The sequence below is a fragment of the Georhizobium profundi genome (assembly GCF_003952725.1).
GTDB classification, from domain to species: domain Bacteria; phylum Pseudomonadota; class Alphaproteobacteria; order Rhizobiales; family Rhizobiaceae; genus Georhizobium; species Georhizobium profundi.
In genome coordinates, this window is sequence record NZ_CP032509.1 from 2,416,287 (window position 1) to 2,640,609 (window position 224,323).

General features: G+C 62.3%; 244 protein-coding genes, 7 tRNA genes and 1 pseudogene (2 of these 252 only partly in view). 187 read left to right on the forward strand and 65 right to left on the reverse strand.

All coding sequences use genetic code 11. From position 1 onward, the window contains the following. The 3 genes from D5400_RS11425 to folE all read right to left on the reverse strand — a co-directional run. Positions 1-560, reverse strand: the 5' portion of a protein-coding gene (locus tag D5400_RS11425) for a patatin-like phospholipase family protein (RefSeq protein ID WP_126010135.1). Its footprint begins 460 nt before the window's first position; only the first 560 of its 1,020 coding nucleotides appear in the window; its start codon is at positions 558-560; the stop codon falls past the left edge of the window. 85 nt (positions 561-645) lie between these two features. Continuing rightward, positions 646-1,095, reverse strand: a complete 450-nt coding sequence (gene hisI / locus D5400_RS11430; protein WP_126010136.1) for a phosphoribosyl-AMP cyclohydrolase — start codon at positions 1,093-1,095, stop codon at positions 646-648. Between the two features lie 33 nt (positions 1,096-1,128). Beyond that, a complete protein-coding gene (gene folE / locus D5400_RS11435) occupies positions 1,129-1,758 on the reverse strand; it encodes a GTP cyclohydrolase I FolE (RefSeq protein ID WP_126010137.1) in 630 nt (209 codons plus the stop codon). A gap of 280 nt (positions 1,759-2,038) precedes the next feature. Here folE and D5400_RS11440 point away from each other — a divergent pair, with 280 nt between their 5' ends. From D5400_RS11440 to thrS, 3 genes are all read left to right on the forward strand, one after another. Then, the gene (locus tag D5400_RS11440; RefSeq protein ID WP_126010138.1) at positions 2,039-2,488 is read left to right on the forward strand and encodes an iron-sulfur cluster assembly scaffold protein; all 450 of its coding nucleotides are present in this window, start codon (positions 2,039-2,041) and stop codon (positions 2,486-2,488) included. Positions 2,489-2,520: 32 nt separating this feature from the next. After that, the gene (yidD, locus tag D5400_RS11445; RefSeq protein ID WP_425364877.1) at positions 2,521-2,790 is read left to right on the forward strand and encodes a membrane protein insertion efficiency factor YidD; all 270 of its coding nucleotides are present in this window, start codon (positions 2,521-2,523) and stop codon (positions 2,788-2,790) included. 185 nt (positions 2,791-2,975) lie between these two features. Next, positions 2,976-4,964: a threonine--tRNA ligase gene (gene thrS, locus D5400_RS11450; protein ID WP_126010140.1), complete on the forward strand. Its 1,989-nt coding sequence runs from the start codon at positions 2,976-2,978 to the stop codon at positions 4,962-4,964. Between the two features lie 49 nt (positions 4,965-5,013). On the opposite strand, the gene D5400_RS11455 is transcribed toward thrS, so the two are convergent. Continuing rightward, entirely contained in the window at positions 5,014-5,961 is a 948-nt protein-coding gene (locus tag D5400_RS11455) for a hypothetical protein (protein WP_126010141.1), read from the reverse strand. Between the two features lie 113 nt (positions 5,962-6,074). Between D5400_RS11455 and D5400_RS11460 the strand changes: the two genes are divergently transcribed. Together D5400_RS11460 and D5400_RS11465 are read left to right on the forward strand one after the other, a co-directional pair. Continuing rightward, entirely contained in the window at positions 6,075-6,665 is a 591-nt protein-coding gene (locus D5400_RS11460) for a nitroreductase family protein (protein ID WP_126010142.1), read from the forward strand. A 3-nt stretch (positions 6,666-6,668) separates the two neighbouring features. After that, a complete protein-coding gene (locus tag D5400_RS11465; protein WP_126010143.1) occupies positions 6,669-7,289 on the forward strand; it encodes a flavin reductase family protein in 621 nt (206 codons plus the stop codon). Between the two features lie 13 nt (positions 7,290-7,302). Here the strand turns inward: D5400_RS11465 and D5400_RS11470 are convergent, their stop codons facing one another. Beyond that, positions 7,303-8,190, reverse strand: coding sequence for an HpcH/HpaI aldolase/citrate lyase family protein (locus D5400_RS11470; protein WP_126010144.1), 888 nt, complete (start codon positions 8,188-8,190; stop codon positions 7,303-7,305). A gap of 190 nt (positions 8,191-8,380) precedes the next feature. Here D5400_RS11470 and D5400_RS11475 point away from each other — a divergent pair, with 190 nt between their 5' ends. Beyond that, entirely contained in the window at positions 8,381-9,523 is a 1,143-nt protein-coding gene (locus D5400_RS11475; protein WP_126010145.1) for a DUF2336 domain-containing protein, read from the forward strand. Here the strand turns inward: D5400_RS11475 and parE are convergent, their stop codons facing one another. After that, on the reverse strand, positions 9,524-11,581 hold the full coding sequence (parE, locus tag D5400_RS11480) for a DNA topoisomerase IV subunit B (protein WP_126010146.1): 2,058 nt from the start codon (positions 11,579-11,581) through the stop codon (positions 9,524-9,526). It abuts the gene before it with no gap. Between the two features lie 166 nt (positions 11,582-11,747). Here parE and D5400_RS11485 point away from each other — a divergent pair, with 166 nt between their 5' ends. The 3 genes from D5400_RS11485 to D5400_RS11495 all read left to right on the forward strand — a co-directional run bounded on the left by D5400_RS11485 (position 11,748) and on the right by D5400_RS11495 (position 13,174). Beyond that, positions 11,748-12,665, forward strand: a complete 918-nt coding sequence (locus D5400_RS11485; protein WP_245451273.1) for a lysophospholipase — start codon at positions 11,748-11,750, stop codon at positions 12,663-12,665. An 80-nt stretch (positions 12,666-12,745) separates the two neighbouring features. Continuing rightward, positions 12,746-12,955: a hypothetical protein gene (locus D5400_RS21150; protein WP_164527741.1), complete on the forward strand. Its 210-nt coding sequence runs from the start codon at positions 12,746-12,748 to the stop codon at positions 12,953-12,955. 143 nt (positions 12,956-13,098) lie between these two features. Continuing rightward, positions 13,099-13,174, forward strand: a tRNA-Lys gene (locus D5400_RS11495). Positions 13,175-13,402: 228 nt separating this feature from the next. Here D5400_RS11495 and D5400_RS11500 read toward each other — a convergent pair. The 8 genes from D5400_RS11500 to D5400_RS11535 form a co-directional block, all read right to left on the reverse strand. Then, a complete protein-coding gene (locus D5400_RS11500; protein ID WP_126010148.1) occupies positions 13,403-13,966 on the reverse strand; it encodes a hypothetical protein in 564 nt (187 codons plus the stop codon). A 56-nt stretch (positions 13,967-14,022) separates the two neighbouring features. Beyond that, positions 14,023-15,321 carry a site-specific integrase gene (locus tag D5400_RS11505; protein WP_126010149.1) on the reverse strand — a complete coding sequence of 433 codons (1,299 nt, stop codon included), beginning with the start codon at positions 15,319-15,321 and terminating at the stop codon, positions 14,023-14,025. A gap of 155 nt (positions 15,322-15,476) precedes the next feature. Then, positions 15,477-15,806 (reverse strand): Lar family restriction alleviation protein, encoded by a 330-nt coding sequence (locus tag D5400_RS11510; protein ID WP_126010150.1) that lies wholly within the window; start codon positions 15,804-15,806, stop codon positions 15,477-15,479. Further along, the gene (locus D5400_RS11515; RefSeq protein WP_126010151.1) at positions 15,803-16,150 is read right to left on the reverse strand and encodes a hypothetical protein; all 348 of its coding nucleotides are present in this window, start codon (positions 16,148-16,150) and stop codon (positions 15,803-15,805) included. Before D5400_RS11515 ends, D5400_RS11510 begins: the two co-directional genes overlap by 4 nt. Next, positions 16,147-16,431: a hypothetical protein gene (locus tag D5400_RS11520; protein ID WP_126010152.1), complete on the reverse strand. Its 285-nt coding sequence runs from the start codon at positions 16,429-16,431 to the stop codon at positions 16,147-16,149. Before D5400_RS11520 ends, D5400_RS11515 begins: the two co-directional genes overlap by 4 nt. Then, entirely contained in the window at positions 16,428-16,817 is a 390-nt protein-coding gene (locus tag D5400_RS11525; RefSeq protein ID WP_126010153.1) for a hypothetical protein, read from the reverse strand. The genes D5400_RS11520 and D5400_RS11525 overlap by 4 nt, the downstream gene beginning before the upstream one ends. Beyond that, entirely contained in the window at positions 16,814-17,098 is a 285-nt protein-coding gene (locus D5400_RS11530; protein WP_126010154.1) for a helix-turn-helix transcriptional regulator, read from the reverse strand. Before D5400_RS11530 ends, D5400_RS11525 begins: the two co-directional genes overlap by 4 nt. Positions 17,099-17,485: 387 nt before the next feature. Beyond that, positions 17,486-18,259: a LexA family protein gene (locus D5400_RS11535; protein WP_126010155.1), complete on the reverse strand. Its 774-nt coding sequence runs from the start codon at positions 18,257-18,259 to the stop codon at positions 17,486-17,488. On the opposite strand from D5400_RS11535, the gene D5400_RS11540 reads away from it, so the two are divergent. The 37 genes from D5400_RS11540 to sugE all read left to right on the forward strand — a co-directional run bounded on the left by D5400_RS11540 (position 18,237) and on the right by sugE (position 52,731). Further along, entirely contained in the window at positions 18,237-18,461 is a 225-nt protein-coding gene (locus tag D5400_RS11540) for a hypothetical protein (RefSeq protein WP_126010156.1), read from the forward strand. The genes D5400_RS11535 and D5400_RS11540 overlap by 23 nt on opposite strands. Next, the gene (locus tag D5400_RS11545; RefSeq protein WP_126010157.1) at positions 18,458-18,703 is read left to right on the forward strand and encodes a hypothetical protein; all 246 of its coding nucleotides are present in this window, start codon (positions 18,458-18,460) and stop codon (positions 18,701-18,703) included. Before D5400_RS11540 ends, D5400_RS11545 begins: the two co-directional genes overlap by 4 nt. After that, positions 18,700-18,873 carry a hypothetical protein gene (locus D5400_RS21155; protein ID WP_164527865.1) on the forward strand — a complete coding sequence of 58 codons (174 nt, stop codon included), beginning with the start codon at positions 18,700-18,702 and terminating at the stop codon, positions 18,871-18,873. Before D5400_RS11545 ends, D5400_RS21155 begins: the two co-directional genes overlap by 4 nt. 5 nt (positions 18,874-18,878) lie before the next feature. After that, positions 18,879-19,205 (forward strand): hypothetical protein, encoded by a 327-nt coding sequence (locus tag D5400_RS11550; protein WP_126010158.1) that lies wholly within the window; start codon positions 18,879-18,881, stop codon positions 19,203-19,205. Then, a complete protein-coding gene (locus D5400_RS11555; RefSeq protein WP_126010159.1) occupies positions 19,202-19,714 on the forward strand; it encodes a hypothetical protein in 513 nt (170 codons plus the stop codon). Before D5400_RS11550 ends, D5400_RS11555 begins: the two co-directional genes overlap by 4 nt. After that, positions 19,711-19,962 carry a hypothetical protein gene (locus D5400_RS11560; RefSeq protein ID WP_126010160.1) on the forward strand — a complete coding sequence of 84 codons (252 nt, stop codon included), beginning with the start codon at positions 19,711-19,713 and terminating at the stop codon, positions 19,960-19,962. The genes D5400_RS11555 and D5400_RS11560 overlap by 4 nt, the downstream gene beginning before the upstream one ends. Then, positions 19,959-20,636: a hypothetical protein gene (locus D5400_RS11565; RefSeq protein WP_126010161.1), complete on the forward strand. Its 678-nt coding sequence runs from the start codon at positions 19,959-19,961 to the stop codon at positions 20,634-20,636. Before D5400_RS11560 ends, D5400_RS11565 begins: the two co-directional genes overlap by 4 nt. Then, entirely contained in the window at positions 20,633-21,733 is a 1,101-nt protein-coding gene (locus D5400_RS11570; RefSeq protein WP_164527866.1) for a toprim domain-containing protein, read from the forward strand. The genes D5400_RS11565 and D5400_RS11570 overlap by 4 nt, the downstream gene beginning before the upstream one ends. Positions 21,734-21,750: 17 nt before the next feature. After that, positions 21,751-21,999: an Acb2/Tad1 domain-containing protein gene (locus D5400_RS11575; RefSeq protein ID WP_126010163.1), complete on the forward strand. Its 249-nt coding sequence runs from the start codon at positions 21,751-21,753 to the stop codon at positions 21,997-21,999. A gap of 23 nt (positions 22,000-22,022) precedes the next feature. Beyond that, complete coding sequence (locus D5400_RS11580) at positions 22,023-22,283, forward strand: hypothetical protein (RefSeq protein ID WP_205665603.1); 261 nt, start codon at positions 22,023-22,025, stop codon at positions 22,281-22,283. Further along, the gene (locus D5400_RS11585; RefSeq protein ID WP_126010165.1) at positions 22,276-22,536 is read left to right on the forward strand and encodes a DUF2312 domain-containing protein; all 261 of its coding nucleotides are present in this window, start codon (positions 22,276-22,278) and stop codon (positions 22,534-22,536) included. Before D5400_RS11580 ends, D5400_RS11585 begins: the two co-directional genes overlap by 8 nt. Before the next feature lie 131 nt (positions 22,537-22,667). Further along, positions 22,668-23,588 carry an ICP22 family protein gene (locus tag D5400_RS11590; RefSeq protein WP_126010166.1) on the forward strand — a complete coding sequence of 307 codons (921 nt, stop codon included), beginning with the start codon at positions 22,668-22,670 and terminating at the stop codon, positions 23,586-23,588. 139 nt (positions 23,589-23,727) lie between these two features. Continuing rightward, positions 23,728-25,581, forward strand: coding sequence for a hypothetical protein (locus tag D5400_RS11595; protein WP_126010167.1), 1,854 nt, complete (start codon positions 23,728-23,730; stop codon positions 25,579-25,581). 64 nt (positions 25,582-25,645) lie between these two features. After that, entirely contained in the window at positions 25,646-25,954 is a 309-nt protein-coding gene (locus D5400_RS11600; RefSeq protein WP_126010168.1) for a hypothetical protein, read from the forward strand. Positions 25,955-26,449: 495 nt separating this feature from the next. Then, positions 26,450-27,133, forward strand: coding sequence for a hypothetical protein (locus D5400_RS11605; RefSeq protein WP_126010169.1), 684 nt, complete (start codon positions 26,450-26,452; stop codon positions 27,131-27,133). 366 nt (positions 27,134-27,499) lie between these two features. Beyond that, positions 27,500-29,089 carry a hypothetical protein gene (locus D5400_RS11610; RefSeq protein ID WP_126010170.1) on the forward strand — a complete coding sequence of 530 codons (1,590 nt, stop codon included), beginning with the start codon at positions 27,500-27,502 and terminating at the stop codon, positions 29,087-29,089. Further along, positions 29,077-29,571, forward strand: a complete 495-nt coding sequence (locus D5400_RS11615) for a hypothetical protein (protein WP_126010171.1) — start codon at positions 29,077-29,079, stop codon at positions 29,569-29,571. The genes D5400_RS11610 and D5400_RS11615 overlap by 13 nt, the downstream gene beginning before the upstream one ends. Before the next feature lie 126 nt (positions 29,572-29,697). Next, entirely contained in the window at positions 29,698-31,293 is a 1,596-nt protein-coding gene (locus D5400_RS11620) for a portal protein (RefSeq protein ID WP_126010172.1), read from the forward strand. Next, the gene (locus tag D5400_RS11625) at positions 31,290-31,667 is read left to right on the forward strand and encodes a hypothetical protein (protein ID WP_126010173.1); all 378 of its coding nucleotides are present in this window, start codon (positions 31,290-31,292) and stop codon (positions 31,665-31,667) included. The genes D5400_RS11620 and D5400_RS11625 overlap by 4 nt, the downstream gene beginning before the upstream one ends. Next, positions 31,664-32,617 (forward strand): hypothetical protein, encoded by a 954-nt coding sequence (locus tag D5400_RS11635; protein WP_164527867.1) that lies wholly within the window; start codon positions 31,664-31,666, stop codon positions 32,615-32,617. Before D5400_RS11625 ends, D5400_RS11635 begins: the two co-directional genes overlap by 4 nt. Positions 32,618-32,795: 178 nt before the next feature. Further along, positions 32,796-33,758, forward strand: a complete 963-nt coding sequence (locus tag D5400_RS11640) for a phage capsid protein (RefSeq protein WP_126010176.1) — start codon at positions 32,796-32,798, stop codon at positions 33,756-33,758. A 60-nt stretch (positions 33,759-33,818) separates the two neighbouring features. Beyond that, positions 33,819-34,121, forward strand: coding sequence for a hypothetical protein (locus tag D5400_RS11645; protein WP_126010177.1), 303 nt, complete (start codon positions 33,819-33,821; stop codon positions 34,119-34,121). Between the two features lie 62 nt (positions 34,122-34,183). After that, positions 34,184-34,840, forward strand: coding sequence for a phage connector family protein (locus D5400_RS11650; protein ID WP_126010178.1), 657 nt, complete (start codon positions 34,184-34,186; stop codon positions 34,838-34,840). Then, entirely contained in the window at positions 34,840-36,957 is a 2,118-nt protein-coding gene (locus D5400_RS11655) for a hypothetical protein (RefSeq protein ID WP_126010179.1), read from the forward strand. Before D5400_RS11650 ends, D5400_RS11655 begins: the two co-directional genes overlap by 1 nt. Next, positions 36,957-37,538, forward strand: a complete 582-nt coding sequence (locus D5400_RS11660; protein WP_126010180.1) for a hypothetical protein — start codon at positions 36,957-36,959, stop codon at positions 37,536-37,538. Before D5400_RS11655 ends, D5400_RS11660 begins: the two co-directional genes overlap by 1 nt. Before the next feature lie 4 nt (positions 37,539-37,542). Continuing rightward, a complete protein-coding gene (locus tag D5400_RS11665; protein ID WP_126010181.1) occupies positions 37,543-40,368 on the forward strand; it encodes a phage tail tip lysozyme in 2,826 nt (941 codons plus the stop codon). Further along, entirely contained in the window at positions 40,365-42,260 is a 1,896-nt protein-coding gene (locus D5400_RS11670) for a hypothetical protein (RefSeq protein WP_126010182.1), read from the forward strand. Before D5400_RS11665 ends, D5400_RS11670 begins: the two co-directional genes overlap by 4 nt. After that, on the forward strand, positions 42,257-44,785 hold the full coding sequence (locus D5400_RS11675; RefSeq protein ID WP_126010183.1) for a hypothetical protein: 2,529 nt from the start codon (positions 42,257-42,259) through the stop codon (positions 44,783-44,785). The genes D5400_RS11670 and D5400_RS11675 overlap by 4 nt, the downstream gene beginning before the upstream one ends. A 69-nt stretch (positions 44,786-44,854) precedes the next feature. Continuing rightward, positions 44,855-47,569, forward strand: coding sequence for a pectate lyase family protein (locus D5400_RS11680; RefSeq protein ID WP_126010184.1), 2,715 nt, complete (start codon positions 44,855-44,857; stop codon positions 47,567-47,569). Position 47,570: 1 nt separating this feature from the next. Further along, complete coding sequence (locus D5400_RS11685; RefSeq protein ID WP_126010185.1) at positions 47,571-49,007, forward strand: hypothetical protein; 1,437 nt, start codon at positions 47,571-47,573, stop codon at positions 49,005-49,007. A gap of 65 nt (positions 49,008-49,072) precedes the next feature. Further along, the gene (locus D5400_RS11690) at positions 49,073-49,876 is read left to right on the forward strand and encodes a glycoside hydrolase family 108 protein (RefSeq protein ID WP_126010186.1); all 804 of its coding nucleotides are present in this window, start codon (positions 49,073-49,075) and stop codon (positions 49,874-49,876) included. After that, a complete protein-coding gene (locus tag D5400_RS11695; RefSeq protein WP_126010187.1) occupies positions 49,873-50,403 on the forward strand; it encodes a hypothetical protein in 531 nt (176 codons plus the stop codon). The genes D5400_RS11690 and D5400_RS11695 overlap by 4 nt, the downstream gene beginning before the upstream one ends. After that, the gene (locus tag D5400_RS11700; protein WP_126010188.1) at positions 50,400-50,741 is read left to right on the forward strand and encodes a hypothetical protein; all 342 of its coding nucleotides are present in this window, start codon (positions 50,400-50,402) and stop codon (positions 50,739-50,741) included. Before D5400_RS11695 ends, D5400_RS11700 begins: the two co-directional genes overlap by 4 nt. A 73-nt stretch (positions 50,742-50,814) precedes the next feature. After that, a complete protein-coding gene (locus tag D5400_RS11705; RefSeq protein WP_126010189.1) occupies positions 50,815-51,471 on the forward strand; it encodes a hypothetical protein in 657 nt (218 codons plus the stop codon). 3 nt (positions 51,472-51,474) lie between these two features. Continuing rightward, entirely contained in the window at positions 51,475-51,804 is a 330-nt protein-coding gene (locus D5400_RS11710; RefSeq protein ID WP_245451274.1) for a hypothetical protein, read from the forward strand. A 228-nt stretch (positions 51,805-52,032) separates the two neighbouring features. Further along, entirely contained in the window at positions 52,033-52,170 is a 138-nt protein-coding gene (locus tag D5400_RS21160) for a hypothetical protein (protein WP_164527868.1), read from the forward strand. Between the two features lie 243 nt (positions 52,171-52,413). Continuing rightward, positions 52,414-52,731: a quaternary ammonium compound efflux SMR transporter SugE gene (gene sugE, locus D5400_RS11715; RefSeq protein ID WP_126010190.1), complete on the forward strand. Its 318-nt coding sequence runs from the start codon at positions 52,414-52,416 to the stop codon at positions 52,729-52,731. Positions 52,732-52,845: 114 nt separating this feature from the next. Here sugE and tyrS read toward each other — a convergent pair whose 3' ends face one another. Then, positions 52,846-54,099, reverse strand: a complete 1,254-nt coding sequence (gene tyrS, locus D5400_RS11720; RefSeq protein ID WP_126010191.1) for a tyrosine--tRNA ligase — start codon at positions 54,097-54,099, stop codon at positions 52,846-52,848. Between the two features lie 117 nt (positions 54,100-54,216). Here tyrS and D5400_RS11725 point away from each other — a divergent pair, with 117 nt between their 5' ends. Further along, the gene (locus D5400_RS11725) at positions 54,217-55,362 is read left to right on the forward strand and encodes an anhydro-N-acetylmuramic acid kinase (protein ID WP_126013152.1); all 1,146 of its coding nucleotides are present in this window, start codon (positions 54,217-54,219) and stop codon (positions 55,360-55,362) included. Here D5400_RS11725 and D5400_RS11730 read toward each other — a convergent pair. Continuing rightward, positions 55,328-55,786: a GNAT family N-acetyltransferase gene (locus D5400_RS11730; RefSeq protein ID WP_164527869.1), complete on the reverse strand. Its 459-nt coding sequence runs from the start codon at positions 55,784-55,786 to the stop codon at positions 55,328-55,330. The two genes, D5400_RS11725 and D5400_RS11730, sit on opposite strands and share 35 nt — an antisense overlap. Positions 55,787-55,806: 20 nt before the next feature. Next, positions 55,807-56,484 (reverse strand): alpha/beta hydrolase, encoded by a 678-nt coding sequence (locus D5400_RS11735; RefSeq protein ID WP_126010193.1) that lies wholly within the window; start codon positions 56,482-56,484, stop codon positions 55,807-55,809. A 419-nt stretch (positions 56,485-56,903) separates the two neighbouring features. Between D5400_RS11735 and D5400_RS11740 the strand changes: the two genes are divergently transcribed. The 9 genes from D5400_RS11740 to D5400_RS11780 all read left to right on the forward strand — a co-directional run bounded on the left by D5400_RS11740 (position 56,904) and on the right by D5400_RS11780 (position 65,598). Continuing rightward, complete coding sequence (locus tag D5400_RS11740) at positions 56,904-58,064, forward strand: cysteine desulfurase family protein (RefSeq protein WP_126013155.1); 1,161 nt, start codon at positions 56,904-56,906, stop codon at positions 58,062-58,064. A 122-nt stretch (positions 58,065-58,186) separates the two neighbouring features. Continuing rightward, positions 58,187-59,656, forward strand: coding sequence for a Fe-S cluster assembly protein SufB (sufB, locus tag D5400_RS11745; protein ID WP_126010194.1), 1,470 nt, complete (start codon positions 58,187-58,189; stop codon positions 59,654-59,656). Positions 59,657-59,707: 51 nt separating this feature from the next. Next, positions 59,708-60,463 carry a Fe-S cluster assembly ATPase SufC gene (gene sufC / locus D5400_RS11750; RefSeq protein WP_126010195.1) on the forward strand — a complete coding sequence of 252 codons (756 nt, stop codon included), beginning with the start codon at positions 59,708-59,710 and terminating at the stop codon, positions 60,461-60,463. A gap of 28 nt (positions 60,464-60,491) precedes the next feature. Next, on the forward strand, positions 60,492-61,748 hold the full coding sequence (gene sufD / locus D5400_RS11755) for a Fe-S cluster assembly protein SufD (RefSeq protein WP_126010196.1): 1,257 nt from the start codon (positions 60,492-60,494) through the stop codon (positions 61,746-61,748). Continuing rightward, entirely contained in the window at positions 61,748-62,989 is a 1,242-nt protein-coding gene (locus D5400_RS11760) for a cysteine desulfurase (protein ID WP_126010197.1), read from the forward strand. Before sufD ends, D5400_RS11760 begins: the two co-directional genes overlap by 1 nt. A 30-nt stretch (positions 62,990-63,019) precedes the next feature. Then, positions 63,020-63,436 carry an SUF system Fe-S cluster assembly protein gene (locus D5400_RS11765; RefSeq protein ID WP_164527870.1) on the forward strand — a complete coding sequence of 139 codons (417 nt, stop codon included), beginning with the start codon at positions 63,020-63,022 and terminating at the stop codon, positions 63,434-63,436. Positions 63,437-63,538: 102 nt separating this feature from the next. After that, positions 63,539-63,937 carry a Fe-S cluster assembly scaffold SufA gene (sufA, locus tag D5400_RS11770; protein ID WP_126010198.1) on the forward strand — a complete coding sequence of 133 codons (399 nt, stop codon included), beginning with the start codon at positions 63,539-63,541 and terminating at the stop codon, positions 63,935-63,937. Between the two features lie 242 nt (positions 63,938-64,179). Next, on the forward strand, positions 64,180-64,326 hold the full coding sequence (locus D5400_RS11775) for a DUF3309 family protein (protein WP_404861743.1): 147 nt from the start codon (positions 64,180-64,182) through the stop codon (positions 64,324-64,326). Between the two features lie 174 nt (positions 64,327-64,500). After that, positions 64,501-65,598 carry a TRAP transporter substrate-binding protein gene (locus D5400_RS11780; protein WP_126010200.1) on the forward strand — a complete coding sequence of 366 codons (1,098 nt, stop codon included), beginning with the start codon at positions 64,501-64,503 and terminating at the stop codon, positions 65,596-65,598. 90 nt (positions 65,599-65,688) lie between these two features. On the opposite strand, the gene D5400_RS11785 is transcribed toward D5400_RS11780, so the two are convergent. The 7 genes from D5400_RS11785 to D5400_RS11815 all read right to left on the reverse strand — a co-directional run bounded on the left by D5400_RS11785 (position 65,689) and on the right by D5400_RS11815 (position 72,726). Beyond that, entirely contained in the window at positions 65,689-67,080 is a 1,392-nt protein-coding gene (locus tag D5400_RS11785; RefSeq protein ID WP_126010201.1) for a TRAP transporter large permease, read from the reverse strand. A 6-nt stretch (positions 67,081-67,086) separates the two neighbouring features. After that, positions 67,087-67,644, reverse strand: coding sequence for a TRAP transporter small permease subunit (locus D5400_RS11790; protein ID WP_126010202.1), 558 nt, complete (start codon positions 67,642-67,644; stop codon positions 67,087-67,089). A gap of 198 nt (positions 67,645-67,842) precedes the next feature. Next, entirely contained in the window at positions 67,843-68,205 is a 363-nt protein-coding gene (locus tag D5400_RS11795; RefSeq protein ID WP_126010203.1) for a DUF423 domain-containing protein, read from the reverse strand. Between the two features lie 14 nt (positions 68,206-68,219). Then, on the reverse strand, positions 68,220-69,782 hold the full coding sequence (locus D5400_RS11800; RefSeq protein WP_126010204.1) for a DEAD/DEAH box helicase: 1,563 nt from the start codon (positions 69,780-69,782) through the stop codon (positions 68,220-68,222). Between the two features lie 213 nt (positions 69,783-69,995). Further along, a complete protein-coding gene (locus D5400_RS11805; protein ID WP_245451275.1) occupies positions 69,996-71,291 on the reverse strand; it encodes a M23 family metallopeptidase in 1,296 nt (431 codons plus the stop codon). 96 nt (positions 71,292-71,387) lie between these two features. Continuing rightward, the gene (locus D5400_RS11810) at positions 71,388-72,242 is read right to left on the reverse strand and encodes a ferritin-like domain-containing protein (protein ID WP_126013164.1); all 855 of its coding nucleotides are present in this window, start codon (positions 72,240-72,242) and stop codon (positions 71,388-71,390) included. Between the two features lie 16 nt (positions 72,243-72,258). After that, complete coding sequence (locus tag D5400_RS11815; RefSeq protein ID WP_126010205.1) at positions 72,259-72,726, reverse strand: peroxiredoxin; 468 nt, start codon at positions 72,724-72,726, stop codon at positions 72,259-72,261. A gap of 218 nt (positions 72,727-72,944) precedes the next feature. Between D5400_RS11815 and D5400_RS11820 the strand changes: the two genes are divergently transcribed. Then, positions 72,945-76,352, forward strand: coding sequence for a YhdP family protein (locus tag D5400_RS11820; protein ID WP_205665461.1), 3,408 nt, complete (start codon positions 72,945-72,947; stop codon positions 76,350-76,352). A gap of 57 nt (positions 76,353-76,409) precedes the next feature. On the opposite strand, the gene rlmB is transcribed toward D5400_RS11820, so the two are convergent. Further along, positions 76,410-77,312 carry a 23S rRNA (guanosine(2251)-2'-O)-methyltransferase RlmB gene (gene rlmB / locus D5400_RS11825; protein ID WP_126010207.1) on the reverse strand — a complete coding sequence of 301 codons (903 nt, stop codon included), beginning with the start codon at positions 77,310-77,312 and terminating at the stop codon, positions 76,410-76,412. Positions 77,313-77,521: 209 nt separating this feature from the next. Here rlmB and D5400_RS11830 point away from each other — a divergent pair. From D5400_RS11830 to D5400_RS11870, 10 genes and pseudogenes are all read left to right on the forward strand, one after another. Then, positions 77,522-77,606, forward strand: a tRNA-Tyr gene (locus D5400_RS11830). Positions 77,607-77,625: 19 nt separating this feature from the next. After that, positions 77,626-77,699: transfer RNA gene (locus D5400_RS11835), tRNA-Gly, on the forward strand. Between the two features lie 108 nt (positions 77,700-77,807). Continuing rightward, positions 77,808-78,122, forward strand: a complete 315-nt coding sequence (locus D5400_RS21790) for a DUF6538 domain-containing protein (protein ID WP_342635441.1) — start codon at positions 77,808-77,810, stop codon at positions 78,120-78,122. After that, positions 78,020-78,321: pseudogene (locus D5400_RS21855) on the forward strand (magnesium-translocating P-type ATPase); the annotation flags it as partial. The gene D5400_RS21790 and the pseudogene D5400_RS21855, both read left to right, overlap by 103 nt. Before the next feature lie 984 nt (positions 78,322-79,305). After that, positions 79,306-79,518, forward strand: a complete 213-nt coding sequence (locus D5400_RS11850; protein WP_245451276.1) for a hypothetical protein — start codon at positions 79,306-79,308, stop codon at positions 79,516-79,518. Between the two features lie 89 nt (positions 79,519-79,607). Beyond that, positions 79,608-80,315, forward strand: coding sequence for an ABC transporter ATP-binding protein (locus D5400_RS11855; RefSeq protein ID WP_245451277.1), 708 nt, complete (start codon positions 79,608-79,610; stop codon positions 80,313-80,315). Then, the gene (locus D5400_RS21555) at positions 80,316-81,164 is read left to right on the forward strand and encodes an ABC transporter permease family protein (RefSeq protein ID WP_245451278.1); all 849 of its coding nucleotides are present in this window, start codon (positions 80,316-80,318) and stop codon (positions 81,162-81,164) included. Further along, on the forward strand, positions 81,107-82,669 hold the full coding sequence (locus D5400_RS11860) for an ABC transporter permease (protein ID WP_245451279.1): 1,563 nt from the start codon (positions 81,107-81,109) through the stop codon (positions 82,667-82,669). Before D5400_RS21555 ends, D5400_RS11860 begins: the two co-directional genes overlap by 58 nt. A 3-nt stretch (positions 82,670-82,672) precedes the next feature. Further along, entirely contained in the window at positions 82,673-83,866 is a 1,194-nt protein-coding gene (locus D5400_RS11865; RefSeq protein WP_126010209.1) for an efflux RND transporter periplasmic adaptor subunit, read from the forward strand. An 83-nt stretch (positions 83,867-83,949) separates the two neighbouring features. Then, positions 83,950-84,543: an NAD(P)H-dependent oxidoreductase gene (locus D5400_RS11870; protein ID WP_126010210.1), complete on the forward strand. Its 594-nt coding sequence runs from the start codon at positions 83,950-83,952 to the stop codon at positions 84,541-84,543. 418 nt (positions 84,544-84,961) lie between these two features. On the opposite strand, the gene D5400_RS11875 is transcribed toward D5400_RS11870, so the two are convergent. Beyond that, a complete protein-coding gene (locus D5400_RS11875) occupies positions 84,962-85,237 on the reverse strand; it encodes a BON domain-containing protein (protein ID WP_126010211.1) in 276 nt (91 codons plus the stop codon). A gap of 244 nt (positions 85,238-85,481) precedes the next feature. On the opposite strand from D5400_RS11875, the gene D5400_RS11880 reads away from it, so the two are divergent. Next, entirely contained in the window at positions 85,482-86,543 is a 1,062-nt protein-coding gene (locus tag D5400_RS11880; protein ID WP_126010212.1) for a DUF8173 domain-containing protein, read from the forward strand. Between the two features lie 146 nt (positions 86,544-86,689). Beyond that, positions 86,690-87,223 carry an Hsp20/alpha crystallin family protein gene (locus tag D5400_RS11885; RefSeq protein ID WP_126010213.1) on the forward strand — a complete coding sequence of 178 codons (534 nt, stop codon included), beginning with the start codon at positions 86,690-86,692 and terminating at the stop codon, positions 87,221-87,223. A gap of 57 nt (positions 87,224-87,280) precedes the next feature. Here D5400_RS11885 and D5400_RS21860 read toward each other — a convergent pair whose 3' ends face one another. Together D5400_RS21860 and D5400_RS21560 are read right to left on the reverse strand one after the other, a co-directional pair. Beyond that, positions 87,281-87,667: a lysylphosphatidylglycerol synthase domain-containing protein gene (locus D5400_RS21860; RefSeq protein ID WP_425364925.1), complete on the reverse strand. Its 387-nt coding sequence runs from the start codon at positions 87,665-87,667 to the stop codon at positions 87,281-87,283. Further along, complete coding sequence (locus D5400_RS21560; RefSeq protein WP_245451280.1) at positions 87,565-88,599, reverse strand: hypothetical protein; 1,035 nt, start codon at positions 88,597-88,599, stop codon at positions 87,565-87,567. Before D5400_RS21560 ends, D5400_RS21860 begins: the two co-directional genes overlap by 103 nt. 309 nt (positions 88,600-88,908) lie before the next feature. Between D5400_RS21560 and D5400_RS11900 the strand changes: the two genes are divergently transcribed. From D5400_RS11900 to D5400_RS11925, 6 genes are all read left to right on the forward strand, one after another. Continuing rightward, positions 88,909-89,610, forward strand: coding sequence for a VIT1/CCC1 transporter family protein (locus D5400_RS11900; protein WP_126010216.1), 702 nt, complete (start codon positions 88,909-88,911; stop codon positions 89,608-89,610). A gap of 279 nt (positions 89,611-89,889) precedes the next feature. Further along, entirely contained in the window at positions 89,890-90,123 is a 234-nt protein-coding gene (locus D5400_RS11905; RefSeq protein WP_126010217.1) for a DUF378 domain-containing protein, read from the forward strand. Positions 90,124-90,717: 594 nt separating this feature from the next. Further along, complete coding sequence (locus D5400_RS11910; protein WP_245451281.1) at positions 90,718-91,116, forward strand: phasin family protein; 399 nt, start codon at positions 90,718-90,720, stop codon at positions 91,114-91,116. A 239-nt stretch (positions 91,117-91,355) separates the two neighbouring features. Then, complete coding sequence (locus D5400_RS11915) at positions 91,356-91,964, forward strand: PDZ domain-containing protein (protein WP_164527873.1); 609 nt, start codon at positions 91,356-91,358, stop codon at positions 91,962-91,964. A 53-nt stretch (positions 91,965-92,017) separates the two neighbouring features. After that, positions 92,018-92,440, forward strand: a complete 423-nt coding sequence (locus D5400_RS11920) for a CBS domain-containing protein (RefSeq protein WP_126010219.1) — start codon at positions 92,018-92,020, stop codon at positions 92,438-92,440. 85 nt (positions 92,441-92,525) lie between these two features. Further along, complete coding sequence (locus D5400_RS11925) at positions 92,526-93,395, forward strand: Crp/Fnr family transcriptional regulator (protein WP_126010220.1); 870 nt, start codon at positions 92,526-92,528, stop codon at positions 93,393-93,395. Between the two features lie 872 nt (positions 93,396-94,267). On the opposite strand, the gene D5400_RS11930 is transcribed toward D5400_RS11925, so the two are convergent. Next, on the reverse strand, positions 94,268-94,855 hold the full coding sequence (locus tag D5400_RS11930; protein ID WP_126010221.1) for a tautomerase family protein: 588 nt from the start codon (positions 94,853-94,855) through the stop codon (positions 94,268-94,270). Between the two features lie 89 nt (positions 94,856-94,944). Between D5400_RS11930 and D5400_RS11935 the strand changes: the two genes are divergently transcribed. The 13 genes from D5400_RS11935 (at position 94,945) to D5400_RS11995 (ending at position 108,973) form a co-directional block, all read left to right on the forward strand. Beyond that, positions 94,945-95,826, forward strand: coding sequence for a GntR family transcriptional regulator (locus tag D5400_RS11935; RefSeq protein ID WP_164527874.1), 882 nt, complete (start codon positions 94,945-94,947; stop codon positions 95,824-95,826). 33 nt (positions 95,827-95,859) lie between these two features. Next, positions 95,860-97,101, forward strand: coding sequence for an ABC transporter substrate-binding protein (locus D5400_RS11940; protein WP_126010223.1), 1,242 nt, complete (start codon positions 95,860-95,862; stop codon positions 97,099-97,101). Between the two features lie 82 nt (positions 97,102-97,183). After that, on the forward strand, positions 97,184-98,056 hold the full coding sequence (locus D5400_RS11945; RefSeq protein WP_126010224.1) for a branched-chain amino acid ABC transporter permease: 873 nt from the start codon (positions 97,184-97,186) through the stop codon (positions 98,054-98,056). 6 nt (positions 98,057-98,062) lie between these two features. Then, positions 98,063-99,040 carry a branched-chain amino acid ABC transporter permease gene (locus tag D5400_RS11950; RefSeq protein ID WP_126010225.1) on the forward strand — a complete coding sequence of 326 codons (978 nt, stop codon included), beginning with the start codon at positions 98,063-98,065 and terminating at the stop codon, positions 99,038-99,040. Continuing rightward, a complete protein-coding gene (locus tag D5400_RS11955; RefSeq protein ID WP_126010226.1) occupies positions 99,033-99,788 on the forward strand; it encodes an ABC transporter ATP-binding protein in 756 nt (251 codons plus the stop codon). Before D5400_RS11950 ends, D5400_RS11955 begins: the two co-directional genes overlap by 8 nt. Beyond that, positions 99,781-100,536, forward strand: a complete 756-nt coding sequence (locus D5400_RS11960) for an ABC transporter ATP-binding protein (RefSeq protein WP_126010227.1) — start codon at positions 99,781-99,783, stop codon at positions 100,534-100,536. The genes D5400_RS11955 and D5400_RS11960 overlap by 8 nt, the downstream gene beginning before the upstream one ends. Positions 100,537-100,539: 3 nt before the next feature. After that, positions 100,540-101,805 (forward strand): 3-isopropylmalate dehydratase large subunit, encoded by a 1,266-nt coding sequence (locus tag D5400_RS11965; RefSeq protein ID WP_126010228.1) that lies wholly within the window; start codon positions 100,540-100,542, stop codon positions 101,803-101,805. Then, positions 101,802-102,323, forward strand: coding sequence for a LeuD/DmdB family oxidoreductase small subunit (locus D5400_RS11970; protein WP_205665462.1), 522 nt, complete (start codon positions 101,802-101,804; stop codon positions 102,321-102,323). The genes D5400_RS11965 and D5400_RS11970 overlap by 4 nt, the downstream gene beginning before the upstream one ends. Then, on the forward strand, positions 102,320-103,195 hold the full coding sequence (locus D5400_RS11975; protein WP_126010229.1) for an isocitrate lyase/PEP mutase family protein: 876 nt from the start codon (positions 102,320-102,322) through the stop codon (positions 103,193-103,195). Before D5400_RS11970 ends, D5400_RS11975 begins: the two co-directional genes overlap by 4 nt. Further along, positions 103,192-104,883 (forward strand): hydantoinase B/oxoprolinase family protein, encoded by a 1,692-nt coding sequence (locus D5400_RS11980; RefSeq protein ID WP_126010230.1) that lies wholly within the window; start codon positions 103,192-103,194, stop codon positions 104,881-104,883. Before D5400_RS11975 ends, D5400_RS11980 begins: the two co-directional genes overlap by 4 nt. 8 nt (positions 104,884-104,891) lie before the next feature. Then, positions 104,892-106,946: a hydantoinase/oxoprolinase family protein gene (locus D5400_RS11985; protein WP_126013179.1), complete on the forward strand. Its 2,055-nt coding sequence runs from the start codon at positions 104,892-104,894 to the stop codon at positions 106,944-106,946. A 3-nt stretch (positions 106,947-106,949) separates the two neighbouring features. Continuing rightward, positions 106,950-107,564, forward strand: a complete 615-nt coding sequence (locus tag D5400_RS11990; RefSeq protein ID WP_126010231.1) for a cysteine hydrolase family protein — start codon at positions 106,950-106,952, stop codon at positions 107,562-107,564. After that, positions 107,561-108,973 (forward strand): FAD-dependent oxidoreductase, encoded by a 1,413-nt coding sequence (locus tag D5400_RS11995; RefSeq protein WP_126010232.1) that lies wholly within the window; start codon positions 107,561-107,563, stop codon positions 108,971-108,973. The genes D5400_RS11990 and D5400_RS11995 overlap by 4 nt, the downstream gene beginning before the upstream one ends. Before the next feature lie 438 nt (positions 108,974-109,411). Here the strand turns inward: D5400_RS11995 and D5400_RS12000 are convergent, their stop codons facing one another. Beyond that, positions 109,412-109,993 carry a metallophosphoesterase family protein gene (locus tag D5400_RS12000; RefSeq protein ID WP_126010233.1) on the reverse strand — a complete coding sequence of 194 codons (582 nt, stop codon included), beginning with the start codon at positions 109,991-109,993 and terminating at the stop codon, positions 109,412-109,414. A gap of 636 nt (positions 109,994-110,629) precedes the next feature. On the opposite strand from D5400_RS12000, the gene tuf (D5400_RS12005) reads away from it, so the two are divergent. From tuf (D5400_RS12005) to rpoC, 10 genes are all read left to right on the forward strand, one after another. Beyond that, entirely contained in the window at positions 110,630-111,805 is a 1,176-nt protein-coding gene (gene tuf, locus D5400_RS12005) for an elongation factor Tu (RefSeq protein WP_126010234.1), read from the forward strand. A 226-nt stretch (positions 111,806-112,031) separates the two neighbouring features. Further along, positions 112,032-112,107 (forward strand) — tRNA-Trp (locus tag D5400_RS12010). 170 nt (positions 112,108-112,277) lie between these two features. Beyond that, a complete protein-coding gene (secE, locus tag D5400_RS12015) occupies positions 112,278-112,478 on the forward strand; it encodes a preprotein translocase subunit SecE (RefSeq protein ID WP_126010235.1) in 201 nt (66 codons plus the stop codon). Positions 112,479-112,504: 26 nt separating this feature from the next. Further along, the gene (gene nusG / locus D5400_RS12020; RefSeq protein ID WP_126010236.1) at positions 112,505-113,035 is read left to right on the forward strand and encodes a transcription termination/antitermination protein NusG; all 531 of its coding nucleotides are present in this window, start codon (positions 112,505-112,507) and stop codon (positions 113,033-113,035) included. 154 nt (positions 113,036-113,189) lie between these two features. Then, positions 113,190-113,618: a 50S ribosomal protein L11 gene (rplK, locus tag D5400_RS12025; RefSeq protein ID WP_126010237.1), complete on the forward strand. Its 429-nt coding sequence runs from the start codon at positions 113,190-113,192 to the stop codon at positions 113,616-113,618. Positions 113,619-113,622: 4 nt separating this feature from the next. Beyond that, entirely contained in the window at positions 113,623-114,321 is a 699-nt protein-coding gene (gene rplA, locus D5400_RS12030) for a 50S ribosomal protein L1 (RefSeq protein ID WP_126010238.1), read from the forward strand. A gap of 317 nt (positions 114,322-114,638) precedes the next feature. Then, positions 114,639-115,199 (forward strand): 50S ribosomal protein L10, encoded by a 561-nt coding sequence (gene rplJ, locus D5400_RS12035; protein ID WP_404861778.1) that lies wholly within the window; start codon positions 114,639-114,641, stop codon positions 115,197-115,199. A gap of 56 nt (positions 115,200-115,255) precedes the next feature. Beyond that, on the forward strand, positions 115,256-115,630 hold the full coding sequence (gene rplL, locus D5400_RS12040; protein ID WP_126010240.1) for a 50S ribosomal protein L7/L12: 375 nt from the start codon (positions 115,256-115,258) through the stop codon (positions 115,628-115,630). A gap of 209 nt (positions 115,631-115,839) precedes the next feature. Further along, the gene (rpoB, locus tag D5400_RS12045; RefSeq protein WP_126010241.1) at positions 115,840-119,982 is read left to right on the forward strand and encodes a DNA-directed RNA polymerase subunit beta; all 4,143 of its coding nucleotides are present in this window, start codon (positions 115,840-115,842) and stop codon (positions 119,980-119,982) included. Between the two features lie 208 nt (positions 119,983-120,190). Next, the gene (gene rpoC, locus D5400_RS12050; RefSeq protein ID WP_126010242.1) at positions 120,191-124,411 is read left to right on the forward strand and encodes a DNA-directed RNA polymerase subunit beta'; all 4,221 of its coding nucleotides are present in this window, start codon (positions 120,191-120,193) and stop codon (positions 124,409-124,411) included. 100 nt (positions 124,412-124,511) lie between these two features. Here rpoC and D5400_RS12055 read toward each other — a convergent pair whose 3' ends face one another. Beyond that, complete coding sequence (locus tag D5400_RS12055; protein ID WP_126010243.1) at positions 124,512-124,805, reverse strand: transcriptional regulator; 294 nt, start codon at positions 124,803-124,805, stop codon at positions 124,512-124,514. Between the two features lie 515 nt (positions 124,806-125,320). Between D5400_RS12055 and rpsL the strand changes: the two genes are divergently transcribed. The 31 genes from rpsL to rplQ all read left to right on the forward strand — a co-directional run bounded on the left by rpsL (position 125,321) and on the right by rplQ (position 144,296). Next, a complete protein-coding gene (gene rpsL / locus D5400_RS12060) occupies positions 125,321-125,692 on the forward strand; it encodes a 30S ribosomal protein S12 (protein ID WP_047030256.1) in 372 nt (123 codons plus the stop codon). A gap of 68 nt (positions 125,693-125,760) precedes the next feature. Further along, positions 125,761-126,231, forward strand: a complete 471-nt coding sequence (rpsG, locus tag D5400_RS12065; RefSeq protein WP_126010244.1) for a 30S ribosomal protein S7 — start codon at positions 125,761-125,763, stop codon at positions 126,229-126,231. A 56-nt stretch (positions 126,232-126,287) separates the two neighbouring features. Continuing rightward, complete coding sequence (gene fusA / locus D5400_RS12070; RefSeq protein WP_126010245.1) at positions 126,288-128,378, forward strand: elongation factor G; 2,091 nt, start codon at positions 126,288-126,290, stop codon at positions 128,376-128,378. A gap of 63 nt (positions 128,379-128,441) precedes the next feature. After that, positions 128,442-129,617, forward strand: coding sequence for an elongation factor Tu (gene tuf, locus D5400_RS12075; protein ID WP_126010234.1), 1,176 nt, complete (start codon positions 128,442-128,444; stop codon positions 129,615-129,617). Positions 129,618-129,688: 71 nt separating this feature from the next. Next, a complete protein-coding gene (gene rpsJ, locus D5400_RS12080; RefSeq protein ID WP_099868158.1) occupies positions 129,689-129,997 on the forward strand; it encodes a 30S ribosomal protein S10 in 309 nt (102 codons plus the stop codon). Between the two features lie 73 nt (positions 129,998-130,070). Continuing rightward, entirely contained in the window at positions 130,071-130,790 is a 720-nt protein-coding gene (gene rplC, locus D5400_RS12085) for a 50S ribosomal protein L3 (protein ID WP_126010246.1), read from the forward strand. Next, positions 130,790-131,410 carry a 50S ribosomal protein L4 gene (gene rplD, locus D5400_RS12090; RefSeq protein ID WP_126010247.1) on the forward strand — a complete coding sequence of 207 codons (621 nt, stop codon included), beginning with the start codon at positions 130,790-130,792 and terminating at the stop codon, positions 131,408-131,410. Before rplC ends, rplD begins: the two co-directional genes overlap by 1 nt. Next, positions 131,407-131,700, forward strand: a complete 294-nt coding sequence (locus D5400_RS12095) for a 50S ribosomal protein L23 (RefSeq protein ID WP_126010248.1) — start codon at positions 131,407-131,409, stop codon at positions 131,698-131,700. The genes rplD and D5400_RS12095 overlap by 4 nt, the downstream gene beginning before the upstream one ends. Before the next feature lie 39 nt (positions 131,701-131,739). Continuing rightward, positions 131,740-132,576, forward strand: a complete 837-nt coding sequence (gene rplB, locus D5400_RS12100) for a 50S ribosomal protein L2 (RefSeq protein ID WP_126010249.1) — start codon at positions 131,740-131,742, stop codon at positions 132,574-132,576. 15 nt (positions 132,577-132,591) lie between these two features. Next, entirely contained in the window at positions 132,592-132,870 is a 279-nt protein-coding gene (gene rpsS / locus D5400_RS12105; RefSeq protein WP_126010250.1) for a 30S ribosomal protein S19, read from the forward strand. A gap of 2 nt (positions 132,871-132,872) precedes the next feature. Beyond that, positions 132,873-133,262 (forward strand): 50S ribosomal protein L22, encoded by a 390-nt coding sequence (gene rplV / locus D5400_RS12110; RefSeq protein ID WP_126010251.1) that lies wholly within the window; start codon positions 132,873-132,875, stop codon positions 133,260-133,262. A 2-nt stretch (positions 133,263-133,264) separates the two neighbouring features. Next, entirely contained in the window at positions 133,265-133,969 is a 705-nt protein-coding gene (gene rpsC, locus D5400_RS12115) for a 30S ribosomal protein S3 (RefSeq protein WP_126010252.1), read from the forward strand. 36 nt (positions 133,970-134,005) lie between these two features. Then, positions 134,006-134,419 (forward strand): 50S ribosomal protein L16, encoded by a 414-nt coding sequence (gene rplP, locus D5400_RS12120; protein WP_126010253.1) that lies wholly within the window; start codon positions 134,006-134,008, stop codon positions 134,417-134,419. Between the two features lie 11 nt (positions 134,420-134,430). Continuing rightward, entirely contained in the window at positions 134,431-134,634 is a 204-nt protein-coding gene (gene rpmC, locus D5400_RS12125) for a 50S ribosomal protein L29 (protein WP_126010254.1), read from the forward strand. Between the two features lie 13 nt (positions 134,635-134,647). Next, entirely contained in the window at positions 134,648-134,887 is a 240-nt protein-coding gene (gene rpsQ, locus D5400_RS12130; RefSeq protein WP_126010255.1) for a 30S ribosomal protein S17, read from the forward strand. 118 nt (positions 134,888-135,005) lie between these two features. After that, complete coding sequence (gene rplN, locus D5400_RS12135; RefSeq protein WP_126010256.1) at positions 135,006-135,374, forward strand: 50S ribosomal protein L14; 369 nt, start codon at positions 135,006-135,008, stop codon at positions 135,372-135,374. Positions 135,375-135,386: 12 nt separating this feature from the next. Further along, complete coding sequence (rplX, locus tag D5400_RS12140; RefSeq protein ID WP_126010257.1) at positions 135,387-135,698, forward strand: 50S ribosomal protein L24; 312 nt, start codon at positions 135,387-135,389, stop codon at positions 135,696-135,698. Continuing rightward, positions 135,691-136,248: a 50S ribosomal protein L5 gene (gene rplE, locus D5400_RS12145; RefSeq protein ID WP_126010258.1), complete on the forward strand. Its 558-nt coding sequence runs from the start codon at positions 135,691-135,693 to the stop codon at positions 136,246-136,248. Before rplX ends, rplE begins: the two co-directional genes overlap by 8 nt. A 34-nt stretch (positions 136,249-136,282) precedes the next feature. After that, positions 136,283-136,588 (forward strand): 30S ribosomal protein S14, encoded by a 306-nt coding sequence (gene rpsN, locus D5400_RS12150; RefSeq protein WP_126010259.1) that lies wholly within the window; start codon positions 136,283-136,285, stop codon positions 136,586-136,588. Between the two features lie 12 nt (positions 136,589-136,600). Beyond that, positions 136,601-136,999 (forward strand): 30S ribosomal protein S8, encoded by a 399-nt coding sequence (gene rpsH, locus D5400_RS12155; protein ID WP_126010260.1) that lies wholly within the window; start codon positions 136,601-136,603, stop codon positions 136,997-136,999. A gap of 41 nt (positions 137,000-137,040) precedes the next feature. After that, positions 137,041-137,574, forward strand: coding sequence for a 50S ribosomal protein L6 (gene rplF, locus D5400_RS12160; RefSeq protein ID WP_126010261.1), 534 nt, complete (start codon positions 137,041-137,043; stop codon positions 137,572-137,574). 12 nt (positions 137,575-137,586) lie between these two features. Beyond that, on the forward strand, positions 137,587-137,949 hold the full coding sequence (rplR, locus tag D5400_RS12165) for a 50S ribosomal protein L18 (protein ID WP_126010262.1): 363 nt from the start codon (positions 137,587-137,589) through the stop codon (positions 137,947-137,949). A 50-nt stretch (positions 137,950-137,999) separates the two neighbouring features. Continuing rightward, positions 138,000-138,572, forward strand: coding sequence for a 30S ribosomal protein S5 (rpsE, locus tag D5400_RS12170; RefSeq protein ID WP_126010263.1), 573 nt, complete (start codon positions 138,000-138,002; stop codon positions 138,570-138,572). 61 nt (positions 138,573-138,633) lie between these two features. Further along, entirely contained in the window at positions 138,634-138,834 is a 201-nt protein-coding gene (gene rpmD, locus D5400_RS12175; protein ID WP_126010264.1) for a 50S ribosomal protein L30, read from the forward strand. A 19-nt stretch (positions 138,835-138,853) separates the two neighbouring features. Then, positions 138,854-139,342 (forward strand): 50S ribosomal protein L15, encoded by a 489-nt coding sequence (rplO, locus tag D5400_RS12180; protein WP_126010265.1) that lies wholly within the window; start codon positions 138,854-138,856, stop codon positions 139,340-139,342. A 240-nt stretch (positions 139,343-139,582) separates the two neighbouring features. Then, positions 139,583-140,923, forward strand: a complete 1,341-nt coding sequence (gene secY / locus D5400_RS12185) for a preprotein translocase subunit SecY (protein ID WP_126010266.1) — start codon at positions 139,583-139,585, stop codon at positions 140,921-140,923. After that, a complete protein-coding gene (locus D5400_RS12190; protein WP_126010267.1) occupies positions 140,920-141,570 on the forward strand; it encodes an adenylate kinase in 651 nt (216 codons plus the stop codon). The genes secY and D5400_RS12190 overlap by 4 nt, the downstream gene beginning before the upstream one ends. Positions 141,571-141,818: 248 nt before the next feature. Continuing rightward, positions 141,819-142,187: a 30S ribosomal protein S13 gene (gene rpsM / locus D5400_RS12195; protein ID WP_126010268.1), complete on the forward strand. Its 369-nt coding sequence runs from the start codon at positions 141,819-141,821 to the stop codon at positions 142,185-142,187. 124 nt (positions 142,188-142,311) lie between these two features. Further along, positions 142,312-142,701, forward strand: coding sequence for a 30S ribosomal protein S11 (gene rpsK, locus D5400_RS12200; protein ID WP_126010269.1), 390 nt, complete (start codon positions 142,312-142,314; stop codon positions 142,699-142,701). A gap of 105 nt (positions 142,702-142,806) precedes the next feature. Next, complete coding sequence (locus D5400_RS12205) at positions 142,807-143,817, forward strand: DNA-directed RNA polymerase subunit alpha (RefSeq protein ID WP_126010270.1); 1,011 nt, start codon at positions 142,807-142,809, stop codon at positions 143,815-143,817. Positions 143,818-143,870: 53 nt separating this feature from the next. After that, positions 143,871-144,296 carry a 50S ribosomal protein L17 gene (gene rplQ, locus D5400_RS12210; protein WP_126010271.1) on the forward strand — a complete coding sequence of 142 codons (426 nt, stop codon included), beginning with the start codon at positions 143,871-143,873 and terminating at the stop codon, positions 144,294-144,296. A 103-nt stretch (positions 144,297-144,399) separates the two neighbouring features. Here rplQ and D5400_RS21865 read toward each other — a convergent pair whose 3' ends face one another. After that, a complete protein-coding gene (locus tag D5400_RS21865; RefSeq protein ID WP_425364878.1) occupies positions 144,400-145,062 on the reverse strand; it encodes a thermonuclease family protein in 663 nt (220 codons plus the stop codon). 260 nt (positions 145,063-145,322) lie between these two features. Between D5400_RS21865 and D5400_RS12220 the strand changes: the two genes are divergently transcribed. Next, positions 145,323-146,495, forward strand: a complete 1,173-nt coding sequence (locus tag D5400_RS12220; protein ID WP_126010272.1) for a zinc-dependent alcohol dehydrogenase — start codon at positions 145,323-145,325, stop codon at positions 146,493-146,495. 88 nt (positions 146,496-146,583) lie between these two features. Here the strand turns inward: D5400_RS12220 and D5400_RS12225 are convergent, their stop codons facing one another. Together D5400_RS12225 and D5400_RS12230 are read right to left on the reverse strand one after the other, a co-directional pair. Next, entirely contained in the window at positions 146,584-147,495 is a 912-nt protein-coding gene (locus D5400_RS12225) for an NAD-dependent epimerase/dehydratase family protein (protein ID WP_126010273.1), read from the reverse strand. Positions 147,496-147,689: 194 nt separating this feature from the next. Then, positions 147,690-151,523, reverse strand: a complete 3,834-nt coding sequence (locus tag D5400_RS12230) for a vitamin B12-dependent ribonucleotide reductase (protein ID WP_126010274.1) — start codon at positions 151,521-151,523, stop codon at positions 147,690-147,692. A 581-nt stretch (positions 151,524-152,104) separates the two neighbouring features. On the opposite strand from D5400_RS12230, the gene D5400_RS12235 reads away from it, so the two are divergent. Then, entirely contained in the window at positions 152,105-152,566 is a 462-nt protein-coding gene (locus tag D5400_RS12235) for an NUDIX hydrolase (protein WP_126010275.1), read from the forward strand. Positions 152,567-152,582: 16 nt separating this feature from the next. Here the strand turns inward: D5400_RS12235 and D5400_RS12240 are convergent, their stop codons facing one another. Beyond that, positions 152,583-154,088: an inorganic phosphate transporter gene (locus tag D5400_RS12240; protein WP_126010276.1), complete on the reverse strand. Its 1,506-nt coding sequence runs from the start codon at positions 154,086-154,088 to the stop codon at positions 152,583-152,585. A 221-nt stretch (positions 154,089-154,309) separates the two neighbouring features. Between D5400_RS12240 and D5400_RS12245 the strand changes: the two genes are divergently transcribed. Continuing rightward, the gene (locus tag D5400_RS12245) at positions 154,310-156,511 is read left to right on the forward strand and encodes an esterase-like activity of phytase family protein (RefSeq protein ID WP_425364879.1); all 2,202 of its coding nucleotides are present in this window, start codon (positions 154,310-154,312) and stop codon (positions 156,509-156,511) included. Positions 156,512-156,584: 73 nt separating this feature from the next. On the opposite strand, the gene D5400_RS12250 is transcribed toward D5400_RS12245, so the two are convergent. Further along, positions 156,585-157,349 carry an SDR family NAD(P)-dependent oxidoreductase gene (locus D5400_RS12250; RefSeq protein WP_126010277.1) on the reverse strand — a complete coding sequence of 255 codons (765 nt, stop codon included), beginning with the start codon at positions 157,347-157,349 and terminating at the stop codon, positions 156,585-156,587. A 101-nt stretch (positions 157,350-157,450) separates the two neighbouring features. Between D5400_RS12250 and D5400_RS12255 the strand changes: the two genes are divergently transcribed. Next, positions 157,451-158,395, forward strand: coding sequence for an AraC family transcriptional regulator (locus D5400_RS12255; RefSeq protein ID WP_126010278.1), 945 nt, complete (start codon positions 157,451-157,453; stop codon positions 158,393-158,395). A gap of 30 nt (positions 158,396-158,425) precedes the next feature. On the opposite strand, the gene gpt is transcribed toward D5400_RS12255, so the two are convergent. Together gpt and D5400_RS12265 are read right to left on the reverse strand one after the other, a co-directional pair. Further along, on the reverse strand, positions 158,426-158,923 hold the full coding sequence (gpt, locus tag D5400_RS12260) for a xanthine phosphoribosyltransferase (protein ID WP_126010279.1): 498 nt from the start codon (positions 158,921-158,923) through the stop codon (positions 158,426-158,428). Positions 158,924-158,996: 73 nt separating this feature from the next. Beyond that, positions 158,997-159,764: a competence/damage-inducible protein A gene (locus tag D5400_RS12265; RefSeq protein ID WP_126010280.1), complete on the reverse strand. Its 768-nt coding sequence runs from the start codon at positions 159,762-159,764 to the stop codon at positions 158,997-158,999. 198 nt (positions 159,765-159,962) lie between these two features. Here D5400_RS12265 and wrbA point away from each other — a divergent pair, with 198 nt between their 5' ends. Beyond that, entirely contained in the window at positions 159,963-160,559 is a 597-nt protein-coding gene (gene wrbA / locus D5400_RS12270) for an NAD(P)H:quinone oxidoreductase (RefSeq protein ID WP_126010281.1), read from the forward strand. 67 nt (positions 160,560-160,626) lie between these two features. On the opposite strand, the gene D5400_RS12275 is transcribed toward wrbA, so the two are convergent. Then, positions 160,627-161,646: a vWA domain-containing protein gene (locus tag D5400_RS12275; protein WP_245451282.1), complete on the reverse strand. Its 1,020-nt coding sequence runs from the start codon at positions 161,644-161,646 to the stop codon at positions 160,627-160,629. A 260-nt stretch (positions 161,647-161,906) separates the two neighbouring features. Here D5400_RS12275 and D5400_RS12280 point away from each other — a divergent pair. Together D5400_RS12280 and D5400_RS12285 are read left to right on the forward strand one after the other, a co-directional pair. Further along, a tRNA-Leu gene (locus tag D5400_RS12280) sits at positions 161,907-161,991 on the forward strand. 148 nt (positions 161,992-162,139) lie between these two features. Then, a complete protein-coding gene (locus tag D5400_RS12285; protein WP_126010283.1) occupies positions 162,140-163,354 on the forward strand; it encodes an MFS transporter in 1,215 nt (404 codons plus the stop codon). Here D5400_RS12285 and D5400_RS12290 read toward each other — a convergent pair. Next, on the reverse strand, positions 163,294-164,301 hold the full coding sequence (locus D5400_RS12290) for an alpha/beta hydrolase (RefSeq protein ID WP_126010284.1): 1,008 nt from the start codon (positions 164,299-164,301) through the stop codon (positions 163,294-163,296). The two genes, D5400_RS12285 and D5400_RS12290, sit on opposite strands and share 61 nt — an antisense overlap. Before the next feature lie 47 nt (positions 164,302-164,348). Continuing rightward, positions 164,349-165,338: a GTP 3',8-cyclase MoaA gene (moaA, locus tag D5400_RS12295; RefSeq protein WP_126013187.1), complete on the reverse strand. Its 990-nt coding sequence runs from the start codon at positions 165,336-165,338 to the stop codon at positions 164,349-164,351. Positions 165,339-165,543: 205 nt separating this feature from the next. Here moaA and D5400_RS12300 point away from each other — a divergent pair, with 205 nt between their 5' ends. Next, positions 165,544-165,939, forward strand: coding sequence for a gamma-butyrobetaine hydroxylase family protein (locus D5400_RS12300; protein WP_126010285.1), 396 nt, complete (start codon positions 165,544-165,546; stop codon positions 165,937-165,939). A gap of 25 nt (positions 165,940-165,964) precedes the next feature. On the opposite strand, the gene D5400_RS12305 is transcribed toward D5400_RS12300, so the two are convergent. Both D5400_RS12305 and D5400_RS12310 read right to left on the reverse strand, forming a co-directional pair. Continuing rightward, a complete protein-coding gene (locus tag D5400_RS12305; protein WP_126010286.1) occupies positions 165,965-167,041 on the reverse strand; it encodes a GGDEF domain-containing protein in 1,077 nt (358 codons plus the stop codon). Positions 167,042-167,176: 135 nt separating this feature from the next. Further along, entirely contained in the window at positions 167,177-168,784 is a 1,608-nt protein-coding gene (locus D5400_RS12310; RefSeq protein ID WP_126010287.1) for a fumarate hydratase, read from the reverse strand. 295 nt (positions 168,785-169,079) lie between these two features. Here D5400_RS12310 and D5400_RS12315 point away from each other — a divergent pair, with 295 nt between their 5' ends. Beyond that, positions 169,080-171,089 (forward strand): L,D-transpeptidase family protein, encoded by a 2,010-nt coding sequence (locus D5400_RS12315; RefSeq protein WP_245451283.1) that lies wholly within the window; start codon positions 169,080-169,082, stop codon positions 171,087-171,089. 72 nt (positions 171,090-171,161) lie between these two features. Here the strand turns inward: D5400_RS12315 and gph are convergent, their stop codons facing one another. From gph to D5400_RS12330, 3 genes are all read right to left on the reverse strand, one after another. After that, a complete protein-coding gene (gene gph, locus D5400_RS12320) occupies positions 171,162-171,851 on the reverse strand; it encodes a phosphoglycolate phosphatase (RefSeq protein WP_126010289.1) in 690 nt (229 codons plus the stop codon). Positions 171,852-171,856: 5 nt separating this feature from the next. Further along, positions 171,857-172,984 carry an S-(hydroxymethyl)glutathione dehydrogenase/class III alcohol dehydrogenase gene (locus D5400_RS12325; RefSeq protein WP_126010290.1) on the reverse strand — a complete coding sequence of 376 codons (1,128 nt, stop codon included), beginning with the start codon at positions 172,982-172,984 and terminating at the stop codon, positions 171,857-171,859. A gap of 105 nt (positions 172,985-173,089) precedes the next feature. Continuing rightward, on the reverse strand, positions 173,090-173,485 hold the full coding sequence (locus tag D5400_RS12330) for a helix-turn-helix domain-containing protein (protein ID WP_126010291.1): 396 nt from the start codon (positions 173,483-173,485) through the stop codon (positions 173,090-173,092). A gap of 71 nt (positions 173,486-173,556) precedes the next feature. Here D5400_RS12330 and D5400_RS12335 point away from each other — a divergent pair, with 71 nt between their 5' ends. Both D5400_RS12335 and D5400_RS12340 read left to right on the forward strand, forming a co-directional pair. Beyond that, positions 173,557-174,495, forward strand: coding sequence for a DMT family transporter (locus tag D5400_RS12335; RefSeq protein ID WP_164527876.1), 939 nt, complete (start codon positions 173,557-173,559; stop codon positions 174,493-174,495). A gap of 76 nt (positions 174,496-174,571) precedes the next feature. Further along, positions 174,572-176,584 (forward strand): acetyl-CoA carboxylase biotin carboxylase subunit, encoded by a 2,013-nt coding sequence (locus tag D5400_RS12340; protein WP_126010292.1) that lies wholly within the window; start codon positions 174,572-174,574, stop codon positions 176,582-176,584. A 4-nt stretch (positions 176,585-176,588) separates the two neighbouring features. On the opposite strand, the gene lipB is transcribed toward D5400_RS12340, so the two are convergent. Continuing rightward, a complete protein-coding gene (gene lipB / locus D5400_RS12345; protein ID WP_205665463.1) occupies positions 176,589-177,338 on the reverse strand; it encodes a lipoyl(octanoyl) transferase LipB in 750 nt (249 codons plus the stop codon). 146 nt (positions 177,339-177,484) lie between these two features. Between lipB and D5400_RS12350 the strand changes: the two genes are divergently transcribed. The 4 genes from D5400_RS12350 (at position 177,485) to D5400_RS12365 (ending at position 180,623) form a co-directional block, all read left to right on the forward strand. Further along, positions 177,485-177,569: transfer RNA gene (locus D5400_RS12350), tRNA-Leu, on the forward strand. A gap of 143 nt (positions 177,570-177,712) precedes the next feature. Then, positions 177,713-179,074: a DUF6538 domain-containing protein gene (locus D5400_RS12355; protein ID WP_126013195.1), complete on the forward strand. Its 1,362-nt coding sequence runs from the start codon at positions 177,713-177,715 to the stop codon at positions 179,072-179,074. 63 nt (positions 179,075-179,137) lie between these two features. Next, positions 179,138-180,436, forward strand: coding sequence for a hypothetical protein (locus D5400_RS12360; protein WP_126010293.1), 1,299 nt, complete (start codon positions 179,138-179,140; stop codon positions 180,434-180,436). Beyond that, a complete protein-coding gene (locus tag D5400_RS12365) occupies positions 180,423-180,623 on the forward strand; it encodes a hypothetical protein (protein WP_126010294.1) in 201 nt (66 codons plus the stop codon). The genes D5400_RS12360 and D5400_RS12365 overlap by 14 nt, the downstream gene beginning before the upstream one ends. A gap of 92 nt (positions 180,624-180,715) precedes the next feature. Here D5400_RS12365 and D5400_RS12370 read toward each other — a convergent pair whose 3' ends face one another. The 10 genes from D5400_RS12370 to D5400_RS12415 all read right to left on the reverse strand — a co-directional run bounded on the left by D5400_RS12370 (position 180,716) and on the right by D5400_RS12415 (position 185,840). Then, a complete protein-coding gene (locus tag D5400_RS12370; protein WP_245451284.1) occupies positions 180,716-181,510 on the reverse strand; it encodes a hypothetical protein in 795 nt (264 codons plus the stop codon). An 84-nt stretch (positions 181,511-181,594) separates the two neighbouring features. Further along, positions 181,595-181,840 carry a hypothetical protein gene (locus D5400_RS12375; protein WP_126010295.1) on the reverse strand — a complete coding sequence of 82 codons (246 nt, stop codon included), beginning with the start codon at positions 181,838-181,840 and terminating at the stop codon, positions 181,595-181,597. 12 nt (positions 181,841-181,852) lie between these two features. Further along, positions 181,853-182,140 carry a hypothetical protein gene (locus D5400_RS12380; protein ID WP_126010296.1) on the reverse strand — a complete coding sequence of 96 codons (288 nt, stop codon included), beginning with the start codon at positions 182,138-182,140 and terminating at the stop codon, positions 181,853-181,855. Beyond that, a complete protein-coding gene (locus D5400_RS12385) occupies positions 182,137-182,496 on the reverse strand; it encodes a DUF4326 domain-containing protein (protein WP_126010297.1) in 360 nt (119 codons plus the stop codon). Before D5400_RS12385 ends, D5400_RS12380 begins: the two co-directional genes overlap by 4 nt. Continuing rightward, a complete protein-coding gene (locus D5400_RS12390) occupies positions 182,493-183,650 on the reverse strand; it encodes a DUF5131 family protein (protein ID WP_126010298.1) in 1,158 nt (385 codons plus the stop codon). Before D5400_RS12390 ends, D5400_RS12385 begins: the two co-directional genes overlap by 4 nt. Then, a complete protein-coding gene (locus D5400_RS12395) occupies positions 183,643-183,852 on the reverse strand; it encodes a hypothetical protein (protein ID WP_126010299.1) in 210 nt (69 codons plus the stop codon). Before D5400_RS12395 ends, D5400_RS12390 begins: the two co-directional genes overlap by 8 nt. Next, entirely contained in the window at positions 183,849-184,472 is a 624-nt protein-coding gene (locus D5400_RS12400; RefSeq protein WP_126010300.1) for a hypothetical protein, read from the reverse strand. The genes D5400_RS12395 and D5400_RS12400 overlap by 4 nt, the downstream gene beginning before the upstream one ends. Continuing rightward, entirely contained in the window at positions 184,472-184,756 is a 285-nt protein-coding gene (locus D5400_RS12405; protein ID WP_126010301.1) for a hypothetical protein, read from the reverse strand. The genes D5400_RS12400 and D5400_RS12405 overlap by 1 nt, the downstream gene beginning before the upstream one ends. Next, a complete protein-coding gene (locus D5400_RS12410; protein ID WP_126010302.1) occupies positions 184,753-185,019 on the reverse strand; it encodes a hypothetical protein in 267 nt (88 codons plus the stop codon). Before D5400_RS12410 ends, D5400_RS12405 begins: the two co-directional genes overlap by 4 nt. A gap of 146 nt (positions 185,020-185,165) precedes the next feature. After that, a complete protein-coding gene (locus D5400_RS12415; RefSeq protein WP_126010303.1) occupies positions 185,166-185,840 on the reverse strand; it encodes a S24 family peptidase in 675 nt (224 codons plus the stop codon). A 93-nt stretch (positions 185,841-185,933) separates the two neighbouring features. Here D5400_RS12415 and D5400_RS12420 point away from each other — a divergent pair, with 93 nt between their 5' ends. The 29 genes from D5400_RS12420 to D5400_RS21715 all read left to right on the forward strand — a co-directional run bounded on the left by D5400_RS12420 (position 185,934) and on the right by D5400_RS21715 (position 204,537). Continuing rightward, the gene (locus tag D5400_RS12420; RefSeq protein ID WP_126010304.1) at positions 185,934-186,158 is read left to right on the forward strand and encodes a helix-turn-helix domain-containing protein; all 225 of its coding nucleotides are present in this window, start codon (positions 185,934-185,936) and stop codon (positions 186,156-186,158) included. 14 nt (positions 186,159-186,172) lie between these two features. Beyond that, a tRNA-Met gene (locus D5400_RS12425) sits at positions 186,173-186,248 on the forward strand. Positions 186,249-186,399: 151 nt separating this feature from the next. Further along, positions 186,400-186,903, forward strand: coding sequence for a hypothetical protein (locus D5400_RS12430; RefSeq protein ID WP_126010305.1), 504 nt, complete (start codon positions 186,400-186,402; stop codon positions 186,901-186,903). Then, a complete protein-coding gene (locus tag D5400_RS21165; protein ID WP_164527877.1) occupies positions 186,900-187,136 on the forward strand; it encodes a hypothetical protein in 237 nt (78 codons plus the stop codon). The genes D5400_RS12430 and D5400_RS21165 overlap by 4 nt, the downstream gene beginning before the upstream one ends. Then, entirely contained in the window at positions 187,129-187,629 is a 501-nt protein-coding gene (locus tag D5400_RS12435; protein WP_164527878.1) for a GcrA family cell cycle regulator, read from the forward strand. Before D5400_RS21165 ends, D5400_RS12435 begins: the two co-directional genes overlap by 8 nt. A gap of 2 nt (positions 187,630-187,631) precedes the next feature. Further along, positions 187,632-187,964, forward strand: coding sequence for a helix-turn-helix domain-containing protein (locus D5400_RS12440; protein ID WP_126010307.1), 333 nt, complete (start codon positions 187,632-187,634; stop codon positions 187,962-187,964). Positions 187,965-188,146: 182 nt separating this feature from the next. Continuing rightward, a complete protein-coding gene (locus D5400_RS12445; RefSeq protein ID WP_245451551.1) occupies positions 188,147-188,431 on the forward strand; it encodes a DUF2312 domain-containing protein in 285 nt (94 codons plus the stop codon). Continuing rightward, positions 188,431-189,597 (forward strand): MT-A70 family methyltransferase, encoded by a 1,167-nt coding sequence (locus D5400_RS12450; RefSeq protein ID WP_126010308.1) that lies wholly within the window; start codon positions 188,431-188,433, stop codon positions 189,595-189,597. Before D5400_RS12445 ends, D5400_RS12450 begins: the two co-directional genes overlap by 1 nt. Then, on the forward strand, positions 189,590-189,916 hold the full coding sequence (locus tag D5400_RS12455; RefSeq protein ID WP_126010309.1) for a hypothetical protein: 327 nt from the start codon (positions 189,590-189,592) through the stop codon (positions 189,914-189,916). The genes D5400_RS12450 and D5400_RS12455 overlap by 8 nt, the downstream gene beginning before the upstream one ends. Further along, positions 189,904-191,829 (forward strand): DNA cytosine methyltransferase, encoded by a 1,926-nt coding sequence (locus tag D5400_RS12460; protein WP_126010310.1) that lies wholly within the window; start codon positions 189,904-189,906, stop codon positions 191,827-191,829. The genes D5400_RS12455 and D5400_RS12460 overlap by 13 nt, the downstream gene beginning before the upstream one ends. Beyond that, positions 191,826-193,166, forward strand: a complete 1,341-nt coding sequence (locus tag D5400_RS12465; protein ID WP_126010311.1) for a helix-turn-helix domain-containing protein — start codon at positions 191,826-191,828, stop codon at positions 193,164-193,166. The genes D5400_RS12460 and D5400_RS12465 overlap by 4 nt, the downstream gene beginning before the upstream one ends. Further along, entirely contained in the window at positions 193,147-193,800 is a 654-nt protein-coding gene (gene nusG, locus D5400_RS12470) for a transcription termination/antitermination protein NusG (RefSeq protein ID WP_164527879.1), read from the forward strand. The genes D5400_RS12465 and nusG (D5400_RS12470) overlap by 20 nt, the downstream gene beginning before the upstream one ends. A 223-nt stretch (positions 193,801-194,023) precedes the next feature. Continuing rightward, positions 194,024-194,482, forward strand: coding sequence for an HNH endonuclease (locus D5400_RS12475; RefSeq protein WP_245451285.1), 459 nt, complete (start codon positions 194,024-194,026; stop codon positions 194,480-194,482). A gap of 120 nt (positions 194,483-194,602) precedes the next feature. Beyond that, entirely contained in the window at positions 194,603-194,734 is a 132-nt protein-coding gene (locus D5400_RS21710; protein ID WP_280987445.1) for a hypothetical protein, read from the forward strand. Between the two features lie 78 nt (positions 194,735-194,812). Beyond that, entirely contained in the window at positions 194,813-195,304 is a 492-nt protein-coding gene (locus D5400_RS12485) for a hypothetical protein (RefSeq protein ID WP_126010313.1), read from the forward strand. Continuing rightward, positions 195,291-197,006, forward strand: coding sequence for a terminase TerL endonuclease subunit (locus D5400_RS12490; RefSeq protein ID WP_126010314.1), 1,716 nt, complete (start codon positions 195,291-195,293; stop codon positions 197,004-197,006). The genes D5400_RS12485 and D5400_RS12490 overlap by 14 nt, the downstream gene beginning before the upstream one ends. A gap of 107 nt (positions 197,007-197,113) precedes the next feature. Then, on the forward strand, positions 197,114-198,400 hold the full coding sequence (locus D5400_RS12495; RefSeq protein ID WP_245451552.1) for a phage portal protein: 1,287 nt from the start codon (positions 197,114-197,116) through the stop codon (positions 198,398-198,400). Then, a complete protein-coding gene (locus tag D5400_RS12500) occupies positions 198,397-199,302 on the forward strand; it encodes a S49 family peptidase (RefSeq protein WP_126010315.1) in 906 nt (301 codons plus the stop codon). The genes D5400_RS12495 and D5400_RS12500 overlap by 4 nt, the downstream gene beginning before the upstream one ends. 97 nt (positions 199,303-199,399) lie before the next feature. Further along, complete coding sequence (locus D5400_RS12505) at positions 199,400-200,692, forward strand: phage major capsid protein (protein ID WP_126010316.1); 1,293 nt, start codon at positions 199,400-199,402, stop codon at positions 200,690-200,692. Positions 200,693-200,767: 75 nt separating this feature from the next. Then, positions 200,768-201,181: a hypothetical protein gene (locus D5400_RS12510; protein ID WP_126010317.1), complete on the forward strand. Its 414-nt coding sequence runs from the start codon at positions 200,768-200,770 to the stop codon at positions 201,179-201,181. Positions 201,182-201,235: 54 nt separating this feature from the next. After that, positions 201,236-201,574, forward strand: a complete 339-nt coding sequence (locus D5400_RS12515; RefSeq protein WP_126010318.1) for a hypothetical protein — start codon at positions 201,236-201,238, stop codon at positions 201,572-201,574. Between the two features lie 3 nt (positions 201,575-201,577). After that, a complete protein-coding gene (locus D5400_RS12520) occupies positions 201,578-202,138 on the forward strand; it encodes a head-tail connector protein (protein WP_126010319.1) in 561 nt (186 codons plus the stop codon). A 9-nt stretch (positions 202,139-202,147) separates the two neighbouring features. Further along, positions 202,148-202,336 (forward strand): hypothetical protein, encoded by a 189-nt coding sequence (locus D5400_RS12525; RefSeq protein ID WP_126010320.1) that lies wholly within the window; start codon positions 202,148-202,150, stop codon positions 202,334-202,336. Further along, positions 202,323-202,673, forward strand: a complete 351-nt coding sequence (locus D5400_RS12530; RefSeq protein ID WP_164527880.1) for a head-tail adaptor protein — start codon at positions 202,323-202,325, stop codon at positions 202,671-202,673. Before D5400_RS12525 ends, D5400_RS12530 begins: the two co-directional genes overlap by 14 nt. Further along, positions 202,634-203,098: an HK97-gp10 family putative phage morphogenesis protein gene (locus D5400_RS12535; RefSeq protein ID WP_245451286.1), complete on the forward strand. Its 465-nt coding sequence runs from the start codon at positions 202,634-202,636 to the stop codon at positions 203,096-203,098. Before D5400_RS12530 ends, D5400_RS12535 begins: the two co-directional genes overlap by 40 nt. Further along, positions 203,095-203,499 carry a DUF3168 domain-containing protein gene (locus D5400_RS12540; protein WP_126010322.1) on the forward strand — a complete coding sequence of 135 codons (405 nt, stop codon included), beginning with the start codon at positions 203,095-203,097 and terminating at the stop codon, positions 203,497-203,499. Before D5400_RS12535 ends, D5400_RS12540 begins: the two co-directional genes overlap by 4 nt. 20 nt (positions 203,500-203,519) lie before the next feature. Continuing rightward, a complete protein-coding gene (locus tag D5400_RS12545; protein ID WP_126010323.1) occupies positions 203,520-203,972 on the forward strand; it encodes a phage tail tube protein in 453 nt (150 codons plus the stop codon). Beyond that, positions 203,969-204,352: a gene transfer agent family protein gene (locus tag D5400_RS12550; RefSeq protein ID WP_126010324.1), complete on the forward strand. Its 384-nt coding sequence runs from the start codon at positions 203,969-203,971 to the stop codon at positions 204,350-204,352. Before D5400_RS12545 ends, D5400_RS12550 begins: the two co-directional genes overlap by 4 nt. Before the next feature lie 62 nt (positions 204,353-204,414). After that, entirely contained in the window at positions 204,415-204,537 is a 123-nt protein-coding gene (locus D5400_RS21715; RefSeq protein ID WP_280987446.1) for a hypothetical protein, read from the forward strand. Here the strand turns inward: D5400_RS21715 and D5400_RS12555 are convergent. Beyond that, entirely contained in the window at positions 204,534-205,049 is a 516-nt protein-coding gene (locus D5400_RS12555) for a hypothetical protein (protein WP_126010325.1), read from the reverse strand. The two genes, D5400_RS21715 and D5400_RS12555, sit on opposite strands and share 4 nt — an antisense overlap. A gap of 47 nt (positions 205,050-205,096) precedes the next feature. On the opposite strand from D5400_RS12555, the gene D5400_RS12560 reads away from it, so the two are divergent. Then, entirely contained in the window at positions 205,097-207,511 is a 2,415-nt protein-coding gene (locus D5400_RS12560) for a tape measure protein (RefSeq protein WP_126010326.1), read from the forward strand. Continuing rightward, positions 207,511-208,161, forward strand: a complete 651-nt coding sequence (locus D5400_RS12565; RefSeq protein WP_126010327.1) for a hypothetical protein — start codon at positions 207,511-207,513, stop codon at positions 208,159-208,161. Before D5400_RS12560 ends, D5400_RS12565 begins: the two co-directional genes overlap by 1 nt. Positions 208,162-208,168: 7 nt before the next feature. Here D5400_RS12565 and D5400_RS21170 read toward each other — a convergent pair whose 3' ends face one another. Then, positions 208,169-208,345, reverse strand: coding sequence for a hypothetical protein (locus tag D5400_RS21170; protein ID WP_164527881.1), 177 nt, complete (start codon positions 208,343-208,345; stop codon positions 208,169-208,171). A 51-nt stretch (positions 208,346-208,396) separates the two neighbouring features. Here D5400_RS21170 and D5400_RS12570 point away from each other — a divergent pair, with 51 nt between their 5' ends. Genes D5400_RS12570 through D5400_RS12595 form a run of 6 tightly spaced genes read left to right on the forward strand, consistent with a single transcriptional unit; the run spans position 208,397 to position 215,238 of the window. Next, positions 208,397-208,654 (forward strand): hypothetical protein, encoded by a 258-nt coding sequence (locus D5400_RS12570; protein WP_126010328.1) that lies wholly within the window; start codon positions 208,397-208,399, stop codon positions 208,652-208,654. Beyond that, positions 208,651-209,241, forward strand: coding sequence for a DUF2163 domain-containing protein (locus tag D5400_RS12575; RefSeq protein ID WP_126010329.1), 591 nt, complete (start codon positions 208,651-208,653; stop codon positions 209,239-209,241). The genes D5400_RS12570 and D5400_RS12575 overlap by 4 nt, the downstream gene beginning before the upstream one ends. Further along, positions 209,234-209,632, forward strand: coding sequence for a DUF6950 family protein (locus tag D5400_RS12580; protein WP_245451287.1), 399 nt, complete (start codon positions 209,234-209,236; stop codon positions 209,630-209,632). The genes D5400_RS12575 and D5400_RS12580 overlap by 8 nt, the downstream gene beginning before the upstream one ends. Before the next feature lie 17 nt (positions 209,633-209,649). Then, complete coding sequence (locus D5400_RS12585; RefSeq protein WP_126010331.1) at positions 209,650-214,671, forward strand: hypothetical protein; 5,022 nt, start codon at positions 209,650-209,652, stop codon at positions 214,669-214,671. 48 nt (positions 214,672-214,719) lie between these two features. Continuing rightward, entirely contained in the window at positions 214,720-214,962 is a 243-nt protein-coding gene (locus D5400_RS12590) for a hypothetical protein (protein WP_126010332.1), read from the forward strand. A gap of 30 nt (positions 214,963-214,992) precedes the next feature. Then, positions 214,993-215,238 (forward strand): hypothetical protein, encoded by a 246-nt coding sequence (locus D5400_RS12595; protein WP_126010333.1) that lies wholly within the window; start codon positions 214,993-214,995, stop codon positions 215,236-215,238. Between the two features lie 337 nt (positions 215,239-215,575). Here the strand turns inward: D5400_RS12595 and D5400_RS12600 are convergent, their stop codons facing one another. Next, on the reverse strand, positions 215,576-215,791 hold the full coding sequence (locus D5400_RS12600; RefSeq protein ID WP_126010334.1) for a hypothetical protein: 216 nt from the start codon (positions 215,789-215,791) through the stop codon (positions 215,576-215,578). 143 nt (positions 215,792-215,934) lie between these two features. Here D5400_RS12600 and D5400_RS12605 point away from each other — a divergent pair, with 143 nt between their 5' ends. From D5400_RS12605 to D5400_RS12615, 3 genes are read left to right on the forward strand one after another with little or no spacing between them, the layout of a single operon-like run. Further along, a complete protein-coding gene (locus D5400_RS12605) occupies positions 215,935-217,098 on the forward strand; it encodes an N-acetylmuramidase domain-containing protein (RefSeq protein ID WP_126010335.1) in 1,164 nt (387 codons plus the stop codon). Next, positions 217,098-217,568 (forward strand): hypothetical protein, encoded by a 471-nt coding sequence (locus D5400_RS12610; RefSeq protein WP_126010336.1) that lies wholly within the window; start codon positions 217,098-217,100, stop codon positions 217,566-217,568. Before D5400_RS12605 ends, D5400_RS12610 begins: the two co-directional genes overlap by 1 nt. Beyond that, the gene (locus D5400_RS12615) at positions 217,553-217,858 is read left to right on the forward strand and encodes a hypothetical protein (protein ID WP_126010337.1); all 306 of its coding nucleotides are present in this window, start codon (positions 217,553-217,555) and stop codon (positions 217,856-217,858) included. The genes D5400_RS12610 and D5400_RS12615 overlap by 16 nt, the downstream gene beginning before the upstream one ends. A 294-nt stretch (positions 217,859-218,152) precedes the next feature. On the opposite strand, the gene D5400_RS12620 is transcribed toward D5400_RS12615, so the two are convergent. From D5400_RS12620 to D5400_RS12635, 4 genes are all read right to left on the reverse strand, one after another. Beyond that, positions 218,153-218,398 (reverse strand): hypothetical protein, encoded by a 246-nt coding sequence (locus D5400_RS12620; RefSeq protein WP_126010338.1) that lies wholly within the window; start codon positions 218,396-218,398, stop codon positions 218,153-218,155. An 86-nt stretch (positions 218,399-218,484) separates the two neighbouring features. Next, the gene (locus D5400_RS12625) at positions 218,485-219,246 is read right to left on the reverse strand and encodes a Crp/Fnr family transcriptional regulator (RefSeq protein ID WP_126010339.1); all 762 of its coding nucleotides are present in this window, start codon (positions 219,244-219,246) and stop codon (positions 218,485-218,487) included. 61 nt (positions 219,247-219,307) lie between these two features. Then, positions 219,308-219,559 carry a DUF6894 family protein gene (locus D5400_RS12630; protein ID WP_126010340.1) on the reverse strand — a complete coding sequence of 84 codons (252 nt, stop codon included), beginning with the start codon at positions 219,557-219,559 and terminating at the stop codon, positions 219,308-219,310. Between the two features lie 467 nt (positions 219,560-220,026). Next, entirely contained in the window at positions 220,027-220,473 is a 447-nt protein-coding gene (locus D5400_RS12635) for a hypothetical protein (protein WP_126010341.1), read from the reverse strand. 235 nt (positions 220,474-220,708) lie between these two features. Here D5400_RS12635 and D5400_RS12640 point away from each other — a divergent pair, with 235 nt between their 5' ends. The 3 genes from D5400_RS12640 to D5400_RS12650 all read left to right on the forward strand — a co-directional run bounded on the left by D5400_RS12640 (position 220,709) and on the right by D5400_RS12650 (position 223,569). Then, a complete protein-coding gene (locus tag D5400_RS12640; RefSeq protein ID WP_126010342.1) occupies positions 220,709-221,506 on the forward strand; it encodes a DUF1003 domain-containing protein in 798 nt (265 codons plus the stop codon). 183 nt (positions 221,507-221,689) lie between these two features. Further along, entirely contained in the window at positions 221,690-223,117 is a 1,428-nt protein-coding gene (mgtE, locus tag D5400_RS12645) for a magnesium transporter (protein ID WP_126010343.1), read from the forward strand. Positions 223,118-223,182: 65 nt separating this feature from the next. Continuing rightward, complete coding sequence (locus tag D5400_RS12650) at positions 223,183-223,569, forward strand: MerR family transcriptional regulator (RefSeq protein WP_126010344.1); 387 nt, start codon at positions 223,183-223,185, stop codon at positions 223,567-223,569. A 16-nt stretch (positions 223,570-223,585) separates the two neighbouring features. Here D5400_RS12650 and D5400_RS12655 read toward each other — a convergent pair whose 3' ends face one another. After that, positions 223,586-224,323 carry the 3' portion of an acetyltransferase domain-containing protein gene (locus D5400_RS12655; RefSeq protein WP_126010345.1) on the reverse strand. 246 nt of this gene lie beyond the right edge of the window, so 738 of the gene's 984 nt are visible here — the last part of the coding sequence; its start codon lies beyond the right edge, outside the window — the gene reads right to left on this strand; it ends in the stop codon at positions 223,586-223,588.

Here is a 224,323-nt window from a genome sequence, read left to right on the forward strand (position 1 = left end):
GGCTCGAAGATCCCCGGCAGCGCGTAGGAGGCGCGGATGGCAGTCACGAGCGAACCGCGCGTGATCCAGACTTCATGGCCTGTCGTCACCTCGGTGGCAATCGCGACGAAGGGGCGGTCGAGATCCTGGATGTCGATGCCTTCCAGGTGCTCGTTCATGCGGTTGTTAAGCCGCATGCCGCCGAAGAGGCCGCCGCCTCGGATCGTGAAATCGAGCAGCCCCGCGATGCGCCGCATGGTGAGGCTGCGGGCGAAGGCCTCCAGTTCATCGAGCTTGCCGGCGAGATAGCAGCCACCGACCAGCGCGCCGATCGAGGTGCCGGCGATCATGCCGATCTGGATGCCGGCTTCGTCCAGCGCCCGCAGCACGCCGATATGAGCCCAGCCGCGCGCTGCACCTCCGCCCAGCGCAAGAGCGATCGGCGCGCGTTTCTGATCGGGTTCGGGCGAATGGGGTGGCATCAAGGGAGGAGGTGTCGTCAATTGCGGATCGGAGAAATCCCGGTCGGGCGCCTCATGGACGATTTCGCCACCACTTCGTCTGCCAGACCAGTTCATCATGCGTCTCACTCCCCGACACGCTCCGTCCCGGTTTCATCATCTGGCGAACATGGTTTCGGTTTGGTGAAAATAACGCGGATGCCGTCTATTTCTGATAGACCATCGTCGGATCAAAAAGTGGCGCCTCGGTGTCGGTGATCAGGCGGTGAGCGCCAGCTTCGTCGGACTCGACCTTGCGATAGAAGCAGGACCGGCGCCCGGTGTGGCAGGTCGCGCCGTGGCCATCGACATCCACCTTGAGCCAGATCGCGTCCTGATCGCAATCGACGCGGATCTCGGTCACACGTTGCAGATTGCCGGAGCTTTCGCCCTTCTTCCAGATCGCCTGGCGGGAGCGGCTGTAATAGTGGGCGATGCCCGTGTCGAGCGTCAGCGCCAAAGTCTCGGCGTTCATGTGCGCGACCATCAGCAAAACGCCGTCGCGACTGTCGGTCACGACGGCGGTCACAAGTCCATCCGCTGAGAAGCGGGGTGTCAAAGCCGAACCTTCTTCAAGCTCGGCCTTGCCGGCAGGTTCTTCAAAGGCAGTCGTCATGGGGAAGCTCCCGGAGGAGGGAGCCTTCCAAGATCAATGACCGTTGTGGCTCCGCAGCATTGTCATGAACCGGGCCTGCTGATGCGGGTCGGTCTTGAACTGACCGGTAAAGGTGGTCGTCAGCGTTGTCGAGCCCTGCTTGCGGATGCCGCGCATGGCCATGCACATATGCTCTGCCTCGATCATGACGGCGACACCCAAAGGACGCAGCGTTTCATCGATTGCCTTCGACACCTGGGCGGTCATGGATTCCTGGGTCTGCAGGCGACGCGCATAGATGTCGATCACGCGAGCGATCTTCGACAGGCCAAGCACCTTGCCATCGGGCAGATAGGCCACATGCGCCTTGCCGATGATCGGCACCATGTGGTGCTCGCAATGGGAAAAGAACGGGATATCACGGACAAGGACCATATCGTCATAGCCTGCGACCTCCTCGAAAGTACGGCCGAGAACATCTTCAGGGTCTTCGTCATAGCCGCCGAACAAATCCTTATAGGCCTTGGCAACACGCTTCGGCGTATCGACAAGTCCTTCCCGGTCCGGATCGTCACCGACCCAGAGGAGCAAAGTACGGACAGCCGCCTCGACTTCCGACTGAGAGGGACGGGCGTCTTTTTCGTCCTGATCTTTTCCGGGGAAGGATTTTACAATTGCGTCCATTTTGAACTCCCGCTTTTTCACCTTCTACGGTGCCTTTTTATTATCGGACCAACGCCGCCGGCCGAAATGTCCGAGAACCGAACACGGGGTCTTGCAGGCAGGTTCCGAGGCTCTCGGAATGGTCCTCAAGCACGGTTTCCCTAATTGTGCCGTCCCTTGCCGTTGAAAGCCGTCAAAAGCGCCACAAAATACGATATAGGTTCCAACCCGGTGAGAGAAAGTGGCGAGGCCCCGAAATGTGGGATTTGCCGTCCGCCGGGCACACGCAATAGGTAGAGCGATGATCGACGACGTCTATAACAGCAAGATCCTGGAACTTGCTGGGAACATACCCCGGCTCGGTCGGCTCGATGACGCGGATGCCACTGCAATGGCGCATTCCAAGCTTTGTGGCTCCAAGGTCACCGTTTGGCTGAAAACGGATGACGGAATCGTGACCGATTTTGCCCATGACGTGAAGGCATGCGCGCTCGGGCAGGCGTCGTCATCGGTGATGGCACGCAATGTGATCGGCGCCACTGCCGACGAGGTGCGGAAAGGCCAGGCCGAACTGCGCGCCATGCTGAAAGACAACGGGCCTGCGCCTTCCGGGCGTTTCGCCGATCTCAAATATCTGGAGCCCGTGCGCGACTACAAGGCACGCCACGCATCCACGCTTCTAACTTTCGACGCGGTGGTCGATGCGCTTGACCAGATCGCGGCGAAGCGGGCGAATGAAGCTGCAGCCTGATGTGTCAGGACGAGGAGCATAAGCCGGTCCCGATGGGGCGCACGCGGAATTACGAAGGCCCATGGCCCCGCACGCCGGCACGCGTTTTCGGCACCAGCCTGATCCGGCTTTATCAACTGACCCTTTCCGGCTTCGTCGGCAATTCGTGCCGTCATCTGCCGACCTGCTCCGAATATGCCTACGAAGCCGTGGCCCGCCACGGCCTGTTCAAAGGCAGCTGGCTTGCGCTGAAGCGCGTGGCAAGCTGCGGACCCTTCGGAAGCCGGGGCTTTGATCCGGTTCCGCCGCCAAAGGCCGATTGATCCAGTCTGGTCACCTGCCGCCTTTACGTCCCTGATGCCAGTCGTTAAAGAGGCCGCGCGCCGCTCGAAGAGTTTGGCGTTTCCGAACGGTGAACTGGTATCCACTTCACCTCGAAACGCTGATGCGGCGCTTTACAGGCAACCACCCGCGACCGTTGGCGGGACTGGATGAAGAGGATGACGACATGGCCGAAGCCATTGCACTGACCTTCCCCGACAATTCGATCCGCAATTTCGATGCCGGCACCACGGGCCGGGAGGTGGCGGAGTCCATCTCCAAGTCGCTGGCCAAGAAGGCAGTGGCGATCACCATCGACGGCGATCTGCGTGATCTTTCCGATCCGGTCGAACCCGGCGCCATCGAGATCGTGACGCGCGAGCATCCGCGCGCGCTGGAACTCATTCGCCATGACGCGGCCCATGTGATGGCCGAGGCCGTGCAGGAGCTCTGGCCCGGCACGCAGGTGACGATCGGCCCGGTCATCGAGAACGGCTTCTATTACGACTTTGCGCGCTCCGAGCCGTTCACGCCGGACGATCTGCCCGTCATCGAAAAGAAGATGCGCGAGATCATCGGGCGCAACAACGCGTTCACCAAGGAGATCTGGTCGCGCGAGAAGGCCAAGCAGGTCTTCAGCGAAAAGGGCGAGGCTTACAAGGTCGAGCTGGTCGACGCGATCCCCGAGGGTCAGGATCTCAAGATCTATGCCCAGGGCGAGTGGTTCGATCTCTGCCGCGGCCCGCATATGGCCTCGACCGGCCAGATCGGCGGGGCCTTCAAGCTGATGAAGGTGGCCGGTGCCTATTGGCGCGGCGACAGCAACAACCCGATGCTGACGCGCATCTACGGCACCGCCTGGGCGGAGCAGAAGGATCTCGACGCCTATCTGCACATGCTGGCCGAGGCGGAGAAGCGCGATCACCGCCGGCTTGGTCGTGAGATGGATCTCTTCCATTTCCAGGAAGAGGGGCCGGGCGTCGTGTTCTGGCACGCGAAGGGCTGGCGGATGTTCCAGTCGCTCGTCTCCTACATGCGCCGCCGCCTCGACCTCGAAGGGTACGAAGAGGTCAACGCGCCGCAGGTGCTCGACAAATCGCTCTGGGAAACCTCCGGCCATTGGGGCTGGTATCGCGACAATATGTTCAAGGTAACGGTCGCCGGCGACGAGACCGAGGACGAGCGTGTATTCGCCCTGAAGCCGATGAACTGCCCCGGCCACGTGCAGATTTTCAAGCACGGCCTGAAGTCCTACCGCGAGCTGCCCGTGAAGCTCGCCGAATTCGGCAATGTGCATCGCTACGAGCCATCCGGTTCGCTGCACGGCCTGATGCGCGTGCGCGGGTTCACGCAGGACGACGCGCACGTGTTCTGCACCGACGAGCAACTGGCATCGGAATGCCTGCGCATCAACGCGCTCATCCTCTCGACCTATGCCGATTTCGGTTTCGACGAGATCACGGTGAAGCTGTCCACCCGTCCGGAAAAGCGCGTAGGCGACGATGCGCTTTGGGACCGTGCCGAAAGCGTGATGGCCGAGGTGCTGAAGACCATCGAGGCGCAGTCTGGCGGCCGCATCAAGACGGACATCCTGCCGGGCGAGGGTGCGTTCTACGGACCGAAGTTCGAGTACACGCTGAAAGACGCGATCGGCCGTGAATGGCAGTGCGGCACGACGCAGGTCGACTTCAACCTGCCGGAGCGGTTCGGCGCCTTCTACATCGATCGCGACAGCGAGAAGCGCCAGCCTGTCATGATCCACCGAGCGATCTGCGGCTCGATGGAGCGGTTCCTCGGCATTCTCATCGAGAACTTTGCCGGGCACATGCCGCTCTGGATCGCGCCGCTGCAGGTGGTGGTGGCAAGCATCACCTCGGATGCGAACGATTATGCTGAAGAGGTTGCCCGCGAGTTGAAGGCGGCCGGTCTCGTCGTGAAGACCGATACGCGCAACGAGAAGATCAACTACAAGGTCCGCGAGCATTCCGTCACCAAGGTGCCGGTGATCGTCGTGTGCGGCAATCGCGAGGCGGAAGAGCGGTCGGTCAACATTCGCCGCCTCGGCAGCCGGGATCAGACGGCGATGTCGCTTGCCGATGCCATTGCCGTGCTGAAGGACGAGGCAACGCCACCGGACCTCAAGCGCCGTGCGGAGCGCCAGCAGTCGGCCAGTTAAGTCGATCGAGGATAGATGCGGAAACGATAGAGGGGCCTTCGCGGCCCCTTTATTCTGCCATCAACACTTCGACGTCGGTGTTGCGGCCGGCCTCGACCTTGAAGTCGCGCTGGAACACGCGCTCCTTGTTGCGGGCTATGGCGGTGTAATCACCTTCAGCGAGAATGATCGTGGAGAACGCGCCGACGCTCTCGCCGATCGGGTCGCCCGACGCGGTGAGGATCGACCAGGCCGTGTCGGCAATCGCCTCGCCGCCGGGCTCGGAGACGAGCTTCAGCGTCAACTCGGCAGCACGGTGCTCGATGGTGGCTTCCGTGAGCTTGCCGGCTTCGATGTGGATGTCGGAGCGGATGCTGGCGTTGTGCGCACCGTAGTCGGAGACAACGTGGTAGGTGCCCGCATTCAGCCGGATTACCGTATCGGGCCGTACATCGGCGACGATCAGCCCGCGCTCGCCTTCGAGATCGGGCGTTGCGGTGTAGATGGAGAAGGTCAGGTCTTCTGGCGGAATGCGCATGTCTTCGCCGGACAGCGCGTTGAGCACGAGGCCGCCGGCGTTGAGCGTCAGCGACTGTGGCGGCACCGGGCCGCTCGCCGGCACCGTGAGACGCTTGGAAACCGCTGCACGGCCGAAGGCCACATGCAGGAAATAATCACCGGGCGGGAACGCGAATTCAGCATTGCCGCCTTCGGAGCTGGCGATCAACGGCAGCTTGCCGTCGCGGCCGGGCACCGAATCGAAGACACGCCAGACGAGGCCATCGCTGATCGTCTCACCGCCTTCGACCAGCCGCGCGTCGAGCGACACCGACCGGAAATCGGTCGCCATCGCGCCATCGGGCACTGTCGGGGCGTATTGATTGAGCCCGGGAAGCTCGATTGCCGGCATCTCCGGATCGATCTCGCCAAAGGCGCTTTGCGCGGATGCGGAGGAGGTCATGGCGAAAGCGGCGCACGCCAGAATGACGGCCCGGCGGTTGCATGCGTGATAGGGCATCAATGGCATCGTCACTGTTGACAAGCTTCTAGACAGGCGCCACTTGAACCGAAAAGCTTAGGCAATTTCAAGGCCTGCTCATATTTCCCCCAATTTGCGAGAGGTTTCACGCAATGCAGGAGCATGCACTCAACGCGCGCCCGGATCTGAAATCCTATCTCAATACAAGGCGTTCGGTGCCTGCACTGCAGATGAGTGAGCCCGGCCCCGACAGGTCGCAGATCAACGAAATGCTGAGGCTGGCGACACGGGTGCCCGACCATGGGAAGCTCGCGCCTTGGCGCTTCGTCGTAATTGCAGGCGAATCGCGCACGCGAATCGGGGTCGAACTCGCGCGGATCGCGACCGAGCGACGGGGCGATCTTTCGGAAAAGGAAGTGGAGATCGAGCGCGAACGGCTGGCGCGCGCGCCGGTCGTCATCGCCGTCATCAGCACGGCGGGCGAGCACCCGAAGATCCCGCTTTGGGAGCAGCAGCTTTCCGCCGGTGCGGTCTGCCTCAACCTGTTCATGGCGGCCAACGCCCTCGGCTTTGCCGCGAACTGGCTGACCGAATGGTATGCCTATGATGCGGCGACCCGGCCGCTTTTCGGCCTCAAGGATGGCGAGCAGATCGCCGGCTTTCTCCATATCGGCAGCAGCGAAATGACGCCGCCCGACCGTCCGCGTCCCGACGTGGATGCGCTGACCACATTCCTGGATTGATCGATGTTCTATACGACCGACACCAATCGGCATGGGCTTGCCCATGATCCGTACAAAGCCATCATTTCGCCCCGGCCGATCGGCTGGATCGGGACGAAGTCGAAGGATGGCGCGCTCAACCTTGCGCCTTACTCCTTCTTCAATGCGGTCTCGGATCGTCCGAAGCTCCTGATGTTTTCGTCTGCCGGCTACAAGCACAGCGCGCGCAACGCGGAAGAGACCGGTGTGTTCACCACCAATCTGGTTGGTCGGGCGCTGACCGAGCAGATGAACATGAGTTCGGTGGATGCGCCGGATGGCGTCGACGAATTCGAGCTGTCGGGGCTGACGGCGAAGGCCGGCGAGCTGGTCGACGCGCCTTATGTGGATGAGGCCTATGCGGTTCTCGAATGCCGCACCACCGATGTCTTCCGCCCGAAGGGCCTCGACGGGCAGCCGTCGGAAAACTGGATGGTGCTGGGGCAGGTCGTCGGGATCCGCATCCGCGACGAGGCGATCCGCAACGGACGGCTCGACATGGCGCTCGTCGCGCCGCTCGCGCGGCTCGGCTACATGGACTATTGCGATGGCGGCGACACGTTCGAGCTGTTCCGCCCGGAATGGGAAGCCGTCAAGCGCGCCTGAACGTGCGGAAGCGTCAAGCGTTCAAGCCGGCGGCCGCAGCCCGCTTCAGGATGCGTTCGGCCTGCCGCAGATGCGGCCGGTCGATCATCTGTCCTTCGAGGCTCATGACGCCCGCATCCTCACCGGCGCCCTCGAAGAGTTCCACGATGCGCCGCGCGCGGTGAACCGCCTCAGAGCTTGGCGTGAAGACGCGGTTGATCACCTCGACCTGTGCGGGATGGATGGCGAGCTTGCCTGAAAAACCATCGCGCTCGGCGGCGAGGCATTCGCGTTCGAGTCCCTCCATGTCGCGAAAATCGGTGAAGACCGTGTCGATCGCCATGATCTGCGCAGCCGCGGCTGCAAGCAATGTCATGGAGCGCGCGAGACGGAAAACGTCGGTATAGTGGCCATCATCGCCGCGGTTGCGTGCGGCACCGAGATCGGCCGCCAGATCCTCGCCGCCCCAGGACAGTGCCTCGAGCCGCGCAGATGCGCTGCGGTAGCCATTCAAATTGAGCACGCCGGCGGCTGTTTCGGCTGCCAGCGCGTGGATGCGCAGCTGGCCTTCCGGAATGTCGTTTTCGGCTTCCCGAACGGCGATGAGTGCCGAGAGGTGCTGGATGGCCGCAGGGCCTTCGGCCTTGGGCAGGAGAATGCCGTCGGGCTTCGCGCCGACGACGGCATCGAGATCTGCCTCGGCGTGGCCGCTATCGAGCGCGTTGATGCGCACGATGAGCTTTGGCTGGCCTTCGCCGCGCTCGGCACCGGCGAGAAACGCGGCAGCCATTGCGCGGGCCTCGATCTTGCGGCGCGGCGATACGCTGTCCTCCAGGTCGATCAGGAGGCAATCCGCGCCGGAGGAGGGCGCCTTTTCCAGCTTTCGATCGGAATCACCCGGCACGAACAGATAGGACCGCATCTTCTATTTCCTCCCAGTATCGATCGAGGTGCTGCTCTTACGCACCGCGCTCGTCCTAACTGCTTTGTCCGCCTGGGAAAAGCGTAGGTCACCCGGCTGTTCGACGAAAACATGGTGAACCAAACGTAAACCTTTGGCGCCTAGCCTTGTCTCCACTGGGAATCGCATCGTCTTTGGGTTGGGGCCATCCATGATCATCGCCGCATTTCTCCGCTGGACCGAAACGGCGCCGGCTGCCGATCGGGCGAAGGCGGCGGGTTCGCTGGCGCGGGCTTTCGTCGAGCGCACACTTGCCGCCGACGACCGTCAGGCGGCCGAGGTGGCGCTGACCTATCTGCTGGACGATCCGTCTCCCAAGGTGCGGCTCGCGATTGCTGATGTCATGGCGCAATCGACCGAAGCGCCGCGGGCGATCGTCCACGCATTGTCGCGCGACCAGATCGAGGTGGCGGGCCGAATCGTGGCGTTCTCGCCGCTGCTCAGCGATGCCGATCTCGTCGACCTCGTCGGCGAGGATGTGGAGGATCTGCAGCGCCTCGTCGCCTTGCGGACGGGTCTCTCCCGTTCCGTAGCTGCTGCAATCGCCGAGGTCGCCGGTGCGGAGCCGATCTGTGATCTCCTTCAGAATCGTTCGGCCGCCATCGCGCCGTTTTCGCTTCGCCGCATTGCCGAGCGGTTTTCAGCCGATACCGCCGTACGGGCTTTGCTCGTGGAACGGGACGATCTTCCGGCCGATGTTCGCCATCGGTTGATGGGCGCTGTCGCAACCGCGCTCTCGCAGTTCGATCTCGTGCGCAACGTGATTGGCGAGCGGCGGGCCGAGCGCGTGGTGACGGAGACGCAGATGCAGGCGACGCTGACGCTTGCTGGCGACGGCAACACCGCTGCCTTGCCCGGTCTGGCCGAGCATCTGCGCGCTGAGGGGCGCCTTACGCCCGCATTGCTGATGCATGCACTGGCCAGCGGCAAGCTCGATTTCTTCGTGGCCGCCGTGGTTGCGATTTCCGGACAACCCGAAGCCCGGGTGCGCGCCATCGTCGTCGATGGGCGCGTGCCGGCCATCCGCGCGCTCTATGGTGCAATCGGCCTGCCGGGGCGCCTGTTGACGGTCTTTATCTCTGCAACGCTCGTCTGGCGCGACGCCTCGAGCAGAGGCAGGATCGCGACGCCATCGCATCTCGCCCGCACATTGATCGAGTTGCATCAGCGCGACGCGGCCGAGCATCCGGAAGTGGCGGAGCTTCTGACGCTCGTCGAGAAGCTCAATCTCGCCCATCGCCGCCAATGTGCGCGCGCGGACGCGCTTGCGCTCGCAAGCGTTCGCGCGGCCTGATCAGATATCCAGATTCTCGGCGAAGGCCGCGCGTTCCTGGATAAAGCGGAAGCGTGCCTCCGGCTTGGTGCCCATCAGGTCGTCGATCGCGATCGCGGTACCTTCCAGATCCTCGGCATCGATGGAGACGCGCAGCAGCGTCCGCTTCGCGGGATCCATGGTGGTTTCCTTCAACTGCGCCGGCAGCATTTCGCCGAGGCCCTTGAAGCGGCCGATCTCGACCTTGCCGCGGCCCTTGAACTCTGTTTCGAGCAGTTCAACCCGATGCGCGTCGTCGCGGGCATAGAGCGTGCGCGATCCCTGCGTCATGCGATAGAGCGGCGGGATGGCCAGATAGAGGTGACCGTTGTCCACCAGGCCGCGCATCTCCTGATAAAAGAATGTGATGAGCAGCGACGCGATGTGCGCGCCGTCGACATCGGCGTCGGTCATGATGATCACGCGGTCGTAGCGCAGATCGTCGTCACGATACTTGGCTCGCGTGCCGCAGCCGAGCGCCTGGATGAGATCGCCGATCTGCTGGTTTGCCGTGAGCTTGTCGCGGCCGGCGCTGGCTACGTTCAAGATCTTGCCGCGGAGTGGCAGGATCGCCTGCGTCTGCCGGTTGCGCGCCTGCTTGGCAGAACCGCCGGCCGAGTCGCCCTCGACGATGAAGAGTTCAGCGCCTTGCGCCGCCGTTTGCGTGCAATCGGCGAGCTTGCCGGGCAGGCGCAGCTTCTTCACCGCACTCTTGCGGTTGATTTCCTTTTCCTTGCGCCGGCGCACGCGTTCATCGGCGCGGTCGAGCACCCAGTCGAGCAGCTTCGCCGCTTCGGCCGGCTGGTCGGCGAGGTAGTGATCGAAGGGATCGCGCAGCGCGTTTTCGACGAGGCGCTGCGCCTCGACTGTGGCGAGCTTGTCCTTCGTCTGGCCGACGAATTCCGGTTCGCGCACGAAGACCGACAGCATCGCCGCGCCCGAGATCATCACGTCTTCCGTCGAGATGATGGAGGCGCGCTTGTTGCCGGTGAGCTCCGCATAGGCCTTGAGGCCGCGCGTCAGCGCGATACGCAGGCCGGCCTCATGGGTGCCGCCCTCGGGCGTCGGGATGGTGTTGCAGTAGGACTGGACGAAGGGATCGCCGCCGAACCAGGTGACGGCCCATTCCACGGTGCCATGGCCGCCGGTCTTGGTCGTCTTGCCGGCAAAGATTTCGTTGGTGACGGTGAAATCCTGGCCGAGCGAGGCTTGCAGATAATCTTTCAGACCGCCGGGGAAATGGAAGACGGCCTTTTCCGGAACGTCGGGCTTTTCGGCCACCAGTTCGGGCGCGCAGGACCAGCGGATTTCGACGCCGCCGAAGAGATACGCCTTGGAGCGCGCCATGCGCATGAGCCGGGCCGGATCGAACCGCGCGTTCTGGCCGAAGATCTGATGGTCGGGCTTGAAGGAGACGCGCGTGCCGCGACGATTCTGGACTTCGCCCACCTCTTCCAACGGCCCGAGCGTGACGCCGCGCGAGAAGCGCTGGCGGTAGAGCTTGCGGTTGCGCGCAACTTCGACCGTCAGTTCTTCAGAAAGCGCGTTGACGACGGAGATGCCGACGCCGTGCAGGCCGCCCGACGTCTCGTAGACCTTGCTGTCGAACTTGCCGCCCGCATGCAGCGTGGTCATGATCACTTCGAGCGCGGAGCGGTCCTTGAACTTCGGATGGGGGTCGACGGGGATGCCGCGTCCGTTGTCGGTGACGGACAACACGCCATCGGCCGACAATTCGACATCGATGAAATTGGCGTGGCCAGCCACGGCCTCGTCCATGGAGTTGTCGATGACTTCGGCGAAGAGATGGTGGAGCGCCTTTTCGTCGGTGCCGCCGATATACATGCCCGGCCGGCGACGCACCGGCTCCAGGCCTTCCAGCACTTCGATGTCCGCAGCCGAATAATCGCCTTCACTATCCCGCGGCTTTTGCGCCTTCGGCGCCTGGCGCTGAGGCTCGGCAACAGCTGGCCGCTTTGCCGGAGCGGCGCCGAGGCCGGCGCTAGGGATTGTTGCGAAAAGATCGTTGCTGTCGTCCATGGCTATGCTTCAGTCCCAAGGCGTGAATTGTGGCCGAATCACCTGCGCAGTGTGACAGATGGCGTTCTGGCAAGCGAGTCGTGTTCCCTTTGTGTTCACGGTCCTGCGCACGGTTGCCCACATGAAAGGATGGCCAGTGGCGGCACGAATAGGGGATATCGAGCCAATGAGGAAGGGGCGACGCCGGGTCGTGACAATCACGTGGTGGACGATCATGGGACGGGCGGTGCTGATATGCCTGATGGCGATGGCTGCGGCGGCTCCCGCCGCGGCGACGGACATAGCGCCGTTCAAGGACGACCTGTTCGCCCATCCTGCGGTGATCGAGGAGAGTGCGGATGGCGCTTTCCGGCGCTATGACTACCGGGAGATGCGCGACATCAATGGCCGGGACGAGATTCCGGAACGTCGCGCCAAACGCGCCTATGTCGATCTTTCGGTCCATCGCGCGGCGCGCGAACGCGTCATCGCAAACGGGGCGGGTCAGGTCACCGTCAACGAGTTCGGCGTGGAAGCCGGCGCACGCTTCGTCGTCATCTTCGTGCACGGCCGCGACGGCGACCGCAGGCTAGGTTCCGACGACTGGCGCTTCGGTGGCAATTTCAACCGGCTGAAGAACCTCGCGACCCGCAATGGCGGCACCTATTACGTGCCGAGCCTTCCAGATTTCGAGGCCGGTGGGCAGGGGGTGATCCGAGCGTTGTTTGCCCATTCGAGGCAGGTCTCGCCGCAAGCGCCGATCGTGCTGGCTTGTGGCTCGATGGGGAGCGCGCTGTGTCTCGCAGCTGCGCGCGATGGAGCGCTGGCCTCCGAGCTCGGCGGGCTGGTTCTGCTCGGCGGCGTGCCGGATGGCTCTTTAGCTGATAGCGCGGCAGCGCGTGCCCGGCTGCCGATCGTCTTCGGGCATGGCGAGAACGACCGTGTCTATGACTGGCGCAATCAACGCGCCGTCTTTGACCGACTTCGTTCAAGTGGCGGCTATCCAGCGCGGTTTCATCTTTTTGCCACCGGCAGCCACGGCACTCCCATCCGCATGATCGACTGGCGCGACACGCTGAATTTCGTGCTGGCGAATGGTCGCTGATGCAACCGTCATCAGAAGTTTGGGAACCCTAAGCGACGACGCGGGTTACGTTAACGATCGCTTTAATAGGAGAATTTCCCATGATGAAGAAAATTGCCACGCTTTCGGTTGTCGCTGTCGCCACGCTCGGCGCAGCCGGTTGCACGACCGGCCAGAAGACCGTAGGCGGCGCCGTTGTGGGCGGTGCTGGCGGAGCCGTGGTCGGTAACGCGATTGCCGGTACGGGCGGCGCCATTGTCGGCGGTGTCGGCGGTGCGGTCGCAGGCGGCGCAGTCGGTCGCAACCTCTAAGATCGACACCAATTTCTGCCGCGTCCCGAGCGAGACGAAAAGTCCTCGTTCCGGACGCGGCAAACTGCATTTTTGCGGTTGACCCCCGGCAGGCGCCTGCCTATGTTCCGCGCCAATTCCACGGGGCATCACCGCCCCGGCGGGAGCCTGTAGCTCAGCTGGTAGAGCAACTGACTTTTAATCAGTAGGTCCAGGGTTCGACCCCCTGCGGGCTCACCAATCGAACCAATGACTTAGTCATTACGATCGGTGAACGGAAGCGGAACGTGGGGCATTTGTGGGGTTTTCTCCTATTGACCCACAGCCCCATGGGTTCCCTGGTCGTTCCTGTCAGATCCGGCCCGGCTGCGGCAGACACGCAAGCACTGATCCTTCCATCGCAAGAAACCGTTCGAAAATAGGCTAAGGCGCGCAGGGCAGCTTTGAAGGAAAGACAGCCATTTTTGCTTAAGCGCGGGGAAGCGTAACGTCTGCTGCTATCGTTAGCGTTTTGCCGTCATAGGTCAGTGGATGAGACGGCATTGGCGTCAAATGCTGCACGCTATCTTCATCAACCTGATATCCGTGTTTCGTGAGGAACTCCACAATTTGTCGGCCGGTCTTCCAAGCCCTGGCTGAAGGCCCCACAATCAGGACAGCTAAAGGTTTGTCCTTCGGTACTTTAACAAGGAGGTCCTGGCCGAGCGCTTCATTGAACTCGAGTCTTCGATCCCCATAATTATTCACCGGGCCGATATGTCCGTAATTGCTTCCGAAGTTATTGTAGTTGTCGCCCGTCATCTGCGGCTCTCGTTTTCTTGGTGCTGTCAAATTCCATGCCCAGAACCATAATGCAGCGGTCAGGACAGACAACATCGAGGCGGGAAGGGAATTGCTGATGACCCAATTCCAAATTGGGTCTATCGCAGCTCGAGCCTCAGGCCAAATAGCAGCTGCGCCGAGGGCGGTAGCAACGACAAATGCGATGACCGCCGGTATCCACTGAAGGAGCTGATGCAGGCTCGAAACCATGCAGCACACATATCACCGCATCCATTGATTCGTAATGGTGGGTGAGCATCCGCCGTTTAGAGACCCGTCTCCGTTTCGCCACCGTCGTCGTACCACGACATCATCTTGCCGATCGCGTTGTCGGCCATCTCCGGATGGCGCGCGAGGTAGTGCTTGAGCACCTGCGTAGCGCTGGCAAGTGAGTGGCCGGTGACCGATGTGATTTCAGGGATGGTCGCGCCGGCGAGCGCCATCCAGACCACGGCCGTATCGCGGAAGTCCATTTCCCAGAAGCCCTCGAGCGTCGGGCAGGGCGCGATGATCTGGCGGCCGTTCTCGTCGACGACGCCCTTGACTGCCTGCTCCTGGACGATCCGGAACATGCGGCGATAGGGCCAGGCGCCAAAGGGCTGCCAGGTCTGCTCGTTGAGGATGACGTGGGGTGAGACGATGCCGGCGGCCTGGCGGCGCTCCTGTGCTGCCTTGAGCCTGCGGGCGAGCTCCGGCGGTTCCTTAATGGCGACGACGGCGCCCGTCTTCGCCTGGCGGAAGACGCGCCGGCCGTTGACGAGGCCGCGATCGACGAGCTCCAGGCGATCAGCCTGGCGCTGCCCCGTCCAGACGGCGAGGGTGAACATGTCGCCGAGCTCCGGCCGGCCCATGTGATCGGCGACCGCGACGAGCGTCTCGAGCTCGGCACGCGAGGCGAAGCGCACGCGCGGCTCCGGTGTCGCCATGCCCAGGCCAAGCGCCGGGTTCGTCTTCAGTCGCTTGAACTTGCCCCGGTTGAGGCCCCAGCTGATCGCGGCCGAGAGCGTGGCCATGGCGCCGCGCGCCGTCGCCAGGCCGCGCGTCTGCCAGAGATCCTCATAAAGCCCATAGCAGATGACGCGATCGAGCGCGTCGACTTCCGACGCCCAGAGATCCGGATCGTGGCTCTCGATCACGCGCGCCTTCTGCTTGAAATCGCGGATCGTGTTGGCCGTGTAGATCTTGCCGCCGATGGGTTTCCTTGCCCCGCCCTTAAGCTTCTCGCCTTCGGCTGCGGCGCTGGCGGGGGCCCCGATACCGCCGAACTTCGGCGATCGATACCAGTCTTCGAACAGGCGGCCGAGCGGATAGGTGGGGGCGATCTTCTTCGGTGCCGTGCGCGCGGCCACCGCGCTGCGCTTCGCGTTGTGCCGATCGGCGGCGAGCTTGCGGCAGAAATCCACCGACCAGTCCACGGCCTCGCCGCGGCTGAACCATCGGCCGTCGGCGTGCTTGAGATCTTGGGCGACATAGCCGAGCGCGCGCAGCGTCTTCGCCGGCGAGAAGCGCGGCCGGCCGTCTCGCCAGTCGACGTGTGGATGGGGGTTCTTGCGTTTCGTCGGCATGATCGCGGCTCCATTCGTGATCATCGGGCAGCATGAGATCGCCCGGGCAGGAAGTCAAAGAAATGCAGGCGGCTACTCGAACACAGGCCGCCTGCCAGGTGGGTCCGCCTCGTTATGCTTGGGAGGAAACGGCAGACCGGGGGAGATGGTGCGCGTCAGACGCGATGGTGAGCAGGTGGCTTGCGAAGCTGCCACAGCTCGCGGTCAACCAGCTCGACATCGCCATTGGCATCTATGCGCATGAAGGCGCTGCCGTGCGTGTTGGCTTCGACGATGACCCGTTCGAGCAGATACTCGAAGTCGCCGCCGAAACGCCTGTTCCAAGCGGCACGCGCCTGGCCTTCGTTCGCCCGGCTGTCCGTCTCGGCACCGCAGTCGTTGCAGCTGATCCACGAAGCCGTGGTCCGGTTCACGCGCATGTCGCGGCCGCCGCAGAATGGGCACGGCTTTAGCTCATCGGCCTCGTTCGTCATCTCGTGCTTCACGCGCCCATCTCCTTGCCAGCCAGCCCATGGGCCACACGCCACGGACAATCGCGCGCGACCTCGCCATGGGGGCAGGTGCAGGCAATGCGGAGGGCACAGTGGCAGCGCGTTTCAAATTTCGGATCGTTCTCCACAGCCACCACCAGCGGCACCACGTTGCCAGCGAAGGTGCGATGCGCTCCATCATCGGCTCTTGCCCGGCCGAGGCGCTCGGCGTCGGCTTCTTCCATATCCCGGCGGAGCATGGCTAGCTCAACGACGTGGCTGGCAAGCCGGTCCCTGATCCGGTCGAACTCCTGGAAGGTTTCGTCCATGGCATCGACGATGCGCTTGAGCTCGCTCATTGCGACTTCTCCTTCCGGGTGCGTTCCAGCTGCATGAGGGCGAGCTGGCCGGCTTCGGTGAGGCGCAGCCTCTTGGCGAAGCCGGTGTTCATTTCGCGGATCAGGCGGCGTGCTTTCACGGCCTCGACGAGCGAATAGGAGTAGCGCTGGCCGGCGAAGTCCCAGCCGTTCTTGATGCGCTTGCCTTCGAGCTTCTCGACGCTTGTGAGCAGCTGGCGCTGCCTGGCGGTGAGCACCTGGCGCGGTGCGATGACGGCGGCATTCTCGAGGATCGACGTCATGCGTTGCCTCCCGCGACCGTCGGGATCTCCGAGGCGATGCCTAGATGACCCTCGCCGTTGCGCAGCGCCCGCAGCATCAGCGTGTAGATCTTCGCGATCGTGTCACTCGGCTCCTGGCCGGCGTTGTGCTCCAGTGACATGACGAAGCTGAACAGCATGTTGGCCATGACCGCGCAGCGATGGTCGGTGCGGCTCATGTGGTTGAACTCGTCGGCCATCCATGCCTGCAACTCGATCTGCAGATCGATCGCGCGGCGCTGTACCTCCAGCAGTGCGCGATCATCCTTGCAATCTGCCTTCTCGTCGCCCTGGCGCAGCGCTTCGAGGACGTTGACCCGTGCGTGCTGGCGCAGAAGATCAACGTCGATATGTCGCGGCCGGTTCATGCCCGGCCTCCATAGCGCAGGCGCAGGGCGGCGTTTTGGGCGGCGATCGCGTCGGCCGCCGGCGGCGGATCTCGTGGGGCCTCATTGTCGTTGGCCGCAAGCGCGTTGCCTTCCAGCCAGGTTTCGATCGAGCGGCGTGGCCAGAGCCAGCCGGCGGCCGACTTGCGCGGCATGCCGAGCTTCACGTGACGCTGCAGCCAGGTGCGCTTCAGCGTGTCGGGCTTCAGGCCCAGCATCTCTGCCAGCTCCTTCAGCCCTACGAATTTTTCTGAGAGATGCATCGCGATCCCCTCGCTTCCCCCAAATCACCATGATCAGGGTCGAGCGAAGGATGTGAATGAAATCACTTTATGTCAAGAATTTTCCATGGAACGTGTTCACACCTGTAGGTGACGCGATGCGGCGTAGCCGTCTGCCTGGCATTGGTGTCCACAGATTTCGCTATTTCGCGAGCTCGCTTTATCGCGATCCTCAGCGGCCGAGGATTTTGCAACGGGTTGCACGCGATGTTTTCCGCCCGGTTTAATCAAGTGCCAGCGCGTGGCTAAACCGTGTGGTTTAGTCCAGTGCGAGTCTGGCGAAATCCGCCCGGGTTGATCTAGTGCGGAGCGCCAGAAATCCGCCCGGTTTAGTCCAGTGCCAACCGTGCGGTTTAATCAAGTGCGGGATTAGGCGGCGTTTGCGGAACGCTCGCGCATCATCGTGACGACGACGCCCTTGATCTGAACGCGCTCGTTATCGACGAGCAAAGGTCTGCGCAGCGAGTTGTCCATCGAGGCCGCGACCAGGAATGGGTGCTCGTAAACCCTGAACAGGATCTCAGCCTGGCCCATGGCGTTCATCACCTGCGCGCAGACCACGTCGCCGTTGCTCGGGGTTGCGTTCATGTCGACGACCAGGACGTCGCCCGGCAGGTAACCGGCCGTCTCTAAGCCACGAGAACGCAGGATCCAGGGATCGATGCCGTTGCGCATGCTTTTGAGCTCGACCAGCATCTTTCGCAGAGTGCCTGCACTGTCGCGGCTCTCGATGACGAGGTCGTAGTGGGTTGCCTCGTCCTCTGCCAAGCCGCGCTGCATGGCAGGTGGCTTGCGCTCGAATGGCGGGATGCCACCCACAGCGGCGATTTTCTCGATCACTTCTGTTGAGAGGGTCGCGGTCCCAGAAGTGTCGTTGACGAACTTCGTCAAAGTCGACGGGTTGATGCCCGCCTCGCGTGAGAGGCGCGCACGTTTCCAATCCTTGAAATCAAGGATTGCGTTCACCCACTCCAGGTGTTTTCGCCGGACGTTTTCCACAACGCGATACATAGCAGCGTCCGCATCACAAGCCTGACGGCCTGGAATTAACTTGACTAAGTGAAGCAAATCACTTTTTCGATGGAAAAGGCAATGGAGGCTCCGTCGAAAAATGACACAAATGCGGCGATGGTCTGAGGTCAAGCGCAAAATCCAGTCGGTGGAGTGGACGATTGCGGGTCTCGCACGCAAGGCCGGCATCTCGGAAAGCACCATCCACAAGGGCGTGAAGCACAACACGTCGCTGCGGCCATCTACGGCGAAGGTCATCGGCGACGCTTTCGCCGAGCATGCCAGGGAAGAGGCGCTTGCCGAGGCGCAGGACGCGCAAGAGCGCGCAGCATGATCATCTCCGAGATCAACATCTGCGACCGCGTGCGGCCCGGGCAGGATCCGAGCGGCGTGCATGAAAGCATGCTCGACGACATCAAGCGTGAGGCCCGCCGGGCCGCCTGGCGCGGGATCACCTTCACCCACTACGGCTTCGACAAGGCTTCCGGCCGCGTCGCCATCCAGGCGATCGCCGGCACCGGCCCGGCCACGCTCGACGCCCTCAAGCTTTTCGCAATCGAGGAGAGACGGCGATGACACCCGAATTCACCTTGCTTTGTGTTCTCTTAGGCGCCGGCGTGGCGCTGCTCTATGGTGGCGCGGCCGGGATCGTCGGCGCCGACAGCGCCCGCGAGCGGGCAGGTGGCTCGATCGTCTTCGCCGCCGGCGTCGCGGTCATCACCATTATCTGCTGGGGCACGGTATGACCCTGATGGAACCGATGATCCGCGCCATGCACGCCGCGCTGGACGACGCCGGGCGGGCCGACGTGCTTTTGCGCTGCCCGCGTGCGGTGCTGATGAAGTTTCACCACGTGTTCATGGATGCCTGCGGCAAAGCGCAATTCGAGGCCGGGATCGAATATCTGATCGTCGAGCAATCGGCGCGCCATGCCGTGCTGCAGGCCGACGGCACCTTGCCCCCGGTGATGCAGGCGGGCTGCGACATGATGCGGCTCAATCTCGTGAGGATCGTGAAGGCCGCTGCCCAGGCGCGGAAAGCCGAGGCTGCGATCGGAGAGGGGACCGATGCCCCATGACGGATGTCATTGCGATCGAGGATCGGCGGCTCGCTCTCAAGGTGTCGATCCGGAAGCTGGAACGCACAGCCGGGCTTTCGCACGGCGAGTATCGCCGGATCGTCGACAGCCAGAGCTGCCGGCCGACGACAATCGCCAAGTTGGAACAGGCCTTGGCGCGGCTTTCGCGGCGCGAGGATCCGCACGATCGCGAGCGGCTCGAGGAATGCGTGTTCCGGCTATGCGTGGCGATCGTGGCGATGGAGGCCGGCACCAATGCCGCCTTCGTCTTTTCCCACGACCCGGCCAAGCGGGCGACGGCGAACCCGGACTGGATGCGCGCGGCCGAGCTGCGCCGCAAGGCGCTTTACATGGCCAATGTCGTCGTCGGCCTGCCACAGGCCACGCTGGCGCGCGCCGCCGGCATGACGAAATCGGCCGTCTCGCTCGCCATGCAGGAGCTCGAAGCCGAGCGGCCGGACAGCGGCCCGGATTTTTTCAGCCATTTCGAGGAGGCGTTGCAGGGATGACTAGCGCGGTCGACGAGCACCAGGTCAACAAGATCTACGACACGATGTCGGAATATTGCGCTTGCCGCGATCCGCGCGAGGTGCTGGCAGCGCTCGGCGAGCTCGTGGCCGACACCTATGTCGCCTGCTCCGGCAGCCATGCCAGCGCGATCGAGGGCGCAACGGATCTCCACCGGCAAATTTTGATCCGGATCGATGCGGCCGAACAGGCCGTCGGGATCCCGTTTCGCGGGGGTGAGCGGCAATGAGCAAGTCTAACTTCGAAGGCGATCTCTCCGGCCGCGACTATTTCGTCAAGCGCGTCGGCTGGCGCTGGCAGGTGTGGTTCCGTCACGTCGACGGCACAGGCGACGACAACGGCGCGAAAGAGTGGCTGGCCTGTGCCGTGCTCTACTGGCGCCGGATCAACGCCGAGCGTGCCGCCATTGCTATGCACCAGGCGTTCAACGCCGGCGTCTGGTGCGAAAGCGGCCGGAACAATGTCGACGCGCTTCAACAGCGGGTGGCCGCCGTATCAGGAACGCTAGAGGCGGTGGAGCCGGTGGCGTGGCCCATCGAGACGGAAGATCAGGTCGAAGCGCTCGCCCGCGAGTGCGATTGGGATAACCGCAAGTACATGACGCCGCCCGATTATACGATCTGGTGTGAGCGCATGCGGAAATTCGCTCGCCTCGCCGCCGCACCCCCATCCGATCCGGTCGGACAAGCGGCAGTGACGAAATACTGCACATGCAAAAATAGCAAGACGAACCCGTGTATCGTTTGCGGGAAGAAAAAGTTCATCGACCCGAAATGGCTTCTACGGAGGCTTGAAGCGCACCCAGATGAGGGGGAAATCGGCGCTGGTAGAGAAATGTTTTCCGCATCCCCTGCACCGGAAGCGGGAAGCGCGACCCGCCGCGATCCATGGGTGAAGCCATGAACCGCGATGATCTGCCGGAGATCAAGCAGGCGCTGAAGGATCGGATCCAGGAGCTGTGCCGTGCGCTTCTGCCGGACGGCCGGCCGATCGGGCGGCTCTACATCGCGCACAATCCCGTCACCCTCGATCACGACAAGTCGCCTGAATTCAAGGTGGCGCTGAACCGTGACACCGGCGCATGGAAGGACTGGCGCACGGGCGAGAAGGGCGACGTGATCCGCCTGATCGAGTACGTCAAAGGCACCGATTTCGCCGGCGCCATGCAGTTTGCGCGCGACTTCCTCGGCATCCGCCAGATGACGGCCGAGGAGCGCCGGCGCTTCACTGAGGAGAGCCGCGCCCGCGTGGCGGCGGCGACCGTGAAGGCGGAAAAAGACCAGCGCCACAACCGCGAGAAGGGCGAAGCGCTCTTCCTGGAGGGTTTGCTCGACGGCGCGGGATCCACGGCCGAGCACTATGCCAAGCGCTATTTCGAGGGCCGTGGCTGCCCGCTCTTCCAGGTGCCGAACCGGGATATCGCGACGATGCGCTATTCCGCCGGCACGGAATACTGGAAGCTTGCGGACTGGAAGCGGCATGCCGACGGCCGCCTGGAGAAGCTGAAGGCCGGGCCGATGCTGCCGGCGATCCATTCCGCCTTTCGCACGGCCACCGGACAAGTGGTTGCCTGCCATTGCACGTTTCTCGACCCGGTGGAGCCGATCAAGGCGCGGCTTGGAGGCGATACCGCCAAGCTGATGCGCGGCGAGGTGCAGGGCGCCGTCATCCGGATCAGCCACGGGCCGGAAGGCCTGCCGCCGGAAGAGGCGCGCCGGGCGTTTCCGCTGATCATCGGCGAGGGGATCGAGAACTCGCTTTCCGTGGCGATCGCCGTGCCCGAGGCGCGCGTGTGGGCGGCCGGATCGCTCGCCAATATCGGCAACTGCCCGGTGGATCTGCCCTGCATCTCTTCCGTGATCGTGGCGATCGACAACGACTGGCAGAACGCCCAGGCGCAAAAGCAGCTCGAGAACGGGATCCGCGCGCTCGCCGCCAAGGGCAAGCCCGTCAGCATCATGGCCGCCCATGCGGGCAGCGACTTCAACGACATGTTTTGAAACGAGAGGACGGAACGATGAGTGACGAAAGAATGATCGACAGCGCCAGCGATGAACGCACGGCCAATAATGCCGTGCGCCACCAATATCGCTCGCTGAGTGACAGCGAGAAGGCCGACATGGTGGCGCTGAAGGATCACGGCGCGGCCTTCCTGCAGGCGATCGACGCGGTGGAGCGCCGATCGGCGCCGAGCCGTGAGCTCTCGCTTGCCCGCACGAAGGTCGAAGAGGCCGTCATGTGGGCCGTCAAGCACGTCACGCGGTGACCGGCATGGGCAGATACAGAAAATTGCCGGTCGAGATCGAAGCCGTGCAGTGGTTCAAGCCCGGCGATCATCCGAAAGTCAAAAGCGGCGCCGGGCCGGCCACCTGGCCGGATGGCAGCATCAAGGTTGCTGGAGCCGATTGCGGTTTCATAGAAACGCTGGAAGGCGGCCACATCGTCACGCCAGGCGACTGGATTATCCAGGGCGTGAACGGCGAATTCTACCCGTGCAAGCCCGACATTTTCGCGAAAACCTACGAGCCCGTGGAGCCCAGCCATGTCTGACACAGGCGGGATCGCCCGCGACCAGCTGCAGGCCTTCGTCGATCGCATCGAGCGCCTCGAGGAAGAGAAGAAGACGATCAGCGACGACATCAAGGATGTTTATGCCGAGGCCAAGGGCACCGGCTTCGACACGGCAGCGCTGCGCAGGGTCATCGCCCTGCGCAAGCTCGATAAGGACGAACGGATGGAACAGGAAGCCATCCTCGACACCTACCTCCATGCGCTCGGCATGGGGCCCGCACCCGATCTTTAACGAATACCCAGGCGGTCTGGTCCGGCTCGCGAGGCCGTCAGCACCCATCGACCCGGCCTGAAGCCGGATAGGGGACCTTAGAAGGTAGGGGCAAAGCCCGCCGCCACCCCCAACACAAGCGAGGAACGACGATGAGCAAGAGGAAGAGCAATGCGCAAGGCGGATCAGCTGCAAAGCCGGAAGCTGGCACGGGCCCGGACCAGGAAGCGCCTGAAGGTGCTGAAACCGTGGTCGCGGCCGGCGGCGAAGCATCTGGAGAGCCGGCAGACGCGGGCACTGGCGGGGATGCTGGCGCTCCAGCTGATAATGGAGCCGCGACTGTTGGGGCGGAGAGCGTGAATAATGAAGGCGCCGAAGAAAGCTCCGAGCCGGCTGCCCTCGAAATGGCTGGAGACGGCGCAAGTGGATCTGATCAGCCGACCATCGCAAGTCCGGAAGAGCAGGCCCCCGAAGGGACTGACGGAGCTGATGACAGTGCTGCGGCGCAGTCGGAGGGTTCTGCAGATCCAGAAAGCGTGGCCAGCGATGGGCCGGTAGCGCCGGACGGCAGTCCGGACACCGACGGCGTGCCTGGCAGCCCGGGCCCGGACCCGGACAGCATCGCCACAACGGCCATGCTCGCCGCCGGCGCCGCCTATTTTCGAGCAACGCGGCTCGGCGAGGAGGTTGCGGACGGGATCGATTTCGGCTGGCTGATAGACGATCGCAAGAATGAGATTGTCGATCGCCGCGCATCGGCCGAACGGGCCGTCATTGCGCTTGCCGAATTCTGCCGCAAAGTGCCCGGAGCCTCTGCCGGTACACTGGTGATGCAGCTGCAGCTTAGCCGCTATCGCGCGAGCGCCGAGACCACGCCCGAGGAACACGTTGCCTTCAACGTGTTCGCCTGGACGCTGCATCAACTCGACTGGCTGGCGAAGATCCGCGCGGCCGAGGCGCGTGAGAAGCACAAGAAAATCCCGAAGCCGGCGGCGATCGACATCGAGGAGACGACGCTTGCGCTCGTCGACGAACCGATGGCGCTGACCGAAATCGGCATGCGGAGCCGCTAAGCCGGGCCACCAAGATCCGCGGCGCGACCTCTCCGCGCGCCGCTGATGAGACCGCCGGCCTCCTCCCGCAACAGGGCCGGCGGTTTTTCTTTTCAGGCAAGAGGCGGCCGGGGCGGCCGCGACAGGGCGCAGCATTCACGTGGCAAAACGCAAGACCATCAACCATGCCGGCGTGACCGGAACCCGCGCCGTATTTCTCGATGCGATGCGCTGGATCGAAAGTCGCGCGATCGCCGAGGATCCCGATCCCAACTTTTCGCGCGACGGTATCAAGCCCGGGCAATGGCCTGGCGCACCATGGGACAATCTTCCGCCGAACTGCCCCGTCCAGGTGCTCGGCCACAATGGCGATCTGATCTATTGCCGATCGGCCACCGGCCAGCTGCACGAGGTCGAGCGCTGGGACTATCCCACGCTCGTCAAGCTTTTCGCGCCCTACATCAATTTTCTCTATTGGGCCTGGCCCGGGTTCGGATCCGGCGGCAAGGATGCCGACGGCCAGGAGCTGCCGCCGATCGTCAAGCGCGTGGAGCGCGACAAGGCCGTGACGTGCCTGATCGCAGAGGGCAAGCGGCGCGGCCTCTTCGACCCGAAGAAGCGCGTGCGCGGCCGTGGCGGCTGGATGGCGGCCAATGGCGCCTTCGTCTGGCATTCCGGCGAGCGGATCTGGACGGTCGATAGCGGTCTCAAGCTCTCATGCGCGGATCCCGGCGAGCATGACGGCGATTTCTACACCAAGCTGCCGAGCGTGATGGAGCCCTGGCAGATGCCGGTCAACATTCTCGACACGCCGGCGTCGCGGATCCTCGAGGATCTCAAGACCTGGAACTGGGAGCGGCCCTATCTCGACCCGCTGTTGCTGCTCGGCTGGATCGGCACCGCCTTCATGGGCGGGGCGCTTGCCAACCGGCCGATCGTCTTTACCACCGGCGGCGCCGGCGTCGGCAAATCGACGCTGCACCAGGTGACCGAAGCGATCCTGGACGACGCCGTGCATGCGCTCGTCGACACGACGGCCGCCGGCATCTATCAGCACGTGAAGCACGACAGCCTGCCCGTGACGGTCGACGAGCTCGAGGCGAAGAAGGGTTCGACGAAGGCGACGGCCGTCATCGAGCTCGCGCGCCTGGCCTTCTCCGGCGGCAAGATGGCACGCGGCGGCGCCAGCCACGACGGCACGACGTTCCAGGCGCGATCGTGCTTCATGTTTTCGGCCATACTGCACCCGCCGCTCGCCGTCCAGGACAAGACGCGCATGGCGATCCTGAACCTGCGAAAGCTGAACAAGGGCCACGGCCGGGAACCGGTGATCAACGACGCCGACGGCCGCATGCTGTTGCGCCAGGTGATGGACGGCTGGACGGGCTTCAACACCAAGATCCTGCCGGACTGGCGCAAGACGCTGCACATGGCCGAATTCGATGCGCGCGCCATCTCGACCTATGGCACGCTGCTGGCGGCCGCCGAGCTGCTCGTCGGACCGCTGGCCATGGAAGCCATCGGCCTGCCGGTCGGCGACCAGCATGCGCTGGCGGAGATGATCCAGGAGGCGACGTCGGTCGAGCGCGCCGAGCAGATGGAGAAGTGGCAGGAATGCCTCGAGCATTTGTTGGCGGCGCCGATCGAGGGCTACAATGGTGGGCAGCGAATGACCGTGGGCAGCGTGCTGCATGAATTCGAGAATGTCGGTCAGACCATCGAGATCACGCGCGACAAGCTGGCGCTCGCCGGCCTCGGCATTCGCCGCGCCGGCGATCCAGGGCAGGGACCGTGCCTTGCCATTCCCGCCCAGCACCCGGCGCTCGGCAAGATCTTCCAGGACACCGATTTCTACGATGGCGGATGGATCAACGCGCTGAAGCAGGGGCCGGACCAGGTGGTGCTGACCAAAGCGCCGAAGAACACCAAGGTCGTGAAGATCTCGCGCGTTGCCAAGCACTGCCTGCTCGTTGATCTCGGCAGCTATGACGCGATGATGCCGAAGGAACAATAGGGCTCCACAGCGGGCGCCCTGGCTGGCAGGATGGCCTTCCTTGAGTCTGGGGAGGCTGAGCTGCATGATCCCTTACACCCTGTCCGCGCTGATCCTCGTCTTCGGTGGCGGCTTCGCCTGGTGGTTTGCCTCGGACCGTTTCCCAGGCTGGTTTGCGCGACAGCTCTCAAATCAGGTCGATCGCAGTCCGGCTGCCCGCCGGCCGTCGGCAGATGGCATATATACCTTCACGATCGAGGAGCTGCAGGAGCACAATCGAAGCCTGATCTACTCGATCGGCCACCAGATTTCGCCGTTGATCGGCATTGCTGCAGTGCTCGTTTTCGGCGCGATCCTCTCCAATTTCACTGATTTTCCACCGCCCATGCCCTGATCAGAGGGCATTTATCCCGGCCGCACTTGACCCTCCTTACCCCTGCCCATGAGAGGAAAAACGGAGCCCGCGCGCGACCACGGAAACGCCCACGGATCAGGCGGTCGCCTCGATCCATGGACGCCACGATGGCCGGTGCGAGTAGCTGCGCGGGCACTTGATCAGGGGCAGGCCGTGACACGGTGGATGACTGCCGGCGAACGGGTGCGGGAGACGCATCCCGGTTAGCTTCGGTAAGACACGGTTAGACGGGTTCTAACCGGATTTCATCAATCAAAACAATGCGGTAAGCCATGCGGTTAGAAGTTAGCCCGGTAAGCAAGAGTTTCATACGCGCGCGCGTGCATACACGCGAGACTATCTAACCATCTAACTTCTAACCCGTGGGTATATCTTCCTGAAAAGACAGGCATTTCGCGGTTAGATTGTGGTTAGAAACCGATGCGGCGCCGCCGGTCGGTCTAACCGCCATAGACAATTCGGGATCAATTCACGATGGCCGACCAGGGCGACGACACGGCAGATCAGAGGTTTTTGACGGCTCACCGGCCGGGCGAAAATCCCGGCGCGGATCCGGAGCGGCCAGATCCGGAGCGGGCGGCGAAGGTCGGCGATCGGAAGGCGACGGCCGAGGCCGCGATCGAAGACCTGGCGCGGCAGATCGCCGGCGGCGACGAGGAGGCCGAGGCCGACCAGCTTGACCTGATGCTCGACCCTGACCTGCCCTTGTTCAAGGGGCCGGTGGCGCATGTGGCGAATACCATCGAGAGCGCTCGCGGGCGCGGGAGGCCGGTCGGCTCGAAGAACAAGGCCAACCAACTCTTCCGCGATACGCTGATGCGGATGGGCTTCCGGCATCCCGGCTTGAACCTGGCGGCGCTGGCGAACGCGGATCCGCGCGAGCTGTCCGCCGAGCTCTCGCAGCCGCGATGGGACAAGAAGACGGAGCGGTGGATCGAGGCGAGCTGTACGCCGGGCGAGGCCATGAAGCTGATCAAGGATGCGAACGCCGAGCTGCTGCCCTACTTCGAGAGCAAGCGCCCGACCGAGGTCCACGTGCAGCGCCGCGAGCTCGGCGTGTTCATCATGGGCGAGATGGCCATCGACCAGGGCGACGACGAGGGCATGATCGACGTGACCAGGGCGCAAGAGCCGAAGTCAACGAATTCAGGCACTTAGCCTTGTGGCAAATGGTGAAGATGACCCACGATCAGGCTATCGCATTGATCCTGTTGCGGAAATGGCCAGTAGCATACTGATCTAAAATCAGTAGACCAAGACCGGGTTTCGACCTGGATTGAATGACCCCTCGGCCCTCGCTGGCCTATCGGCGAACCCGGGCCCCCGGTGCCGATCGGCAGGGGCGGGTGGCCGGCGACGCGGCTTCGAAACTCGCGGACGGCCCTGGTGGGGGGCCTATTCTGCCTCACACACACCTGCCTGAACAGACCGGCGGCACTCGACCGGTGGCCGGCGGTCTTAGTCTCGACCTCAAGCGGCGGGCGCGGGCACGCGCGATCCGCACGGGTGCCGAGGGTCCAGGGTTTGGGAAATATCAATCTGCAGCGCTACAAGCCGCCCGGGCCGGTCGGCGCGGCTTTCATCCAATCGCGCGGGCCGATCGACCTGATCATGGGCCCAGCAGGCAGCGGCAAGACGGTTGCTTCGGTGGTCAAGGGTCCGTCGCTCGCCTCGAGCTACTTCCCCGTCTGCAAGGATGGGTGGGTGAGGGTGAAGATCGCCTGCATCCGCGACACCTATCGCGACTTCGCCCGCACGGCGCTCGCCTCCTGGTACGATGCGTTTCCCGTCTCGCATCCGTTCACGATCAGCCACGAAGGCGGCCAGGATCGGCCGATCAAGCACAATCTGCGCTGGCGCGCCATGCGCGGAAACCGCGAAGTCACGATCGACCTCATCATGGAAACCGGCGCGATCGGCGACCACAACGTCGAACAGTTCATCAAGGGCTATGAAGTTTCGGCCGCCTGGCTCAACGAGTGCGACATGCTCGACGAGCGCGTGCCGGGCCTCATGTTCCAGCGAACGGGCCGCTATCCGAAGGTCGAGGATATCGCACCTTCTGAGCTCGAGCGCGTGTCGCGCGACGGCCGCGAGACCTTCACCAAGATGGGGCTAACCATCGAAGAGGGCGAAACGATCCTGCCGCGCATCGTGTGGGGCGATCTCAACCCGCCGGACATCGATAACTGGGTCTATCGCTTCTGCGTCGACCAGAAGACGAAGATGCCGGGTTTCAACCTCTTTCGCCAGCCGTCCGGGCTGACCTCTAAGGCCGAGAACCGGGTCGGCAAGCCGCGCTCTTCATACGAGCTCGAGGCAGCAACGCAGCCCGAACACATCGTGCGGCGCATGGTGCATGGCGAGTTCGGCTATTCCATGGATGGGAAGCCTGTCTATCCGGAGTTTTCGCTGCACCGGCACGTCGCGGACCAACCTCTGGATCCTCTGCAGGGCGTCCCGCTCGGCATAGGCCTGGACGCCGGCGGATCGCCGGCCGCGATCATCGGGCAATTTTTGCCGAATGGCTCGCTTCGGCTGCTTTCCGAGATCTGTGCCGAGCCTGGCACCGGTCCGTCACGCTTTTCCGAGATGATCTATGAAGTTCTCTCTTCACGCTTCCCCGGGATGCCTGTGTCCGAGGCATGGGGCGATCCGTCGGCGTTTTGGGGTGCGGATCGGCAGAATGGCGAGCTTGCCTTCATGGAAACCGTGGCGCGTGCGCTGTCGATCAACATCTTGCCGGCGCCGTCGAACGAACCGGCAATTCGGCAGGAAAGCGTGCGCTGGTATCTTGCCAAGACGATCGACGCCACGACGGAAGGCATGCTGATCTGCCCGACGATGACGACGATCATTGCCGGCTTCGCCGCTCACTACAAGCTGACGAAACAGGCCTCGGCTGGTAATACTGACATCCTGGCCGTGGTGAAGAACCGGTATTCGCACCCGCATGACGGCCTGCAGTATTTGACGCTGGGCCATCGCGGACGCGCCGGCGTTATCCAGGACGGCTCCGGCCTCGGCAGGCCGAACAACGTGATCGGTCTTGGCCAGCGGCGCGGTCTTGCCCAGCCAAAGGCAAAATCGGACTTCGACGTGTGGAGCGTCTGACCGTCACGGCGCCGGCATCGTTCGACGATTGCCTCGAGGCGGCCGCGCCGTCGCGGTTCATTCGCCAGGCGCAGATCCTGATGCGGCTGAAATCCGACACGCTGGCGATCCGCGAGGGCGATGCGCTACTCGCCGTCGCCTATCTGTGGCCTCACTCCGACAGCGAGCGCGAGCTTTGCCTTGCCCTTCGACCAGCTGCCCGGCCGCACCTGGTCGCGCTTTGCCGCTTCGCTCACTTGACGCTTTCCCGCCTCGCCCATGCTGGCATCACGGTTTCGGCGCGTATCTCGCCGGGGCATCGGGCAGGCGAGCGCATGGCGCGCCTCGTCGGCATGTCCCCGGATCCTTCGTCGTCGGGCCTCTGGATGATCAAGGGGATCGTAGATGACGCAAGTGGTCGGACAGCTGTTCGGAGGCGGTCAGAACAAGGCGGCAGCGCGCGAGGCGGCCCAGAGCCGCGAATTGCAGCGCATCGCGAATGACCGCCAGCTGGCGGATGCCGGCCGGGGCGACGCCGAAAGCACGATCAGCCGGCGCCGGCCTCGCGGCCGTCGCCTCTTCGAAGACGCCGAAGCGGCGCTTCCGAGCACGTTGGGCGGCTGATCAGGATGCAGTTTTCCGCGATCAAGACCCGCAGCGACAAGATCTGGTCGAAGCGCGCACCATGGGATGCGCTTTACCGAGAGGCCTATGATTTCGCGGTGCCGATGCGCCGTCCAGGCGGCGATAGCAGCCAGGGCCTGCCACCCTCGAAGCTCTTCGACATGACCGCCCCGATGTCCGCGATGTTCTTCGCGGGCAATCTGCAACGCGATCTTTTTCCGTCGGGTCAGCCGACTTTCACGCTTGAGACCGGACCCGTCGCCGCCATGGCGATCGGTGCTGAAGGCGTCAAAGTCTATGATCGCTTTCTGCACAGCACGGCCAAGCTCATTCACCCGTTCTTCCTGGCGGGGGATTGGGATACGGCGATCCACGAAATGTGCATCGACCTGGCCGTCGGCACCGGCGCGATCATTCCGCTCAAGGGCAACCGCGACAACCCGGTTCATTTCGCCTGCATCCCTTTCGATCAGCTCGCGATCGGCGTCGATGCATGGGGCCGCGTGGTGCATGTGTCCTGGAAACAGATCTTCGAGATCGGTCAGATCGTCGAAAACTGGCCGAATGGCACCTATCCGGAAGACTTCAAGAACAAGGCCAAGTCGAGCCCGACGGATGAAATCGAGCTCCGGCAGGATTTCGTCAAGGATCCGCAGCGCGGCTGGCACTTCTTCGCCTTCATCCCGGCGCATCATCAGCACATCACGCATGAGCGCTATCGCACTCAGCCGATCGCCGTGCCGCGCTACTACCGCGTTCCAGGCGAAGCCTATGGGCGCGGCGTCATCCTGACAGCGTTGCCGTCGATCAAGACGCTGAACAAGGCGCAGGAGCTGGCGCTAAAGTCGGCAGCCATCAACATGCTCGGCATTTGGGGATATCGGGCCGGCGGTACGTTCAATCCGGACACGGTGCGCGTCGGACCTGGCGAATTCTGGCCGATGCAGTCGACCGGCGGCATTCTCGGTCCGGACGTCCAGCGCATCGATCCGGCTTCCGGCCGCATGGATATCGCCAAGCTGATCATCGGCGACATGCAGGAACAGGTGAAAAACGCCATGTTCGACACGCGGTTGCCGGACTACCAAGGCACGCCGCGTTCGGCGAGCGAGATCGCGGGACGCCTGCGGCAGAAGGCAGACGTGCATATCGGCGCTTTCGGCCGTCTGGTGCGTGAGATCATGCCGGTTGTCGTGCCGCGCGTGGCCGAAATCCTCTACGATCTCGGCTTCCTTCCACAGATGCCGTTCACGATCGACGAGCTCCTGGTGTCGATCAAGGTGCAGTCGCCCATGGCGGCGGCGCTCAATGCGGACCGGCTGGCCTCGATCGCCAACTACATCGAGTTCGTCGGTGCCGTCGCCGGGCCCGAGAGCGTCGAGCTCTACGCCAATATCGACAAGATGCTCGAACGTGTCGGTGATGGGCTGCAGATCGACAAGGAGCTGATCCCGACCGAAGGCGAGCGCGCCCAGATCGAGCAGCGTATCCAGCAGCGCAAGGCCGCCCAGATAGCCGAGATGTTCGGCGCCAAGATGGCCGAGCAGGCACCCCAGGCAATGATGCAGGCGGCCATGCAGCCGCAAAGGCAGGCAGCGTGAGCGGCGGCCCGATGTTTTCGCCGCGCGATGCGCAGCCGCTGGATCTGATGCTCAAGTCGATCGGCGGCGAGGGGTGGGACGGGATCGAAGGTCTCATCAACCCGCCCGAGATGCCGAGCGAATATCAGCCCGACGAGATGGTGGCGATGTTCCTCGCGGGCATGGCGCGCAGCCATGAAGGCCGGATGACCATCGAATGGCTGATGGACATCACGCTGCGACGCCCGCTGCGCGTCACAGGCAGGAGTTTCGAGGAAACAGCGCTTCTCTGTGCAGCCCGGCAAGGCAGCAATGGCGTTGGCGAAGCTGTCCTCAAAGCGATCGCACTTGGCGATCGTCTGATTTCGCAACGGCAACATGGAGCTCGCCGATGAAAAACCTGATCGATCGTATATTGCGCGCGCCGCCCGGCGAGGGTGACGGCGCAGCGCCAGCCGGTGGCGCGGATCCCGCCGCCAATGGCGCGCCGCCCGCGGCAGGCGCTGGTGATCCGCCGGCGCCAAACTCTACAGATCCCGCCGGGGCTCCATCCGGCGGCGAACCTCCCGCCGGCGGTGCAAAACCTGATGGTGGCGCTGGCACCCCGCCGGCGGGAGCGTTTTACAAGCCCGATGGCCTGCCTGACCATTTGCTCGGCAAGTCCGATCGCGAGACAATCGACAACATGAAAAAGGCGCTGGATGGCTATCGCCAGCGCGACAATGAGCGTGGCGCGCCGACCGACGTCGAGAGCTACGCGAAATTTGGCGACGACCTGCCGGATCTGATCAAGCCGCACGTGGCCGAGATCTCGAACGATCCCTTCTTCAACAAGATGGCGGCCAAGGCGCTCGAGCGCGGCATGCCGGTGAAGGAGTTCCAGGCGACCGTTACGGACTTCATGAATTATGCGGCCGAGGCTGGCTTCCTCGAGCCGCCCGTCGACGTCGAAGCCGAGAAGGCCGCATTGACGCCGGAGAACGCCAAGCATCTACCGGCGGCTGAGCAGAAAGTCGCGCGCGAGCAGCGCATGAACGACAATTTCGCCTGGCTCGATCAGCTCGCCGCGCGCAGTGACGGAACGGGCATTCCGTCGGATGTGGCCGACTATGCCAAGACGATGCTCGGCGACAGCGCCAAAGGCCATATGCTGATCGAATTCATGCGGGCGCAGTCTGGCGGTGGACAGGGGCCGTTGCCAGGCGACGGAGGGAAGGTGACAGGCGATGCCCGCGCCGAGCTGCAGCGCCGTTCGGCCTTGCCGGAAAACACGCCCGGCGATGCCAAGTTCGACAAGGCCTGCCATGACAAGCTGATGGCCGACTATCAGAAGCTCATCCCTTGAGCGCCGCAGCTCACACATCGCGCACTTGACGCATCTCCGCCGGTGGCAGGCTCGACCTTGCTACCGGCGGAAGCGACCCGGCCAGAGCGGCGACTATCCTTCACAGGACCCGCTGCCAGGCGCCGGCTAATCGGGCCACCCGGTGATCTCGTCAATCATCAACAGGGGTTCTCCCGAAATGACTACCCAAGCACCAAATTGGTATCGCGAAATCATCCGCGACAAAGTCCGCGCCCGCTACCAGGCAATGGGCGGCTATCTCGACGGCACGATGTCGCGCGGCGACGGCGGCGCCGGCGTGATCAAGTTCCCGGTCATCGGCCGCGTCGAGGCTTACGAGCTGTCCGGATCGATCCAGAAGGTCAAGAACACCAACCCGAACCTCGACATGATCACGGTCATGATCCGCGATTTCGAGGCGTCGGCCTGGATGCGCGTCCAGGATGCCCGTCGGCAGGGTCCGAACGAGCAGGCCGCAGTCGGCAAGCAGCTTTCGAATGCGATCCGTCGCCAGAAAGACAAGCTGAAGCTGGAAGCTTTGCGCACCTTCGCTGATGGAACCTCTGCGCTGCAGGACGCACCGCAGACGGTTCAGACCATCGGCGACGGTTCGGAAGTAATCGACGTGCTGCACGCGCTTCAGGCGGTTGACGCCATCCGTGGCACGGGTGCCGAGGACGAGGTTTTCTGGCCGATCCCGGAAAGCTGGTTCACGCAGCTCATGATGTACAAAGAATTCGCCAATGCCGATTATGTCGGCTCGGCAGATCTTCCTTTCGCCAAGGCGGCCAATGTCCGCAAGCGCACCTGGCGCAACATCCACGTGATGACGCTGCCGAACGAGTACTTCACCGACGGCACCGGCGCGAACGGCACAGGGACCAGCGGCAACGCTTTCGACCCGTCCGGCTATGTCGACACGTACATGTGGGCCATGGATGCTGTCGGCAACGAGGCGGAATGGGATCAGGAAAACATGTCCCTGACCACCCATGCCGACTATGAGGGCTCGCCGATGCTCGGCAAGGTCGGGCTCTCCGGAAACTCGGTCGGGATCCTGCCGGAAGGCGTGAAGCGTCTTCGCTTCAAGGGGATCAACAACGCCGCCCGCATCCCGGTCCTCACCGAAACCGTCGCCTAATCATCGCGATCGTCGCCGGCGGCTTGTCCGCCGGCACGTCCCCCTTCACGGAGCAAGCCAATGGCACACTCGAAAAAAGCGCTTTCGCGCTACGCGACGTCGGATCTCGGCGGCACCAACCAGACGAACTTCTACGTCTACTCCACCAACAGCACGGCAGCGGAAGTGCTGACTGCCGGCTACTTCAACGCCAGCCGGCCGACGCTGAAAAAGTCCGATGTCATCCACGCCGTCGTCGACAAGGACGGCACGCCGGACATCCTGATGCTGCTCGTCACGGCCGTGCCGGCGACCGGCAACGTCACCGTCGCCGCTCAGACCGGCGCGACGGCTGCGGTCGAAGCGACCTATCCCAACGCCTGATGCAGAACGGCGGCGCCTGACCAGGGCGCCGCCGCCTTCCTTTCTCGCGGGGCACGGCGCGGATGTCTGACACGCTTATCGACAAGCCAACGATCATCAATTGGGCGCTCTCGGATCTCGGGAGCTTTTCGACGTTCTCGACCGAAGACGACAGCGACCTTGCCGACCAGATCGAGAAGACCTGGCAGCGATGCGTCGATCATTGCTTCGGCCTGCATGATTGGACCTTCGCGCGCCGGACATTCAAGCTGAACCGACACGCTGCGCAGCCCGACAATGGCTGGCAATACGGGTTTGATCTGCCAGGCGGCATGATCGGAGATCCGCTGAAAATGCTGGAGCGCGCCGGGCAAAGCCCGCAGCCGCTCCGCCACTACGACATCGAGGGGCGTGCCGTTTACGCAAATGTGCCGCAGTGCTGGGCGCGCGTGCGCCAGCTGGTGCGGCCGGACGAATGGGATCCGGCATTCCGCGCCGCCTTCACGGTGGCCCTGGCGGGTTATCTCGCTGTGCCTGTCACCCACAACAGCGACGAACGCGACGCGCGCATGGTGCAGGCCTTCGGTACGCCCTCGAAAGAGGGAACCGGCGGCATGTTCGGCCGCTTGATAGCGCAGAACCGCGCGGCCGCGCCCGTGGGGCAGCCGCTCTTGAACGATGATCCGCTGACGGCCGCCCGTGACAGTTTTGGCGGGATGCCCTGGCATGGGCGCTACTGATGACGACGGGGCCCCTCAAATCGTCCTGCAATGGCGGCGAGTTTTCCCGCGACGTTGCCGGCCGAATCGACATCAAACAGTATTATTCCGCCGGCTTGCGCTTCAAGAATGTGGAGCCAGTGCCGCAAGGCGGCTTCCGCCTAATGCCGGGCTCGCTGATGATCGACGAGGCACGCTCGCCTCACGTGAAGCAGTGGACGTTGAACGTCTCGCCTGATCTCTCTTACACGTTCATCATCACGCCGGGCTGGGTCGATATCTACCGCAGCGATCGCATCAAGCGCGCCAGCCTGAACATCCCGGCGCTGACACTGGCACTGCTGCCGCAGCTCGGCTTCTATGGCGAGGCCAACACGTTCGGGATCTTCCACAACGATCTTCGGTCGATCCGTATCGCCCGCAACCCGGCTGACGATACGATCTGGACGGTCGACGACTGGCCTTATGCCTCGATCCCGGAAGTCGATCTTGGCGGCACCTACACGCAAGTCATTGACATCTGGGAAGTAAATATTCGAGCGCTCGCCAGCTCGGAGATCTCGCTGTCCGTCACGGTCAATGGCGAAAGCACGCCGTCGATCGAGCTGCAGGACGCTCTAGGCGATCCTGCCACTTTCGGAGATGCCAGCGCCGATTGGAATGCTTTCGCGGATCGCATCCGCGACGCGATCAACGATCTGCCGTCCATCCCTGGCGGCGTGACAATTGGACAAGGCGTTCGCGCCGGCGCCAGGATCATTTCGATTGCCTTTGATGGTGCATCGATCGGCGAAGAATACAGCCTTTCGGCGATTGTTACGAACACGTCGGACGCATCGGCGCTTGCCGTTCACACTCAGATCGGTCGCACCGACGGAGAGCCGCTGGTTTCAACGTCGAAGGGCTGGTTTTCCGGCATGGACCTCGTCCAGGATCGTGCGACGTATTTTGCGCCGAAAGCACGACGCGCTGCCCTCGCGATGTCCCGCATCGCGGAATATTTCGATTTGAACATCCGCGCCCAAGGCGACAATGCCGCGCGCCTCGAGGCACTGCGCACCCAAACGTCCGAAGCCGTGCTCGCCGTCTACGAAGGCAAGTACATGCTTGTCTTCACCGACAAGAGCGAGTGGTTCGCGACGAACCGGACGTTCTCACGCAACGAGCCGGTGAATTTCGTGCGTGCTTCGTCCAACGGGATCCGGCCTAACTGCCCGCCGGTCGAGATTGAGGGGCAGGTTTACTTCGTTTCGGGCGGCAACACGCCGGAAGGGGAAGACGAGCGACGCGGCCAGGTTCTCTATTCGGCCAGCTATGACGACGTCTCGACGAGCTACAACGCCAATCCGGAAAGCCTGCTCGCCAGTCATCTGGTCGGGACGATCGACGGATCCGCCCTGCAGCAAAAGAACCGCAATATCGATGCGCCGCGCTGGTTGATGAAGGACGAAGACGGCCGCCTGATCTCGGCGCTTGTCATCCGCAACCAGGATATCCCGCTCGCCATGTGCCAGTGGGTTGCGGCGCTGAATGGACAAGTAAAGGGTCTCTCTGTCGATGGGCAGAACCAGGTGTGGATCACTGTCCAGCGCGGATCTGTCATCACGACGGAAGTCATGGAAGACATGACCCGAAACCTCTTCCAGGGCGCCGTGCGCGGCTCAACGGATCTGGCAGGGCAGTTCGCCGGGTTGGACCGATGGAACGGCCAGCAGGTTTGGGCGCGCGCGGATGGCTTTATCCTCGGGCCGTTCACCGTCTCGGGCGGCGCCATCGATCTCGGCGATCCCTATGACGACGTCGTCGCCGGGCTTTGGCAGCCGCCTGTTTTCGAAAGCATGCCCTATGTCCGCGTGCTGCCCAATGACGAGATCCAGCGCCGGCCGGGACGGGTGCATTCGGTCAAGGCCTACGTCATCGACACGGAAAGCATCGCGATCGGCGCCAACGGGTCGCGGCCGCGCGACATTTCGCTGCTTTCGCCACAGGATCCGACCGACGCGCCGATGCCAGCGAAGAGCCGCTATGTCGAGCCGATCGGCATTCCAGGGATGGTCATGGATCCGACCGTCGTCATTTCTCAAACGCGGCCGGGCATGCTCCGGGTCCGCGACTATGTTCCGGGGGTTAAGCTCTGATGCAGGCCGTGTTTGGACTTCTCTCGTCGGGCTTCCAGGCCGTGACCGGCGCTCTTACCGGCGCTGCCGGGGCTGCCGGCGTCGGCGCCACCACAACAGCGGCCGGAGCAACGGCGGCAACGGCGGCCCAGACGCTCTCGCTCTCTCAGCTCATGCAGGGCGGCGCGACCGTGCTTTCGATGTTCTCCTCGATCCAGGCCGGCAATGCCGACGCCCAGCAAGCCAATCTGGCGGCGATCGATGCCGAGCGCGAAGTGCCGCTCGAAACCCTGCAGGGGATCAATCGGCGAGCGTCGATCAAGCGCCAGCTGATGGACAGTATCGGCACGCTTGACACGGCCTATGCAGGATCCGGCGTCGATCTCTCCTTCGGCACGCCGAGCGTCGCGCGATCGGAAGCTTTCCGCGAAGCAGATCGGGCGCTGAATTCCGACGCCATGACCGAACAGACGCGCGTCGGCCGTCTCAATGAGCGCGCCGCCAACTATCGCCGTGCAGCGGGGCGCGCGCGATCGCGCGGGTTCTTCGACGCGATCGGCACGGGCCTCAAGGGCGCCGCTTCCTTCCTGAACAGGGGCTGACACGATGGCAAACCGCCGCATGGACCCTGTCCGCTATCGCCGTTTCGAGGCGCAGCCGCTTGTGCCGGAAGGCCTGCTTGCCGTTGCCCGGGAAGGCGGTGATCTGGAGCGCCGCGTCGCCCAGGGCCTTGCTCGCACGGCCGACTATTTCGGACAGCGTGCCGATCGGGCTGCCGAGACACTTGGCACGCTCGAGGGCCAGCAAGCCGCACTCGCCGGCATGCCGCAAGCGGGCATGATCACCGGCGACCTGGCGGCGCCATCGATGTCCGACGCGGCGCCGCGCGGGATCCGCGTCGGGCCGAAAGCGTCGAACGATAGAGCCGCCTATGCGCGGGATTACTTCATGCAGCGCCACGGCCTGGCGCCGCACATGGCGGCCGCGCTTGCCGGACACGGCATGCAGGAAAGCGGGTTCAATCTCGATGCCGTCGGCGACAACGGCACTGCTATGGGCGTCTACCAGTGGCGCGGCGATCGCCTGACCAACCTGCAGCGCTTCGCAGCGCAGCGCGGCAGCAACTGGAAAGATCTCGACACTCAGCTCGACTTCACGATCCACGAGCTATCGACCAGCGAAAGCTATGCCGGCGAACAGCTGCGCAATGCCGGCAACCTGGAAGAAGCCGTCGCCGCCTTCATGCATTTCGAGCGGCCGGCCGGCTACACCCGCGCCAATCCACGCGCCGGCCATGGCTTTTCCAATCGGCTGGCCTTCGCCCAGGGCCTCGGAGGCGGTGCCGCCAGCGCAAGCGCCACGCCGGCATCCCAGGCGATCGAGCGCCAGATCGACCCGGCATCGGTCGCGCCCGTATCGGTGACGCCGGTGAGCTTCACGCCGGGCAGTGGTGGAGACTTCCGGCCGACCGGTGCCGACACCATACGCGGCCGGGCCTATGACATTGCTGGAACCCGCACCTATCTGGAGCGGCTTGACGGAGTGCTGCGCAGCGACATGCGCGCGGTGTTCGACGTGCATGGCGAGAACCCGGCGATGCTTTCCAAGGCGCTCGGCGAGCTGAAGACGGCGCATCTTGCCGAACACGTGTTTCCCGAGATCGCACCCGACTATGAAGTCGCCTTCCAGGCGCAGGCCGATCGCCTGGTGGAGGAAGCTCGAGGCCAGGCGCGCCGGCGGGCAGAAGAGCAGAACCGCGCCGACTTCCTGCAGCGGACCTACGAGCTCGAAGAAGAAAAATCGCGGCTCCTGGTCAGCACGTCGATCGATCCGGATCTTGCCATGGCGGATCTGCAGTCGGCGCAGGCCTCCGTCGACGCGCATTATGACAGCGCCGTCGCCCGTGGCGTCATGTCGCCGGTCGATGCCGAGAAGCTGAAGCGCCAGTCGCGCAGCGAAATGGTCGAAGGCTTCTATCTTCGCCAGGCGGACACGCTCGATGCCGACGGCGTCGCCACGATGCGGGAAGCCATGCAGGCCGACTATGCCGCCGGTCGGCTCGAAGGCGTCGACGCCGCCGGCTGGAACCGCATCGACACGCGATTGACGGCGCTCGCCGAGAACAAGCGCAGCCAGGACAGGCAGGCCGCGACGGCGCTCGCGAAGCGCGGAGACGACATCGCTGCACGGATCGCGGCCGGGCACCAGGTCGATGAAGCGGAGATCTCGCGCCTTCGTCTCGATGCCAGCACCAACAGCGTCGGATCCGCGATCGCCGACGAGAGCATGGCGAAGATCGATATCGCCAGCGCAATCCGCGATCTGCCACCGGCCGAGGCCGCCCGCCGGGTCGAAGCGTTCCAGAACGAGCAGCTCGCACTCGGCACGGAAGAGGGCGCCCGCGCCGCTGCCTTCGCCGGCGATGCCTTCACCCAGAAGATCCGCGCGCTCGAAGCCGATCCGATCACCTATGCCGAACGACGCGGCCTGGTCGAAAGCGATCAGGGCCTTGCCGGCGTCGAAAATCCTGCAGGTTTCGCGCAGCTGATCGCCAAGCGCGCCAATCAGGCCGACGCGGTCTCGGACCGCTACGGCACGCGGCCGCGCTTCTTCAAGGCTGGCGAAGCTGATGCGCTCGCCGAAATGCTGACAGCCGACATGGCAGAAGGCGGCGGCGCGATGACGCAAGCGCTCCTTGAGGGCGCCGGCGATCGGGCGATCGACATGCTGCCCGAGCTCGCCGCCAGCGATCCGGCGCTTGCGCATCTGATCGGCGTGACGGCGATGACGAGCGATATGGGCGTGATGCGCGAGGCGGGCAGGGCGCTCGCCGATCGACGCGCCAAGACCTCGAAAGTCACCATGCCATCGGCGGCGAAAATGGGACGCGCCGCGATCGCGGCCGCCGGTACCGCCATGGAGGCCTTGCCGGAAACCGAGCAGGCCGTGATCTCGACTGCCGGCCTCCTCTTCGAGCGCGCCGCGATCCGTGAAGGCTTCGATGTCGGCGAAATCGACACGCCGGGAACGCCGGCGGCGCTCGCCTTCGAGCATGCCATGCACCGCGCCCTTGGCGGCCGTGTGGTCAATGGCGAACGGCGGGGCGGCATCGGTCCGGTGAATGGCCGGCCGACACTGATCCCGCACGACATGAGCGCCGACGAGGTGCAGACCCGGTTGTCGCTCCTCAATGACGCCCAGCTCGAAAAGCTGCCGCCGATCCTGTCGGCAAACGGCGTGCCCGTTTCCGCCGCGCAGATCCGGGGCGCGACGCTCGTGTCGATCGGCGACGGGCAGTATCACGTGGCGACGGGTGACATGGCCACCGGCGATCCGCAATTCGTCATTGGCGAGAACGGTGCGCTGTGGACGCTGGACGTGCGTGCGCTCGAGGATGACCGCGCAGCGCTTCGCCGCTGGTGGCGTCAATGAGCGTTCTCGATCGGCGTCCGCGACTTCCGGACAATCTCACATTCGCCGGCGGCAAATCGGGCATGGCGGAGGTCTTCGGTGCAGACCTCGACTGGTTCGCGACGAGTGAAGAAAGCAATAGTGCCTATGTGGCGCTCGATCGCGCCTATGCCGACCGCATCGAGGCGGTGCGCAAGGCGACGGGTGTGCAGCTCGAGCATCCGCTTGTCGCTGCCGAAGCCGAGCGGCGCGCCATGGAGGCGACACCGGAAAGTCCGTTGCGGCCGATGGCCGATCGCCGCGATAACGGCGCGTTCCTCCGGCAGCGCGAGGCCGAGTTCGCCACACGCCTATCCGAGCTTGCCGAAACCAATCCGACCGCGCGCGATGCAATTCGTGCCGACGTCCCAGTCATCGACGATGCGCGGAGGCTGGCATTCGAGAATGAGGAGACCGCAAAGCGCGTGTTCGACGCCGGCAGCGGCATCTCACGTTGGGTAGCACGTTTTGCGGCGGCCGGCGTCTCCATGCTGCGAGACCCCATACAGGTCGGCACTCTCGTCCTCGGCGGCGGGCCTGGTGCCGGCCGTACCGTGGCCGCCCGCATCCTCAGTGTCGCCGGCCGGGAAGCGGCGATCGCCGGCGGCACCGAACTTGCCATTCAGCCCATGGTGCAGAACTGGCGTCGCGAAGCTGGCCTTGATGCAGGCTTCGACGAGGCGCTCAAAAACGTGCTTCTGGCGACGGCGCTTGGCGGCGCGTTCGGGGGTGGCCTGCAGGCAGCCGGCGAAGGCCTGTCGCGTCTTGCGGGCAGGCGGCCGGTCGACGATATGGCCGAAGCCGTGCTTGCCGACAAGGATCTCGGTCCGCGTCTTTATCCGGTGCTGGAGCCTGCCCAGCTGCCCGACCGCCTTGCACCGATCCGCCAGAGCCTGCCGGCCGATGCGCGCGGCGCGCTCGACCAGGTGCAAGCCGATCGTTTTGTCGACCAGCGCCGGCCGGCCAGCGCTTCGCCCGAACAGCATGACCGGGCCCTTGCCGCCGCGATGCGCAATGTCGACGCTTACGGCGACGCGCTGGCCATGACGCCGACCGATCCCGCCCAGGTGGCGCGCGTGGTCGATCGGCTCGTTTCCCAGGGCGCAGCGCCGGCCGAGGCGCCGCCGTCGATCGTCGACTTCCTGATCGGCGCCGGCGGGATTTCCGAGTTTCGCGGTGAGCTGGCGGCGATCGGCGCCAACCAGGTCTCGCAGCGGTTTCGTGGGCGGCTCGTGCGCGACAACGGCATGCCGCTCGATCGGGCACGCGAAGCTGCAGCGGAAGCCGGGCTTCTCGACGCGCGCTTCGGATCTTCAGAAAGGGCGCTTGAGCAATCGACCGTCGCGGATCTCCTGGACGCGATCGACGAAGATCTCCGCGTGCGTGCCAACCCGGGCGCGGCCGCCGACAGCGCGATCGACGGCGAGCGGGCAGCGGCCGAGCGCATGGTCGACGAAATCGTGCGTCTCGCGGGACCGGCGATCGACGACGAGCTGATCGAGCGTGCGGCACGGCTTGCCAATTCGGAAGGTCTTTCCGCGTTCGACGCGCTCGACCAGGTGTTGTCGCCGATCTACGAGACCACGCCGGCGCGGCCTGCAGGCGAGCGCACCGGTGATCCGCTGCCGGGCTGGTCCGACGAGGAGCTCGACGCAGCCAGCGCCGGCCGACCAATGGCGATTGAGGCCGACGGTCTGGACGATCCGCGCATGGTCGTCGACGACGATCTCCTGTCCGACGCAGATCTCATCGATTTGCCGGAAGGCTTCTTGATCGACGCCGGCGACGGCCAGCTGATCAGCGTTGCCGAATTCCAGGATGTGATGCGCCGCGCCGAACAGATGCGCATCGTGACAGAGGCTTGCCGCATATGAGTTTCCAGAGCTGTATCGACGAAGCCGTCAAGGGCGGCGAGCTGGCGGCCGCCGACGGCGAGCGCCTGAAACAGGATTTTGACCGGCTGCGCGAGCGCAAGCGTCATTCTTCGGAAGCGACGGCCGATGCTGAAGCAAAGCGCGGCCTCGCCGAGCTGCTGAAGGCGGAAAGCGATCACCAGCGCCGCAAGGCAAAACTCGGTATTCGCGCCATCCGCCGGATCGAGCAGGATCTGAAACTCCACACCAATGCCAGCGGCCAGGTGGACGTCGCAGACGCGGCGCTTTCGATGCTCGAGCATTTCGGAACGGCGCGCTTCGCCAGCGTAGAGGGCCGCCGGCGCGCGATCGTCGGCATGGCACATGCGCAGATGGAGACATTCCTGCACCATTTCCGGCGCGGCGCCGTGCTCGGCGACAAGGGCCGTTGGAACCGGGCGCAACTGGACAACGTGGTGCGCGAGCTCTTCGGCCAGTCGACCGGCGACCAGGCGGCCGCAGGCTTGGCGAAGTCCTGGACTGAGACGGCCGAGTGGCTGCGCAAGCGCTTCAACTCCGCCGGCGGCGCGATCGGCAAACTTGACGACTGGGGCCTGCCACAGGGCCATGATCCGCGCGCAGTGCGCAACAAGGGGCTCACCGCGTGGAAAGCCGACATCAAGCCCATGCTCGATCCGAGCCGCATGCGCCACCCGCTGACAGGTGCCGCGATCGACGAGCGGGAGCTCGACGGGATCCTCGACGAGATATTCGACGCAATCACGACGGATGGCTGGTCGCGCCGCGATCCTACTCGGGCGGCGGCCGGGCGCGGTGCATTGGCAAATCAGCGAGCCGAGCATCGTTTCCTCGTTTTCCGCGATGCCGACAGCTGGCTGTCCTACCAGCGCGATTACGGCAATGCGGATCCATTCGGAACGATGATGGGCCATGTCAACATGATGGCGAAGGACATCGCCGCCATGGAAGTGCTCGGCCCGAACCCGTCGGGCACAGTGGAGTTCCTCAAGCAGTTCGTCGCCAAAGAAGGGGCACTTGCCGTAAACGGCCAGTCCAAGCGTTTCGGCGGCGTGACAGGCAACAAGGCGCAGAACCGAGCGAACACGTACCAGGATCGCATCGATGCGGTATGGGGCTCGATCCGCGGCACGCTCGAGACGCCGGTCAACGGCACTTGGGCCGCAGGCTTTGCCGGCGCGCGCTCGATCATCACGGCATCGGTTCTCGGCTCGGCGGCCGTGTCATCTGTCTCGGATCTCGGCACACAGGCCATGGCGCGCCAGTTTACAGGTCTCGGCGCAACCGGCGTGCTGCCGGACATCGTGGAAGCCTTCAAGGGATCCACGCGCCAGGAGCTCGTGGCTGCCGGCCTGATCCTGGACGCGGCCGAGAACGTGCTGCACCAGCAGGCACGCTATGTCGGTACGCTGGGCGGCCCGCAATGGGCGAGCTACCTGGCAGATCGCGTGCTGACAGTTTCCGGCCTCACACCCTGGACGCAGGCCGGGCGCCACGCTTTCGGCCTCGCTTTCATGCGTACTGCAGCTGAACAGGCGAGCAAGCCGATGGGCGAGCTGCCGGAAGCGTTTTCGAAGACGCTGAAGCGCTACGGCATCACCGACCATCAATGGGATCTGATGCGCAAAGCCAAGCTGCACACCATGGGCGGGCGCGACGGCGGATCGACCCAGATCCTGCGGCCGGTCGACGTTGCCGAGCGGATCGACCCGGCGCTCGCCGAACGCTATCTCGAGATGATCCAGACCGAGACGGAATTCGCCATTCCAAACACCTCGCACCGATCCAAAACCGCGCTGATCAGCCAGAACCAGCCCGGCACATTCATCGGCGAGGTGCTCCGTTCCTTCGCGCAGTTCAAGAGCTTCGGCGCCGTCTTCATGCTGCTGCACGGCGCGCGCGTCCATCGCCAGATCGCCGGCGGCGGAGGATATGGATCCACGAAAGGACTTGTGTCCGGCGCCTCCTATGCCGGCTCCTTGCTGATCTCGACGACGCTGCTCGGCGGGCTCGCCAATCAGTTGCTCAGCATGGCCAGCGGCCGCGACCCGCAGGACATGACCACACCCGGCTTTTGGGGCGCTGCGCTTCTGCGCGGTGGAGGGCTCGGCATCTACGGCGATTTCCTCTTCGGCGACGTGAACAAGTATGGCGGCGGGTTTGCGACGACCCTTGCCGGGCCCGTGGTGCAGCGGGTCAACGACTTCTGGAACCTCACCGCCGGCAACGCGATCCAGCTCGCATCAGGCGAGAAGACCAATTTCGGTCGGGAGCTCGTGCGCTTCGCCAAAGGCAACGTGCCAGGCAGCAACATCTGGTATGCGCGGCTCGCCTTCGAGCGCACTGTTTTCGATCAGCTGCAGTACCTGGTGGATCCGGAAGCCAACAAGGCCTTCAAGCGGCAGCAGCAGACTTTCGCCCGCGAGCGCGGGCAGGAATTCTACTGGAAGCCTGGCGAAATGCTGCCGGGCAGGGCGCCGAACCTCGCCACGGCTGCCGGGCCGTGAGCGCTCGCACTTAACCCTCCAAACCGGCCCGCATGATCGGTGCATCTTAGCCGAGATGCGAGCCGGTCCATGGTCCAGCCTTATCCACTTCCCCGACAGACGCGCGAAACGACGATCCTATTGGGAGATGGCGGCCGCACGTATGGGCCTTTCGACTTCGAGATTTTCGACGAGGCCGACGTCGTCGTGCTGGTGCAGCCCCAGGGCGCCGACGGCTTCACGCGATCGCTGGACGTTTCCGTCGACAAGACGACGGACGATGCGCTTTCGCCTTTCACCATCACGTTCGACGAGGACCAGCCGGACAGCACGAAATACATCGTGCGCGCTGCCCGCGTGCATGAACGGTCGGTCGGCGTCAACAAGGGAAGTGCGCTCAGCCTGGATGCGCTCGAGCGCGAATTCTCCAAGATCGCGATCGTGCTGCAGGAGCTGCGCCGCGACAACGATCAGACGCTGCGCCTGCCGCCCGGGCTCGGTCTGCCTCTCATCGAGACGCCTCAGAACGACCGGCTGACCTACTGGGACACGCGCCTAACCGGGTTCCCGCTCCTGCGCAACGGGCCGCCCGTCAACGAGATCGGGACGGGTGCGCAACGGCCGGTGCTGATCGATGAAGATTACGAGATGACGCCTTTCGATGGCGGCGTGATCTTCAACTATTCGGCCGAGGCGCCGGCGACGGCGTTCCTTCCGCTTGGACTGCCGATCGGCACGGAACGGTCGTTCTCGAACGACAACGACACCCACGACCTTATCGTCCAGGTCGGCGACGGCACGATCGAGCCCATGGACGACACCGACGACGGGCGTGGCATCGTGCTACCGCAGACGACGGTGAAGGTGGCGAAGGTCGCCGCGAACCTCTGGCGGCAGGTTCCGCCCATGCTCGGCTACGAACCGGCGTCGCGCGTGTTCTTCGTGCCAACCTTCGCGGATCTCGCGACGGCCTATATCCCGGCCGACGTGATGCGCCTTTACGTAGACCATTACGAAGGCACGCTGGCGAACAGCGGCGGTTGGTATGCCGCCGCCGATGCCGATCCCGGGCACGATATGGCGGCCCAGAACGAGATCGATGGACGCTGGTGGGTATTCGACGAGCCGGTACTCTATCTGCGCCAGGCCGGCGCAAAGATCGACGGCGTGACAGACGACAGCGCGGCGGCCACCCGCGCCTGGATGACGGGCCTGCCGACGCGGCAAGGTCCTGGCACGCTGTTGGTCGATGGCGCGGCTTTGCAGGCAAAACATCCCTGGTCGTTCCATGGCGACGGGCCAGGCAAGTCCACGCTCAAATTCAAGAACATGGGCGGCTATGCCGGGCTGAACGGGATCGAGCTGATTGTCGATACCAGCGACCCCACATTGCTCGGCTCTCACACATCGTTCGGAAACTTCACCGTCTGGATCTCCGGACAGAACGGCAAGTCGTTCTTCAAGTCGCCGCGGGCGCAGGCTGGGGTTTGGCTTGGCGTAAAGCCTAGCTACATCGCCGACAACATCTACTGGCGGGGAGACAGCGCCGGTGACGCCGCCTATTTCGAGCTTTTCACGACGGCATGGGAATGCTGCCTCGATCTCGGCGAAGGCTGCAACCATTCCGTCACCCGCATGACGGGCGGCGGCAACTACGATTTTCGCCAGCAGCCGACGGAGGAGGCGGTCAAATGCACGTTCCTGCGCCTCGGTGGCAATGAAACCGGGCCGGGCGGTGTGCTGACATCGCACCTCTCACATTGGTGGCTGCAGCATTACGGCAAGTCGATCGATATCGGCTGGCGGGTCATTCGCGGGCAGTGGCACTGCCTGGCAGTTCATCTCGGCTGGTGGGGCGTCTTTTCGCCAAACCCGCGCACGGGTCCCAACTGGGGCCTCGACGAGCTCGAAATGTCGGCCTGCAACCTCAACGTCCAGAAGGGCGGGATCAAGTTCGTCGGAACGACCGGCGGCATGACGTTTGATCAGGTGGACGTCACGCGCGCGGCCGGCGGCTTCGATCACGGTGAAGACTGGGTCGGTGTTGATGTGAATGGCGCTGTGCGCCTGACACTCGAGGGCGGGCGTGCCTACAACGCAGCAGTGGCCGGAGAGTACAGCGGCAATCACATCGGCTATCAGCTGGCCAATGTGGAGAACCTGATGGCCGGCGGACAACTGATCCGCGCCAATGCCGCAAACCAGCTCACGACCGGCATGAAGATCATCAACCCCGGCAAGGGCGTGATCCGTGGGCTTGCCGTCGACGGAGTACTCACAGACCTGATCGAGTTTGCGGGTACGCCTCTGGGCTCCGGCGCCGCAGTCGGCTTCACGCTTATGGGCGTACCGCGCGACGCGGCGGAGATCACCGGCCAGCGCATCAAATACTCCGGATCCTGTACCCGTCAGATGGTGCGCGATCTCGATGAACCGGAGGCAGTGGACAATTCCGCCACCATGATTTCGGCCACGGGATCCGAAAACTACACCCCCGGCGTTTCTCCAAAGTGGCGCCGCATCACGCTCGCGGCCGGCACTGGCCCTTACGTGTACGACATCAACATGCTGGCGACCGGCGCCCGCGGAGGGGAGCCGGTGGAGTTCACCTTCGCGTTTCTCTCGCCGAACGGCACCGTGCGGATCCTCGACGCCAATGGCGTGGTGCAAGCGACGATCACGGATCCGGCAGGTACGAGCGTTGCGGCCAACACGCCGTTCTGGTCGGTGCGCGGCCGCTATCTCAACACGTCGCCCGCGCTCTTCCGCGTCTCTTCACGCAAAAAATTTGATGGGTCGAATTGACATGGCAACACCTTTCGCACGTGTCTCTGGTGCAAGCAGGCTGAAGGGCGCGGCCTTTCGCGAACCCAGTGATTTTGCCGACGGCCGCATTGTGCTCTCGCCGTTCCAGTTCCAAGGCAAAGGCAACGGGCTGCAGGACGACACCGGCGCCATCAACGCCATGTTCGACCGCTTTCGGGACATCGTCGGCGGCGGGGCCGAGCAGAAAGCCGCCGTCGAGATCAGCCTGTCCGGTGGCAAGTGGCGTGTCGACGAGACGATCGACGCCACTCGCATCTCGTCCTGGAACTGGAAGATGACCGGCGGCTCGATCTACGGCCACTGCGCCGGCAAGCCGATCATGGATCTCAGCGGATCGCGCGGCTACGAAATCAACGGCGTCGGCTTCATCGGCGATCGTGACAACATGCCGCGCACAGCCTGGCAGGCGGCGCGCCTCGAGGAGAGCATGTTCTGCGACAACATCATGTTCCTCGACTGCTCTTCGAACGGCTTCTTTTCCGAAGCCGCATGGGTGGCCTACGGCCAGGAGACGGCAAACCATCATCACTGCACCTGGTGGAACAATCACCACGACGCGCACATCGGCATCATCGAAGGTTTCGACGCGCATCCGTTCACGTCTGAATTCGGGACCGTGATCACCGGGCCGACTAGCAACATCAACATTTCCATGACGGGCAATTGTGATCTTCGCTATCTGCCGTTCGGCAACCAGTGGGAAGTTCAAGGCGTGACGACCGGCGCGAACGCGGTTGTGACGGCGCCAGGGCACGAATTCGCGATCGGCGACCCGGTGTGCTTCGCCTATGTTGGTGGGATGCCGGAGCTCTCGAAGTTGATCGCGACCGTGACGGCCGTGACATCCGACACCTTCACGACGAACCTGAACACGACGACGCTCGGCACCTTTACCGATGGCGGCCTTTGCATACGCCGGCAGACAAAGAGCACGCTCTACACGGCCCGCACCGAAGGCCTGTCGCTGCCGGATCTCTACATCGTCGCCTATGGCCAGCCGCAGATCCAGGTCGGTTTTCCTGACACCACGTTCCCGCTCTTCAAGCGGCTCCGCATGCCGAACGTTCTGTTCGAAGGTTCGGGGAACGAGAACAACGTCTATTTCGACAATGATCCCGTCGACGACGCCAAGCTGCTCGGCTTCGAACTTTCGACCTACAATGCGAACGCGACCGTGTCGCTGCTCGGCATCGGGCCGGACGCCCTGTCGATCTACGGTCCGACCATCGACGTCTCGAACGACCTGTGGGGGGTCGACATGGTCAACGATCCCGACCAGTGCTCCATGTACGGCGCACGAGTGGTTTATTCGACCCTCGCCAAGACCCGCCATGCCGACATGCAACGCTTCAATGGGCACATCACGTCGATCCAGAGCGGCAACACCTATCCCGTTGGATTGGAGCCGGCGATCTGAACCGCAATTGACCCCATGCGCCGGCGCATACCATCGGCCTCGTCATCAATGGCGGGGCCGTTTTCATGGGCGATCGTTTCGAAGCAGTGCATGCCGACACGGCGCGATGGGAAGGCGGCTGGTCCGATCACCCGGCCGACCCGGGCGGCAAGACGATGTATGGGATCACGCAAGCCGTCTATCACGCCTGGCTCAAAGGGCAGGGCAGGCCGATCCGGCCGGTGCGCGACATCACGCGGGGCGAGGCGCTGCAGATCTATCGCGCCCAATACTGGAACCCTACGGCTGTGCGCTACAACCTGTTTCCAGGCGTCGATCGCGCGACCTATGACGCGGCCGTCAACTCCGGCGTGAGCCGTGGGATCAATTGGCTGAAGGGCGCCGTAGGCTCGGATGATCACTCGGAAACGGCGAAGCGGATCTGCCGTGCCCGGCTCTCCTTCGTCCAGGGCCTCACCAACTGGAAGGTGTTCGGCAAAGGCTGGGGCAACCGCATCGCCGACATCGAGGCCAAATCCGTCAGAGACGCCCTCCAAGCGATGGCAAGGCCTCCGGAGACCGTGAGCGACCGGCTGGAAGCTGAACGCGCGCAGGCGGCCGCCGAGGAGCGAAAAAAGGCCAACCAGGCGAAGACGGCCGGCGGCGGGTCGGCTGCGTCCGGCGCCGGCGCGACGCAGACCGACACGGTCGTTCCCGACCAGGCCGGCGACCTGGTGCTGGGCATGGCGCCCGACCAGCTGGCGGCCGCCGTGCTGATAGGCATCATGGCAATCGCCGCGATCGCGGCCGTCGCCTCGGTGATCCGCAAGCGCCAGGCGGCCGCCCGGGAACGCGCTTATGCGGCCGAGCTGCAGGCGGTGAAGCGATGAGCGCGATCGGATCCATTCTCGCCGGCGTCGCCGTGAAGGTCGGTGCGCCGATCATCAAGGAGATCCTTGCCGACCGCTTCGGCCGAGGCGGGGACATAGCCGGCGACGTCATCGACACGATCGCCGGCAAGGTCGGCGTGCCGGTGGACGAGCTCGCGACGGTGCCGAGCTCGCAGCTCGAGGTGGCCGTTGCCCAGGCAGAAGCCGAGCACGGGCCGGAATGGCTGCAACTCTGGACGGCGGGCCTCGCCTATCAGCAGGCCGTGCTTCAGGCCGACCAGGGCGAGCCGCTGGTGGCACGCGCCTGGCGATGGGGCTGGATGTACCTGCTCGGCTTCCTGTGGACGTGGACGCTCGTGCTCGTGCCGACCGTCAACGCGATGCTTAGCGCTGACATCCAGCCGCCGGAACGATCCGATCTTCTGACGCTGACGACCTGGTTCCTCGCGCTCTACATGGGCGGCCACACGGTGAAGGATCTCGGGCACGCGGCCAAAGAGGCCTGGCAGGCGAGGAAGATACCATGACCGACTACAGGCCGACCTTCGATATGCGCATCACCTTCGGGAATATCATCACGCTGGTGGCGATGGGGGCCGGCTTCATTTGGGGCTATGCCGACTTCAAGGCGCAGTTCGGCGAGGCGCGCGGCGCTATCCAGCGGGCCGAGGCGGCGCTTGCAACCAAAGCCAACCAGGCAGACGTCGGCCGCATCGACACCCGGGTCGTCTCCCTCGAGCTCGCACGCGACGATCTGCGGGAGCGCATGATCCGGGTGGAGCTGCAGCTGCAGCACCAGAACGAATTGCTGCAGGGGATCGCCGAGGCGGTCGGGGTGCCACGACCAGGGCGGACGGCGCGGTGAGAATCTGGTGGTTAACCAACAGTTGCATTGATCTTCTTGTGACCCGTAACGCGAGTCGCGGTATCAGTGGGCTATGGAGACCTTCTTTCAGTCGCTCGAAGCTGTTTGGGAACTGGTGATGCAAGAGCCATTGGCCTTCTTCACTGTAGCCATTCTGATATTCAGCGGCGGCTGGCTGGTCGGCCGTTTTACCTTCAGCAACAGTCTGCAGATTGCTTCGCAGCGAAATGAGCAGCTGAAGGAACGTGTCGACGAGTATCGGGAAAAGCTGAGTGGAAAGTCCCCGGACGAAGCTCAAATCAGGTTTGAGCAGCTCGAAGCTCAGTTGAAGCTGTTGCAGCCCCGCCGACTAGACCCGGACCAAAAGCGCAAACTTAAGCAAGCTCTAAGCAACACATCTGGCTCAATATCTGTAGCTCATGATGGGGTAGCGGCCGACGCTAAACTTTTCGCTGATGAACTCGCGATAGTATTCGGAGAGGCCGGATGGAGAACTTCTCATGCAGTGGTGATGGGCTACAGTCCTCAGCCTAAGACAGGCGTCAGTTTTACCGTACAGGACGCGGAGCACCTTGACGCCGCCGAAATGGTGGTGCGCTCAGCTCTTATCGCGGCCGAAATCCCTTTCGACCTCAGAGTCTCTCCTCGGTCGCGAAGAACTTGGCCTGAGGGCATGCAACACTTTGAGCCGGATGTCCGCCTCGTCATCACGAACCGGATCAATGAGTAGTGCTTGACCGAAACGGGAATTTGTTCCTATTTCGTTCTGATGCAGCTCGAAACCCTCAGCGATGTCTGGACACATGGTGCGCGGATCGTGGTCCGCTGCGCGTTCGGCCGGCCGCCGACCATGAAGCGGCTGCAGCCTTGCGCCTATACCGCAACGCTCGACACCGAGACGCTCGTCTGCACGCGCGGTCGAGACTTTCCCGTCGCGCTGCTCGCCTCACGGATGCGCTGCCCTCGCTGCGGATCCAGGCGCGTCAGTGTCATCTTCGACCTGCCGCCGAATCACCAGCGCCTGGGCGCGGCTGCCATGCTGAAGCGCCAGACTGACTGGTGAAGATACGCTGATTGACAGTGCAGTGTTGCGTGTGGCATTTCTTCAGCGCTTCAAGTAATGCGCTGAATTGATTGAAATCAACAAGAACTTTTAATCAGTAGGTCCAGGGTTCGACCCCCTGCGGGCTCACCATTTTCTGATATTATAACAACTTCGAGATTTCGCTCGTCGCCGTATTCCTCCGGGTCAATCCGGCGGCGTTCTTGTCGTCGATGGCAGCGAGTTGTCATGCCGTCCATCTGCTTTGCTCTTGGCCTTGCGCATGTCGACTTCGTGTTCCGCCGCTTCGGTTGCCATGGTGCGATCGGCGGGGTCCGACTGATCGACATCTGTCGGTTGGGCCGGACCACGATCATGCTGCGCTGAATTCCCGTCCTTCGACATCGTTTTCTCCTGTATCGGCGATAGTCGTCCAACACCGCAAGGCGGATGAGGTTCCGGAGCGGTACGGACACGGGCGCAGAGCCCCGACGTAATCCTGCGTAAAAATTTGGCAAATGCACTTGATTTGAGCGTTTAGGCGTCCGATATCGGGGTTGCGAAGACGGCTTCGCCAGCTCTGACAATGTAATCGAACGGGGACGGCCCCTTCCTTTGATGGAGGCGGGCATGGCCTGGCTTATTCTTGTTGTTGCGGCACTTTTCGAAATCGGTTGGGCGGTCGGGCTGAAAAGCCTCGATGGGTTCTCGCGGCCGACCCCCGTCATCCTCACAATCGGCGCGATGGCGATCAGCATCTGGTTGCTGTCCATCGCCATGCGCGATCTGCCGCTTGGCACGGCCTATGCCGTGTGGACGGGCCTCGGTGCCGTCGGCACGGCGACGTTCGGCATTCTCTTTTTCGGGGAACTGGCATCGCCGGCCCGAATCGCCAGCATCGGCCTCATCGTTCTCGGCATCGCCGGGCTGAAGCTCGCGAGCAGCTGATCATCAGAAGCAAACGGCCATCCGCGGATCTGTCCCGGGGATGGCCGTTTCAGTGTCCATCGCAGCCCTCGGCGCGAGGCTGAGGTCTGCAACTGTCTGCATTTGCCTTAGCGCTCAGGCGGCGCGAACGAGCATGTGTTTCTTGCGGCCGAGCGAGAGCTTGATCACGCCGTCGGCGTTGAGATCTGACGCGCCGATGACATGCTTGTCATCGGCGACCGGCACGTCGTTGATCTTCACCGCGCCGCCCTGGACATGGCGGCGGGCTTCGCCGTTCGATGCGGCAAGGCCGGCGCGGACGTAGAGCGCGAGAACACCGATGCCGCTTTCGAGTTCGGGCAGAGGAATGTCGATCGACGGCAGAGTGTCTGCAAGCGCGCCTTCCTCGAAGGTCTTGCGTGCGGTTTCGGCTGCTTCCTCCGCGGCCGCGCGGCCGTGCAGCATCGCCGTCACCTCGGTTGCGAGGATCTTCTTGACCTCGTTGATCTCCGATCCGCCGAGGCTTGCGAGACGCGCGATCTCGTCCATCGGCATCGTCGTGTAGAGCTTGAGGAAGCGGGCGACGTCGGCGTCTTCCGTGTTGCGCCAGTACTGCCAGAAATCATAGGGGCTCAGCATATCGGCGTTGAGCCAGATGGCGCCACCGAGCGACTTGCCCATCTTGGCCCCGGAGGCGGTGGTGAGCAACGGCGAGGTCAGTGCGTAGAGCTGCGGCGTGCCCATGCGGTGGCCGAGATCGATGCCGTTGACGATGTTGCCCCACTGGTCGGAGCCGCCCATCTGCATCCGCACGCCGTGGCGCTTGTTGAGCTCCACGAAGTCGTAGGCCTGGAGGATCATGTAGTTGAATTCGAGGAAGGACAGGGACTGCTCGCGGTCGAGACGCAGCTTCACGCTGTCGAAGGAGAGCATGCGGTTGACCGAGAAGTGGCGGCCGACATCGCGCAGGAATTCCACATAATTGATGCCGAGCAGCCAGTCGGCGTTGTTGACCATCATCGCATCGGTCGGGCCATCGCCGAACTGCAGGTAGGGCGCGAAGGCGCGGCGGATTCCCGCGAGGTTCTCGTCGATGCCCTCGGCCGTCAGAAGCTTGCGCGCCTCGTCCTTGAAGGAGGGGTCGCCGATCATGCCGGTGCCGCCGCCCATCAGCGCGATCGGCTTGTGGCCGGTCTGCTGCATCCAGTGCAGCATCATGATCTGGATGAGCGAGCCCACATGCAGGCTGGGCGCCGTCGGGTCGAAGCCGATATAGGCAGATACCGTTTCTGTCTGGAAAAGCTTGTCGAGGCCGGTATCATCCGAGATCTGGTGAATGAAGCCGCGCTCGTCGAGCGTGCGGAGGAAATCGGATTTGAACTTCGACATGACAGGCTGTTCCACGGGACTGGGAGGGACGGCCGACTTGGCGTGTGGGCCGATGGCGCGGGCGATTAGCACGCTTTCACGTGAAGTTCACCCCTTACGGCCGGGAAATCGAGCGTGATGGGACGGGTTGAGTCAGAGAGCCGGCTGACGGCCGTCGGGCTGATGAGCGGCACGTCGCTCGATGGCATCGACATCGCGCTCGTCTCGACCGATGGCGAGGCGGTCGTGGAGCGTGGACCTGCGGCAGGCTATTCCTACGAGCCCGCGTTTCGGCGCCGCCTGGCGGATGCGCTGGAAACGGCCAAGGCCATCGTCAAGCGCGAGGATCGGCCGGACGATCTCGGTACGCTCGAGCGCGATCTGACGCTGCGCCATGCCGAGGCCGTACGCCGGTTTGTGACGGATAACGGTCTGCGGCTTTCCGATATCGACGTGATCGGGTTCCATGGGCAGACCGTGTTGCATCGGCCGGGGCAGGCGCTGACGGTGCAGCTCGGTCTCGGGCAACTGCTCGCGGACGAACTCGGTGTGCCCGTGGTCTATGACATGCGGGCCAATGACATGGCGCATGGCGGAGAGGGCGCGCCGCTGGTGCCGGTCTATCACCGTGCGCTCGCCGCCGCGCTCGAAGAGCGGCCTGTGGTTTTCGTCAATATCGGCGGCATTTCGAACGTCACCTATGTCGGCGAGAGCGGAGAACTGGTCGCCTTCGACAGCGGGCCCGGCAACACGCTGATCGATCAATGGGTGGAGCGGCATGCCGGGGTGCCGTTCGACCAGGGCGGTGCGATCGCCAGCGAGGGTGGCGTAATCTCGGCGCTTGCCGAGAGATATCTCGCTTCGGACTTTTTCACGGCAGATATTCGCCGGTCACTCGATCGCAACGATTTCCCGCCGCCGGGCGATCGCGAAGCTGAGCTCGCCGATGGTGCGCGCACGCTTGCGCATGTGAGCGCTGCCGCCATCATCAAGGCGGCCGATCACTTTCCCACACCTCCGAAGCGCTGGATCGTCTGCGGCGGTGGGCGGAAGAACCGGGTGATCGTGGAGGATCTGCGCACCATGGCGGCGGCATCCAGCGGCAAGGTCGCGGTGGCCGAGGATTTGGGTCTGGACGGAGATGGCATGGAGGCGGAGGCCTGGGCCTATCTTGCCGTTCGCGCGCTGAAGGGGCTGGCGCTCACATTTCCCGGCACCACGCGGGTCAAAGCACCGGTCACAGGTGGCGTTACGGCCTATCCACATAGAGCCGAAAGCCCATGAAGCCTTCGTCGATGATATCCGCTTCGATCGGTTCGAAACCCATGCGGCGGATGAGCGCCAGCGATGCCAAATTATCGGGTTCGACATAGCTGTCGATGTAGCGGACCTCGGGCGCCAATTCCGGGATGGTGCGCAGCAAGGCCGCGCGACCGACGCCGCGGCCGCGGCTGTCGGGTCGGACGCTGATCAGCAGCGAGACGCGGTCAAAATCCTCGAAATCATATTGCACGACGGCGATCAGATCGACGTCCTGGACCAGCGTCAGGCAATAGCAGCGATTGCCCTGATCGGTGCGCGAAACGTGCTCCAGCCAGAAGCCGTCCGGCGGATCGATGCGGCGCCGCAGTTCCTCGTCCTCGAACCAGGCGGCGTAGATGGGAAGGTCTGCTGCTTCGAAGGGGCGGGCGTTGAGAGCGATGGTCATCGTCCGTTCCCGCCCGTCGATCAGCGGATACGCTTGGCGGCGGGCTCGGGTACCAGCTCGCCACGCAGGCGAGCATCGAGATAATCGGAGCATTCGCCCATCAGGGCATCCACCTGGCCGGAGAAGAAGTGGTTGGCACCGGGCATGGTCTTTTGCGTGATGAGAATGCCCTTCTGCGTCTTGAGCTTTTCGACCAGCCCCTGAACATCCTTTTCCGGAGCGACGCGGTCGGCATCGCCATGGATGATGAGGCCGGAGGAGGGGCAGGGTGCCAGGAACGAGAAGTCGTAAGTGTTGGGCTGCGGCGCGACCGAGATGAAGCCTTCTATTTCGGGGCGGCGCATCAGGAGCTGCATGCCGATCCACGAGCCGAACGAATAGCCGGCAACCCAGCAGCTCTTGGAATCGGGATGGAGCGACTGCACCCAATCGAGCGCGCCGGCGGCGTCGGACAATTCGCCCGCGCCATGGTCGAAGGCGCCCTGGCTACGGCCGATGCCGCGGAAATTGAAGCGCAAAGTCGTGAAACCGCGCTGCTGGAACATATAGAAGAGCTGATAGACGATCTGGTTGTTCATCGTCCCGCCGAACTGCGGGTGGGGATGCAGGATGATCGCGATCGGCGCATTTTTCTGCTTGGCCGGCTGATAGCGGCCTTCGAGACGGCCGGCAGGGCCGTTGAAGATGACTTCAGGCATCGTAACTCCATCGCGATACGGCGCGTGCCCTCGACTGTCCTTGATGGATCAGCACATCCACCAGCGCCGGAAAGTTTGGCGCATCCAGATGCAGGGCAATGGTGAACGCAGACGCTCGCCTTGCGATCCGTCGTCGGACCGCGAATGATCGGTCGCCTCTCTTAAGGCAAGCGGCCTTCGCGTTTCAACAAAAATGCGCAAAGCCCTGCCGGGCGGGAAAAATGCTTGCGTCATGCTGTCCAAGCGCCACCGCCTGGCACCTCAAACCTTGACGCCCGAGGGTCTGCGGCCTACAACAGTTTAGAATGGTTCGAAACTGCGAGGCCATCCGCTTTCATGTGGTGGCGGCTCTCAAGAAGCAGTTCGAGACGCGATCAGAACCAACTGAATTTACGCAGCACACATCGATCTGGACCGATATGCCGGGCGAACGCTCATATCTCGATTACAATGCGACGGCGCCATTGCTCGATGGCGTGCGCGAGGAGATGATCGCCGCTTTCTCGGTCGTGGGCAATCCGTCTTCTGTCCATACCGAAGGGCGAAAGGCCCGGAAGCTTATCGAAGATGGGCGCTCGAAGGTCGCCACGCTTGTCGGCGCGGATCCAGCCAATGTGATCTTCACGAGTGGCGCGAGCGAAGCGGCGAGCCACGTGCTGACGCCGGATTTTCGCATGGGCCGGTCGCCGCTTTCGATCGGGCGGCTTTATGTCTGCGCGATTGAACACCCTTGCGTGCTGTCGGGCGGGCGTTTTCCCGTCGACGCAATCGAGCGCCTGCCGGTCGATCGCAACGGTGTTCTGGATCTCGGAAGGCTTGAAGCCGCTCTGGGCGCGCACGATAGCTCGCTCGGGCTTCCGATGGTGGCGGTGGCGCTCGCCAACAACGAGACGGGCATCATCCAACCTATCGCGAGAATTTCTGCCCTGACCCGCAAGGCGGGCGGCGTGCTCGTCGTGGATGCCGTGCAGGCTCCGGGGCGGCTGGCGATCGACATTGCCGCGCTCGGTGCGGATTTTCTCTTGCTGTCGGCGCACAAAATGGGTGGCCCGAAGGGTATCGGTGCGCTCGTCTCGCGCGGCCAGCAATTGATGCCTGTGCCACTCGTTGCCGGCGGCGGTCAGGAATCGGGTCATCGATCGGGCACGGAAAACCTGAGTGCTATTGTCGGTTTTGGTGTCGCAGCCCATATAGTAGGGGACGCTTTGACATCGGAAGCCGATCGGCTGCGTAGCTTGCGCGACCGGCTGGAGACGGGTCTGCTCAAGGTCGCTCCGGACGCCGAGATCGTGTCGTCGGGAGCCGAACGGTTGTGCAACACCACCTACGTGGCGCTGCCGGGCATGAAGGCCGAGACCATGCAGATTGGGTTCGATCTCGAGGGGCTTTCGGTATCCGCCGGCTCGGCCTGTTCGTCGGGCAAGGTGGGGCGAAGCCACGTGCTCGAAGCGCTCGGGCTGGACGCGGAAGCTGGAGCGGTCCGCATCAGTACCGGCTGGCAGACGGACGAAGCCGAGGTAGATCGCTGCATCGACGCGTTTTCGCGGCTTGCGGCAAGACGGCGCAGAGTTGCGGCCTAGCATGGCTGCCTTGCACTGGAACTGATTTCGCCGGCGCCGGCTTTCTGTTAGCCAGCGTCGCAAACTGACAGGGAAACCATCCGCCGCTTTCGGCGGTGGTGACAAAAAGACGGAGTATGGCGATGCCTGCAGTGCAGGAAACCATCGAACGCGTTCGAAAGATTGATGTCGATCAATATAAGTACGGTTTCGAGACGATCATCGAAAGCGACAAGGCTCCCAAGGGCCTGAGCGAAGACATCATTCGCTTCATCTCCGCTAAGAAGGAAGAGCCGGAGTGGATGCTCGAATGGCGGCTCGACGCCTACAAGCGCTGGCTGACGCTCGAAGAGCCGAACTGGGCCCGCGTCGATTATCCGAAGATCGACTTCAACGACATCTATTATTACTCGGCGCCGAAGAAAACGCCCGGTCCGAAGAGCCTGGACGACGTCGATCCGGAACTTCTGCGCACCTACGAGAAGCTCGGCATCCCGCTCGGGGAACAGGAAATTCTGGCCGGCGTCGAGAACCGCCGCGTCGCCGTCGATGCCGTCTTCGATTCGGTGTCGGTCGTCACAACCTTCAAGGAAGAGCTGAAGAAGGCCGGCGTGCTCTTCATGTCGTTCTCCGAGGCCGTCCGCGAACATCCGGAACTGGTGCGCAAATATCTCGGCACGGTCGTTCCGACGACGGACAATTATTACGCCACGCTCAACTCGGCGGTCTTCACCGACGGATCGTTCGTGTTCGTGCCCAAGGGCGTGCGCTGCCCGATGGAGCTTTCGACCTATTTCCGCATCAACGAGAAGAACACTGGCCAGTTCGAACGCACGCTGATCATCTGCGAAGAGGGCGCCTACGTTTCCTATCTTGAAGGCTGCACCGCGCCGCAGCGCGACGAAAACCAGCTCCATGCTGCCGTCGTCGAACTGGTGGCTCTCGACGATGCCGAGATCAAGTACTCGACGGTCCAGAACTGGTACCCGGGCGACAAGGAAGGCAAGGGCGGCATCTACAACTTCGTGACCAAGCGTGGCGATTGCCGCGGCAAGAACTCGAAGATCTCGTGGACGCAGGTCGAGACCGGCTCCGCGATCACCTGGAAATACCCGTCCTGCATCCTGCGCGGCGACAATTCGCGTGGCGAGTTCTACTCGATCGCCGTTTCGAACGGCTATCAGCAGGTCGATAGCGGCACCAAGATGATCCATCTCGGCAAGAACACGTCGAGCCGCATCATCTCCAAGGGTATCTCGGCCGGCAACTCGTCGAACACCTATCGCGGCCAGGTCTCGGCGCACCGCAAGGCGGCGAATGCGCGCAACTTCACACAGTGCGACTCGCTCCTGATCGGTGACCAGTGCGGCGCGCATACGGTGCCGTACATCGAGGCCAAGAACGCCACGGCGCAGTTCGAGCATGAGGCGACGACGTCGAAGATCTCCGAGGATCAGCTGTTCTACTGCATGCAGCGCGGCATTCCGGAAGAGGAAGCCGTCGCACTCATCGTCAATGGTTTCGTGCGCGAAGTCATCCAGGAACTGCCGATGGAATTCGCCGTCGAGGCCCAGAAGCTCATCAACATCTCGCTCGAGGGAAGCGTCGGCTGATTACAGCCGCCACTTCGAGCCAAAAGACAGACCAAGGGACGTCCAAAGACAATGCTTGAAATCAGGAATCTCCACGCCCGCATCGCGGATACCGAAACCGAAATCATCCGGGGGCTGAATCTGACCGTCAAGGCGGGCGAAGTGGCGGCGATCATGGGGCCGAACGGGTCGGGCAAGTCGACGCTTTCCTATATCCTCGCAGGACGCTCAGACTACGAAGTCACCGAGGGCGACATTCTCTTCAATGGCGAGAGCATTCTGGAAATGGACGTGTCGGAGCGTGCTGCTTCGGGCCTTTTCCTTGCTTTCCAGTATCCGGTCGAAATTCCGGGTGTGGCGACGATGCAGTTCCTGAAGGTGGCGCTCAACGAGCAGCGCAAGGCGCGGGGCGAAGGCGAACTGTCGACGCCGGACTTTCTGCGCCTCGTCAAGGCATCTGCCGCCGATCTCCAGATCGACATCGGCATGCTAAAGCGTCCGGTCAATGTCGGTTTTTCGGGTGGTGAGAAGAAGCGGGCCGAAATCCTGCAGATGGCGCTGCTTCAGCCAAAGCTCTGCGTTTTGGACGAGACCGATTCCGGCCTCGATATCGATGCGCTGAAGATCGTTGCCGATGGCGTCAACGCGCTGCGCTCGCCGGACCGCGCGATGGTCGTGATCACGCACTATCAGCGCCTGCTCGAGCACATCGTGCCGGACACGGTTCACGTGCTCTACAAGGGGCAGGTCGTGAAGTCGGGCGGCAAGGACATCGCGCTCGAACTCGAAGAGAACGGTTACGCGGACATCATCGGCGCGGCCGCTTGATGCACCTGGAACAAAGGAGCGCAAGCCGATGACCATTCAAACAAAGCCGCCGCTGACGGCCGGCGAACAGGCCCTGTCGACGCATTTCGATGCGGTGAAGCAATCCCTGCCGGGTGGCGACGCAGCGCTGTCGCAGCGCAGCGCGCTGTTCGGTGCGTTGCTCAGCCGTGGACTGCCGACGCGTCGGGTGGAAAGCTGGCATTATACCGATTTCCGGTCGCTGCTGCGCGACGTGCCGCAAGGTGCGGGGCTGTCGCAGCATGTTGTCGAGCCGCTGATCGCCGGCGCTACGGTTCTGGCATCAAGCGCCCAGGACGGCGTTGTGCCTGCCGGCGTAAGCGTGGTCGACTTCCAGACGCGCCTTGCCGACGGATCGCTGACGCTTGCCGCACGGGGTGACGACGATGCTGTCGGTCATCTCAATGCGGCTTTTGCGGACACTGGCTTTGCGATCACGATCGCAGATGGTTCGAAGGTCGAGGCGCCGATCGAGCTGCAGGCGGTCCATGATGGTGGCCAGGCGCATCTGCGTCACGAGGTTCACGTTGGCGCCAATGCCGGCGTGACGCTCGTCGAACGCCATCTGAATTCCGGCGATGCTCCAGCGCTCGTCTCGGCCGTGACGAACCTCAAGCTTGAGCGGGAGGCCAACGTCACCTGGGTGATCGTCCAGGGGCAGGGCCGTGCAGACAGTCATCTCGGGCAGATCAATGTGTCGCTTGGCGAGGATGCGCGGCTGACGCTGTGCATCATCAATGCCGGCGGCAAGCTCATTCGCCAGGAAGTGCATGTGGTGACGGCCGGCGAAGGCGCCGACTTCAAGCTGCGCGGCGTCAATCTGCTCGGCGGCGACAGTCATACGGACGTGACGATGACGCTCGGCCATGACGTGCCGAACACGACCTCGACGGAAATCATCCGCAATGTCGTCTTCGACCGGGCGCGTGGCGTGTTCCAGGGCCAGATCCGCGTGGCGCCGCATGCGCAGAAGACTGATGCGCGGATGGCCTCCAATACGCTGCTTCTTTCCGACGAAGGCGAGTTCTCCACCAAGCCGGAACTCGAGATCTTTGCCGACGACGTTCAGTGCGCCCACGGTGCCACGGTTGCCGACATCGATGCGGTTCATCTTTTCTATCTGAAATCGCGTGGCATTCCGGAAGCCGTTGCACGGCGCATGCTGGTGCAGGCCTTCGTCAATGAGGTCGTCGAAGAGCTCGACGACGAGCCGCTGACCGACGCGCTGCATGGCGTGATCGAAACCTGGTTGGAAAAGCACGTTTGATGGACGCCCGCACCGCACGCAATGGCTATGACGTCGAAGCGATCCGCCGCGACTTCCCGATCCTTTCCCGGGAAGTCTACGGCAAGCCGCTGGTCTATCTCGACAATGGCGCATCGGCGCAGAAGCCGCAGGCGGTGATCGATGCGATCACGCACGCTTACTCGAACGAGTATGCGAACGTGCATCGCGGGCTGCATTTCCTGTCGAATGCGGCGACCGATGCCTATGAGGCATCGCGCAGCAAGGTGAAGCGCTTCCTCAATGCTGCATCCGAAGACGAGATCGTCTTTACGAAGTCGACGACGGAGGCGATCAACACCGTCGCCTACGGTTACGGCATGCCGCATATCGGCGAGGGTGACGAGATCGTGCTGACGATCATGGAGCATCACTCCAATATCGTGCCGTGGCATTTCATCCGCGAGCGGCAGGGCGCAAAGCTCGTCTGGGTGCCGGTCGGTGACGACGGGTCCTTCGATCTCGATGCGTTTGCTGCGAGCCTCACGGAGCGCACGAAGCTGGTGGCGATCACCCACATGTCGAACGTGCTCGGCACCGTCATCCCGGTCAAGGAGGTTTGCCGCATCGCGCACGAGCGTGGCATCCCCGTGCTCGTCGATGGCAGCCAGGCGGCCGTTCACATGCCGGTGGATGTCCGCGACATCGATTGCGATTTCTACGTCTTCACGGGGCACAAGGTGTACGGTCCGTCCGGCATCGGCGTGCTCTACGGCAAGACCGAGATGCTGAAGAAGATGCGGCCCTTCCAGGGCGGCGGCGAGATGATCGTCGACGTATCGGAAGAGGGTGTGACGTACAACGAGCCGCCGCATCGCTTCGAGGCCGGGACGCCGCCGATCGTTCAGGCGATCGGGCTCGGCGCTGCGCTCGACTACATGGACAGCATCGGCCGCGAAGCGATTGCCGCCCACGAAGCGGATCTGACGGCCTATGCGCGCGAGAAGCTTCAGTCAGTCAACGCGCTGCGCGTGATCGGCGATGCGCCGGGCAAGGGCGCAATCTTCTCCTTCGAGATCGAGGGCATCCACGCCCATGACGTGTCGATGGTGATCGATCGCTCGGGCGTGGCGGTTCGAGCGGGTACCCACTGCGCGCAGCCGCTCTTGAAGCGTTTCGGCGTGACCTCCACATGCAGGGCATCCTTCGGGATGTACAACACGCGCAAGGAAGTGGATGTCCTTGTGGAAGCGCTTGAAAAAGCGCGTGCCTTCTTCGCCTGAGCGCGGAAACCACGAACAGGAACTGCCAGGATGACCGAAACTACCGCCAAGCCAGACGATGCGAGCGTTGCACCGCCAGTGGCAACTGTCGATGCCGCCGAGGCATCCTCGTCGACCGTATCGGCCATCCCGCAGGAAGAGCTTGCGCGGATGACGGACGACATCATCGCGGCGCTGAAGACCGTGTACGATCCTGAAATCCCGGCCGATATCTACGAGCTTGGACTGATCTACAAGATCGACATCGAGGATGACCGCATGGTCAAGGTCGACATGACGCTGACCGCGCCTGGATGTCCCGTCGCCGGAGAAATGCCGGGCTGGGTGGAAAACGCCGTTGGGACCGTCGAAGGCGTGTCGGGCGTCGACGTGAAGCTCACCTTCGATCCGCCGTGGACGCCTGCGCGCATGAGCGAAGAAGCTCAGGTCGCCGTCGGCTGGTATTGACGGGAGAACCCGATGTCTTGCGGCCGACCCTGGCCGTGATTAGGTTGATACCGAAGCGCAGCTGATTTGCTGCGCAAACGCCCTTCAGGGCAGGAGTTTCGAATGGGTCAGTTCGCTGTCATGACCATGACCGACGCGGCTGCGAAGCGCGTAAAGGCGATCGTCGCCAACGCCAACCAGCCCGCCGAAGGAATCCGCGTCGGCATCAAGAAGGGTGGCTGCGCCGGTATGGAATACACGGTGGAACTCGTCGATGCGCCGTCGGCGAAGGACGATCTGATCGAAGCGGACGGTGCCCGCGTCTACGTTGCACCCGAGGCCGTGCTGTTCCTGCTCGGCACTCAGATGGATTACGAGACCACCAAGCTGCGTTCGGGGTTCGTGTTCAACAATCCCAACCAGACGTCCGCCTGTGGTTGCGGCGAGTCAGTCGAGTTGAAGCCAGCAGATCTGGAAGCGCTTGCCAAGCGCGGTGATGCCGTGATTCGCGGCGACGCTTGAGAGCAGCGCAAGCGTTCACGCATTTGTGAGCAGCTCCGGAACAAAAGCGTCATGTTTCCGTTTGTTCGAGACCTGAACAGCGGAGACAGCACGCTCATGCATACCATCGTCTACATCGTCGGCCTTATCGTCGTCATAGGCTTCATCCTTTCGCTGCTCGGGCTCGTCTAGAACCCAAGATTGCGCGCTGGACGTTCGCAACAGGAACGATCCAGCCTGCGCGGTGACGGAAGGACATTGCCGTGGAACTCATCATTCTCATCTTGCTCGTGCTTCTGGTCATTGGCGCCTTGCCGCGCTGGGGCTACAGCCGAAGCTGGGGTTATGGCCCGTCCGGCGGTCTTGGCCTCGTGATCGTTGTGGTCCTGATCATTCTTCTTCTGACCTGAACGGCATAGAGCACGTTTACCTCAAGCTCTATTGCAAGCGATCTTCGAGGCCGCTCTGCTAGACTATCCCGCCCTCCTATGCGATGTGGACCGACAGCGTAGGGCGGAATCCAGAAGGTTTACTTCAACGTCGCCCGACGACCTGTTCGGGTATAGACAGTGGAGGAAAACCCAATGGATCGCCGTTCATTCATCACAAAGGCTGGATTTGCCGGTGTTGGCGTCGCTGCAAGCTCGATGCTTGCGGCGCCGGCCATCGCTCAGGAAAATCAGACCTGGCGCATGGTCACCACGTGGCCGAAGAACTTTCCTGGTCTTGGTGTCGGCGCACAGCGCCTTGCCGACCGCATCACCGCCGCTTCGGGCGGCCGTCTGACAATCCAGCTCTACTCGGCAGGCGAGCTTGTCCCGCCGCTGCAGTCGCTGGACGCTGTCATCGACGGTTCGGCTGAGATGAGCCACGGCGCTGCCTATTACTGGCAGAACAAGAGCCAGGCTTTGAACTTCTTTACCGGCGTTCCGTTCGGCATGACCTCGCGCGAGCTGACCGGTTGGGTGCGCTACCTCGGTGGCCAGGAAATCTGGGATGAGATCTACGACCAGTACGGCGTGCAGGGCTTCCTGTCCGGCGACACGGGGACGCAGGCCGGTGGCTGGTTCCGCAACGAGCTGACGGGCGTCGCAGACGTTCAGGGCCTTCGTTTCCGCACACCCGGCCTCGGCGGTCAGGTTTGGGAACGCCTCGGCGCTTCCGTTACCAACATGGCGGCGGGCGAGATCTTCCAGGCGCTGCAGTCGGGCACGCTCGACGCTGCTGAGTTCGTCGGTCCTTACAACGACCTCGCGCTCGGCTTCTATCAGATCGCCAAGAACTACTACTTCCCGAGCTTCATCGAGCCGGGCCTCGCAACCGAGCTCGTCGTCGACAAGGCCAAGTACACGGCACTGCCGGCCGACCTACAGGCGATCATCCGTGATTGCTGCCAGGCCGAGTACGATGCCGTTGCGGCCGATTTCGCCGCCAACGACCCGCGCGCGCTGCAGACGCTGGTCAACGACCACGGCGTCCAGATCCGCCAGTTCCCCGAGGAGATCATGGAAGCCGGTGCACAGGCCGCCACCGAGATCCTGACGGGTCTGCGCGATTCGGGTGATGAGCTGACAAAGAAAACCGCCGAGAGCTTCATCTCGGCGCTCAACATCGTTCGCCAGAAGACCCAGGGCACCGACTCGCTCTTCATCCAGGCACGCGAAAAGTACTTCCAGATCTGAGCGCCCACGCGCTCATCTGACCAAACAGAAAAGCCCGGAGCGTCCTGCTCCGGGCTTTTTTTGTTCGGCGGAAAGACCGCGGCTTCGGGATCAGCTGTAGATCCAGCGCGGCAGCCAGGTGGCCAGCTCCGGAAAGATGAACAGCAACGCGATCGCCACGACCTGCAGCCCGACGAACGGGATGACGCCGCGATAGATCATGCCCGTGGTGACCCGGTTGGGTGCCACGCCGCGCAGATAGAAGAGCGCAAAGCCGAAGGGCGGCGTCAGGAAGCTGGTCTGCAGGTTGACGCCGATCAAGACGCCGAGCCAGACGGGATCAACACCGAGATTGAGCAGCACCGGTGCCGTGATCGGCACGATGATGAAGATGATCTCGAATGTATCCAGGATGAAGCCGAGCACGAACATCATCAGCATGACGACGATGAGCGCGCCATAGACGCCGCCGGGCAGGGCGGTCAGGATGTCGTGGACCAGATTGTCGCCGCCCATGAGGCGGAAGACGATCGAGAACACGGATGCGCCGAGCAGGATGATGAACACCATCGAGGTGATGGTTGCGGTGGAGATCGTGACTTCGCGCAGGACCTGGAACGACAGACGCCAGCGCAGTGCTGCAAGGATCGTTGCGCCGATGGCGCCTACCGAGGCTGCCTCCGTCGGCGTTGCGATGCCGCCGAGGATCGAGCCGAGCACGGCAATGATCAGCATGAGCGGCGGCACGAGCGCGGTGATGACTTCTTTCCAGAGGTCCTTCTTCTCCTCGGCCGGCACCGGCGTTGCCGGGCAGCTTTCAGGCGCCGTGATCGCCTTGAAGACCATCCACAGCAGATAGAGACCGACGAGCATGATGCCCGGGATGATGGCGCCGGCGAAGAGGTCGCCGACCGAAACGGGGGCGGGGGCGAAGTTGCCCTTGGCCATCTGCACCTGGGCGTTGATGCCTGACAGCATGTCGCCCATGAAGATCAGCACGGTCGATGGCGGGATGATCTGGCCAAGCGTGCCCGATGCACAGATGACGCCGGATGCGAGCTTGGGGTCATAGCCAGCGCGCAGCATGGCCGGCAGCGAGATGAGGCCCATGGTGACGACGGTTGCACCGACGACGCCGGTGGATGCCGCGAGCAGCGCGCCGACGAGGATCACGGAAATGCCAAGCCCGCCGCGCAGATTTCCGAAGAGCTTGCCCATGGTCAGGAGAAGCTGTTCGGCGATGCCCGATCGTTCGAGCATCACGCCCATGAAGATGAAGAGCGGGACAGCGACGAGGACCTCGTTCGTCATGAAGCCGAGGTAGCGGCTGGCGAGCGAGCCAAAATTCGATGGATCGAACACGCCGAAGAACATGCCGACCAGGCCGAAAATGAGCGACACGCCGGCAAGCGTGAAGGCAACCGGGAAGCCCAGCATCAGCACGCCGATGATGCCGAAGAACATCGCCCCGGCGAGAATCTCGCCGATCAGTACAGGATCCATTGTCGATTACTCCCCTTCGCCCGGAAGGCGATACCGCAGATCTGCGGGCAAAAGTTCTTCCCGTCCGGACAGAACGAGGATGCTGCGCCCGGCCATGGCGAGGCCCTGGAGCGCCACGACACCGGCGAAGACGAAGATGAAGGACTTCAGAATGTAGAGGCCGGGCATGCCGCCGAAATTGGCCGATCCTTCGCCAAGGCTCCACGAGCGCATCACGTAAGTCCAGCTGTAGAGAATGACGACGTAGCAGAAGGGCAGCAGGAACACGACGACGCCGAAGAGATCGATCATCGCCTTTCTCTGGATGGTAGCCGGCCGATAGAAGATGTCGACACGGACGTGGTCGTCGCGCAGGAGCGCGAAGCCAGCGATGCCCATGAACATGGCGCCATTCAACCAGACATAGAGATCCTGCATCCAGATCAGCGATGTGGAGAAGAGATAGCGCTGGACGACGACGGTGAAGCAGACCAGCACGATGCCGAGCGAGAGCCAGGCAAGGATCTGACCGAGAAAGCCGTTGAAACGGCCGATCGCCTTAACGATCGCGGCTAGGAACGACATTAGTTCAGCCTCTGAACCAAGAAGTTGAGAGCTTGAGACCGGGTTTGACGGCAGGCATGGGTGAGCGGCAAACTGCGCAGCCGCTCCTCCTCGGCCTGCACCATCATGCCCGGTCCGGCGATCCGGGTAGCAAACGCCCGGATTGACGGCACTCGATAGACCGACACGCGCGCAGACGCAACCGCCAGAGGTGGATTGTCAGCCGCGGCGCGTCGCCATCACCAGTCCGGCGATCGCAACGACGACCCAGCCGGCGATCATCCCGAAGCCGCCGATGGGTGCCGACAACGGAAAGAGCGCGCTGCCTGCCGTGGCGCGCAGCGTGAGATCGGCTGCAAACAGCATCGTGCCGAGCGCGAGCAGAAGGCCGGCGGGCAGCAACAGGCGCGATTTTTCGGAAAGAGAAGCGAGCCCAAGAAGAGCAGGCGCGTGTGCAAGCGACAGCGCAGCGGCGCTTGCAAGAAGGCGAGGCTCACCGCCGTGCGACGCGGCGGCTGCAAGCGCGACGCCGGCCGCACCGAGCAAACCGGCGGCTATGACCAGAATCGCGGCCCTTCGCATCGAAGCGCGGCCGTTCAGGCGCGAGCGGCGATTGTCATGAAAGCGGGAATGTCGTCGCCAAAGCCGACAGGCGTGAACTCGTCGTCACGCTGCGAACGGCGGCGCTGGTTGTTGTCCCGAGCATTATCGCGGGCGTTGTCGCGACCGCGGTTGCGACGGTCGTCATTGGCGGCATCCTGGCGCTGCGGGCGTGGAGCCTCTTCGGCGACAGCTGCGCGTTCCACAGGAGCGCGTTCTGCCGGCGCCCGTTCCGCAACCGGCGCTGCCGCCTGTTCCTGGACAGCTGGCGTGCCGGCGGCTGCCAGTTCGGCGGCGGCCTCGATCAATGCTTCCTCGCGGGCAGGACGGGTGCGCGGGCCATCCGACTTGCGGCCCGAGCGTTCCTTGCGACCAGAAGACTTGGCGCGACCGCGCCGATCGTCTTCGTCCGGTGACTGCACGATGGTCGAGATGTCACCATCGAGCCACTCGATCTTCTGATCGATCAGCTTTTCGATCGCGTCCGTGTACTTCGCCTCGCGCTTGGTCACGAGCGTGAAGGCCTTCCCGGACCTGCCGGCACGACCGGTGCGGCCGATGCGGTGGACGTAGTCTTCGGCATGGATCGGCACGTCGAAATTGAAGACGTGGCTCACATCCGGAATGTCGAGCCCGCGTGCGGCGACGTCGGAGGCCACGAGAAGCTGCAGCTTTCCTTCACGGAAATTGTGCAGCATCGTCGTGCGGGACCGCTGGTCCATATCGCCGTGCAAAGCGCCTGCCGAGAATTCGTGGCGGGCGAGCGAGCGGAAGAGATCGGCCACATCGCGCTTGCGGTTGCAGAAGATGATCGCGTTCTTGAGGTCGTCCTGGGCGCGGATCAAGTCGCGCAATGCCGAACGCTTCTCGAAATCCTTGTTGCCGCAGGCAACGAGACGCTGCGTGACGGTCGTGGCCGTGGACGAGCGGGTCGAGACTTCGACGCGGACCGGGTTCTGCAGGAAATTGTCGGCGAGCTTCTGAATTTCGGGCGGCATGGTGGCCGAGAAGAACAGAGTCTGGCGGGTAAACGGAATGAGCTTCACGATGCGCTCGATATCCGGGATGAAGCCCATGTCGAGCATGCGGTCGGCTTCGTCGATCACGAGGACTTCGACGCCGCTCATCAGAAGCTTGCCGCGCTCGCAATGGTCGAGCAGGCGGCCGGGGGTGCAGATGAGAACGTCTGCGCCACGTTCCAGCTTGCGATCCTGCTCATCGAAGGAAACGCCGCCGATCAGGAGCGCAACGTTGAGCTTGTGGTTTTTGCCGTACTTCTCGAAATTCTCGGCAACCTGTGCAGCCAGTTCGCGCGTCGGCTCAAGAATGAGCGTGCGCGGCATGCGCGCCCGGGCGCGGCCCTTTTCCAGCAGCGTCAGCATCGGCAGAACGAAAGAAGCGGTCTTGCCGGTTCCCGTCTGAGCGATGCCGAGAACGTCGCGTCGTTCCAAGGCCGGTGGAATGGCCCCTTCCTGAATCGGTGTGGGTTCGCTATAGCCCGCGTCGGTGACTGCGGAGAGGACTTTCTGGCTCAGGCCAAGTTCGGAGAATTTGGTCAAGGGGAAACTTGTTTCCGTTCTGATCTCTTAGGATCGGGGCTGACATCTATGTGTGCGGACAGTGGCGCAAACACATGAAGTTCGCACCTGGCAGCGCTAAGCGCTCAAGCGGCAATGACGCCTGGATGAGCGGGCACATAGGCCCTATACGGCGGAAAGTCAAGGAAGGCAGGCATTGCAGGCACTTCGTGCGCCCCTTCGGCGCACGGATGGTTACCGTGCGGCCAGAAGCGGCTCCAGCGATGCGCCTGCCTGGAGGAAGCGCGCCGGATCGACCGGCTCGTCATGGAAGCGAACCTCATAGTGGAGATGCGGACCGGTGGAGCGGCCGGTACTACCAGCACGGCCGATCAAGTCGCCACGCGAAACGGTCTGGCCCTCCGATACGAGAATGTCGGACAAATGGGCGTAGCGGGTGACGACGCCTTCGCCATGGTCGATCTCCACCATCTTGCCGTAGCCGCCGCGCCGGCCTGCGCCGATGACCGTGCCGCTGCCGGCAGCTTCGATCGATTCACCTTTGGCGACGCGGAAATCGATGCCCGCATGGAAGGCAGCGCGCCGAAAGAACGGATCGCGCCGCGTGCCGTAACGGCTGGTGATGGGATGGCCTTCTGCCGGGTTGCCGAGCGGCATGCGCGCTGCATGGTCGCGGATCATGTCCAAACGATTCAGAGCGAGGTCGAGCTCGTCGAGCGTCGCGTCGAATGCGCCGCCGCCACGCCGGGGCAGATAGGGGCCACCCATGGCCGTTTCATCGTTCAACGGAACATCGAGGCCCGTGTTGCGCAGGATGCCGGCAATCGCTTCGGCGGTGCCCGAAGCGTTGGCCGCCAGGGCACGCACCTTCTGCATCTGTTCCGTTTCAAGATCGTCCAGGGAGGAGCGCAATTCGAGGAACAGCCGGTCGGAGCGATCCGCCTGGCTGCGCGCCGTCGGAGCATAGGCACTCACCCTGCTGCTTGGCGGAGTGGTTGCCGTGGTCGTGCTGTCGGTGATCATGGCGATCGCATCGAGCGCATCGCCCGATCCGGAAAGGGCAGCGCGGCGTGCCGGACCGTCAGGACGCGGGGTCGGCAAGGGCGCTTCGATCTCGGGCGCAACGGCATCGCCCGCGCGCTCCAGGATCGCATCGAGCCGGCCATGGCGCGAGGAAAGCGCCGCCTGGTGCGCCATCAGCTTCTCGACCTGGTCTTCCATCATGCGCTGATCCAGCATCTGGCGGCTGGTGACACGATCGACCTGGGCACGCAACGCCGCGATGCGGTCTTCATAGACGTGCTGGATGCGGGCCTGGCGCGCAACGGAGGCGCCGATCAGATCGTCGCGGAGAATGAGATAGGTGGTCGCAACGAAGTAGCCGCCAAGCAGAAGCGCGGCAGCGCAGCCAGCGAGGCCCACGACCCAGGGACGGATCGTCATGTGGCGAATGCGTTCGCCGCTTGCGAGAATGAGCGTGTGCTCCGTCTTGCGCCGACCGAACGCTGAAACTTTTTGCGATTGCGCCAAGGTGCTGCCTCTGCCGCTGCCAGACCAATGACGGCTATTAGACAATGTTAAGGTTAACACCCCCTTTCCGGCGGGGCAGTTTGGCCGGATGGTGTTTCAGGACATGCTGGTCGCGGTCAAAGCCCGATAGAACGAGGGCGAGAGCCCGGCTTCGGCTCGGGCCAGATCGTTGAATGGTGGTTTCAGCGGGCCGCGGAAATTCGCGCGCACCAATGCCTGGAAGGTCGCAGTCGGGTCACGGCCCTGGCGCTGGCAGAGGAAGCGGAACCATTTCGCGCCGACAGCCACGTGGGTCTTCTCGTCTTCATAGATGATGTCGAGGATGGCAGCGCTTTCCATGTCTCCTGACTTGCGCATCTTGGCTTGGAGAGCGGGCGTCACGTCGAGCCCGCGCGCTTCCAGGATGAGCGGCACGACGGCAAGCCTTGCAGTCAGGTCGTTGCGCGTGTCGTGCGCCGCCTGCCAAAGGCCATCATGGGCGGGCAGATCGCCATAGTCCGCACCGAGCGCGCGAAGACGATCGCGTATTAGATTGAAATGCTTGGCTTCTTCAAAGGCGACCCGCATCCAGCCGTCGAAGAAGCTCTGCGGCATGCGGGCGCCGGCGAAGCGGGCCACGATATCGAGCGCAAGATCGATCGCGTTGAGCTCGATATGGGCAATCGCATGCAGAAGCGCGATGCGGCCACGCTCCGAGTTGAGCGAGCGCCTCTTGACCTTCGTCGGCGGCACAAGTTCGGGCCGATCCGGGCGGCCCGGCCGATCGGGTACGCCAAGATCGAGCGGGCTTGAGAGCGACAGGCGACGCTGATGCCAGCGCCGCGCCGTTTCCTGAGTCAGCCAGGTTTTCTCGTCGAGATCGGCTGCTGCGATCGCGCGGGCAGCGCCGTCGCGAAGCGATCTTGCCGCATAATCTTCTTTCGAAGCAGGAGCATGCGTCGCCCGACTGATGTCTTGAGTCACCTGCCTAGAGATCCTTGGCGGCAGCCAGGACCTCTTCGGCGTGACCCGGCACCTTCACCTTCGGCCAAATGCGGGCGATCTTGCCGTCGCGATCGATCAAAAGCGTGGTGCGCTCTACGCCCATGTACTTCTTGCCGTACATGCTCTTTTCCTGCCAGACGCCATAGGCTTCGAGCGTCGACTTGTCCTCGTCGGCAGCAAGAATCACATCCAGGCTGTGCTTGTCGCGGAACTTGTCGTGCTTCTTCACCGGGTCGGGCGACATGCCGATGACGACCGTGTCGGCATCCGCAAAATCCTGCTTCAAGGCAGTGAAGGCGATGGCCTCGGTGGTGCAGCCGCTCGTGTCATCCTTCGGATAGAAATAGAGCACGACCTTTTTTCCGCCGAATTCGGAGAGCGAAACGTCGCCGCCGCCATCGCGCGGCAATGTGAATGCGGGGGCCTGCATGCCTTCGGACAATTCGCTCATCGATGGTCTCCAATGCTGAAAGGGGGCGTGATGGACGCGATATATGGTCAAACCGCCTGCCGTCCAGCCGCTTCGATTTGGATGGTGCCGCACTTCGCGTCGAAAGCGTTTCCCCGAAGCGGCATTTTCGGCCACATTGCAGGGAACGCCGGTGCCAATCGGCGTGGTTTGGGTTCAACGGGGCTGACAGGAACGAGCGGATCGGCAACACAGAGCGCATGAACCCATCACCGAACACGGCATCCGTGGATGCGGCGGAAAAAAAGGCAAAACGCAGCCGGGCCAGGCGTCTGATGCGCTTTTCCCTGCTCGTGAGCGGCGTTTTGACGGGCATTCTGCTCGCCGTTTTCGCAGGTCTGCAGTTCGGCGCCTTTGATTCGCTCTTCGCCGGTCGGGCCCAATCGGCGCTCGCCACGATCGCAGGTCCCGAAACCATCGTGGAGGTCGACCGTGCCTCGGTGCGCGTCGGCCGGGACGGGCGCATCGCGATCGAGGCCGATACGGTGTCGGTGCAGCGGTCGCCCCTGGCACTTCGTGAGCCGGCAGCCAGCGGGGCGCGAGACGATGCGTTCGGCGAGGCGCTGTCGTCCGTCGAGGCCGTGCGGCTGTTGCTCGATCCGATGCCGCTTCTGCGCGGCGAAATCAAAGTGGTCGAGGTAGAGATTTCTGGGGTCGTGCTCGACGCGACGATGCTTGCCGGTGGGCCGGCGACGGACTGGAGCGCGCTGCGGGTCGATTCGCTGGAGCCGCTGACGGAAAGCGCGTTCGCGGCACTGGACCGGGCTCTCCAGCTGCTCCAGCGCAGCCGCACACGGTCGATTCTGCTGACCAATGCCGAATTGGCGAATACCGGGGCTGCCGACGCTCCGCGGATCGAGGAACTGCAGCTCGCGTTGTCCGATCGGGAAAACGTGACGCTCAGCGGGTCGTTCATGATCGGAGGGCAGACGATCGCGCTTGACGGACAGGCGCTGCGCCACGAGCGGGCCGATACGCTCGAACAGATTCTCGTGCGACTCACCGGCCTGCACACTTTCGGCAACGAGGCCTTCACGAACAGTCTGGACGATGAGCCGATCGAGCGGCAGCGGCAACGGTTCGGCGTCGAAAGCGAGACGGACATCTCGCTCAGTGCGCGACGGACACCAAAGCCCGACCAGCCGATGTTGAAGGCCCAGGTGTCGTTCAGCGAGGGCGACCTCACGCTTGGCGGGATCGTTTCGCCGCTGCGGGAGAGCCGTCTGGGGCTCGGTTACTTCAAGGAACAGGGCAAGATCGAGGTGCTGCCGTCGCGCATGACTGTCGCAGATACGACCATCCCGTTCAGTGGCGGGCTCGTCGATCTGTCTCGGCTCGGCGACGACGCCGCTGCGGGGATCGCGGCGGAGCTCGTCGTGGATCAGGCGATGTTCGACCCGACGGATACCGAGTTTGAAGCGCTTGCCGTGGACGGGAAAATCTCCGCCCGATTTCTCGGGGCAGACAGGAAGCTGATCTTCGACGAGATCGCGCTCGATACGGGACCGGGGACGGTCGTCGCCTCTGCCGCCATTGAATTTGGCGCGTCCTCACCCGCGATCAGCCTCGCCGGTGCGTTCGATCAGCTGGACACGGCTTCTCTCAAGCAGCTCTGGCCTCACTGGGTGGCGGTGCGTCCGCGCCAATGGGTGATCGACAATGTGGTCGGCGGCATCGGCTCCAATGGGCAGATTAGGCTCTATATCCCGGCTGGGCGCATGGCCGAGCAACCCGGGCGTCTGGACCTGGACGAAAACCAGCTGCAGATCTCCATGCGGGTCAGCGGACCCCGGGTGCATGTGGCGGGTGATATTCCGCCGCTGCGCGACACGCAGGCGAACGTCGTCTTTCGAGGGCGAGCCCTCGAAGTCGATATCGAAGCGGCCACCGCCTATTTTCCCTCGGGTCGGACGGTTGCTGTCGAGAACGGCACATTCGCGATCAGACGCACCGATCTTCGTCCGTTGATGGCGGATATGGATCTGCAGCTCGCCGGCGGCGCCGACGCCATGGCCGAGCTGATCTCCTATCGGCCGATCGCCGTTCTCGACCGGGTCGGCTATCAGCCCGAGGATCTCAGCGGTTCCATCGACGCTCATGTACAAGCGCGTTTCGGCCTGATCCGCGATCAGGACCCGCCTGTGCCCGCCTATGACGTGAAAATGGCGCTGACCGATGTTGCCGTCTCAAAACCCGTGGAAGGGCGCATGCTCTCGGCGGTGAACGGCAATCTGTCGGTCGACCCGCAAAAGGCGGTGCTCGAAGGAAAGGCCACGATCGACGGTGCGCCGCTCGACATCACTGTGACCCGTCCACTTGATCCCGAAGCGGGTGTCACTGCAGCCCGCAAGATCAGTGGCACTATCGGCGACCGTGAACGGGCAGACCTGCTGCCGGGCCTTTCCGGTCTTCTCGCTGGGCCAATCACTTTGACCATGGAGCAGACCGGACCGGGCGAGGACAAGGTCGAGATCGATCTCTCAGGCGCGACGCTGATTCCGCCCGCAATCGGCTGGCGGAAGGAACCCGGCACGCGGGCATCGGTGAGTCTGACAATGCGCGCCCGCGACGACGGTCTCGATCTGAACGACATCGTGCTAACGGGCGACGGCATCGCTGCCAGGGGCTCTGCACGCCTGACCGCCGGACAGTTGGCCACACTGGATCTATCCAATGTACGGCTTTCGACCAGCGACGACTTCGACATTTCCATTGCAAAGGCCAGCGGTGGCGCATTCGACATCGATGTTCGGGGCCGATCCTTCGATGCGCGGCCGTTGATCCGCAAGCTGCGGGCTGGCTCCGAAGGTGGAAGCGGTGCTGGCGGTGGCGGGTCGCAACAGGTCTCTGTTTCTGCCGATGTCGCACAGGTGCTCGGTTTCGACGGGGAAGTGCTGTCCGGCGTATCGGTGCGCTATTCCGGCCGAGGAAGCCGCCCGATCGGGGTGGACCTGAAAGCCGTGACAGGAAGCGGCGAGGCGGCAGTGCTGACCTTTGCCGAGACAGATGGCATCGGACAAGCAAATCTGACGGCGGGCGATGCCGGCGCGCTTGCGCGCTTTGCCGATCTCTACCGGCGGGTCTCGGCCGGGCGCATCGAGGTGGCGCTGCAACGGTCCGGTGACGGACCTTTCCGTGGCAATGTGCGGATCGCGGATTTCGCAGTCATCAACGAGAATCACCTGAAAGAGCTGGTGACAGCACGCGCTTCCGGCGCGCCGGGGAGAGTCAGCGACGCGATCCAGAGTTCGGTCGACGTCAATTCCATGCGATTCGAGCGTGGCTACACGGATATCGAGATCACCAACGGAACCGTGGGCGTCGCAAACGGTGTGCTGCGCGGCCAAGAGATCGGACTGTCGTTCCAGGGCGTCGTCAGGGATGCAGGCGGCAACATGGCCGTGACCGGCACGTTCATGCCGGCCTATGGCCTCAACCGGCTTTTTGCGGAAATACCGCTGTTCGGCGCGTTGCTCGGCAACGGGCGAGACCGGGGCTTGATCGGGATCACGTTCCGCCTGGACGGGCAGGTGAGTGCGCCGCAACTGACGGTCAACCCGATCTCGGCGATCGCGCCGGGCGTGTTCCGGCAGATCTTCGAGTTTTGAGGCTGGCGGACATTTTGGCCCCAAACTGGCGCAGCGATCTCCGCTGCGCCCAGAAGCTCAGGATGCCTGCAGATGCCGGTGCGCCGCATAGAGCGCAATGGCTGCGGCGTTGGAGACGTTGAGCGACTTGATGGCACCCGGCATGTCGAGGCGCACCAGGCCGTCGACTGTCTCGCGCGTCTTCTGGCGCAGGCCTTTGCCTTCTGCCCCCAGCACGAGAGCGATCCGCTCGCCGACGAGCTTGGCTTCCAGCGGACCGTCGGCTTCCGAATCGAGGCCGAGCGTCAGGAAGCCGAGCGCCTGCAGTTCGCCGATCGCGTCGGCCAGATTCGTGATCTGGATATAGGGGATCAGTTCCAGCGCGCCGGATGCTGATTTGGCCATGACGCCGGATTCGGTCGGGCTGTGACGCTGGGTGGTGATGACCGCGCCGGCCCCGAATGCAACGGCGCTGCGCATGATGGCGCCGACATTGTGCGGGTCCGTCACCTGGTCGAGAACCAGCAGAAGCGGGCTGTCCTTGAGATCGGCAAGGCGTCGCAAGGGCAGGGCATTCGCTTCGACGACGACGCCCTGGTGGATCGCATCGTCGCCGAGCAGATCGTCGATGGCGCCGGGAGCGACCATCTCGACCGGGAAGGGCAGGCTTGCCGTGTCCTCCACTTCGAGACGGGCGAGCGCGTTGCGCGTGACCCGCATGGACAGGATCGTGCGGGCAGGATTGTCGAGCGCGGCGCGCACCGTGTGCAGGCCGTACAGATAGACGCGGTCGGGCGGCAGCGGTGGGCCCGCGCCCTCCTTGCGCTTGCGCGGCGCATCACGCTTCTGGCCGCCATCATCCGCTTTGGTGTCGCGGTAGGCCCGGCGCAGGCGCGCATAGTGACTGTCTTTGGGTGAGCCCGCATCGCGCGGCCCACCTCCGCTTCCGCCGGCTGCGCCGGTTGTTTTCTTTGAGGTCATGGATCGGCTTATAGACGGCGCCGAGGTGGCCGCAAAGCCTTTCGCCGATGCTGTTTGAGGCGCGCCTGCCCGTATCGCATTAATTTCGCGGGGATCGGTTGACAGCTATCGGCCCGACCGGCATAACCCGCCCCGGTTCGACGGAGCTTGCCCAGGGCAGCGATCGTCGCTCCAACGGCCACCCGCCAAGCGGGGCGCCGGCGAAGTTTGGAGAGGTGCCTGAGCGGTTAAAAGGGGCGGACTGTAAATCCGTTGGCTTAGCCTACGCTGGTTCGAATCCAGCCCTCTCCACCACTTCGCCTGATGACTGCCCGCGGGTATAGCTCAATGGTAGAGCAGCAGCCTTCCAAGCTGAATATGCGGGTTCGATTCCCGCTACCCGCTCCAGCCGGTCTCGCAGAAACCCCGAAAATGGGGGCTTTTGGCCTGTCGGAAGCGTCGTTGCGCTGACGCTTGGTATACTTTTGTGCACACTGTGCGATGTGCAGGTGCGCGATGAGACACTCCCAGAAGGTCGATCCAGACCGTTTCCTGGTCCAGCAAAGCGGCATCTATTACTACTGGCGGCGGGTGCCAGCGAGATTCCTCCCACTCGACGGACGCACGGCGTCGGGCTTGATTCGGGCTTCGCTGAAGACCGATGACCTCGCCGAGGCGCGGGCCAAACGAGACGCGTTGGAAGCTGCAGATCAGGACTATTGGGTTGCGACGCCCCTTCGCTGCACGTGGCCGATGTCGGCGTCTCGGTCGACGTGGCGAGGGAGGCCGCGTCTAGCATCCTTCTCAGAAACGACCTGGACGTGCTGGTGAAGGGCGTGCGCGAAGGGCGGCGGACCTTCGCCAATATCATGAAATACGTGATGATGGGGACGAGCTCGAACTTCGGGAACATGTTCTCCATGGCGGGCGGTGTGTCCTGCGGTTTCTACCCATGCTTCCCGTGCAGATATTGCTGAACAACCTACTCTACGACCTCTCGGAGCTTCCCATACCGCTCGAAACGGTCGATCGGTGGCGGCCGCCGCTTTGCTTCCCTTCACGTCTGCCGGCGTCTGGCTTGGCTTCCAACCGCCGCCGCCACTGCTTCTCGTTGCGCTTGGTGGGATGACGGCGGCCTATCTGGACCTTGTCGAGTTCGTGAAACGCCGGTTCTATGGCTGCCATGGTCTCCAGGCGACTCGGCGCTCTGCATCCCGGCCCTGGGCTGACCGGGCTTGACCGGGCTTGCATGCAAACGGACCTAAAACCCTTTTGCGAAAACATTCCTCGCAATGCTCCGATGGCGAGGGCCACACTGCGCTCCAACTATACGGGCCGACGAGCATAAAACGCCTTGCTGGGCGTGGCTCCGCCAAGACGTAGCAGGGGCGATAGAACCGAAGCGCTGCGCTTCCGGCCTTCGCAACCGTGGTATCAGAATTCTTACCTGAACGGCGAAAGTCGCTGTGCATTCCTGAGAGATTCGATGGCCTAATTGACGCAGATCAATGCCGGGTATTGAGGCTGCGATACTCGAGGTGGTTTCAGCCTGCTTGTTCAGAAGGTGAAGCCTATGGCGGATCGCTTGTTCGACAGACCTCTGTCCGTGCGCCACAACGAAAGCGTCACGGTCCAGATATGCAGTGTCCGGGACGCGCTCGATTTTCTCGAAGAAAAGATATTGGGCCGTCAGGATCGGGGATACGAGGTCCTTGTGCAGGATTGTCACGACGTCCTGGAATACAGAAAGCCAATCCGAGCGCTGTATGATGCCTTCCTCCGTCTGGCACTCCACGAAGATCTTCTCGTCGATCCCGCGTCGACAATCCTCTGGATGAGAGGAAAAAGGCGAGGGCGGGGATCCTCATCGCCCTAGCGTCGCCGTCAACGGGTTCTTCCGTCCTCGCGGCATGCGTCGGCGGGCGCCGTCAGGAACCCGCGACTTGACGAACGACAACGCGGCGACGCGCGTTTGATGGCACCATGCACCCTTGGACAGGCAAGGAGAGCACCCATGCGATGGATTGTGATCGCTGTGGCAGCCATGACGCTGTCGGCTTGCACGACTGAGGCAGCGCGGCACTACCAGGATTTGCCGGGCTACGCATACCGCACGGATCTGGCATGCAAGCGCACCGAAGCGCCATCCGAATTCGACGAGCGGTGCGATTGCCCGCGCCTGGGATTTGAAGGGTTCGATCCGCGCACCGCTTGCGCCATCAACTGACGCAATGGCTTGCGCCCATAAGAACTGACTTCGATCAATGAGTGGGATGGCGGTTCGCGCAATGGTAGCGGTTCGTTGGAGCTGCCGCCGTGACCGAGGAAGTCATCCGGGTCGAGAAGCTGACCAAGATCTACCGCTCGGGCGAAGTCGACGTGTCGGCACTCAGCGGCGTGGACCTGTCGCTTGAGCGCGGCGAAATCGCCGTCATGCTGGGACCATCGGGAAGTGGCAAATCCACCTTGCTCAACCTTATCGGCGGTCTGGACAGGGCGACCTCAGGCCGTATCTGGTTCAATGGGACTGAACTCACGGAGGCGAGCGATCGGGCGCTGACGCGCTACCGCCGCGAGCACCTCGGCTTTGTCTTCCAGTTCTACAATCTCATCCCGAGCCTGAGCGCCTTGGAAAATGTCGCGCTCGTCACAGAGATCGCCCCGGAGCCCATGGCGCCGGACGAGGCGTTGGCGATGGTCGGCCTGAAAGACAGGATGCACCATTTCCCGGCGCAACTCTCCGGCGGCGAGCAGCAACGCGTCGCGATTGCGCGAGCCATCGCCAAGCGTCCGGAACTCATGCTTTGCGACGAGCCGACCGGGGCCCTCGATTCCAAGACCGGGATCATCGTTCTCGAGGCGCTGACCCGGATCAATCGCGACATCGGAACGACGATCGCGATTATCACCCACAACGCCGTGATCCGTGCGGTCGCCGATCAGGTCTTCACTTTCAAGGACGGGAGGATCGCTGACCATCAGCGCAACGCAAGCCGCCTGGAAGTGTCGCAGGTGAGTTGGTAGATGGCAGTGCTCGACCGCAAGCTCGTCCGCGATCTACGGCGCATGTGGATACAGGTGCTTGCCGTTGCGCTGGTGATGGCGTGCGGGGTCGCGACCATCGTTCTCTCGATCGGCGCCTATCGCTCGCTGGAGGAAACGCGAAGCGCCTTTTACGATCGCTACCGCTTCGCCACCGTCTTCGCCCATGCCACGAGGGCACCGCTCTCGCTGAAGGCCGACTTCGCAGGTCTGGACGGCGTCGCGGCGCTGGACCTGCGGATTTCAAGAACCGCCATTCTCGACATGGAAGGGATGCGAGAGCCGGCCTCCGCGACCGTTCTCTCGCTGCCGGCGAGCGTCGAAGGGCCGGTCAACCGGCTTTATTTGCGTGCCGGGCGGTGGCCTGAGGCGGAAAGCGACGAGGCCGCCGTGCTCGCGAGCTTCGCCGAAGCGCACGCGCTCGTGCCCGGCAGCCACTTCGCTGCGATCCTCAATGGCCGCAAGCGGCGGCTGACCGTGACGGCGATCGTCCTGTCGCCGGAATTTGTCTATGCGCTCGGTCCGGGAGACATGGTGCCGGAAGCCCGTCGCTTCGGCGTCATCTACTTGCCGCGGGACGATCTCGAAGGGCTCTTCGGCATGCAAGGGGCGTTCAATGATCTCGTTCTGCGCACCCAGCGCAACGCCCAGCTGCCAGAGATCATCGACCGCATCGACGATCTGCTGGCGCCTTATGGCGGCACCGGCGGGATCGAGCGAAAGGATCAGACGTCGCACGCGTTCCTTGATAACGAACTGGTGCAACCGCGCCCATGGCGACCGTCATTCCGCCGGTGTTCCTCTTCGTATCGGCGTTTCTGGTCAACATGATCCTCGCGCGCCTCATCGCACTGGAGCGCGAGCAGATCGGGTTGATGAAGGCGGTCGGCTATGGAGCACCGGCCGTGGCCTGGCATTATGCCAAGATGACGCTTGCGATCGGTCTCGCCGGTATCGTCATCGGAGGTGTCGCCGGCACGCTCATGGGGCGTGGGCTGACCAGGCTCTACGGCGAGTTCTTTTCCTTTCCATTTCTCGTATTTCGCCAAAGCGCCGACTTGTACGTCGTCTCGGCTGCCGTGAGCGGCGTTGCCGCCCTTGGCGGTGGCGCGCAGGCAATTTGGAGCGTGCTGAGACTGCCGCCTGCGGTGGCGATGCAGCCCCCGGCACCCACGGTCTATCGCCGGGTGATCGGCGGGCGCCTAAGCCGGATGATGTCGCAACTCGCCCTGATGGCGCTGCGCCATCTGTTGCGCTGGCCGCTGCGGTCGGGCCTCACCACGCTCGGCACGTCGTTCGCCACCGCCTTGCTGGTGACGGCGCTATTCTCGTTCGATTCCGTGGCGAATATGGTCGAAAACGTCTTCTTCCGCACCGAAAGGCAGGATGCGACGCTGATCTATTCGGGCGAGCGGACAGGCACATCGGCAGGGGAAGTGGCGCGTCTGCCCGGTGTCTTGAGGGTGGAGAGCTTCCGCGCGGCGCCTGTCACGCTGACCAATGGACACCGCCAGCGCAGGCTGCTCATCGCAACGGTCGCCCCGGATGCCGATCTGGTGCGTGTGCTCGATCGTGATCTTAATCCCGTGGTGCCGCCGCCCACGGGACTGACCCTTTCCGAACGCGTCGCCTCCATCCTGCATCTGTCAGTCGGCGACCTCGTCCAAGCCGATTTCCTGGAGTATCCAGGACGCACGGTCGCGCTCCCCGTGGTCTCGGTGGTACAAAGCTATGTCGGACTGGCCGTGTTCATGGCGCCCGACGCCCTCGACCGTACCATCGGCATGGGCCCCCGAAGAACCGGCGCGCGCGTCGCGCTTGATCACACGCGGCTCGGTGATTTTTATGCCGCGGTCAAATCGACGCCCGCCATCGGATCGGTGGCGCTGCAGATCGAGGCGCGCCGCAAGTTCAAGGAAACCATCGAACGCAACATCGCCATCATGACGACGGTCTATGTCAGCCTTGCGGTGATCATCACGTTCGGCGTGGTCTACAACTCCGCGCGCATTCATCTGTCGGAACGCGCGCGTGATCTCGCCAGCCTCAAGGTGCTGGGCTTCACCAATGGCGAGGTGTCGACCGTGCTTCTGCTCGAGCTCGCCATCATCGTTCTCCTGGCGCAGCCACTCGGCTGGGCGCTGGGATCGGGCTTCGCCTGGAGCGTCGTGCGCGGCTTCGAAAGCGATCTTTTCCGCATCCCCTTTGTCATCGACCGATCGACCTTCGCCATCGCGAGCCTCGTGGTGCTGCTGATCGCTGCTCTTTCGGCACTGGTGGTCCGGCTGCGCATCGACAGGCTGGATCTGGTCCGCGTTCTGAAGACGAGGGATTGAGCGATGCGCAAACGCTGGCCGACACGGATCGTCTATGGGCTTGTCGGGCTCGGTCTTGCCGGTGCCGCATGGTGGGCGCTTCGCGAGCAGCCGGTGCAGGTGGATGTCGCCATCGTCAGGCAGGGCCCAATGGAAGTGCTGGTTCGCGAGGAGGGCGTCACGCGCGTGCGCGATGTGTATACCGTCTCTGCGCCCATCGCAGGTCACCTTGCCCGCGCGACGCTCCAAGAGGGCGATCGTGTGGAAGCGGGCAAGACGGTCGTGGCTGCGATCCATCCTCTCGATCCGCCGCTCATCGACCTTCGGTCCGAAGCCGAACTGCGATCGGCCCGCGAGGCAGCGATTTCCGCCGTTCGAATCGCGGAGGGCGATCTGCGGCGCGCAGAAACGGCGCTGAAGCTCGCCGAAGACGAAGAGGCAAGGGCGCTGAAGCTCTTCCGGCCCGGTGTCATTTCCGAAAGCGCACTGGAGCGCTTCACCAACGAAGTCGCGCTCGAAAAGGCGGCGGTAGAGGCTGCGCAGGCGATGGTTGCCTTGCGTCGTGCGGAATTGTCGAGCGCCGAGGCACGCCTCACGCAACCGACAGCCACGCGAGCAGACGAGGGGTGTTGCATGGAGCTGCGCGCACCCGTGTCGGGAACGGTGCTGGCCATCCATGCCCGAAGCGAGCAGGCAGTCACGCCAGGGGCGCCGATCCTGGATGCCGGCGACACCGCCAATCTCGAAATCGTCGTCGATCTCCTGACAGATGACGCGGTGCGTATCAAAGCTGGCACCAGGGCCCGCATCGTCGGTTGGGGAGGGCAGGAACACCTGCCCGCTGCGGTGCGGCGGGTCGATCCGGCCGCTTTCACCAAGGTGTCCGCGCTAGGCATCGAGGAACAGCGGGTTCATGCGATCCTAGATCTTGAGCGACCGGAGCCCCGTCTCGGACACGGCTTTCGCGTCGTCGCCGAGATCGTGGCCTGGGAGTGTCCGCGATGCCTTCTGCTCCCCATCAGCGCGCTCTTCCGCGTCGGCGACCACTGGCAGGTCTTCCGCCTCGCGGACGGCAGGGCGCAAGCAGCCGATGTTACCGTCGGCCGCATGAACGAAGAGGTCGGCGAGGTGATTGGCGGACTTCAGGCAGGTGACGAAATCGTGCTTCATCCGACCGATGCGCTCTATGACGGACGAATGGTCGAGATGCGCGATTAAGCGTTCCTTCTCGGCGGCCGTTGATTGAGATCAAGGCAGAACGGTTCGACTGACGACAAGGTGGTCACGTTTAAGGGACGCCTATGCCGCGCAAAGTCCTCATCATCGTCGGTCACCCCGACCCCAATCCCCAGCGGTTCTGTCGCGCGCTGGCTCAGTACTACGCTGAGGGTGCGCGAAGCTGCGGACATCTTGTCCGGGTAATCGATATCGCAGCGTTGGATTTTCCGCTGCTGCGCTCCGCGGCAGAGTTTGAAGCCTCTTCTCCGCCGCCGACCCTGGTGGACGCCGCTCGGGCAATCCAGGACGCCGACCACCTCGTCTTCATCTTTCCCCTCTGGCTCGGTACCATGCCAGCGCTGCTGAAGGGCTTCCTCGAACAGGTGATGCGGCCAGGATTGGCCTTCGCCTATCCTGAGAAAGGCAAGCCGGGCTTCGCAAAGACCTTGCTCGACGGCCGCAGTGCCCGGGTGGTGGTGACGATGGGGATGCCAGCGCTCTTCTACCGCTTTTGGTATCTCGGCCACGGCATTGCCGGCTTCAGGCGCAACGTGCTCAGCTTCGTCGGGATCAAGCCCGTACGGGAGTCGTTGTTCGGCATGGTAGACGGCGTGAGTGTCCAGAAGCGCAAATCCTGGTTGGTCGCAATGAGGAAGATGGGCGAAACGGCCAGCTGAAGGAAAACCGCTTGTGGTCGAATTGCTTCACTATTCCAGTCTTCGATCTGGAACGTTTCCGGACGGTTGGCCCAAATCTCCAACGATTTCCTGAGCTTAATGAGCTTAACAATCGAGACCGGAACGCTGCCGAACCTGAGAGTGCACTATCTCAAACCTGACCTGTGGCCTGTCGCTCCGATCTCCACCCGTGCCCGCGGATGGTTTGAAGGGCTGCCCGATCTTACGAAGCGGTGCCAGCGGCGGTCGAAACAGATGTTCGCGGGGGGCAACAAATTGACTCTTGCGGCGCGGAGCCAGGGCCTGCGGATGTAATATGTCTGGCCGCTTGCGGTGTCCGGCTTTAGCGCCGGGCTGCCGGCGACACGAAGGTCGTACGCGGTATGTTGGCCGGTCGCCCGACGGGCTGACCGATGCGTCAGGCCAGGGTGATGCGGTCCTCAACGGCCGTCACGCCCGGCGCCGACCATGCGGCGCGTTCAGCGGCCTGCCGGTCGGTCCACACTTTCACATGGCCCTCCAGCGTCACTCTTCCGTCGTGAACGTCGACCCGGATCGTTTGGGCCTCCAGTTCGGCATCGCGCTTGAAGACATCCTCGATGCGCTTCTTGATGTCGGTCGCCTCCGCCCGTGGCTTTCCCGCGACCGCGGCGCGGTCGGCCTGCGGTCGAGCGCCGTCGAAGCGATTCTTCAAAGCAGCCTAAAAAACCGGCGCTCATGCGCCGTCTGCGACGTACCGGCCATTGACGCGCGTCAAGGCGGTCGAAACTGGCTGTGAGATGCTTCTCGAAGTTGCAGGCGCAAAGTCGGAGCGTGTCGTGAAACAACTTCCATGGATAAGCGCGAGCGGGGCGCTGCTTTGCCTGGGTCTGCTTGTGGCTGGGGCCGCGCACGCCCAGGAGGGTCCCATCGATGTCGGAGGTGACAGGTTCATTTCGATGTCGTCGGTGGACACAAGCGCCGGCAGCACGCGCGACATGTTCGCTGCCGGATTTTCGACGCGGGTGAGCGCCCGCGTGGAAGGCGACCTCCATGCGATCGGCTTTGATGTGGAACTGGATGGCCCGGTGGGCGCCGACCTCTATGCGGCCGGATTTTCGGTCGAGATCGACGCCCCGGTCGGCTCCGACCTGACCGCTTCGGCGGGTGATCTGGAATTGAGATCGGGCGCTGAAGTCGAGGGAAACGCCCGCATAACGGCTGGCTCGGCGCGGTTGGACGGCCCGATCGCGGGGAGTTTGATGGCAACCGCCGGATCGCTGCAACTGAACGGCACGATCGCCGGCGATGCGCACCTGGCCGCAGGAGCCATAGCCTTTGGCAAGGAGGCACGGATCGGCGGCACATTGACCTATTCCGCGCCCAAGCCGATCGACATCCCGTCGAGCGTGGTACCCTCCGAGCGGGTGCGCTATGAAAAACTTTTGCCAGGCATGATGGACGAGATGCGGAGCCGTCTCCACGAGCCTTTTCGCGAGATCTGGCCATCGATCCTCAGCGTTCTCGCCTTTTTCGTGCTGACGATCGCGTTCTTGGTTCTCGTCGCGGCGATTGCCCATGCATTCGCGCCGCGCACCACCGACACACTCCGTGCTCAGACGGTACGCCACCCGTTTCGTTCGATCCTTCTCGGGGGCCTCGGCCTTTCTATGCTGATCGGCCTCATCCCGGTCAGCGCAATGACGCTGGTCGGTATTCCCTTGATCCCGATCGTGGTCCTGTCGATCCTGGTGGTGTGGGTGGTCGGCTATCTGCTGGGCGTCCACGCGCTGACCTGGAGCATCGCTCACGCCTTCTCGTCGGCGCCGACTCGGCCACTGGGCCAGCTTTTCCGGCTGACGATCGGCCTGATCTGTTTGGCGCTCCTCAATTTCATCCCATTTCTCGGATGGCTCGCCAATCTGACCGTCATCTTCCTTGGGCTCGGCGCCCTCATGCAATATGGCGCGGAGCGGGTAAGCCGCGCGCCAAGCGAGACTGCGCCAGGTGAGCCAACCTGACGGCCACCGATGTCATTGGGCATCGGAAAAAGTGCAGCGCAAGCGACGAGCTTTGACGGCGATCAATGCCGCTTTCCGTGCGTTCGCAGACAATCTCACCATCAGCGGCGGATATCCGCCGCGTCACGATATTGGAGACGAGTATCATGGCTGAAGCCGCTACAAAAATGCCTGTCAAAACCGAAAAGACTTCGGTTCCCTCCAATGAAAACGACTGGATGCCCTTCGACAGCCTGCGCCGCGAGATCGACCGGCTGTTCGAGGACTTCAGGCCGTTCGGATGGCCGTTGCCGACGCGCCGCTCCTCCTTCGCCATGGACATTCCAAGGGCGACGGATGGCTGGTCGATGAACCCGGCCTTCGATTTCGTCGAGAAGAATGCGGTATACGAGATCACGGCGGAATTGCCGGGCATCGATGAAAAGAACATCGAGATCAAGCTCAGCAACCACCTGCTCACCATACGAGGTGAGAAATCGGAATCGAAGGAAGAGAAGGACAAAGATTATTTCCTGTCCGAAAGGCGCTTCGGGTCGTTTCAACGCTCCTTCCGTGTTCCGGAGGGCGTCGATACCGACAGGATCGATGCGAATTTCTCCAAGGGCTTGCTGACACTTCATCTTCCCAAATCAGCCGAGGCACGAAACGCGGAGAAGAAGATTGAAGTCAGGGCCTCCTGATCGACAATCGATTGTTGGCTTTGCGGAGGAGTTCAGCGGAACGATCGCGCGTGACCTTCATCGTTCCGGGCTCGTCCGGGTGCACCTCAATCCTGAAGCCGATCTTTCGGCACATGGCGAGCATTTGGTCATTGTCGGAAAGGAGGCCCTCGATCCGCCCCGTCTTCTCGGCGCGTGCATGGTCGATGAGATGGTGTCCTGTGGCGGGGGGATAGCGGACCGTGTCTCTTGGCGAATGAACCAGAGCCCCGGCAGCGTCGGAAGCCAAAGCGTGAAGCCTCGTGGAATGAGCGTTGCGGCAATTGCCGGCTCGAGATCGCTTCCCATGGAATGCAGCAGGCCTACGCAGGCGCCCTCGAAGAAGCCAAGCCCGAGAGGGACTGGTGAAAATGTCGCAGCGACGCTCGCGAGGCCGAAGCTAAGAATGCCGCTTCGAGGGCGAATGAGAGGCCAACGGCTCTTCCCGCGGCGAAAAGCGTCAGGACGTGGCAGCCAAATATCGCAGTCTGAAACAGAAAAGTCTCCGTCAGAAGCCGGACGTCTAGAAGCAGGCGACGATCCGCTTGGCTGATAATGGATTCGATCCGTGACCAAGGGCTGGCGCTGTCGGCTTCTGACCGCCATCCACCGCGGGCCAGCAGGATCGCTGCGGCAAGGGAAAGCACTGTAAGCGCGGTGACGAACAGAAGCATGAGGGACCGCCGAGATTGTTCCAAGTGACGGTCCAGCACCAGCAGGAAACTGAATGAGGCGACGGTTGCATAGGTTGCGTAGCAGGAGATTCCTTCGACCACCATGCAGCTGCTGACAAGTGATGGCGGAACCCTTCGCCGCTTCAGGCCATGCGCCACGAGGACGGTACCGGAGACTTGGCCTTCGATTTCCCGATGTTCACCAATCCGCCCAATCCCTGGGCTTGAGCCATGCTGCGCGAAATCAGAAGCCAGATGCCGAAGAAGATCAGCGTCGGTGCCACCCAGGACGCGAGAGTGGTCAACCAGTTGCTGTCGGAGCCGCCGGGCGACGTCGACACCGAGGCTTTCAAAGATCTCGGCTGCCGCCGGATCGACGCGTTGCGCCACAAAGCAATCGCGGCCGTTTATCGGGCTCCTGAACTGACCCTCGATCAGCGTTTCGGTGATGGTGACATTGACAATCTTGCCTTCTTTGGCGTCCTGAACAGCTTGCGAGTATGTGAGTTGCGCCACATCGCGCGAACCCAGCCAAGCCTGGAAGAGGAGGAGCAGCGCGAACGCGACGATGAAATATCCGAGGTTGAACGTCCACTTCCGATCCATATCGAGACCCGCCGCTTGCCCCGCGGCGAGGCTGGCCGCGACGTTCGCCATCAAGCAGAGGCGGGAGCGAACATGCATTGACCCTCGTCGATCGGAGACGCGATGTCATGGGCGATCCATCTCGGAACGGACCCATCCTTGCGCTTGTCGGACATCCGCATACCACGTCGACGCCCTGGCAAGAACAGCGGGATCGGACCGTGCGCGGACGAGATGTCGGCAAGACCAGGCGGGCTCGACGTGTTGCTCCCAGTGGGCCGAGCTATCGGCAGTGCAAGAGGTCGGAGGCGGGCATGGGTGCCGAAATGAAGCGGCCTTGGGAATGTCTGGCAGATGCGTCGAAGGGAAGTCACTCGGGCGATCCGATAAAGAGCAAGGAGCTACCCCATGAGCCGCCTATCGCATTCGGAAATTCACATGGTGCATCGCATCGGCTGGCTGCGGGCGGCCGTTCTGGGAGCCAATGACGGCCTTGTCTCGACGGCGAGCCTGGTCGTCGGTGTCGCCGCGGCGGGGTCTGGAAAGCCGGAGGTCTTGGTCGCCGGGCTCGCCGGCCTTGTGGCGGGTGCGATGTCTATGGCGGCAGGCGAGTATGTGTCTGTGAGTTCCCAGACCGATGCGGAGCAGGCCGATCTTGCACGAGAAACGCGCGAACTGGCGGAGATGCCCGAGGCGGAGCTCGAAGAGCTTACCCGGATCTATGTCGACCGGGGGCTCGATCGTGACTTGGCGGAAAAGGTGGCCACTCAGCTGACCGAGCGCGATGCGCTCGGAACGCATGCTCGCGACGAACTCGGTATTTCCGAAACCGTGACAGCCCGCCCGATCCAGGCGGCCCTGGTGTCGGCCCTCACATTCGCAACGGGTGCGGTCGTTCCGCTGATTGTCGTTCTATTGGTGCCGGCAACATCGATCGGTTTGTGGGTGGCGGTGTCGACGATCGTCGGTCTCGCGCTGCTTGGTGGTTTGGGTGCCTCCGCCGGCGGCGCAGGTGTCCTGTGGGGCGCTCTGAGGGTCACCCTTTGGGGCGCCCTCGCAATGGCTGCGACCGCCGCTGTCGGAGCCTTGTTCGGTGTCGCGGTGGGTTAGCGAGCCGAAGCTGCTAGGGTGGGAGAGATGTTGCCTCTGCGCCGCCGTCGGGTTTGCGCCGAACGATTCCATTCCCAGATTGCCCGAGAAGCCTCGCTTTTCGGTGTGTCTCTCATCTGTTTTGGATGCGCTTGATCGCTTACGAGCTGGGGCGCGGGTGCCGACCGGTCACGGCTTCATCGCCATATTTGACACGCATCAACGAAACGCGTGGACGGTCCTGCTAGTCCAACGCTGCGTCATCAGCCGATGACGTCTGTTCAGATCATGGAGTGAACCATGAGAGCGTTGAATGTCTTCACCTTGCTGCTGGTCATCCTGGGTAGCTTGAACTGGGGCCTGTTCGGATTGTTGCACATCGACCTGGTGGCTGACACCTTCGGCGGAGATTCCAACCTGTCGCGCCTGGTCTATGTCTTGATCGGCCTGGCCGCCATCTGGCAGCTGATCCCGCTGTTCAACAGCTTTGCCATGGACGAGGCAGCTGCCGAACGCGGCCATTCGATACGCTGAGGTCCAGGCTTAAGTTCAGGCGGACGTGAGCAAAAGAAACCGGCGGCGTGCTCTGCATAACGGCACACCTTAGGTTTGTGTTTGTATGAGCGGCGATGGCAGCCCAAGGTGCCATCGCCCCCGCCGACTGTTTCCACATCAGGATGACACATCATCCTCGCGTTGTTGGGACTCTGTTGGCCCTTTGCCGCATGAAATGGAATTCGAGCTGATGGTCGTCGCGCACGCCAGAGCATGACCATGCACTTTCCGCAGCCTCGCGGATTTGTTCCGGTCGAAGACGGAAATATCGTGCCAAGGCTTGATGGGACAGTCCGAGATCCGCCAGAGCGGAGATTGTCACGGCTGGGCAGGGGCCAAGCGCCGAATTCTGTGTTCGTGGGGTCATGCGATGGTCCTCACATCATTGTTCGTCAAGAGGATTGGGCTTGCAGGGCCAAACCCTGAGCAAGTGAGCCATCATCGTCATTGACCTGGATCAACCAAGAGCTCGGTAGAACCGCGTATGCTTGCGCATCATCAGGCCCACTGGAAGGTTCCATGGGCGAGGGAGACGTAACCTGGGGAACCAGAACCTGACCAGGGAGTATTAAGATGTCCAACGCATCCATTGGACTGCCCAAGCATTCCAAGACATCTGCGGCTGAATTGCCGCCTTTCATGATCGGCACCCAGAAATTCGCGGTCACGGCGATGCGGCTGCAGGCTCAGGCCTTAAAGGCCAGTGTGCGCTATCAGATCGAACTTCTGAGCTTCTTCAAGCATCGTTGCGAGAAGGATCTGAAACTGGTCGACGACCTGGTCGAAAGCGACGAGCTGACCGAGGCCTTCGACGTCATGAGCGCCTTCCTGCAAGGCGCCGCCGACGAATACGCGACCGAAGCGAGCCGCTTCGCGACGCTCGGGTCAAAGCTCGCTGCCGATACCGCAAAGCGGGTGCGCAAGGAAACCGATGGCGCAACTGAGGATTTTGCTGCCCGCACGATCAGCTAGCCGACATGGCGAGAAGCGTCGCGCGCGCCCGGCGTCGGCCATCGCCGCGTTCAAAAGATATGCATGCCGGCCGGCGGTCCGTCCGGCCGGTGGACTATCCCCAAGGGTCAGGCAATTCCGGCGGCGCGCTCGTCCATCTTCAGGGCTAACTCGTCGGGATCAACAGCGCCATCATCGGCCCCGCTGGTGGCAATGTCGGGACCGGCTTCGCCATCCCCATCGACATGGCGAAGCTAGTCATGCGCGAACTCATCGATCGGGGCGAGATCGAGCGCGGCCAGCTCGGAGTTACCATCCAGGACGTGACGCCGGACCTCGCGGAGGCTCTCGGTCTTGACCGGCCCGAGGGCGCGCTGGTCAACCAGGTGGCAGCCGGCTCTCCGGCGGAAACGGCCGGCATACGGGCCAGCGACGTCATCGTGGGCGTCGATGGGGAGCCGGTGGGCAGGGTGGCCGATCTCAAACTTCACATGGGGCTGGCCCGGATCGGCTCGCAACTGCAGAGCTACCTCGTCCGCAATGGTGATACAATGCAATTGACAGCCGAACTGACGAAGCCAGCCGATCAGCGACTGAGCGTTCCTGCCGACGTGCCGCTGCTGGCCGGCGTGGTGTTGGAGGCGACGGATACGGGTCCCTCCGATGCAGCAGGCGTGCGCGTTGCGGACATCGATCCTGATGGTCCCGCAGGTCGTGCCGGTCTCTCGGTCGGCGATGTCATCGTCAGCGTCGACCAGCAGCCCGTCGATGCGCCCAATGAGGTTCTGTCGATCGCGCGCTCCAGCCCGAATGCCTTGCTGCTGCAGGTCATGCGCGACAGCGGCATGATCTTCATCGCAATCGTCTGAGGGGCGCGGGGTCAGAAGTTCAGCTACTTGCTCAGAGATTGGAGGAAACGGTCATGAACATCGAAAAAGCGATGCACAAGGGAGCGACCTGGGTGTCACCGGACACGCCGATCACCGAGATCGCTGCGATGATGAAGAAGGACGACATTGGCGCGATACCCGTGGGCGAGAACGATCGGCTCATCGGCATGATCACCGACCGGGATCTCGTGCTGCGGGCGCTGCCGAACGGGCGCGATCCCGGCAAGTTGAAGGCGCGCGACGTGATGACCAAGGGCATCGTCTACTGCAAGACGGATCAGAGCATCGAGGATGCGATCCATTTCATGGAGGACAAGAAGGTGCGGCGTTTGCCCGTGATCGACAAGGACAAGCGGCTCGTCGGCATGCTGTCCCTCAGCGATGTGTCTCACCACGCAAGCCGGGAGCTTTCGGGCGAGCTCGTGAAGGCTGTTGCCTCGCCGCACATGCACTGAGCTTCGGTCGCAGCTTCATGCGACGGACCGGGGCCGTCGTCCCGCCCCGGCCTGGTGCCCATGCGGATTATCGCAGCGATCGTTGTTGATCGCCGTCGATTTTGCTCAAGACCGCAGCCCTTCAAAGTTGTATGATGATCATGGCTTGGGTGGCAGATCAGACGTCGTTCTGACGGATGAGGGCGTTATGAGCAGCCACAACCCTTTCACCAATGTCACAGCTCTTCATCGTTGCACAAAGGTGAAATGCGGCTTTTGCTCCGGGCTGTCACCGGAGGCCAGGCATGAACTGTCGAAGCTGGCGCGGATCAGATCATACCGTGCGGGCCAGACCATCGTCGCCCAGGCCGAAGAGGTGCACATCATCGGGACAGTTCTCGAAGGCGTCGTCCGGGCGAACAAGACGCTGCGCGACGGTCGACACCAGATCGTCGGCCTGCTGTTGCCGTCGGATGTCTTTGGACGGCTCGACGGCGCAACATCGCGTGTCAGCCTCGAGGCTGCGAGCGATGCCAATGTATGCTCCTTCAAGAGGCAGCCTTTCGAAAGCCTCATGGACCGATTTCCAGAAATCGAGCGCCGAATGCTCCTCGCTGTCTCCGACCAGCTCGATGCTGCCCAAGATTGGATGCTGCTGCTCGCGACGCAGAGCGTCCTCGAACGCGTCGCAACGTTTCTGCTGATGTTCTGTGCGAGGGACGCGGGCGACCGGGGCGCACTCGACATCCCCGTCAGCCGCCGGGACATGGCCGCCTATCTGGGAACGACGGTCGAGTCGGTCAGCCGTGCCATGCAGGCCATGAAAAGAGCCGGCATACTCGAGGGCAGTCACTCCAGGCACATCGAGGTCACGGATTTTCGCCGCCTCGCTAGCTTGTCGCAACATGAACCTGAGCAGCTCGGGATCGCGTCAAGACTGCCGAATATCGGGCAGAACCTTCACACTAGCCGATAGCCCCTGCGACGCCCCGCCGGCATTGTTTCCTTGGGATCGTTCGAGTCATGAGCGAAATGAAGATGAAGACAGCTGATGGGGAAACGGAACTTCGAGTGTGGGTGAACGCCGTCTGAGCAAGAATAATTCTTCTCCTATTATCTCCCTGTGCCTCGACCGCAAACCTTGCTGCAACCCGAAGAAGATACGCCCTTGGCGCCTCGCATAATGATTTCGCTCAATGGCGGATAAACGAGGCGTTTTCGCAGGTCGATCGCCGAAACCTGCCAGTCTCCTAATCACCCTGTCGCAGTCCTTGGCGTGTGCTCAACGAGCGAGGTTCGGAAATAATATGCCGAGGCAGATTCGGGGCCGATTCCCGACCTTCCGCTATTGGGCGGCGAGGCCCGAATAGCTGCCATCATGCGCAGGCAGATCTTGATGGTCTCTTGCGATTTCACGTCGGCCGTTCAGATATTTGCGTCCGCGCCCTGAAAGCTGTCGCTGATTTGCCGTCGGACAATCGCCCTTTATGACAGGGTGCGGCGGCCAAATATCTCCGACTGAACCACTCCCAGCTTGGTGCATCCCAAAGCACTTTCGGCGGGTGCGAACCGCATAACGATCTTTCATGTCGTCAAGCACTGGCTTTTGACGGTAACTAAATCGCTGGTGGCCAATATTGTGCTTACGGCTTTCGGCGACGTCGCGGAAAGAGCTTTATAGATAAGTTTCGTGCGAAAGAATTTGGCCAGTCCGCGCGGATCCCGCCCCGAGTTCGCCGCCACACCTCAAGACTGATTTGGTTTTGCTTGAACAGTCGGCTTCTGCCGAGATCGAGACTTGAGGGGCGTCGCGTCGGGGCAGAAAAGTGCATATTGATCGCAGGCAGCTTAGCCGCGGCTTTCCGGAGTACTCGCTAAGGTAAGGGATAGATCGTTCCAGACGTCTTGTCGGCGGATGCGTTCTGCCTCAACCTCGAAGCGATCGATGAAGCGGGCTCCCTCAAAAGGGCTGCCGTCGAGGCGTTCGCCGTTCAGCGTCCCGGTAACGAAGACGGTCGTGACGGTGCCGCGATAGCTCTCGTCGACGGTCTCGATCGTCTTGCGCACAAAGCGGTAGCGCGGTGCCGCAAATGTGACGAGCTCTTCGAGCTTCGTCAACGCGGTGCCATGGCTGGGGCCTGGAAAAACCATCTTGAAATCCGGATGGAGATGGCGGCGTGCGGCTTCGAGATCGCGGTCTTCCATGAGACGAAGAAAGTGAAGGACGATGTCGCTTGCCGGGCGCAATGCTTCACCTGGCGTTCTGGGCACTCGGCCGCGCATGTAGTTCGTTGCGTCGACCTCATCGAACGCCACGGTGACTGCATCCAGCGGCGCCTTGAGCGTGGCGGCGACGGCATCCGTCAGCCGCTCGGCGAGCCTGACCCGTACCTCTTCCGAATACCCCCGTATCAGCGTCGTGCGAACAATCGGCATGAAAATCGGCTCCCGACGAAATTTTGATGCTTGTCATAATGATATATTGTTATATCAATAGTCAACGACAGCAGCTTGGATGTTTTTCGGTGGTCAGTCGCACAGAGATCGATGAGGCACATGGGCGGAAGCCGGCGACAGCGTCGTCCCGCCGCTCGCGCATCGATCCGGCCTCGCGTGTGCCGCTTTACCACCAGATCCTGGTCATCCTGCGCAATCAGATCTTTTCCGGCGAACTGCAGCTTGGGGCTGTGTTGCCTGGAGAGCAGGAGCTGGCCGAGCTCTTCAATGTCTCCCGGATTACCGCCAAGCGCGCTCTCAATGAACTGGCCGATGCGGGTCTGGTCGTACGCGAGCGTGGCCGTGGGACCCGCGTATCCGATACGCCGCCACCGCCTACGCTGAAGACGTCGGTCGAGGGGTGGTTCGAGAACATATCGCTGATGGGCGTTGCGACCGACGTCGCGGTCCTGGAATTCGACTATGTGCCTGCCAGTCCCGATGTGGCGCAGGCGCTGTCAATTCCGGCGGGAACGACCGTGCAGCGGACGGTGCGCGTGCGCTATCTCGACGGCGAGCCGATGTCGCACCTCCTGACATTCGTTCCCGAGGATATCGGGCGCTCGTTTGATCGCGACGAGATGGGAAATTTCGCGCTGCTCACGCTTCTGGAGCGCTCTGGCGTGAAGGTGGCGGATGCGCGCCAGACGGTGTCAGCTGCGCTGGCCGAGCCTGATATCGCAAGCGCGCTTTCGATCCATGCCGGATCAGCGCTCATCGATGTCAAGCGTGTGGTGCGAGACACGCGCGCCCGGCCAGTCGAATACATCCGCGTGCTTTACCGGCCCGACAAGTATCAGTTCGAAATGAACCTGAAGCGCGTTCACAAGCGCGAAGGCATGCATTGGCAGTCGGAGACGCCGAACATGCCGCCCGAGATCGCCCCAAACAATAAAAACAACCGGGGCTGAAGAGAAGCAAACCTGCCAGAGAGGACAACAACCATGACCAAGAAGACACCATTCAGCATCAAGCGCCGCACCTTCATTGCGGGATCAGGCGCAGCGGCCCTTGCCGCCGGCGTAACGGGGTTTCCGGCCGTGCTGCGCGCGCAGGCACCTGATCCGGTCCGCATCGGCCTCGTGCACCCCGTTACCGGGTTCATTGCCTTTTCGGGCACCCAATGCCGCGCTGGCGCCGAACTGGCCATCGCCGATATCAATGCGGCCGGTGGCATTCAGTCGCTCGGCGGCGCGCAGCTCGAAGCGATGCTGGCCGACAGCCAGGGCCGGCCGGAACTTGGCGCATCGGAGACCGCGCGCCTGATCGAAGGCGGCGCAGTCGGCATCGTCGCCGGCTTTTCCTCTGCCATTTCGCTGGCCACCACGCAGGAAGCCGCCAAGACAAACACGCCGCATGTGGTGGATGTCGGCGTCGCCGACGACATCGTCAATCGCGGCCTGACGAACACCTTCCGCTTCGCGCCCGGCTACGGCGCCGTGGCGCAGTCGGCCGTCGCCCGCCTGGATGAGATCAACAAGGCGGCGAACAGCCCTGCGAAGACGGCTGTCATCATCCACGAAGAATCGCTCTTCGGCACCGGTACCGCCAATCTGATGACTGAAGAACTGCCGAAGATCGGCATCGAAGTCCTGTCCGTCATCCGGCACGCGAACCCGACGCGCGACTTCACCAACATTGCGCTCCAGCTGCGTTCGCTGCAGCCCGATCTCATCATCCCGGCGAACTACTACAACGAATACGTGCTCCTCGCGCGTACGCTTCGCCAACAGCGCATCGAGGCCAAGGGCATCTATTCGGTTCTGGGCGGCGCAGCCTCCAACGTGCAGTTCGTCCAGGAATTCCCGGAAGCTGCTGAGTTCATCATGGATTGCAACCACTGGTACGATCCGAACTCGGAAGTAGCGCTGCAGCGCCGTGCAGCTGCCGAGGCCAAGAACCTTTTCTACACCTACGAAGTGTTCTGCGCCTACAACGCAGTCGCCTTCCTGGCGGACGCGATCGAGCGTGCTGGCTCGACTGAGAAGGAAGCGGTCATCGAGGCGCTGAACGGTTCGACCTGGGACAATCACGGCATGCCCTATGGCCCGACGGAGATCGTTAACGGCCAGAACCAGGGCGCGCAGGCGGTGAACACGCAGGTGCAGAGCGGCAGGATCGAGGTCGTTCTGCCAGCCGAGTTCGCTTCGGCGGAAGCGGTCTTCCCAATGCCTTCGGCTGGCTAAACGCCAATTCGCCGATAGTGCGGGGCGGCAGCGCCGTCCCGCGACCATCTCCCGCTCATCCTCCACGCACTGGAAAGGTGTCATGGTCGATCCGGTCATTCTCATTCCGTCGCTGATCAACGGCCTCACGACGGGCGCGCTCTACGCGCTCGTCGCGCTCGGCCTGACGCTGATCTACGGCGTTCTCCACATCATCAATTTCGCGCATGGCGCGCTTTTGATGCTGGCACTCTTCGGCGTCTTCTTCCTGAACCAGATATTCGGGATCGATCCCTACTGGGCACTCCTCATCGTGCCGCCGGCAATGTTCGTGATCGGTTACGGCCTGCAGCGCGGCATCATCGGCAAGGCGAGCCACGGTCGTGACGAGAACATCCTTCTGGTGACGCTCGGGCTCTCGATCATCATCGAGAACATGTCGCTCTACTTCTTCCGCTCCGACACGCGGACGGTGGACACGCCGTATTCCTTTGAGGTGGTCGAGTTCGCCGGTGCCTTCCTGCCGCTGCCGAAGGTCATCGCTTTCTTCGGTGCCCTTATCACGGCCGGCCTTCTCTGGGCCTTCATGTCCAGGACCGACCTTGGTCGAGCCATTCGTGCGCTTGCCAAGGAGCGCAAGGGCGCACGCCTCGTCGGCATCAATGTCGATCATGTCTTTGCCATGAGCTTCGGCATCGGCATCGCCTGTCTCGGCGTCGCCGCCTGCCTGCTGATGCCGAGCTACTACGTCAACCCGCAGGTCGGTTACGGCTTCGTGCTGATCGCCTTCACGACAGTGGTGCTCGGCGGCATGGGATCCTTCGTCGGGGCCATGATCGGTGGTCTCATCATCGGCGTCGTCGAAGCGATGGGTGGTCTCTTCCTGGGGGATAGCCTCGGCCAGTTCGGCATCTTCGCCATCTTCATCCTCATCCTTCTCTTCCGCCCCACCGGGCTTCTCGGACACAAGGCGTAAGGCGGCATGATCAATCGCAACCAACTCCTGACGCTCCTCATCGTCTTCGCTATCATCGGCACGGCGCCTTTCTGGATCGCGCGTGAATCAACGCTCAACACCGTCATCCTGATCCTCTATGTCGCGCTGCTGGGCCAAGCCTGGAACATCCTCGGTGGCTATGGCGGCCAGTTCTCCTTCGGCCATGCAGCCTTCTTCGGTACGGGCGCCTATTCCGTCGCCGTCCTGCAGCTGCAATACGGCATCAATCCCTGGATCGGGCTCTTCATCGGCGGGCTGCTCGCCATGGGCGTTGCGCTCTTCATCGGCTTTGCGAGCTTCCGTTACGGTCTACGCGGCTCCTATTTCGCGCTGGTGACGCTCGCTTTTGCCGAGGTGCTGCGCATCCTGTCGAATTCCGTCTCGTTCACGGGGGGAGGGGTCGGCATTCTGATCCCGCTCAGCCGTGATCCGGCCAACATGCAGTTTGCCAACAATGTCGGCTATTTCTGGCTGATCTGGGCCCTTTGCCTTGCCTGCTTCCTGACCGTGTGGTGGCTCGGACGCTCGCGCTTCGGCGCATGGCTGCAGGCCGTACGCGACAATGAAGACGCGGCACGCGCGCTCGGGGTCGATGTCTTCGCGACCAAGATGAAGGCGGCGGCCCTGTCCGGCTTCTTCTCCGGCCTCGCGGGCGTCTTCTACGCCCAGTTCTATCTCTATCTCGATCCCGCGATTGCGTATGGCTCAGCCGTGTCGATCGAATCCCTGCTGGTGCCGATCATCGGCGGCATGGGGACACTTTTCGGCCCGCTCATCGGTGCAGCCGTTACCCATCTGCTTGCGGAGACGACCCGTCACTTTGTCGGCGACGTGCCGGGGATCGCGCTCGCGATCTATGGCCTGCTGCTCATTCTCGTCGTCATGTTCCTGCCGCGCGGCCTGATCAGCATCTTCGGTCGCATCGGTGGACTGTTCGGATCGCGGAGGGCAGCCGATGCTTGAGGTCAACGGGATCACCAAATCCTTCGGCGGGTTGAAAGCCGTCGATGGCGTGTCGCTCTCAGTCAAGCAGGGCAGCCTCGTCTCGCTCATCGGACCCAATGGCGCCGGCAAGACGACGTTCTTCGCATTGATCACCGGTTTCCATCGCCCGGACGGTGGCACGGTCCAGTTCGATGGCAAGAACATCATGGGTGCCAAACCAAGCGATATCGCGCAGGCCGGCATGGTGCGCACATTCCAGATCGTCCAGCCTTTTGCAGGCCAGACGGTGCGTGAGAACATCGCCGTCGGCGCGCATCTGCGCCACGCGTCACGCCGGGATGCGCTGGATCGCGCTGCCGAAGTGGCTGAAAAGGTAGGGCTCGGCGACAGGCTCGATATGGATGCAGCAAGTCTCACGGTTGCTGGTCGCAAGCGGCTCGAAGTCGCTCGTGCGCTCGCAACAGATCCAAAGCTCGTTCTTTTCGACGAAGTCCTTGCCGGTCTCAATCCGAGCGAGATCCGCGACGTCATCCCCGTCATTCGGGCGGTGCGCGACAGCGGCGTGACCATCTTGCTGATCGAGCACGTCATGCAGGCCGTGATGCAGCTTTCCGAATACACCTGGGTGCTTAACCAGGGACGACTGATTGCCGAGGGACCGCCGCGCGCGGTCGCGGCGGACAAGGCCGTCATCGAAGCCTATCTCGGCCCAGGCATGGCCGCGCGGCTCAGCGCCCAGGCAAAGAAGGAGCCGGCTCATGCCTGACGCTGCAATCGTTGAACGGCCGTTGCCAACGGCCTCGACCGAGACTGTTCTCAGCGTCAAAGGGCTTCGAGCCGGCTATGGCGCAGTAGAGGTCCTACGCGGCATCGATATCGAGATCCGCAAAGGGCAGATCGTCGCGCTGCTCGGGTCGAACGGTGTGGGCAAGACGACATTCAATGCCGTTGTGTCGGGTCTGATCAAACCCTGGTCCGGCGACGTCGTCTTCAAGGGAAGCAAACTCCCCGGCGGACGGGCGGAGGCTGCAGTGGATGCAGGGCTCAGCCTTGTGCCGGAAGGGCGCTTGATCTTCCCGAACATGACGGTCCACGAGAACCTCGTGCTTGGCAGCTATCGCCGGGGACGCGCCAATCGTGACGCCAATATCGACAAGGTGGTCGGCGTCTTCCCGCGGCTCAAGGAGCGTTTTTCCCAAAAAGCAGGCACGCTTTCGGGTGGCGAACAACAGATGCTGGCGATCGGCCGAGGCATGATGGCGGAGCCGAGATTGCTCATCCTCGACGAACCGTCTCTTGGACTGTCTCCGCTTCTGGTCGAGGAGATGTTCAATCTCATCAAGCGCCTGAACGAAGAGGGTCTGACAATCCTGCTCGTGGAGCAGAACGTCGTTCAGTCGCTTGAAATCGCGGATCATGGATTCGTGCTCGAGAATGGCGCGATCAGCCTTTCCGGATCGGCCCAAGAACTGATGGACGATCCCGACCTCCAGCGGTCCTATCTGGGAATCTGAGAGATGCCTCAAAGTCTTGCACAGAAGATCATTGCGCGTGCATCCGGACGCAGCCATGTCGAAGTGGGCGATGTGGTGACGGCTCGGGTCGATCTCGCCATGATCCACGATTCCGGCGGGCCGCGCCGGGTCGAGCCGATCCTCAAGCGTCTTGGTGTCGGCCTTTATGACAAGGACAAGGTTGTCCTCGTCTCCGACCATTACGTGCCTGGCGACACGGAAGAGGGCGCTGCAATCCTGCAACTGACCCGCCGCTGGGCAGCCGAGAAGGGCGTGACCTTCTATGATGGCGAAGGCATTTGCCACGTCGTGCTACCTGAGAGAGGGCATCTGAAGCCTGGAATGTTCGTCGTCGGCGGTGACAGCCACTCGCCGACCGGTGGCGCCTTCGGTGCCTACATGTTCGGTATCGGCGCGACAGAGATGGCAGGTGTGCTGGCAACCGGCGAGATCTGGATCAAGGTGCCGGAGACGATCCGCATCGAGTGGTCCGGAACGCTCGGGCCGCGCTTGATGGCCAAGGACATGCTGCTTGCGATGTGTGGCCGGCTCGGCATGGATGGCGGACGCTATCAGGCCATCGAATATGCCGGCGAAACTGTCCGCGGGCTCGGCATGCAGGAGCGGATGACGCTCTCCAACATGGCCGCCGAACTGGGGGCCCAGGCGGGTCTGATTGCTCCTGATCAAACGACGATGGCGTGGCTAGCCGAGCATGGCGCGACCGATTTGCCCGATCCGGCGCACTGGCAACCGGATCTTGATGCGGTTCCGGACGAGCTTCACCGGTTCGATGCGGAGACACTCGTGCCCCAGGTTGCCGCGCCCCATTCTCCCGCCAATTCGGCCCCTGTCGATGAATACGAGCCGACGGACATCGACGTCGCCTATATCGGCGCCTGTACCGGGGCGAAATACACCGACCTCAAGGCGGCCGCCGATATCCTTCGCGGGCGCACGCTTGCAAAGGGCGTCGAGCTTCTCGTCGCACCGTCGTCGAAGCGCGACCAGGATCGCGCCGCCGACGAGGGCATCATGAAAGTACTCGAAGATGCTGGGGCAAAGGTGCTGCCGAATGCCTGCGGTATCTGCGCGGGCTATGGCTCGGCGCGTCTCGGCGAGGACGTGACGTGCATCTCGACGACGGCGCGCAATTTCCGTGGCCGCATGGGCGCGAAGTCGTCGAAGGTCTATCTCGGTTCACCCTATACGGTTGCCGCTTCCGCTCTCGCCGGGCGGATCGTCGATCCGCGCGAGGTCGGGGCATGACAATGGTTGTCCCCCGTCACCGTGCCTTCGTTTTCGGCAACGACATCGATACCGACGCCCTTGCCCCTGGCCAGTACATGGGCGGCGGTATCGAGGCGCTCGCCGCCCATTGCCTCGAGGCTGTGGACCCTGACTTCGCATCATCCGTGCAGCCGGGCGACATCGTCGTCGCTGGCAAGAATTTCGGTATGGGCTCGTCCCGGGAACAAGCCGCGCAGGCACTCCGCCATCTTGGCGTTGGCGCAGTCGTCGCGCGATCCTTTGCAGGCATCTTCTATCGCAACGCGATCAATCTCGGTCTTCCCGTGTTCATCGCGACGGGAGACACCTCCATGCTCCGTCCCGGCGACGCGGTTGAAATCGATATCGATGGCGCGGCGCTTCTCACGCAAACCGGGCGGATCGCGCTCGAGCCGCTGCCCTATTTCCTCCTGGACATGATCGCCGATGGCGGCCTCGTTCCTCATCTCGAAAAGCGGTTCGCCGCAAGCGCCAGCCCGAAGGAGACTGCATTATGACGCGCCTCAAAGCGCGCCTCGCAGAGCAGCGCATCGTCGTCGCTCCAGGCATCTATGATGGATTGTCTGCGCTCGTCGCCGAACAGTCCGGTGCCGAGGCGATCTATCTGTCGGGCGCTTCGCTCGCCTACACCCGTTTCGGCCGACCCGATATCGGGCTCGTTTCGGTCAGTGAGGTGGCCGATGCGGTCGGCGCCATCTGCGAGCGGGTTTCGCTGCCGCTGATCGTCGATGGCGACACAGGCTTCGGCAATGCACTGAATGTGCAGCGCACGGTGCGCATGTTCGAACGCATGGGCGCTGCCGCAATCCAGATTGAGGACCAGACGATGCCCAAGCGGTGCGGGCATCTGAACGGCAAATCGCTGGTGTCCACCGGCGAGATGGTCGGCAAGATCAAGGCTGCGGCCGATGCACGTCAGGACGAGCATTTTGTCGTTATCGCGCGCACCGACGCGATCGGTGTCGATGGGTTCCAGGCTGGGCTCGACCGCGGCGCGGCCTATGCGGAAGCGGGTGCCGATGTCGTGTTCGTGGAGGCGCCAAGGTCGGTCGACGAGATGGAGTCCATCGTGTCCACCCTTGGCTCACGCGTTCCGCTGATGGCGAACATGGTCGAAGGCGGAAAGACGCCGACGCTGACAGCCAACGACCTGGAAGCAATCGGCTTTTCGCTCGTCATCTTCCCCGGCGGGCTGACCCGCGCGGTGGCACGCACGATGCGCGCCTATTTCGAGAGCTTGCTGGCGCACGGATCCAACGCGCCGTTCAAGCAGCACATGTACGATTTCGCCGGCATCAATGCCGTTGTCGGCACCGACGAGATGCTGGCTGCGGGTGCAGCCTATGACGAAAAGAGGTTCGAACCATGATCGATCCCGTTCTTCTCGCCATCCTCAAGGGACGGCTTGAACAGATCGCAGACGAGATGGATGCGACGCTGTTCCGCTCTGCGTTCAACCCCATCATCGCCGAGGCCCACGATGCTTCGCACGGCATCTATGATGCGGTCACCGGAGACACTCTGGTCCAGGGTAAGTCCGGGCTGCCGATCTTCGTCGGTGTCATGGCCTTTGCGGTCAAGGCGGTCATCGAGAAGGCAGCAAAATCCGGTGGCCCGAAGGACGGCGACGTCTGGATCTTCAACGACCCCTATGCCGGCGGCACGCATTTGTCCGATTTCAGGTTGGTGCGTCCCTTGTTCCGCGATGGCAAGGTATTCTGCTACCTCGCCTCGGTCGGCCATTGGCACGATGTCGGCGGAAACGTGCCCGGCAACTACAATCCGGTCGCGACGGAAAGCTTCCAGGAGGGGATGCTCATCCCGCCGGTCAAGCTCTACGACAGGGGCGAACTGCGCCAGGACGTCATCGATATCCTGTCGTCGAATTCACGCCTGCCCAACTCGCTCTTCGGCGATCTCAACGGCCAGATCAACGCGCTCGCGCTCGGCGTCAAGCGCATGGAGGAGCTTCTTGCCGACTATGGCGACGGCACAGTCGAGGCGGCGCTCGGCGAACTGAAGGCGCGCGCGGCCCAACTCATGCGGGCAGAGATCAAGGCACTTCCGCAGGGCACCGTCTCGGCTGAGGATTTTCTCGATAATGACGGCATTGTCGACGAACCACTGCGCATCGCGCTCGATCTCAAGATCGAAGGCGAGCGCATGGTGATGGATTTCTCCCGCTCGTCTCCAGCCTGCGCCGGCCCCGTCAACATCTCGCGCGCCACCACCATTGCCGCCTGCTATGTGGCGCTCAAGCACATCTTCGGCGACGTGCCCGCCAATGCGGGCGTGCTCGAGCCGGTCGAGTTCGTGATCCCCGAAGACAGCCTGCTTTCGGTGCGCGCGCCGAAGCCGGTTGGCGGTTATACCGAAACGATCCTGCGCCTGATCGACGTGGTCTTCCAGGCAATTGCGACGATTGCGCCTGAGCGGTCCAATGGCTGCGCCTATGGCACGATCAACGCATTGTCGCTCGCCGGCTATCGCGGTCCCGACAAGAAGCGCTGGGTCATGTTCTCCTTCTTCGGCGGCGGCCATGGTGGTCACCCGGAAGGTGATGGGTTGAACCACGGCAACGCGCCGATTTCGACAGCGACGATCCCGCCGCTCGAGATCCTCGAAGCGGCCTATCCGATCATGTTCACGCAATGGGGGCTGCGCCAAGATTCCGGCGGAGCCGGCAAGAGCCGCGGCGGACTGGGCGCCGTTTACGAGCTGGAGCTGCTGGAGGAAGAGGCTGACGTTTTCCTCTTCGGTGAGCGCGGTCGCTTTGCGCCGAAAGGCGTCGTCGGCGGCGGCGATGCGGCGCTCAATCGCTTCAGCTACGAGCAGACCGATGGCGAGAAGACCCCGCCCATGGCGTCCAAGATGGTCGGCATCAAGCTGAAGCGCGGCCAGAAGGTCAGGCTCGAGACGCCGGGCGGCGGCGGTTACGGCGATCCGGCGGAGCGCGATCGGGCAGCCATCGAACGTGACGTGGCACTCGGTTTCGTCAGCGAGGAAGCGGCCGAACGCGATTACGGTTTCCAGTCGAACAAGAAGGACGCGGCCTGATGGGTGGCATGAGTTCGAAGCGCTACGTGATCGGCGTCGATGTCGGCGGTACCTTCACCGATATTTTCGTTTACGACCAGATTGCGCACACCGTGCAGACGACGAAGATTCCGTCGACGCGTGGCGACCAGTCGCGCGGTTTCGCCGAAGGCATCGCGCGCATCGTGCCGGACTTCTCCGAAATCGCGACCGTCGTTCACGGCACCACTGTCGGCACCAACGCGCTTCTGGAACGTAAGGGTGCGCGCACGGGCATCATCACCACGCGCGGCTTCCGCGACATCCTCGAGATGCGCCGCCGCGATCGTCCGACGACCTGGGGCTTGTGGGGCCGGTACCAGCCCGTCATCAGCCGCGAGGACCGCGTCGAGGTTTCCGAGCGCGTGCTCGCGGACGGAACCGTGCGCGAGGCGGTCAACGACGATGAAGTCCGCCAGCAGGCCGAGGCGCTGAAGGCCGCTGGCTGCGAAGCCGTCTGCGTCTTCTTCGTCAACGGCTATGCCAATGACGCCAACGAGCGCCAGGCTGTCGAGACCGTGCGCGCCGTCTGGCCCAACGGATACGTCACGGCGGCGACTGAGATCGTGCCGGAAATCCGCGAATTCGAGCGGCTCTCGACCGCTGCGCTCAACGCCTATCTGCAGCCGGTGGTGTCGTCCTATCTCGATCGACTCGAGAAGACGCTGAAGGAGCGTGGCTTTGCCGGCGACATTCTGATCGTGCAGTCGAATGGCGGTGTGATGGCGATCGATACCGCCAAGCGCTTCCCCGTGCGCACCGCGCTCTCCGGCCCTGCCGCCGGCGTCATGGCCGCGCAGGCGATCGCGCAGGCGGCAGGCTTTGCCAATGTGATCACCTGCGACATGGGCGGCACCTCCTTCGACGTGTCGCTTGTGGCGGCTGGCGAAAGCGCGTTGTCGGCGCAGACGTCGATCGACTTCGGGCTCGTCGTGCGCACGCCGATGATCGAAATCTCCACCATTGGTGCCGGCGGCGGGTCGATCGCCGGCATCGACAATGGCGGCATTCTGCAGGTCGGGCCGGAATCGGCGGGCTCCGATCCCGGACCGGTGTGCTACGGGCTCGGTAACGACCGCCCAACGGTGACGGATGCTAACGTCGTGCTCGGGCGCATCAATGCCGAGCGTCCGATCGGCGGCAAGCTCGCGCGCCTCGACGTCGATGCGGCGCGCCATGCGATCGCCACCCACGTCGCCGACCCGCTCGGGATCACCGTCGAAGATGCGGCGGAGGCGATCCTGAAGATCGCGAACGCCAAGATGGCCGGTGCGATCCGATTGGTCTCGATCGAACGTGGCCATGACCCAGCCGAGTTTTCCGCCATGCCCTTCGGCGGCGGTGGTTCGCTGCACACAGGCGCGCTCATCAAAGAAGTGGGGCTCAAATCCGCGCTCGTCCCGCGCTTCCCCGGCGTCACATCCGCACTTGGATGCGTGGTCGCCGACATGCGCCATGACCGTGTGCAGACCGTGAACCGCCTGCTCGACGGCCTCGACGCAGGTGCCTTGGGCGAAGAGATGGTGCGCGTTGCCGATGAGACGGCCTTGCTTCTCGATCAGGCGGGCGTCGCTTTCGAACGCGTGGACCGGATCTACGAGCTCGACATGCTCTATCTCGGCCAGACGCATACGGTTTCGGTGCCGCTCGACATTCCCGTCGCCGGTCTGACTGGAGACGGCGTGCGAACTGCCTTCGAAGACGCGTACCGGACAACCTTCGGACGTCTGCTCGACGGTATCCCGATGCGCGTCATGAACTACCGCGTCGCCGTCATCGGCCGCAGGCCGGCCTTCGACATGGGGGCCTTCGCGCCGGTGACGGACCGGACTGCAGAACAATGTCGCACCGGATCGAGGCGCATCTATGCCGACGGCGCCTGGCATGATGCCGTGCTTTATGACCGTCATGCGTTGCCCGTCGGCGCGCGAGTCGAAGGCCCGGCGATCCTCGAACAGGCGGACACCACGATCTTCATCGATCCGGGGCTCAAGGGCACCGTCGATGCGTTCGGCAATGTCGTCATCGACAGGATGGCGGGCTGAGCCATGGCTGGAGGCTCTGTTGATTTGGCGCGAACAGCGCTTCTGATCGTCGATCTCCAGAATGACTTCGTTCATCCCGATGGCGCCTATGGGCGCGCTGGGCAGACGGCGGAGATGATCGCGGCACTGCCCGGACGTCTTCGGCCGCTGGCCGAGGCGCTTCGGGGTCGCGGCGGCTTTGTCGTCTCGACGCAGTTTACGCTCGTGCCGGGTCGCGGCGGTGAGCCCATGATCTCGCCGCACCTGAAGGAACTGCGCCCGTTCCTTGCAAAAGGGGATTTCGAGCCGGGCAGCTGGGGACATCGTCTCGTCGATACGCTCCAGCCCGCTGACTTCGTCGTTGAGAAGGTCGCCTATTCGGCGTTCTTCCAGTCGCGGATGGAGTTCGTGCTGAAGAAGGCCGGGATCGACACGCTCTTCGTCTGCGGCATCGTGACCAATGGCGGCGTGGCGTCGACGGTCCGGGACGCGCATGTTCGCGACTTCCGCACCTTCGTTTTGTCCGACGGCTGCGGGGCCTTCTCGCAGGCGACCCATGACAACGCCATCCGCGATCTCTCGACCGTCACCAAGGCAATCACGGTCGCAGACGCTCTGGCGATGGTGACCGGCGCATGAGCGCTATCCTGCCGGCAGCCGAGCTGCGAGCGGACGCCGCGATCGATGTGGCTGTCATCGGCGCTGGCGCCTGCGGCTTGGTGGCCGCCATGCGCGCAGCCGAAGCAGGCGCGGACGTGCTGGTGCTTGAGCGCGACGCCAAGCCCAGCGGATCGACCTCCATGTCCTCGGGCTTCATCCCGGCACCGGCAACGCGCTTCCAGCGCGCCATCGGGATTGACGACGACACGCCCGATCGCTTCGCGGCCGACATTCAGTCCAAGACGAAGAACCGAGCCGACGCCGGCCTTGTCGAGACGGTTTCAAGCGCGATCGGTCCGGCGCTGGAATGGCTGGGCGACAGCCACGGCCTCGAATGGATCGTGCTCGACGACTTCCTTTATCCCGGGCACTCTCGCCACCGCATGCATACGGTACCGGAAAAGACGGGCGCCGCGCTGCTCCAGCGGCTCGCAACGGCCGCTGACGGCGCGGGCGTCATGGTCGCAAGCGGGGCGCATGTCATCGGGCTCTTTATCGAGGGCGATCGCATTTGCGGGCTCCGCATCGCGCGAGCCGACGGTCAGGAAGAGCACCTTGCATGCAATGCTCTGGTGCTCGCATGCAATGGCTTTGGCGGCAACGCCGAGATGGTGGCGCGCCATATCCCCGAAATGCGAGGGGCTCCTTATTACGGACACACTGGCAATCAGGGCGATGCGGTGCTCTGGGGGCAGGCGTTGGGCGCAGACATTCGAGATCTCTCCGGCTATCAGGGCCACGGCTCGCTCGCTTACCCGCATCAGATCCTGATTTCCTGGGCGCTGATGATGGAGGGCGGAGTTCAGGTCAACGCAGAGGGCCGCCGCTTCTCCAACGAGCATGGGGGCTACTCGGAGCAGGCCGTCCACGTGCGCGCACAGCCGGGCGCTATGGCCTGGAACATCTACGACCAGCGCATCCATAACTTCGCGCAATCCTTCCCGGATTATCGCGATGCGATGGAGGCCGGTGCAATCCGGCAGGCGGCAGATATTACGGGTCTGGCACGCGTGATCGGCGTCGAAGCCGGCGCACTTTCGGATACATTCGAAGCCGTAGCCGCCTTTCAAGACGGGACAGCCGATGACACCCACGGCCGAGATTTTTCGACCAAGCCGGCGCTGGAAGCCCCTTATTTTGCGGTGAAGGTCACCGGCGCGCTTTTCCATACGCAAGGCGGATTGATGGTCGATTCCTCAGCCCGCGTGCTTTCGGTTTCAGGCATGCCATTCGCCAATCTGTTCGCCGGCGGTGGAGCCGCCTGTGGCGTATCCGGTCCCGAGGTGTCCGGTTACCTCTCCGGCAACGGCCTCTTGACCGCCGTCGCCCTCGGCTACATCGCCGGCCGCGGCGCGGCGCAGGTGGCGCTGCCGCAGTCGAGCTCGTGAAATTTGGCTCCTGAAATGGGTGATCGGTGAAGGAGCAAAGCGCTCGCGTCGCTTTCCACGATCCCATGCTCGTGAGATCCGCAGAACGGCAATTCGCCTTCTGCGGCGCTCAACCCCCGATAGAAGCCTGCTCGCAACCTCTACGACCGGCCACTCATTCGTTTGGCTTCAAGCTGCTGTCAGCCTTCGGCGTGAGACGCTGAAGATGCGAAGGACAACATTGGGGTCGCAAAATCTCTCGGATTTGCAACGAACTCTTCCCATGTTGCGTCGTGGTGCATGATCGCGCCGCGCGGTCAGCCGAACTCAGATGCGGGCAGATCTGCCGAGGTTGCGTGGTTCTTTGCTTCTTCAGACGGCGATGCGTCTGCTCTTTGACAAATGAAGCCCCTTCTCGGACGTCCGGTATGGCCCCGCTTTCCGGCCGTTCGACAAGACTTACTCGAACGCCCGCGTCGCGTGCGCGACGTTCTCAGCTAGCCAGCGGACGCCGGTGGCAACGCCGCGGCAGAGGTCGCCTGCGATCACGCAGACGTCGGCGTCTGGAATGGCGAGCGGCTCTAGAAGCGGAGCCACCTCCAGGTGAAGGTTTGACAGGATCCAGATCTTCATGGCGAGAGCTTCCCGCGCACTTGCTCGACGGCCTTCTTGAAACTTAGTGCCTTCAAGCGGCCGGTCGCGGAGGATCGCGCCGACCATGCAGGACACCGCCTCCCGTTGTAGATCGATGAGACCGCGCGCCTCTTCATAGGCATTATGGAGCCGCTGATGGATTCGTTCCGCCAGGTCGGGGTTCCCGGTGAGGAGCGCCGTGCGGTAAGTGGCGGGCAGATGCAGCAGCGGCATCGAGGAGCTAAGGCCAAGAACCATCTCCATCTGCATTGCCAGATCGTTTGCCTGCGCCGAATCGCTGTAGTCCGGACCTCCTGCATAGGCGGAGACCGACCCGAGCACGACTTCCTCGGCCGCCCAGCTGGCAAGCAAGATGATGAGTTCGGCGGTCAGCCTATGCTCGGTCATCTCGTCGTCTCTGTTGGGTATCCATGTGAGACCGCAGCCCGCCTCATCGGCGTAAATCACTTCCGAACTGAGGTCATGACCTAAGCGCTGCTTTGCTCTCTATTGTGCGAAGAGTCGCAGGATATGTCAGCTGGAGAGACCCAGACTGCAGAGTGGCGGCCAGCAAAGCTTGCGGAATATTAGCCCAGCCGAGTCACTTTAGGCGGGGTCTTATACCTGGAGCGGGGTGTAGCGACGAGCTGGCCGAAGGGTGCCATAAATACTACCATAGAGTGACCAAGAACTGTGACTTAGAGCGTGTCTGTCTTCGGGACACAAGCAAGGTTGTCACGTCTGGTCCTGCGTAGGAATTTCAAGAGGTTCAGCAAGGTTTGGCGCCCTAAGTTGGCGCCATCGACGCACGCTAACCGCTCCAGCCGGTCGATTATTTCTCCTCGTATCGCTCTAGCAGCGATCCTGTGCTGCACCGTCGGCTTGAATTGCGCGTCGGTGATCGACACATAGGGCCAGACGCCGGAGCGGACATGCGGACGGTGCGGAGAGGGGCGTGGTTGAACCGCGCTTGAACTTCCGGAATTTTCGTCCTAATAGCGCTCCAGCCCATCCCAACGAAGCTGATAAATTGAGGAAAGCCGCATGGCTAAAGGCAAGTTTGAACGTAACAAGCCGCATGTGAACATCGGCACGATCGGTCACGTCGACCACGGCAAGACGTCTTTGACGGCTGCGATCACGAAGTTCTTCGGCGAGTACCGCGCTTATGACCAGATCGACGGCGCACCGGAAGAGAAGGCCCGCGGGATCACGATCTCGACGGCGCACGTGGAATACGAGACGGAAGCCCGTCACTACGCCCACGTCGACTGCCCCGGCCACGCCGACTACGTGAAGAACATGATCACCGGTGCGGCCCAGATGGACGGCGCGATCCTCGTCGTTTCGGCTGCTGACGGCCCGATGCCGCAGACGCGCGAGCACATCCTGCTCGCCCGCCAGGTCGGTGTTCCGGCAATCGTCGTGTTCCTGAACAAGGTCGACCAGGTTGACGACGAAGAGCTTCTAGAGCTCGTCGAGCTCGAAGTTCGTGAGCTGCTCTCCTCGTACGACTATCCGGGCGACGACATTCCGATCGTCAAGGGCTCCGCGCTTGCCGCTCTCGAAGACAGCAACAAGGAAATCGGCGAGAACGCCGTTCGTGCGCTGCTGGCTGAAGTCGACAAGTACATCCCGACGCCTGAGCGCCCGATCGACCAGCCGTTCCTGATGCCGATCGAAGACGTGTTCTCGATCTCGGGCCGTGGCACGGTCGTGACCGGCCGCGTCGAGCGTGGCGTCGTCAAGGTTGGCGAGGAAATCGAGATCGTCGGTATCCGCGACACCAAGAAGACGACCTGCACGGGCGTTGAAATGTTCCGCAAGCTGCTCGACCAGGGCCAGGCCGGCGACAACATCGGCGCGCTGCTTCGCGGTGTGGACCGTGAAGGCGTCGAGCGTGGTCAGGTTCTGTGCAAGCCGGGTTCGGTCAAGCCGCACAAGAAGTTCAAGGCCGAAGCCTACATCCTGACGAAGGAAGAGGGTGGCCGTCACACGCCGTTCTTCACGAACTACCGTCCGCAGTTCTACTTCCGCACGACGGACGTGACGGGCATCGTGACGCTGCCGGAAGGCACGGAGATGGTGATGCCTGGCGACAACGTCACCGTTGACGTCGAGCTGATCGTGCCGATCGCGATGGAAGAGCGCCTGCGCTTCGCCATCCGCGAAGGCGGCCGCACCGTCGGCGCCGGCATCGTCGCCGCGATCACGGAGTGATTGCAACGATGACGATGCCGAAAGCTGCCGACGGCCATCAGGTTGCTGGAACGCGCGCAAGCGCGTTCCAGGGCGGCGCCGGCATCGTCGCTGCGATCACGGAATAACGCTTCCAAACAAGCTTTGGCGGGGACAATTCGCTCCGCTGAAGCATTTTCATCTTGCCGCGTTGGTCGCTCCAAGTTAGATCAGCGGCACGGCGAAGCGCTCAAGCGAGCGATCGTTTAGGGGTATAGCTCAGTTGGTAGAGCGGCGGTCTCCAAAACCGCAGGTCGGGGGTTCGAGCCCCTCTGCCCCTGCCATTTCTGGCTGGTCGGCCGGCGCCTCTGGCGGCCCGGCCGGTTTGCTATTTTGACGCGCCGGACGGATTTCCTCTTGTGAATTTGGGAATCGGTCTTTATGTAGAACCTCTAGATCAACGGTGCGCGGAGCCGCCTTGTCGCTTTGCGTGCCGTAATCGTATGGGCAGTTCATGGCTTCGAGAACCAATCCGATCACGTTCATCCAGCAGGTCCGCGCCGAAACGGCGAAGGTTACCTGGCCAAGCCGTCGCGAGACGCTGATCTCCACGATCATGGTTCTTATCATGGTGTTTGTGGCTTCGATCTTCTTCTTTGCCGCCGATCAGGCGTTGGGATGGATCATCGGGCTTATTCTGAACATCGGCGCCTAACCGTAGCTGCCCTCGGGAGAATTTGAATGTCAGCGCGCTGGTATATCGTCCACGCATACTCGAATTTCGAGAAGAAGGTCGCCGAGTCGATCGAGGAGAAGGCGCGCCAGAAAGGCCTGTCGCATCTCTTTGAGAAAATCCTCGTGCCGACCGAGAAGGTCGTCGAAGTCCGTCGCGGCCGTAAAGTGGATGCAGAGCGCAAGTTCTTTCCAGGCTACGTTCTGGTGCGGGCTGATCTGACCGACGAAGCCTATCACCTGATCAAGAACACGCCAAAGGTCTCCGGGTTCCTTGGTTCCGATTCGAAGCCGGTGCCGATCCCAGACTCTGAAGCTGAGCGCATCCTTTCTCAGGTTCAGGATGGCGTGGAGCGGCCGAAGCCTTCGATCTCGTTCGAGATCGGCGAGCAGATCCGCGTATCGGACGGTCCGTTCGCCTCGTTCAACGGCATCGTTCAGGATGTCGACGAAGAGCGTTCGCGCCTGAAGGTGGAAGTGTCGATCTTCGGCCGCGCAACGCCGGTCGAGCTCGAATACAGTCAGGTTGAAAAGACCTGATTGCTGGATCGGTCCCTCAGGGGCCGGTCACCAGCGTGGGAGATCTTCCGGGTGAGCCAATCCGGGGTCGGATCGCACCACGCAAACGCAGCCGCCGGTTCGCCGGCACATTGAGGCCGGATTTCCGGTCTATAATTGGAAAAGGCAGAGAGTAATGGCTAAGAAAGTTGCAGGCCAGCTCAAGTTGCAGGTATCCGCGGGGTCGGCAAATCCGTCGCCGCCGATCGGTCCTGCACTTGGTCAGCGTGGCATCAACATCATGGAATTCTGCAAGGCGTTCAATGCCGCCACGCAGGAAATGGAAAAGGGCATGCCGATCCCGGTCGTCATCACCTATTTCCAGGACAAGTCGTTCAACTTCCAGATGAAGCAGCCGCCCGTCAGCTACTTCCTCAAGAAAGAAGCCAAGCTGAAGTCCGGCTCGAAGACTCCTGGCAAGGAAGTTGCTGGCAAGATCTCGCGCGACAAGATCCGCACCATCGCTGAAGCGAAGATGAAGGATCTGAACGCTGCCGACGTCGAAGGCGCAATGCGCATGGTCGAGGGCTCTGCCCGCTCCATGGGCCTGGAAGTGACGGAATAAGATCATGGCCAAGATTGCAAAGCGCGTAGAAAAGAGCCGTGAAGGCATCGATCGCAACAAGCTCTACGACCTCTCCGAGGCCGTCAGCATGATCCGCGAGCGTTCCGCCACGAAGTTCGATGAAACGATCGAAGTCGCCATGAACCTCGGCGTCGACCCGCGCCACGCCGACCAGATGGTCCGTGGCGTGGTCAACCTGCCGAACGGCACGGGCCGTACGGTTCGCGTTGCCGTGTTCGCACGTGGTGACAAGGCTGAAGAGGCCAAGGCAGCCGGTGCCGACATCGTCGGCGCCGAAGACCTGGTCGAAGCAGTGCAGGGCGGTCAGATCGATTTCGACCGCTGCATCGCGACGCCGGACATGATGGGCCTCGTCGGCCGTCTCGGTAAGGTGCTCGGCCCGCGCGGCCTGATGCCGAACCCGCGTGTCGGTACCGTCACGCCGGACGTCACTGCTGCCGTCAAGGCTTCCAAGGGCGGCGCCGTCGAGTTCCGCGTCGAGAAGGCTGGCATCGTGCATGCCGGCGTTGGCAAGGTTTCCTTCGATGCGAAGGCGATCGAAGAGAACATCCGCGCCTTCGCCGATGCGGTCATCAAGGCAAAGCCGTCGGGTGCCAAGGGCAACTACGTCAAGCGCGTGGCGATTTCCTCGACCATGGGCCCTGGCGTCAAGATCGACCCGTCGACCCTTTCCGCCGCCTAAGGCGCGCGCAGATTATCGCGGCCTGCCTCAAGGGGCAGGCGGCATGAACCGATTTCCGGCCTTCGGGCCGGAAGTTGCCGGGGATTTCGGTTCCCGGCATTCCTGTCCGAGATTGCAGGTGGGCAACCTTAATCCCACACGGCCTGCATGAGACGGGTAAGACCCGGATTTGGCGGCTTTGATGCCGTTTCTTGCGGTTCGAACCTCGATTGCCTTGCGCCCGCCGGTCCCGGCGACGTGTAAGGGGGCAGGATCCTCAAGCGTCGCTTGGAGATCTTTCTGACGAACGGTCCCCTTGCGGCAAAGGCAAACCGACTGTGGTTGGCGCGAATGCCAGTCCGGTCTGCTGGAGAAAGACAGTGGATAGAGCGGAAAAACGCGAATTCGTCACAGAGCTGAACGAAGTCTTCAAGGCTTCCGGTTCGGTTGTTGTGGCCCACTACTCCGGTCTGACGGTTGCGCAGATGAACGACCTCCGGTCGCGCATGCGCTCAGCCGGCGGAACGGTCAAGGTCGCGAAGAACCGCCTGGCCAAGATCGCTCTTCAGGGCACGGAGTCCGAAGGGATCGCAGATCTCTTCACCGGCCAGACGCTCATCGCCTACAGCGATGACCCGATTGCCGCTCCGAAAGTCGCCGTCGACTTCGCCAAGGGTAACGACAAGCTCGTTGTTCTCGGTGGTGCGATGGGCTCGACCAATCTCGATGCCGAAGGTGTGAAGTCGCTTGCGACCCTGCCATCGCTCGACGAGCTGCGTGCAAAGCTGGTTGGCATGATCCAGACCCCGGCAACGCGTATCGCTCAGGTCGTCAACGCGCCTGCGGGTCAGCTCGCACGCGTATTCGGCGCTTATGCCAAGAAGGACGAAGCCGCATAAGGCGGAACTTCGCTGTTTAACTCTTAAAGTTCGAACCGAATAAAAGGACTATAACAATGGCTGATCTCTCCAAGATCGTTGAAGACCTCTCCAACCTCACCGTCCTGGAAGCTGCTGAGCTCTCCAAGATGCTCGAGGAAAAGTGGGGCGTTTCGGCTGCTGCTCCTGTTGCTGTTGCTGCTGCTGGCGGCGGTGCACCGGCTGAAGCCGCTGAAGAGAAGACTGAATTCGACGTGATCCTGGCCGAAGCCGGCGCGAACAAGATCAACGTCATCAAGGAAGTCCGTGCAATCACGGGTCTCGGCCTCAAAGAAGCCAAGGACCTCGTCGAAGCTGCACCGAAGGCCGTCAAGGAAGCAATTTCCAAGGGCGAAGCCGAGGACATCAAGAAGAAGCTCGAAGACGCAGGCGCGAAGGTCGAGCTCAAGTAAGATCATTCGTGGTCTGACGGATCCGCGCCGTTCGGCGCGGGTCCATCTGTTTTTCGGAACAGATTATCCGGAGACCGGACGGTGCGGTCTTTCGATAATGGGTTCCTCGCTCTCGACTGGATGGAGAGCGCGCCCCCGACGGAGCCGACTGGCCAGCGGTATGCCGTCACATGCAGGCCCAGATGCAAGATTTTTGACAAGGAGCGACGATGGCTCAGACCATTTCATTCAACGGTCGTAGGCGCGTACGCAAGTTCTTCGGTAAGATTCCAGAAGTCGCAGAGATGCCGAACCTCATCGAGGTTCAGAAGGCATCCTACGACCAGTTCCTCATGGTCGACGAGCCGGAAGGCGGTCGCCCGGAAGAAGGCCTTCAGGCCGTCTTCAAGTCGGTGTTCCCGATCCAGGATTTCGCCGGCACCTCGATGCTCGAGTTCGTCTCCTACGAATTCGAAGCGCCGAAGTTCGACGTCGAAGAGTGCCGTCAGCGCGATCTGACCTACGCAGCGCCGCTCAAGGTGACGCTGCGCCTCATCGTGTTCGATATCGACGAGGATACGGGCGCGAAGTCGATCAAGGACATCAAGGAACAGTCCGTCTACATGGGCGACATGCCGCTGATGACCATGAACGGCACGTTCATCGTCAACGGTACAGAGCGCGTGATCGTTTCGCAGATGCACCGTTCGCCGGGCGTCTTCTTCGACCACGACAAGGGCAAGTCGCACTCGTCGGGCAAGCTGCTCTTCGCAGCCCGCGTCATCCCGTATCGTGGCTCCTGGCTCGACATCGAGTTCGACGCCAAGGACATCGTGCATGCGCGCATCGACCGCCGCCGCAAGATTCCGGCGACGTCGCTCCTGATGGCGCTCGGCATGGACGCCGAGGAAATCCTCGAGACGTTCTACACGAAGTCGCACTACGCCCGTGACGGCGAAGGCTGGCGCATTCCGTTCCAGCCGAACGCGCTCAAGGGCACCAAGGCGATCACGGACCTGATCGATGCCGATACGGGCGAAGTCGTTGCCGAAGCCGGCCGCAAGCTGACCCCGCGTGTGCTTAAGCAGATGCAGGAAAAGGGCGTCAAGGCGATCAAGGCGACCGACGACGACCTTTATGGCGCCTATCTTGCCGAGGACATGGTCAACCCGACGACCGGTGAAGTCTTCCTCGAAGCAGGCGACGAAATCGACGAGAAGACGCTGCCGGTTCTCCTGGAAGCGGGCTTCGACTCCATCCCGGTTCTCGACATCGACCACATCAATGTCGGCGCCTATATCCGCAACACGCTTTCGGCAGACAAGAACGAGAATCGTCAGGATTCGCTGTTCGATATCTACCGCGTGATGCGTCCGGGCGAGCCGCCCACAATGGAAACGGCTGAAGCCATGTTCAACTCGCTGTTCTTTGATAGCGAGCGCTACGATCTGTCGGCCGTTGGCCGCGTCAAGATGAACATGCGCCTCGACCTCGATGCTGCCGACACCGTTCGCACGCTGCGCAAGGACGATATCCTTGCTGTCGTGAAGACTCTCGTCGAGCTGCGTGATGGCAAGGGCGAGATCGACGACATCGACAACCTCGGCAACCGCCGTGTGCGTTCGGTCGGCGAGCTCATGGAGAACCAGTATCGCCTGGGCCTTCTGCGCATGGAGCGTGCGATCAAGGAACGCATGTCGTCGATCGAGATCGACACGGTCATGCCGCAGGACCTGATCAACGCCAAGCCGGCCGCTGCTGCTGTTCGCGAGTTCTTCGGATCCTCGCAGCTGTCGCAGTTCATGGACCAGGTGAACCCGCTGTCGGAAATCACGCACAAGCGCCGTCTTTCGGCACTTGGACCGGGTGGTCTGACGCGTGAGCGCGCAGGCTTCGAAGTCCGCGACGTTCATCCGACGCACTATGGCCGTATCTGCCCGATCGAAACGCCGGAAGGCCCGAACATCGGTCTGATCAACTCGCTCGCCTCGTTCGCCCGCGTCAACAAGTACGGCTTCATCGAAAGCCCGTACCGCAAGATCGTGGACGGCAAGGTGACGCGCGACGTCGTTTATCTTTCGGCCATGGAAGAGTCCAAGCACTACGTGGCCCAGGCGAACGCCGAGCTCAGCGAAGACGGTCAGTTCGTCGACGAATTCGTCATTTGCCGCCACTCCGGCGAAGTGATGATGGCGCCGCGCGAAACCATCGACCTCATGGACGTTTCGCCGAAGCAGCTTGTTTCGGTAGCGGCGGCGCTCATCCCGTTCCTCGAGAACGACGACGCCAACCGCGCGCTCATGGGTTCAAACATGCAGCGTCAGGCCGTGCCGCTGCTCAGGGCCGATGCCCCGTTCGTCGGAACCGGCATGGAATCGGTCGTCGCCCGCGACTCCGGCGCTGCCATCGCGGCGCGTCGTTCGGGTGTCGTCGACCAGGTCGATGCAACGCGTATCGTTATTCGCGCCACGGAAGAGACCGATGCCGCGAAATCCGGCGTCGACATCTACCGCCTGCAGAAGTTCCAGCGTTCGAACCAGAACACCTGCGTCAACCAGCGTCCGCTGGTGACCGTTGGCGACCGGATCGAAGCCGGCGACATCATCGCTGACGGTCCGTCGACAGATCTCGGCGATCTGGCGCTCGGCCGGAACGTGCTCGTCGCGTTCATGCCCTGGAACGGCTACAACTACGAGGACTCCATCCTGCTTTCCGAGCGCATCGTCTCGGAAGACGTGTTCACCTCCATCCACATCGACGAGTTCGAAGTGATGGCGCGCGACACGAAGCTAGGACCGGAAGAAATCACGCGTGACATTCCGAACGTTTCGGAAGAGGCGCTGAAGAACCTCGACGAAGCCGGCATCGTCTATGTGGGCGCCGAAGTGCATCCTGGCGACATCCTCGTCGGCAAGATCACGCCGAAGGGCGAGAGCCCGATGACGCCGGAAGAGAAGCTTCTGCGCGCCATCTTCGGTGAAAAGGCATCCGACGTCCGCGACACGTCCATGCGCATGCCTCCGGGCGCCCACGGCACCGTCGTCGAAGTCCGCGTGTTCAACCGCCACGGCGTCGAGAAAGACGAACGTGCGATGGCGATCGAGCGCGAGGAAATCGAGCGTCTGGCCAAGGACCGCGACGACGAGCAGGCGATCCTCGACCGTAACGTCTACGGTCGTCTGACCGACATGTTGTCGGGCCACGTTGCTGTTGCCGGTCCGAAGACCTTCAAGAAGGGCACAAAGCTCGACGCGGCCGTCATGGGCGACTATCCGCGTTCGCAGTGGTGGCTGTTCGCCGTCGAGGATGAGAAGGTCCAAGGTGGCATCGAGCAGTTGCGCGCCCAGTATGACGAGTCCAAGTCGCGCCTTGAGCAGCGCTTCATGGATAAGGTCGAGAAGGTCCAGCGCGGCGACGAGATGCCCCCAGGCGTCATGAAGATGGTCAAGGTCTTCGTGGCGGTGAAGAGCAAGATGCAGCCGGGCGACAAGATGGCCGGCCGTCACGGCAACAAGGGTGTCGTGTCGCGCATCATGCCGATCGAAGACATGCCGTTCCTCGAAGACGGTACGCATGTCGACATCGTGCTGAACCCGCTCGGCGTGCCTTCGCGCATGAACGTCGGTCAGATCCTCGAAACGCATCTCGGCTGGGCATGCGCTTCGCTCGGCAAGAAGATCGGAAACATGCTGGATGCCTACAAGCAGTCCGGCGACATCTCCGAGCTTCGCGCCACTGTCGACGACGTCATCGGTGGCGGCGTCAAGGGTGAGCCGATCAAGGACTTCGACGACGAGTCGATCGTTCGCGTGGCCGAGCAGACGCGTCGTGGCGTGTCGATCGCCACGCCGGTGTTCGACGGTGCGCACGAAGCCGACGTCAATGTCATGCTGGAAAAGGCAGGGCTCAACGTGTCGGGTCAGTCGACGCTGTATGATGGCCGTACCGGCGAGCAGTTCGACCGTCAGGTCACGGTCGGCTACATCTACATGCTGAAGCTGAACCACCTGGTGGACGACAAGATCCATGCCCGTTCGATCGGCCCGTACTCGCTCGTTACCCAGCAGCCGCTGGGCGGCAAGGCGCAGTTCGGCGGTCAGCGCTTCGGCGAGATGGAGGTCTGGGCACTCGAAGCCTATGGTGCCGCCTACACGCTGCAGGAAATGCTGACCGTGAAGTCGGACGACGTGGCTGGCCGTACCAAGGTCTACGAAGCGATCGTGCGTGGTGATGATACCTTCGAGGCCGGCATTCCGGAGAGCTTCAACGTTCTCGTGAAGGAAATGCGCTCGCTGGGTCTCAACGTCGAACTCGAGAACACCAAGATCGACGACAACGCCGACATGGAGCAGCTGCCTGACGCAGCGGAGTAAGCGGACAAACGGGATGCGCCGCATGCACGGTGGCGCGTCCGTTCCTCGATAGTGGGGAGCATGCACGCGCAGCGCCTTTGAGGGTCGCGGCGCGTGCATCGCGGTTTCAGCCGGTAGCTTCTACCGGCCAGGATTTTCGAAGCGGAGAAGGGGCGACGGCCTCCACGGACCGCATATGACGGGGCAGGGCCCCGCAAAGGAGACAGGCATGAACCATGAGGTCATGAATCTTTTCAATCCCCAGGCCCCGGCGCAGGTATTCGATAGCATTCGAATTTCCATCGCCAGCCCGGAGAAGATTCTCTCCTGGTCGTTCGGCGAGATCAAGAAGCCGGAAACCATCAACTACCGTACGTTCAAGCCGGAGCGCGACGGTCTCTTCTGCGCGCGCATCTTTGGTCCGATCAAGGACTATGAGTGCCTGTGCGGCAAGTACAAGCGCATGAAGTACAAGGGCATCATCTGTGAAAAGTGCGGCGTGGAAGTCACGCTCTCGCGCGTTCGTCGCGAGCGCATGGGCCACATCGAGCTCGCAGCGCCCGTCGCCCACATCTGGTTCCTGAAGTCGCTGCCGAGCCGTATCGGCACGCTGCTCGACATGACGCTCAAGGATATCGAGCGCGTCCTGTACTTCGAAAACTACATCGTGACCGAGCCCGGCCTCACCTCGCTTCAGGAGCACCAGCTGCTGTCTGAAGAAGAGTACATGATTGCCGTCGACGAATTCGGCGAGGATTCCTTCACCGCCATGATCGGCGCCGAGGCCATCTATGAGCTTCTGGCCGGCATGGAGTTGGAGAAGATCGCGGGCGATCTGCGCGAAGATCTCGCAACGACGACTTCGGACCTGAAGTCGAAGAAGCTGATGAAGCGCCTCAAGATCGTCGAGAACTTCATGGAATCCGGCAATCGTCCGGAGTGGATGATCATGAAGGTGGTTCCGGTGATCCCGCCGGACCTGCGTCCGCTGGTTCCTCTGGACGGCGGTCGCTTCGCGACGTCCGACCTGAACGACCTCTACCGCCGCGTGATTAACCGCAACAACCGTCTGAAGCGTCTGATCGAACTGCGCGCGCCGGGCATCATCATCCGCAACGAGAAGCGCATGCTTCAGGAGTCGGTCGATGCACTGTTCGACAACGGCCGTCGCGGCCGCGTCATCACGGGTGCCAACAAGCGTCCGCTGAAGTCGCTTTCCGACATGCTCAAGGGCAAGCAGGGCCGGTTCCGCCAGAACCTGCTCGGCAAGCGCGTCGACTATTCGGGCCGTTCGGTCATCGTGACCGGTCCGGAACTGAAGCTGCACCAGTGTGGCCTGCCGAAGAAGATGGCGCTCGAGCTGTTCAAGCCGTTCATCTACGCCCGTCTCGACGCCAAGGGTTACTCCTCGACCGTCAAGCAGGCGAAGAAGCTCGTCGAAAAGGAAAAGCCGGAAGTCTGGGATATCCTGGACGAGGTCATCCGCGAGCATCCGGTTCTGCTGAACCGTGCGCCGACACTCCACCGTCTGGGCATTCAGGCGTTCGAACCCACGCTCGTCGAGGGCAAGGCGATCCAGCTGCATCCGCTCGTCTGCACGGCGTTCAACGCCGACTTCGACGGTGACCAGATGGCCGTGCACGTTCCGCTGTCGCTCGAAGCGCAGCTGGAAGCGCGCGTCCTGATGATGTCGACCAACAACATCCTGCACCCTGCATCCGGCGCACCGATCATCGTGCCGTCGCAGGACATGGTTCTCGGCCTCTACTATCTGTCGATCCAAAACCAGAACGAGCCGGGCGAAGGCATGGTCTTCGCCGACATGGGCGAGCTGCATCACGCGCTTGAGAACAAGGTCGTGACGCTGCACACCAAGATCAAAGGCCGCTTCAAGACGGTCGACGAGAACGGCAAGCCGGTCTCGCAGATCCACGAGACTACCCCTGGCCGCATGATCATCGGCGAATTGCTGCCGAAGAACGTCAACGTGCCGTTCGACACCTGCAACCAGGAGATGACCAAGAAGAACATCTCCAAGATGATCGACACCGTCTACCGCCACTGCGGTCAGAAAGAGACGGTCATCTTCTGCGACCGCATCATGCAGCTGGGCTTCGGCCACGCCTGCCGTGCGGGCATTTCGTTCGGCAAGGACGACATGGTCATCCCGGACACGAAGGCGAAGATCGTCGGCGACACTGAAACGCTCGTGAAGGAATACGAGCAGCAGTACAATGACGGCCTGATTACGCAGGGTGAGAAGTACAACAAGGTCGTCGACGCCTGGGGCAAGGCCACCGAAAAGGTCGCCGAGGACATGATGGCCCGCATTAAGGCCGTCGAGTTCGACGCGGAGACCGGTCGTCAGAAGCCGATGAACGCCATCTACATGATGAGCCACTCCGGTGCGCGTGGTTCGCCGAACCAGATGCGTCAGCTGGGCGGCATGCGCGGCCTCATGGCCAAGCCTTCGGGCGAGATCATCGAAACACCGATCATCTCGAACTTCAAAGAAGGCCTGACCGTGAACGAGTACTTCAACTCGACGCACGGCGCCCGTAAGGGTCTGGCGGATACGGCTCTGAAGACGGCGAACTCGGGTTACCTGACCCGTCGTCTCGTCGATGTCGCACAGGACTGCATCGTTACCCAGACGGACTGCGGTACCGACAAGGGCCTGACGATGACGGCGATCGTCGATGCCGGCCAGGTGGTCGCATCGCTCGGTCAGCGCGTTCTCGGTCGCACCTCGCTCGACGACATCAACCACCCGGTTTCGGGCGAGCTGATCGTCAAGGCCGGGACGTTGATCGACGAGAACGACGTCATCGCCATCGAAGCGGCCAGCATCCAGTCGGTCCGCATTCGTTCGGCTCTGACCTGCGAAGTTCAGACCGGCATCTGCGGCGTCTGCTACGGACGTGACCTGGCGCGCGGTACCCCCGTCAACCAGGGCGAGGCCGTCGGCGTCATCGCGGCGCAGTCGATCGGCGAGCCGGGCACGCAGCTCACCATGCGTACGTTCCACCTTGGTGGTACGGCAACCGTGGTGGACCAGTCGTTCCTGGAAGCGTCTTACGAAGGCAAGGTGCAGATCAAGAACCGCAACGTGCTCCGCAATTCGGAGAACGAACTCGTCGCCATGGGCCGCAACATGGCCATCCAGATCCTGGATCCGAAGGGCAACGAGCGTTCCTCGCAGCGCGTGGCATACGGCTCGAAGCTCCATGTCGACGATGGTGACATGGTTCGTCGTGGCCAGCGTCTGGCCGAGTGGGATCCCTATACCCGCCCGATGATGACGGAAGTTGCGGGTACGGTGGAGTTCGAAGATCTGGTCGACGGTCTCTCCGTCACGGAATCGACTGACGAAGCAACCGGGATCACCAAGCGTCTGGTCATCGACTGGCGTTCGACCCCGCGCGGTTCGGATCTCAAGCCGGCGATCGTCATCAAGGACAAGAACGGGGAGATCGCCAAGCTGTCGCGTGGCGGCGAAGCCCGCTTCCTGCTCTCGGTGGACGCGATCCTTTCGGTCGAACCCGGCCGCAAGGTCAGCCAGGGTGACGTGCTTGCGCGTATCCCGATGGAAAGCGCGAAGACGAAGGACATCACCGGCGGTCTGCCGCGTGTTGCCGAACTCTTCGAAGCCCGCCGTCCGAAGGATCACGCCATCATCGCCGAAATTGACGGCACGATCCGGTTTGGACGCGACTACAAGAACAAGCGTCGCATCCAGATCGAGCCGGCGGAAGACGGTGTCGAGCCGGTCGAGTACCTGATCCCGAAGGGCAAGCCGTTCCACCTGCAGGAAGGCGATTTCATCGAGAAGGGCGATTACATTCTCGACGGCAATCCCGCTCCGCACGACATCCTTGCCATCAAGGGCGTCGAGGCACTGGCTTCCTATCTCGTCAACGAGATCCAGGAAGTCTACCGACTGCAGGGCGTTCTGATCAACGACAAGCACATCGAGGTGATCGTTCGCCAGATGCTGCAGAAGGTCGAGATCAGCGAGCAGGGCGACTCCAGCTATATCGCTGGCGACATCGTCGACGTGATCGAGCTCAACCAGGTCAATGCGCGCCTGGAAGAAGAGGGCAAGAAGCCGGCCAGCGGCGAAGCTGTTCTGCTCGGCATCACCAAGGCCTCGCTCCAGACGCCGTCCTTCATCTCCGCCGCCTCCTTCCAGGAGACGACGAAGGTGCTGACCGAAGCAGCTGTTGCCGGCAAGACCGACACGCTGCAGGGTCTGAAGGAGAACGTGATCGTCGGTCGTCTCATCCCTGCCGGTACCGGCGGCCAGATGAGCCAGATCCGTCGCATCGCGACGTCGCGCGACGACCTGATCCTCGATGCCCGCCGCAAGTCGTCGGGTGCCGAGACGGCCGACCCGATGCTGGCGGACATGACGGCACGCGAGCGTGCGGCTTCGACCGCCGCGGAATAATCGGCGCTCATATCAATGACAAAAGCCGCCCCGGAAGACCGGGGCGGCTTTTTTCGTTTGAGGTCCGGGTGTCGTGGACGGGTAAAGTCCCGTCCAATCCCTATTTCAAAGTGACGATCGCCACTTCGCCTTCAAGCGCACCCTGATAGGCGGAGGCGTGCGGCTCTTCATCCGGGGCTTCGTGCAGCACCCCGATCTGATCGAGGTCCGCTTCCTCGTATCCTTCGTCGGCGAGCGCGTTGAGCGTCGCGCGGACCGCACTGTCGTCATCCGGGGCGCGGAGAAAAACGTGCAGCTCGGTTGGATCGCCATCCTTGTCGCGCCAGGCGCGGCCGACGATGATGAAGATCATCGGCGTCTCCGGTTCATTCTCATTGGCAGGGGTGTCGATCATCGAAGTGATTCCTGATGCGAGTCGTTTCTGTCCGGGTGCCATCGTTCACGAAGGCAATTGACTGGCTTAATGGGACGTGGAATCGCTGCGGTCAACGCGGGCAACAGGCCTGCTGCGGACCTCTCTGCCGAGCAGCGCAACAATTCGCTCTGCCTAAGCACCGTTCCGCAAGATTGTTTCGCGCCTTCGAAGTGTCCTGCTTCAGGGGAGGCGGGCAGGGACAAATCTTAAGGCCAGGCCTTGACGGAATGGGCTTATGCCAGTATCACCCGGCCACCAAAGCCGATGTGAGGCTGGCATCTTCGGGACGACCCGTCCTGGAATTCGCCTCAAACAAGGCTTTATACCGCAGACGACGACAATGCTGTTGGCATGAGACGGGCAACCGTTTCCTCTGCATTTGATGAGCCATCCACCGTTCAATCGGGGACGGCTCGTTTCGCGCATGTTCGGATACTGCGGCGTGAGGGCCTCGTGAAACGGGCTTTGAGATAGATTTTTCAAGGGATGGTTGAATGCCTACCGTAAACCAGCTGATCCGCAAGCCGCGTCAGGCGCCCGTCAAGCGCAACAAAGTTCCGGCTCTGGAGCAGAACCCGCAGAAGCGCGGCGTTTGCACCCGCGTCTATACCACGACCCCGAAGAAGCCGAACTCGGCTCTGCGTAAGGTCGCCAAGATCCGCCTGACCAATGGCTTCGAAGTCATCGGCTACATCCCGGGCGAAGGTCACAACCTTCAGGAGCACTCCGTGGTCATGATCCGCGGCGGCCGCGTGAAGGACCTTCCGGGCGTTCGCTACCACGTCATTCGCGGCGTGCTCGATACGCAGGGCGTAAAGAACCGCAAGCAGCGCCGCTCGAAGTACGGCGCCAAGCGTCCGAAGTAAGACCATTCTGTCGCTGGCTCGAGGCAATTATCGCCCGGGTCATGTGCAATCAGTGAGAGACGAGAAATATGTCGCGACGTCACAGGGCAGAGAAGCGTGAAATCAACCCGGATCCGAAGTTCGGTGATCTGGTCATCACGAAGTTCATGAACGCCATCATGTACCACGGCAAGAAGTCTGCCGCCGAGTCGATCGTCTATGGCGCATTCGACGTGGTCGAGCAGAAGACCCGCCAGGAGCCTGTCGGTATCTTCCATCAGGCGCTCGACAATGTCGCGCCGCACGTGGAAGTCCGCTCGCGCCGCGTTGGTGGTGCAACCTACCAGGTTCCGGTCGATGTTCGTCCCGAGCGTCGTCAGGCTCTGGCCATCCGCTGGCTGATCTCGGCTGCCCGCAACCGCAACGAAACGACCATGGTCGAGCGCCTCTCGGGCGAACTCATGGACGCAGCAAACGGTCGCGGCAGCGCAGTCAAAAAGCGCGAAGACACGCACAAGATGGCTGACGCCAACCGCGCGTTCTCGCACTATCGCTGGTAACTGAAATCGGAAGTGGCGCCGCGAAAGCGGTGCCTTCGCATTGAAAGGCTGCCCAAATGGCCCGCGAATACGCAATCGAAGACTACCGCAATTTCGGCATCATGGCGCATATCGACGCCGGCAAGACGACGACGACTGAGCGCGTCCTGTACTACACGGGTCGTTCGCACAAGATCGGCGAAGTCCACGACGGTGCCGCAACCATGGACTGGATGGAGCAGGAGCAGGAACGCGGCATAACGATCACGTCTGCTGCTACGACCACCTTCTGGAAGGGCCGTGACGGCAAGTCGCGTCGCTTCAACATCATCGACACGCCCGGCCACGTCGACTTCACGATCGAAGTCGAGCGTTCGCTGCGCGTTCTCGACGGTGCGATCGCTCTGCTCGACGCCAACGCCGGTGTAGAGCCGCAGACCGAGACTGTCTGGCGCCAGGCCGACAAGTACGAAGTCCCGCGGATGATCTTCTGCAACAAGATGGACAAGATCGGTGCGGACTTCTACCGCTCGGTCGAGATGGTCAAGTCGCGTCTCGGCGCGATCCCGGTCGTCGTCCAGCTTCCGATCGGTGCTGAGAACGAGTTCAAGGGCGTCGTCGACCTGATCGAGATGAACGCTCTCGTATGGCGCGACGAGTCGCTCGGCGCCCAGTGGGACGTCGTCGAGATACCGGACGATCTCAAGGATCGTGCCGAAGAGTACCGCGAGAAGATGATCGAAACGGTCGTCGAAATCGACGAAGAAGCCATGGAAGCTTATCTGGAAGGCGAAATGCCGGACAACGATAAGATCCGTCAGCTCATCCGTCGTGGCACGATCGACGTGAAGTTCTTCCCGATGTTCTGCGGCTCTGCTTTCAAGAACAAGGGCGTTCAGCCGCTGCTCGACGCCGTCGTCGACTTCCTGCCGTCCCCGATCGATATCCCGGCCATCAAGGGCATCGACGTCAAGACGGAAGAAGCCACGAAGCGCAAGGCTGCCGACGACGAGCCGGTCGCTCTGCTCGCTTTCAAGATCATGAACGACCCGTTCGTCGGCTCGCTCACGTTCTGCCGTCTCTACTCGGGCAAGCTCGAGAAGGGCACGTCGCTTCTGAACACGGTCAAGGAAAAGCGCGAGCGCATCGGCCGCATGCTGCAGATGCACTCCAACTCGCGTGAAGACGTCGACGTCGCCTATGCTGGTGATATCGTCGCTCTCGCTGGCCTGAAGGAAACGACCACCGGCGATACGCTGTGCGATCCGCTGGCCCCGGTCATCCTGGAGCGCATGGAATTCCCGGATCCGGTCATTCAGATCGCGATCGAGCCGAAGACCAAGGCCGACCAGGAAAAGATGGGCCTCGCGCTCAACCGTCTGGCCGCCGAGGATCCTTCCTTCCGCGTCAAGACCGACGAAGAATCCGGCCAGACGATCATCGCCGGCATGGGCGAGCTTCACCTCGACATCATCGTCGACCGCATGAAGCGCGAGTTCAAGGTCGAGGCCAATGTCGGCGCTCCGCAGGTCGCCTACCGTGAAACCATCACGAAGACCGCAGAAGTCGATTACACGCACAAGAAGCAGTCGGGCGGTACGGGCCAGTTCGCTCGCGTCAAGCTGGTGTTCGAACCGAATCCGGACTCCGAAGATTTCGTCTTCGAATCCAAGATCGTCGGTGGTGCTGTTCCGAAGGAATACATCCCGGGCGTTCAGAAGGGCATTCAGAGCGTCATGTCGGCTGGTCCGCTTGCCGGCTTCCCGATGCTCTCGGTCAAGGCAACTTTGATCGACGGCGCCTTCCACGACGTCGACTCCTCGGTTCTCGCCTTCGAAATCGCAGCCCGCGGTGCATTCCGCGAAGGTGCGCAGAAGGCTGGTGCCCAGCTGCTCGAGCCGATCATGAAGGTCGAAGTCGTGACGCCGGAAGATTACGTCGGTGACGTGATCGGCGATCTGAACTCGCGTCGTGGCCAGATTCAGGGCCAGGAACAGCGCGGCGTTGCCATCGTCATCAACGCGCATGTGCCGCTCGCCAACATGTTCAAGTACGTCGACAACCTGCGCTCCATGAGCCAGGGACGCGCACAGTACACGATGCTGTTCGATCACTATGCGCCGGTTCCTTCGAACGTCGCTCAGGAAATCCAGGCGAAGTTCGCGTAAGGCGCGGACTTCCCAAGAGACTAATTCCGTCCCGCGGGACGACAGTAGAATGGAGAGCCTCCAATGGCTAAAGGCAAGTTTGAACGTAACAAGCCGCATGTGAACATCGGCACGATCGGTCACGTCGACCACGGCAAGACGTCTTTGACGGCTGCGATCACGAAGTTCTTCGGCGAGTACCGCGCTTATGACCAGATCGACGGCGCACCGGAAGAGAAGGCTCGCGGGATCACGATCTCGACGGCGCACGTGGAATACGAGACGGAAGCCCGTCACTACGCCCACGTCGACTGCCCCGGCCACGCCGACTACGTGAAGAACATGATCACCGGTGCGGCCCAGATGGACGGCGCGATCCTCGTCGTTTCGGCTGCTGACGGCCCGATGCCGCAGACGCGCGAGCACATCCTGCTCGCCCGCCAGGTCGGTGTTCCGGCAATCGTCGTGTTCCTGAACAAGGTCGACCAGGTTGACGACGAAGAGCTTCTCGAGCTCGTCGAGCTCGAAGTTCGTGAGCTGCTCTCCTCGTACGACTATCCGGGCGACGACATTCCGATCGTCAAGGGCTCCGCGCTTGCCGCTCTCGAAGACAGCAACAAGGAAATCGGCGAGAACGCCGTTCGTGCGCTCCTGGCTGAAGTCGACAAGTACATCCCGACGCCTGAGCGCCCGATCGACCAGCCGTTCCTGATGCCGATCGAAGACGTGTTCTCGATCTCGGGTCGTGGCACGGTCGTGACCGGCCGCGTCGAGCGTGGCGTCGTCAAGGTTGGCGAGGAAATCGAGATCGTCGGTATCCGCGACACCAAGAAGACGACCTGCACGGGCGTTGAAATGTTCCGCAAGCTGCTCGACCAGGGCCAGGCCGGCGACAACATCGGCGCGCTGCTTCGCGGTGTCGACCGTGAAGGCGTCGAGCGTGGTCAGGTTCTGTGCAAGCCGGGTTCGGTCAAGCCGCACAAGAAGTTCAAGGCCGAAGCCTACATCCTGACGAAGGAAGAGGGTGGTCGCCACACGCCGTTCTTCACGAACTACCGTCCGCAGTTCTACTTCCGCACGACGGACGTGACGGGCATCGTGACGCTGCCGGAAGGCACGGAGATGGTGATGCCTGGCGACAACGTCACCGTTGACGTCGAGCTGATCGTGCCGATCGCGATGGAAGAGCGCCTGCGCTTCGCCATCCGCGAAGGCGGCCGCACCGTCGGCGCCGGCATCGTCGCCGCGATCACGGAATAACAGCTGGTCTGACCCTTATGGCGCGCCGGCTTCGGGCGGCGCGCCTTTACTTCAAACAAGGATGAATTCGAATGAACGGCCAGAATATCCGTATCCGCCTCAAGGCGTTCGATCATCGGATTCTCGATGCCTCCACGCGTGAGATCGTTTCGACCGCCAAGCGCACGGGTGCCAATGTCCGTGGTCCCGTTCCGCTGCCGACGCGGATCGAGAAGTTCACGGTCAACCGGTCGCCGCACATCGACAAGAAGAGCCGCGAGCAATTCGAGATGCGCACGCACAAGCGTCTTCTCGACATCGTCGATCCGACCCCCCAGACGGTCGATGCGCTGATGAAGCTCGACCTGGCTGCCGGCGTCGACGTCGAAATCAAGCTTTAAGAGTCGGTCTGGACCATCCAAGGCGCCTGAGAGCGCCGGATGAACGAACGACTCCTCTAAAAGGAATGAACCGATGCGTTCAGGTGTGATTGCACAAAAGGTAGGGATGACCCGGGTCTACAACGACGCCGGCGACCACATCCCGGTAACAGTCCTCAAGCTCGACAATTGCCAGGTCGTTGCTCAGCGGACCGTCGAGAAGAACGGCTACGCAGCCGTTCAGCTCGGCGTCGGCCTCAAGAAGGTCAAGAACACGACGAAGGCACTGCGCGGCCATTTCGCCGCTGCAAATGTCGAGCCGAAGGCAAAGCTGGCCGAGTTTCGCGTCAGCGAAGACAATCTGATCGATATCGGCGCCGAGCTGACGGCCGAGCACTTCGTTGCCGGCCAGCTGGTCGACGTGACCGGTACCACGATCGGTAAGGGCTTCGCCGGTGCAATGAAGCGCCACAACTTCGGTGGTCTGCGTGCAACTCACGGCGTTTCGGTCTCGCACCGTTCGCACGGTTCGACCGGTTCCAACCAGGATCCGGGCCGCGTCTGGAAGGGCAAGCGCATGGCTGGTCACATGGGCCAGACGCGCGTCACGACCCAGAACCTCGAAGTCGTCTCGACGGATGTCGACCGCGGCCTGATCCTCATCAAGGGTGCCGTTCCCGGCTCCAAGGGTGCCTGGATCCTCGTTCGCGATGCCATCAAGTCGCCGATCCCGGAAGCGGCTCCGCGTCCGGCAGCACTGCGTTCGGCGTCGAATGGTGCGACCGCTGAAGCTACGAATGAGGGAGCCGAGTAATGGATCTCAACGTCACCACTCTGGACGGCAGCTCGGCCGGCACGGTTTCGCTCTCGGACGCCGTTTTCGGCCTGGAGCCCCGCGCCGATCTCCTGCAGCGCGTCGTTCGCTGGCAGCTTGCCAAGAAGCAGGCCGGCACTCACAAGGCGCTCGGCCGTTCGGAAGTTTCCCGCACCGGCGCCAAGATGTACCGCCAGAAGGGCACCGGCCGCGCACGTCACCACTCGGCACGCGCTCCGCAGTTCCGCGGCGGCGGCAAGGCTCACGGCCCGGTTGTTCGCAGCCACGGCCATGACCTTCCCAAGAAGGTTCGTGCGCTCGGCCTGAAGCATGCGCTGTCGGCTAAGCTTCGTTCGGAAGACCTGATCGTCATCGACGATTTCGTCGCGAAGGAAGCAAAGACGAAGGGCCTCCTGGAGTCTTTCGGCAAGCTCGGCCTGACGAACGCACTCCTGATCGGCGGCGCCGACCTGGACAGCAATTTCCGCCTTGCGGCCAAGAACATCCCGAACGTGGATATTCTGCCGGTACAGGGCATCAATGTTTACGACATCCTGCGTCGCGGCAAGCTCGTCTTGTCCAAGTCGGCTGTCGAAGCGCTTGAGGAGCGGTTCAAATGACTGATCTTCGTCACTACGACGTGATCGTTTCACCGGCGATCACTGAAAAGGCAACGATGGCCTCGGACAACAACCAGGTCGTGTTCAATGTCGCAAAGAAGGCTACCAAGCCGGAGATCAAGGCTGCGATCGAAGCGCTGTTCGGCGTCAAGGTCAAGGCGGTGAACACGCTGCTTCGCAAGGGCAAGGTCAAGCGGTTCCGTGGCATCAAGGGCCGCCAGAGCGACGTCAAGAAGGCAATCGTCACGCTCGCCGAGGGTCAGACCCTCGACGTATCGACGGGCCTCTGAGGCGCGCCTGAGCGACCGGAACCGTAAGGAAACAAGAAAATGGCATTGAAGAGTTTCAATCCGATCACGCCGAGCACGCGCCAGCTCGTCATCGTCGATCGCTCCGCCCTCTACAAGGGCAAGCCGGTCAAGACGCTGACGGAAGGCCTTTCGCAGAAGGGCGGCCGTAACAACGCCGGTCGCATCACTGCGCGCTACCAGGGTGGTGGTCACAAGCGTTCGTACCGTATGGTCGATTTCAAGCGTCGCAAGTTCGACGTATCGGCAACGGTCGAGCGTCTCGAATACGACCCGAACCGCACGGCATTCATCGCACTCATCAAGTACGATGACGGCGAGCTGAGCTACATCCTGGCTCCGCAGCGCCTGGCCGTCGGCGATAAGGTCGTCTCGTCGAACAAGGCTGTGGACGTGAAGCCTGGCAACGCCATGCCGCTTCAGAACATGCCGGTCGGCACCATCGTCCACAATGTGGAGATGAAGCCGGAGAAGGGTGGCCAGATCGCCCGTTCGGCAGGCACCTACGTTCAGCTCGTGGGCCGCGACCAGGGCATGGCGATCCTTCGCCTGAACTCTGGCGAGCAGCGCCTCGTGTCGGGCCTTTGCCTCGGCACCGTCGGCGCGGTCTCGAACCCGGACCACGGCAACATCAACGATGGCAAGGCTGGTCGCACCCGCTGGCGCGGCAAGCGTCCGCATGTCCGCGGCGTCGTCATGAACCCCGTCGACCACCCGCATGGTGGTGGTGAAGGCCGGACCTCGGGTGGTCGTCACCCGGTTTCGCCCTGGGGCAAGCCGACCAAGGGCAAGCGTACGCGGTCGAACAAGTCGACCGACAAGTTCATCATGCGCTCGCGCCACCAGCGCAAGAAGTAAGAGAGGAAGTCTCAATTGGCTCGTTCAGTTTGGAAAGGTCCGTTTGTTGACGGCTATCTTCTCAAGAAGGCTGAGAAGGTGCGCGAAGGCGGACGCAGCGAAGTGATCAAGATCTGGAGCCGTCGCTCCACGATCCTGCCGCAGTTCGTCGGTCTGACCTTCGGTGTCTACAATGGCGCGAAGCACATTCCGGTATCAGTTTCGGAAGACATGGTCGGACACAAGTTCGGCGAATTCGCTCCGACGCGGACCTACTACGGTCACGGCGCGGACAAGAAGGCGAAGAGGAAGTAACAATGGGCAAGGCCAAAGCCGAACGCCGGCTCAAGGATAACGAGGCGCAGGCAGTTGCGCGCACGATCCGCGTCAGTCCCCAGAAGCTCAATCTCGTTGCGGCCATGATCCGCGGCAAGAAGGTCGAGCGGGCTCTGGCCGATCTCGAGTTTTCGCGCAAGCGCATCGCTGAAACCGTCCGCAAGACGCTTCAGTCTGCCATCGCAAACGCCGAAAACAACCACGACCTCGACGTCGACCAGCTGATCGTCGCGGAAGCGCATGTCGGCAAGTCGATCACGATGAAGCGTTTCCACGCTCGTGGCCGTGGCCGCGCGAGCCGCATCGAGAAGCCGTTCTCGCACCTGACCATCGTGGTGCGCGAAGTCGAAGAAACCGGGAAGGCTGCTTAAGTATGGGTCAGAAAATCAATCCGATCGGCTTTCGCCTCGGCATCAACCGTACCTGGGACAGCCGCTGGTTCGCCGACAACGCCGAATACTCCAAGCTGCTTCACGAGGATCTGAAGATCCGCAAGTTCATCATGGATGAGCTGAAGCAGGCTGCGATTTCGAAGGTGGTGATCGAGCGTCCGCACAAGAAGTGCCGCGTCACGATCCATGCTGCGCGTCCGGGCCTCATCATCGGCAAGAAGGGCGCGGACATCGAGAAGCTGCGCAAGCGCCTCTCGCAGATGACCAACTCGGAAACGCACCTCAACATCGTCGAAGTGCGCAAGCCTGAGACCGATGCGACGCTGGTCGCTCAGTCGATCGCTCAGCAGCTCGAGCGTCGTGTGGCATTCCGTCGCGCCATGAAGCGTGCCGTTCAGTCCGCCATGCGTCTTGGCGCCGAAGGTATCCGTATCACGTCGGCCGGTCGTTTGGGCGGCGCGGAAATCGCGCGCACCGAATGGTACCGTGAAGGCCGCGTGCCGCTGCATACGCTGCGCGCCGATATCGACTACGGCACGGCCGAGGCCCACACGGCTTACGGCATCTGCGGCATCAAGGTCTGGATCTTCAAGGGTGAGATCCTCGAGCATGACCCGATGGCTTCGGAGCGTCGCGCGTTGGAAGGCGATAATCAGGGTGGCCAGCGCCGCCGCGAGAACGCGTGATCATAAGCGCGGTTCGAGAATTCGGAGAATAAGACTATGTTGCAGCCAAAGCGTACGAAGTACCGCAAGCAGTTCAAGGGCCGCATCAAGGGCGTGGCCAAGGGCGGCTCTGACCTGAATTTCGGTTCTTTCGGCCTGAAGGCGCAAGAGCCGGACCGCGTCAATGCGCGTCAGATCGAAGCGGCCCGCCGCGCGATCACCCGTCACATGAAGCGTGCTGGTCGCGTCTGGATCCGGGTGTTCCCGGACGTTCCGGTCACGTCCAAGCCCACGGAAGTCCGCATGGGTAAGGGTAAGGGATCGGTCGACTACTGGGCCTGCAAGGTCAAGCCAGGCCGTATCATGTTCGAGATCGACGGCGTTTCGGAAGAAATCGCGCGTGAGGCCCTGCGCCTCGGCGCCGCCAAGCTGTCGGTCAAGACGCGCTTCGTACAGCGCATCGCCGATTAAGGAGACGGACAATGAAATCGACAGACGTCCGTGCGCTGAGCGCCGACCAGTTGAACGACGAACTTGCCAAGCTGAAGAAGGAGCAGTTCAACCTGCGCTTCCAGCGGGCTACCGGCCAGCTTGAAAAGACCTCGCGCGTTCGCGAGATCCGTCGCGACATCGCACGCATCAAGACAATTGCCCGCCAGAAGCTGGCGGCAGAAGCCAAGGCCTAAAGGACCAAGAACAATGCCGAAACGCATTCTGCAGGGCACCGTCGTCAGCGACAAGAACGAGAAGACCGTCGTGGTCCTCGTGGAGCGTCGCTTCGCGCATCCCTTGCTTCAGAAGACCGTTCGCCGGTCCAAGAAGTACAAGGCGCATGACGAGAGCAATCAGTTCAAGACCGGCGACTTCGTCTCCATCCAGGAGTGCGCGCCGATCTCCAAAGACAAGCGCTGGACCGTCGTTTCCAACGCTGCGGAATAATCGTCGGCTTGACGATTGCCGCAAGGCGCGTCAGAAGCGCGCCAGCACGAATAACAACAATGCCAGAAGGCGAGGGTGGCACGGCCTCCTCGCCGATTGAAGGAAAAGGCGGTCTGACATGATTCAGATGCAAACAAACCTCGACGTCGCCGATAATTCCGGCGCTCGTCGTGTCATGTGCATCAAGGTGCTGGGCGGCTCGAAGCGGAAATATGCTTCTATCGGCGACATCATCGTCGTCTCGGTAAAAGAAGCAATTCCGCGCGGGCGCGTCAAGAAAGGCGATGTCATGAAGGCGGTCGTGGTTCGCACGGCCAAGGATATCCGTCGTTCGGACGGTTCCGTCATCCGCTTCGACAAGAACGCAGCCGTTCTTATCGACAACAAGAAAGAGCCTATCGGCACGCGTATCTTCGGCCCTGTTCCGCGCGAGCTTCGCGCCAAGAGCCACATGAAGATCATCTCGCTGGCGCCTGAAGTGCTGTAAGGAGAGACCACGATGCAAAAGATCCGTAAAGGCGACAGCGTCGTTGTGATCACCGGCAAGGACAAGGGCCGCACCGGCGAAGTCCTCCAGGTGATGCCGAAAGACGATCGCGCAATCGTGCGCGGCATCAACATGGTGAAGCGCCACCAGCGCCAGACCCAGACGCAGGAAGCAGGCATCATCACCAAGGAAGCCTCCATCCACCTGTCGAACCTGGCGCTTGCCGATCCGAAGGACGGCAAGGCGACCCGTGTTGGTTTCAAGATTGACGGCGACAAGAAGGTTCGTGTCGCCAAGCGTTCCGGAGATACGATCAATGGCTGAGGCAAAGTACGAGCCGCGGCTCAAGACCGATTACAATGAGCGCATCCGCGCCGCACTGCGCGAGCAGTTCTCCTACGCGAATGACATGATGATCCCGCGTCTGGACAAGATCGTGATCAATATGGGCGTCGGTGAAGCGACGGGCGATTCCAAGAAGCCTTCGGTCGCTGCTGCCGATCTCGCGGCAATCGCAGGTCAGAAGCCGGTCATCACCCGCGCACGCACGTCCATTGCTGGCTTCAAGGTCCGCGAAGGCATGCCGATCGGCGCCAAGGTGACGCTGCGCGGCACCCGCATGTATGAGTTTCTGGACCGCCTCGTGACCGTGGCTCTGCCGCGCGTTCGCGACTTTCGCGGCCTGAACCCGAAGAGCTTTGACGGCCGTGGCAACTTCGCCATGGGCATCAAGGAACACATCGTGTTCCCCGAGATCAACTACGACAAGGTCGATCAGATGTGGGGCATGGATATCATCGTTTGCACGACGGCAAAGAACGACGACGAAGCACGGGCTCTTCTCAAAGAGTTCAACTTCCCGTTCCGCCAGTAGTCCGTAACGGCAAGCGTAAAGAAGGATAAGCGAAATGGCGAAAGTCAGCGCAGTCGAAAAGAACAAGCGCCGGCGTCAGCTGGTGGCCCGGGACGCCAAGAAGCGCGCGGCCCTCAAGGCGATCGTGAAGAACCAGGAACTGCCGATCGAGGACCGCTTCCGTGCGACCCTCAAGCTCGCCGAACTGCCGCGTAACGGTTCCAAGACGCGCATTCGTAACCGGTGCGAAGTGTCGGGTCGTCCGCGCGCCTTTTATCGCAAGCTCGGCATGTCGCGTATCGCGCTGCGCGAGCTCGGCAATCTCGGCAAGGTGCCGGGCATTGTGAAGTCGAGCTGGTAAGGAGACGAGCACATGGCCATGACAGATCCCCTGGGCGATATGCTCACCCGTATCCGCAACGGCGCCAGCCGCAAGAAGACCAGCGTCTCGACGCCGGCTTCGAAGCTGCGCGCACGCGTGCTCGACGTCCTTGAGTCGGAAGGCTACATCCGTGGCTATTCCGAGACCGACTTCGGCAACGGCAAGTCTGAAATCACCATCGAGCTGAAGTATCACGAGGGCGGTTCCGTCATTCGCGAAATCGCTCGTGTGTCGAAGCCCGGCCGTCGCGTCTACGTTTCGGTCAAGTCGATCCCGCAGGTCGCCAACGGCCTCGGCATCACCATTCTTTCGACCCCGAAGGGCGTGATGGCGGACCATCAGGCACGCGAACAGAACGTCGGTGGCGAGGTCCTGTGCAGCGTCTTCTAAGACGCCGCCAGGTACCCCACACGAGAAAGACAGGTTGAACAATGTCTCGTATCGGTAAGAAACCCGTTCAGGTTCCCTCGGGCGTCACTGCCTCGGTGGAAGGTCAGACGGTCAAGGCCAAGGGCCCCAAGGGCGAGCTCAGCTTCGTTGCCAACGACGAAGTGCTGGTGAAGATGGAAGATGGCGCAGTTGTCGTCACTCCGATGGACGACAGCAAGAACGCCCGTTCGAAGTGGGGCATGTCCCGCACGATGGTCGAAAACATCATGCTGGGCGTCTCCAAGGGCTACGAGCGCAAGCTCGAGATCAACGGCGTCGGATACCGCGCCACAATGCAGGGCAAAAATCTGCAGTTGGCGCTTGGCTACAGCCATGACGTCATCTATCAGACGCCCGAAGGCATCTCGATCGCCTGCCCGAAGCCGACGGAAATCATCATCAGCGGCATCGACAAGCAGCGCGTCGGTCAAGTCGCCGCGGAGATCCGTGAATTCCGCTCGCCGGAGCCCTACAAGGGCAAAGGCGTGAAGTACGCGGAAGAGCGCATCGTCCGCAAGGAAGGCAAGAAGAAGTAAGGAACTGCCAAGATGGCTACGAAGAAAGAAACCCTTACGCGTCGTGCCTCACGCGTCCGCCGCCAGCTGAAGAAGGTGTCCAATGGCCGTCCGCGGCTGTCGGTTCACCGTTCGTCGAAGAACATCTATGCCCAGCTGATCGACGATACGAAGGGTCACACCCTCGCATCGGCATCGACGCTGGATACGGATCTGCGTACTTCGCTGAAGACGGGTGCGGATACGGCGGCTGCTGCCGCTGTCGGCAAGCTCCTCGCGGAGCGCGCCACCAAGGCCGGCGTCACGGAAGTCGTGTTCGACCGTGGTTCGTTCATTTACCACGGCCGGATCAAGGCCCTCGCCGAAGCTGCCCGCGAAGGCGGTCTCAGCTTCTAATCTCAACTCAATCTGCCGATTGAAACCGCAAAAAAATAAGGACAAGGACAATGGCAAGAGAAGCACGCCGCGAAAACCGCGGTCGCGATGAAGAGCGCGATAGCGAATTCGTCGACAAGCTCGTCCACATCAACCGCGTCGCCAAGGTCGTCAAGGGCGGCCGTCGTTTCGGTTTCGCAGCCCTCGTCGTCGTCGGCGACCAGAAGGGCCGCGTAGGCTTCGGTCATGGCAAGGCACGTGAAGTGCCGGAAGCCATCCGCAAGGCAACCGAAAGCGCCAAGCGCGATCTCATCTTCGTACCGCTGCGTTCGGGCCGTACCCTGCACCATGACGTGCATGGCCGCCACGGCGCCGGCAAGGTTCTGCTGCGTGCGGCAAAGCCCGGTACGGGTATCATCGCCGGTGGTCCGATGCGCGCCGTTTTCGAAACGCTCGGAATGCATGACGTCGTCGCCAAGTCGACCGGTTCGTCGAACCCGTACAACATGGTTCGCGCCACCTTCGACGCGCTGAAGAAGCAGATGCACCCAAAGGACATCGCTGCACAGCGTGGCATCAAGTTCGCGACGCTTCAGGCGCGCCGCGCCGAAGCTTCGGGCAGCACGGCTGCCGTCGAGGAATAAGTTGGGTTGAGCCGTCGACGCTCAAGAGAGCGTCCGGCCATCTTTGAAGGGAGCCATCATCATGGCTGAGACACAGTCGGGCAAGACGATCACGATCGAACAGATCGGCAGCCCCATCCGCCGTCCGGCAGAGCAGCGTGCAACGCTGATCGGCCTGGGCCTGAACAAGATGCACCGCCGCCGCACGCTCGTCGACACTCCGTCGGTACGTGGCATGATCCGGACGGTCTCTCACCTCGTTCGCGTCGTCGAAGAAAACTGAGACGGGGAGCAGGAAGATCATGAAACTGAATGAATTGCATGACGTCGATGGCGCCACCAAGCCGCGCAAGCGCGTCGGTCGCGGCATCGGCTCGGGCAGCGGCAAGACCGCTGGCCGTGGTGTCAAGGGTCAGAAATCCCGTTCGGGCGTCGCCATCAACGGCTTCGAAGGCGGCCAGATGCCGATCTATCGTCGTCTGCCGAAGCGCGGCTTCACGAACATCTTCGCCAAAGACTTCAATGTCGTCTCGCTCGGCCGTATCCAGGCCGCAGTCGACGCCAAGAAGCTCGACGCCGGCAAGACTGTCGATGTCGAAGCTCTGAAGGCTGCAGGCATCATCCGTCGCTCCAAGGATGGCGTTCGCGTCCTGTCCGATGGCGACCTGAATGCCAAGCTGACGCTCGAAGTTGCCGGTGCCTCCAAGTCTGCGATCGAAAAGATCGAAAAGGCTGGCGGTTCGGTCAAGCTCCTGAGCGCCGCTGCTGAAAACGACGCCGACACCAAGTGATTTGATCGGCCGCCCGGTTCTTACAATCGGGCGGCCATCATCCCATATGACGACCGCCACTAGCGCTCTCGCGCCATGCGGCAAATGGGACGCTCGGAGGCCTCGACGGCGCTCATTGCCGACCTTCACCTGGCATGGGTACGTCTATAAACGGGTCTTTCGATCAAGTGGAACGGTCGTGCTTTCCGCAGCCGGCACTACGGCGCGGTTTTCAAACAAGCCGACCATGCGGAGATTTGCATGGCATCTGCAGCCGAACAACTCGCCTCCAATCTCAATTTCGCAGCCTTCGCCAAGGCCGAGGATTTGAAGAAGCGCATCTGGTTCACGCTTGGTGCGCTTCTCGTCTATCGGCTTGGGACGTTCATTCCGCTGCCGGGCCTGGATCCTGACGCTTTCGCGCAGGCCTTCCAGCAGCAGGCGGGCGGCGTGCTCGGGCTGTTCAACATGTTCGCCGGCGGTGCTGTCGAACGCATGGCGATCTTTGCGCTCGGCATCATGCCGTATATTTCCGCCTCCATCATCATGCAGCTCATGACGTCGGTCGTGCCGTCGCTCGAGCAGCTGAAGAAGGAAGGCGAGCAGGGCCGCAAGGTCATCAATCAGTACACGCGCTACGGTACTGTGCTGCTCGGCACGCTTCAGGCCTACGGCATTGCCGTCGGGCTTGAGTCGGGGGCAGGGATCGTCGTCGATCCAGGCTGGTTCTTCCGCATTTCGACCGTCATCACGCTTGTCGGCGGCACGATGTTCCTGATGTGGCTCGGCGAGCAGATCACGGCACGCGGCATCGGCAACGGCATTTCGCTGATCATCTTCGCGGGCATCGTCGCCGCCATGCCGACGGCAATCGCCGGTACGCTGGAACTTGGCCGCACGGGCGCCCTGTCGACGGGCATCATCATCGCCGTCATCCTGATCGCCATCGCCTGCATCGCGCTCATCGTCTTTGTCGAGCGTGCTCAGCGCCGCCTTCTGATCCAGTATCCGAAGCGCCAGGTGGGCAACCGGATGTTCCAGGGCGACACGTCGCACCTGCCGCTAAAGCTGAATACGGCCGGCGTCATCCCGCCGATCTTCGCATCGTCGCTCCTGCTTCTGCCGGCGACGGTTGCGGGCTTCTCCGACACGACGACGATGCCGCCATGGGCGACGACGATCCTGGCGACGCTTGGCCATGGCCAGCCGCTCTACATGCTGCTCTACGCTGCAATGATCGCGTTCTTCGCCTTCTTCTACACGGCTGTCGTCTTCAATCCGAAGGACACGGCCGACAATCTGAAGAAGCACGGCGGCTTCATCCCGGGCATCCGTCCTGGTGAGCGCACGGCGGACTACATCGATTACGTGCTGACGCGCATCACGGTCATCGGTGCTATCTATCTTGTCGTCGTCTGTCTCTTACCCGAATTTCTAATCGCACGGACGGGCGTTCCGTTCTATCTCGGGGGTACATCGCTGCTGATCGTCGTCAATGTGACGCTCGACACGGTAGCGCAGGTTCAGGGGCATCTCATCGCGCAGCAATATGAGGGGCTCATCAAGAAGTCCAAGCTGCGGGGAGGCAAGCGCAAGAGATGAGATTAATACTTCTAGGACCGCCGGGAGCGGGCAAGGGGACACAAGCTCAACGGCTGGTCGAGAAGTACGGCATTCCCCAACTTTCAACTGGCGACATGCTGCGTGCAGCGGTCGCCGCCCAGACCGAAGTCGGCAAGCGCGCCAAAGCGGTCATGGATGCGGGCAAGCTCGTATCAGACGACATCGTGAATGCGATCGTGTCCGACCGGATCGATCAGGACGATTGCCGCAAGGGTTTCATCCTCGACGGTTATCCGCGGACCCTGGTGCAAGCTGATGCGGTCGAGCAGATGCTGGCGGCAAAGGGGCTGGATCTTTCGGTCGTGATCGAGATGCACGTCGACGACGAGCTTCTGGTCGACCGCATTGCCGGACGCTACACTTGCGCCAATTGCGGCGCGGGCTATCACGACACGAACCATCAGCCAAAAAACCCGGGCGTCTGCGACAAGTGCGGCTCGACGGAGTTCAAGCGTCGACCGGACGACAAGGCCGAAACGGTTCAGACGCGCCTTCAGGCCTATTACAAGGAAACGTCGCCGCTGATCGGCTACTACCACTGCAAGGGCAAGCTGAAGTCCTTGGATGGTATGGCACCGATGGACGACGTGACTGCCCAGATAGAAGCGATCCTCGCGAACGTCTGATCCAAACCAGACTGCTCGGCCCGGTTCTTGCAAAGAGAATCGCGCCGGGCGGTTGACGCCGGTTCCGTTTTCGACTACGGCACCGCATCCCTTCACGATTGTCGGATTCTCTCGTCCGGATGGACGAGCGTTTGGCCTTTTGAAGATGAGTTCATGATCCGCATGGGCCGGCCTCCACCGGACGCGGATAATCTTTACAGCCGGCCTGGCCGGCACCGGATCGCTCCGGGCAACATGGAGAATTGGGTATGGCCCGCATTGCAGGCGTAAACATTCCGACCAACAAGCGCGTCATCATCGCGCTTCAGTACATTCACGGCATCGGCCCGAAGCTGGCTGCCGAGATCGTGTCCAAGAACAACATTCCGGCAGAGCGCCGCGTGAACCAGCTTTCTGACGCTGAAGTTCTCGCGATCCGCGAAGCAATCGACCGCGACTACCAGGTCGAAGGTGACCTGCGCCGCGAGACCTCGATGAACATCAAGCGTCTCATGGACCTCGGCTGCTACCGCGGCCTGCGTCACCGTCGTGGCCTTCCGGTCCGCGGCCAGCGCACGCACACCAATGCCCGCACCCGCAAGGGTCCGGCAAAGGCGATTGCCGGCAAGAAGAAGTAAGTTTCGGGATTGGCGTCCGGGGCGGCGAGGCGGCTTGCCGTTCTGTCAGCTCCGGATCGTTACCCGTCACCAAGGTGGAGCCGCTGGTATTACGGCGGCGTAGAGATCGACTGAAAGGAAGACCATGGCCAAGGAAGCCGCACGCGTCCGCCGTCGCGAACGCAAGAATATCTCGTCGGGCGTTGCTCACGTGAACTCGACGTTTAACAACACCATGATCACCATTACCGACGCGCAGGGCAATGCCATTGCCTGGTCGTCTGCTGGTGCCAAGGGTTTCAAGGGTTCGCGCAAGTCGACGCCGTTCGCTGCCCAGATGGCTGCAGAGGATTGCGCCAAGAAGGCCCAGGAACACGGCATGCGTTCGCTGGAAGTCGAAGTCTGCGGCCCCGGTTCGGGCCGTGAGTCGGCTCTGCGCGCGCTGCAGGCTGCCGGTTTCACGATCACGTCGATCCGCGATGTGACGCCGATCCCGCACAATGGCTGCCGCCCGCGCAAGAAGCGCCGCGTCTAAGCATCTCTTCTTCGATGCCGCACGATCCGGGATGGCCCGGGTCCTCTGCGGCTCTTCGTCTTGCCCGCCACGATTGGATGGTGGCGGGATGCGAAAGGAAAAACCATGATCCAGAAAAACTGGCAGGAACTGATCAAGCCGAACAAGGTGGAGTTCTCCTCCTCGGGCCGCACCAAGGCGACGCTGGTTGCCGAGCCGCTCGAGCGTGGCTTCGGTCTCACCCTCGGCAACGCGCTTCGTCGCGTGCTTCTGTCGTCGCTGCGCGGCGCTGCCGTGACCGCCGTCCAGATCGACGGCGTGCTGCATGAATTCTCCTCGATCCCGGGCGTTCGCGAAGATGTCACCGACATCGTCCTGAACATCAAGGAAATCGCCATCAAGATGGATGGCGACGAGACCAAGCGTATGGTCGTGCGCAAGCAAGGCCCTGGCGTCGTGAAGGCTGGTGACATCCAGACCGTCGGCGATGTCGAAATTCTGAACCCCGAGCACGTCATCTGCACCCTCGACGAGGGCGCGGAGATCCGCATGGAGTTCACGGTCGCCAACGGCAAGGGCTATGTGCCTGCCGACCGCAACCGCGCCGAAGACGCGCCGATCGGCCTCATCCCGGTCGACAGCCTCTATTCGCCGGTCAAGAAGGTTTCGTACAAGGTCGAAAACACCCGTGAGGGCCAGGTTCTCGACTACGACAAGCTGACCATGACCATCGAAACCGACGGTTCGGTCACGGGTGAAGATGCAGTGGCTTTCGCTGCCCGCATCATCCAGGACCAGCTTGGCGTCTTTGTCAATTTCGACGAGCCGCAGAAGGAAACCGAGGAAGAAGCCGTCACCGAACTGGCCTTCAACCCGGCGCTCCTCAAGAAGGTCGACGAGCTGGAACTTTCGGTCCGTTCGGCGAACTGCCTGAAGAACGACAACATCGTCTATATCGGCGATCTCATCCAGAAGACCGAAGCGGAGATGCTCCGTACGCCGAACTTTGGCCGCAAGTCGCTGAACGAGATCAAGGAAGTGCTGGCCTCCATGGGTCTGCATCTCGGCATGGAAGTGCCCGCCTGGCCGCCGGAAAATATCGACGATCTCGCCAAGCGCTACGAAGACCAGTATTAACCCCTAGACTGCGGATGAGCCGAAGTGCCATCCGCCCCTGAAGGAGAAGGCTCATGCGCCATCGCAATGCAGGCCGCAAGCTCAACCGGACCGCAAGCCACCGCAAGGCGATGTTCGCCAACATGGCCGTGTCCCTGATCGTCCATGAGCAGATCGTCACGACTCTGCCCAAGGCCAAGGAAATCCGCCCGATCGTCGAGAAGCTCGTTACGCTCGGCAAGCGCGGTGACCTGCATGCGCGCCGCCAGGCGCTCTCGCAGATCAAGGACCAAGACGCAGTGCGCAAGCTGTTCGACGCGATCGCTTCGCGTTACGCAGACCGTCACGGCGGCTATCTGCGCATCATGAAGGCTGGCTTCCGCGCCGGTGACAACGCTCCGCTCGCCGTCATCGAGTTCGTGGAACGCGACGTCGACGCCAAGGGTGCAGCAGACCGCGCCCGCGTCGAAGCCGAAGAGCGGGAAGCAGAAGCCGCGTAACTCACGCCGCTTCCGTTATCCGAACTATCAGAAACCCCGTCCTTCACCGAAGGGCGGGGTTTCTCTTTGGACCAATGAAATTCAGCCGAGTTTCAAGTGCGGATCAGGCGCACCAGCCGCGCCTCGCGCCATCCCATTTGCGGGCGAGACCTTCGGCGACAAGGATATCTCCGAGCGAGCGGCCGCCGCGATGCAGCGTGCGCAGCTTGCGGCCATAGCGGTCCTCGTCGCGAAGTCCTCTCCGCAGCTCTATTGGCCCCGCATTGACGAGCTGCTGCAGGCGCCGGGCTGCTCGCTCGCCCCGTTCGCGCTCGGCCGCGCATTGCGGGCTGAAGATTTCCGGCGTGTCGATATCGGCGATGCGGATGTTCTGGCCGCCAAGCCAGATCGTGTCGCCATCGACCACGCAGTTGATGCGGGCTCCAGAGCCGCACATGGTGATTTGCACCGCGGCGGGGATCGGGGCAGGGGGACGAACGGCGTCCCTGTCGATTGCGGCGGTCGTTGCCTGCCTGTCGACGGAAGGGACCGGCATGGGCGGCGTTGGTTTGGCCGGGGTGGCAGTTTGGGTCCCCGTCTGGGCCGGAGCGGACCTGCGTGCCGTTTCGACATGGGCGATGACCTCGCCTGCCGGCTTCGTCACCAGCTCGGTCACGAGCTTCTCGCCGGTCTCGCTGGTCAGCAGATGGTGTCCGCCGACGACGGCAAGCGCGACGATGCCAAGCTGCATGCTCTGACCGAGCCTGGCGAGCAACTGGCTGCCCAATGACCGCTTCGCGGCCTTGCGTCTTTTGCCAGAATTCCGCCGCGCCATGTCACACCTCGCCAAGCAATGGAAGGATATGAGTGTCGCCCGCAGCGCTTGCCCGGGGATTAACGCCGCCATGAAAATGCATCGGCAGCCCGCAAATGCAGGGATCTCGCTGTGGATGAGCCTGCCGGCTTCCCCGTCCATCGACCGGCCAATGGAACATCGGTCGCAGCGCCCGGTTCGGGGGCCAGCAATGGATAGGAAGGGACGATCAGATGAGAGCACTGTGCTGGCACGGCAAGGGCGACATTCGCTGCGATTCGGTGGACGATCCGACGATCGAAGACGATGGCGACATCATCATCAAGGTGACGTCCTGTGCGATCTGTGGATCGGACCTCCACCTGATGGACGGCTATATGCCGACGATGGAATCGGGCGACGTCCTCGGCCACGAGACCATGGGCGAGGTGATCGAGGTCGGCCGCTCGGTCAAGAAGTTCCAGGTGGGAGACCGGGTCGTCGTACCATTCAACATGGCCTGCGGGCAGTGCTACTTCTGCAAGAAGCAGCTGTTTTCGCTTTGCGATCGCTCCAACCGAAACGCCGAGATGGCGCGCAAGGTGATGGGCCACTCACCCTCCGGTCTCTTCGGCTATTCGCACATGCTCGGCGGCTATGCGGGCGGCCAAGCGGAGTATCTGCGCGTGCCGTTTGCCGATGTCGGTCCGATCAAGGTGCCGGACGGGCTGCCGGACGATCAGGTGCTGTTCCTCTCCGACATCTTCCCGACCGGCTACATGGCGGCTGAAAATGCGCAGATCGAGCCGGGCGACACGGTCGCGATCTGGGGCTGCGGTCCGGTTGGCCAGTTCGCCATCCAGAGCGCCTGGATGCTCGGTGCCGGACGGGTCATCGCCATCGACACCGTGCCGGAGCGTCTGGAGATGGCGCGCTCGCACGGCAAGGCGGAGACGCTCGATTTCAAGGATGTGAATGTCTATGACGCGCTGATGGAGATGACCGGCGGGCGCGGCCCGGACAGCTGCATCGACTGCGTCGGCACCGAAGCGGATGCGGGCGCCAGCGCCGATTCCATGCTGGACAAGGCTAAGGCAGCGCTGATGCTGGGCACTGACGGGCCGCATGTGCTGCGCGAGATGATCTTCTCATGCCGCAAGGGCGGCACGCTGTCTATCCCGGGCGTCTATGTAGGGATGGTGGATCATCTTCCCTTTGGCCCGGCCATGAACAAGGCGCTGACCTTCAAGATGGGCCAGACGCACACGCACCGCTATCTCGAGCCGCTGCTGCAGAAGGTGGTGGAGGGTGAGATCGATCCGAGCTTCGTCATCACGCATCACGCAACGCTGGAAGAAGGACCGGACATGTACAAGGCGTTCCGGGACAAAACCGACGGATGCGTGAAGGTGGTGATGCGGCCTTAAGGTCGCTGCACCCGTCAATGTCGGGGCGCGCAAGCCGCAGATGGAGCCACGAGCATGGCGTCCTTCTGCGGCTTGCCGCGTTGTGAGCCTAGTGGGCTTGCCGTTCGGCGCCCGGCACGTATTGGCGCCAATTGTGCTGTTCCTTGAAGCCAAGCACTTTTCGGATCTTCGCGTTCGAGATGGGGGCTTCAAACCCGTCCATCGGCTGCGTAATCGGCGTGTTCGGCGCCCATTTGGCGAGGAATTCTGCACTCGGTTCATTGGCCGTGATCTCGTCGTTCACGGCGTTGAACAACTGGAAGCCCAGACCATCCTTGGCGATGCACAGATTCACGATCTGGCCGAGATCGCGGGCGTCGATGTAGCTCCAGGCATTGCGCTTGCGCGACAGCGGATCGGCGAGGAAGGCCGGGAAGCGGGCATAATCTTCCGGTTCGATCACGTTGCCGATGCGCAGCGCGTAGATGTCGGCGCCCGTGCGTTCGGCAAAAGCCCTGCCGGTCTTTTCGTTCACCAGCTTCGACAGGCCGTAGCTGTCCATCGGATCGATGTCGTAGTCCTCGTCCAGCGGAAACTGCTTGTAGTCCTTGTCGCCCTCGGCAAAGCAGACGCCGTAGGTGGTTTCGCTGGACGCGATGATGATCTTGCGAATGCCGAGTTTGGTGGCCGCTTCGATGACATTGTAGGTCGAGGTGACGTTCGCCTTGAACGTCTCGTTGTCCGGCTGGAGCAGCACCCGCGGAATGGCCGCGAAATGCACCACGGCATCGACCGGCGCCGGCCCCTTGCCGGTCTCGAAGCCTTCAAACCCGAAATGCATCGAAAGCGCATTGAAGACCTGGCCGCTGTCCGTCAGGTCGGCCGTCAGCGTGTTGACCCCCTCGATGTCGAGCGGCTTCAGATCGACATTGAGCACCGTATGGCGCTGCGCCTTGAGATAGGCGACCGCATGCCGCCCGGCCTTGCCGCTGCCGCCGGTGAAAACGATGCGTTTGCTCATGTGGGGCCTTTTGGGTGGGGTGTGGGGAATGCAACTGAACTCCGCCTATCGCCTGCTGACGTAGGGCGAGGGTGTGTCGAAGGCTGGAGCGATCGGACGAGACGTACGAAATGGGCTTCGCCCAGATACGCGTTAGCCCGACCTTTCGGCCGGGCTAACGTTTGTATCCGATCTGACTTTTTCACGGCGCCCAATCAGCTGCAGCCGCTCGTTGCGCCGCAGGTGTCGCACTTCTCGCAGGTGCCGTTCCGGACCATTGTGAAGTTCTGGCATTCGGGGCAGGAGTTGCCCGTGTAGCCTTGCATCAGCGACTTGGCGCGGCGGTCGGCTTCGACCTTTTTGGCGTCCGCCTTGGCGCGGGCTGCTTCTTCGGCGGCCTTGTCGGAGAAGAGCTCGGTGGCGGCGTCGTTGTCGATGACGCCGGCATTGAGGTCTTCCGGAGCTTCGTCGAGATCACGCTTGAAGGCAGTTGCGGCGCCGGCGCCTGAGGCCATCGTCACGGTCGAGCGGGAGGCAGCGAGCGGTGCCGGCTGCTTGGTGCCCGAGAAGGCTGTGACGTTGGAGATCGACGCCGTGGGTGCGGCGACGCGTGCCGGGGCCGGGCCCGTTGCTTCGCCTTTCGGCTCACCGGTCGGGCGCAGCGTTTCCGGCTGCACGATGGTGAGCTTGTGGCCGCGGGTGAGGCCGGACGAAATCGCCTGCGCCTTGCCTTCCTTCACGCCCTTGCCGAGTGCGGTGTTGCCGAAATCGGACGTGTCCACATGGGCGAGGTCGTGGCGCGACAGGTAGGAGACGGCGAGTTCGCGGAACACGTAGTCGAGAATCGACGTGGCGTTCTTGATCGCGTCGTTGCCTTGCACCATGCCGGCCGGCTCGAACTTGGTGAAGGTGAAGGCCTCCACATATTCTTCCAGCGGCACGCCATATTGCAGGCCGAGCGAGATGGCGATGGCGAAGTTGTTCATCATCGCGCGGAAGGCAGCGCCTTCCTTGTGCATGTCGATGAAGATCTCGCCCAAGCGGCCATCGTCGAATTCGCCGGTGCGCAGATACACCTTGTGGCCGCCGACGACGGCTTTCTGGGTGTAGCCCTTGCGGCGGTTCGGCAGTTTGTCGCGGTCGCGGTAGAGGCGCTCGACGACGCGCTCGACGACCTTTTCGGTGATCGTGACGGCCTGCGCGGCGGAAGGCTGGGCGATCAGGGCCTCGACGGCATCATCGGCATCCTCGTCCGCATCGTCCTCGATCAGCGAGGCGTTGAGCGGCTGGGAGAGCTTGGAGCCGTCGCGGTAGAGCGCGTTGGCCTTCAGCGCGAGCTTCCAGGACAGCATGTAGGCGTTCTTGCAATCCTCGACGGTCGCCTCGTTCGGCATGTTGATCGTCTTGGAGATGGCACCCGAGATGAAGGGCTGGGCCGCTGCCATCATGTGGATGTGGCTTTCCACCGACAGATAGCGCTTGCCGATCTTGCCGCAGGGGTTGGCGCAATCGAAGACGGGCAGGTGCTCGTCTTTCAGGAACGGCGCGCCTTCGAGCGTCATGGCACCGCAGACATGGATGTTCGCGGCTTCGATTTCCTTCTTGGTGTAACCGAGATGGGCGAGCAGGGAGAACTCGAAATCGTTCATCTGTTCGCTGGTCACGCCGAGCGTTTCCGTCAGGAAATCAGCGCCAAGCGTCCACTGGTTGAAGGCGAACTTGATGTCGAAGGCGCTCTTCAGCGCAACGTTCAGCGCTTCGACCTGCTCGTCGGAGAAGCCCTTGGCCTTGAGCGAGCCGGGGTTGACGGCCGGCGCCTGGTTGAGATTGCCGTGGCCGACCGCGTAGGCCTCGATCTCGGCGATCTGGCTTTCGGTGTAGCCGAGCGTGCGGAGCGCTTCCGGCACGGCGCGGTTGATGATCTTGAAGTATCCGCCGCCGGCAAGCTTCTTGAACTTGACCAGCGCGAAATCGGGCTCGATGCCGGTCGTGTCGCAATCCATGACGAGGCCGATCGTGCCGGTGGGCGCGATCACGGTCGCCTGGGCATTGCGGTAGCCGTTCTTCTCGCCGAGCTCGACGGCCTTGTCCCAGGCGGCGATCGCATGGGTGACGAGCGTCTGGTCCGGGCAGTCGCCATGGATCAGCGCCACCGGATTGACCGACAGCTTTTCATAGCCGGTGCTCTCGCCACGGGCGGCACGGCGATGGTTGCGCATGACGCGCAGCATGTGCTCGCGGTTGGGCTTGTAGCCCGGGAAGGGGCCAAGCTCGCCCGCCATTTCGGCCGACGTGGCATAAGCGACGCCGGTCATGATGGCGGTCAGCGCGCCGCAGATCGCGCGGCCTTCCTTGGAGTCGTAAGGAATGCCCGAGGTCATCAGCAGGCCGCCGATATTGGCGTAGCCGAGGCCGAGTGTGCGGTACTTGTAGGAGAGCTCGGCGATCTGGCGCGAGGGGAACTGCGCCATCATGACCGAGATTTCAAGCACCATCGTCCAGAGCCGCACGGCGTGCTCATAGGCTTCGATGTCGATGTTCTTGGTCTGCGCGTCCTTGAACTGCAACAGGTTCAGCGAGGCGAGGTTGCAGGCCGTGTCGTCCAGGAACATGTATTCCGAGCACGGGTTCGATGCACGGATCGCGCCGGCCGACACGCAGGTGTGCCAGTCGTTCATGGTCGTGTTGAAGTGCAGGCCCGGATCGGCGGATGCCCAGGCGGCTTCGCCGATCTTTTCCCACAGATCGCGCGCCTTCAGCGTCTTCATCACGCGGCCGTCCTTGCGGGCGGTCAGGTTCCAGTCTCCGTCGCTTTCGACAGCGCGCAGGAAGTCGTCCTTGATGGAGACGGAGTTGTTGGAATTCTGGCCCGAGACGGTCAGATAGGCCTCGGAATCCCAGTCCGTGTCGTAGGTCTTGAAGTCGAGGTCGGTATAGCCCTGCTTGGCGAACTGGATGACGCGCTTGACGTAGTTTTCCGGAACGGCGTCACGCTTGGCGTCCTTGATGGCGCGCTTCAGCGCCGAGTTCAGCTTGGGGTCGAAGCACTCGCCATTGTCGGCCTCGCAGTTGAGGCAGGCCTTCATGATGGTCTTCAGGTGCTTGGCGACGATCTTGGAGCCGGTGACGAGGGCAGCGACCTTCTGCTCTTCCTTCACCTTCCAGTCGATGTAGGCTTCGATGTCCGGATGATCGATGTCGACGACGACCATCTTGGCGGCGCGGCGCGTGGTGCCGCCCGACTTGATGGCGCCGGCTGCCCGGTCGCCGATCTTGAGGAAGGACATCAGGCCCGACGACTTGCCACCGCCCGACAGCTTTTCGCCTTCGCCGCGCAGGTAGGAGAAGTTGGAGCCGGTGCCCGAACCGTATTTGAAGAGGCGCGCCTCACGGACCCAGAGGTCCATGATGCCGCTTTCATTGACCAGATCGTCTTCGACCGACTGGATGAAGCACGCATGCGGCTGCGGGTGCTCATAGGCCGACTGCGACTGGACGAGCTTCTTGGTGAAGGGATCGACATAGTAGTGGCCCTGGCCGGGGCCATCGATGCCATAGGCCCAGTGCAGGCCGGTGTTGAACCATTGCGGGGAATTCGGCGCGACGCGCTGCGTGGCGAGCATGTAGGCGAGCTCGTCCATGAAGGCGGAGGCGTCTTCTTCCGAATTGAAATAGCCGCCCTTCCAGCCCCAGTAGGTCCAGGTGCCCGCAAGACGGGTGAAGACCTGGCGGGCATCGGTTTCGGAACCGTAGCGCTCGTCCTCGGGCAGTTCGGCGAGGGCGGTCTCGTCGGCGACCGAACGCCACAGGAACGACGGCACGTCGTTTTCCTCGACGCGCTTCAGGCGGGCAGGAACGCCGGCCTTGCGGAAATATTTCTGGGCGAGGATGTCGGCCGCAACCTGGCTGAACTGCGCCGGAACGTCGATGTCGGCGAGCCGGAAGACGACGGAGCCATCCGGATTCTTGATCTCGCTGATGGCCTTGCGGAATTCGATGGCCGCATAGGCCGATTGCCCCGCTTCAGTAAACCGCCGCTCGATGCGCATTGTCCCTCGTCCTTGTCGTGGTGTGCCTGCCGACGGTCTTCGTGGCGGGCGCAATTTGTCATCATCCGGCGGCGCTCTTCATGGCGCGGCCAGCCCTCGAAATCCGGTCTCGTGATGGAATCGAGTGATCCAGACCGTATGTTGTGTTGATGGTGGCTGGCAACACTAAATATAGTGTAAATCCACCGTTTCCGCTACCCCTGCCGCCGCCTGCGGCAACCCCCGTTACGCCATGCCAAGGCAGCCCGAGGAAGGATCCGCAACGGATCATCCGACTGGGCTCACCAACGCTTACTGTCTTGATTTGTGACCGGCTTCTTCATGCCGGCGGGCCGTTGTTCACAGCGTGATAACCAATAGACTGCGACTCGGATCATGGGTCAAGAGCTGGTCGAGCGCTTGGATGTGAATACCAGATGTTGTGCGCTGGGAGGGTGGAAACTGGGGAAAGTCGAACCCGTTGGAACTCTGGACTTGCCAAACGCTTCAAGTACGAAAAATGACATAGAAAATTGGGGGTGGGCCAGTGTCCGAACGACCTCTGCTCCGTCTCCGCCCTGTTGATAAGTGGGATCACTGCAATGACTTCGTTGACGCTCATGGATCGCATCGCTTCCGGCTCTTCCCGGCGCGCGTCGAAGAAGCAGTATGGTGCGGTGCCCTATCAGATGATCGAGGGGCGTTGCGCCTTCCTCCTGATCACCTCGCGGCGCACCGGGCGCTGGATTTTTCCGAAAGGCTCGCTGATCGAAGGCCTGACGCCGCAGGAGACGGCAGCCCAGGAGGCTTTCGAAGAGGCGGGCGTCGAAGGGCATGTCCATCCGGAACCGGTCGGCAGCTACCGGACGGTGAAGCAGTTGCTTCGCCGCACGATCATCCATGTGGAGGTGTTTCCGCTGCTCGTGGAGCGCCAACTCGACGAGTGGCCAGAGATCGGGCAGCGCTACCGCCACTGGGTGATGCTGAAAGAAGCCAAACGCCTGCTGTCCGACCGAGGCGCCGTGGCGATGGCGGAGGCTGTGGACAAGCTGGTGACTCCCTGAAGCCTGCTCCGGGCGGTCAGGCCACGATCAGGAGGCCGATCAGCCAGTAGAGCAGGGCGGACAGGAGACCGGCCGCCGGAACGGTGATCACCCAGGCGGCTGCAATCTGCAGGCCGTGCTGACGGCGCACAAGCCGACGGCGTTCGCGCTTCTGGAAATTGGCGAGTGCCTCTTCCGGAGTCTTGTTGAGGCGGTCGGTGTTCAGGAAGAGCGAATAGGGCTGGACGGCCGGATTGCGCACGCCGCGGTTCGACGTCGCCTCGCGCAGGAAGCCGACGCCGAAGACGGCGCCGATGGCAATGTGCGTCGAGGACACGGGCAGTCCAAGCCAGGAAGCGATGAGAACGGTGGTTGCTGCGGCGAAGGCGACGCAATAGGCGCGGATCTCGTTCATCTTGGTGATCTTTTCACCGACGAGCCTGATCAGCCGCGGACCGAACAAAGCAAGGCCGAGCGCGATGCCGACCGCGCCGATCGCCAGCACCCACAGCGGAAGGGCGACAGCGGCGACATCGGTCGAGCCGCTGCCGGCTGCCGCAACGATCGCGGCGAGCGGCCCGACCGCATTGGCGACATCATTGGCGCCGTGGGCGAAGGACAAAAGCGCTGCCGCGAAGATCAAGGGCAGGCGGAAGAGACCGTTGATGCTCTTGGACCGGTTCTCCAGCCCGATCGACCGGCGCATCACCCACGGACGCGCCAGCATCCAGCTGATGACCGCGAAGACGGCGCCAAGCATCAGAACCTGGAGCGGGCTGGCACTCCAGATCCGGCTCAATCCCTTGATCGTGAGATACATCGCGAAGACTGCGGCCATGCCGGAGATGAGCACCGGCACCCAGATGCGGGCCGCTGCGATCTTGTCTTCCCGTTCCAGGATGGTCGCGTTGGCGAAAGCCAGCACGCCGGCGGCCATGACGCCGCCTAGCACCGGCGAGATGACCCAGCTCGCGACGATGGTCGCCAGCACTGGCCATGCGACGACGCTGAAGCCGGCCGCCGCGACGCCAGCTCCGATGACGCCGCCGACGACGGAGTGGGTCGTGGAAACGGGTGCTCCGAGATAGGTGGCGAGATTGATCCACAGGGCGGAGGAGAGCAGGGCGGCCGTCATCACGACGATGAAGTCCACCGTTTCGAGATGAACGGCTGGCAGCAGCAACTCGCTGGAGATGGTCTTGACGACATCGCCGCCCGCGAGCAACGCGCCGGCACTTTCGCACACGACCGCAATTGCGATCGCGCCGGCCATGGTGAGTGCCCGGCTGCCGACGGCCGGTCCCATATTGTTGGCAACGTCGTTCGCGCCAATGTTGAGCGCCATGTAACCGGCAATGACGGACGCGATGATGACGAGGTAGCTGAGCGGACCTTCGACGGCATAGAATGCCGCAACCACCATGGCGCCGAGCAGGAAGACGAGCGCGATCCCTGGAAAGGCCAGGCTTCTGGAGAGGTCTCCAGTCGCCGTTTCCAGGTTGACGACCTTGTTCAGGTCCTTGTCGAGTGCGCTCTTGGCCATGCTTGCCCGTTCATGACAGTTTTGTGACAGTGGGGGGCGCATAGCATCTGAAGGCCGGGGCGGGCACCCCCGACGGTCCGATCAACCACATTATTTGAGGGGCGCCTCTGCCGCCGCGCGCTTGCTGGTCACTTGCCCCCTCTCTGTCATCCCACTGTCATCGACACATTGCATGAGCAGGCACGGCGCGATCGACGCGCGATGTCCGATTGGAGGGGCTCATGACGACCACCAAACATTTTGCACTGACCTTGCTTGCAGGCACCCTGCTGACCACCACCGGTGCATGGGCGCAGGAAGCCATGAACTTCAACCGGATCGCGTCCTTCCCGGTCGTCGACAACAAGCCGGAAGGCGCCGACGTCAACGCGCCGTCTTCCGCCGAGATCATCACGGCCACCGAAGATGGCATGATGCTGATCTATTCCGATAGCCCGGCAGGTGGCATCGGCTTCATCGACATCACCGACGCCGCTGCGCCCGTTGCCGGCGGCTTCCTTGCCATGGACGGCGGTGAGCCTACCGCCGTTTCCGTTGCTGGCTCCAAGGTGCTGGTCGGCGTCAACACGACCGAAGACCTGACGCAGCCTTCGGGCTTCCTGGCTGTCGTCGATATTGCGACGCAGACGATGGAAGCGCAGTGCGATCTTGGCGGTCAGCCTGATTCCACCGCAGTATCACCGGACGGTACGTTCGCTGCGGTCGCCATCGAGAACCAGCGTGACGAGGACCTGAACGACGGCGTCATCCCGCAGATGCCTGCCGGGGACGTGAAGATCTTCCCGCTGACCGATGGCGTGCCGGATTGCGATGCAATGATCACGGTGGACCTGACGGGCCTCGCCGAAATTGCGCCGGAAGACCCGGAGCCAGAATTCGTCGACTTCAATGAAGCTAACGAACTTGCCGTGACGCTTCAGGAAAACAACCATATTGCGATCATCAACGCGGCCGATGGCACTGTGACTGCGCATTTTTCCGCTGGTGCGGTGGACCTGACAGGCATCGACACGGAAGACGATGGTGCGTTCGATTTCTCCGGCTCGGCGACGGCCGTGAAGCGCGAGCCCGATGCGATCCAGTGGCTGGACGATGACCGCTTCGCCATCGCCAACGAGGGTGACTACGAAGGGGGGTCGCGCGGCTTCACCATCATGAACAAGATGGGCGAAGTGCTCTATGAGAGCGGCAACAGCTTCGAGCACGAAGTGGCGCTCCTCGGCCACTATCCCGACGGTCGTTCGGACGCCAAGGGCATCGAGCCGGAGGGCATGGAAGTCGCCCGCTTCGGCGACGAAACGCTGATCCTGCCTTTGTCGGAGCGTGGTTCGGTCGTTGGCGTCTATCGCGACAACGGTGCAGATGCTGCGCCTGAGCTTCTGCAGATCCTGCCCTCGGGCATCTCGCCGGAAGGCATCGTTGCGATCCCTGAGCGCAACCTTTTCGCGGTCGCCAACGAAGTCGACCTTATCGAAGACGGTGGCGTGCGTGCGCATGTCATGATCTTCGAGCGCACCGAGGGTGCCGCCCAGTACCCGACGATCGTCTCCACGCGCGACGAGAATGAACTGCCGATCGCTTTCGGTGCGTTGTCGGGCCTCGCTGCCGATCCGTCCGAAGCCGGGCGCCTCTATGCTGTCAGCGATTCCGTGTTCGCTGCCCAGCCGCGCATGTATGTGATCGATGCCAGCGTGACGCCTGCTCAGATCACCGACGCCATCACGATCACCCGCGATGGCGAAACCGCGCAAAACATGGATCTGGAAGGCATCGTTGCAGACGGCGAGGGCGGCTTCTGGCTCGCCAATGAGGGCGATGCCGATGAGGGCATTCCGCATGCGATCTATCGTGTGAATGCCGAAGGCGCGATCCAGGAGGAAGTCCTCTTCCCTGAAGCACTGCTTGAGGGTGCCACGCGGTCCGGCGCCGAAGGCATCACGATGATCGACGGGACACTCTGGATCGCCATCCAGCGCGAGTGGGGCAACGATCCCGAAGGCATGGTGAAGCTGGTTTCCTATACGCCGGCTTCGGGCGAGTGGGCAGCCGTTCACTATCCGCTTGAAGCGAAGGGCGAGGGCTGGGTCGGCTTGTCCGAGATCACGCTGCACGGTGAGTATGTCTACATCGTCGAGCGCGATAACCAGATTGGTGCGGCAGCCGTGCTGAAGAAGCTCTATCGCGTACCGGTCGCCGAGCTTGCAGGCGCCGAACTTGGCGGTGAACTGCCTGTGGTCACTAAGGAAGAAGTCCACGACTTCCTTCCGGATCTTGCGGCTTACAACGGCTACATCGTCGACAAGGTCGAAGGCTTTGCCGTCGACGCCAGTGGGGAAGCCTTCGTCGTCACCGACAATGACGGCGTGGACGATTCCTCCGGCGAAACCTTCTTCTGGTCGATCGGCGCCGTTTCCGAGCTCTGAGCGTTTCTTCGGACAATCATGAAAGGCCGGGCTTTCGCCCGGCCTTTTTCGTTTGCGGCAGGTTCGGCCAGACCTAGATGTTCTGGCCGCCCGAGACCTCGATCCGCTGTCCCGTCATCCAGCCGAACTCCCCGACGAGCAGGCTCGACAGCGCGCCGCCGATGTCGTCGGGCAAACCGGCTCTGCCCATTGCGGTGGTTGCCGCGACCATTTCGTTGACATGGGCATTTTCGCGCACGACGCCGCCGCCGAAATCGGTTTCGATGGCGCCTGGTGCGATGGTGTTGACGGAGATCCGGCGTGCGCCCAGTTCCTTCGCGAGGTAACGCGTCAGCACCTCGATACCGCCCTTCATCGCAGCATAGGCGGAGTAGCCGGGGAGGGTGAAGCGGGCCAGCCCGCTGGAGACGTTCACAATCCGACCGCCGTCCTCGATCATCGGCAGAAGGTGCTGGGTCAGGAAGAAAACGCCCTTGAGATGGATGGCGACGAGGTGATCGAAATCCTCTTCCGTGGTCTCGGCGAACGGCTTGTGGATGCCCGTGCCCGCATTGTTGACGAGAAAATCGATCGTCTCCCGATCGAATGTCTGCCGCAGCGTCTGGCGCAGTTCGTCGCCGAAGGATGCGAATGTGTCCGTGCGCGTCGTATCAAGCTTGAGTGCTGCTGCGCGCACGCCCGCCTGCCGTGCTTCGGCAACGACGGCGTCGGCATCCTCGCGGTTGTTGTTATAGGTGACGACGAGGTCGACGCCCTTCTTGGCGAGATGCTCTGCGGTGTTGCGGCCAAGGCCACGGCTGCCGCCGGTAATCAGAGCGATCTTGGTCGTACTGGTCATGGGGAACTCCTTCCGAATAAACATGGCCTGTCTTAGCCGCTGGTTGCTTCAATGGCTTGACGGATAATCGGGATGTCTTGCCTATTCCTCCAGAAGTGTCGGTGCCAATATTTTCAAACGTCCTGCTGCAGGTCTATATTCGCCCTATGAAGAGCGAAAACATCATCGAAAAACTCCGGCCAGGTGTGATCGCCTATGCGGATGCCAACGGCGCAGGCGAGCAGCCGTTGATGACATCGATACCCGGCTTGAGCATCGTGCGAAGCCGGAAGGCGACCGACATCGAGCCGATGGTCTACCAGCCGCTCTTCTGCTTCGTGCTGCAGGGCGCGAAGGAGTCCGTCGTCGGCGACATGCGCGTGCGGTTCGCCGAAGGCCAGTCGCTCATCGTCGGTCTCGACCTGCCGGCTGAAAGCAGGGTTGTTCTGGCGAGCGAGGATAAGCCCTATCTCGCGATCGCCGTCGCGCTGGACGTTGCGATGATGCGCGAACTCGCGGTGCAGTCCGGCCTGAGGACCACGACAAACGGGTCGGTACAGGCGAACTGCGAAACGCTCCAGGTGGGGGTGCCGGATGCGGCTCTCGTCGATGCCATGGCCCGGCTCTTTGCACTGGTGGACCAGCCTGAGGCACCGATCCTGGCGCCGCTGGTCATCCGGGAAATTCATTACCGGGTGCTGAGCGCTGGCCATGCGGGCGTGCTTCGGATGCTGGCACGCGCCGATAGCCACATCAGCCGCATTGCGAGCGTCATCGCAACGATCAAGGATCGCTTCGACGAACCGCTGAAGATCGAGGACCTCGCGCATACGGCAGGCATGAGCATGTCGGCCTTTCACGAGCACTTCAAGGCCGTGACGCGAACGACGCCACTGCAGTTCCAGAAGAGGCTCAGGCTGATCGAGGCGAGACGCCTGATGTTCGCAGGCTCGCATTCCGTTACGCGGGCCGCGTTTGAGGTTGGCTACGAAAGTGCTTCGCAGTTCAGTCGCGAATACAGCCGCCATTTCGGGGTTGCGCCCAGCGACGACCGTGCTTTCGCTTAAGACAGTATCTGCCGACGATCGGCCGCCTGCTTAGCCTTTGTGATCCTTGGCGATGGGCTCGACATAGGAAAAGCCGAGATCCCACGGGAAATAGATCCAGGTGTCCTGGCTGACTTCGGTGACGAAGCTATCGACCAGTGGACGACCCTTTGGCTTGGCGTAGACGGTTGCAAAATGGGCCTTGGGCAGCATGGCGCGCACGATGGCAGCGGTTTTGCCCGTGTCGGTCAGGTCGTCAACGATGAGGGTGTCTTCGCCGTCGTTTTCCAGAAGATCGTCATTGATGCGCTTCAGGACCTGCATTTCACCCTGATTGGCATAGTCGTGGTAGGAGGCGACGCAGACCGTCTCGATCATGCGAATGCCAAGCTCGCGCGCGATGATTGCGGCCGGCACGAGGCCGCCACGCGTGATGCAGACGATCGCCTTCCACTGCGTTCCATTGCCCGACAGGCGCCAGGCGAGCGCGCGCGCGTCGCGGTGGAACTGGTCCCAGGAGACGGGAAAGGCCTTGTCTGGCAGCGACATGAAGGAAGGCTCCGGCGTTTGAGGTTGCGAGGCCAATAGCGGGAACGCCTGGGTGGCGCAAGCGCGTGGCCTGTCAGTCGTTAGGGACAATCGCGTCGATCATGGCCGCGATGGCATCCTGTGCGGCCTGCGCGGCTTGAAGATCACGGGAGCGTGCGACGATCTCGGTGGAGAAGCGCTTGCCGTCGTACCGTGGGTAGGAGCCGATGACGACGTTCGAATGTGCCTTCTGGATCGCCGCCAACGGGCCACCGATATCGCCTTCGCCATAGGGGCAGGCGACCGACAGCGAGTGGATCTTCGCTCCGGTCTTCAATGTCGGCATGACGTTGTCCAGCATCGCCTGGAAGACGGACGGCACGCCGGCCATGACGTGAATGTTGTCCACGATGAAGCCCGGCGCCTTCGAGACCGGGTTTCCGATATGGGCGGCGCCGATCGGCATGCGCGCCATGCGCTGTCGCGCCTCGGTGAATTCCAGCCCGCGGCCGGCATAATGGTCAGCCAGAAGTGCCATTGCCGCGGGATCATGGGTGCATTCCCGCCCGACGGCATCCGCGATGGCATCGGCGGTGATGTCGTCATGGGTGGGGCCGATTCCACCGGATGTGAAGAGATAGGTGTAGCGCTTGGACAGGGCCCGCACGGCCTCGACGATCGCGTCGTGATCATCGGAGACGATGCGCACTTCCTTGAGGTCGATCCCGGCGGCCGTCATCATGTCGGCGAGATGGCCGATATTGCGGTCTTTTGTGCGGCCGGACAAAAGCTCATCGCCGATCGCCAGCATGGCTGCGGTGACCGTGTCCGTTGCGGCTGCGTCGTTCGGCTTTTCGCTCATTGTCTCCTACTCATTCTCGCTGACGTCTCGGATAGAAGGATCGATACGCATCGGATCACCTGGCTGATTGAACCTAACTGTGAACAATCCGTTGATGACCTGATGGCTTTCGCTGAACGATCGTTTGGCTATCGTGCCGCCACCATTCCGAACCGGCCATCGCCGGGCCTTTCAATCTCACTACAAGGAGCTGACGCAATGGCCAAGGTGCTCGTACTTTATTACTCGACCTGGGGACACATCGAGCAGATGGCGCATGCCGTCGCGGAAGGCGCACGCAAGGGCGGCGCCGAGGTGACCGTCAAGCGCGTGCCCGAACTCGTGCCCGACGATGTCGCCAAGGCCTATCACTACAAGCTCGAACAGGAGGCGCCGATCGCGTCGCCGAACGAGCTCGCCGACTACGACGCGATCATCTTCGGTACGCCCACCCGCTACGGGAACATGGCCGCGCAGATGAAGAACTTCCTCGACCAGACCGGCGCGCTTTGGGCCGAAGGCAAGCTTGTCGGCAAAGTCGGCTCGGCCTTCACCTCGTCGGCCACACAGCATGGTGGCCAGGAAACCACGCTGACCAGCTTCCACACGGTGCTGCTGCACCACGGGATGGTCATCGTTGGTCTGCCCTATGCCTTCCAGGGCCAGATGGGCGTGGAAGAAGTCAAGGGCGGCTCACCTTACGGTGCCACGACGATTGCAGCTGGCGACGGTTCGCGCCAGCCTTCCACCATCGAGCTCGACGGTGCGCGCTATCAGGGCGAGCACGTCGCAAAGATCGCGGCCAAGCTCGCTTAAAACGAAGCTCTGCAACCACGATGATGGGGTCGTCCCGAAAGGGGCGGCCCCATTCCGTTTGCGGAGGTCAGCGCGCGACCCGGACGAGAAGATTTGCAGCCTCGGCGCCGATGCGCTCGAAAGCCGCCATGAGTTGATCGGCAGTGGCCGCTTCGAAATAGTGATCGGCGCTCGACGCACATTCCCTCAGCATGGCTTGACCGCCGCGGGTGGCTTCGAATGCCACCGAGTAGATGATGACGTCTGCCTGCTTTGCATCGGCGCAACGGTTGAGTGTGTAGCGCGTATCCGACGCATAATTGTTTTCACCATCGGTCATGAAGAGGATGATGCGGGCGGGCTTTTCCTGTCCATTGCGGGCCCTGTGTTCGCTGCGCTCGCGGTCGCGGATCACGGATTTGTAGGCAGCATCGAAGGCTTGGGATGAATTGGTGCCGCCGCTTGCGCGGATCGACTGCACGAACTGCGATGTGCTAGCCGTACCCCAAGCGGGCTGGCGTTCGGACTTCTTTTCTTCCGCATAGGTGGTGATCCCCATCCGGACATACTGGGTCTGAGGATCCGCAGTCGTGAGTTGCTGACTTAGATTGGCGACAGCGCGCTTCAAGGTGGCGAGACGGGTAGGCTGTCTGAGCCAGCTGCAAAGGAATTCATATTCGGAAGCCTGGCACCCATTCATCGATCCCGACTGGTCGAGCACGAGCATCATCGAAAATGCGCTGTGGGTCTCACTCGAACTGACCGACACGCTTTCGGTGTGAAAAGAGAGGCTGTCGCCGGGTATCAGCCAGCTCGGAAACATCATCTGAACGGCGCCATCGACGGTGAGACGGACTTCTGCCGTACGCCCGCCGCGGGCTTCATCCAGTTCGGCCACGATCTGCGGGTTGAGCGAGGCGAGTTCTGTCGTTTTTACCGAGCTGCTCTGGCTCAACTGCGCGAAGAAGAAGACTTCGGCGAGCTCCCTGGCGTCGTCTTCGCTGAAGTCGCCAAGCGCGAGCTTCGACGCCGCAGCAAGCGTTGCCGCATCGGCCGCGTTGGCGGCGTGGCTGCGGAAGGAGAGTGCTCGCGTGTAGTCGATAGCCAACGATGCCACCCCCAAAAGCAGGGGCAGCAACAACGCCAATTGAATGGCGAATGAACCATTTTGGTCGCGCATCATGCGCACGACCCGTCTCAGCATCATGCTTATGGACGGGGTATACCTTCTATTGCACCCGCCAATTGCGCCGATACATCTTAAAATTGCGTTTCATAAAGCATGGACATCTTCACCGTCCAAGAACTTGAAAACTCGTAAGAGGACTTTCGCTGCGCCGTACGCCAAGCTATTGAATCGCCCCGCGTGCGGGCGTGGTGGAATGGTAGACACACGGGACTTAAAATCCCGAGACCCTGGGTCGTGCGGGTTCGAGTCCCGCCGCCCGCACCAAGGCATCCTCGGATTTGTTGACCAACTTTTGGGCAAGTGCCCGCATCGTTGCCATTATGGCCAAATGGTGACACAGACAGTCCGACGCCGCGAGCACTGGTGAATCGTGGTCGACATGCCACTTTCGCTTGCAACGGATGCCTGATCCATGGCCGGACTGATTGCGCTCTCGCTGTCTTATATCCTGTCCCAGTTCTTCCGGTCGTTTCTGGCGGTACTGACGCCGACGCTCTCGACCGATCTCGGGATGACCAATGCGCAATTGTCGCTGGCCTCGGGAATCTGGTTCGTCACCTTCGCGCTCATGCAGTTTGCAGTGGGCACCTGGCTCGATCGCTATGGCCCGCGGCGGACGGCGTCTATGCTTCTGGCTGTTGGCGGTGCGGGTGGGGCGATGATCTTCGCAACGGCCGAAACGCCAGGCATGATCATTCTGGCCATGGCGCTGATCGGCATCGGCTGCTCGCCGCTTCTGATGGCATCGCTGTTCATCTTTGCGCGACTGTACTCACCGCTGCGCTTTGCCGTCTTTGCCTCCTGGTTCATCGCGGTCGGCAATGCCGGCAATGTCCTCGGCGCCGCGCCGCTCGCCGCCTCGGTGGAGTTCTTCGGCTGGCGAACATCCATGGCGGCGCTTGGCGCGATCAGCCTCATGGTGGCGGTTGCGATCTTCGTGCTGGTGCGCGATCCGGACAAGCTCGAATCCGATGGCCAGTCGAGCGGACTGAGGGGATATATCGACCTTTTGAAGATGCCGGTTCTCTGGGCGATCATCCCGCTTACCGCCGTCAACTACGCGCCGGCGGCGACGATCCGTGGCTTGTGGGCGGGGCCTTATCTGGACCAGGTTTACGGCGCCGGGTCGCTGCTCATCGGAAATGTCGCGCTCGCCATGGCAATCGCCATGGTCATCGGAAGCTTCGCTTATGGCCCGCTCGATACCATGCTGCGCACCCGCAAATGGGTCGCGTTCGGCGGCAATGCGGCGAGTTTCTCCATTCTCGTTGCGCTGGTCCTGGTGCCAATGCCACCCTTCGCGTTCGCCGCTGCCGCGCTGGTCGCGATCGGGCTGTTCGGCACGAGCTATGGCGTCCTCATGGCGCATGCGCGGGCGTTTTTCCCGGCACATTTGACCGGGCGTGGCGTGACGCTGATGAACTTCTTCTCGATCGGCGGCGCAGGGCTCATCCAGTTCGCCACGGGGCCGGTTTTCGGTTCCGCCTATGATGGCGCCAACCCTGCATCGGCCTATTCGACGCTGTTCGGCTTCTACGCGCTGCTGCTCGCCATCGGGCTTGCGATCTACATATTCTCGCGCGATGCGAGGCCCGGCGAGCGGGTGAGCTCCAGCGTCGCCAGATAGTCGAGGATCTCCCCTGCAAGCGACGCGGTGGTGGACGGTGAGATGATGTCGCCGGCGACCACATGGTTCTGCGGATCGTCGCTCTCTGTCACCAGCAAGGTCTCCGTCGGTGCGCCCCAACGGGCCGATATCGCAGCCGTCTTGTCCGGACGAACGATGGTATCTCCCTCGGAATAGACGAAGAGCGTGGGGACCTCGATCGATTCGATGGGCGCTTGCGCCGCCAGATCCACAAGCGCGGCCATCGGCAAGAGTGCAGCCGTCGGGTAGGTGGTGGTCCAGTTCGCTTCATGCGCCGCATTTCTGGGCGTGAAGCTGCGCGAGCTCCCGATCAGAAGGTCCGCCAGCGGGCCACCCCACGGCATTGTGAGGATGCCGGAGCCGGATGCGGCGAGACCGAAGTTCGGTGAAATCATCACGGTAGCCGCGACATCGTCGGCGAGGTTCGGCTGGGTCATCGCCCAGGTGACGAGCGTTGCGCCCGTCGATGTGCCCATCAAGACGACGCGATCGCCCAAACGGCGTCCGATTCCAATGGCTTCCGCGAGATCGTTCACCCATTGATTCACCGTGGCCTCGGCCATCGCATCGCCGGTCCGGCCGTGGCCGGACAATCGCGTAAAGAACAGATTGACGCCAAGCGACTGCGCAACCAGATCCGGCAGCGGGCGCACCTCCGTCGGCGAGGCCGAGAAGCCATGGACGTAGACGAGGGAAATGGGTGTCGGCAGTTTCGCTGCGGGGTCGGCCCACACGATCTGCTTGCTCTGGTTCGGCCGGATGTCACCGAAGGCGGCCTCCGTGCGCTCCAGATAAGCATCCAGATCGGCGTCGATCGACGCCGCTTCGAAGCTTACGGTGGTATCGACGTCAGGACGCGGGCCGAGCGTCCACAGCACGAAGAGGACGAAGATGACTGCAGCGAGCAGGAGAAGCAGCCGTCGCATCGCCTTTCCCACTCGCACGATCATCGCTCCAGATAGAGATGGTTTCGTCAGCCGCCCGTGACGCTCATGTGGCGGGAAACGGCCGGGCGATTGTTGCGCCGGTCGATGACGAAGTCATGACCCTTCGGCTTGCGGCCGATCGCTTCGTCGATCGCATCGGAGACGAGACCGTTGCCTTCGGAGGCGCGCAATGCGGCACGAAGATCTGCGGCATCTTCCTGGCCGAGGCACATGAACAGCGTTCCCGTGCAGGTGAGGCGCACCCGGTTGCAGCTTTCGCAGAAATTGTGGGTCATCGGCGTGATGAAGCCCAAGCGGCCGCCGGTTTCGGCAATTTCGACGTATCGCGCCGGGCCGCCGGTCTTGTAGGAAATGTCGATCATCGTGAACTGCCGGGCAAGGTCGGCGCGCAGCAGCGAGAGCGGCAGATAGTGGTCGGTCCGATCCTCGTCGATCTCGCCCATTGGCATCGTTTCGATGACCGTCATGTCCATGCCCTTGCCATGGGCCCAGCGGATCATCTCGGGTATTTCGGCGTCGTTGAAACCCTTGAGCGCCACGGCATTGATCTTGACGTGAATGCCAGCCGCCTGGGCCGCTTCGATGCCTTCCAGAACGCGCGAAAGCTCGCCCCAGCGGGTGATCTGGCGAAACTTGTCGGGGTCAAGCGTATCGAGAGATACGTTGATGCGGCGCACACCACATTCGGCGAGCTCAGCGGCAAAACGCGAGAGCTGCGAGCCGTTTGTGGTCAGCGTCAATTCCTCGAGAGCACCGGATTTCAGGTGCCGCGAGAGATCGCGGATGAGATGCATGATGTTCTTACGCACCAGCGGCTCGCCGCCGGTGAGACGCAGCCTGCGGACGCCCTTTTCGATGAACACCGTGCAGAGGCGGTCGAGTTCCTCGAGCGACAGCAGGTCCTTCTTCGGGAGAAACGTCATGTTCTCCGCCATGCAATAGGTGCAGCGGAAGTCGCAACGATCCGTCACCGACACGCGTAGATAGCTGATTGCGCGACCGAAAGGATCGATCATCGGTGGCTCGGTGACGGCTAGCGGGCGTGCGCCTGCCGTGGAATTGTTGAACTGGTTCAATGCATTTCTCCCTGCGCCCTATGTTGCGACGATGAGGCGCCGCGTCAAGGCGCGATCAAGGTTCTGCCTTGCCGGTCACGGAAACTTGGCTTTAGACGCTAAAGGCGACTAAGGAAAAGCCGGTATCGACGAAAGGACGAGATTGATGAGCGCGACCGAGCAAAGCCAGGACGCTCCACAGGAGTTGCGCGTATCCAAGGATCGGAAGCTTCTGACCGTGCGCTTCGGTGATGCCGAGGCCTATGCGCTAGAGGCGGAACTGCTTCGGGTCTGCTCGCCGTCTGCGGAAGTGCAGGGCCATGGTCCCGGACAGGCCATCACGGTGTATGGCAAGCGCGACGTCGCCATCATGACGATCGACTCGGTCGGGCATTATGCGATCCGGATCACCTTCGACGACATGCACAATTCCGGGATATTCTCCTGGCCGTTCCTGCGGGAACTGGGGCGCGAGCGGGAAACACGATGGGCCGATTATCTGGCCGACCTCGACGCCAGAGGCTTATCGCGCGATCCGGTGCGCCCGGTCAGGCGAAACTAGGTAGGGTGTTCTGCTGATCCGGTAATCAGGCGGAAATCTTCCGGTACATGGCGCGTGCTTCGGACAATTCGCCGTCAGCGCCCGGCATGTGCATAGTGACGCGATTGCGTCCGGCATTTTTCGACGCGTAAAGCGCGGCGTCGGCCTTGCGGTAGAGGTCGCTCTCGTTTTCGGCATCCGCGGCCATGCAGACGCCCATGGAGAGGGTGACCGGGCCGTAGTCGGTGCCGGTGCGCTGGTTGACGAAGGGCGTCTGTTCCACCGTCGTGCGGATGCGGTTGGCGATGCTCATCGTCTCGGCCGCAGTCGTACCGGCCAGGATGAAGCCGAACTCCTCGCCGCCGGTGCGTGCGATGAAGACATCCTTGCGCAATGCCGCCCGAAAGAGGCTGCCGATAAGCTTGATGACCTTGTCGCCGACCGGGTGGCCGAACGTATCGTTGATGCGCTTGAACTTGTCGATGTCGGCAATCACGAGGGCAAAATACATCGCCGATTTCTGATCGCTGTAGATCTGCGCCATCATGTCGTCGAATGCCCGGCGATTGGACAACTGCGTCATGACATCGGTATGGGCCATGCGCTTGTACTCGTCCAACTCGTTGCGGACGCGGGTGATTTCGCTGGCATGGCCGACCATGCCATTTATGACGGTGCGCGAATCGCTGATCGTGCTGTCGGTCGCCGTGGTGAGAATGGTGATGAAGTTGCGGATGATGTCGACGCGCAGGGATTCCGGGTCGACCATCTCGGCATTCGCACGGCCAAGCGTGCGACCATAGTTTTCAAGCTTGGACTGTTCGCGTCGAAGCAGTTGCAGGCATTCCTCGATGTTGCGAGAAATCGTCTCCTGCGCATCGGCAACGATGCCCTGGCCGTGGTGGTGAACGAGGAACTGCCGTCCGAGCGCATCGAGATCGGCCTGGGTCGGGCTGGTGCCGAGCGCCACGAAAGCCCGGGTCAGGGCCGGATCGGAGCCAGCAAAAGCTTCGTAGACGAGTTCGTAATTGCGGGGCAGACCAGGGATATTGAGCCGGCGCATGGATATGGCGATGCGAGTCGCAATGTCTCCGGGCGCCGGGCGTCTAGCTGTCTGGTTCATGCCCGTTTTTCCAAGTTTAGTTTTTGCTGTCCGTCCTGCAAAATCTATGCACGAAAGGTTCTAAATTGATTAACACTTTAGCGCTTCAGCATATGCTTGGACGCCGGAGTATCCGGCGTTGCAGGCTGCAGCGCCTCAACCGAGGTTGAGCTCCTTGAAGAAATCATTGCCCTTGTCGTCGACGACGATGAAGGCGGGGAAATCCTCGACTTCGATTTTCCAGACAGCTTCCATGCCGAGTTCTGGATATTCGACGACCTCGACGCTTTTGATGCAGTCCTGCGCCAGCCGGGCTGCCGGGCCACCGATCGAACCGAGATAGAAGCCGCCATGGCGCTCGCAGGCGTCGCGGACAGCGCGCGAGCGGTTGCCCTTGGCCAGCATCACCATCGATCCGCCGAACGACTGGAACTGGTCGACATAGGCGTCCATGCGGCCGGCCGTCGTCGGGCCGAACGAACCGGATGCGTAACCTTCCGGTGTCTTTGCCGGACCGGCATAGTAGATCGGGTGGTTCTTCATGTAGTCCGGCATGGGTTCACCGGCTTCCAGGCGCTCGCGGATCTTCGAATGGGCAAGATCGCGGGCGACGATGATCGTGCCGTTCAGCGACAGACGCGTCTTGACGGGATGGGCCGAGAGCTGGGCCAGAATTTCGCTCATCGGCTGATGCAGATCGATCCTCACGACGTCGCCCGACAGGCGCTCTTCATCGATATCCGGCATGAAGCGCGCCGGATTGGCTTCAAGCGCTTCGAGGAAGATGCCGTCCTTCGTGATCTTGCCCTTGGCCTGGCGATCGGCCGAGCAGGAGACGCCGAGACCAATCGGGAGAGAGGCGCCGTGGCGGGGCAGGCGGATCACGCGCACATCGTGGCAGAAATACTTGCCGCCGAACTGCGCGCCGACCCCGAGGCTCTGCGTCAGCTTATGGATTTCCTGCTCCATCTCGATGTCGCGGAAGGCATGGCCGCTTTCCGAGCCTGAGGTGGGGAGCGCATCGAGATAGCGCGTCGACGCAAGCTTCACCGTCTTCAGCGTCATCTCGGCCGAGGTGCCGCCGATGACGATCGCAAGGTGATAAGGCGGGCAGGCAGCCGTCCCGAGCGTCAGGATCTTTTCCTTGAGGAACTCGATCATCCGGTCACGCGTCAGAAGCGCGGGCGTGCCCTGGTAGAGAAAGGTCTTGTTGGCCGAGCCACCGCCTTTTGCGACGAACAGGAACTCGTATCCGTCGTCGCCTTCCTCGTAGATGTCGATCTGCGCGGGCAGGTTGGTCTTGGTGTTCTTTTCCTCGAACATGCCGAGTGGTGCGAGCTGCGAATAGCGCAGGTTCTTCTTCTCATAGGCGTCGAGGACCCCGCGTGCGATCGCGGAATAATCGCCGCCCTCGGTCCAGACGCGCCGACCCTTTTTCGCCATGACGATCGCCGTGCCCGTGTCCTGGCACATCGGCAGGACGCCCCCTGCGGCAATGTTGGCGTTCTTCATGAGATCATAGGCGACGAAACGGTCGTTGTCCGTTGCCTCCGGGTCGTCCAAGATCTTGGCGAGCTGCGCGAGGTGTCCCGGGCGAAGGAGATGATTGATGTCGGCGAAGGCCTGTTCGGAGAGCAGCCGCAATCCTTCCGGTTCGACCAGCAAAACTTCCTGGCCGCGAAATGTATCCACGGAGACGTGCTGGTCGCTAAGCTTGCGATAGGGCGTTTCATCGGCGCCCAGCGGAAAGAGATCGTCGGCCATGATTCGTCATCCAGAGATATTGACGGAGGATGGGCAGGAGAGCGCCCGGAGCCCGTTTAGCCCGCGTCCATAAGCAATGCAATCGGCCGGCGGGCGAGCCGCGCAAGCGCCGCCCCTTATGCAAAACGGCCACTGTTGGCGGAAAAGAAGCCGGCCAGCGGCCAACATTAGCCATCGCTTCTACCCGTCATCCAATGTGTTGGTTACCATTTGTTTGCCATGAGGGGCTTAGGGTCCCGGGTTCATGCCGTCCCGGTTCGGGTCGGCAAACGGACATCGAAAACACGGAGCTGGTATGCTTTCCAAAAGGACAGGCACGGTCGCGGCGATGGCGTGGCTTCTCGCAGCCGGAACGATCGCGGTGCCTCAGGGCCCTGCGTCCGCTCAGACATTGCTCGACTTCATCATGGGCGGTCCAGGCGCCGTCCAGCGCAATGCCGAACGTCGCGGTTCGCCGCTCGACAGCGGGCAGGTTACGCAGCAGCCGTCCAGCGTCGACCAGTTGCGTGCCTGGGAAGCCTCGCAGCGCCAGGCCGAGCCCGAGCCCGTCGTGGTCGGGCCCAAATACTATACCTATAAGGCGGACGAACTCGTCCGCGTCGATTTTTCGAAGCTTGCCGATCCGGTCGTGACCGGCTCGATCTCCGAAGGCGGTGATCAGCCGCCCATCAATGCCTTCGCTCAGGCAAGCCGGCACCTGTCCGACATCCAGGTGCGCGCGCTGGCCGAAGTCGGTGAAGCCGTGACGGCGTTTTACGGCGAGAATGCTGGCTTCGTCTGGACCGATGACAATGGTCCGAACGCCCGAGCCGAGGCGGCTCTGGCCGTGTTTGCGAAGGCCGACCGGGTCGGGCTCTCACCGGCCGACTATCTGGTCGAGTGGCCTGCGCCCGCAGCGAGCTCTGCCATGACGAATCAGGCCACTGCGGCTCGGACCGTCGCATTGGCGTCTGATGCATCTCAGTCCAATGCAACTCAGGCAGCTGTGCCAAACCCGGATCGCGCCCGGCTCCAGTTCGAGATGGAGATGGCGGCCGCCGTCGCGTCCTACATGCTCGATGCCACCCGTGGGCGGATCGCGCCGAACCGGATTTCGGGCTACCACGATTTCGACCGGAAGGAGGTCGACCTCGTCGCTGGGCTGAAGGTCGCAGCGCGCACGGCCAATATCGCCTCCTACCTTGAGCGCCGCAGCCCGACGCATGCGAAGTTCCAGGCTTTGCAGGCCGAATATGACCGGCTGATCGCCGAGGATGCGGACGTCGATCGCGTCGAGATCGCCGAAGGTACGCTCGTGCGTCCCGGCAGCAGCAATCCGGAGCTGACAAAAATCATCGCCGCCATTCGCGAGCGGGGATCGGACGCGCTGAAGACCACGCATTCGCTGACCTTTGCGGACTACCAGGGCAGCCCCGTCTACGACACCGCACTCGTGGAGCTCGTCAAGGATTTCCAGAAGGAATCCGGCCTGATGGATGACGGCATCATTGGTCGCAACACGATCGTGAAGCTCACCGGTGTCAGCAATGCGCGCAAGATCGAGGCAGTCCAGCTCTCGATGGAGCGGCTGCGGTGGATCAACCGCGATCTCGGCGAGCGCCACGTCATGATCAACGCGCCGGCCTTCAAGGTCAGCTATGTGGAAGACGGCAAGGAAGCGCTGGAAATGCGCGCCGTGGTCGGCACCAAGGCCAACCAGACCTATTTCTTCCAGGACGAGATCCAGACCGTCGAGCTCAACCCCTACTGGGGCGTGCCGCGGTCGATCATCGTCAACGAGATGCTGCCAAAGCTGCGCCAGGATCCCGGCTATCTCGATCGCATTGGCTACGAGGTGACGACGCAGGGCGGTACGCAGGTCGCGTCAAGCTCGATCAACTGGTACGGCGTCGGCGCCAACGTGCCCTACAATGTCCGCCAGCCCCCGGGCTCGTCCAATGCGCTCGGCGAGCTGAAGATCATGTTCCCGAACGAGCATGCGATCTACATGCACGACACTCCGGCCAAGGACCTGTTCGGCCGTGATACCCGCGCATACAGCCATGGCTGCGTGCGGCTGGAGGACCCGCGTGCGATGGCGGCGGCCGTGCTTGGCACCGACAAGGCCGATATCGGCAGCCAGATTGCCGATGGCCGCAACAAGGTGCTGAAGGTGGAAGCCAATATCCCGGTCTACATCGCCTACTTCACAGCCTGGCCGAACGCCGAGGGCAAGGTTGAGTATTTCGACGATGTCTATGAGCGGGACATGTATCTCGGTCGCGCCATCACCGCGACGAACCAGGCGCGCAACGCCGACAGTTAAGGCGTCAGAGATCGACAGAACGCAAAACGGCGGCCGCGAGGCCGCCGTTTTCGTATCAGGAAGGTTATTTTCTCAAGCCGCTCGTGCCGCACGAATGAGATCGTGGATCAGGGCAGGGGTCAGCGCATCGAAATGCTCGATGACACGGTCTGGCTTCAACTGCGCAATCGGCACGTCGGTATAGCCGAAGGGAACGCCGATCGAGGCGACACCGGCATCGCGGGCCGCGGCGATGTCGTTGATGGAATCACCGATCATCACCGACGTGCGGGGATCCCCGCCAGCGCGCTCGATCGTGCCGAGGATGTGGCGCGGGTCGGGCTTGCGGTGCGGGAGGCTGTCGCCGCCGACGATCGCCTTGAAGCGTTCCGACAGGCCGAGCGTCTGCAGGAGCCGCAGCGACATCGTCTCGGTCTTGTTGGTGCAGACCGCGAAGGCGAAACCTTCGGCTTCCAGACGGTCCATGGCCTCCACCAGGCCCGGAAACGGGCGGGAGCGACCGGGCATGTTAGCGGAATAATGCTCCAGAAAGACCGACAGCAGGTGATCGCCCTGTTCCGGCGTGGTCTCAACCGATTGCAGCGCGAAAGCGCGCGCGATCATCATGCGCGCGCCTTGACCGACGAGGTGGTTCAGGTCCTCCAGCACGACGGGGGCGAGCCCCGCCGTGCCGATCGTGTGATTGAGGCTGTCGACGAGATCGGGGCCCGTGTCCACGAGTGTCCCGTCGAGATCGAAGATGACGAGCGGAGCCGGCGCCATCGCGATCAGTAGACCACGACCGAGCGGATCGATTCGCCCGAGTGCATCATCTCGAAGCCCTTGTTGATCTCTTCGAGCTTCAGCGTGTGCGTGATCATCGGATCGATCTGGATCTTGCCTTCCATGTACCAGTCGACGATCTTCGGCACGTCGGTTCGACCGCGCGCGCCACCGAAGGCCGTGCCCTTCCAGGTGCGGCCGGTGACGAGCTGGAAGGGTCGGGTGGAGATTTCCTGGCCGGCACCGGCGACGCCGATGACGATCGATTCGCCCCAGCCGCGATGGGCCGCTTCCAGCGCCTGGCGCATGACCTTGACGTTGCCCGTGCAGTCGAAGGTGTAATCCGCGCCGCCAATCTGGTCGGCGCCGCGCTTCGTCATATTGACGAGGTAGGGCACGAGATCGTCGCCGACTTCCTTCGGATTGACGAAATGGGTCATGCCGAAACGTTCGCCCCATTCCTTCTTGTCGTTGTTGAGATCGACGCCGATGATCATGTCGGCGCCGGCAAGCCGCAGGCCCTGGATGACGTTAAGGCCGATGCCTCCCAGACCGAAGACGATCGCGGTCGCACCGATCTCGACCTTGGCCGTGTTGATGACGGCGCCGACGCCCGTCGTTACGCCGCAGCCGATGTAGCAGATCTTGTCGAAGGGGGCGTCCGGGTTGACCTTGGCGACGGCGATTTCCGGCAGGACCGTGTAGTTCGCGAAGGTGGAGCAGCCCATGTAGTGATGGATCTTGTCCTTGCCGATGGAAAACCGCGAGCTACCATCCGGCATCACGCCCTGGCCCTGGGTGGAGCGGATCGCCGTGCAGAGATTGGTCTTCTGCGACAGGCAGGAGGGGCAGGTCCGGCACTCGGGCGTATAGAGCGGAATGACGTGATCGCCCTTCTTCACCGAGGTTACACCCTTGCCGACATCCACGACGACGCCAGCCCCTTCATGGCCGAGAATGGCCGGGAAAAGACCCTCGGGGTCGGCGCCCGACAAGGTGAAATCGTCGGTGTGGCATAGGCCCGTCGCCTTCACCTCGATGAGGACTTCACCGTCGCGGGGGCCTTCCAGTTGTACGGTGGTCACTTCAAGCGGCTTGCCCGCCTGAAAGGCGACTGCGGCGCGAACGTCCATGGGCTGTGCTCCTGTCTGAATTGCCGGCGAAAATGTCAGAGAGGGGCCTCTGCCTCAAGAGGTCTTTGTAACGGTGCCCCACCTGCGCTCTCATGGCGCATCCGTTCAGGCATCATTCTGCAAGTGCCGGCTAAGCGAGGCGATTTCCCGCTCCAGTGCATCGATCGTCGCGGCGGTGTGCTGGTGCTGCTCCTTGAGCTTCGCCAGTTGCAGGTTGATGACACCGAGCGCCGCGTCCACAGGTTGGGTGGCGGGTGCCGAGCCGAAGCCGCTGAGGAGCCATGTGGGGGCGACGCCGAGAATGCCGGCGAGCATGATCAGGCGGTTTGCGCGCGGCTCGGAACGGTCTCCCTCCCAGGCGGCGATGGTCTCGGTCTTGACGCCCAGACGCCGCGCCAGTTGCGGCACGGTCATGTCCAAAGCGTCGCGCGCCGTGGAAATGCGGCCGCCAAGCGTATCGGCTTCGGGTTTGTCGTCGAGAATCGTGGCCGGATGCTGCATCGGAGCTCCTCTTGCATATCGCCGGATGTAAAGGCGTTGTTCCCCGGATTGAAAAGCCGTAACGACGTCTCATGAGTGAGACCGCGACTGCCGATCAGGCCGCCAACAGCAGCCATGCCCAGGGGATGATGATCATGTCGGTCGGCATGCTCATCTTGCCGGTCATGGATGGCATAGGCAAGTATCTGGCGACCGAGCAGGCGATGTCGCCGGGCCAGGTGTCGTTCTATCGCTTCATCGTGCAGTTGATCCTGACCGTTGCGGCCATTGCTCTCGTCAGCGGCCGGCCCGGGTTCAAGTCGAACCGTTTCTGGCTGAACATTCTGCGGGGCTTCCTGATCGGTGGCGCGAGCCTCTGCTTCTTCGCTGCCGTGAAATACATGCCGATCGCCGATGCGCTTGCGATCTTCTTCGTCGAGCCGTTCATCCTGACGGCCCTGTCGGCGCTGATCCTCGGCGAAAAAGTGGGGTGGCGGCGCTGGGCGGCCATCGGGCTCGGCTTCATCGGCGCACTCATCGTCATCCAGCCAAGCTTCGCGCGCTTCGGCTTCATTGCGTTTCTGCCGCTCGGTACCGCAAGCCTCTTTGCCGTTTACATGCTGTTGAACCGCTCGCTCGGCGTGCATGACGGACCGATGGTGATGCAGTATCTGGCAGGCATCGGCGGCACGGTCATGATCGCCCTGGCGATGGGGATCGGCAGCGTCGTGGGGATTACCGATCTCGCGCCATCCTGGCCGGCAAACGGCCTGAGCCTCAGCCTCGTTCTTCTGCTCGGCTTCCTGGCGGCCGTAGGGCACGGGCTGGTCGTACTCGCATTCCAGAAGGCGCCGGCATCTCTGCTCGCGCCGTTTCAGTATCTCGAGATTATTTCGGCTGTTCTCATCGGCTATCTCGTGTTTTCCGATGTGCCGAGCGCCTCCAAATGGGTCGGCATCGCGATCATCGTGGCCTCGGGGCTCTTCATCTTTAGGCGTGAACGCATCGTTGCCGGCGCGCCTCAGGCTTGAACTCGATTTGCCTTGGGCTACAAGCGCATGAGGACTTTCGCCTGCCTTGGGCCGGCACCGGAGGGGTACTGACCGCATGTTCTCTAAGATCCTGATCGCCAATCGCGGCGAAATCGCCTGTCGCGTGATCAAGACTGCCAAACGCATGGGCATCGCGACCGTCGCCGTCTATTCCGACGCCGACCGTGACGCGCTCCATGTCGAGATGGCCGACGAGGCGGTGCACATCGGACCGGCAGCCGCGTCGGAGAGCTACCTTGTTGCCGAGAAGATCATCGCGGCCTGCAAGGAGACGGGTGCCGAGGCTGTGCATCCCGGCTACGGATTTCTGTCGGAACGTGCTTCATTCTGCGAGGCGCTGGAGGCGGAGGGCATCGTCTTCATCGGCCCGAAGCCCAAGGCCGTCCGCGCCATGGGCGACAAGATCGAATCCAAGAAATTCGCCAAGGATGCCAACGTCTCTACCGTGCCCGGCCATATCGGCGTGATCGAGAATGCCGACGAGGCGGAGCGGATTTCCGACGAGATCGGCTATCCGGTGATGATCAAGGCGTCGGCCGGCGGCGGCGGCAAGGGCATGCGCATTGCGCATTCCCGCGACGAGGTGCGCGACGGATTCGATCGGGCGCGGTCGGAAGCGAAGAACTCGTTTGGCGACGACCGTGTCTTCATCGAAAAGTTCATCGTTGAGCCACGGCATATCGAAATCCAGGTGCTCGCCGATTCCCACGGTCACTGCATCCATCTGGGCGAACGGGAATGTTCGATCCAGCGGCGCAACCAGAAGGTCGTCGAGGAAGCGCCATCGCCGTTTCTCGACGAGGCGACTCGGGCTGCGATGGGTGCGCAGGCGGTGGCCCTTGCGCAGGCCGTCGACTACCAGAGCGCCGGCACGGTGGAATTCATCGTCGACAGGGACCGCAATTTCTATTTCCTTGAAATGAACACGCGCCTGCAGGTGGAGCATCCCGTGACGGAACTCGTCACGGGCATCGATCTGGTGGAACAGATGATCCGGGTCGCAGCCGGCGAGCGTCTGGCGATCGCGCAGGACGACGTGATGCTGAACGGCTGGGCGATCGAGAGCCGGCTCTATGCGGAAGATCCGTATCGCAACTTCCTGCCGTCGATCGGACGGCTGACGCGCTATCGGCCGCCGGCGGAAATCAGTCATTCGGACGCGGTGATCCGCAACGACACCGGCGTTTTCGAAGGCGCCGAAATTTCGATGTTCTACGACCCGATGCTCGCCAAGCTCTGCACCTGGGCGCCGACGCGCCCTGCGGCAGTCGAGGCGATGGGTCTGGCGCTCGACGGCTTCGTGGTCGATGGAATCGCCCACAACATCCCGTTCCTGTCGGCGCTGATGCGCCATCCGCGCTGGCGGGAAGGACGCCTGTCGACAGGCTTCATCGCGGAAGAATACCCGGATGGCTTCGTTCCCGAAGAGCCAAGTAAGGACGCGCTTGCCGTGCTGGCGGCCGTGGCGTTGTCTGCCGAACTGTTGCGCAAGGACAGGCTCGACCGGTTTGCCGACCGCGTCGCGCCTCATAACGGTGCGCTGAGACGCGACTGGGTCGTGCGGCTTGGCGATGTCTATCTCGATGTCGCGGTCATCGACGGCATGGCATCTATGCCGCTCGAGCTCGATGTCAGCATTGGCGGCGCCGATCCGGTGACCATCACAACGCATTTCCGGCCCGGCGATGCCATCTGGAACGGCACGATCGACGGCCGTCGCGTCACGGCGCAGACACGGCCTGTTCTGAACGGCATTCGCGTGGACTGGCAGGGCTATTCGGTCACCGCCCGCGTGCTGACGCCGCGGCTTGCGGAACTCGATCGGTTGATGCCGGTCAAGCAGGCGCCGGATACATCCAAGCTCCTGCTCTGCCCGATGCCGGGGCTGGTCGTTTCCATCGCAGTTGCGGAAGGTCAGGACGTGAAGGCCGGCGAGACGCTTGCCGTCGTCGAAGCCATGAAGATGGAAAACGTTCTGCGGGCCGAGCGCGATCTCGTCGTTTCCAAGATCAATGCGGCACCCGGCGAAAGCCTTGCGGTCGATGCGGTGATCATGGAGTTTGATTGACGGCTCAGCCGTCTACAGTTGGGCCGAAGATCGTCTCGAAGGCCTGTCTGAGCGCAAGATCTGCATCGGCCATGGTCACCGGCAGGCCGAGGTCGACGAGGCTCGTCACGCCGTAGTCTTTCACGCCGCAGGGCACGATGCCGCTGAAGTGGTCGAGGTCCGGTTCGACGTTGAGCGCGATGCCGTGGAAGCTGACCCATTTGCGCAACCGGATGCCGATTGCGGCGATCTTGTCCTCGGCTGCGCGGTCCATGTCGAGGCGAGGGCGCTCCGGCCGCACGACCCAGACGCCGACCCGGTCCTCCCTTCGTTCGCCGCGCACGTTCATATCCGCCAGCGTCGCGATGACCCAATTCTCCAGCGCGGCCACGAAGGCGCGCACATCCTGCCGGCGGCGCTTGAGGTCGAGCATCACATAGGCTACGCGCTGGCCGGGCCCGTGATAGGTAAATTCGCCACCGCGGCCCGTATGGAAGACAGGAAAGCGATCCGGCGCGATCAGATCGTCGATCCTCGCCGAGGTTCCGGCTGTGTAGAGCGGAGGATGTTCGACAAGCCAGACCAGTTCGTCGGCCGACCCATCATGAATGCGAGCCGCTTCGGCTTCCATTAACGCAACAGCCGATTCGTAGTCGGTGAGACCTTCAGTCACGCGCCAGCGCACCGGAGGGCTCTCCGAGAGAGGCAGGAATCGATCGGCCATCGTCGAGCGATCGGAATTCATGCGCGGCTTTGCTTGCGGAGGCACGGTCATGGCGCCTGATCTATGCCTGAACGCGCCCGTTCGCAACGCTTTCGCAAATGGTCTCGGGACAAGCGGTTTTTCTCACCGTTCGCGCTTGTGCGCACCAAATCGATTTGCTAGATGACCGGCGCCGGCAAGAACGGCTTCTACCACGTGCGGTCGTGGCGGAATTGGTAGACGCGCAGCGTTGAGGTCGCTGTGGGGCAACCCGTGGAAGTTCGAGTCTTCTCGACCGCACCAATTTTCCTTAGAGAAAATGATCTAAAGCGCTGTTTTTACAGCGCTTTTTATTTTGTCCTGACGCACCGCTTGAGGATGCGCACCTTTTTGTGCCACAGATTGTGCTACATAACGGGCCTCCAGCGGCCTGCAGGGCAGGATTTATGGGCCGCAACGGCAACGCAAAAGGCGTGGATCGCTTCCTTCTGAAGCGAGCGGGAAAATTTCATTACAAGCGGCGGGTGCCGTTAACGCTTGCGGATCTCGACGAGCGGGCGCCGCTCATTCGTATGTCTCTCAAGACGGATGATCTGGCCGTGGCTCGCGCCAAGCGGGATCTCCTGGAGGAGGCCGACGATCAGCTATGGGCTTCCTTGCTTCTCGATCGTCCGATCGATCCGGCCCGGGCGCGCTACCAGGCGGCTATGCGCCGCGTAGAAGCGCTTGGCTTTACCTATCGGCCCGCGCACACGCTTGCCCAGTCTGAGTTTCTCGACGACGTTCTCGCGCGGATCGAGAGCGTGACGCCTGAGCGCACGCCGGTTCCAACGGCACGTGCGCTCGTCGGGCTGGTCGAAACGCCGCCGGTGACCGTCTCTGAGGCTTTTCGGATCTATTGCGAGGAAATCATCCCCGACGAGCTGGTCAACAAGTCGGCTAACCAGAAGGCTCAGTGGAAGAAGGTCAAGCAGCGGGCAATCAACAACTTCATCCAGCTCGTCGGCGACAAGGCGATGATCGAGATCACCCGCGACGACGCCATGCGGCTCTACCGTCGCTGGCTGGAACGGATCGCGCCAAAGGCCGGCCGGGCGACTCACTCGGCATCATCCGGCAATCGCGATATCGGCAACATGCGCGTGCTCTATGACGCCTATTTCAGTCATGTGGGCGAGCCGGAGAGAACAAACCCGTTCGCTCGCCTGAGCTTCTCGATGCGCAAGAAACGCTCCAGGCCGCCGTTCCCGCGCGAATGGCTGACAAAGAAGATCCTGGAACCCGGTGCGCTTGCCGGTCTCAACGAGGAAGCTCGCGGCATTGTCCTGGCGCTGATCGAAACCGGCGCCCGTCCGAGCGAGATCGCCAATCTGCAGCCGACATCGATCCGGCTCTCGCACAAGGTGCCACATCTGGCGATCGAGCCGCGTGACGATCCGGACGATCCGCGCGAGATCAAGACGGCCTCGTCGGAGCGCCTGGTGCCGCTGGTCGGCGTCGCGCTGGCGGTCTTCAAGCGGCACAAAGAGGGCTTTCCGCGCTACCGCAACCGGGAAAACGAGTTGTCGGCCGCGCTCAACAAATTCTTCAAGGCGCACAAGCTGTTTCCGACGAGCCAACACAAGATCTATTCCTTCCGGCACTCCTTTGAGGATCGGATGAAGGAAGGCGGCCTCGATGAGGAGCTGCGACGGCTGCTGATGGGGCACACGATTGATCGACCGCGCTATGGCGCCGGCGGATCGCTGGAATGGCGGCGCGATGAGCTACTGAAGATCGTCCTGCCGTTCAACGAAAGCGTCGTGTGACATCCGTCGGATTGCTGGCGGTGTCCGACTCTGATCTACTCAATCTGCTTGGGAGGGCAGCTTATGACCGCAGAGATCGCGATCATGAACAAGACGGCTATTGCACTGGCTGCAGATAGCAAGGTCACGCTGAATGTTGGCGGTCAGCAAAAGACGTACGACACGGTCGATAAACTCTTTTCTCTGTCGAAGTCGGAGCCGATGGGGGCGATGATCTACGGCAACGCTGAGTTCATGGGGTTCCCTTGGGAAACCATCATCAAAGAGTATCGACGGCGGGATCCGCGCAAAAAATTCGATACCGTATTCGACTGGGCCGACGACCTCTTAAAGTTCCTGACCACGTTCTTCAGCTTCTCGGTCGAGGACGAGCGAGCCTTTATGAGACAGCTGGCCGGCAGTACGGTCAGGCGCGTTTTGGGCCGCTGGTTCGAATATCAGAAACAGTATGGTTCCGCCGACGAAGACGTCATGTCGGATCTGCTCGAAGAGCTTCAAACCCATATCCAAGAGTGGGAAGACGAAGAAGACTTCCTCAACGATCAGGAATGGGCGTCTATCCAGGAAGCGGCGACTAACGCCATCAACGAATGGCTGGGCGATCAGATATTTGAGAATGAGCCAGCTCTAAGGACTGCAGCGCATCGGTTGGCAGAATTGTCTATACGCAAGCTGCGGCCGTCTCCAGCGCACTCCGGCCTCGTGGTCGCAGGCTTCGGTGAGAAGGAGCTTCTTCCATCACTTGTAGCTTATGAGGTCGATGGAATTCTGGGCGGGAAGCTTAAGTGTCGAAAATGCGCAAACTACGATACGACGCGCGTCAGCACCGGCATGATCCGGCCATTCGCCCAATCAGACATGGTCTACCGCTTCATGGAGGGTATCGATCCAGCTTACGCTGTCGAGCTTCATGAAAGCATCTACAGCTTGCTGCTGAAGAACACAGTTGCGACCGCTGAGGCTTTTGGTCATTCGTCAGAACAGATCGCGGACAATCAGGAAGCACTTGAGTCGGCCGTCGCCTCGGCCGTCGAGTCGTTCATGGAAGAAAGTCGGAAACATCGCTGGGAACAGTACGCGCAGCCAATTATTGATATGGCGAAGATGTTGCCTAAGGATGAGCTTGCGCACATGGCAGAGTCGCTGGTGAGCCTTACCTCTCTCCAGCGACGAGTGTCGCGCGATATTGAGACGGTCGGAGGCGCAATCGACGTGGCTGTGATATCGAAGGGTGACGGTTTTGTCTGGATCAAGCGAAAGCACTATTTCAACCCTGATCGCAACTTGCGTTTTGTGAGCGGGTATTTTTCAGAGTATGGGGCGACGTCAAAGATGGATGGAGGATCTGATGACGACAGCTGAACAGCGTTTCATCTCGACTGGCAGGCGTGAAGCTTCTGACTCTCAACTCCCATTGATCGTACAAAAGCGGCAACTGGAGCAGTCTGCAGAAGCCATATCAGCCAAGGCAGCAGAGGCCTTCAAAAAGACTCTGGTGGAAGAATTGGCGAGAGCCAAGGGCCATAAAAGGAAGATGGTCCAGCGCTAGGCGTTGACCAGATTTTGCACGCTCTGTTTGGCAGCGCTGATCGCCGCCTCCGTCGCGAAGCCGCTTAAGCTCGCTTTTCCTCGGAGCGTCGTCTAATCGAGTTCGATCGTGTGATGAAAGTTTGTCACCGCGTATGCGATGACATCGTCGCCGCGAACTTGGGCTGTGACATCGACGACGAAGCCATAGCGATAGGCGTTGTCCTCTCCCTCGCGGATCACCGCTCTGATTTCCTGCTCGGCCATTTCTGAGGCGTAGAGGACCGGCTTGTCCTTCGGTGAAAAATCCCGAACGATGACGCGCTCCCCAGACCTTTTGTTGATTGCGGCGTCGTGCACATCCGTGCGCGTGTAAACCATGAGCGTTCTGGCCTTGGAGACCGGGTCGGGCTTCGCCAGCATCTTCCGTCGATCGTCGATCGTCTGCTGTGCCGATCTCGCCTCTATCGAGCTGAATTCAAAAGATGCACGGATGCCGCGCTGATTATCCTCGAAGACGGCGGCCTCGAGCCGATGGCTGCCGACCGGATCGGAAACGATCGATTCTGTTGCGTCGAGAAAATCTTTCAGTTCACCGGAATTTTCGAGCTCGCCGGGAGGGACATCGTTGTTGATAAGCGACTTTAGCCGGCGGCCCCATCGCTTTACAAAATCCTCAAGTATTAGGATCTGGCTCATATGCTCAGTGGAGGCTTTCGCCGTCAACATGAGGCCTGTGATCAGATCTGCCTCGATGCATCCGCTTCGGACTTCTCGAACATAAATCCGCGGGTCGGCTTTTGCTCCGGGATATTCGTCTTTGACAAAACGCTCGAATTCGTTGGCGATAGACGTGAAAGCGCCGACGAAATCCGCCAGTTCGACGGGCTCCGCAGTGTCGAGCTTCAATCTCAGATGTGCAGGCTGTTCCCCCATAAGTTGAAGGTACGATTTTTTCGACCAATGTCTATTGGATCGGAAACCCATAGTTAATCACGATGCGGCTTGGCTGTGGCCGCGACGTGTCTTCAGCCTCGACGTCGCTGCGGCGATGACGGCCTCTTCTTCCTTGAGGCGTCCAAGCTCGCTCTCAAGTCGCTTCCACAGCGGCACGGCAAGATGGGCGTCGGGGCCAGATTTCGACATGATCCATGCCAGCGTGTCGAGGGCTTTCTCGACACGCTCCGCCGTGACCGGCTTGCGCCGGCGGGGTTTATGGGCATGGACCGCATTCCGCATGATCGGTTGGCCTCAGATTAGAGAGCCGCGCCGATCGGCGCTGGCGCATGAAGGGCAGGTGTGGGTGTAGGACTGGGCCTTCGCGCCGCCGGCGATGCGTGGTGGTTTCCCGAAAAGGTCGCTGGTGTCGCGATCGTGGCCGGCAGCTCCTGCGGCCGGGATCTTGCGGACGATCCACCCGGCCGCCTTGGCATCGGCGACCATTACGCGGAAGTCTTCCTCGGCGTAGGTGTTGGGATAGGCGGCGGGGCAGGCATCGCAGTTGATTTGCATTCGCTGGTCGTGGCGGGCGATGCTCATGCCGCCACCTCGTTGACGAGATGCAGCAGAACGTCGGCATGGCAGGGCGCACCGGCCCGGCACCAGCACGCGAGGTTCTTGCCCTTGAGTTCCAGGCCGTGATGATTGATCTGGTCGCGGACTGCTTTCAGCGTCGCCATGTCAGGATCTTTGCTGACGCGCATCAGGCCGGCGAGGAGCGCTCGATAGTAATCGACGCATTCGGCGGCCGTGCCGTGCAAGCCGACGACGAACGGATTTCCCCATGGCCCCGGCCGGGCGACGGACACGCATTCCAAACCGTTGACGGATCTCGAATGGGCGTGGAGATCGAAGCCCTTGCGCCGGGACAGCTGCAGGCGAACGGGTTTAGTCATAGCGCCGGCACCTCGCGAAGAGCCGGAAAGGCGTCGTAGATGTCGCCGTCCAGCTCCCGGCCGGCGCGCTTCTTGCCGAGCTTGAACATCTTCATAGGTTCGGTGCCATGCAGAAACGCGTTGCGATCGACGATGCCGTGTCGACTGCCGTCCCCGTGCAGCACATGCGTTTCCACGAGCGACTGACGAGTCGCTTCCGGATGCCGCTCGCTCCGCGGCGGATAGCAGCCTTCGATCTGATCTTCCGACATCTGACTGACGGCGGCCCACTCGCCCCACTGCTTGAACAAGAATGGCACATTGGCCTCGGCGCACTGGTCGCGGATTGAACGAACCCAGACGGGATGCATTGGTCGTGCCGACGAACCGCTTTCGCCGCCGGCGACGACCCAGTCGATGGTCCGGCGCGGCTGATCGACCGGTTCGACATCGGGTTCTCTCCACCAAGTGGCAGACCGAAAGCCCAGATTGTTGAGAGCGTCGACACAATAGCTGACCTTGTTCTGGTCGTATCGGATCCGGCGCAGATCAAGAGGTCCAAGCAGCGGCTCGGCGGAGATCCAGCGGATAGCAGCGGGCGTGGCGAGAAGATCCGGGATGCGCTCATCGGCGCGCTTCTGATCCTCGACGCTCACGCCGAGCCAGACGTTGGGCAGGGCATGCTGCACTGTGTCGATGATTTGGTCGAACAACGAGTCGGGATCGTTCGCGCCCCAATGCCAAGTGCCCCACCTAGCGACATCGCCCGCCCTTGCTGGCAATGCGGTGAAGTATGCCCGCATCCGGTCGGCGCGCTTGGTCAGCACCTGGAACGTGTGCTGCGGGGCAAGCGCCATGACGGCGAAGATCTGGTCGATCCACTCGTCTGGCACGCTCTCGTGGAAGAGATCGCCATGGGCGCAGACGAAGATCCTGCGCGGCTGTTTCCAGCTCAGTGGCTGACGGAGTGCGCTCTTGTTGAACCGCAGCTCACCGTTCCAGACTGGCCCGGCCTTGCTGTCGATCGTAAGGCCGGCGCGCGAGGGATGGTTGCGCAGGCGGGTGCCGGCGAGGCGCATGGCGTAGCAATTGGTGCAGCCGGGCGAGACGACGGAACAGCCGGTGATCGGGTTCCAGGTGGCGTCAGTCCATTCGATGGCGGTTTTGTCAGCCATGAGGCTCTCCGGGTTTTCTGATGAGGGCGGCGCGGCGCATGACGTCGTGCAGGAAGCGCAGATCGTCGTCGGTCGGGGCGCGATCGAAGATGAAGAACAGCGCGCGTTCATTGTCCTCTAGACGGCCCGCGCCTAGGCAGCGCAGGAATGGGTCTTGGCTCTCGGGGAAAGGTAGAACCTTGCCTGTCGGCTCGTCTGTCACTGCTTTCTCCACGCTTCGAACCGGGCGCGCAGTTCTCGCCAGCGGGCGGCTGCGGCTTCGTCGGAATTGAGGTGTTTGCGGCTGGTGATTGAAAGCGCCCACCGCAGCATGTCGGCGGCGGCGCCGGCGTTGGGACAGGGTTTTTCCATCAGTTCGGACAGGAATTGCTGGAAGGCGGCCTCGTCGCACTTCATGGAGGCCTCGGCAGCGTAGTTTCGGTGCCGGTTGTCGTCTGGCCGCGCCTCGGGTGCCCCGTGCGAGATCTGGCTGGCATCGCGATGCGCGTGAAGGTCCGCCGGCGGGGCCGAAGGTTGGCCTGCCAATTCAAGCGTGTTGCGATACCAGCCAATCTCCCGCTCGAGCCGCTTGATGCGGTCGGCGGCCCGCCTGACGAGGCCGACGAGAAACCAGATGTCATCATGTGCACGGGCAAGGAATTCGGCAAGGCCGTGGCCGACGTGACGATCCAGGACGGCGATGCGGCCGCTCTCGCGGGTCGCCGGCTCCACGCCTTCCAATGCGAGGCTGCGGTCCTTCTCGACGACAAGCGTGAGAGTGCAGCCGTCGCCCATGCGGGCTTCGATCGCTCTCAATCGCTTGGCGTCTTCGGAAGGCTGCATCAGACGCGGCGCTCCACCTCGTAGGCGCGCGCGTCCATGATTGTCTGCTGCGTGAGCTGCCCCATCGCGAAGCCGATCGCGAAGATGGCGCCGGCAAGGATCGTGACGAGGACAGCATCGGTGATGCTCTTGGTCTGCATCGCGGCCAGCTGCTTGCCCTCTTCGGTCGGAACGACCATGGGCGGAAGCGTCTCGTCGTTGGCCGGGCGGCGAACCGGATGCTCGATGTCGCCGAGGCAGGCGTCGACCAGTGAAAAGCTTGTGCTGGGGAAGCGCGCCTTCATCGCACGACACTCCGCACGGACGCGCGGCGGGCGCGCTTGGCGGCAACGGGTGCCAGGCGGGCGATGAGGGCCGGCGAAGCGCCGGTGCGGCCGGCGAGCAGTTCAACGGTGACGCTGACACCGGAACCGGCGAAGACCCGCATATCGTCGGCCATGCGATCGATGAGGCGTTCGCGCATGCCCGTCAAGCAGCTTGGTGCGCAGGATTGGCGAGGAGTTCGGCCCTGCGGCTGTGCAGCTGGGCGGTACTGATTGCGGATCATCGCAGTCTCCTGAAAAGAGGAGACCGCGCGGCTTACCTTGGGAGGAGAGCGAGGGGCCGCGCGGCCGTTCCGCAGGGAGGGAACGGCCAGAGCATATACGCATGCGTATAACTGTCAATACCTATGCGTATAGGAATATTTTTAGATCAGGTTGTGAACTTGCCCACGTACCTGCCGATGATCTGGATTTCGCTCAGCATGAGATTGCGACGAGCATGTTTCTGGTTGTCGGAGATGATGGAGATCTCGATGTCATCGTCTCCAGGACGTGAAACAACTTCGAGGCGCTTTACGATGACACCGCCAAACTCGTCGGCCATCGCATAAATACCCGGAGGCGACGGAACGAGGTGTCTCAAGTCGACGAATATGACGTCGCCATCATCCAGGGTTGGAGCCATGGAATCGCCTTGGACGGGGAATGCAGCAAGATCACGAGAGCGCGCATTAAACCGGCTAAGCAGCCACTCCGGCAGTTTCCATGTGTCTCTGATGGCTTCCTTGGAAAAGATCATGCCGCCTTTGTTGGCGACTGCCTCGACCATGGTGAGGCCGCCGCCTCCGAGGCCTCCCGTGACGTTGATCTCCGGGATTTCGTTATGACCAGCGGAAATGCCGGGCGCAGAATGCTCGTTGTCCATCTGGATGAGGTCGTTTTCGCGTGCGAGTTCTTCGATGCGAAGACGGTTTTCGTGCTCGATTTTGACATCCTTAGTCAGCCAGCGCGAGATCGTCGGCTGCTTGACGTCCAGTTCTTGAGCCATGCGGGCCTGGCTGTAGCCCTTGTTAAGCAGGGCGCGGAGGAGCGATTTGTGATCCATAGGAAATCGCTAAATCTGGCCGAATGCGCAGTAAAATACGCGTAGGTATAAAAAGCTTGCCTGTTTGATACCTATGCGTATATACGTGTCGGCATGATCAACCCGATTCTCCATGTTCGGACGTCTGTGCTCAACCTGACACAGGCTGCGCTTGCGGAATTGACCGGCACCAAGCAGGCGACGGTCAGCCGCTGGGAGCGTGGCGAGTTGTATCCCGATCTCCGACATTTGGCCCGTATCAGGCAAGAGATCCGCTCTCGCGGTCTTGCGTGGGATGACTCGATTTTCTTCGAGCCACCCAAGGAGGCTGCCGAATGAACCTTCTTCGTTTCCGCAGCGTGGGGAAGTGGTCATCCCATCTGGTTCATACCCAGAAGATCGTCGGTTCGAATCCGGCCGCTGCAACCAGCTTTGCGTCTGCATCTGCACCCCCTTCGTTGCGCGGTCCCTGATGGCGTTCGCGTGAGCTGAATTCACCATTTGCCGAACAATCCCACCACGGGATTTCACGCCGGATAATCCCGGCGCGGGATTTCGTGTGCCTAGACGAGGGCACATCATGAGCGAACTGACGAAAGCGCCGTTTTCCGATGCCTGGTTTCACCGGCTGAAGGCGGCGCAGCGCGACCTGATCAAGCGCTGCGGCGGGATCGACCGCGCTGCCGAGGTGACATCGGTGTCGCGCAGCCAGGTCGGCCGCTGGAACAACGCCGGCGATCCGGACCTCGTGACGATCCCGGCGCTGCTGATGCTCGAAGCGGAATGCGGGCAGCCGCTGATCACGTCGGTGCTCGCAGGCATCGGCGGGCGCCGGCTGGCCGACCCCGACGAGCTGGACGCCGGCGGCGCAAGCTCATGCGCGCTGACCGCCCACGCCGAAACGATTTCGCGGGCAGGGGAGCTAATGCAGGTCGGCGCCCGGGCTTTGGCCGACGGCAAGCTGACGCCGGCCGAAGCGACCGAAATGGACCGCGCCGCCTCGTCGATGGAGAAGAGCATCGCGGATCTCCGCACGGTTCTCTCTCGCGCCAAGGTGTTGCGCGTCGTGGGTGACGACCGATGACCGCCGCGCGGATTAACCGGCTGCGGCCGGGGCTCTATCGAAGCCGCAAACTTGCGGCCCGGGATCCCGATAAGGCTGCACGCGTGGATGTCGAGGCCGGTTCGCCTCGGCGATCGCCGCTTCGCCGGCATGTCGATGTGCTCCATCAGGCGATTGGCTTCTGCGCGGTCAATCCTGTCGCCGACCGGTTGCCGGGCGGCCTCTTCATCCGAGGCTGGGCGAGCAATGGTTGATTGGACCAGCAGCATGGCGGAAACCGCCAGAGATCTGCGCCGCGAGGGCATGAGCTGCGGGCTCATCGCGCAACGGCTCGGGGTGAGCCGCAATGCCGTTATCGGCAAGCTCAACCGCATGGGCGTGCCTTCGCCGCGCGAGCCTGGCGGCCATGGCGGACCTGGCACCCGTATCCAGCTCGGCAAGCGAGAGGCGCCCGAAACGCCGCGCGGTCCGAAGGCGGTCAAGCTCAAGGATGATCTGGCGCCAACCATCAAAGCATCGGCAGCCGGCCTGGATGCCGAACGTTTGGCGGAGGACATCAGCCTTGCGCAGCTCGGAGGCTTCGCCTGCCACTTCCCGGTGAGCGGGCATCAGGTGGCTGCCGATGAACACCGGTTCTGCGGCCTGCCAGTTGCGGACCGCGACGCCGGCGAACTGAAGCTAAACCGTCGCTACTGCGCTCACCATGCCGCTCGCGCCCGTGCGCGCGACGGACAGGCTGGGGTCTGACGATGGCGGCGCCCTTTCAGAAGATGGTCGGCGTGCAGGTGAGCGTGACGGCGCGGGCAAAGGCTCTGCTGGATGCCCAGGCACAGGCGCGCGGCTACTCGACCTCCGCCTGGTGCGGGCTGCTCTTCGACATGGCGTTCGCGGCGGTCTGCGCGCGCGAGAAGGGCGCCATTCACACCGATGCGGATCTAGACGCAATCGTCGGCGCCTGCCTGCTGCTCCATGCGCGCGCGAAATGGAACACGGCGGAGATTGCCCAGAAGCTGGGCGTTCCGGAAGCGACCGTGGTGCGCATCCTGGACACCTGGCGCGATTATCGGCGGGGCGAGGTGTAATGGCCAATTACGATCCCTTCAGCCCGCGCAATCCGAAAGGCGCTTCTAAGTCGGCCAAGGTCAAGCGCGGCAAGGCGGCGGCTGCTGCCGATGATTCCGAGATGACCGTGACAATGACGTTGCCTGACGGCACCGAGACGCCAACAGCAACGCTGTCGCAGCTCAAGGAAGCTTTAGACACGGTGAAGGACGGTAAGCCGGAGGCGCCATCGCCTTACACGAACGGCGTGGCGCGCGACCAGCTGCGCGCGTTTGTCGAACGGATCGAGCGGCTCGAAGAAGAAAAGAAGGCGATCGCCGACGACATCAAGGGCGTCTATTCGGAGGCGAAGGGCTGCGGGTTCGACACCAAGGCGCTGCGGCGGGTGATCGCGCTGCGCAAGCTCGATCCAGACGAGCGGGCGGAGCAAGAGGCGATCCTCGACACCTATCTCGTCGCGCTCGGCATGATGCCGGAGCACGGCTGATGAAGTATCAGCTCCTCCCGCCACTTTCCGACGATGACCGCGCCGCGCTCGAAGCCTCGATCGTCGCGCATGGCGTGCTCGTACCGGTGGAATATGACGAGGATGGCAACATCCTCGACGGGCACAATCGCGTCGCGATCTGCGAGAGCCTCGGCCTCGTCGATTGGCCCCGCTTCGTGCGCAAGGGATTGGCGGAAGAGGAGAAGCGGACGCTGGCGCGCGAGCTAAACGTTTCGCGGCGGCACCTGACGGCAGCCCAGAAGCGCGATCTGATCGCCGACCAGCTGCGGGACACGCCTTCGATATCGTCGCGCGCGATCGCGCAGATGCTGGCGGTCGATCACAAGACCGTTGCGAAGGTGCGCAAGAGCCTCGTCGCTGGTGGGGAAATTCCCCACCATGAGGAAGTCGAGGGGCGGGACGGCGTCGTGCAGCCGGCGCGCAAGCCGATCCGCACGGCCTTCCTGCCGGAACCGGACAACGCGCGCGAGCTGATGGCAACCGCCAAATCGATCCGCGATCGCCAGCGTGAGCACGGGCGGCGGGTTCGTACCGATCTCATCAACGAAATCGCGGCGCGTGGAACCGTGGAGGCCGGCACGATGCCGGTCGCCGCCTATCCGATTCTCTATGCGGACCCGCCTTGGGCACAAGAAGCCTGGTCGGATGAGACCGGGCAGGACCGGGGGCTGATGTACCCGGCCATGGATCTCGACGCGATCAAGGAGCTCTGCGCCGGAAAGACCTCGCCGGCGACGCGCGATGCGGTGTGCTTTCTCTGGGTAACGGCGAACCGAACCGATGACGGGATCGACGTTCTGCGCGCATGGGGCTTCGACTTCGTCACCTGCCTGATCTGGGACAAAATCGACATCGGGATGGGGCGATGGGTGCGGGACCGGCACGAGCTGCTGTTGATCGGCAAGCGCGGCGACTTCCCAGCGCCCCTGCCGGGAACGCAAGCGCCTTCGGTCCATGCAGAAAAGAAGGGTGGGCACTCCACCAAGCCGAGCTTTTTCGCGGAGATGATCGAGCGGCTCTATCCCGACATGCGCAAGCTGGAGCTTTTCCAGCGCGAGGCATCACTCGCGCCGGACGACGTGCGCCGCAATGGCAGCTGGTCGTTCTGGGGCTTCGAGGCAGGCGAGGGCAGTTCCGATGGATGACCTGCTGCCGATCATCGAAGGCCTGCGCGACGCGACTGACGATGGGGCACGCGCGGACATGCTGCTGCGGATGCCGCTGGAGATCCTGCTTAAGCGCGAGCTGCAGATCCGCGAGGAGCTCACGCGGCTGAAGTTCCAGCCCGGGCTCGACTGGCTCGCAATCGAGATCTCCGCGCTTCGGCGTACGCGCAGCGAATACGGCGAGCTCGGCTTTTCAACGGATAGGGCACTTCTCGGCGCGCGGCTCTCGCTCGCCTCGGTGCGGGACAAGCGGGACCGACCCGCGACGACAGGGGGCGCAGTTTCATGCAGCCAATGATCATCGACAGTTTCGCCGGCGGCGGCGGTGCCTCGACGGGTATCGAGATGGCGCTCGGTCGCTCGCCGGATGTGGCGATCAACCACTCGGCCGACGCGCTTTCCATGCATGCGGTCAACCATCCGGACACGCTGCATCTCGACAGCAACATCTGGGACGTCTCGCCACTGGAAGTGACGAAGGGGCGGCATGTGGGACTCTTCTGGGCCTCGCCGGACTGCAAGCACTTCTCGAAGGCCAAGGGCGGCAAGCCGATGGATCGCAACATCCGCGATCTGGCGTGGATCGTCGTGCGCTGGGCGGAGGAGGCGAAGCCGGACGTCATCATTCTAGAGAATGTCGAGGAGTTCCGCACCTGGGGGCCACTCTGCAATGACGGCAAGCCGATTCCCGAGCTGCGCGGCCTGATCTTCGAGCAATGGATGAAGCGGCTGAAGAAAGCCGGATACAGAGTGCAGTGGCGCGAGCTTCGCGCTTGCGACTACGGCGCACCGACGATCCGCAAGCGGTTCTTCCTGATCGCGCGGCGGGACGGCCGGCCGATCGTTTGGCCGAAGCGAACGCATGGAGATCCGAAGAAGCCGGATGACGCGAGGCTGATCAAGACCGGCAAGCTGAAGCCATGGCGCACCGCTGCGGAGATCATCGACTGGTCTCTGCCATGCCCTTCGATCTTCGACACTGCCGACGAGATCATGGCGAAGCACGGGGTGCGGGCCGTGCGGCCGCTGGCGGACAACACGATGCGCCGGATTGCGCGCGGCGTGATGCGCTACGTGCTTGAGGCAAAGCGGCCCTTCATCGTGGTTGCGAACCATGGAGGCGACCATTTCCGGGGGCAGGGCCTCGACGAGCCGGCGCACACGGTTGCTGCTGCCCGTGACGCCTGGGGGCTCGTGGTGCCCGTCGTCACGGCTGGGCAGCATGGCGGATCGAACCGCGCGGCCGATGCGCCGCTGCACACCATCACGGCCAGCCCGAAAGATCAGAACGCGATCGTTGCGGCGCACCTGACGAAGTTCCAGACCGGATCGACGGGCGCGCTTCTCGACGAGCCGCTGCCGACGGTGACCGCCAACAGCTATGTGAAGCGGCCCGGCGGGGCGGCGCCGATCGGCCTCGTCGCGCCGTACCTGGTGCCGCGCTACCAGGAGCGGGAAGGGCAGGCGCCGCGCGTCCGATCGGTCGAGGAACCGGCGGCGACCGTGGTGCCCGGCGGGAATGAAGGCGTGCTGGCGGCGGTACATCTGTCGCGCCAATTCGGTGCCTCGATCGGCACCGAGGCCAGTGAGCCTGTCGGCACGATCACGGCAGGCGGCGGAGGCAAAGCGGCGGTGGTTGCAGCATTCCTCGCGCAGCACAACAATGACAGCCGGCGCATTGGCGGGGTGAACCCGGGCCGCGCGGCCGACGAGCCGATCGCGACCATCACGCAGGCCGGTGCGCAGCAGGCCGTCGTCGCGGCGCATCTTTTGAACATGCGCGGTAGTGCAAGGCGCGATCAGAGCATCGAACGGCCCGCACCGACTGCGACGGCCGGCGGCAATCATGCTGCGCTGATTTCCGGCTTCCTGACGAAATACTATGGCGAGGCGCTGCCCAATCAGTCGCTAGACGAGCCGGTGCATACCGTGACGACGAAGCCGCGCCATGGGCTCGTGACGCTCGACATCGACGGGCAGACCTATGCCGTCGTCGACATCGGCATGCGCATGCTGACGCCACGCGAGCGCTTCCGGGCGCAGGGCTTTCCCGACAGCTACATCATCGATCGTCGGCTCGATGGATCGGCTATCTCGGCGACCGTGCAGGGTTCCTGTTGCGGCAACAGCGTGCCGCCCCCCGTGGCCGCCGTGCTCGTCGCGGCAAACTGCGGGCACTTGGCGGTGGAAAAAAGCGGGGTGGCGTTGTGAGTGCGCGCCTCCTCGGGCTCGGCTTTGGCTGCGACATGGGGACGCCGTGCCGCAAGCTGATCCTGCTCAAGCTGATCGACGCCTGCGACGACGACGGCAGCCGGATCTTCCCGGCGGTCGCGACGATCGCGCGCGCGGCGCAGTGCTCCACGCGGCAGGTGCAGCGCGAGCTCTCCACGATGGTCGATATCGGCCTGCTGGCGATCGTGCGCGCCGGCGGCTGCGGCCCGAAATCGACCCGTGAATATGCCATGGACCTGGCTGTGCTGCGGCGAATCGAGGCGGACGGATGGAATGCGGTTTCGGCGCAGACGCCCGCAAATAAGGGTGACATGGTGTCACCCTTAGCGGATGACGATGATGCGCCTAAGGGTGACATGGGCGACACGCCAAGGGTGACACCGGCGACAGATAAGGGTGACTCCCATTGTCACCCAACCCCTCCTTACCCCTCCAAAGACCCCTCAGAGAGAGAGGCGCGCGAGCGCGGGATCGATTCCGATCTGGAAGGGCAGGACGAAGGCGAGGCCGTCCAGGTCGACAGCCCGAAAGCCGATGAGCCGAAAGCGGGCGATCGACCGGGAACGGCCGATTTCGAGAAGCGCGTCATGCGGCTCTGCAACGGTCGTGGCTTCGACGCCGGACCGTGGAAGAACTGGGACACCTCATCGCCCGGCCATGTGGCACGGCAGTTCGCCAAGCTGACGGTCGACGAGCGTCTGGAAGCCGAGCGGTGGCGCGACGCCTATTTGCGGGACGTGGAGCGGAGGAAGAAACAGCCGATCCCGATCGCGAACTACCTGCGCGACAAGCTCTGGAACGGGCTGGATCCGAAGATCCTGGAGCGCGCGGAGAAGGCGGCGCTGGCGGCGAAGGGGCATGCGCCGAACGACCAGGCGGCGCCCTTCGGCAAGGCATGGGGCGCGTTTCGCTTCATCAATCTTCTGAAGCCGCATGGGCCACTGCCGAGGCCGTCGCTGTTCATCCAGACCATGATCGAGCGAGGCGGCGACGAGGGCGAGAGCTATCGGCTCCAGCACCTCGCGACGCATGGCTGGCCGCTGGTTAATCGGATGCATACCGCTGCTGCGCAGGGGCGCGGATGGCAGGTGGACGCGGCAGCGCTGGCGCTTGGTGAGAGCTTCGAAAAGGTGCGGAGCGGCTCGGCGGAATGGGAGGCATGGCGTGCGCTGCATGAGCGGCGGGGCTGGCCATGGCTGCCGGACGGGCCGGACTGGATCTGGATGCCGGCGGGCGACGACCCTGACACGGCAATGGCGGAATTCGAGAATGCAGTGAAGGCGAAGGATGCGGACGATGATGATGAAGCGGCTTGAAACCGGGTTCGCCGATGCCGAAGCGGCGCTGCGCAGAATGCAGAAGACAGCCAACCTTCGCTCCATTGAGGCCAGTTTCCTCACGATGGCGAACCGGCACCAGCCAGGCGAACGGCGCTGGTATGCGCTTGTGGTGCAGAACGGGCATGAGAAGGACGTGGCGGAGCGGCTCGACAAAGCGGATATCCACAGCTGGATTCCGATGCGCATCAAGAAAGGCCGACGCATTCGAGGGCGGAAGAGGCCGCCGATCGAGGCGCCTGTGATTGGCGGATTCGTATTCGTTGAAGTGGTGCCCGGAGCGGCATGCTTTGCCGGTCTGCGCGGCCTCAAGGGCGTGATCTGGATCGTCGGTGCGGGCGAGACGCCGATGCCGATTCGGATGAAGGAACTGGAGCGATTCAAAGACTTGGCCAAGGGTGGCGCATTCGACAAGGGTGGGTCGCATGATCCAGACGCGCTTCGGGCGGGCGACAAGGTGACGGTCGTCGATGGGCCGTTCGGGACATTTGACGGGCGCATCGAAGCACTGGGTTCAGGTGCGATGAAAGATGCTGCTCTGGTGCTGCTCGATGTGTTCGGTCGTCCATGCCCCTCATGGATGCCTCTTGCGCTGATCAAGCGACTCGATTAGCGAATCTGACCCAGGACGACCATCGATCTGTGTGCAGCGACTGAGGGCAGCGGCGAGACCGCTGACAAGTGAGGCGATAGCCTCCTCGCCGAGCGCCTGGTGATCCAGCCAATCCAGATGCGATTGGTGCCAATGGCGGCTTGTGACCGCTCTCCAAAATGACAATGCAGCTACCGAGAAGGAAGGGACGTTGCCATCTCGGTAGCTGCAAAGGCCGCTCTTCTTGCTGGAGCGTTGGATCGCATTTCCACTACGATTTGAGGGGCAAATCGTTCCATCCGAAAATTCTGATCTTTCATCTTTCTTAGGGCTGAAGCGGATGGGAAGGCTGAAAGCAGTGAAGCCACGCGTTGCGGCTTTGCCTCCACGTATCGGCCATGCCGCCGGCGATGAGCAGGCTCGGCACCGTGAGCGTGATGCGACGATCGGCTGGCGCGCCTGGTATAAGACAGCACGCTGGCAAAAGCTGCGGCTGAAGATCCTGCAGCGCGATCTCTACACCTGCCAGAAAACAGGCGTGCTGCTCAGCGGCAAGCACCCGGCACCCAACAGCCCGGTGGTCGACCACAAGCGGGCTCATCGTGGCGACGAGCGGTTGTTCTGGGATGAGGACAATCTGCACGCGGTGAGCAAGGCGTATCACGACAGCGAGAAGCAGGCCGAAGAGCGGCGGAGAGGCTGACATGCAGATCGGCATGATCGAAGGCGCAACCGGATCATCGGCAAGTGCCAAGGCTACCTCGGCCTCCCACTTCGCGACGAGCTTATTGCCTGCACGGTCAATGGCGAAGGCACGTCATCCATGGTGACGGCATGGCAGCCGACGCCCGACGAGCTTGAGCGGCTCAACGCCGGCGCATCGGTGCACCTCCGCGTGCTCGGGGTCGCGCACCCGCCGGTCATGGTCGAGGTCGGACCGGCGCCTGCCGACTGACTTCAAGGGGGGGTGGGTCGAAAGTCTGGAACCCGTCGGCGGCTAGACCCGCGTCCCCCGCATTCAGGGATTTTTTTTATGTCCAATGAAGTTTTGGACCTGTTTGGCAACCCTTGGGTGGACAAGCCTCGTCGTCGCGGCAGGCCTCGTCATGAGGTGTCTGAAAAAACTCGTAAGAGAGTCAGCATGTTAGTTGCCCTCGGATGGGGCAATCAGCGGATCGCGGACACGATCGGCATCACTTTGCCGACGCTGCACAAGTATTATTTTTATGAGGTCGGCCAGCGGCAGACGGCGCGTGATCAGCTCGAAGCCCGGCGCCTGGAGCTGGTGTGGCAGTTGGCCGAAGCCGGAAATGTCGGTGCTCACCGCGAGTTTGCCCGCCTGCTGGAACGCAACGACCGCATGGAAAGTGAACGCGAACTTGGTTCACAGCCGAACCGTTCCGTTGTGCCTGCTGCCACTGATCGGCTTGGCAAAAAGGCGCTCAACATGCAGCTCGCCATGGACGCTGATGCGGATCTGATGGCCGAGCTGGAAGAGGAAGCTTCGCAGAATGCCCGGCACTGAAGAGGAGCTGCCTCGCTTCTCATGCCCTGACTGGTGGGACAAGATCCAAGCGGGTCAGACGCCGATGGCTGACGTTCCCTTAAATGAGGCGAGGGCGGCTAAGGCGCTCGCATTCTTCAACCGCTTGCGCCTGCCTGACGTACCAGGCACGCCCCCGCTCTCGGAGGCCTGCGGCGAGTGGTTTCGAGAAATCCTGTGTGCGTTTCTCGCCAGCGAAGATCCGGAGACCAAGCAGCGGCTCGTCTGGGAGCTTCTTTGCATGGTCCCGAAGAAGAACTCGAAGACGACTTATGTCGCAGCGCTGGGGCTGACAGCCTTATTCATGGAAGAGGCGCCAAACCGGCAAATGCTGCTGGTCGCACCAAGCCAGAACATCTCTGAGCGGTGCTTTGCCCAGGCGCAGGGCATGATCCGTCTCGACGATCGTCTGCAAAAGATATTCTCGCTTCAGGATCATCTGAAGTGCATCACGCGCAAGAAGACGGGCACAAAGCTCGACGTCAAAACCTTCGATACGTCAATCGTGACGGGCGAAATCCCCGTTCTGACCATCATCGACGAGCTCCATGAGCTCGGCAAGAAGGCCAAGGCCGCAGCCGTCATGCAGCAAATCCGCGGTGGCGGTATCACCATGCAGGGCGGCCAGGTTCTGATGATCACAACGCAATCGGATGAGGCGCCGGCCGGCATATGGCGAACCGAACTGGACAAGGCGCGCAAGATCCGTGACGGCAAGGGCGGTAAGGCTCCGATCCTTCTGCCCGTGCTCTATGAGTATCCAGTCGAGCAACAGCGCGATCAGAGCTACTGGCGGGATGTGGCCAACTGGAAATGCCTGCTGCCAAATCTGGGCCGCTCCATCAGTCGCCAACGCCTTGTCGAAGACTATGAGAATAACGGCTCGGCCTCAAAGGAAACCGAGCAAATCTGGGCGTCTCAGCACCTCAACATCGAGATCGGCGTCGGCCTTGCCGGGGACGGTTGGTCGGGCGCACCTCACTGGGATCAGTGTCTCGACCCGAAATTGAAGCGTCTCGACGATGTTTTGAGGCGCTCCGAGGTGTGCACGATAGGCATCGACTGGGGCGGTGCTGACGACCTGGCCGCCCTCTACGTTATCGGACGTGAGACTACATCCAAGCGTTGGCTTGGCTGGGGGCAGGCGTGGGCAAGACCTTCGGTCTTCGAGCGAAGAAAAGGGATCGCTCACCATCTCCGCGAATTCGAAGAGTGCGGCGATCTGATCGTGGCGCAATCAGGTGAGGAGCAGGCCGCATCGGCTGCGGCCATCTGTCGAAGGGTTGCTGATGAAGGACTGCTGCCGGAGGCGGGCGGCATCGGCCTCGACAGCGCAGGCGTAGCGCTCCTTATCGATGCTCTGGAGGATGTCGACCTGGATCAACCAATGATCCAGTCGGTCCCACAGGGTTGGAAACTTCAGACCGCCATCTCTTCCGTCCCACTGAAGCTTGAAGATCGGCGCTTTCTTCATGGAGGCCAGCCGATCATGGCCTGGTCTGCCGGCAATGCGAAACAGACGCTGCGCGGCGGCAATTACGTCGTGACGAAGGAAGTTTCCGGCGCAGCGAAAATCGACCCGCTGATGGCGATGTTCAATGCCTCGATGCTGATGTTCGCGAACCCCGCAGCAATCGGCCCTTCAGTCTACGAGTCGCGCGGCATTCTGGAGATTTCAATCTGATGAACATCCGACGAATGCTCACATCCGCCGTGTTCGGTAGTGACGTTGCAGCCACGGTTTATGGCTCTCCAGATCCCGTAAGCAGTCCAGGTGGGTGGCTTGTGCGCATGATCGGCGGCGGGAAGACCAATTCCGGCGTTGCGGTCTCCGAGTTCTCGGCGCTGCGGCTGCCCGTCGTCTATGCCTGCGTCAATCGCATCTCCAACCCAATCGCTCTGTTCCCGCTCAAGATGTATCGAACCCGCCCCCAGGGCGGAAAGGAACTGGTGCAACAGGGCACCGGGCGCGGTCAGCATCCTTTCGCTTCCCGCATCGGGGTGCGCCCGAACGACTTGATGTCGTCTCGAACTGTTCGCAAGACTTGCCAGGCGCATGCCCTTCTCTGGGGCAACGGTTATGTCGAGATCGAGCGGAACGGGCGAAATCAGGGGCTTGGCCTTTACCCGCTGTTGCCGGATCGCACTGCGCCGGTACGCGAAAATGGCGATCACTGGTTTCGCACGACGATAGACGGTCGACGCCACGATCTGGATCCCGACAACGTCATTCACATCATGGATCAGAGCCAAGACGGCTTTGTCGGGATCTCGCAGATTGCGATGGCCCGGGAGGCCGTGGCCATGGGGTTGGCTATGGAGACGTTCGGGGCAAAGTTCTTTGCCAACGAAGCCAAGAGCGGCGGCTTTCTCATGCATCCAGGTCGGCTCGGCCCTAATGCTCAGCGAAATCTGACCAAACCCAACGGTGAGAAGGTCAGCAATCCGGAAAATCCAGCGAGCCGCCTCGATGATCAGGGTGGACTGGAGAATGCGCACCGCATCAAAGTCCTGGAAGAGGGCATGAAGTTCGTCCAGACGACGATCCCGCCTGAGGATGCGCAGTTTCTGGGAAGCCGGGAATTTCAGATCGCTGAGATCGCACGCATCTTCGATGTGCCGCTGATCCTGCTGCAGAGCCACGAAAAGACAACATCGTGGGGTTCTGGCATCGAGCAACTGATGATCGGCTTTATTCGCAGCACCGTCGAGCCATGGGTCGATGCTTGGGAGCAGGAGCTCAACTGGAAGCTCTTCACCGATGAGGAGAAAGAGCAGGGGTTCTACGTCAAGTTCAACATGAACGCCCTTTTGCGAGGGGACATGAAAACGCGGGCCGACTTCTATCAGAAGATCTTCAGCGTCGGTGGATTCTCGCCAAACAGGATTCTGCAGCTCGAGGATGAAGATCCCATCGGACCTGAAGGCGATGAGCATTTCGTGCCGGCGAACATGACGACGCTTCGCCGTGCCTCTGATCCCAATTTCCAACCAGATCCGAATGCGCCATCGGCCTTGCGTGAAGACGACCCGGACGAAATTGAAGCCGATGCCCGGGCAGAAAGGGACGCAGCATGAGGTACGCACACATTCTCTTGGCGGTCGCCTCGGAGATCTGGGCGATCGACGAATTCAAACTCGACCAGATTGTGTCGTTCCTGGCGCTTCAGGCATCCGGCGAGAAGCTGTCGGCAGAGGAACTGCGGGCTCGGGTCGCGCGCCAGTCAGAACGTGACGTCGAACGTCGCCAAGGGGCAGTTGCTATCCTTCCGCTGCGCGGCGTCATCGCCAACCGCATGAATATGATGTCCGACATCTCAGGTGGCACCAGCAGCGAGGCGTTCGGCCGGATGTTCTCGGCCGCGGTCAACGATCCAAAGGTCAGTGCGATCGTGCTCGATGTGGACAGCCCTGGCGGCGCTGTGTCCGGCACAGACGAGCTTTCTAGCCTCATTTTTGCTGCGCGCGGCACGAAACCTATCGTTGCGCACGTCAATGCGCAGGCAGCCAGTGCTGCCTATTGGATTGCCACTGCAGCTGACGAGATGGTTCTCACTCCATCAGCTGAAGTCGGATCAATCGGCGTACTTGGTGTTCACAACGACATCAGCGCGGCGCTGGAAAAGGCGGGAATCAAGCGGACAATGATGACGGCCGGCCGGTACAAGGCCGAAATGGCGCCATCTGAACCTCTCTCTCAGGATGCAATGGCATATCAGCAGCAACGCATTGACGCGCATTATCAGAGCTTCGTCGGGGCGGTTGCTCGTAACCGTGGTGTGGATGCTGCGGCTGTAAGAGAAGGCTTCGGCGAAGGCCGCATGGTCTCGGCGGCCGATGCTGTCGCAATCGGCATGGCAGACCGCATTGCCACGCTCGACGAAGTGCTCGCCGGCCTCGGCGCCGTCGATCAGGCGCCCGCGACGGCTAAGCGGGCTTTTGCCCCACAGCGCGCCAAGCGCGCGCTCGCTCTCGACTGACCAACCATCCGTCCATCGACGGCTAGTTTCGCGCTCCGGGGGCCGGCTCGGGCGATGCGAAGTCGTATCCGGCTATTCAGCACAGAAGGAGAAATTCATGCTGAAGCTACTCCGAGAAAAGCGCGCGAAGCTCGTTGCCGAGATGCGCTCCATCATCCAGGCGGCTGAAGCCGAAGATCGCGACCTCACTGCCGAAGAACAGGCAACGTTCGATGAGGCAGAGGCGGCAAAAAGCAGTCTGGACGCACGCATCTTGCGTCTTGAGGGCGTGGAGGCTTCGGAGACCGCGCTGGACGCCATCGTCCCGGCAGCCTCGCGTCAGGCAGGCATCGTTCGACCCCCTGCGCCGGAAGCGCGCCGCGAATTCGAAAGCGTCGGCGAGTTCCTGAGTGCGGTTCGCTTCCATCCCAATGATCAGCGCCTCAACTTCGTCGAGGGCGTCGGCGCCGAGCACGATGAGAATGGCCTTGCGGCCGAATTCCGAATGGACAACGACCGGCAGGGCGGGTTCATGGTGCCGCCGCAGCTGCGCCAGACAATCATGAGCGTTGAACCGCAGGATGCAATGGTTCGCCCGCGCGCCAACGTCATTCCGGCTGGCTCGCCTCCGGATGCTGGTATCACAATGCCGGCGCTTGATCAGAGTGGCGATAACCCCGGCAACGTGCACGGGGGCATGACGTTTCAGTGGATCGAAGAGGGCGGTGAAAAGCCCGAAACCGACGCTGAGCTGCGGGGCGTCACGCTGACGCCGCATGAAATCGCTGGCTTCGTCACGGTTACCGACAAGCTTCTGCGCAACTGGCAGGCCTCGGCCTCCTTCATCGAAGGATTGATGCGCGGCGGCGTCTCAGCTGCTGAAGATTACGCATTCTTGCGTGGCAATGGAACGACGCAGCCGCTGGGTGCGCTTAACGCACCGGTGCTTAAACTGGTCAATCGACAGGGCGCAAACCAGGTGTCCTACATCGATCTGGCCAACATGGTGGCGGTGCTGCTGATGCGTGGCGGCAATCCAGTCTGGTCGATCCCGCAGGCGGCCTTGCCTCAGATCGCGCAGCTCAAAGATCCTGCTGGCAATTACATTTTCATCCCGAATGCACGCGAAGGCTTTGCCGGCACGCTGCTTGGCTATCCGCTGCGCTGGAACAATCGAGCACCCGGCCTCGGTCAGCGTGGCGACATCCTGCTGGCGGATTGGAGCTACTACCTGATCAAGGATGGTTCCGGCCCGTTCGTTGCCGCGTCCGAGCACGTCAAGTTCACTTCGAATAAGACGGTCATCAAGATCTTCTGGAACGTCGACGGCGCTCCATGGATGCACGCACCGTTCAAGGAAGAGAACGGCTACGAGGTCTCGCCCTTCGTCGCCCTCGACGTTCCCGCCTGATCCTGACCTTGCCAAACCGGCCGCCTGAAAGGCGACCGGTCTCCTTCCCATCCATTTCTCTTCAAGGAGATCACCATGCGTGACTTCGCAAGCCATATCAGCGCTCGCCGCGCCATTGCCCCAGCCGCCGCTGTCACTGACAATACGCCGCTGGTTTCCGAAATCATCGATCTATCCGGCTTTGGTCAGGCGATGTTTGTAATCGCGATCGGCGCGCTCGCCACCGCTGCTGCAACATTCACCGTGCTCGTCGAGCATGGCGACGATCCCGCGCTTACTGACGCCGAAGCCGTGCCGGACAGTCAGCTGACCGGTTCCGAGGCCGAAGCCAGCTTTGACGGCAACGACGACAACGAAACCCGCAAGATCGGCTATGTCGGTCCAAAGCAGTTTGTTCGGCTGACGATCACTCCGGCGAACAATGCCGGCGCGGCCAATGTCTCCGCCGTGGCGCTGCTTGGAACACCTCGCTACTGGCCCGCCGCATAAGCCCCGCCAGCCTGGGCGGGTCGTCCAGGCAACCGCAAACGGAGAAACTGACAGATGAAAAACCCGTTCACCGTGCTGGAAGCTTGCGTCGATCGCCGCTCTGGCAAACGTTATCGCGCCGCCGAAATCTTCGATCCGGCGCCAAGTGTGACCCAGGCCAAGCGGCTCGTGGCGGCTGGCTGTCTCGCCGAAAGCGCCATCGAAGCTGCCGAAAAGGCGGAGATCGAGGGTGCCGCAGTTTCGCGCGATCAACTCAATAATGACGAGCTCTTCGATCGTACGGTCGATGAACTGAAGAAGCTGGCCGACGACGAAAAAATCGACCTCGGTGAAGCAACAAAGAAAGCTGACATCGTCGCCGCAATCCGCGCAGCCCGCGGCGTAGGCGCCTGATCCATGTCTGTCCATGTCGTCACGCCGCCATCGCCAGTCGTCACCACCGACGAGATCGCCAAACACCTCGGCGATCTTCCTGCTGAGGATGTGCCCTATGCGGCGACACTGATCGCGGCGGCGACGGCATGGATTGACGGTCCCGGGGGTTGGGTTGGTCGTGCAATCGGCGTTCAATTGCTGGAGGCGCGACTATCTGAGTGGCCCTGCCAGGGTGAACTGCTTCCGTGCCCGCCGCTGGTTGAGGTCGAGAGCATTGAATATGTCGACGCCGCAGGCGTGACGCGAAATGGTGGGTCGGAACTGTTGGAGAATCTGACGCGGCCAAAACTTCGCGGCAGGGATGGCGATCTCCGCATCCGCTATTGGGCGGGATATGGCAGCCGCGACCCAGACGATGCCGACAAGTGGGTCTCAGCAGCGCCGGCGCCGATCAAGGTCGCGATCATGATGCTTGTGGCCCAGTGGTACAACACACGAGAGGCGACCGTTGTTGGTGGTTCGCCTTCAGAGATGCCCTTCGCGGTCGACGCGCTACTGCAGCCTTTCCGGATCTATCGATAGGAGGCCACGATGGCACGCGTGAGGTTCACGAAGGATTTCGACTACAAGCCGCAGCCGAGTGTCACGATCGCTTACAGGGGCGGGCGTGAGTATACGGTGCGGCGAGAATGTGCCGACCAGGCGATCGCGCTCGGTCGCGGTGACGAGGTTTTGTCTCGCGCGCCTTCGGCCTTGGATGCAGGCGATGCCGAGCAATAGCATCAGCGCCGGAGATCTGAAGCATCGGGTGGCGTTCGACAAGCGGGCGCAGGTCGATGACGGCTTCGGGAACAAGCAGGCTGCCTTCCAGGAGGAGTTTTCCTGCCGGGCCGCTTTTCGGCATCGTGGCGGTTCCGAGACGGTTATGGCAGCGCGCCTTGAAGGGCGGCATGTGCTCGGCGTCTATGTGCGTTCATCCGAAAACACGCGAAATATCGGGTCAGACTGGCGGATGCGGGACGTGCGGACGGGCGTCGTCTACGCGATCGACGTCGTGGACGCTGTGACGGATCGCCAATGGGTCTATCTGACGGTCGAGAGCGGCTCGCCGGCATGACGGTCAAGATCCTCAACCGGGCGCGGCTGGAACGGAAGCTAAGGGCCATGTCGGCCAATGCCAAGCGCGAGATCCGCGCCGCGCTGGAAGTGAGTGCTGCCGAGATCGTGGCGCTTGCAAAATCGCTTGTTCCAGTTGGCGACACCGGAGAGCTGCGCGATTCGATCGGCTGGACTTGGGGCCGCGCGCCTAAGGGCAGCATGACGCTTGGACGCGTTGCGGCTGACAGCCTCGGCGCCGATCTCACGATCACGATATATGCCGGCAACAGCGAGGCGTTTTATGCCCGATGGGTTGAGTTCGGCACGGAGAAGGCTGCGGCCCAACCCTATTTCTATCCAGCCTATCGCGCTCTGCGCCGGCGTGTTCGCAGTCGGACCCGGCGCGCGGTCAACAAGGCTGGCAAAGAGGCAGCGAAAGCATGACGGACCCGGTTCTGGAATTGCAGGGTGCGATCGTCGCCCGCCTCATGGCCGATCCTGCAGTCACCAGTCTCGTCGGGGACCGCGTCTTCGACAATGTGCCGGCGGGTGCCTTCTATCCCTATGTCAGCATGGGACCGAGCGACGCACTCTCGGACGATGTCGACTGCATCACCGGCTTCGATATCGCGTTCCAGATCGATGCCTGGTCGGATGCGGTCGGCTTTCCCGAAGTGCGGCGCGTGGCTGACGCGGTCCGGCGCGCGCTCCTGGCTTCCGACCTCTCGCTTGCCGAGAACGCACTCGTCACTTTCGAGCATCGTCAGACGCGCGTGATGCGTGATCGCAACGGCCTCACTTCGCATGCGGCGATTACGTTCACCGCCTTCGCGGAACAACCCTGAGCACAACGGAGATCCAGGCAATGTCTCAACCCACCACGACAAAGGGGGGACGCTTTCGCGTGCTCCTCGGTGCCGGCAGCGCACCCATCGTCTATGCCGCGCCATGCGGCTTTCTCTCCAAGTCTCTGACCATGACAAAAGGTCTGGAGGATGTGCAACTCCCGGACTGCGAAGATCCCGACAAGGTGCCGTGGCTCGGACGCGATGCCACCAGCCTTGGCATGACGATCTCCGGCGAGGGCGTCCTCGCCTCGGAATCAGTCGAGACCTGGCTCGACGCCTGGGAAAGCACCGACTCGGTTCCGGTCAAGGTCGAGATCGAGTTTCCGGCCAAGACCATCACCTGGACGGGTTACATGCAGGTGGCGACGCTGACGACGGGGCACCCGACCGCGCAGGGCCGTGTCACCAATCAGGTCGAAATGTCGAGCGATGGCGAGATGGTTCGCACCGTCACGCCGGCGGCGCCATGAGCCGCAGCGCGACTGTCGAGCTCACCTGGGCGGATGGTGATTACACCTTCCGCCTCGGATGGGGCGAGCTGGTACGGCTTCAGGAAGCCTGCGACGCTGGGCCGTATTTCGTGCTGGGCCGCCTGCAGGACGGCACCTGGCGGATGCAGGACATCTCCGAAACGCTTCGCCTCGGCCTGATCGGCGGCGGCAAGGCGCCCGCCGATGCGACGAAGCTCGTCAAGGCTTGGGTGCAGGATCGTCCGCCCATGGAAAACCTCGCCTTTGCCCAGGGTGTCCTCGGAGCGGCCCTGATGGGGTCGTCGGACGAAACGCCGGGGGAGATCGGGGCGGGAAATCTGACGGACAGCACCTCGACGCTCTCCCAAGAGGCAAGCTGAGATTTTCCGCCATCTACGGCAATGGGCAAGTGATGGGCTTCTCGCCGCAGGACGTGAATGCCATGTCGGTTTTCGAGTACATGGCGGCGCTCGACGGGTTCATCAAAGCGACCGGTCAGGCCGACAAGGCGCTGAGCGACCGTGAGAAGGATGAGCTTTGGGAATGGGTGCAGGATGAGCCTTAGCTACTTGAATTTCGAAGTTCCCAAAGACGGACCATCTCGTCATAGGCATTCCGAGCGCCAGACAGAGTGGTCGTCTCGTTATAAACGTTACAATACGGCCACGGTCGGTCTTTCTGACGAACCAGTCGTTGACCGTTGATCACCGCCTCAATGCGTTGCGGCATCGAAAGCTGGTCTATTCGCCTACCGTCAACAGCAATCTTAGTCGGTACTTCATCGCAAATTTCCGTATCTAGCGCCCTGTTTTCGGTCATTCGCGGCCCGTTATGATCGATTTCGAAGATGGTAGCGACGCCGATCGACATCCCCAGATCGCTGGTGCTGAAATCCGAAACCATCGCCCAGCACTTAGCTCTGGAAGTTTCCTCGCCATATGCATTGACTTGGTCATCTTGGCAGCCGGTCTGCCATTTTTCACGCTGCCAATTGGATGTTTCCGCTGGGTTTGGCGGCGTGGCTTGGCACCCGACCATCATTAGCACCGCTATCGTAAGACCAGACCGCCGTTTCATTTTCCGTCCCCTCGCTCACTAATTCATCCAAGCGGAAGAATTCACACATGGCAACCGACCTTGAACGCCTCGTGGTGCAGCTTTCGGCTGACGTAAAGTCTTACGAGCGGGCGATGGCCCGGGCACAGGGCGTGACGAACCGCGAATTCAACGCGATCGAGCGTCGCGCCCGAAAGCTCAACAGCAATCTCAATGGCATCGCTCTGCGGACGGCCCAATCTTTCATCGCTCCGCTTGCGGGAATAGGTGCTGCGCTCGGAACACAACAGATTGCCGCTTACGCCGATGAGTGGACCGAGGCTGGGAACAAGATCCGCGCTGCGGCGACGTCGGTCGGCGTGCAAGCTCGCTCGCTTGACCAGTTGAAGGAAGGCGCAAACGACGCGCGCGCCGAGCTCTCCTCCTATGTGGATCTTTATGCCCGGCTCATCCGCTCGGCCTCTGGCGTCGCCAAAAGCGAGCAGGAAATTGCCGATGCGACCAACATCGTCGCCAAAGCCTTCAAGGCGGGCGGTGCTTCTGCCAGCGAGCAGGCATCGGGCATTCTGCAGCTTGGCCAGGCGCTTGGATCTGGCGTTCTACAGGGCGACGAGCTGCGATCGCTGCGCGAGAACGCTCCGATCCTCGCACAGGCGATCGCGACGGAATTCGGCGTGACGATCGCGCAGCTAAAGGATCTCGGCGCCGAGGGCGAACTGGTGTCGTCGCGCGTGTTCCGAGCGATCATCAATGCGCAGGGTCAAATCGAAGCGCAGTTCAAGCAAACGAACATGACAATCCGCGACGCCTTGACCGAGGTGAACAACGAGTTCCTGGCCTATGTCGGCAATGCCGACGAGAGCGCCGGCGCCTCGGCGCGCCTCGTCGCCGCATTCCAGACGCTCGCCGACAATTTCGAGGGCGTTGCGGACACCGTCGTCACCTTCGCCGGCATCCTGATCGGTGCGCTCACCGGCCGGGCGCTGGTTGGTGTCGTCGCTGGCCTGGGCAATGCCGTTGTCGCGTTGGGGGCGTTCCTCACTGCCGTGCGAACTGGCACGGCGGCGACCCTCACATTCCGTGCAGCTCTCGGCCCGATCGGCCTCATTGCCGGCGCTGCGGCGGCTGCGGTCTATCTCTTCAGCGACAGCATGACCGACGCCGACCGGAGCGCGAAAACGCATGCGGGAACCGTCAACGAGCTGAAGTTCCAAATTGAAAATCTCGATTACGCGAATGCGGAAGCCGTCGCATCCACCAGGTCGAAGATTGCGGCCGACATCGAGGCCGCCAAGACGGCTTTGACGCGCGCGAAGGCAGAACGCGAGTTGGCGGCATCGATCGCCGCTGGGAATGTCGGCAGCGTGGTTCCCATCCCTGGTCTATCGCCCGAGCAGCAAGCAGCGAATACCGCGGCTGGCGTGGCCGACGATCCGATTACGAAAGATCGGCAAGCCTATATCGACCAGCTGGAGGTGCAGCTGAGCGAGCTCGATGATTTGAACCGGCAGCTGGACGATTATGCGAGCGGTCGAGCGAAACCCACGCGCGCCGACGTGAACTTCGGCAACGGCGCGAGCGACGCGACTGGCCGCGCCGGCGGCTCTGGCAAAAGTGACACGGACTATTTTCAGCGTGAGATCGAACAGATCCGCGAGCGCCGCGATGCGATCGTCGTTGAAACCGAAGCGATGCGCGGCCTCAATCCGCTGATCGACGATTATGGCTTCACGCTGGAATATGCCCGGGCGAAGCAAGAGCTGCTGGCCGCGGCGAAGCGTGAAAATCTTCAGATCACGCCGGAGCTGGCTGGGACTATCGAGGCACTGGCGGCCAGCTATGCCGCCGCCTCGGCCGACGCGAACCGGCTGGCCGAAAGCCAGGATGAAGCGCGACGTCGGGCAGAAGAGATGAACGAGCTCGGCAAGGATGTGCTTGGCGGTTTCATCTCCGACATGCAGCGCGGCACATCGGCCACCGAGGCGCTGGCCAACGCTCTCGACAAGGTGGCCACGAAGCTTCTGGATTCGGGCCTCGACGCGCTCTTCGGTACGGGTGGAGGTTCGGGTGGCGGGCTGCTCTCCAGCATTCTCGGTGGCTTTGGCGGCGGTGGCCGGACGTTCCAATCGACAACGACCTATGGCCAGTTCATCGGCGCGATCCCACGTCGTGCCGCCGGCGGTCCCGTGCAAAAGGGTCGACCCTACATCGTCGGCGAGAAGCGCGAAGAGCTGTTCGTGCCCGATCAGAGCGGCAGGATCCTGCCCTCTGTTCCACAGATGCCGGATCTGCGCGCGTTGGCAGGCTCCGCCAAAGGCGATCGGCCTTCACCGGCGCAGGTGAACGTCGAAGTCTTCGTCAGGGATGACGGGACGCTCGGTGCGATCGCGCGGCAGGCCGGCGGCGAAGCGGCCGATGTGCGTATTCGACAGTATGACGGGGCGCGCAAGAAGCTTTACCAGGCCGGCGGGGATTTCGGCTGATGGCGACGATCATCGATGTGCCCTGCGGCGTCGGCCTCACATCGCCGCGCTTCGATCCGGTGCGCCCGCAGAACGTTGCCCGCATGGAGGGGCGTTTTACCGAGCGCGACGTTTTCGCAACGCCGTACTGGGTCGCGGACTATGTCTCGCCGACCACGCGGCTCGCGCATATCGGCGAGCTGGACGCCTTCTTCATGGCGATTGAAGACGGCGCATTCGCGCGCTGTTTCGATATGACGAGGCCTCGGCCGCTTGAATATCTGAGAGGCGCTCTTTCCGGCGTCCGTGCAGGAGGTGGCGCTTTCAATGGTACGGCGACGCTGAGCGCGATCGTCAATAGCCGTACCCTGACAATCACCGGATTGCCGGCCAATTGGCAGCTGAGGGCAGGCGATTACCTGGAGGTGCGCCAATCGCCAACGGTTCTGTCGCTTCACCGCGTGGCAGCTGATGCGAAGGCAAGCGCCGGCGGTCTGGTGACCGTGCAGATCCGGTTCGCGCTCGATCTCCAGAACTTTTCGACGGCTGCTCTCATCAACTTCGAGAAGCCCTCGTTCCTCGGCCAGATCGATCCTGGGAGCTATCAAGCCGCGCGGCGCCGTGGCGATCGCGGTGTGTCCTTCTCGGTGCAGGAGGTATTTCCAGGATGATCGCAGGTCACTTCAGGCCGTACTGTTCCTTGAGATAAGCGACGACGTCCTCAAGCGTATCATGAGGTCCAAGGCGTCCGGATATTCCGCCCCCTTCGTGCAGCACCTCGACGCGCCACCCATTGGGCTGCTTGTGCATCACAACGCGCGAACCGTCTTTTACTGAAATCTGTTCCTCAGCCATGTCGCCCTCCTTTGGATCGGGCGATCGAACCACAATGCCTAGGAGAGCGCAATGCAGCACGCGAGCTACGAAATCGGCACTCGACGCGATGAGAAAACGGGGGAGCCGCTGTTTTTGGTCGACAAGAAGCGACTGGGCACGGTGGCAGAAGTTAAGGCGCTGATCCAGACCTTCGAAACGTCATGCCGTAGTCTGTCGGCTCCGTATGACCCCGACCGTCCAGCGACCATCGGTGACATAGATGCGGCTCTTGACGCTTTCCACGTTAGAAACCGCAAGGTTCTGATGGGCGGCGGAAATCGCCCATGAGCCTCGATCCCGCCATCGAAGATGCGCTTGAGGGTGGCCAGTTGGGCCGGTTCGACCTGATCCGGTTCGATCTGCCCGGCAAGTCGGTCGGCTATCATCGTGGAGCCCGGCCGCTTCTCTTCAACGGCGTGACCTACCAGCCCAACAAGTGGCTGGAGATGGGCGAGCTGTCGGGCGAACTGGGCGTCGCGGTCACGTCGCGTACCATCGTTTTCTCCGGCGTTCCGACAGAGAATGCGGACGACGCGATCGCGGCGCTGGAAAGCTACGACTACACGAACGCACCGGTGATCATCTCGCATCTGGCCGTCGACATCGAAAGCGGCGAGGTGCTCGGCCTTCTCGCGTCCTCGATCTATGAGATCAACGAGGTCAGCTACGAACAGGGGGCTGCCGGGGCCGACGGCGCGCGCAGCCTGACGGTCTCGATCGAGCTGGAGCCACCCGGGCGTTCGGCACGCGGGCAGACGAGCGTGAAGCGCAGTCCAGCCGAACAGCAGTTCGACAACGATCCGAACGATACGTCGCTCGAATATGTCGCCACCAGCACGCGCTGGCCGGAGCGCTGGGGGCAGCAGGGTGGCTAGCCGGTTCGAGATCGTCAGCAAGACGCTGCGACCGCTGCTGGCGGAGCCCTACGCCTACGGGACGGCCGATTGCTTCATCACGGCACTGGCCGTGGCCGATGCCATCGGCGGAACCGAGATCGCAAAGATTTATCGCGGCCGCTACCGGACGAAGACGGGGGCAGGGCGGCTGCTCAAACGCCTCGGGCATTCGAGCCTGGTGCCACTCCTCGACACGCACTTCCAGCGCTGCGCGCCGGCCGAAGCCCGTGTCGGTGACATCGCCGTCGTGCTGGCTGAGGATGGCGAGCATCTCGCCGTCTGCGCCGGCCAGGCTTTCATCGTGAAGACCGAACGCGGCCGCCGGGACTTCCCGGTCTCGGCCTGCATCGCCGCCTACCGGGCCGGCTGATCCAAGCGGACATCTGAATGGCAATCTTTTCTGCGATTGGTGGCGTCATCGCCACCAGCGTCCTCGGCTTGGCTGCGGGCACGTCGGCCTTTGCGATCGCATCCGCCACCATCGGCGGAGCTTTGGCTTTCGGGGCGAAGACGCTCGTCAACGGCTATCTGAACCGTCGCAAGTCGCGCAACTACAGTGCCGTCCAAGGCGAGGTCGAGCTTGGCAGCAACGTGCCGGCATCTACCGTCTACGGTATCGGTAAGGTCAAGGGCCACCGGATCTACTACGCCAAGTGGGGAGCGGGCGATAAGTCCAACACTGACGTGTTCGTTCTCGCCAATGGCTGGTGCGACGGGCTCGAGCCTTATGTGTATTTCTACGGCCAGAAGCACGCGCTTTTCGACAATGCCATCATCGGCAACGAAGTGCGCAACTTCGGCGTCGTCGGGTTCGAGAACCTCGTTTCGATCCGCTTTTATGACGGTCGGCCCGGCCAGCTCGCCGATCAGCGCCTCGTCGACTTCACGGCCAATCTCGGCAACCCGTGGAAAACGACATCGGTCTGCACGGGGCTCACCTATGTCGTCGTCGAGCGCTTCTATGACGAAAAGTTCGGGAATGGCCGACCCGACTGGGAATTCGTTCTGCGCGGTCTGCGCGAATACGATCCACGCCATGACAGCACGGTCGCCGGCGGCGAGGGTCCCCAGCGCCTCGACGATCCCGCGACATGGGTCCACACGCAGAACCCGGCCGTTCACCGCCTGAACTATCAGCTCGGCGTGCGTGGCCGGGTCTCCAATCGGACGATCATCGGCGAGGGCAAGAGCCTCGGGCAGCTGGATCTCGCGTCCTATTTCGCGTCGATGAACGTCTGCGACACGCCGATCGACGGCAAGCCGACCTATCAGGCGTCGCTCATCGTGACGGCCGACGACGATCACACCGAGGTGCTGAAAGAGTTCGACGACGCGATGGCAGGCTATGCCCTCAACCGTCGCGGTCTATCTGGTGTAATCGCTGGCGCGCCACAGATCCCGGTGCTGGAGATCACGGCCGACGATATCGACATGGGTCGGGCCAAGCAGATCAAGCGCCGCAAGTCGGCATTCGAGCTCTACAACCACATCTCCGGGCAGTTCACCTCGATCGAGGATCAGTGGAACCCGGCCAGCCTCAAGCCAATCTATGTGAATGCCGACATCGCCGCCGATGGCCGGTCGCGCCAAACTGCCAACGATCTGCTTCAGATCACAGATCCGGATATCGCGCAGCGCGTGAATTCCATCCGGTATCGACAGCAGCGCCTCGGCGGCAAGTACACGGTGCCGGTATCGCGTCGCGTCGGCCTCAAGGTGCAGGAAGGCCAGTGGGTCGAAAGCGAAGGGCTGGAATGGCTGATCGTCGGCTGGAACTGCGACACGCAGTTTCGGTTTACGCTGGATCTCGCTGAGACGAGCGCCTCGGTCTATTCGGATGCCGGTATCGAACCCGGCCCGATCGTGGTGCCGTCGGTGCCACCGGTCAATCCGTCGCTCGTTTCGACGGTGCAGAACTTCAATGTCATTGCCGGCTTCGAAGCGGGTGAGGATGGGCTGAGGGTGCCGGCGCTGATCTTCACCTGGGATCCGCCGGAAGATCCTTCGATCACGCAGGTGCGGTTCGAATACGTGATTGATCCTGTCGGCGAGATCCAGCGCGACGCCATGGATGCGCCCGAGACGGGCTACTACCGCACGACGAAGAATGTCGTCTCCAGCGAGATCTATTCGGCCCGCGCGACGATCACGACGGTTCCGGATCGCGTCAAGACATTCACGCCGTGGAAGCTTTCTGCGGCTCGGACCAGCGATCGGATCGCGACGGTGCTCAACGGCGCCATCAATGAGCTGAAGCTTGCCGATCGCGCGGTTTCCTCGGCGAAGATCCAGGTGGCGGCCGTCATCCAGGAACTGATCGCTTCGAATGCCGTGGTGGCATCGAAGATCGCGGATCTCGCCATCACGCAGCAGAAGGTCGCGGACAACGCGATCAGCGTGAACAAGATCCTGAACGGTGCGGTGACCGCCGCGAAGATCCAGGATGCCGCGATTACACTGACGAAGTTCGCGTCCGGCCTTCGCCCGGTCGAGAACTTCACTGGGAGCCTGCCTGCGACCGGAAACAGTGAGGGCCGGGTCGGGACGCTCAATGGCCAGCTTTACCGCTTCACCGGCGGTGTCTGGACGAAAGAAGTCGAGGCCGTCGACATCAGCGGCGAACTGGTCAGCGCCCAGATCGCAAACAGCGCCGTCACCCAAGCGAAGATCGTGGCGGCGGCCATCGATGCGAGCCGGCTTCAGAACAATGCCGTCACCGAGCTGAAGCTCGCAGCCGATGCCGTGACGGCTGCGAAACTGGCGACCGGCGCGGTGCTGACCGACAAGTTGGCCGACAATGCCGTCGTGCTTGCCAAGCTCGCGTCCAATTCCGTAGATGCCGCCAAGCTGGTCAACGGCGCGGTCACACAGCTGAAAATCGCGCTGAATTCGATCAACTCGGACCGGATCGTCGACGGCACCATCATCGAAACGAAGATCGCCGGGAATGCTGTAACGACGGGCAAGATCGCGGCCAACTCCGTCACATCGGCAGAGATCGCCACCAATGCCGTCGTCGCCGGGAAGATCGCCGCCGGGGCAGTGACCGCGATCGCGATCGTGGCCGGCGCAGTGACCGCCGACGCCGTTGCTGCCAATGCGATCACGACCGCGAAGATCGCGGTTGCAGCGGTCACAGCGAATGAATTGGCCGTCGGCTCGGTCATTGCGGGCAAGATCGCAGCCAACGCGGTGACGACTGCGTCGATCGCGGCGGGTGCGGTGACCGCGAATGAGATCGCTGCCAATGCTGTCGTGGCGGGCAAAATCGCGGCCGACAGCGTTTCGACCCGCGAAATCGTGGTGTCTGACACGGAAAATCTGGTTCCCGACAGTTCGCTGGAAAACACGTCGTCCTGGTCGTTCAGCGCCGAGATCAACTTCACTCAGAATTCAAACGTCTCGAACTTCAAGAATCCGTGGGTCGCTCGTTTCAATCCCGGCGGCGGAACGGGCTATGCGGCCTTTATCTCCAAGCGCTTTCCTGTCGAGAGCGGCAAGGAGTATCAGCAGATTTGCGACCTGTGGCGCGCGGCTGCTGGCACCTCGACAGCGTGGATCCGGTTCAACTGGTATGACGCCTATGGTGCTCAAGTCGGGGCAGGCTACTCGACGACGTTCAGCGGGTCGGTTCCGGCCGGTGTCACACGTTACGAGTCGACGCTCGTGCCGCCGGCCACGGCAGCGTATGCGACTTTCGCGGTCTACTTCCTCCGGCAGGATACGACGGCCCAGACCAACATCGTCTACATCGGCGCCTTCCGCCGCAAGGAAGGAAACCTGATCGTCGACGGTGCGATCATCGCGGACAAGCTCGCGGCGAATGCCGTTATCGCCTCGAAGATCGCCACCAATGCGGTCACCGCCGACAAGATTGCCGCCAATGCGATTGTCGCGGGCAAGATCGCCGCGAACGCTGTGACGACGGCCACGATCGCCGCTGGAGCGGTAACGGCAACCGAGATTGCCGCAAGCGCCATCACCGCAGCCAAGATGGCAATCGGGTTCGGTGGGAACTTCTATTACAACACCGACTTCTCGCAGGGTGCAGACCACTGGCTGCTCAATGCCGCAAGCAGCGTCGGTGCTCAAAGCAGTTTGTCAAAAAGGTCACCCGCCGCAGACTGGGGCCGCCCGACCGGCACGCTTCAGGTCTTCCAGAACGGCACCGCGACAGACGGGTATGCCGACATCACGGCGAACCGGCCCAACGATGGCAACGGTACGTCGGGGTCGGCCAACCAACGGTTCCCGGTAAAGCCTGGAGCAACCTACGAGCTATCCGCTTACGTCTCGCTTCATCGCTGCAACGCGCAGTTCTATCTGCAATGGTACGACGCTGCGGGAAACTCCTTGAGCGCACCGAATACTGGGTTGCTGCCTGAAGGTTCGTCCGACAGCAACGCGCCTGATGCCTGGCCTCGCTATGGGGTTCGTGCTGTTGCGCCGGCGAACGCCGTGTCGGTGCGTCCGCTGCTGCGCAAATGGGGGACGCTGTCGTCGACGAACAGCTTCATGTTCCTTCACAAGCCGATGATCTCGGAAGTTCCAGCCGGTGCCACAGAGCTGACGCCTTACACGCCCGGCGGCGGCACGATGGTCGACAGCAACGGCATCGTCACCAATGCCGTCACCGCCGACAAGATCCTTGCGGCCTCGATCATTGCCGGCAAGATCGCCACCAATGCCGTGACAACGACGACGATCGCGGCTGGTGCCGTCTCGGCCAATGAGCTGGCGGCGAACTCAGTCATCGCCGCCAAGGTGGCTGCCGGGGCGATCCTGGCAGCGAGCATCGGGGCCAATGCCGTCACCGCCGATAAGATCGCTGCCAATGCCGTGACGGCCGACAAGATCCTCGCGGGGTCGGTCACTGCTGCGAAGATCAGTGTCGGCAGCCTGGCGGCCATCAGCGCCGTCCTCGGCAATGTCGATATCTCGAATGCCAACATCGGCTCGCTGATCGTCGGTGAGAGCAATATCGGCTTCAAGTCGATGACCGAGCCGGCTGCGATATCGAATGCGGGTTCTTACTCGGGTCTGAGCCGCAACTATACAACTGTCGCAACATTGAACACGCCGAAGCTCGTCGGTGGCTTCGTCCAGGTCGATGGGTCCTTCACACTCTCGACAAACGGCGCAACAAGCAGCCGCGCCAATATCCAGGCTCGAATTTTTCGTGTCGACACAGGGCAAGAGATTTGGGTGAGCCAGCTTTATACACTGCAAGGTCAGAACCAAGGACCGAACAGCGCCAACGTCTCGATAGTCCGCGATTTTGCGATGGACACAGGGGAGAGCCCTGGATCATCGGGTCAGTACGTCCTTCAAGTCCTCAACTCCAACATGGGCGGCACAGCGACGGCAAGCTGGAGCCTCGTGGGCAAGCTGCTGCTCTGGAAGAAGTGAGCCCTGCCGCTCGCCAACCACTCACCCTCGAAAATCAAAGGATCTCTGATGTCTGACAAGACAAAGCAGCCGGCTGCCAACACGGCAGTCGTCGATGAACTGCAGCGCGTGATCGCGGCCAAGGATCAGGAGCTGGCGACCACCTATGCGCTGATCAACCACTACAAGCGCCGGGTCGACGATCTCGACGTCAAGCTGATCGAGACCGCGATGCAGCTGCACCGCACGCAGCAGGCCATCGGCACGGTCGACCAGGGCGGCGATACGCCGGCGGAAACCACCACCCACTGACGCGACGCGTCCGCAACAGGAGATGAGACCATGGAAACGAAGACTTACCGCGTGAAGATGACGGACGGCAGCGAAGTCGAACTTGCGAACGTCGTGAAGGCGAGGGCGGATGGCTCCGGCCGCCATTTTGAGATGGCCGATGGCGACGTCATTTCGTTCAATGACGGGCAAACACTCTGGGCGATCCCGACCTCGGCGACGGTGACGCAGCCGGCACCGGTAATAACGGAACCTGCGGCTGACGAGACCCACCCAGAGCAAGAGCAGTCGACTTAAATCGCTCCACTGCCCGGTCTATCGATCCATTCATGGACAAATTGCCGGAGATGGTGTGGCCGTTGTGACAGGCGGGTCGCGGCCATACTCAGGGGCAGGAAAGCGGCCACGACCCTAGTCCCTCGGGAAAGGGACCTTCACTAGGATGCCAAGCAAATCAGTAGGCCGCAACGAATATACGAGCCGAAAAAGGGCGGAGCAGAGCTGGAGGAGTGTGGGTCGCGGCGTCGAGCTGGGGGGCAAATGAGCGTCCGCGACCCGTGCACCACTCGGGTGCACCGTAGAGCTAGGATGCGAAAGCTAACGAGTCCTTACCGGATGCAGCCGAGTTCTCGCCTTATCCACGACTATCGGAACCGAAGCCGATGCCCATGTGCAGTTCGAGACCAATCTGCGTGCCTGTGTTGTCGAGAAGCCAGCGCACAACCTCGACCTCATAAGTCTTCTCGACGTCGTTGAGCGGCAACACGATCGATTCACCCACGCGCGGGATAGCAGTCCAATCGACACCCATGCCGTCAGGATGGTCAGCGCTATAGATCATCAACTTCAACTGCAATTCCCCTCAAATTTGATGGGCGAAATACCGCATAAACCACTGATTGCAAGGTTCGATCCGGAAGCGTCGATCACCAATCTGTGAACCGCGCAGCGTGCCGACAGCGGCATCCAAACACTCATTTTCTGGAGAACATCATGAGCGACTGGAATTCGTTCCGGGGCGCGGCTCGACGTCTGGATGACATCGATCTGCCGCGCATCGGTCATCGCATCGGTGTGGGCGAAGACGAGTTGCACGCCTTCATGGATGTAGAGGCGGCCGGATCGGGCTTCGATCGGCAGGGCAGGCCGAAGATGCTATTCGAGCCGCATGTCTTCTATCGCAATCTGACGCCGGCCAAGCGGACAAAGGCGGTCAAGGCTGGCCTCGCCTATACCCGCTGGGGCGAGAAGCCCTATCCGAGCGACAGCTATCCACGGTTGGTTGAGGCGATGGCGATCGACGAGACGGCCGCGCTCAAAGCGGCTTCGTGGGGCCTCGGCCAGATCCTTGGCGGGAACTTCGCCATGGTCGGCTACGAAACACCGCAGGACATGGTCTGGGCCTTCATGGAAGACGAAGAGCATCACCTCGAAGCCATCGTCGACTTCCTGATCGACGCGAAGCTCGACGATCACCTGCGTAATCATCGCTGGGAGGATCTGGCGCGCGGCTACAATGGGCCTGGCTATGCCAAGCATAATTATCACGGCCGAATGGCGGCGGCTTATGCCAAGTGGGCGAGGATCCCGGACACGCCCTGGGCGCCGGCCGTCGACGCGCTACCGCCGATCACAGTCAAGATGGTGTCGCCCGGCATGCGGGGCGCGCCGGTGCGAGCTCTCCAGATGCGCCTGCAGCGCCTCGGCCACTATGCCGGCGCGATCGACGGCATCTTCGGACCGATCACCGATGCGGCTCTCAGATCGTTCCAGCGGGCCGCTGGCATCATGGTCGACAGCTATGCCGGACCGCAGACCTTTGCCGCCATCGAAGCGGCGCTCGCACCCGAACCCATCATCGTCAAAGAGGAGGCTGCGATGCCTGCACCTGCACCTATCGGCCACAATGGTGGTCCTACCCTCGAACCGCAGATCTCTCGGCCGATGCCTTCGCCTGTCGAGCAGTCGGCCAAGGCCGTTGGCGCTGGTAAGTGGGCCGCTCTTGGCGGTGCGTTGTGGACTGTCGTCGTTGCGGCCGACATCCTGCCCGGGCAGTTCGCCTCGGCGGAGTTTAACGTCGCTGTTACGACGTTGATCGGCGCCGTTGCCGCCATGGTCGGCGCCTACCGGGCACCGAAGAACGCGGAGCCGGGCTGATGGACGGCCAGAAGGTGAGGCACCATTCTATCCGTGCTTCGATCGAGGGGCTCTGGATCGAATACCTTTATGGCGACGGCTGGCGCCTGGTGGAAATCGTGCTCGGCCTGCAGATCATCGGCCGGGCGATCGCCATCCTCTTTTTCGGCGGCATGACTGCCGGTTACTACGAGACGTTCCCCTTTGTTGATCACGCTCTTGAATGGGGTCTGACCGCCTTCGGGATAGGCGTCGCGCGGATCTCCGGCACGATCATCAACGGGCGCTGGAAGCGGTCACCCCGTCTGCGCTGGGCCTGTGGCGTCGCTGCATTCCTCTACCAGGGCCTGCATTGCTTTTTCTTCTGGCAGATCGGCCTTTCCGTGATTGCGATTGGGTACCTGCTTTGGACTGTCTTCGAAGGCATGGCGATCACTCGCTCCACGATCGACATCGCGCGGAAGAGGAATGAGGGATGCCAGACTGGTTGATTGCACTCTTGAACAACCCTGTCGCTGTAACCGCGCTCGGAGGTGCCATATTCGTTCCGTTCTTCAAGATGCTTGCAGACATCTTCATGCGCAGCGGTCCGAAGCCACCACCTCCCGCCTATGACGTTCGCGATCTGCCTGACCACCCGCTGCTGGTTTCGACGAAGGTGCATCTTGGCGAGCCGGAGCTTGAGCTATTGAAGGATGCGGCGGCACGATCCCGCCGGATGGAACGACAGCTCGATCGGCTTATCGAGAAGGTCGACCATGTGAACGATCGGTTGGATTGACGGACGAGAACTGGAGCCTAGGTTCCTCGGCGCAACCACGGGTTATTGAGCTGAGGCGCTTGTGAACAAAGATTATGTCGATCCGCTTGTCCAAGCGATATCGGAGAGTTGCCAAACTGGGCACGTAAAACGTGCCAACACTGCGCTGCCTCAGTTCAAGCCGGAGGCAGACGTTCCTGATCAGCTGCTGGTTCTTCTGGAGCGTCTGGCCGAAGCTGAGAACGCAAAATAGACCACTGCTGAAGGACAGGCGCCTTCCGACGCAACTGAACCCTCCCGTCGATGGTGTCTCCCTTACAAATCAGAGATCACCCGTCGAAAATCTTTCATCGATCCAGCCATAAGTCTCGAATCTTCACAGACTTTGGCCATCTGGATATTCAAATACGCGTTATGCATAAGGCGAAGGTTGCGCTCCGCTCTCTGGGCAGGCTCTGCTCTGCAGAGTTCGTGCATCAACTCTTTGGCGTGTTGCAGTTCAGCAGGCTCCGGTATGCCCTCACAGGAGGCGAGCGCCAGAAGTTCGTCGGCCATGCCCATCGCAGCATCCTCCTTTGTCGCGTCCATCCAGCTTCGTAGTATTGCAGGTGACTGTGTCGCTGTCACGACTGCGTCGGAGGTGGAAACTATGTGGCAACGAACTGCTGGAATCGTGACGGCATCGGGTTGCCGGGCGCCAGATAGGTCTCATCGAAATCGGCAATATGCGCGAGTCTCTCGAAGTCCAGCACATGGACTTCATGGCGCGACCAAGTGAGCAGGCGGCGCGACCGTAGTTCGGCAAGAATCCGATTGATGTGCACTGTGGATATTCCCAGCATATCGGCCATATCTGCCTGTGTCGCGGGAAACTGAAAGCAATTATTTGGCGCTGCCCCCAATCGCCGAAGGCGTGTGAGCAGTTCGCAAACGAGGTGTGCCATTGCAGCATCCGCTCGTCGTCTGCCGAGGCATGTCATCCAGGTTCTAGCGAGTGCACCATCGAGAACGGTCAGCTGCCACAGCAACCAGGTCAATCTCGGACTATGCGCCATTGTTGAGACCAGTTCATCATGGCGAACAAAGGCAACGCCACATGGCCCGATAGCTATGACGCTATGATCCATCTGTCGCAGATGAAGCGAGTGCAGATCTACGAAATCGCCTGTGACATGTAGCTGGTCGAGTTGTCTGCCGCCATCCGCCAAGTACTGCGCCCGCGCGGCGAAGCCACCGACTATGAAGCAGCTTTCGCCAGGGTGGGTGCCGGATCGAACAATATCATCATTGGCACCAAACTGCTTGAGCCGGAGGTCCAATCCGGCAAGGAGGTCTCGATCCCGTTGATCTAGGGGTTCGAGCCATTCCAGCGAAGCGATGAGAATATCGATCGGTTTTGCCTTACTCACAACTCCCTCCTTTCAGACATGCAAATTAATGCAGAGAAAAGGAGAAAGCTCCCGTGACGTTTTAGCCTTCGATCACATCTTGATGCACCTCGAGAAATTTCCGCGCGATCGAGTTGTCTTGATCATTGCGAACATCAATGCGCAAGCTGCCGCCTCGGCGCTTAGGCATGTCCTCGCGGGCGATATCCAGCAGGGCGATAAGTGCTTCATCGTCAGCAGCTTGTGCGGTGGGGAACAACTGGCCTTCCTGATCGCGATGTACGCCTGCCGCGTCTATGACGTCAAAGAAATACCGTGGCATGGGAATGCTCATGTGTTTCATCCTTCCTGAACACCAACAAGGAGGGCTGGCGAATGTTTCGTTGGAGTTCTCGGATTCTGCCAGATCAGAGAATATTGCTGATTGCCAACCAGGCGGCCCAGGCATTGAGACCTGCAGCAGCGAAAAGCGACAGGATCGGCCGCTGGGCGAACGCTAAGACGGCTAACTTGGCTGGAAAATCATCGTAAAGTCGCCAAAAGTTGCGCTGGAGGTTTTAGCGCCTTCGGCGTAGGATAAGTCTTCTCGCTCGAGAAGACTTATCAGCCCCGATGGTTCCTTGCGGACTGCCGGGGCTCTTTCTTGCGTTCGGGGTACACAATCGATTTTTTGGGCCGAAAAGGACATCTGACTTCGCCGGTCGAGGGGTCAGAAATCGGTGATTGCTATCTTACAGCCAGCCCAGCAGCTGCGCGATGATCAGCGGCACGCCCACGACGGCCGCAATGGCGAGGATGCGGTTAGCCTTTCGGAACATTGCGGTGCTGCCTTGCCCATTGCTTTTGCCCGGCGATTACGTCCTGTGCCTGCTGGTTGGCCCGCTCAAGCGCTTCAGGCGTGATCCATGCCCGGAAGGCCTGATAGGCCGCTTCACCCGCCTCGGCCGCCTCTCGCGTCGCTGGCGCGTCGCCCTGATTAGCTCCGGGGTAATTGCCGATCACGCCCGGAGCGATCAGGATCCAATGCCAGTCCGTCGGTATCCCGGTGCTGTCATTGTTCCGGATGATGTTCAGGACAGGCACCTCTCCAAAGGTGCCTGGATCCAGCGCTTGGAAGTGCTGGTCGCTATCCGGATATGAGCGTCGCCACTTAAGAATGAGATCAGTCATTGGGCTATGATGCCGTGGCTCGATGTGCATGGCCAGAATGCAGCGAAGCAGCGATGTGAGTTGGGAATTGTCGCGCACTTTGCGCCTCAAATTGTGATCCGCCACGGGCCACATTTGAGGCTTCAAGCACCGGAAAGCGTCATGAAATCAACGCGCGCTTGATGGCGTCGGTGCTTCTCGACCGCACCATTCTCCTTCGGGAGACTTCAAAAGCGCCGCATGTCGGCGCTTTTTGCGTTTCAGGACGTCATCTTGCCATTGGGGTCGCACTTGGCGATCGTGTAGGGTGGTTCTCGGTTCGAGAGGATAGGCGATGGCACGCAAGGCGATCGCTGCCAGTTATTGCGGCATCTGCGGGCGCGGCGAGAGAGAGGCAGCACTTCTCTCCGTGGAATGGGTGCGCCCGAACATTGCGCGCTATCTCGATGATGCGCATCCCAAGTGGCGTGAGAGCCGCTTCATCTGTTCGACCGATCTGCAGATGGCCAGGTGGCAGGCGCTGGAAAGTGTCATCGAGCGGGAGCGCGGCGAACTGACCGAGCTCGATCGGTCGGTCATTGCCAGCATGTCGCGAGACGAGACGCTGAGCCAGAACGTCGAGGAGGATTACGCCGAGCGGCTGAGCTTCGGCGAACGCGCGGCCGATCGTATCGCCGGCTTTGCAGGTTCCTGGGCCTTCATCCTGACCTTTGTCGGTGTGCTCATGCTGTGGGTCGCCGTCAATCTCGTGCCGCTCCTGCGCCAACCGTTCGATCCCTATCCCTTCATCCTGCTCAACCTGATGCTTTCGATGATCGCCGCATTTCAGGCGCCGTTGATCATGATGAGCCAGAAGCGGCAGGAGGCGAAAGACCGCCTGCGCTCGCTCAACGATTACCGCGTGAACCTCAAGGCGGAGCTCGAGATTCGGCATCTCCACGAAAAGTTCGACCATCATCTGATGCGTCAGTGGGAACGATTGACCGAGATTCAGGAGACGCAGATGGAGCTTCTCAGCCAGCCATTGCCGACATCGGCTCGCTCCGCCGTCAAAAAGAAAAAGGCGTCCAAAGCAGCAGCCGACAGCCCTCAGCGCTCTGCGCTTCCTCCATCCGATCCAAAGCCTTCTTGAGCGATTGCTTCGAAACCAATTGTGGTCCAAGCCGTTTACGATGCGGTGGGATAACAGGGATGCGGAGTGATTGGTCTTCGCCATGCTCCGATCGTCTTCCGTCAGATCAGAAGTTCGTGGATTGTCGCTTGCGTGTCGTCGCAGCGGGCTAACGCTATCGCTTTCCGAAGGTGAAGGATCTTCATGGAAGATAACGCAGATAAGACGAGCGAAGCACGCAATGCTGACGCCCAGCCCGTGAGCGACGATGACGTTTATACGGAAGACGGTGACCTGCGCAGCGACTTCGTCGAGCGCGTCACCACGGCGCTTGAACAGGGTGACCGCGACTCGCTGACCGACGAGGTCGGCGAACTGCACGAATCCGAACTTGGCGACCTTCTCGAATCGCTCGATTCGGACGAGCGCGGACAGCTCGTCACGATGCTTGGCTCGGACTTCGATTTCTCGGCGCTGACCGAAGTCGACGAGGCCGTTCGCCTCGAAATCATCGACGCGATGCCCAACGAGCGCATCGCGGAAGGGCTCGCCGACCTCGATTCCGACGATGCGGTCTACATTCTCGAAGACCTCGACCAGGAAGACCAGGACGACATTCTGGCAAAGCTGCCGTTCACGGAGCGGATTCGGCTTCGTCGGGCGCTGGACTATCCGGAAGATACCGCCGGCCGCCGCATGCAGACGGAGTTCGTCGCAGTCCCGCCCTTCTGGACGGTCGGCCAGACGATCGACTACATGCGCGAAGACGAGGACCTGCCGGAGAGCTTCTCGCAGATCTTCGTCGTCGATCCGACGTTCAAGCTGATGGGCGTCATTGATCTCGACCGCATCCTGCGCACCAAGCGCAAGGTCAAGATCGAAGACATCATGCGGGATACCAACTATCCCATCGCCGCCGAGATGGACCAGGAGGAGGCGGCACAGCTTTTCGAGCAGTACGATCTTCTCTCGGCAGCCGTCGTCGACAAGAACGGGCGGCTCGTGGGCGTGCTCACCATCGATGATGTCGTGGACGTCATTCAGGAGGAGGCAGAGGAGGACCTGATGCGCATGGGCGGCGTCGGGGACGAGGAACTTTCCGACAGCGTTCGGGCGACATCGCGTTCGCGCGTCCCGTGGCTGCTTGCCAACCTTTTCACCGCCTTCATGGCGGCCTCCGTGATTTCGCTCTTCGAAGCGACCATTCAAGAGATCGTCGCGCTTGCGGTGCTCATGCCCATCGTTGCCGGCATGGGCGGCAATGCCGGGTCGCAGACCATGACCGTGACGGTGCGTGCCCTGGCGACGCGCAATCTCAGCTTTCGCAACGCACCCCGCATCATCCGCCGCGAATGCCTGGTCGGACTGATCAACGGACTGATCTTCGGACTGCTGATTGCCACCGTCGCCGGCTTCTGGTTCCAGAGCGCCGAGATCGCAGGAATCATCGCGGCCGCGATGCTCATCAACATGTTCGTGGCAGCGCTTGCCGGTATTGTAGTGCCGCTGATCCTCGATCGATTTGGGGCGGATCCCGCAGTCGGCTCGGCCGTTTTCGTGACGACCACGACCGACATCATCGGCTTCTTCGCGTTTCTCGGGATCGCCACGTGGTGGTTCGGCGTGTCATGATCCGAGAAAATTGACTTTTACGTAAAAGTCGCTACCGTCTTTTCCTTGTCGGGGATCGGACTGCGTTGAACAAATATTACACCATTACGGAATTGACGCGCGAGTTTGGCGTGTCGACCCGGACGCTTCGCTTCTACGAAGACGAAGGCCTCGTGCAGCCGGAGCGTCGCGGCCGCACCCGTCTCTTCCGCCAGGCTGACCGCCGTCTGATCCAGGAAATCCTGCGCGGCCGTCGCATCGGTTTCACGATCGCCGAGATTCGCGAGATCATTCAGGTCTACAAGGATCCTCCGGGCGAAGAGGGGCAGCTCAAGCTTCTGATGAAGCGCGTCGACGAGAAGCGCAACGAGTTGCGGCAAAAGCGCAAGGACATCGAAGAGACGCTGAACGAGCTCGACAATGTCGAGGAGGCCTGCCTGACACGTCTGGCCGAAATCGGCGTCAGCACCTGATTCAAAGCTTCGGATTCTAGCGCTGGCCGCCGAAGATATCCGCCGTGCATTGATTTGCTATCTCGACCGCGCGTGGATCGCCGGCGGGGTCGAGCGTTCCCGCGATCAGATCGTCAAACAGGTCGGCAGCGTTCAACGCGTCCAGCGTGCATCCGCAAAATGACTGACAAAATGTCTCGCCCTGTGTAGCCGAGCAGCTTGGGACGCAGCTGTTCATATAGGCGACGCCGGGATCGGCCGCAGGCGGTGGCGCGACGATGCTCGCCAGATAGACAAGGCCGAGCAGGATCGGCTGGTGGATCAGGTAGACAGCAAGGCTGTGGCGGCCCGCAAACGCCAGCCCACGGGTCAAGCGGCCAGGCTCGGAGCGGGTCGCGAGGTGACCGAGCCAACCATTCGCCTTCATGATCCGTGCCGCGGCAATGCCGAGCAGCGTTGCACCGAGCCATGGAAAGAGCGGCACGTAGTCGTTCGAGACGGGCCGGTTTTCCGAGAGGCCGACCCACCACAGGCCGGGCCAATCGAATGCCGTCGAGCTGAAAACATTCGGCGTGATGATGATGAGCACCGCGATGATCGCCGTGATTGCCGGCGGCAATCTCAGGAACGCGAGGCCGATCAGACTTGCGGCTGCGATGGCGTGCAAAATGCCGAAGAAGATGAACGCTTGCGAAAAGGCGATATAGGTGGCGACCGTGATCACCAACGCGGCCGTGACGATCATGGCCAGCCGCCGCAGGAACGGGCGCCAGCG

Bases quoted from the DNA above. Each gene is read 5' to 3' on its own strand.
- rplF (WP_126010261.1), top strand. From the start codon at position 137,041: ATGTCTCGTATCGGTAAGAAACCCGTTCAGGTTCCCTCGGGCGTCACT.
- rpsM (WP_126010268.1), top strand. From the start codon at position 141,819: ATGGCCCGCATTGCAGGCGTAAACATTCCGACCAACAAGCGCGTCATC.
- D5400_RS11865 (WP_126010209.1), top strand. From the start codon at position 82,673: ATGCGCAAACGCTGGCCGACACGGATCGTCTATGGGCTTGTCGGGCTC.
- D5400_RS12555 (WP_126010325.1), bottom strand. From the start codon at position 205,049: ATGAAACGGCGGTCTGGTCTTACGATAGCGGTGCTAATGATGGTCGGG.
- D5400_RS12375 (WP_126010295.1), bottom strand. From the start codon at position 181,840: ATGCGGAATGCGGTCCATGCCCATAAACCCCGCCGGCGCAAGCCGGTC.
- D5400_RS11870 (WP_126010210.1), top strand. From the start codon at position 83,950: ATGCCGCGCAAAGTCCTCATCATCGTCGGTCACCCCGACCCCAATCCC.
- D5400_RS12510 (WP_126010317.1), top strand. From the start codon at position 200,768: ATGCGTGACTTCGCAAGCCATATCAGCGCTCGCCGCGCCATTGCCCCA.
- D5400_RS11605 (WP_126010169.1), top strand. From the start codon at position 26,450: ATGGCCGACCAGGGCGACGACACGGCAGATCAGAGGTTTTTGACGGCT.
- D5400_RS12550 (WP_126010324.1), top strand. From the start codon at position 203,969: ATGAGCCGCAGCGCGACTGTCGAGCTCACCTGGGCGGATGGTGATTAC.
- rplN (WP_126010256.1), top strand. From the start codon at position 135,006: ATGATTCAGATGCAAACAAACCTCGACGTCGCCGATAATTCCGGCGCT.
- D5400_RS11910 (WP_245451281.1), top strand. From the start codon at position 90,718: ATGTCCAACGCATCCATTGGACTGCCCAAGCATTCCAAGACATCTGCG.
- D5400_RS12565 (WP_126010327.1), top strand. From the start codon at position 207,511: ATGGCGACGATCATCGATGTGCCCTGCGGCGTCGGCCTCACATCGCCG.
- D5400_RS11555 (WP_126010159.1), top strand. From the start codon at position 19,202: ATGACGGATGTCATTGCGATCGAGGATCGGCGGCTCGCTCTCAAGGTG.
- lipB (WP_205665463.1), bottom strand. From the start codon at position 177,338: ATGACCGTGCCTCCGCAAGCAAAGCCGCGCATGAATTCCGATCGCTCG.
- D5400_RS11520 (WP_126010152.1), bottom strand. From the start codon at position 16,431: ATGACGTCGATCCTCGAGAATGCCGCCGTCATCGCACCGCGCCAGGTG.
- D5400_RS21160 (WP_164527868.1), top strand. From the start codon at position 52,033: ATGCCGTCCATCTGCTTTGCTCTTGGCCTTGCGCATGTCGACTTCGTG.
- gpt (WP_126010279.1), bottom strand. From the start codon at position 158,923: ATGTCGCTGCCAGACAAGGCCTTTCCCGTCTCCTGGGACCAGTTCCAC.
- D5400_RS11670 (WP_126010182.1), top strand. From the start codon at position 40,365: ATGAGCGTTCTCGATCGGCGTCCGCGACTTCCGGACAATCTCACATTC.
- D5400_RS11880 (WP_126010212.1), top strand. From the start codon at position 85,482: ATGTCGTCGGTGGACACAAGCGCCGGCAGCACGCGCGACATGTTCGCT.
- fusA (WP_126010245.1), top strand. From the start codon at position 126,288: ATGGCCCGCGAATACGCAATCGAAGACTACCGCAATTTCGGCATCATG.
- rplA (WP_126010238.1), top strand. From the start codon at position 113,623: ATGGCCAAGATTGCAAAGCGCGTAGAAAAGAGCCGTGAAGGCATCGAT.
- D5400_RS11735 (WP_126010193.1), bottom strand. From the start codon at position 56,484: ATGCCTGAAGTCATCTTCAACGGCCCTGCCGGCCGTCTCGAAGGCCGC.
- D5400_RS11530 (WP_126010154.1), bottom strand. From the start codon at position 17,098: ATGCATCTCTCAGAAAAATTCGTAGGGCTGAAGGAGCTGGCAGAGATG.
- D5400_RS12225 (WP_126010273.1), bottom strand. From the start codon at position 147,495: ATGAGCAAACGCATCGTTTTCACCGGCGGCAGCGGCAAGGCCGGGCGG.
- D5400_RS11465 (WP_126010143.1), top strand. From the start codon at position 6,669: ATGTTCTATACGACCGACACCAATCGGCATGGGCTTGCCCATGATCCG.
- tuf (WP_126010234.1), top strand. From the start codon at position 110,630: ATGGCTAAAGGCAAGTTTGAACGTAACAAGCCGCATGTGAACATCGGC.
- D5400_RS12235 (WP_126010275.1), top strand. From the start codon at position 152,105: ATGACTTCGTTGACGCTCATGGATCGCATCGCTTCCGGCTCTTCCCGG.
- rplB (WP_126010249.1), top strand. From the start codon at position 131,740: ATGGCATTGAAGAGTTTCAATCCGATCACGCCGAGCACGCGCCAGCTC.
- D5400_RS11675 (WP_126010183.1), top strand. From the start codon at position 42,257: ATGAGTTTCCAGAGCTGTATCGACGAAGCCGTCAAGGGCGGCGAGCTG.
- rplD (WP_126010247.1), top strand. From the start codon at position 130,790: ATGGATCTCAACGTCACCACTCTGGACGGCAGCTCGGCCGGCACGGTT.
- D5400_RS11820 (WP_205665461.1), top strand. From the start codon at position 72,945: ATGAACCCATCACCGAACACGGCATCCGTGGATGCGGCGGAAAAAAAG.
- sugE (WP_126010190.1), top strand. From the start codon at position 52,414: ATGGCCTGGCTTATTCTTGTTGTTGCGGCACTTTTCGAAATCGGTTGG.
- D5400_RS11440 (WP_126010138.1), top strand. From the start codon at position 2,039: ATGATCGACGACGTCTATAACAGCAAGATCCTGGAACTTGCTGGGAAC.
- rplC (WP_126010246.1), top strand. From the start codon at position 130,071: ATGCGTTCAGGTGTGATTGCACAAAAGGTAGGGATGACCCGGGTCTAC.
- D5400_RS11550 (WP_126010158.1), top strand. From the start codon at position 18,879: ATGGAACCGATGATCCGCGCCATGCACGCCGCGCTGGACGACGCCGGG.
- D5400_RS12520 (WP_126010319.1), top strand. From the start codon at position 201,578: ATGTCTGTCCATGTCGTCACGCCGCCATCGCCAGTCGTCACCACCGAC.
- sufC (WP_126010195.1), top strand. From the start codon at position 59,708: ATGCTTGAAATCAGGAATCTCCACGCCCGCATCGCGGATACCGAAACC.
- D5400_RS12095 (WP_126010248.1), top strand. From the start codon at position 131,407: ATGACTGATCTTCGTCACTACGACGTGATCGTTTCACCGGCGATCACT.
- D5400_RS11680 (WP_126010184.1), top strand. From the start codon at position 44,855: ATGGTCCAGCCTTATCCACTTCCCCGACAGACGCGCGAAACGACGATC.
- D5400_RS11945 (WP_126010224.1), top strand. From the start codon at position 97,184: ATGGTCGATCCGGTCATTCTCATTCCGTCGCTGATCAACGGCCTCACG.
- D5400_RS11620 (WP_126010172.1), top strand. From the start codon at position 29,698: ATGCAGTTTTCCGCGATCAAGACCCGCAGCGACAAGATCTGGTCGAAG.
- D5400_RS21170 (WP_164527881.1), bottom strand. From the start codon at position 208,345: ATGGCTGAGGAACAGATTTCAGTAAAAGACGGTTCGCGCGTTGTGATG.
- nusG (WP_164527879.1), top strand. From the start codon at position 193,147: ATGATGATGAAGCGGCTTGAAACCGGGTTCGCCGATGCCGAAGCGGCG.
- D5400_RS21715 (WP_280987446.1), top strand. From the start codon at position 204,415: ATGTCGGTTTTCGAGTACATGGCGGCGCTCGACGGGTTCATCAAAGCG.
- D5400_RS21790 (WP_342635441.1), top strand. From the start codon at position 77,808: ATGAGACACTCCCAGAAGGTCGATCCAGACCGTTTCCTGGTCCAGCAA.
- rplL (WP_126010240.1), top strand. From the start codon at position 115,256: ATGGCTGATCTCTCCAAGATCGTTGAAGACCTCTCCAACCTCACCGTC.
- D5400_RS11660 (WP_126010180.1), top strand. From the start codon at position 36,957: ATGCAGGCCGTGTTTGGACTTCTCTCGTCGGGCTTCCAGGCCGTGACC.
- rplK (WP_126010237.1), top strand. From the start codon at position 113,190: ATGGCTAAGAAAGTTGCAGGCCAGCTCAAGTTGCAGGTATCCGCGGGG.
- D5400_RS11665 (WP_126010181.1), top strand. From the start codon at position 37,543: ATGGCAAACCGCCGCATGGACCCTGTCCGCTATCGCCGTTTCGAGGCG.
- D5400_RS11970 (WP_205665462.1), top strand. From the start codon at position 101,802: ATGACAATGGTTGTCCCCCGTCACCGTGCCTTCGTTTTCGGCAACGAC.
- rplO (WP_126010265.1), top strand. From the start codon at position 138,854: ATGAAACTGAATGAATTGCATGACGTCGATGGCGCCACCAAGCCGCGC.
- D5400_RS12505 (WP_126010316.1), top strand. From the start codon at position 199,400: ATGCTGAAGCTACTCCGAGAAAAGCGCGCGAAGCTCGTTGCCGAGATG.
- D5400_RS12570 (WP_126010328.1), top strand. From the start codon at position 208,397: ATGCAGCACGCGAGCTACGAAATCGGCACTCGACGCGATGAGAAAACG.
- D5400_RS11635 (WP_164527867.1), top strand. From the start codon at position 31,664: ATGAAAAACCTGATCGATCGTATATTGCGCGCGCCGCCCGGCGAGGGT.
- D5400_RS12495 (WP_245451552.1), top strand. From the start codon at position 197,114: ATGATCGGCGGCGGGAAGACCAATTCCGGCGTTGCGGTCTCCGAGTTC.
- D5400_RS11990 (WP_126010231.1), top strand. From the start codon at position 106,950: ATGGCTGGAGGCTCTGTTGATTTGGCGCGAACAGCGCTTCTGATCGTC.
- D5400_RS11460 (WP_126010142.1), top strand. From the start codon at position 6,075: ATGCAGGAGCATGCACTCAACGCGCGCCCGGATCTGAAATCCTATCTC.
- D5400_RS12380 (WP_126010296.1), bottom strand. From the start codon at position 182,140: ATGAGCATCGCCCGCCACGACCAGCGAATGCAAATCAACTGCGATGCC.
- D5400_RS11885 (WP_126010213.1), top strand. From the start codon at position 86,690: ATGGCTGAAGCCGCTACAAAAATGCCTGTCAAAACCGAAAAGACTTCG.
- D5400_RS11955 (WP_126010226.1), top strand. From the start codon at position 99,033: ATGCTTGAGGTCAACGGGATCACCAAATCCTTCGGCGGGTTGAAAGCC.
- D5400_RS11505 (WP_126010149.1), bottom strand. From the start codon at position 15,321: ATGCCGACGAAACGCAAGAACCCCCATCCACACGTCGACTGGCGAGAC.
- D5400_RS12335 (WP_164527876.1), top strand. From the start codon at position 173,557: ATGAGTGAGACCGCGACTGCCGATCAGGCCGCCAACAGCAGCCATGCC.
- D5400_RS11995 (WP_126010232.1), top strand. From the start codon at position 107,561: ATGAGCGCTATCCTGCCGGCAGCCGAGCTGCGAGCGGACGCCGCGATC.
- D5400_RS11485 (WP_245451273.1), top strand. From the start codon at position 11,748: ATGAGGAAGGGGCGACGCCGGGTCGTGACAATCACGTGGTGGACGATC.
- D5400_RS11725 (WP_126013152.1), top strand. From the start codon at position 54,217: ATGGGACGGGTTGAGTCAGAGAGCCGGCTGACGGCCGTCGGGCTGATG.
- D5400_RS11705 (WP_126010189.1), top strand. From the start codon at position 50,815: ATGGAGACCTTCTTTCAGTCGCTCGAAGCTGTTTGGGAACTGGTGATG.
- D5400_RS11600 (WP_126010168.1), top strand. From the start codon at position 25,646: ATGATCCCTTACACCCTGTCCGCGCTGATCCTCGTCTTCGGTGGCGGC.
- D5400_RS11915 (WP_164527873.1), top strand. From the start codon at position 91,356: ATGCGCGAACTCATCGATCGGGGCGAGATCGAGCGCGGCCAGCTCGGA.
- mgtE (WP_126010343.1), top strand. From the start codon at position 221,690: ATGGAAGATAACGCAGATAAGACGAGCGAAGCACGCAATGCTGACGCC.
- rpoC (WP_126010242.1), top strand. From the start codon at position 120,191: ATGAACCATGAGGTCATGAATCTTTTCAATCCCCAGGCCCCGGCGCAG.
- D5400_RS11640 (WP_126010176.1), top strand. From the start codon at position 32,796: ATGACTACCCAAGCACCAAATTGGTATCGCGAAATCATCCGCGACAAA.
- rpsL (WP_047030256.1), top strand. From the start codon at position 125,321: ATGCCTACCGTAAACCAGCTGATCCGCAAGCCGCGTCAGGCGCCCGTC.
- D5400_RS12310 (WP_126010287.1), bottom strand. From the start codon at position 168,784: ATGGCCGACGATCTCTTTCCGCTGGGCGCCGATGAAACGCCCTATCGC.
- rplX (WP_126010257.1), top strand. From the start codon at position 135,387: ATGCAAAAGATCCGTAAAGGCGACAGCGTCGTTGTGATCACCGGCAAG.
- D5400_RS11940 (WP_126010223.1), top strand. From the start codon at position 95,860: ATGACCAAGAAGACACCATTCAGCATCAAGCGCCGCACCTTCATTGCG.
- hisI (WP_126010136.1), bottom strand. From the start codon at position 1,095: ATGACGACTGCCTTTGAAGAACCTGCCGGCAAGGCCGAGCTTGAAGAA.
- D5400_RS12360 (WP_126010293.1), top strand. From the start codon at position 179,138: ATGACCGCAGAGATCGCGATCATGAACAAGACGGCTATTGCACTGGCT.
- D5400_RS11860 (WP_245451279.1), top strand. From the start codon at position 81,107: ATGGCGACCGTCATTCCGCCGGTGTTCCTCTTCGTATCGGCGTTTCTG.
- D5400_RS11785 (WP_126010201.1), bottom strand. From the start codon at position 67,080: ATGGATCCTGTACTGATCGGCGAGATTCTCGCCGGGGCGATGTTCTTC.
- D5400_RS12385 (WP_126010297.1), bottom strand. From the start codon at position 182,496: ATGACTAAACCCGTTCGCCTGCAGCTGTCCCGGCGCAAGGGCTTCGAT.
- D5400_RS11765 (WP_164527870.1), top strand. From the start codon at position 63,020: ATGACCGAAACTACCGCCAAGCCAGACGATGCGAGCGTTGCACCGCCA.
- rlmB (WP_126010207.1), bottom strand. From the start codon at position 77,312: ATGACCTCAAAGAAAACAACCGGCGCAGCCGGCGGAAGCGGAGGTGGG.
- D5400_RS12190 (WP_126010267.1), top strand. From the start codon at position 140,920: ATGAGATTAATACTTCTAGGACCGCCGGGAGCGGGCAAGGGGACACAA.
- moaA (WP_126013187.1), bottom strand. From the start codon at position 165,338: ATGATCGATCCTTTCGGTCGCGCAATCAGCTATCTACGCGTGTCGGTG.
- rpsJ (WP_099868158.1), top strand. From the start codon at position 129,689: ATGAACGGCCAGAATATCCGTATCCGCCTCAAGGCGTTCGATCATCGG.
- D5400_RS12595 (WP_126010333.1), top strand. From the start codon at position 214,993: ATGGAAACGAAGACTTACCGCGTGAAGATGACGGACGGCAGCGAAGTC.
- D5400_RS11790 (WP_126010202.1), bottom strand. From the start codon at position 67,644: ATGTCGTTCCTAGCCGCGATCGTTAAGGCGATCGGCCGTTTCAACGGC.
- D5400_RS12610 (WP_126010336.1), top strand. From the start codon at position 217,098: ATGGACGGCCAGAAGGTGAGGCACCATTCTATCCGTGCTTCGATCGAG.
- D5400_RS11515 (WP_126010151.1), bottom strand. From the start codon at position 16,150: ATGAGCGAGCTCAAGCGCATCGTCGATGCCATGGACGAAACCTTCCAG.
- D5400_RS12240 (WP_126010276.1), bottom strand. From the start codon at position 154,088: ATGGCCAAGAGCGCACTCGACAAGGACCTGAACAAGGTCGTCAACCTG.
- D5400_RS21155 (WP_164527865.1), top strand. From the start codon at position 18,700: ATGACACCCGAATTCACCTTGCTTTGTGTTCTCTTAGGCGCCGGCGTG.
- D5400_RS11650 (WP_126010178.1), top strand. From the start codon at position 34,184: ATGTCTGACACGCTTATCGACAAGCCAACGATCATCAATTGGGCGCTC.
- D5400_RS12640 (WP_126010342.1), top strand. From the start codon at position 220,709: ATGGCACGCAAGGCGATCGCTGCCAGTTATTGCGGCATCTGCGGGCGC.
- D5400_RS12525 (WP_126010320.1), top strand. From the start codon at position 202,148: ATGGCACGCGTGAGGTTCACGAAGGATTTCGACTACAAGCCGCAGCCG.
- D5400_RS11475 (WP_126010145.1), top strand. From the start codon at position 8,381: ATGATCATCGCCGCATTTCTCCGCTGGACCGAAACGGCGCCGGCTGCC.
- D5400_RS12630 (WP_126010340.1), bottom strand. From the start codon at position 219,559: ATGAGCATTCCCATGCCACGGTATTTCTTTGACGTCATAGACGCGGCA.
- D5400_RS21560 (WP_245451280.1), bottom strand. From the start codon at position 88,599: ATGCATGTTCGCTCCCGCCTCTGCTTGATGGCGAACGTCGCGGCCAGC.
- D5400_RS12585 (WP_126010331.1), top strand. From the start codon at position 209,650: ATGGCAATCTTTTCTGCGATTGGTGGCGTCATCGCCACCAGCGTCCTC.
- D5400_RS12615 (WP_126010337.1), top strand. From the start codon at position 217,553: ATGCCAGACTGGTTGATTGCACTCTTGAACAACCCTGTCGCTGTAACC.
- D5400_RS12405 (WP_126010301.1), bottom strand. From the start codon at position 184,756: ATGAAGGCGCGCTTCCCCAGCACAAGCTTTTCACTGGTCGACGCCTGC.
- D5400_RS11960 (WP_126010227.1), top strand. From the start codon at position 99,781: ATGCCTGACGCTGCAATCGTTGAACGGCCGTTGCCAACGGCCTCGACC.
- rplE (WP_126010258.1), top strand. From the start codon at position 135,691: ATGGCTGAGGCAAAGTACGAGCCGCGGCTCAAGACCGATTACAATGAG.
- D5400_RS11700 (WP_126010188.1), top strand. From the start codon at position 50,400: ATGACCGACTACAGGCCGACCTTCGATATGCGCATCACCTTCGGGAAT.
- D5400_RS11815 (WP_126010205.1), bottom strand. From the start codon at position 72,726: ATGAGCGAATTGTCCGAAGGCATGCAGGCCCCCGCATTCACATTGCCG.
- rplP (WP_126010253.1), top strand. From the start codon at position 134,006: ATGTTGCAGCCAAAGCGTACGAAGTACCGCAAGCAGTTCAAGGGCCGC.
- D5400_RS12535 (WP_245451286.1), top strand. From the start codon at position 202,634: ATGGGTCTATCTGACGGTCGAGAGCGGCTCGCCGGCATGACGGTCAAG.
- D5400_RS11645 (WP_126010177.1), top strand. From the start codon at position 33,819: ATGGCACACTCGAAAAAAGCGCTTTCGCGCTACGCGACGTCGGATCTC.
- secE (WP_126010235.1), top strand. From the start codon at position 112,278: ATGGCTTCGAGAACCAATCCGATCACGTTCATCCAGCAGGTCCGCGCC.
- D5400_RS12340 (WP_126010292.1), top strand. From the start codon at position 174,572: ATGTTCTCTAAGATCCTGATCGCCAATCGCGGCGAAATCGCCTGTCGC.
- D5400_RS12250 (WP_126010277.1), bottom strand. From the start codon at position 157,349: ATGACCAGTACGACCAAGATCGCTCTGATTACCGGCGGCAGCCGTGGC.
- D5400_RS11560 (WP_126010160.1), top strand. From the start codon at position 19,711: ATGACTAGCGCGGTCGACGAGCACCAGGTCAACAAGATCTACGACACG.
- D5400_RS11730 (WP_164527869.1), bottom strand. From the start codon at position 55,786: ATGACCATCGCTCTCAACGCCCGCCCCTTCGAAGCAGCAGACCTTCCC.
- D5400_RS11985 (WP_126013179.1), top strand. From the start codon at position 104,892: ATGAGTTCGAAGCGCTACGTGATCGGCGTCGATGTCGGCGGTACCTTC.
- D5400_RS12285 (WP_126010283.1), top strand. From the start codon at position 162,140: ATGGCCGGACTGATTGCGCTCTCGCTGTCTTATATCCTGTCCCAGTTC.
- D5400_RS12000 (WP_126010233.1), bottom strand. From the start codon at position 109,993: ATGACCGAGCATAGGCTGACCGCCGAACTCATCATCTTGCTTGCCAGC.
- D5400_RS11685 (WP_126010185.1), top strand. From the start codon at position 47,571: ATGGCAACACCTTTCGCACGTGTCTCTGGTGCAAGCAGGCTGAAGGGC.
- D5400_RS12410 (WP_126010302.1), bottom strand. From the start codon at position 185,019: ATGATCCGCAATCAGTACCGCCCAGCTGCACAGCCGCAGGGCCGAACT.
- D5400_RS12530 (WP_164527880.1), top strand. From the start codon at position 202,323: ATGCCGAGCAATAGCATCAGCGCCGGAGATCTGAAGCATCGGGTGGCG.
- D5400_RS12245 (WP_425364879.1), top strand. From the start codon at position 154,310: ATGACGACCACCAAACATTTTGCACTGACCTTGCTTGCAGGCACCCTG.
- D5400_RS12305 (WP_126010286.1), bottom strand. From the start codon at position 167,041: ATGAACCAGACAGCTAGACGCCCGGCGCCCGGAGACATTGCGACTCGC.
- D5400_RS12415 (WP_126010303.1), bottom strand. From the start codon at position 185,840: ATGGATCACAAATCGCTCCTCCGCGCCCTGCTTAACAAGGGCTACAGC.
- D5400_RS11695 (WP_126010187.1), top strand. From the start codon at position 49,873: ATGAGCGCGATCGGATCCATTCTCGCCGGCGTCGCCGTGAAGGTCGGT.
- D5400_RS12455 (WP_126010309.1), top strand. From the start codon at position 189,590: ATGGATGACCTGCTGCCGATCATCGAAGGCCTGCGCGACGCGACTGAC.
- D5400_RS12540 (WP_126010322.1), top strand. From the start codon at position 203,095: ATGACGGACCCGGTTCTGGAATTGCAGGGTGCGATCGTCGCCCGCCTC.
- D5400_RS11740 (WP_126013155.1), top strand. From the start codon at position 56,904: ATGCCGGGCGAACGCTCATATCTCGATTACAATGCGACGGCGCCATTG.
- D5400_RS11690 (WP_126010186.1), top strand. From the start codon at position 49,073: ATGGGCGATCGTTTCGAAGCAGTGCATGCCGACACGGCGCGATGGGAA.
- D5400_RS11570 (WP_164527866.1), top strand. From the start codon at position 20,633: ATGAACCGCGATGATCTGCCGGAGATCAAGCAGGCGCTGAAGGATCGG.
- D5400_RS12620 (WP_126010338.1), bottom strand. From the start codon at position 218,398: ATGGGCATGGCCGACGAACTTCTGGCGCTCGCCTCCTGTGAGGGCATA.
- D5400_RS12325 (WP_126010290.1), bottom strand. From the start codon at position 172,984: ATGGACGTTCGCGCCGCAGTCGCCTTTCAGGCGGGCAAGCCGCTTGAA.
- D5400_RS12315 (WP_245451283.1), top strand. From the start codon at position 169,080: ATGCTTTCCAAAAGGACAGGCACGGTCGCGGCGATGGCGTGGCTTCTC.
- D5400_RS11905 (WP_126010217.1), top strand. From the start codon at position 89,890: ATGAGAGCGTTGAATGTCTTCACCTTGCTGCTGGTCATCCTGGGTAGC.
- rpsK (WP_126010269.1), top strand. From the start codon at position 142,312: ATGGCCAAGGAAGCCGCACGCGTCCGCCGTCGCGAACGCAAGAATATC.
- rpsN (WP_126010259.1), top strand. From the start codon at position 136,283: ATGGCGAAAGTCAGCGCAGTCGAAAAGAACAAGCGCCGGCGTCAGCTG.
- D5400_RS12230 (WP_126010274.1), bottom strand. From the start codon at position 151,523: ATGCGCATCGAGCGGCGGTTTACTGAAGCGGGGCAATCGGCCTATGCG.
- rpsH (WP_126010260.1), top strand. From the start codon at position 136,601: ATGGCCATGACAGATCCCCTGGGCGATATGCTCACCCGTATCCGCAAC.
- D5400_RS11760 (WP_126010197.1), top strand. From the start codon at position 61,748: ATGGACGCCCGCACCGCACGCAATGGCTATGACGTCGAAGCGATCCGC.
- D5400_RS11575 (WP_126010163.1), top strand. From the start codon at position 21,751: ATGAGTGACGAAAGAATGATCGACAGCGCCAGCGATGAACGCACGGCC.
- D5400_RS11780 (WP_126010200.1), top strand. From the start codon at position 64,501: ATGGATCGCCGTTCATTCATCACAAAGGCTGGATTTGCCGGTGTTGGC.
- D5400_RS12575 (WP_126010329.1), top strand. From the start codon at position 208,651: ATGAGCCTCGATCCCGCCATCGAAGATGCGCTTGAGGGTGGCCAGTTG.
- D5400_RS21555 (WP_245451278.1), top strand. From the start codon at position 80,316: ATGGCAGTGCTCGACCGCAAGCTCGTCCGCGATCTACGGCGCATGTGG.
- rplV (WP_126010251.1), top strand. From the start codon at position 132,873: ATGGGCAAGGCCAAAGCCGAACGCCGGCTCAAGGATAACGAGGCGCAG.
- rpsE (WP_126010263.1), top strand. From the start codon at position 138,000: ATGGCAAGAGAAGCACGCCGCGAAAACCGCGGTCGCGATGAAGAGCGC.
- thrS (WP_126010140.1), top strand. From the start codon at position 2,976: ATGGCCGAAGCCATTGCACTGACCTTCCCCGACAATTCGATCCGCAAT.
- D5400_RS11930 (WP_126010221.1), bottom strand. From the start codon at position 94,855: ATGCCGATTGTTCGCACGACGCTGATACGGGGGTATTCGGAAGAGGTA.
- D5400_RS12205 (WP_126010270.1), top strand. From the start codon at position 142,807: ATGATCCAGAAAAACTGGCAGGAACTGATCAAGCCGAACAAGGTGGAG.
- D5400_RS11545 (WP_126010157.1), top strand. From the start codon at position 18,458: ATGATCATCTCCGAGATCAACATCTGCGACCGCGTGCGGCCCGGGCAG.
- D5400_RS11470 (WP_126010144.1), bottom strand. From the start codon at position 8,190: ATGCGGTCCTATCTGTTCGTGCCGGGTGATTCCGATCGAAAGCTGGAA.
- D5400_RS12590 (WP_126010332.1), top strand. From the start codon at position 214,720: ATGTCTGACAAGACAAAGCAGCCGGCTGCCAACACGGCAGTCGTCGAT.
- D5400_RS11920 (WP_126010219.1), top strand. From the start codon at position 92,018: ATGAACATCGAAAAAGCGATGCACAAGGGAGCGACCTGGGTGTCACCG.
- rplR (WP_126010262.1), top strand. From the start codon at position 137,587: ATGGCTACGAAGAAAGAAACCCTTACGCGTCGTGCCTCACGCGTCCGC.
- D5400_RS12430 (WP_126010305.1), top strand. From the start codon at position 186,400: ATGAGCGAACTGACGAAAGCGCCGTTTTCCGATGCCTGGTTTCACCGG.
- D5400_RS12545 (WP_126010323.1), top strand. From the start codon at position 203,520: ATGTCTCAACCCACCACGACAAAGGGGGGACGCTTTCGCGTGCTCCTC.
- D5400_RS12290 (WP_126010284.1), bottom strand. From the start codon at position 164,301: ATGCGACGGCTGCTTCTCCTGCTCGCTGCAGTCATCTTCGTCCTCTTC.
- D5400_RS12265 (WP_126010280.1), bottom strand. From the start codon at position 159,764: ATGAGCGAAAAGCCGAACGACGCAGCCGCAACGGACACGGTCACCGCA.
- tuf (WP_126010234.1), top strand. From the start codon at position 128,442: ATGGCTAAAGGCAAGTTTGAACGTAACAAGCCGCATGTGAACATCGGC.
- rpsQ (WP_126010255.1), top strand. From the start codon at position 134,648: ATGCCGAAACGCATTCTGCAGGGCACCGTCGTCAGCGACAAGAACGAG.
- D5400_RS12560 (WP_126010326.1), top strand. From the start codon at position 205,097: ATGGCAACCGACCTTGAACGCCTCGTGGTGCAGCTTTCGGCTGACGTA.
- D5400_RS21165 (WP_164527877.1), top strand. From the start codon at position 186,900: ATGACCGCCGCGCGGATTAACCGGCTGCGGCCGGGGCTCTATCGAAGC.
- D5400_RS12490 (WP_126010314.1), top strand. From the start codon at position 195,291: ATGCCCGGCACTGAAGAGGAGCTGCCTCGCTTCTCATGCCCTGACTGG.
- sufA (WP_126010198.1), top strand. From the start codon at position 63,539: ATGGGTCAGTTCGCTGTCATGACCATGACCGACGCGGCTGCGAAGCGC.
- D5400_RS11585 (WP_126010165.1), top strand. From the start codon at position 22,276: ATGTCTGACACAGGCGGGATCGCCCGCGACCAGCTGCAGGCCTTCGTC.
- folE (WP_126010137.1), bottom strand. From the start codon at position 1,758: ATGGACGCAATTGTAAAATCCTTCCCCGGAAAAGATCAGGACGAAAAA.
- D5400_RS12355 (WP_126013195.1), top strand. From the start codon at position 177,713: ATGGGCCGCAACGGCAACGCAAAAGGCGTGGATCGCTTCCTTCTGAAG.
- D5400_RS21150 (WP_164527741.1), top strand. From the start codon at position 12,746: ATGATGAAGAAAATTGCCACGCTTTCGGTTGTCGCTGTCGCCACGCTC.
- rplQ (WP_126010271.1), top strand. From the start codon at position 143,871: ATGCGCCATCGCAATGCAGGCCGCAAGCTCAACCGGACCGCAAGCCAC.
- D5400_RS11455 (WP_126010141.1), bottom strand. From the start codon at position 5,961: ATGCCCTATCACGCATGCAACCGCCGGGCCGTCATTCTGGCGTGCGCC.
- secY (WP_126010266.1), top strand. From the start codon at position 139,583: ATGGCATCTGCAGCCGAACAACTCGCCTCCAATCTCAATTTCGCAGCC.
- tyrS (WP_126010191.1), bottom strand. From the start codon at position 54,099: ATGTCGAAGTTCAAATCCGATTTCCTCCGCACGCTCGACGAGCGCGGC.
- D5400_RS11980 (WP_126010230.1), top strand. From the start codon at position 103,192: ATGATCGATCCCGTTCTTCTCGCCATCCTCAAGGGACGGCTTGAACAG.
- D5400_RS12440 (WP_126010307.1), top strand. From the start codon at position 187,632: ATGGCGGCGCCCTTTCAGAAGATGGTCGGCGTGCAGGTGAGCGTGACG.
- parE (WP_126010146.1), bottom strand. From the start codon at position 11,581: ATGGACGACAGCAACGATCTTTTCGCAACAATCCCTAGCGCCGGCCTC.
- D5400_RS12300 (WP_126010285.1), top strand. From the start codon at position 165,544: ATGAGCGCGACCGAGCAAAGCCAGGACGCTCCACAGGAGTTGCGCGTA.
- D5400_RS11525 (WP_126010153.1), bottom strand. From the start codon at position 16,817: ATGAACCGGCCGCGACATATCGACGTTGATCTTCTGCGCCAGCACGCA.
- D5400_RS12500 (WP_126010315.1), top strand. From the start codon at position 198,397: ATGAGGTACGCACACATTCTCTTGGCGGTCGCCTCGGAGATCTGGGCG.
- sufD (WP_126010196.1), top strand. From the start codon at position 60,492: ATGACCATTCAAACAAAGCCGCCGCTGACGGCCGGCGAACAGGCCCTG.
- rpmD (WP_126010264.1), top strand. From the start codon at position 138,634: ATGGCTGAGACACAGTCGGGCAAGACGATCACGATCGAACAGATCGGC.
- D5400_RS12400 (WP_126010300.1), bottom strand. From the start codon at position 184,472: ATGCAGCCTTCCGAAGACGCCAAGCGATTGAGAGCGATCGAAGCCCGC.
- rpoB (WP_126010241.1), top strand. From the start codon at position 115,840: ATGGCTCAGACCATTTCATTCAACGGTCGTAGGCGCGTACGCAAGTTC.
- sufB (WP_126010194.1), top strand. From the start codon at position 58,187: ATGCCTGCAGTGCAGGAAACCATCGAACGCGTTCGAAAGATTGATGTC.
- D5400_RS12485 (WP_126010313.1), top strand. From the start codon at position 194,813: ATGTCCAATGAAGTTTTGGACCTGTTTGGCAACCCTTGGGTGGACAAG.
- D5400_RS12515 (WP_126010318.1), top strand. From the start codon at position 201,236: ATGAAAAACCCGTTCACCGTGCTGGAAGCTTGCGTCGATCGCCGCTCT.
- D5400_RS12450 (WP_126010308.1), top strand. From the start codon at position 188,431: ATGAAGTATCAGCTCCTCCCGCCACTTTCCGACGATGACCGCGCCGCG.
- D5400_RS11655 (WP_126010179.1), top strand. From the start codon at position 34,840: ATGACGACGGGGCCCCTCAAATCGTCCTGCAATGGCGGCGAGTTTTCC.
- D5400_RS11565 (WP_126010161.1), top strand. From the start codon at position 19,959: ATGAGCAAGTCTAACTTCGAAGGCGATCTCTCCGGCCGCGACTATTTC.
- D5400_RS11965 (WP_126010228.1), top strand. From the start codon at position 100,540: ATGCCTCAAAGTCTTGCACAGAAGATCATTGCGCGTGCATCCGGACGC.
- D5400_RS12420 (WP_126010304.1), top strand. From the start codon at position 185,934: ATGATCAACCCGATTCTCCATGTTCGGACGTCTGTGCTCAACCTGACA.
- D5400_RS12460 (WP_126010310.1), top strand. From the start codon at position 189,904: ATGCAGCCAATGATCATCGACAGTTTCGCCGGCGGCGGCGGTGCCTCG.
- D5400_RS11900 (WP_126010216.1), top strand. From the start codon at position 88,909: ATGAGCCGCCTATCGCATTCGGAAATTCACATGGTGCATCGCATCGGC.
- D5400_RS12390 (WP_126010298.1), bottom strand. From the start codon at position 183,650: ATGGCTGACAAAACCGCCATCGAATGGACTGACGCCACCTGGAACCCG.
- rpsC (WP_126010252.1), top strand. From the start codon at position 133,265: ATGGGTCAGAAAATCAATCCGATCGGCTTTCGCCTCGGCATCAACCGT.
- D5400_RS11950 (WP_126010225.1), top strand. From the start codon at position 98,063: ATGATCAATCGCAACCAACTCCTGACGCTCCTCATCGTCTTCGCTATC.
- D5400_RS12435 (WP_164527878.1), top strand. From the start codon at position 187,129: ATGGTTGATTGGACCAGCAGCATGGCGGAAACCGCCAGAGATCTGCGC.
- D5400_RS12605 (WP_126010335.1), top strand. From the start codon at position 215,935: ATGAGCGACTGGAATTCGTTCCGGGGCGCGGCTCGACGTCTGGATGAC.
- D5400_RS11850 (WP_245451276.1), top strand. From the start codon at position 79,306: ATGCGATGGATTGTGATCGCTGTGGCAGCCATGACGCTGTCGGCTTGC.
- D5400_RS11975 (WP_126010229.1), top strand. From the start codon at position 102,320: ATGACGCGCCTCAAAGCGCGCCTCGCAGAGCAGCGCATCGTCGTCGCT.
- gph (WP_126010289.1), bottom strand. From the start codon at position 171,851: ATGGCGCCGGCTCCGCTCGTCATCTTCGATCTCGACGGGACACTCGTG.
- D5400_RS11590 (WP_126010166.1), top strand. From the start codon at position 22,668: ATGAGCAAGAGGAAGAGCAATGCGCAAGGCGGATCAGCTGCAAAGCCG.
- D5400_RS11500 (WP_126010148.1), bottom strand. From the start codon at position 13,966: ATGGTTTCGAGCCTGCATCAGCTCCTTCAGTGGATACCGGCGGTCATC.
- D5400_RS12365 (WP_126010294.1), top strand. From the start codon at position 180,423: ATGACGACAGCTGAACAGCGTTTCATCTCGACTGGCAGGCGTGAAGCT.
- D5400_RS11795 (WP_126010203.1), bottom strand. From the start codon at position 68,205: ATGCGAAGGGCCGCGATTCTGGTCATAGCCGCCGGTTTGCTCGGTGCG.
- rpsG (WP_126010244.1), top strand. From the start codon at position 125,761: ATGTCGCGACGTCACAGGGCAGAGAAGCGTGAAATCAACCCGGATCCG.
- D5400_RS21710 (WP_280987445.1), top strand. From the start codon at position 194,603: ATGGTGACGGCATGGCAGCCGACGCCCGACGAGCTTGAGCGGCTCAAC.
- wrbA (WP_126010281.1), top strand. From the start codon at position 159,963: ATGGCCAAGGTGCTCGTACTTTATTACTCGACCTGGGGACACATCGAG.
- D5400_RS12055 (WP_126010243.1), bottom strand. From the start codon at position 124,805: ATGATCGACACCCCTGCCAATGAGAATGAACCGGAGACGCCGATGATC.
- D5400_RS12330 (WP_126010291.1), bottom strand. From the start codon at position 173,485: ATGCAGCATCCGGCCACGATTCTCGACGACAAACCCGAAGCCGATACG.
- nusG (WP_126010236.1), top strand. From the start codon at position 112,505: ATGTCAGCGCGCTGGTATATCGTCCACGCATACTCGAATTTCGAGAAG.
- D5400_RS12220 (WP_126010272.1), top strand. From the start codon at position 145,323: ATGAGAGCACTGTGCTGGCACGGCAAGGGCGACATTCGCTGCGATTCG.
- yidD (WP_425364877.1), top strand. From the start codon at position 2,521: ATGGGGCGCACGCGGAATTACGAAGGCCCATGGCCCCGCACGCCGGCA.
- rpmC (WP_126010254.1), top strand. From the start codon at position 134,431: ATGAAATCGACAGACGTCCGTGCGCTGAGCGCCGACCAGTTGAACGAC.
- D5400_RS11540 (WP_126010156.1), top strand. From the start codon at position 18,237: ATGCGGCGATGGTCTGAGGTCAAGCGCAAAATCCAGTCGGTGGAGTGG.